Annotated in this window: 212 protein-coding genes and 7 pseudogenes (1 of these 219 cut by a window edge); 107 read left to right on the top strand and 112 right to left on the bottom strand. The window is 71.0% G+C overall.

The window, feature by feature from the left end; genetic code table 11:
* On the top strand, positions 1 to 606 hold the 3' end of the coding sequence (locus CW362_RS01085; RefSeq protein ID WP_103547321.1) for a PA14 domain-containing protein. Its footprint begins 2,001 nt before the window's first position; 606 of the gene's 2,607 nt are visible here — the last part of the coding sequence; its start codon lies off the left edge, out of view; it ends in the stop codon at positions 604 to 606.
* A gap of 190 nt (positions 607 to 796) precedes the next feature.
* Positions 797 to 1,999, top strand: a complete 1,203-nt coding sequence (locus CW362_RS01080; protein ID WP_103547320.1) for an MFS transporter — start codon at positions 797 to 799, stop codon at positions 1,997 to 1,999.
* Between the two features lie 313 nt (positions 2,000 to 2,312).
* Here the strand turns inward: CW362_RS01080 and CW362_RS43975 are convergent.
* Together CW362_RS43975 and CW362_RS01070 are read right to left on the bottom strand one after the other, a co-directional pair.
* Positions 2,313 to 2,399, bottom strand: a pseudogene (locus CW362_RS43975) (IS5/IS1182 family transposase); the annotation flags it as partial.
* Positions 2,400 to 2,479: 80 nt separating this feature from the next.
* Positions 2,480 to 3,403 carry an immunity 49 family protein gene (locus CW362_RS01070; protein WP_240657595.1) on the bottom strand — a complete coding sequence of 308 codons (924 nt, stop codon included), beginning with the start codon at positions 3,401 to 3,403 and terminating at the stop codon, positions 2,480 to 2,482.
* A 473-nt stretch (positions 3,404 to 3,876) separates the two neighbouring features.
* Here CW362_RS01070 and CW362_RS01065 point away from each other — a divergent pair, with 473 nt between their 5' ends.
* Complete coding sequence (locus CW362_RS01065) at positions 3,877 to 4,470, top strand: sugar O-acetyltransferase (protein WP_240657594.1); 594 nt, start codon at positions 3,877 to 3,879, stop codon at positions 4,468 to 4,470.
* Positions 4,471 to 4,504: 34 nt separating this feature from the next.
* On the opposite strand, the gene CW362_RS43165 is transcribed toward CW362_RS01065, so the two are convergent.
* The 3 genes from CW362_RS43165 to CW362_RS01060 form a co-directional block, all read right to left on the bottom strand.
* Positions 4,505 to 4,714: a TetR/AcrR family transcriptional regulator gene (locus CW362_RS43165; protein ID WP_240657600.1), complete on the bottom strand. Its 210-nt coding sequence runs from the start codon at positions 4,712 to 4,714 to the stop codon at positions 4,505 to 4,507.
* Between the two features lie 96 nt (positions 4,715 to 4,810).
* On the bottom strand, positions 4,811 to 4,978 hold the full coding sequence (locus CW362_RS43160; protein WP_162683928.1) for a hypothetical protein: 168 nt from the start codon (positions 4,976 to 4,978) through the stop codon (positions 4,811 to 4,813).
* A gap of 114 nt (positions 4,979 to 5,092) precedes the next feature.
* On the bottom strand, positions 5,093 to 5,326 hold the full coding sequence (locus CW362_RS01060; protein WP_103547318.1) for a hypothetical protein: 234 nt from the start codon (positions 5,324 to 5,326) through the stop codon (positions 5,093 to 5,095).
* A 65-nt stretch (positions 5,327 to 5,391) separates the two neighbouring features.
* Here CW362_RS01060 and CW362_RS44290 point away from each other — a divergent pair.
* A pseudogene (locus CW362_RS44290) lies at positions 5,392 to 5,713 on the top strand (NAD(P)-binding domain-containing protein); the annotation flags it as partial.
* A 94-nt stretch (positions 5,714 to 5,807) separates the two neighbouring features.
* On the opposite strand, the gene CW362_RS01050 reads toward CW362_RS44290, so the two are convergent.
* The 3 genes from CW362_RS01050 to CW362_RS01040 form a co-directional block, all read right to left on the bottom strand.
* The gene (locus CW362_RS01050; RefSeq protein ID WP_103547317.1) at positions 5,808 to 6,449 is read right to left on the bottom strand and encodes a nucleotidyltransferase domain-containing protein; all 642 of its coding nucleotides are present in this window, start codon (positions 6,447 to 6,449) and stop codon (positions 5,808 to 5,810) included.
* A 36-nt stretch (positions 6,450 to 6,485) separates the two neighbouring features.
* Positions 6,486 to 8,933 carry an ABC transporter substrate-binding protein gene (locus CW362_RS45430; protein ID WP_162683927.1) on the bottom strand — a complete coding sequence of 816 codons (2,448 nt, stop codon included), beginning with the start codon at positions 8,931 to 8,933 and terminating at the stop codon, positions 6,486 to 6,488.
* Between the two features lie 114 nt (positions 8,934 to 9,047).
* Positions 9,048 to 10,802 (bottom strand): hypothetical protein, encoded by a 1,755-nt coding sequence (locus CW362_RS01040; protein ID WP_103547315.1) that lies wholly within the window; start codon positions 10,800 to 10,802, stop codon positions 9,048 to 9,050.
* 248 nt (positions 10,803 to 11,050) lie between these two features.
* Between CW362_RS01040 and CW362_RS01035 the strand changes: the two genes are divergently transcribed.
* Entirely contained in the window at positions 11,051 to 11,359 is a 309-nt protein-coding gene (locus CW362_RS01035) for a hypothetical protein (RefSeq protein ID WP_240657593.1), read from the top strand.
* Between the two features lie 199 nt (positions 11,360 to 11,558).
* Here CW362_RS01035 and CW362_RS01030 read toward each other — a convergent pair whose 3' ends face one another.
* The gene (locus CW362_RS01030) at positions 11,559 to 13,226 is read right to left on the bottom strand and encodes a beta-1,3-glucanase family protein (RefSeq protein ID WP_103547313.1); all 1,668 of its coding nucleotides are present in this window, start codon (positions 13,224 to 13,226) and stop codon (positions 11,559 to 11,561) included.
* Between the two features lie 601 nt (positions 13,227 to 13,827).
* Between CW362_RS01030 and CW362_RS01025 the strand changes: the two genes are divergently transcribed.
* Both CW362_RS01025 and pntB read left to right on the top strand, forming a co-directional pair.
* Positions 13,828 to 15,387 carry a Re/Si-specific NAD(P)(+) transhydrogenase subunit alpha gene (locus CW362_RS01025; RefSeq protein ID WP_103547312.1) on the top strand — a complete coding sequence of 520 codons (1,560 nt, stop codon included), beginning with the start codon at positions 13,828 to 13,830 and terminating at the stop codon, positions 15,385 to 15,387.
* A 6-nt stretch (positions 15,388 to 15,393) separates the two neighbouring features.
* On the top strand, positions 15,394 to 16,848 hold the full coding sequence (pntB, locus tag CW362_RS01020) for a Re/Si-specific NAD(P)(+) transhydrogenase subunit beta (protein WP_103547311.1): 1,455 nt from the start codon (positions 15,394 to 15,396) through the stop codon (positions 16,846 to 16,848).
* A gap of 180 nt (positions 16,849 to 17,028) precedes the next feature.
* Here pntB and CW362_RS01015 read toward each other — a convergent pair whose 3' ends face one another.
* The 4 genes from CW362_RS01015 to CW362_RS01000 form a co-directional block, all read right to left on the bottom strand.
* The gene (locus CW362_RS01015; protein WP_103547310.1) at positions 17,029 to 18,096 is read right to left on the bottom strand and encodes a hypothetical protein; all 1,068 of its coding nucleotides are present in this window, start codon (positions 18,094 to 18,096) and stop codon (positions 17,029 to 17,031) included.
* A 116-nt stretch (positions 18,097 to 18,212) separates the two neighbouring features.
* On the bottom strand, positions 18,213 to 18,584 hold the full coding sequence (locus CW362_RS01010; protein WP_103547309.1) for a VOC family protein: 372 nt from the start codon (positions 18,582 to 18,584) through the stop codon (positions 18,213 to 18,215).
* A gap of 289 nt (positions 18,585 to 18,873) precedes the next feature.
* Entirely contained in the window at positions 18,874 to 19,386 is a 513-nt protein-coding gene (locus CW362_RS01005; RefSeq protein ID WP_103547308.1) for a hypothetical protein, read from the bottom strand.
* A gap of 109 nt (positions 19,387 to 19,495) precedes the next feature.
* On the bottom strand, positions 19,496 to 20,587 hold the full coding sequence (locus CW362_RS01000) for a PP2C family protein-serine/threonine phosphatase (RefSeq protein WP_103547307.1): 1,092 nt from the start codon (positions 20,585 to 20,587) through the stop codon (positions 19,496 to 19,498).
* A gap of 43 nt (positions 20,588 to 20,630) precedes the next feature.
* Between CW362_RS01000 and CW362_RS45220 the strand changes: the two genes are divergently transcribed.
* Positions 20,631 to 21,125 carry a winged helix-turn-helix domain-containing protein gene (locus CW362_RS45220; RefSeq protein ID WP_103547306.1) on the top strand — a complete coding sequence of 165 codons (495 nt, stop codon included), beginning with the start codon at positions 20,631 to 20,633 and terminating at the stop codon, positions 21,123 to 21,125.
* On the opposite strand, the gene CW362_RS00990 is transcribed toward CW362_RS45220, so the two are convergent.
* The 8 genes from CW362_RS00990 to CW362_RS00955 form a co-directional block, all read right to left on the bottom strand.
* Positions 21,067 to 22,530: a GMC family oxidoreductase N-terminal domain-containing protein gene (locus CW362_RS00990; protein ID WP_103547305.1), complete on the bottom strand. Its 1,464-nt coding sequence runs from the start codon at positions 22,528 to 22,530 to the stop codon at positions 21,067 to 21,069. The genes CW362_RS45220 and CW362_RS00990 overlap by 59 nt on opposite strands.
* Positions 22,527 to 22,979 carry a hypothetical protein gene (locus CW362_RS00985; protein ID WP_103547304.1) on the bottom strand — a complete coding sequence of 151 codons (453 nt, stop codon included), beginning with the start codon at positions 22,977 to 22,979 and terminating at the stop codon, positions 22,527 to 22,529. The genes CW362_RS00990 and CW362_RS00985 overlap by 4 nt, the downstream gene beginning before the upstream one ends.
* Positions 22,976 to 24,394: an aspartate aminotransferase family protein gene (locus tag CW362_RS00980; protein WP_206300817.1), complete on the bottom strand. Its 1,419-nt coding sequence runs from the start codon at positions 24,392 to 24,394 to the stop codon at positions 22,976 to 22,978. The genes CW362_RS00985 and CW362_RS00980 overlap by 4 nt, the downstream gene beginning before the upstream one ends.
* Positions 24,391 to 25,869, bottom strand: a complete 1,479-nt coding sequence (locus CW362_RS00975; RefSeq protein ID WP_206300816.1) for an NAD(P)/FAD-dependent oxidoreductase — start codon at positions 25,867 to 25,869, stop codon at positions 24,391 to 24,393. Before CW362_RS00975 ends, CW362_RS00980 begins: the two co-directional genes overlap by 4 nt.
* Positions 25,866 to 26,900: a glycosyltransferase family 2 protein gene (locus CW362_RS00970; protein WP_103547303.1), complete on the bottom strand. Its 1,035-nt coding sequence runs from the start codon at positions 26,898 to 26,900 to the stop codon at positions 25,866 to 25,868. The genes CW362_RS00975 and CW362_RS00970 overlap by 4 nt, the downstream gene beginning before the upstream one ends.
* Positions 26,901 to 27,573: 673 nt before the next feature.
* A complete protein-coding gene (locus CW362_RS00965; protein WP_206300815.1) occupies positions 27,574 to 28,392 on the bottom strand; it encodes a rod shape-determining protein in 819 nt (272 codons plus the stop codon).
* Positions 28,389 to 28,760: a TraR/DksA family transcriptional regulator gene (locus CW362_RS00960; protein WP_103547302.1), complete on the bottom strand. Its 372-nt coding sequence runs from the start codon at positions 28,758 to 28,760 to the stop codon at positions 28,389 to 28,391. The genes CW362_RS00965 and CW362_RS00960 overlap by 4 nt, the downstream gene beginning before the upstream one ends.
* 82 nt (positions 28,761 to 28,842) lie before the next feature.
* Positions 28,843 to 29,169, bottom strand: coding sequence for a TraR/DksA family transcriptional regulator (locus CW362_RS00955; RefSeq protein ID WP_103547301.1), 327 nt, complete (start codon positions 29,167 to 29,169; stop codon positions 28,843 to 28,845).
* A gap of 347 nt (positions 29,170 to 29,516) precedes the next feature.
* Here CW362_RS00955 and CW362_RS00950 point away from each other — a divergent pair, with 347 nt between their 5' ends.
* The 3 genes from CW362_RS00950 to secD all read left to right on the top strand — a co-directional run bounded on the left by CW362_RS00950 (position 29,517) and on the right by secD (position 33,941).
* Positions 29,517 to 30,470, top strand: a complete 954-nt coding sequence (locus tag CW362_RS00950; protein WP_103547300.1) for a HAMP domain-containing sensor histidine kinase — start codon at positions 29,517 to 29,519, stop codon at positions 30,468 to 30,470.
* On the top strand, positions 30,467 to 31,132 hold the full coding sequence (locus CW362_RS00945) for a response regulator (RefSeq protein WP_103547299.1): 666 nt from the start codon (positions 30,467 to 30,469) through the stop codon (positions 31,130 to 31,132). Before CW362_RS00950 ends, CW362_RS00945 begins: the two co-directional genes overlap by 4 nt.
* A 589-nt stretch (positions 31,133 to 31,721) precedes the next feature.
* Positions 31,722 to 33,941 (top strand): protein translocase subunit SecD, encoded by a 2,220-nt coding sequence (secD, locus tag CW362_RS00935; protein ID WP_240657592.1) that lies wholly within the window; start codon positions 31,722 to 31,724, stop codon positions 33,939 to 33,941.
* Positions 33,942 to 33,965: 24 nt separating this feature from the next.
* Here secD and CW362_RS43710 read toward each other — a convergent pair whose 3' ends face one another.
* On the bottom strand, positions 33,966 to 34,133 hold the full coding sequence (locus tag CW362_RS43710; RefSeq protein ID WP_167455599.1) for a hypothetical protein: 168 nt from the start codon (positions 34,131 to 34,133) through the stop codon (positions 33,966 to 33,968).
* A gap of 528 nt (positions 34,134 to 34,661) precedes the next feature.
* Positions 34,662 to 35,228, bottom strand: coding sequence for a DinB family protein (locus CW362_RS00930; RefSeq protein WP_103547296.1), 567 nt, complete (start codon positions 35,226 to 35,228; stop codon positions 34,662 to 34,664).
* Between the two features lie 406 nt (positions 35,229 to 35,634).
* Between CW362_RS00930 and CW362_RS00925 the strand changes: the two genes are divergently transcribed.
* Genes CW362_RS00925 through CW362_RS00915 form a run of 3 tightly spaced genes read left to right on the top strand, consistent with a single transcriptional unit; the run spans position 35,635 to position 37,862 of the window.
* Positions 35,635 to 36,246, top strand: a complete 612-nt coding sequence (locus CW362_RS00925; RefSeq protein WP_103547295.1) for a dihydrofolate reductase family protein — start codon at positions 35,635 to 35,637, stop codon at positions 36,244 to 36,246.
* Between the two features lie 54 nt (positions 36,247 to 36,300).
* On the top strand, positions 36,301 to 36,624 hold the full coding sequence (locus tag CW362_RS00920) for a YciI family protein (RefSeq protein WP_103547294.1): 324 nt from the start codon (positions 36,301 to 36,303) through the stop codon (positions 36,622 to 36,624).
* A 56-nt stretch (positions 36,625 to 36,680) separates the two neighbouring features.
* The gene (locus tag CW362_RS00915) at positions 36,681 to 37,862 is read left to right on the top strand and encodes an RNA polymerase sigma factor (protein WP_103547372.1); all 1,182 of its coding nucleotides are present in this window, start codon (positions 36,681 to 36,683) and stop codon (positions 37,860 to 37,862) included.
* Positions 37,863 to 38,107: 245 nt separating this feature from the next.
* Here the strand turns inward: CW362_RS00915 and CW362_RS00910 are convergent, their stop codons facing one another.
* Together CW362_RS00910 and CW362_RS00905 are read right to left on the bottom strand one after the other, a co-directional pair.
* Entirely contained in the window at positions 38,108 to 38,479 is a 372-nt protein-coding gene (locus tag CW362_RS00910) for a VOC family protein (RefSeq protein ID WP_103547293.1), read from the bottom strand.
* Positions 38,480 to 38,663: 184 nt separating this feature from the next.
* On the bottom strand, positions 38,664 to 39,599 hold the full coding sequence (locus CW362_RS00905; protein WP_103547292.1) for an SDR family oxidoreductase: 936 nt from the start codon (positions 39,597 to 39,599) through the stop codon (positions 38,664 to 38,666).
* Between the two features lie 164 nt (positions 39,600 to 39,763).
* Between CW362_RS00905 and CW362_RS00900 the strand changes: the two genes are divergently transcribed.
* Positions 39,764 to 40,330, top strand: coding sequence for a TetR family transcriptional regulator (locus CW362_RS00900; protein WP_103547291.1), 567 nt, complete (start codon positions 39,764 to 39,766; stop codon positions 40,328 to 40,330).
* 166 nt (positions 40,331 to 40,496) lie between these two features.
* On the opposite strand, the gene CW362_RS00895 is transcribed toward CW362_RS00900, so the two are convergent.
* The gene (locus CW362_RS00895; protein ID WP_103547290.1) at positions 40,497 to 41,414 is read right to left on the bottom strand and encodes an NADP-dependent oxidoreductase; all 918 of its coding nucleotides are present in this window, start codon (positions 41,412 to 41,414) and stop codon (positions 40,497 to 40,499) included.
* A gap of 268 nt (positions 41,415 to 41,682) precedes the next feature.
* On the opposite strand from CW362_RS00895, the gene CW362_RS00890 reads away from it, so the two are divergent.
* Entirely contained in the window at positions 41,683 to 42,096 is a 414-nt protein-coding gene (locus CW362_RS00890; protein ID WP_103547289.1) for a YrdB family protein, read from the top strand.
* Positions 42,097 to 42,201: 105 nt separating this feature from the next.
* On the opposite strand, the gene CW362_RS00885 is transcribed toward CW362_RS00890, so the two are convergent.
* Entirely contained in the window at positions 42,202 to 42,735 is a 534-nt protein-coding gene (locus tag CW362_RS00885; protein ID WP_103547288.1) for a GNAT family N-acetyltransferase, read from the bottom strand.
* A gap of 123 nt (positions 42,736 to 42,858) precedes the next feature.
* Here CW362_RS00885 and CW362_RS00880 point away from each other — a divergent pair, with 123 nt between their 5' ends.
* Positions 42,859 to 43,119 (top strand): hypothetical protein, encoded by a 261-nt coding sequence (locus CW362_RS00880; protein ID WP_103547287.1) that lies wholly within the window; start codon positions 42,859 to 42,861, stop codon positions 43,117 to 43,119.
* A 20-nt stretch (positions 43,120 to 43,139) separates the two neighbouring features.
* Here the strand turns inward: CW362_RS00880 and CW362_RS00875 are convergent, their stop codons facing one another.
* Together CW362_RS00875 and CW362_RS00870 are read right to left on the bottom strand one after the other, a co-directional pair.
* The gene (locus CW362_RS00875; protein ID WP_103547286.1) at positions 43,140 to 43,364 is read right to left on the bottom strand and encodes a hypothetical protein; all 225 of its coding nucleotides are present in this window, start codon (positions 43,362 to 43,364) and stop codon (positions 43,140 to 43,142) included.
* A complete protein-coding gene (locus CW362_RS00870; RefSeq protein ID WP_103547371.1) occupies positions 43,361 to 43,990 on the bottom strand; it encodes a ParA family protein in 630 nt (209 codons plus the stop codon). The genes CW362_RS00875 and CW362_RS00870 overlap by 4 nt, the downstream gene beginning before the upstream one ends.
* Positions 43,991 to 44,283: 293 nt before the next feature.
* On the opposite strand from CW362_RS00870, the gene CW362_RS00860 reads away from it, so the two are divergent.
* Positions 44,284 to 45,927, top strand: a complete 1,644-nt coding sequence (locus CW362_RS00860) for a sodium/solute symporter (RefSeq protein WP_103547284.1) — start codon at positions 44,284 to 44,286, stop codon at positions 45,925 to 45,927.
* A 105-nt stretch (positions 45,928 to 46,032) separates the two neighbouring features.
* Positions 46,033 to 46,857 (top strand): polysaccharide lyase family 7 protein, encoded by an 825-nt coding sequence (locus CW362_RS00855; RefSeq protein WP_103547370.1) that lies wholly within the window; start codon positions 46,033 to 46,035, stop codon positions 46,855 to 46,857.
* A 91-nt stretch (positions 46,858 to 46,948) separates the two neighbouring features.
* Here the strand turns inward: CW362_RS00855 and CW362_RS00850 are convergent, their stop codons facing one another.
* From CW362_RS00850 to CW362_RS00840, 3 genes are all read right to left on the bottom strand, one after another.
* Positions 46,949 to 48,388, bottom strand: a complete 1,440-nt coding sequence (locus CW362_RS00850; protein WP_103547283.1) for a gamma-aminobutyraldehyde dehydrogenase — start codon at positions 48,386 to 48,388, stop codon at positions 46,949 to 46,951.
* A 16-nt stretch (positions 48,389 to 48,404) separates the two neighbouring features.
* Positions 48,405 to 48,758, bottom strand: a complete 354-nt coding sequence (locus CW362_RS00845; RefSeq protein ID WP_103547282.1) for a nuclear transport factor 2 family protein — start codon at positions 48,756 to 48,758, stop codon at positions 48,405 to 48,407.
* Between the two features lie 68 nt (positions 48,759 to 48,826).
* On the bottom strand, positions 48,827 to 50,362 hold the full coding sequence (locus CW362_RS00840) for a purine-cytosine permease family protein (protein ID WP_103547281.1): 1,536 nt from the start codon (positions 50,360 to 50,362) through the stop codon (positions 48,827 to 48,829).
* Between the two features lie 109 nt (positions 50,363 to 50,471).
* Between CW362_RS00840 and CW362_RS00835 the strand changes: the two genes are divergently transcribed.
* Positions 50,472 to 51,920 carry a PucR family transcriptional regulator gene (locus CW362_RS00835; protein WP_103547280.1) on the top strand — a complete coding sequence of 483 codons (1,449 nt, stop codon included), beginning with the start codon at positions 50,472 to 50,474 and terminating at the stop codon, positions 51,918 to 51,920.
* A 39-nt stretch (positions 51,921 to 51,959) separates the two neighbouring features.
* Here CW362_RS00835 and CW362_RS00830 read toward each other — a convergent pair whose 3' ends face one another.
* Entirely contained in the window at positions 51,960 to 52,592 is a 633-nt protein-coding gene (locus CW362_RS00830) for a TetR/AcrR family transcriptional regulator (RefSeq protein WP_103547279.1), read from the bottom strand.
* Between the two features lie 61 nt (positions 52,593 to 52,653).
* Between CW362_RS00830 and CW362_RS00825 the strand changes: the two genes are divergently transcribed.
* From CW362_RS00825 to CW362_RS00815, 3 genes are all read left to right on the top strand, one after another.
* Entirely contained in the window at positions 52,654 to 53,544 is an 891-nt protein-coding gene (locus CW362_RS00825; protein ID WP_338069040.1) for an ABC transporter ATP-binding protein, read from the top strand.
* Positions 53,534 to 54,292: an ABC transporter permease gene (locus tag CW362_RS00820; protein WP_103547278.1), complete on the top strand. Its 759-nt coding sequence runs from the start codon at positions 53,534 to 53,536 to the stop codon at positions 54,290 to 54,292. Before CW362_RS00825 ends, CW362_RS00820 begins: the two co-directional genes overlap by 11 nt.
* A 438-nt stretch (positions 54,293 to 54,730) precedes the next feature.
* Positions 54,731 to 55,813 carry a Na/Pi symporter gene (locus tag CW362_RS00815; RefSeq protein ID WP_338069041.1) on the top strand — a complete coding sequence of 361 codons (1,083 nt, stop codon included), beginning with the start codon at positions 54,731 to 54,733 and terminating at the stop codon, positions 55,811 to 55,813.
* A 142-nt stretch (positions 55,814 to 55,955) separates the two neighbouring features.
* Here CW362_RS00815 and CW362_RS00810 read toward each other — a convergent pair whose 3' ends face one another.
* Positions 55,956 to 58,259 (bottom strand): galactose-binding domain-containing protein, encoded by a 2,304-nt coding sequence (locus tag CW362_RS00810; RefSeq protein ID WP_103547276.1) that lies wholly within the window; start codon positions 58,257 to 58,259, stop codon positions 55,956 to 55,958.
* Positions 58,260 to 58,409: 150 nt separating this feature from the next.
* The gene (locus tag CW362_RS00805) at positions 58,410 to 58,811 is read right to left on the bottom strand and encodes a S26 family signal peptidase (RefSeq protein WP_103547275.1); all 402 of its coding nucleotides are present in this window, start codon (positions 58,809 to 58,811) and stop codon (positions 58,410 to 58,412) included.
* 183 nt (positions 58,812 to 58,994) lie between these two features.
* Here CW362_RS00805 and CW362_RS00800 point away from each other — a divergent pair, with 183 nt between their 5' ends.
* From CW362_RS00800 to CW362_RS00790, 3 genes are all read left to right on the top strand, one after another.
* A complete protein-coding gene (locus CW362_RS00800) occupies positions 58,995 to 59,702 on the top strand; it encodes a VanZ family protein (RefSeq protein WP_103547274.1) in 708 nt (235 codons plus the stop codon).
* Between the two features lie 67 nt (positions 59,703 to 59,769).
* On the top strand, positions 59,770 to 60,465 hold the full coding sequence (locus CW362_RS00795) for a response regulator transcription factor (RefSeq protein ID WP_103547273.1): 696 nt from the start codon (positions 59,770 to 59,772) through the stop codon (positions 60,463 to 60,465).
* Complete coding sequence (locus tag CW362_RS00790) at positions 60,458 to 61,594, top strand: sensor histidine kinase (protein ID WP_103547272.1); 1,137 nt, start codon at positions 60,458 to 60,460, stop codon at positions 61,592 to 61,594. The genes CW362_RS00795 and CW362_RS00790 overlap by 8 nt, the downstream gene beginning before the upstream one ends.
* Positions 61,595 to 61,703: 109 nt before the next feature.
* Here CW362_RS00790 and CW362_RS00785 read toward each other — a convergent pair whose 3' ends face one another.
* Complete coding sequence (locus CW362_RS00785) at positions 61,704 to 63,119, bottom strand: DEAD/DEAH box helicase (RefSeq protein ID WP_103547271.1); 1,416 nt, start codon at positions 63,117 to 63,119, stop codon at positions 61,704 to 61,706.
* A gap of 337 nt (positions 63,120 to 63,456) precedes the next feature.
* On the opposite strand from CW362_RS00785, the gene CW362_RS00780 reads away from it, so the two are divergent.
* Positions 63,457 to 65,124 (top strand): sigma-70 family RNA polymerase sigma factor, encoded by a 1,668-nt coding sequence (locus tag CW362_RS00780; RefSeq protein WP_103547270.1) that lies wholly within the window; start codon positions 63,457 to 63,459, stop codon positions 65,122 to 65,124.
* A gap of 87 nt (positions 65,125 to 65,211) precedes the next feature.
* Here the strand turns inward: CW362_RS00780 and CW362_RS00775 are convergent, their stop codons facing one another.
* Positions 65,212 to 65,808, bottom strand: coding sequence for a TetR/AcrR family transcriptional regulator (locus tag CW362_RS00775; RefSeq protein WP_103547269.1), 597 nt, complete (start codon positions 65,806 to 65,808; stop codon positions 65,212 to 65,214).
* A 240-nt stretch (positions 65,809 to 66,048) separates the two neighbouring features.
* Between CW362_RS00775 and CW362_RS00770 the strand changes: the two genes are divergently transcribed.
* Complete coding sequence (locus CW362_RS00770; protein WP_240657590.1) at positions 66,049 to 66,657, top strand: ATP-binding protein; 609 nt, start codon at positions 66,049 to 66,051, stop codon at positions 66,655 to 66,657.
* A 65-nt stretch (positions 66,658 to 66,722) separates the two neighbouring features.
* Here the strand turns inward: CW362_RS00770 and CW362_RS43155 are convergent, their stop codons facing one another.
* The 3 genes from CW362_RS43155 to CW362_RS00760 all read right to left on the bottom strand — a co-directional run bounded on the left by CW362_RS43155 (position 66,723) and on the right by CW362_RS00760 (position 68,938).
* Positions 66,723 to 66,932, bottom strand: coding sequence for a hypothetical protein (locus CW362_RS43155; RefSeq protein WP_162683925.1), 210 nt, complete (start codon positions 66,930 to 66,932; stop codon positions 66,723 to 66,725).
* Between the two features lie 98 nt (positions 66,933 to 67,030).
* Complete coding sequence (locus tag CW362_RS00765; RefSeq protein WP_103547267.1) at positions 67,031 to 67,846, bottom strand: alpha/beta fold hydrolase; 816 nt, start codon at positions 67,844 to 67,846, stop codon at positions 67,031 to 67,033.
* A 111-nt stretch (positions 67,847 to 67,957) separates the two neighbouring features.
* Complete coding sequence (locus CW362_RS00760) at positions 67,958 to 68,938, bottom strand: MHYT domain-containing protein (protein ID WP_103547266.1); 981 nt, start codon at positions 68,936 to 68,938, stop codon at positions 67,958 to 67,960.
* A 318-nt stretch (positions 68,939 to 69,256) separates the two neighbouring features.
* Here CW362_RS00760 and msrA point away from each other — a divergent pair, with 318 nt between their 5' ends.
* From msrA to CW362_RS00730, 6 genes are all read left to right on the top strand, one after another.
* Complete coding sequence (msrA, locus tag CW362_RS00755) at positions 69,257 to 69,769, top strand: peptide-methionine (S)-S-oxide reductase MsrA (protein ID WP_103547265.1); 513 nt, start codon at positions 69,257 to 69,259, stop codon at positions 69,767 to 69,769.
* 427 nt (positions 69,770 to 70,196) lie between these two features.
* Entirely contained in the window at positions 70,197 to 71,105 is a 909-nt protein-coding gene (locus tag CW362_RS00750; protein WP_103547368.1) for an Lrp/AsnC family transcriptional regulator, read from the top strand.
* A gap of 331 nt (positions 71,106 to 71,436) precedes the next feature.
* The gene (locus CW362_RS00745; RefSeq protein WP_103547264.1) at positions 71,437 to 71,748 is read left to right on the top strand and encodes a WhiB family transcriptional regulator; all 312 of its coding nucleotides are present in this window, start codon (positions 71,437 to 71,439) and stop codon (positions 71,746 to 71,748) included.
* A 123-nt stretch (positions 71,749 to 71,871) separates the two neighbouring features.
* Positions 71,872 to 72,198, top strand: a complete 327-nt coding sequence (locus CW362_RS00740; RefSeq protein WP_240657589.1) for an HflX-like GTP-binding protein — start codon at positions 71,872 to 71,874, stop codon at positions 72,196 to 72,198.
* A 758-nt stretch (positions 72,199 to 72,956) separates the two neighbouring features.
* Entirely contained in the window at positions 72,957 to 74,603 is a 1,647-nt protein-coding gene (locus CW362_RS00735; RefSeq protein ID WP_103547263.1) for a peptidoglycan-binding protein, read from the top strand.
* Between the two features lie 215 nt (positions 74,604 to 74,818).
* Positions 74,819 to 76,735 carry a glycoside hydrolase family 5 protein gene (locus tag CW362_RS00730; protein WP_103547262.1) on the top strand — a complete coding sequence of 639 codons (1,917 nt, stop codon included), beginning with the start codon at positions 74,819 to 74,821 and terminating at the stop codon, positions 76,733 to 76,735.
* A gap of 230 nt (positions 76,736 to 76,965) precedes the next feature.
* On the opposite strand, the gene CW362_RS00725 is transcribed toward CW362_RS00730, so the two are convergent.
* A complete protein-coding gene (locus CW362_RS00725) occupies positions 76,966 to 77,601 on the bottom strand; it encodes a MerR family transcriptional regulator (RefSeq protein WP_103547261.1) in 636 nt (211 codons plus the stop codon).
* 97 nt (positions 77,602 to 77,698) lie between these two features.
* On the opposite strand from CW362_RS00725, the gene CW362_RS00720 reads away from it, so the two are divergent.
* Together CW362_RS00720 and CW362_RS44275 are read left to right on the top strand one after the other, a co-directional pair.
* Positions 77,699 to 78,193, top strand: a complete 495-nt coding sequence (locus tag CW362_RS00720; RefSeq protein WP_103547260.1) for a DUF4188 domain-containing protein — start codon at positions 77,699 to 77,701, stop codon at positions 78,191 to 78,193.
* Positions 78,194 to 78,199: 6 nt separating this feature from the next.
* Positions 78,200 to 78,337, top strand: a pseudogene (locus CW362_RS44275) (IS5/IS1182 family transposase); the annotation flags it as partial.
* A 454-nt stretch (positions 78,338 to 78,791) separates the two neighbouring features.
* Here CW362_RS44275 and CW362_RS00710 read toward each other — a convergent pair.
* From CW362_RS00710 to CW362_RS00675, 9 genes are all read right to left on the bottom strand, one after another.
* Positions 78,792 to 82,742, bottom strand: a complete 3,951-nt coding sequence (locus CW362_RS00710) for a non-ribosomal peptide synthetase (RefSeq protein WP_162683924.1) — start codon at positions 82,740 to 82,742, stop codon at positions 78,792 to 78,794.
* Positions 82,739 to 83,710, bottom strand: a complete 972-nt coding sequence (locus tag CW362_RS43150) for a hypothetical protein (RefSeq protein WP_162683923.1) — start codon at positions 83,708 to 83,710, stop codon at positions 82,739 to 82,741. The genes CW362_RS00710 and CW362_RS43150 overlap by 4 nt, the downstream gene beginning before the upstream one ends.
* Entirely contained in the window at positions 83,710 to 84,369 is a 660-nt protein-coding gene (locus CW362_RS00705; protein ID WP_162683922.1) for a 4'-phosphopantetheinyl transferase family protein, read from the bottom strand. Before CW362_RS00705 ends, CW362_RS43150 begins: the two co-directional genes overlap by 1 nt.
* Positions 84,370 to 84,410: 41 nt before the next feature.
* Positions 84,411 to 85,115, bottom strand: coding sequence for a 3-oxoacyl-ACP reductase FabG (fabG, locus tag CW362_RS00700; RefSeq protein ID WP_103547256.1), 705 nt, complete (start codon positions 85,113 to 85,115; stop codon positions 84,411 to 84,413).
* A gap of 7 nt (positions 85,116 to 85,122) precedes the next feature.
* Positions 85,123 to 85,371 carry an MbtH family protein gene (locus CW362_RS00695; RefSeq protein WP_103547255.1) on the bottom strand — a complete coding sequence of 83 codons (249 nt, stop codon included), beginning with the start codon at positions 85,369 to 85,371 and terminating at the stop codon, positions 85,123 to 85,125.
* The gene (locus tag CW362_RS00690) at positions 85,355 to 86,782 is read right to left on the bottom strand and encodes an MATE family efflux transporter (protein WP_206300813.1); all 1,428 of its coding nucleotides are present in this window, start codon (positions 86,780 to 86,782) and stop codon (positions 85,355 to 85,357) included. The genes CW362_RS00695 and CW362_RS00690 overlap by 17 nt, the downstream gene beginning before the upstream one ends.
* The gene (locus CW362_RS00685; RefSeq protein ID WP_103547254.1) at positions 86,779 to 87,024 is read right to left on the bottom strand and encodes a hypothetical protein; all 246 of its coding nucleotides are present in this window, start codon (positions 87,022 to 87,024) and stop codon (positions 86,779 to 86,781) included. Before CW362_RS00685 ends, CW362_RS00690 begins: the two co-directional genes overlap by 4 nt.
* 69 nt (positions 87,025 to 87,093) lie before the next feature.
* Positions 87,094 to 88,164, bottom strand: coding sequence for an aminoacyl--tRNA ligase-related protein (locus CW362_RS00680; protein ID WP_103547253.1), 1,071 nt, complete (start codon positions 88,162 to 88,164; stop codon positions 87,094 to 87,096).
* Positions 88,164 to 88,934: a 2OG-Fe dioxygenase family protein gene (locus tag CW362_RS00675; protein WP_240657588.1), complete on the bottom strand. Its 771-nt coding sequence runs from the start codon at positions 88,932 to 88,934 to the stop codon at positions 88,164 to 88,166. Before CW362_RS00675 ends, CW362_RS00680 begins: the two co-directional genes overlap by 1 nt.
* A 180-nt stretch (positions 88,935 to 89,114) precedes the next feature.
* On the opposite strand from CW362_RS00675, the gene CW362_RS00670 reads away from it, so the two are divergent.
* From CW362_RS00670 to CW362_RS00640, 8 genes are all read left to right on the top strand, one after another.
* Positions 89,115 to 89,801: a 4'-phosphopantetheinyl transferase family protein gene (locus tag CW362_RS00670; protein ID WP_162683921.1), complete on the top strand. Its 687-nt coding sequence runs from the start codon at positions 89,115 to 89,117 to the stop codon at positions 89,799 to 89,801.
* On the top strand, positions 89,785 to 90,030 hold the full coding sequence (locus CW362_RS00665) for an acyl carrier protein (RefSeq protein ID WP_103547250.1): 246 nt from the start codon (positions 89,785 to 89,787) through the stop codon (positions 90,028 to 90,030). Before CW362_RS00670 ends, CW362_RS00665 begins: the two co-directional genes overlap by 17 nt.
* 93 nt (positions 90,031 to 90,123) lie before the next feature.
* Positions 90,124 to 90,915 carry a hypothetical protein gene (locus CW362_RS43145; protein WP_162683920.1) on the top strand — a complete coding sequence of 264 codons (792 nt, stop codon included), beginning with the start codon at positions 90,124 to 90,126 and terminating at the stop codon, positions 90,913 to 90,915.
* A complete protein-coding gene (locus CW362_RS00660; RefSeq protein WP_162683919.1) occupies positions 90,915 to 92,111 on the top strand; it encodes a beta-ketoacyl synthase N-terminal-like domain-containing protein in 1,197 nt (398 codons plus the stop codon). The genes CW362_RS43145 and CW362_RS00660 overlap by 1 nt, the downstream gene beginning before the upstream one ends.
* The gene (locus CW362_RS00655; protein WP_240657587.1) at positions 92,108 to 92,923 is read left to right on the top strand and encodes an enoyl-CoA hydratase/isomerase family protein; all 816 of its coding nucleotides are present in this window, start codon (positions 92,108 to 92,110) and stop codon (positions 92,921 to 92,923) included. The genes CW362_RS00660 and CW362_RS00655 overlap by 4 nt, the downstream gene beginning before the upstream one ends.
* A gap of 59 nt (positions 92,924 to 92,982) precedes the next feature.
* Positions 92,983 to 93,438: a MaoC family dehydratase N-terminal domain-containing protein gene (locus CW362_RS00650; protein WP_103547248.1), complete on the top strand. Its 456-nt coding sequence runs from the start codon at positions 92,983 to 92,985 to the stop codon at positions 93,436 to 93,438.
* Between the two features lie 23 nt (positions 93,439 to 93,461).
* Positions 93,462 to 94,319 (top strand): dimethylargininase, encoded by an 858-nt coding sequence (ddaH, locus tag CW362_RS00645; RefSeq protein ID WP_338069039.1) that lies wholly within the window; start codon positions 93,462 to 93,464, stop codon positions 94,317 to 94,319.
* Positions 94,316 to 95,524 (top strand): ATP-grasp domain-containing protein, encoded by a 1,209-nt coding sequence (locus CW362_RS00640; protein WP_103547247.1) that lies wholly within the window; start codon positions 94,316 to 94,318, stop codon positions 95,522 to 95,524. Before ddaH ends, CW362_RS00640 begins: the two co-directional genes overlap by 4 nt.
* Before the next feature lie 473 nt (positions 95,525 to 95,997).
* Here CW362_RS00640 and CW362_RS00630 read toward each other — a convergent pair whose 3' ends face one another.
* The 4 genes from CW362_RS00630 to CW362_RS00615 form a co-directional block, all read right to left on the bottom strand.
* The gene (locus CW362_RS00630; RefSeq protein WP_103547245.1) at positions 95,998 to 96,717 is read right to left on the bottom strand and encodes a hypothetical protein; all 720 of its coding nucleotides are present in this window, start codon (positions 96,715 to 96,717) and stop codon (positions 95,998 to 96,000) included.
* A 298-nt stretch (positions 96,718 to 97,015) separates the two neighbouring features.
* Positions 97,016 to 97,684, bottom strand: coding sequence for an alpha/beta fold hydrolase (locus tag CW362_RS00625; protein ID WP_240657586.1), 669 nt, complete (start codon positions 97,682 to 97,684; stop codon positions 97,016 to 97,018).
* Positions 97,685 to 97,712: 28 nt separating this feature from the next.
* Positions 97,713 to 98,282 (bottom strand): hypothetical protein, encoded by a 570-nt coding sequence (locus CW362_RS00620; RefSeq protein ID WP_103547243.1) that lies wholly within the window; start codon positions 98,280 to 98,282, stop codon positions 97,713 to 97,715.
* A 72-nt stretch (positions 98,283 to 98,354) separates the two neighbouring features.
* Positions 98,355 to 99,911 carry an FUSC family protein gene (locus CW362_RS00615; protein WP_103547242.1) on the bottom strand — a complete coding sequence of 519 codons (1,557 nt, stop codon included), beginning with the start codon at positions 99,909 to 99,911 and terminating at the stop codon, positions 98,355 to 98,357.
* 177 nt (positions 99,912 to 100,088) lie between these two features.
* Between CW362_RS00615 and CW362_RS00610 the strand changes: the two genes are divergently transcribed.
* Together CW362_RS00610 and CW362_RS00605 are read left to right on the top strand one after the other, a co-directional pair.
* Positions 100,089 to 100,592 (top strand): MarR family winged helix-turn-helix transcriptional regulator, encoded by a 504-nt coding sequence (locus tag CW362_RS00610; protein WP_103547241.1) that lies wholly within the window; start codon positions 100,089 to 100,091, stop codon positions 100,590 to 100,592.
* An 11-nt stretch (positions 100,593 to 100,603) separates the two neighbouring features.
* A complete protein-coding gene (locus CW362_RS00605; RefSeq protein ID WP_103547240.1) occupies positions 100,604 to 101,920 on the top strand; it encodes an alpha-amylase family glycosyl hydrolase in 1,317 nt (438 codons plus the stop codon).
* 199 nt (positions 101,921 to 102,119) lie between these two features.
* On the opposite strand, the gene CW362_RS00600 is transcribed toward CW362_RS00605, so the two are convergent.
* Positions 102,120 to 102,731, bottom strand: coding sequence for a helix-turn-helix domain-containing protein (locus CW362_RS00600; protein ID WP_276313627.1), 612 nt, complete (start codon positions 102,729 to 102,731; stop codon positions 102,120 to 102,122).
* Between the two features lie 444 nt (positions 102,732 to 103,175).
* Between CW362_RS00600 and CW362_RS00595 the strand changes: the two genes are divergently transcribed.
* From CW362_RS00595 to CW362_RS00540, 12 genes are all read left to right on the top strand, one after another.
* Positions 103,176 to 103,445: a phosphopantetheine-binding protein gene (locus CW362_RS00595; RefSeq protein ID WP_162683917.1), complete on the top strand. Its 270-nt coding sequence runs from the start codon at positions 103,176 to 103,178 to the stop codon at positions 103,443 to 103,445.
* A complete protein-coding gene (locus tag CW362_RS00590) occupies positions 103,438 to 104,205 on the top strand; it encodes an SDR family NAD(P)-dependent oxidoreductase (RefSeq protein ID WP_103547237.1) in 768 nt (255 codons plus the stop codon). Before CW362_RS00595 ends, CW362_RS00590 begins: the two co-directional genes overlap by 8 nt.
* 25 nt (positions 104,206 to 104,230) lie before the next feature.
* Entirely contained in the window at positions 104,231 to 104,704 is a 474-nt protein-coding gene (locus tag CW362_RS00585; RefSeq protein WP_103547236.1) for a MaoC family dehydratase, read from the top strand.
* A complete protein-coding gene (locus CW362_RS00580; RefSeq protein WP_103547235.1) occupies positions 104,704 to 105,510 on the top strand; it encodes an SDR family NAD(P)-dependent oxidoreductase in 807 nt (268 codons plus the stop codon). The genes CW362_RS00585 and CW362_RS00580 overlap by 1 nt, the downstream gene beginning before the upstream one ends.
* Positions 105,500 to 106,792, top strand: a complete 1,293-nt coding sequence (locus CW362_RS00575; RefSeq protein ID WP_103547234.1) for a beta-ketoacyl synthase N-terminal-like domain-containing protein — start codon at positions 105,500 to 105,502, stop codon at positions 106,790 to 106,792. Before CW362_RS00580 ends, CW362_RS00575 begins: the two co-directional genes overlap by 11 nt.
* Complete coding sequence (locus CW362_RS00570; RefSeq protein ID WP_103547233.1) at positions 106,789 to 108,102, top strand: beta-ketoacyl-[acyl-carrier-protein] synthase family protein; 1,314 nt, start codon at positions 106,789 to 106,791, stop codon at positions 108,100 to 108,102. Before CW362_RS00575 ends, CW362_RS00570 begins: the two co-directional genes overlap by 4 nt.
* The gene (locus CW362_RS00565; protein WP_103547232.1) at positions 108,099 to 108,821 is read left to right on the top strand and encodes an alpha/beta hydrolase; all 723 of its coding nucleotides are present in this window, start codon (positions 108,099 to 108,101) and stop codon (positions 108,819 to 108,821) included. Before CW362_RS00570 ends, CW362_RS00565 begins: the two co-directional genes overlap by 4 nt.
* A 113-nt stretch (positions 108,822 to 108,934) precedes the next feature.
* Positions 108,935 to 109,936: an ACP S-malonyltransferase gene (locus CW362_RS00560; protein WP_162683916.1), complete on the top strand. Its 1,002-nt coding sequence runs from the start codon at positions 108,935 to 108,937 to the stop codon at positions 109,934 to 109,936.
* Positions 109,937 to 110,035: 99 nt separating this feature from the next.
* Positions 110,036 to 110,266 carry a DUF397 domain-containing protein gene (locus tag CW362_RS00555; RefSeq protein ID WP_103547230.1) on the top strand — a complete coding sequence of 77 codons (231 nt, stop codon included), beginning with the start codon at positions 110,036 to 110,038 and terminating at the stop codon, positions 110,264 to 110,266.
* A 479-nt stretch (positions 110,267 to 110,745) separates the two neighbouring features.
* Positions 110,746 to 112,644, top strand: coding sequence for an FHA domain-containing protein (locus CW362_RS00550; RefSeq protein ID WP_240657584.1), 1,899 nt, complete (start codon positions 110,746 to 110,748; stop codon positions 112,642 to 112,644).
* Between the two features lie 140 nt (positions 112,645 to 112,784).
* Positions 112,785 to 113,387 carry a TetR/AcrR family transcriptional regulator gene (locus CW362_RS00545; protein WP_162683915.1) on the top strand — a complete coding sequence of 201 codons (603 nt, stop codon included), beginning with the start codon at positions 112,785 to 112,787 and terminating at the stop codon, positions 113,385 to 113,387.
* Between the two features lie 358 nt (positions 113,388 to 113,745).
* Positions 113,746 to 114,750 carry a patatin-like phospholipase family protein gene (locus CW362_RS00540; RefSeq protein ID WP_103547228.1) on the top strand — a complete coding sequence of 335 codons (1,005 nt, stop codon included), beginning with the start codon at positions 113,746 to 113,748 and terminating at the stop codon, positions 114,748 to 114,750.
* An 8-nt stretch (positions 114,751 to 114,758) separates the two neighbouring features.
* On the opposite strand, the gene CW362_RS00535 is transcribed toward CW362_RS00540, so the two are convergent.
* Positions 114,759 to 115,289 carry a hypothetical protein gene (locus tag CW362_RS00535; protein ID WP_103547227.1) on the bottom strand — a complete coding sequence of 177 codons (531 nt, stop codon included), beginning with the start codon at positions 115,287 to 115,289 and terminating at the stop codon, positions 114,759 to 114,761.
* A 425-nt stretch (positions 115,290 to 115,714) separates the two neighbouring features.
* Here CW362_RS00535 and CW362_RS00530 point away from each other — a divergent pair, with 425 nt between their 5' ends.
* The 4 genes from CW362_RS00530 to CW362_RS00515 all read left to right on the top strand — a co-directional run bounded on the left by CW362_RS00530 (position 115,715) and on the right by CW362_RS00515 (position 119,996).
* Positions 115,715 to 116,458 carry a class I SAM-dependent methyltransferase gene (locus CW362_RS00530; RefSeq protein WP_103547363.1) on the top strand — a complete coding sequence of 248 codons (744 nt, stop codon included), beginning with the start codon at positions 115,715 to 115,717 and terminating at the stop codon, positions 116,456 to 116,458.
* Positions 116,459 to 116,920: 462 nt separating this feature from the next.
* Entirely contained in the window at positions 116,921 to 118,096 is a 1,176-nt protein-coding gene (locus CW362_RS00525; RefSeq protein WP_103547226.1) for a hypothetical protein, read from the top strand.
* 109 nt (positions 118,097 to 118,205) lie between these two features.
* On the top strand, positions 118,206 to 119,003 hold the full coding sequence (locus tag CW362_RS00520; RefSeq protein ID WP_103547225.1) for a hypothetical protein: 798 nt from the start codon (positions 118,206 to 118,208) through the stop codon (positions 119,001 to 119,003).
* Positions 119,004 to 119,177: 174 nt separating this feature from the next.
* Complete coding sequence (locus CW362_RS00515; protein WP_103547224.1) at positions 119,178 to 119,996, top strand: polyamine aminopropyltransferase; 819 nt, start codon at positions 119,178 to 119,180, stop codon at positions 119,994 to 119,996.
* 41 nt (positions 119,997 to 120,037) lie between these two features.
* Here CW362_RS00515 and CW362_RS00510 read toward each other — a convergent pair whose 3' ends face one another.
* The 5 genes and pseudogenes from CW362_RS00510 to CW362_RS00490 all read right to left on the bottom strand — a co-directional run bounded on the left by CW362_RS00510 (position 120,038) and on the right by CW362_RS00490 (position 125,310).
* Complete coding sequence (locus tag CW362_RS00510; protein WP_103547223.1) at positions 120,038 to 120,928, bottom strand: STM4011 family radical SAM protein; 891 nt, start codon at positions 120,926 to 120,928, stop codon at positions 120,038 to 120,040.
* Between the two features lie 7 nt (positions 120,929 to 120,935).
* Positions 120,936 to 122,291 (bottom strand): STM4012 family radical SAM protein, encoded by a 1,356-nt coding sequence (locus tag CW362_RS00505; RefSeq protein ID WP_103547222.1) that lies wholly within the window; start codon positions 122,289 to 122,291, stop codon positions 120,936 to 120,938.
* Positions 122,288 to 123,094, bottom strand: a complete 807-nt coding sequence (locus tag CW362_RS00500) for an STM4013/SEN3800 family hydrolase (RefSeq protein ID WP_103547362.1) — start codon at positions 123,092 to 123,094, stop codon at positions 122,288 to 122,290. Before CW362_RS00500 ends, CW362_RS00505 begins: the two co-directional genes overlap by 4 nt.
* 140 nt (positions 123,095 to 123,234) lie before the next feature.
* Positions 123,235 to 124,314, bottom strand: a pseudogene (locus tag CW362_RS00495) (STM4014 family protein); the annotation flags it as partial.
* 27 nt (positions 124,315 to 124,341) lie between these two features.
* Complete coding sequence (locus CW362_RS00490) at positions 124,342 to 125,310, bottom strand: STM4015 family protein (protein WP_103547221.1); 969 nt, start codon at positions 125,308 to 125,310, stop codon at positions 124,342 to 124,344.
* A gap of 320 nt (positions 125,311 to 125,630) precedes the next feature.
* Between CW362_RS00490 and CW362_RS00485 the strand changes: the two genes are divergently transcribed.
* Entirely contained in the window at positions 125,631 to 125,957 is a 327-nt protein-coding gene (locus CW362_RS00485) for a dCTP deaminase/dUTPase family protein (protein WP_103547220.1), read from the top strand.
* Positions 125,958 to 126,086: 129 nt separating this feature from the next.
* Positions 126,087 to 127,115, top strand: a complete 1,029-nt coding sequence (locus CW362_RS00480) for a DUF6745 domain-containing protein (RefSeq protein WP_103547219.1) — start codon at positions 126,087 to 126,089, stop codon at positions 127,113 to 127,115.
* 105 nt (positions 127,116 to 127,220) lie between these two features.
* On the opposite strand, the gene CW362_RS00475 is transcribed toward CW362_RS00480, so the two are convergent.
* A complete protein-coding gene (locus tag CW362_RS00475; RefSeq protein ID WP_103547218.1) occupies positions 127,221 to 128,021 on the bottom strand; it encodes a class I SAM-dependent methyltransferase in 801 nt (266 codons plus the stop codon).
* Positions 128,022 to 128,399: 378 nt separating this feature from the next.
* Here CW362_RS00475 and CW362_RS00470 point away from each other — a divergent pair, with 378 nt between their 5' ends.
* A complete protein-coding gene (locus tag CW362_RS00470; RefSeq protein WP_162683930.1) occupies positions 128,400 to 129,674 on the top strand; it encodes a phosphatase PAP2 family protein in 1,275 nt (424 codons plus the stop codon).
* 198 nt (positions 129,675 to 129,872) lie between these two features.
* Entirely contained in the window at positions 129,873 to 130,697 is an 825-nt protein-coding gene (locus CW362_RS00465) for an SDR family oxidoreductase (RefSeq protein WP_103547217.1), read from the top strand.
* A 29-nt stretch (positions 130,698 to 130,726) separates the two neighbouring features.
* Here the strand turns inward: CW362_RS00465 and CW362_RS00460 are convergent, their stop codons facing one another.
* From CW362_RS00460 to CW362_RS43140, 3 genes are all read right to left on the bottom strand, one after another.
* Entirely contained in the window at positions 130,727 to 131,077 is a 351-nt protein-coding gene (locus CW362_RS00460; RefSeq protein WP_103547216.1) for a PRC domain containing protein, read from the bottom strand.
* A 179-nt stretch (positions 131,078 to 131,256) separates the two neighbouring features.
* Entirely contained in the window at positions 131,257 to 132,012 is a 756-nt protein-coding gene (locus tag CW362_RS00455; protein ID WP_103547215.1) for a tetratricopeptide repeat protein, read from the bottom strand.
* A 281-nt stretch (positions 132,013 to 132,293) separates the two neighbouring features.
* Positions 132,294 to 132,713, bottom strand: a complete 420-nt coding sequence (locus tag CW362_RS43140) for a hypothetical protein (protein ID WP_162683914.1) — start codon at positions 132,711 to 132,713, stop codon at positions 132,294 to 132,296.
* A gap of 304 nt (positions 132,714 to 133,017) precedes the next feature.
* On the opposite strand from CW362_RS43140, the gene CW362_RS00450 reads away from it, so the two are divergent.
* A complete protein-coding gene (locus tag CW362_RS00450; protein ID WP_103547214.1) occupies positions 133,018 to 134,226 on the top strand; it encodes a globin domain-containing protein in 1,209 nt (402 codons plus the stop codon).
* Between the two features lie 139 nt (positions 134,227 to 134,365).
* Here CW362_RS00450 and CW362_RS00445 read toward each other — a convergent pair whose 3' ends face one another.
* Positions 134,366 to 135,232 (bottom strand): AraC family transcriptional regulator, encoded by an 867-nt coding sequence (locus CW362_RS00445; protein WP_103547213.1) that lies wholly within the window; start codon positions 135,230 to 135,232, stop codon positions 134,366 to 134,368.
* Between the two features lie 263 nt (positions 135,233 to 135,495).
* Here CW362_RS00445 and CW362_RS00440 point away from each other — a divergent pair, with 263 nt between their 5' ends.
* The 5 genes from CW362_RS00440 to CW362_RS00420 all read left to right on the top strand — a co-directional run bounded on the left by CW362_RS00440 (position 135,496) and on the right by CW362_RS00420 (position 140,614).
* A complete protein-coding gene (locus CW362_RS00440; protein WP_206300811.1) occupies positions 135,496 to 136,512 on the top strand; it encodes a GlxA family transcriptional regulator in 1,017 nt (338 codons plus the stop codon).
* Positions 136,509 to 138,362: a thiamine pyrophosphate-binding protein gene (locus CW362_RS00435; RefSeq protein WP_103547211.1), complete on the top strand. Its 1,854-nt coding sequence runs from the start codon at positions 136,509 to 136,511 to the stop codon at positions 138,360 to 138,362. The genes CW362_RS00440 and CW362_RS00435 overlap by 4 nt, the downstream gene beginning before the upstream one ends.
* Positions 138,334 to 138,987 carry an SRPBCC family protein gene (locus CW362_RS00430; protein ID WP_103547210.1) on the top strand — a complete coding sequence of 218 codons (654 nt, stop codon included), beginning with the start codon at positions 138,334 to 138,336 and terminating at the stop codon, positions 138,985 to 138,987. The genes CW362_RS00435 and CW362_RS00430 overlap by 29 nt, the downstream gene beginning before the upstream one ends.
* The gene (locus CW362_RS00425) at positions 138,984 to 140,000 is read left to right on the top strand and encodes a 3-oxoacyl-ACP synthase III family protein (RefSeq protein WP_103547209.1); all 1,017 of its coding nucleotides are present in this window, start codon (positions 138,984 to 138,986) and stop codon (positions 139,998 to 140,000) included. The genes CW362_RS00430 and CW362_RS00425 overlap by 4 nt, the downstream gene beginning before the upstream one ends.
* 194 nt (positions 140,001 to 140,194) lie before the next feature.
* Positions 140,195 to 140,614 carry a PPC domain-containing DNA-binding protein gene (locus tag CW362_RS00420; RefSeq protein ID WP_103547208.1) on the top strand — a complete coding sequence of 140 codons (420 nt, stop codon included), beginning with the start codon at positions 140,195 to 140,197 and terminating at the stop codon, positions 140,612 to 140,614.
* 6 nt (positions 140,615 to 140,620) lie between these two features.
* Here the strand turns inward: CW362_RS00420 and CW362_RS00415 are convergent, their stop codons facing one another.
* On the bottom strand, positions 140,621 to 141,208 hold the full coding sequence (locus CW362_RS00415) for a class I SAM-dependent methyltransferase (protein WP_162683913.1): 588 nt from the start codon (positions 141,206 to 141,208) through the stop codon (positions 140,621 to 140,623).
* 35 nt (positions 141,209 to 141,243) lie between these two features.
* Positions 141,244 to 141,711 carry a hypothetical protein gene (locus CW362_RS00410; protein WP_162683912.1) on the bottom strand — a complete coding sequence of 156 codons (468 nt, stop codon included), beginning with the start codon at positions 141,709 to 141,711 and terminating at the stop codon, positions 141,244 to 141,246.
* Positions 141,712 to 142,201: 490 nt separating this feature from the next.
* Between CW362_RS00410 and CW362_RS00405 the strand changes: the two genes are divergently transcribed.
* A complete protein-coding gene (locus CW362_RS00405; RefSeq protein ID WP_103547205.1) occupies positions 142,202 to 142,519 on the top strand; it encodes a hypothetical protein in 318 nt (105 codons plus the stop codon).
* 99 nt (positions 142,520 to 142,618) lie between these two features.
* Here CW362_RS00405 and CW362_RS00400 read toward each other — a convergent pair whose 3' ends face one another.
* Complete coding sequence (locus CW362_RS00400) at positions 142,619 to 143,506, bottom strand: GNAT family N-acetyltransferase (protein WP_103547204.1); 888 nt, start codon at positions 143,504 to 143,506, stop codon at positions 142,619 to 142,621.
* A gap of 227 nt (positions 143,507 to 143,733) precedes the next feature.
* On the opposite strand from CW362_RS00400, the gene CW362_RS00395 reads away from it, so the two are divergent.
* The 3 genes from CW362_RS00395 to CW362_RS00385 all read left to right on the top strand — a co-directional run bounded on the left by CW362_RS00395 (position 143,734) and on the right by CW362_RS00385 (position 146,313).
* Entirely contained in the window at positions 143,734 to 145,068 is a 1,335-nt protein-coding gene (locus tag CW362_RS00395; RefSeq protein ID WP_162683911.1) for a hypothetical protein, read from the top strand.
* A gap of 206 nt (positions 145,069 to 145,274) precedes the next feature.
* Positions 145,275 to 145,736, top strand: a complete 462-nt coding sequence (locus CW362_RS00390) for a zinc ribbon domain-containing protein (RefSeq protein ID WP_103547202.1) — start codon at positions 145,275 to 145,277, stop codon at positions 145,734 to 145,736.
* A 157-nt stretch (positions 145,737 to 145,893) separates the two neighbouring features.
* A complete protein-coding gene (locus tag CW362_RS00385) occupies positions 145,894 to 146,313 on the top strand; it encodes a DUF6234 family protein (RefSeq protein WP_103547201.1) in 420 nt (139 codons plus the stop codon).
* Positions 146,314 to 146,371: 58 nt separating this feature from the next.
* Here CW362_RS00385 and CW362_RS00380 read toward each other — a convergent pair whose 3' ends face one another.
* Positions 146,372 to 147,193: a Rossmann-fold NAD(P)-binding domain-containing protein gene (locus CW362_RS00380; protein ID WP_103547200.1), complete on the bottom strand. Its 822-nt coding sequence runs from the start codon at positions 147,191 to 147,193 to the stop codon at positions 146,372 to 146,374.
* Between the two features lie 87 nt (positions 147,194 to 147,280).
* Here CW362_RS00380 and CW362_RS00375 point away from each other — a divergent pair, with 87 nt between their 5' ends.
* Entirely contained in the window at positions 147,281 to 147,700 is a 420-nt protein-coding gene (locus CW362_RS00375) for a winged helix-turn-helix transcriptional regulator (protein ID WP_103547199.1), read from the top strand.
* A 680-nt stretch (positions 147,701 to 148,380) separates the two neighbouring features.
* Positions 148,381 to 150,039 (top strand): ricin-type beta-trefoil lectin domain protein, encoded by a 1,659-nt coding sequence (locus tag CW362_RS00370; RefSeq protein ID WP_240657583.1) that lies wholly within the window; start codon positions 148,381 to 148,383, stop codon positions 150,037 to 150,039.
* Positions 150,040 to 150,239: 200 nt separating this feature from the next.
* Here the strand turns inward: CW362_RS00370 and CW362_RS00365 are convergent, their stop codons facing one another.
* Positions 150,240 to 151,181 carry a hypothetical protein gene (locus CW362_RS00365; protein ID WP_103547197.1) on the bottom strand — a complete coding sequence of 314 codons (942 nt, stop codon included), beginning with the start codon at positions 151,179 to 151,181 and terminating at the stop codon, positions 150,240 to 150,242.
* A gap of 516 nt (positions 151,182 to 151,697) precedes the next feature.
* Between CW362_RS00365 and CW362_RS00360 the strand changes: the two genes are divergently transcribed.
* On the top strand, positions 151,698 to 152,240 hold the full coding sequence (locus CW362_RS00360; RefSeq protein ID WP_103547196.1) for a GNAT family N-acetyltransferase: 543 nt from the start codon (positions 151,698 to 151,700) through the stop codon (positions 152,238 to 152,240).
* A 178-nt stretch (positions 152,241 to 152,418) separates the two neighbouring features.
* On the top strand, positions 152,419 to 152,814 hold the full coding sequence (locus CW362_RS00355) for a hypothetical protein (protein WP_103547195.1): 396 nt from the start codon (positions 152,419 to 152,421) through the stop codon (positions 152,812 to 152,814).
* 260 nt (positions 152,815 to 153,074) lie between these two features.
* Here the strand turns inward: CW362_RS00355 and CW362_RS00350 are convergent, their stop codons facing one another.
* The 3 genes and pseudogenes from CW362_RS00350 to CW362_RS00340 form a co-directional block, all read right to left on the bottom strand.
* Positions 153,075 to 154,403: a phosphatase PAP2 family protein gene (locus tag CW362_RS00350; protein WP_103547360.1), complete on the bottom strand. Its 1,329-nt coding sequence runs from the start codon at positions 154,401 to 154,403 to the stop codon at positions 153,075 to 153,077.
* Between the two features lie 589 nt (positions 154,404 to 154,992).
* The gene (locus CW362_RS00345) at positions 154,993 to 155,349 is read right to left on the bottom strand and encodes a hypothetical protein (protein WP_103547359.1); all 357 of its coding nucleotides are present in this window, start codon (positions 155,347 to 155,349) and stop codon (positions 154,993 to 154,995) included.
* 68 nt (positions 155,350 to 155,417) lie between these two features.
* Positions 155,418 to 155,603 (bottom strand): annotated as a pseudogene (locus CW362_RS00340) (transposase); the annotation flags it as partial.
* Here CW362_RS00340 and CW362_RS45425 point away from each other — a divergent pair.
* Both CW362_RS45425 and CW362_RS00330 read left to right on the top strand, forming a co-directional pair.
* Positions 155,587 to 156,036, top strand: coding sequence for an FG-GAP repeat protein (locus CW362_RS45425; protein ID WP_103547358.1), 450 nt, complete (start codon positions 155,587 to 155,589; stop codon positions 156,034 to 156,036). The pseudogene CW362_RS00340 and the gene CW362_RS45425 overlap by 17 nt on opposite strands.
* A 359-nt stretch (positions 156,037 to 156,395) precedes the next feature.
* Entirely contained in the window at positions 156,396 to 156,761 is a 366-nt protein-coding gene (locus CW362_RS00330; protein ID WP_103547194.1) for a DUF2750 domain-containing protein, read from the top strand.
* On the opposite strand, the gene CW362_RS00325 is transcribed toward CW362_RS00330, so the two are convergent.
* Positions 156,724 to 156,891: a hypothetical protein gene (locus CW362_RS00325; protein ID WP_162683903.1), complete on the bottom strand. Its 168-nt coding sequence runs from the start codon at positions 156,889 to 156,891 to the stop codon at positions 156,724 to 156,726. The genes CW362_RS00330 and CW362_RS00325 overlap by 38 nt on opposite strands.
* An 85-nt stretch (positions 156,892 to 156,976) precedes the next feature.
* On the opposite strand from CW362_RS00325, the gene CW362_RS00320 reads away from it, so the two are divergent.
* Positions 156,977 to 157,372, top strand: coding sequence for an Imm7 family immunity protein (locus tag CW362_RS00320; protein ID WP_103547192.1), 396 nt, complete (start codon positions 156,977 to 156,979; stop codon positions 157,370 to 157,372).
* Positions 157,373 to 157,387: 15 nt separating this feature from the next.
* Here CW362_RS00320 and CW362_RS00315 read toward each other — a convergent pair.
* Positions 157,388 to 157,742, bottom strand: a pseudogene (locus CW362_RS00315) (transposase); the annotation flags it as partial.
* 935 nt (positions 157,743 to 158,677) lie between these two features.
* Here CW362_RS00315 and CW362_RS00310 point away from each other — a divergent pair.
* Entirely contained in the window at positions 158,678 to 160,078 is a 1,401-nt protein-coding gene (locus tag CW362_RS00310) for a PLL family lectin (protein ID WP_162683910.1), read from the top strand.
* 690 nt (positions 160,079 to 160,768) lie between these two features.
* Entirely contained in the window at positions 160,769 to 161,518 is a 750-nt protein-coding gene (locus CW362_RS00305; protein ID WP_103547357.1) for a calcium-binding protein, read from the top strand.
* A gap of 567 nt (positions 161,519 to 162,085) precedes the next feature.
* Here the strand turns inward: CW362_RS00305 and CW362_RS00300 are convergent.
* From CW362_RS00300 to CW362_RS00230, 13 genes are all read right to left on the bottom strand, one after another.
* A complete protein-coding gene (locus CW362_RS00300) occupies positions 162,086 to 163,210 on the bottom strand; it encodes a hypothetical protein (RefSeq protein ID WP_103547190.1) in 1,125 nt (374 codons plus the stop codon).
* Positions 163,211 to 163,424: 214 nt separating this feature from the next.
* Entirely contained in the window at positions 163,425 to 164,378 is a 954-nt protein-coding gene (locus tag CW362_RS00295) for a hypothetical protein (protein WP_103547189.1), read from the bottom strand.
* Positions 164,375 to 165,505: a protein phosphatase 2C domain-containing protein gene (locus tag CW362_RS00290; protein WP_240657580.1), complete on the bottom strand. Its 1,131-nt coding sequence runs from the start codon at positions 165,503 to 165,505 to the stop codon at positions 164,375 to 164,377. The genes CW362_RS00295 and CW362_RS00290 overlap by 4 nt, the downstream gene beginning before the upstream one ends.
* A gap of 8 nt (positions 165,506 to 165,513) precedes the next feature.
* Entirely contained in the window at positions 165,514 to 166,179 is a 666-nt protein-coding gene (locus tag CW362_RS00285; protein WP_103547187.1) for a vWA domain-containing protein, read from the bottom strand.
* A gap of 33 nt (positions 166,180 to 166,212) precedes the next feature.
* Positions 166,213 to 166,716: a hypothetical protein gene (locus CW362_RS00280; protein WP_103547186.1), complete on the bottom strand. Its 504-nt coding sequence runs from the start codon at positions 166,714 to 166,716 to the stop codon at positions 166,213 to 166,215.
* Positions 166,713 to 168,170, bottom strand: a complete 1,458-nt coding sequence (locus tag CW362_RS00275) for a hypothetical protein (protein ID WP_240657579.1) — start codon at positions 168,168 to 168,170, stop codon at positions 166,713 to 166,715. The genes CW362_RS00280 and CW362_RS00275 overlap by 4 nt, the downstream gene beginning before the upstream one ends.
* Before the next feature lie 767 nt (positions 168,171 to 168,937).
* Positions 168,938 to 170,428 carry a PepSY-associated TM helix domain-containing protein gene (locus CW362_RS00265; protein ID WP_103547183.1) on the bottom strand — a complete coding sequence of 497 codons (1,491 nt, stop codon included), beginning with the start codon at positions 170,426 to 170,428 and terminating at the stop codon, positions 168,938 to 168,940.
* Positions 170,429 to 170,631: 203 nt separating this feature from the next.
* Positions 170,632 to 171,174, bottom strand: coding sequence for a hypothetical protein (locus CW362_RS00260; RefSeq protein ID WP_162683909.1), 543 nt, complete (start codon positions 171,172 to 171,174; stop codon positions 170,632 to 170,634).
* A gap of 1,156 nt (positions 171,175 to 172,330) precedes the next feature.
* Entirely contained in the window at positions 172,331 to 172,951 is a 621-nt protein-coding gene (locus tag CW362_RS00250; protein WP_338069038.1) for a GNAT family N-acetyltransferase, read from the bottom strand.
* Positions 172,952 to 172,966: 15 nt separating this feature from the next.
* Positions 172,967 to 173,812, bottom strand: coding sequence for an alpha/beta fold hydrolase (locus CW362_RS00245; RefSeq protein ID WP_103547180.1), 846 nt, complete (start codon positions 173,810 to 173,812; stop codon positions 172,967 to 172,969).
* Between the two features lie 89 nt (positions 173,813 to 173,901).
* Positions 173,902 to 174,384: a hypothetical protein gene (locus tag CW362_RS00240; protein WP_162683908.1), complete on the bottom strand. Its 483-nt coding sequence runs from the start codon at positions 174,382 to 174,384 to the stop codon at positions 173,902 to 173,904.
* Between the two features lie 167 nt (positions 174,385 to 174,551).
* Complete coding sequence (locus CW362_RS00235) at positions 174,552 to 176,846, bottom strand: ATP-binding protein (protein ID WP_103547178.1); 2,295 nt, start codon at positions 176,844 to 176,846, stop codon at positions 174,552 to 174,554.
* A gap of 109 nt (positions 176,847 to 176,955) precedes the next feature.
* Positions 176,956 to 179,373: an ADP-ribosyltransferase domain-containing protein gene (locus tag CW362_RS00230; RefSeq protein WP_240657578.1), complete on the bottom strand. Its 2,418-nt coding sequence runs from the start codon at positions 179,371 to 179,373 to the stop codon at positions 176,956 to 176,958.
* Positions 179,374 to 179,761: 388 nt separating this feature from the next.
* Here CW362_RS00230 and CW362_RS00220 point away from each other — a divergent pair, with 388 nt between their 5' ends.
* The 5 genes from CW362_RS00220 (at position 179,762) to CW362_RS00200 (ending at position 186,162) form a co-directional block, all read left to right on the top strand.
* Positions 179,762 to 180,685, top strand: a complete 924-nt coding sequence (locus CW362_RS00220) for a PIG-L deacetylase family protein (protein WP_103547177.1) — start codon at positions 179,762 to 179,764, stop codon at positions 180,683 to 180,685.
* Positions 180,686 to 180,865: 180 nt separating this feature from the next.
* Positions 180,866 to 181,525 (top strand): response regulator, encoded by a 660-nt coding sequence (locus CW362_RS00215; protein ID WP_103547176.1) that lies wholly within the window; start codon positions 180,866 to 180,868, stop codon positions 181,523 to 181,525.
* A complete protein-coding gene (locus tag CW362_RS00210) occupies positions 181,522 to 182,643 on the top strand; it encodes a sensor histidine kinase (RefSeq protein WP_376450147.1) in 1,122 nt (373 codons plus the stop codon). Before CW362_RS00215 ends, CW362_RS00210 begins: the two co-directional genes overlap by 4 nt.
* A gap of 89 nt (positions 182,644 to 182,732) precedes the next feature.
* Entirely contained in the window at positions 182,733 to 183,860 is a 1,128-nt protein-coding gene (locus CW362_RS00205; protein WP_240657577.1) for a serine hydrolase domain-containing protein, read from the top strand.
* A 271-nt stretch (positions 183,861 to 184,131) separates the two neighbouring features.
* Entirely contained in the window at positions 184,132 to 186,162 is a 2,031-nt protein-coding gene (locus CW362_RS00200; protein WP_206300810.1) for an NPCBM/NEW2 domain-containing protein, read from the top strand.
* A 257-nt stretch (positions 186,163 to 186,419) separates the two neighbouring features.
* On the opposite strand, the gene CW362_RS00195 is transcribed toward CW362_RS00200, so the two are convergent.
* Positions 186,420 to 187,112 (bottom strand): VOC family protein, encoded by a 693-nt coding sequence (locus tag CW362_RS00195; RefSeq protein ID WP_103547175.1) that lies wholly within the window; start codon positions 187,110 to 187,112, stop codon positions 186,420 to 186,422.
* Positions 187,113 to 187,466: 354 nt separating this feature from the next.
* On the opposite strand from CW362_RS00195, the gene CW362_RS00190 reads away from it, so the two are divergent.
* On the top strand, positions 187,467 to 188,075 hold the full coding sequence (locus tag CW362_RS00190) for a superoxide dismutase (protein WP_103547174.1): 609 nt from the start codon (positions 187,467 to 187,469) through the stop codon (positions 188,073 to 188,075).
* 251 nt (positions 188,076 to 188,326) lie between these two features.
* Here the strand turns inward: CW362_RS00190 and CW362_RS44255 are convergent.
* Positions 188,327 to 188,473, bottom strand: a pseudogene (locus CW362_RS44255) (winged helix-turn-helix transcriptional regulator); the annotation flags it as partial.
* On the opposite strand from CW362_RS44255, the gene CW362_RS44250 reads away from it, so the two are divergent.
* Together CW362_RS44250 and CW362_RS00175 are read left to right on the top strand one after the other, a co-directional pair.
* On the top strand, positions 188,456 to 188,887 hold the full coding sequence (locus tag CW362_RS44250) for a hypothetical protein (RefSeq protein ID WP_338069042.1): 432 nt from the start codon (positions 188,456 to 188,458) through the stop codon (positions 188,885 to 188,887). The pseudogene CW362_RS44255 and the gene CW362_RS44250 sit on opposite strands and share 18 nt — an antisense overlap.
* Entirely contained in the window at positions 188,884 to 189,336 is a 453-nt protein-coding gene (locus tag CW362_RS00175) for a nucleoside deaminase (protein WP_103547173.1), read from the top strand. Before CW362_RS44250 ends, CW362_RS00175 begins: the two co-directional genes overlap by 4 nt.
* Before the next feature lie 270 nt (positions 189,337 to 189,606).
* Here the strand turns inward: CW362_RS00175 and CW362_RS00170 are convergent, their stop codons facing one another.
* The 3 genes from CW362_RS00170 to CW362_RS00160 all read right to left on the bottom strand — a co-directional run bounded on the left by CW362_RS00170 (position 189,607) and on the right by CW362_RS00160 (position 192,181).
* Positions 189,607 to 190,626: an NADPH:quinone reductase gene (locus CW362_RS00170; RefSeq protein ID WP_103547172.1), complete on the bottom strand. Its 1,020-nt coding sequence runs from the start codon at positions 190,624 to 190,626 to the stop codon at positions 189,607 to 189,609.
* Positions 190,627 to 190,706: 80 nt separating this feature from the next.
* Positions 190,707 to 191,627 carry an aldo/keto reductase gene (locus CW362_RS00165; RefSeq protein WP_103547171.1) on the bottom strand — a complete coding sequence of 307 codons (921 nt, stop codon included), beginning with the start codon at positions 191,625 to 191,627 and terminating at the stop codon, positions 190,707 to 190,709.
* Positions 191,624 to 192,181: a TetR/AcrR family transcriptional regulator gene (locus CW362_RS00160; protein ID WP_162683907.1), complete on the bottom strand. Its 558-nt coding sequence runs from the start codon at positions 192,179 to 192,181 to the stop codon at positions 191,624 to 191,626. Before CW362_RS00160 ends, CW362_RS00165 begins: the two co-directional genes overlap by 4 nt.
* 376 nt (positions 192,182 to 192,557) lie before the next feature.
* On the opposite strand from CW362_RS00160, the gene CW362_RS00155 reads away from it, so the two are divergent.
* Complete coding sequence (locus tag CW362_RS00155; RefSeq protein ID WP_103547169.1) at positions 192,558 to 194,630, top strand: glycosyl hydrolase family 28-related protein; 2,073 nt, start codon at positions 192,558 to 192,560, stop codon at positions 194,628 to 194,630.
* A gap of 21 nt (positions 194,631 to 194,651) precedes the next feature.
* Here the strand turns inward: CW362_RS00155 and CW362_RS00150 are convergent, their stop codons facing one another.
* Complete coding sequence (locus tag CW362_RS00150) at positions 194,652 to 195,863, bottom strand: ROK family transcriptional regulator (protein ID WP_103547351.1); 1,212 nt, start codon at positions 195,861 to 195,863, stop codon at positions 194,652 to 194,654.
* A gap of 178 nt (positions 195,864 to 196,041) precedes the next feature.
* On the opposite strand from CW362_RS00150, the gene CW362_RS00145 reads away from it, so the two are divergent.
* A complete protein-coding gene (locus CW362_RS00145) occupies positions 196,042 to 199,230 on the top strand; it encodes a glycoside hydrolase family 3 protein (protein WP_162683906.1) in 3,189 nt (1,062 codons plus the stop codon).
* Between the two features lie 313 nt (positions 199,231 to 199,543).
* Positions 199,544 to 200,758 (top strand): MFS transporter, encoded by a 1,215-nt coding sequence (locus CW362_RS00140; protein ID WP_103547167.1) that lies wholly within the window; start codon positions 199,544 to 199,546, stop codon positions 200,756 to 200,758.
* A gap of 71 nt (positions 200,759 to 200,829) precedes the next feature.
* Here the strand turns inward: CW362_RS00140 and CW362_RS00135 are convergent, their stop codons facing one another.
* From CW362_RS00135 to CW362_RS00125, 3 genes are all read right to left on the bottom strand, one after another.
* Complete coding sequence (locus CW362_RS00135) at positions 200,830 to 202,113, bottom strand: aromatic ring-hydroxylating oxygenase subunit alpha (protein ID WP_103547166.1); 1,284 nt, start codon at positions 202,111 to 202,113, stop codon at positions 200,830 to 200,832.
* A 268-nt stretch (positions 202,114 to 202,381) separates the two neighbouring features.
* Complete coding sequence (locus tag CW362_RS00130; RefSeq protein ID WP_103547350.1) at positions 202,382 to 202,933, bottom strand: type 1 glutamine amidotransferase domain-containing protein; 552 nt, start codon at positions 202,931 to 202,933, stop codon at positions 202,382 to 202,384.
* Between the two features lie 156 nt (positions 202,934 to 203,089).
* Positions 203,090 to 204,979 carry a GAF domain-containing SpoIIE family protein phosphatase gene (locus CW362_RS00125; RefSeq protein WP_240657576.1) on the bottom strand — a complete coding sequence of 630 codons (1,890 nt, stop codon included), beginning with the start codon at positions 204,977 to 204,979 and terminating at the stop codon, positions 203,090 to 203,092.
* A 404-nt stretch (positions 204,980 to 205,383) separates the two neighbouring features.
* Between CW362_RS00125 and CW362_RS00120 the strand changes: the two genes are divergently transcribed.
* Both CW362_RS00120 and CW362_RS00115 read left to right on the top strand, forming a co-directional pair.
* A complete protein-coding gene (locus tag CW362_RS00120; RefSeq protein ID WP_103547164.1) occupies positions 205,384 to 206,211 on the top strand; it encodes an RNA polymerase sigma factor SigF in 828 nt (275 codons plus the stop codon).
* A gap of 31 nt (positions 206,212 to 206,242) precedes the next feature.
* Positions 206,243 to 206,698: a hypothetical protein gene (locus tag CW362_RS00115; protein ID WP_103547163.1), complete on the top strand. Its 456-nt coding sequence runs from the start codon at positions 206,243 to 206,245 to the stop codon at positions 206,696 to 206,698.
* Positions 206,699 to 206,832: 134 nt separating this feature from the next.
* On the opposite strand, the gene CW362_RS00110 is transcribed toward CW362_RS00115, so the two are convergent.
* The gene (locus tag CW362_RS00110) at positions 206,833 to 207,561 is read right to left on the bottom strand and encodes an SDR family NAD(P)-dependent oxidoreductase (protein ID WP_103547162.1); all 729 of its coding nucleotides are present in this window, start codon (positions 207,559 to 207,561) and stop codon (positions 206,833 to 206,835) included.
* 207 nt (positions 207,562 to 207,768) lie between these two features.
* Between CW362_RS00110 and CW362_RS00105 the strand changes: the two genes are divergently transcribed.
* Positions 207,769 to 208,119, top strand: a complete 351-nt coding sequence (locus tag CW362_RS00105) for a hypothetical protein (protein ID WP_103547349.1) — start codon at positions 207,769 to 207,771, stop codon at positions 208,117 to 208,119.
* Positions 208,120 to 208,338: 219 nt separating this feature from the next.
* Here the strand turns inward: CW362_RS00105 and CW362_RS00100 are convergent, their stop codons facing one another.
* The 6 genes from CW362_RS00100 to CW362_RS00075 form a co-directional block, all read right to left on the bottom strand.
* Positions 208,339 to 208,923 carry a DUF2231 domain-containing protein gene (locus tag CW362_RS00100; RefSeq protein WP_162683905.1) on the bottom strand — a complete coding sequence of 195 codons (585 nt, stop codon included), beginning with the start codon at positions 208,921 to 208,923 and terminating at the stop codon, positions 208,339 to 208,341.
* 176 nt (positions 208,924 to 209,099) lie between these two features.
* The gene (locus CW362_RS00095) at positions 209,100 to 209,990 is read right to left on the bottom strand and encodes a glycoside hydrolase family 19 protein (RefSeq protein ID WP_103547160.1); all 891 of its coding nucleotides are present in this window, start codon (positions 209,988 to 209,990) and stop codon (positions 209,100 to 209,102) included.
* A gap of 411 nt (positions 209,991 to 210,401) precedes the next feature.
* Complete coding sequence (locus tag CW362_RS00090; RefSeq protein WP_206300809.1) at positions 210,402 to 211,247, bottom strand: DUF3626 domain-containing protein; 846 nt, start codon at positions 211,245 to 211,247, stop codon at positions 210,402 to 210,404.
* 249 nt (positions 211,248 to 211,496) lie between these two features.
* Positions 211,497 to 212,069 (bottom strand): EF-Tu C-terminal domain-related protein, encoded by a 573-nt coding sequence (locus CW362_RS00085; RefSeq protein WP_338069037.1) that lies wholly within the window; start codon positions 212,067 to 212,069, stop codon positions 211,497 to 211,499.
* 53 nt (positions 212,070 to 212,122) lie between these two features.
* Complete coding sequence (locus CW362_RS00080) at positions 212,123 to 212,722, bottom strand: DUF4328 domain-containing protein (RefSeq protein ID WP_103547158.1); 600 nt, start codon at positions 212,720 to 212,722, stop codon at positions 212,123 to 212,125.
* A 223-nt stretch (positions 212,723 to 212,945) separates the two neighbouring features.
* Positions 212,946 to 213,395 (bottom strand): MarR family winged helix-turn-helix transcriptional regulator, encoded by a 450-nt coding sequence (locus CW362_RS00075; protein ID WP_240657574.1) that lies wholly within the window; start codon positions 213,393 to 213,395, stop codon positions 212,946 to 212,948.
* 113 nt (positions 213,396 to 213,508) lie between these two features.
* On the opposite strand from CW362_RS00075, the gene CW362_RS00070 reads away from it, so the two are divergent.
* From CW362_RS00070 to CW362_RS43135, 4 genes are all read left to right on the top strand, one after another.
* Entirely contained in the window at positions 213,509 to 215,017 is a 1,509-nt protein-coding gene (locus CW362_RS00070) for an MFS transporter (protein ID WP_103547157.1), read from the top strand.
* 238 nt (positions 215,018 to 215,255) lie between these two features.
* The gene (locus CW362_RS00065) at positions 215,256 to 216,047 is read left to right on the top strand and encodes a maleylpyruvate isomerase family mycothiol-dependent enzyme (RefSeq protein ID WP_103547156.1); all 792 of its coding nucleotides are present in this window, start codon (positions 215,256 to 215,258) and stop codon (positions 216,045 to 216,047) included.
* Between the two features lie 158 nt (positions 216,048 to 216,205).
* Positions 216,206 to 216,772: an AMIN-like domain-containing (lipo)protein gene (locus CW362_RS00060; RefSeq protein WP_206300808.1), complete on the top strand. Its 567-nt coding sequence runs from the start codon at positions 216,206 to 216,208 to the stop codon at positions 216,770 to 216,772.
* Between the two features lie 249 nt (positions 216,773 to 217,021).
* Positions 217,022 to 217,246, top strand: coding sequence for a hypothetical protein (locus CW362_RS43135; protein WP_162683904.1), 225 nt, complete (start codon positions 217,022 to 217,024; stop codon positions 217,244 to 217,246).
* Between the two features lie 40 nt (positions 217,247 to 217,286).
* On the opposite strand, the gene CW362_RS00055 is transcribed toward CW362_RS43135, so the two are convergent.
* The 3 genes from CW362_RS00055 to CW362_RS00045 all read right to left on the bottom strand — a co-directional run bounded on the left by CW362_RS00055 (position 217,287) and on the right by CW362_RS00045 (position 219,107).
* A complete protein-coding gene (locus tag CW362_RS00055; RefSeq protein ID WP_103547154.1) occupies positions 217,287 to 218,027 on the bottom strand; it encodes a VOC family protein in 741 nt (246 codons plus the stop codon).
* Positions 218,028 to 218,153: 126 nt separating this feature from the next.
* Positions 218,154 to 218,477, bottom strand: a complete 324-nt coding sequence (locus CW362_RS00050; RefSeq protein ID WP_103547153.1) for a DUF6191 domain-containing protein — start codon at positions 218,475 to 218,477, stop codon at positions 218,154 to 218,156.
* 114 nt (positions 218,478 to 218,591) lie between these two features.
* Positions 218,592 to 219,107, bottom strand: coding sequence for a hypothetical protein (locus tag CW362_RS00045; protein WP_240657573.1), 516 nt, complete (start codon positions 219,105 to 219,107; stop codon positions 218,592 to 218,594).
* 468 nt (positions 219,108 to 219,575) lie between these two features.
* Between CW362_RS00045 and CW362_RS00040 the strand changes: the two genes are divergently transcribed.
* Positions 219,576 to 219,902 (top strand): hypothetical protein, encoded by a 327-nt coding sequence (locus tag CW362_RS00040; protein ID WP_103547152.1) that lies wholly within the window; start codon positions 219,576 to 219,578, stop codon positions 219,900 to 219,902.
* A 397-nt stretch (positions 219,903 to 220,299) separates the two neighbouring features.
* Here CW362_RS00040 and CW362_RS00035 read toward each other — a convergent pair whose 3' ends face one another.
* Both CW362_RS00035 and CW362_RS00030 read right to left on the bottom strand, forming a co-directional pair.
* A complete protein-coding gene (locus CW362_RS00035) occupies positions 220,300 to 220,863 on the bottom strand; it encodes a DUF6817 domain-containing protein (protein ID WP_103547151.1) in 564 nt (187 codons plus the stop codon).
* 223 nt (positions 220,864 to 221,086) lie between these two features.
* On the bottom strand, positions 221,087 to 221,485 hold the full coding sequence (locus CW362_RS00030; RefSeq protein ID WP_103547150.1) for a winged helix-turn-helix transcriptional regulator: 399 nt from the start codon (positions 221,483 to 221,485) through the stop codon (positions 221,087 to 221,089).
* Between the two features lie 143 nt (positions 221,486 to 221,628).
* Between CW362_RS00030 and CW362_RS00025 the strand changes: the two genes are divergently transcribed.
* Together CW362_RS00025 and CW362_RS00020 are read left to right on the top strand one after the other, a co-directional pair.
* Positions 221,629 to 222,474, top strand: coding sequence for an NAD(P)H-binding protein (locus tag CW362_RS00025; protein WP_103547149.1), 846 nt, complete (start codon positions 221,629 to 221,631; stop codon positions 222,472 to 222,474).
* Between the two features lie 78 nt (positions 222,475 to 222,552).
* A complete protein-coding gene (locus CW362_RS00020; RefSeq protein ID WP_103547148.1) occupies positions 222,553 to 223,179 on the top strand; it encodes an alpha-ketoglutarate-dependent dioxygenase AlkB in 627 nt (208 codons plus the stop codon).
* A gap of 39 nt (positions 223,180 to 223,218) precedes the next feature.
* Here CW362_RS00020 and CW362_RS00015 read toward each other — a convergent pair whose 3' ends face one another.
* Positions 223,219 to 223,827 (bottom strand): DUF6197 family protein, encoded by a 609-nt coding sequence (locus tag CW362_RS00015; RefSeq protein ID WP_240657572.1) that lies wholly within the window; start codon positions 223,825 to 223,827, stop codon positions 223,219 to 223,221.
* Positions 223,828 to 224,046: 219 nt separating this feature from the next.
* A complete protein-coding gene (locus CW362_RS00010; protein ID WP_103547147.1) occupies positions 224,047 to 224,772 on the bottom strand; it encodes a siderophore-interacting protein in 726 nt (241 codons plus the stop codon).
* A 136-nt stretch (positions 224,773 to 224,908) separates the two neighbouring features.
* On the opposite strand from CW362_RS00010, the gene CW362_RS00005 reads away from it, so the two are divergent.
* On the top strand, positions 224,909 to 225,568 hold the full coding sequence (locus tag CW362_RS00005) for a GNAT family N-acetyltransferase (protein WP_103547146.1): 660 nt from the start codon (positions 224,909 to 224,911) through the stop codon (positions 225,566 to 225,568).
* The last annotated feature ends 117 nt before the right edge of the window (positions 225,569 to 225,685 follow it).

Here is a 225,685-nt window from a genome sequence, read left to right as displayed (position 1 = left end):
GGGGTCAACCCCAGCGCCGCGTCCCGCGCCGAGTACGAGCGCGAGATGAAGCAGATGATCGACGAGCACATCAGCAGCCCGTCGGTCGTCATGTGGGTGACCTTCAACGAGGGCTGGGGCCAGTACGACGAGGCACGGATCGCCGACCAGGCCAAGTCCTGGGACCCGACGCGTCTGATCAACTCCATGTCGGGCATCAACCTCGGCGTGGACGGCGGCACCGGCGACATCATCGACGAGCACGGCTACCCGAGCCCCGCGCTGCCGCCGAACCCGGACGGGAAACGGGCCCTGGTCAGCGGCGAGTACGGCGGCCTCGGACTCGCGGTGCCCGGACACGCCTGGTCCGTCCAGCAGTCCTACGTGGACGTCGACCCCTCGGCGTACACCGACGACTACCTCGCCCGGCTCGCCGAGGTGCACAAACTCGCCTGCAAGGGCGGCAACGGCGCCGTCTACACCCAGATCTCGGACGTGGAGGGAGAACTGAACGGTCTGATCACCTACGACCGCTCGGTGGTCAAGCCCGACGTGGCCCGGCTGAAGGCCGCCCACGAGGCGCTGATCCACGACGCGTCGCAGGCGGCACCGGCCGGCTGCTCCTGACGGCGGGGCACCCGGCACACGCCTCCCCGCACCACCGGGTGCGCCTCGTCCCGGTCCCCTGACGGGCCGTCGGCGCGGTCCGCCCTCCCCGAGAAGGGAGGGCGGACCGCGCCCGCTCTCGTGGTTCACGGCTCCGTACGGCGGCACGTCGGGCCGGACCGCGGCGGCCCACGACGTTACTGTCGGCTGCATGGACGGTGATCGCCGAGGATGGAGCCGGTGTCTGCTCAGCGGGGCGGTGTTCGCCGTCTGCATGGCCGGCACCACACTGCCGACCCCGCTGTACGGTCTCTACCGGGAGAAGTTCGGATTCTCCGAGTTGACCGTCACCGTCGTGTACGCCGTGTACGCCTTCGGGGTCATGGGCGTGCTGCTGCTCGCGGGCAACGCCTCCGACTCGGTGGGCCGACGGCCGGTGCTCCTGTGGGGCCTCGGCTTCGCGGCGGCGAGCGCCGTCTGCTTCCTGTGCGCCACCGGCCTCGGCTGGCTGTACGCGGGACGGCTGATGTCGGGCCTGTCCGCGGGCCTGTTCACCGGGGCCGCCACCGCCTACGTGATGGAGCTGGCACCGCCGGGCGGCGCCGCCCGGGCCACCTTCGTCGCGACGGCCGCCAACATGGGCGGACTCGGCTGCGGTCCGCTCATCGCGGGCCTCCTCGCGCAGTACGCCCCCTGGCCGCTGTACCTGCCGTTCGCCGTCCACCTCGCCCTGGTGGCCCTCTCGGCCGTCGTGCTGCTGCGGCTCCCGGAGACCGTGCGCGAACGCCGGCCGCTGAGCACCGTACGGCCGCAACGGCCCGGCCTGCCCGCACAGGTACGGCCGGTGTTCACCTCACCCGCGATCGCGGCGTTCGTGGGGTTCGCCCTGTTCGGCGTGTTCACCTCCGTCAGCCCCGCCTTCCTCGCCGAGTCCCTGGGGGTGACCGACCACGCGGTGAGCGGCCTCGTCGTCGCCCTCGCCTTCTTCGCCTCGACCGCCGGGCAGCTCGCCGTCGGCCGCGTCGGGGCGGAACGGTCCCTGCCGCTCGGCTGCGCCGCGCTCCTCGCCGGCCTCGCCCTGCTCGCGGGCGCGCTGCGATGGGACCTCCTGGTCCTGGTGGTGCTGAGCGCGATCGTCGGCGGAGGCGGTCAGGGCCTGGCGTTCCGCGCCGCCCTGAGCACCGTGGCCGCGGCCTCGCCCGAGCACCAGCGCGCGGCGGTGATCTCCACCCTGTTCGTGGTCGCCTACGCGGGCATCTCGGTGCCGGTGATCGGGGTCGGCGTGCTGGTGGGCCCGATCGGCCTGGAGGGCGCCGGACTCGTGTTCATCGCCTGCATGGCCGTCCTGGTCTCGGTCGCGGGCGTCTACCTGCTCCGTCGGCCGGCTTCGGTCGGGTCCGGTCGCGACGCCTGACTCGCCCTCGGAGACGCGGAGGGTCGCCGGACCGGCCGGCACCTCGTCACGACGCTCGGCGGACTTCATCCAGGCCGGCGGCCGGGCGGACACGGCCGTCGTCGGGGAAGCGCGACGCCCGCGCGGCCGGGCGTCGACGAAGGCGGCGGGGGCGTCGGCGTGTTCCTCGCCATGGGCCCGCAGAATCCGCCCCGCACAGCGGGTCCGCAGCCGGAGCGAGCGTTGGAGGAAGGGGTTTTTGGTGCCGCCGGACACCGCACCGACCAGACCTCCGCCCCGCTCCTTCGCGGTCCGGTCGGCGACGGCACCACAGCGGTCGCACGCTCGACGGCGGGATCAGCGGCTTGGCGACCTCCCGCAGCCCGTCCGGAACGATCCAACTCCACGCACCCCGCCCCATGGCCGAACCGACGACCGTCTCACCCCGTAGGACACGGTCTTGGCACCGATCATCAGGGTCGTCATCGCGGCGCCGTCCGCCTACTGCTGTGGGACACCCACCAGCGCTTCGGGCAGATAGGCGGACCGGATGCCCAATTGCCATCCGTGCGCAAGGCGAGCGAGGGCGGCCAGCGTGACGGCCTCCACCGGAAGCAGGCTCCGGGCGGCCGGGTCGGCGCCGACGCTCTCGCGGTGTGCCACGAGTCGTTCCTCGAGGGCCCGTTCGAACGCGGCCTGGTCGTCGTCGAGGAGAACGCGCAGCAGCCGCTGGTCTCCCGTCAGTGTCCCGGCCGCATCGAGTCGTCCGGCCGCGTGTGCCCGCTCGGCAGCATCCGGTTTGCCCAGCGGCACCGGCCCCGGGAGCGCGCCGGGATAGCGTCCCTGGACGACGTTGAGGTAGCCGCACAGGGCGTCCATCTCGGCGAGATCGGCCGGGTCCGACACCGACTCCCGCTTCGAGTACGGAACGCCGTCACGGATGGCGGGCGCATAGTCCTCGCGCAGCAGGGGGCCGATCACCTTGTCCCGGTCCCATATCAGGCCGCTGATCACGGCCCACGCGAACGCGTCGGTCCACGTCCGTGCCGAGGTCGCCGGGTGGGCCGGCTCCCACTCCTCCTCATAGTGAAGCTCCTCGCTGCCGAGGGTCTTCGTCACGAGCGGGAGAGGAACCGAGAAGTCCCCGTCGGGGAAACACGCGAGGCTCAGCACACCCAGGGCGCACTCCGCTCCTGTGGCCAGGGCGGTGCGCGAGTCGGGCGTACGCAGGTCCGGGTCGGACACGGTGCGCGCGGCGACGTGGTCGGCCAGTTCCTCACCGAGTTCCCTGAGCCCTCGCCGCAGCGGCATGCCGCCGTAGCGCATGTCGTGCCACCGGCCCAAGGCCCGGGACCCCATGTCCTCAAGGGCCTGCTCGATCCGCTCTTCCACGACGGTGTGACGCGCTACTTCTTTGATCATCATGCCGGCCATCCTGGCAGTACCCACCGACAACGCAGTCCCCTCAAAGCGTTGGATCCTCCACCTCGCCCGGACCGTCGACGCCAATGGACTTGATGAGAGATGACGTCACCGCACGGGGCGGCCCGCTGCCAGGAGGGCGGCGGGCCGACGAGCGGAAAGCCGGGACTGTCAGAAGTTTGCCGGATGCCTACAGGGCAAGAGGTTCGTTCGAACACGCCGTCGACGTCGAGGCAGCCGGTGTATTGGCCGCGCACGCAGTCCTCGGACCGCACGGTGCGCACGGCCTTCAGGGCGCGGACCCGCTCGTCGAGGACGTCGCGCGCGGTGCCGGGCATGCCGTGGCCGGCCCGCTGCGGGCTTTCGAGGGCAACATGAGCGTCCGGCTTGCAGGCGGCCACCGCGACGACGGCCGGTGGCGCGGCCGGGCGCGCACCGGCAAGAGACCTGGGGCGCCGGTGCGTACGATCGCACCCATGGCTGCTTTTGACCCTGTTGACGGTGATGCGCGCTCGATGCGGGAGCGGATGCTCGCGGGCGACCTGTACCGGGGCGCGGATGCGGAGCTGGAGGCCGAGATGCGCGCCGCGGCGGTGCTGGCCAAGGATTTCAACGACAGCGACCCCGCCGACCCGGCCCGCCGCCGCGAGCTGCTGGAGCGGCTGCTCGGCTCGGTCGGCGCGGACGTGGAGATCCGGCCGCCGCTGTACGTCGACTACGGCAGCCACCTGCACGTCGGCGAGGGGACGTTCGTCAACTTCGGGCTCACCGCCCTGGACGTCGCGCCGATCCGCATCGGCCGCGACGTGCTGATCGGGCCGAACGTGCAGCTGCTGACCCCGACCCACCCCGTCGCCCCTGAGCCGCGCCGCGCCAAGTGGGAGGCCGCCCGGCCGATCACCATCGGCGACAACGTATGGATCGGCGGCATGGCGGTGATCTGCCCCGGCGTGAGCATCGGCGACAACTCGGTGATCGGCGCGGGCGCGGTCGTCACCAGGGACCTCCCCGCCGACGTCGTCGCGGTCGGCAACCCGGCCCGCGTGGTCCGCTCGGTCCACGACGCCTGACCGCCGACAGCGCCGACCGGACGGAGCCGGGGCGTCAGGCAGGTTCGTCCAGGCGCTCCGACTGGACCTGTACGGAAGGGGCGAGGGAGCGGGCCGGCTCCTCCAGTGGCATCGTGACGAGCGGTTCGACGGCCAGGACGCAGCGGGCGACGGCGATGCCCAGCAGCCGCCCGGCGGCCATGACGAGGGCGGGATGCGCAGGGCCACTGCCGCGGTCGGTGCCGGCGATGAACTCCAGCGGCAGACGGGTGGCGTGGCGCGACCCTACGGCCCCGCGGGCCAGCGCCCGCAGCGTCGGCCCGGTCCCCTCCGGCCTCCCACAGCCCCAGGTACGCCCGGCTCAGGCGTAGCCCGCGGGCGTCCGTCGGCCCGCCGCGGATCCGTCGTCGGCGAGTGCGGCTTCACGGGCGTTCAGCGCTCGGATCACGTCTGGGACCGGGATGCCCAGCGCCCGAAACCCGGACTCGATCGTCTGGTTGTCCGGGTGGTCGGCTCGGAATGCCGCCATGCCGAATGGTCGTCACCCGTGATGGTCCAGGCATTGCAGTACAGCCTTTCGGCAGCCAGTTCACGGAACGGTACGACGAGCGAGCCCGTGACGGCAGGGGCCAGAACGCATCCCTCACATGCCGCTACGGCCAACTGCCTTGCAGGAGTGCGGATCGTCGGCGAGCATGTCCATGGTTTGGGACGCGAATGTCATCTGCTCCGGGTCACGCACGAACGCAAGCGGATCTTCGAACCATGGGATGACCTTCGCCAGTATGGCGTCGCCCGGGTGACGCCAGAGGCCGCGATCGATGAGGGACGTCAGTTGCGCAGGCAGAGCAAGTCCTCGGACTGTCGAAGGCACCATGGCTCACAGCTTTGCACGGCAGGTCACGCCACCGTGTCCGGTAAACGCCACCAAGGGGACACGGCCTGGCCGCGGCGGCACCCGGAGCCCACGTGGTCAAGGCCTTCGACCTCTGCCACGAGGACGTGTGGCGCATGCGTCCGCCCGTCTTCGACGGGCGGCCGTTGGCCGTGCCGGTCTGCGGGGACGACGGGAAGGTTCTCGCGCGCGTGCGCGAGCTGGTGCGGGACGTGGGCTGTGAACCCGTGGCGGGCGGTGGTCTCGAGCGGGCGGGACTGCTGGAGGCGACGGCCGCGCTGTCCATCGCCCTGTGGGTCGGCGAGGGAGCGGACGCGCAGGGCGATCGCACCTCCGCTGGCGTACGCGACCGGCCCCGTCCGGCAATAGGCGGAGGCGGGACGGGGACTTTCCGGCAGGCGTTCCCGGAGGTCCGACGAAGGCTCGGTGAGCTTCCGGGCGCCGAGGCCTCACCACCAGCCCCTCACCGCCGTGCCAGTTCCGCCAGCCACGGATGTCCGGGATGCGCACGGGCCAGCCATCCGCTGAGAACGTCGCGCCGGTCCTTGTCCAGCAGTGGCAGGATCCCGTCGAAGTCGGCATGGTCCTTGGGCCGGGCGGCTTTCGCCTTGAACAGCAGCACCAGTTCCGGCATCAGGTACGGGATGCCGTCCGCGGTCCGCTCGACGATGGCGTCGTACGGCAGCCGCAGGGTCTCGTCCCGCCGGCAGATCCACGTCCCGCCCTCGTGCGGCTCGCGGAAGACGTCGAACAGGAACCGGCCGCTCACCGGATCCCGCAGCCAGGTCTGGTGCGTGGCCCCGAGCTCCTCGGCTCCGGCATCCACCCAGACCCGTCCCCGGCCCACCGCGTCGAACGCGTACTCGGGAAAGCGGTCCCGGACCTCCGCGAAACCCGCCGCGGGCACGGCGATCTCCAGGTCACCGTGCGACCGCGACTGCTCTCCGCGGAACAGGTCCAGTGCCCACCCCGCCACGACGCACCAGGGCGTACCGACCCCGTCCAACCGCTCCATGACCTGTTCCGGCCGCCAGGCGTCCGCCCACCGGGCGTCCAGTTCTTCCGGTTCGAGCACGGTGCCGCCGGGCGGTACGGAATCCGTCATCGGAACAACCTACTGTCCCGGGCCGGTCGGCGGGCGTCAGGAATGTGCGGTGCCGCTGGTCACGGTGGTCCATCGGCCCCCTTCCACCACGCACACCGTCAGACGCCGGGTGCGGGTGTCGCCGTACTCGTCGAAGGCGACGCGGCCGGTGACCCCCTCGAAGTCCAGCCGGGACATCGCCTGTGACATTTTCGCGCGGGCGTCCGGGGGGAGGGTGCCGCCGTTGGCCTTCACGAGGGACTTCACGGCCTCGATGAGGCTCCAGGTCGCGTCGTAGGCGTACGGTCCGTACCAGTAGCCCGCGTCCTTGTCCTCGTAACCGGCCTTGCGGTACCGGGCGAGGAAGTCCGCCCCGCCCGCCTGGTTCTCGGCGGGCATGCCGATGTCGACGGCGAGGTCGCCGTCGGCCTTCGGGCTGGTCTTGAGGAACTGCGCGGCGAGGAGGCTGTTGTCGCCCATCACGGGGATGGTGACCCCGGCCTGCTTGAGCTGCTTGGAGATCCGCCCGGCGACCGTGGCGTAGCCGCTGTAGTAGACGGCGTCGGCGTCCGAGGCCCGGACCTCCTCGGCGAGGTCGGAGAAATCGCTCTGCTCGAAAGTGACCCGCTTCGTGCCGACCACGGTCCCGCCGCGCTTCTCGAACTCGGCCGTGAAGCCGGAGGTGGAGACGGTGCCCAAGGCGTCCCGGTTGCGGATGACGTACACCTTTTTCTTCCCGGCCTCGGTGTAGAGGTAGCGGGCGGCGAACGGCCCCTGGTCCGGGTCCAAGGCCATGGTGCGGAAGTACGTGTCGTACGGACGGGACTTGGTGCCCATGACCCAGTCGGGGCCCAGCGTCAGCTCGGGATTGGTGTTGCCCGCCGAGACGTTGACCAGGTTCGCCCCGGCCAGAGTGGGCACCATGGTCTGGGCCGTGCTGGAGTCCAGCGGTCCGACGACGCCCAGCACCTTCGCGTCGGACACGAAACGAGCGGCGTTCTGCTTGCCCTTGGCGGGGTCGTAGGCGTCGTCCAGGGCCTTGATCTCGAACTTCACGCCGGGGACGTACTTCTTCTCGTTCGCGGTCCTGACCGCCAGGTCGGCGGAGTTCCGGATGCCCACGCCTGTCGAGGACACGACGCCGGTGAGCGGTGCGTCCACCCCGATCACCACCGTGGTGGCGGGAGTCGCGGCGCCGCCGCCGGACGCTTTGCCGCCGGTGTCTCCGTCGGGTGTCCCGTTCTCGCCCGAGAGGGTCCAGGTCAGGACGGAGCCGGCCGCGAGCGTGGCCAGTGCCGTGCCCAGGACCACGGAACGCCGGGTGAGGGCACGCTTCCGTACCGGATCCTGCTCGCCCGTCTTCGCCTTCTCCGTCGTCCCCGGAGAGACCGGGTCCTCGGCCGGGGGCACGGGTGCGGGGACCCGCGGCGGGTCGGCCGGTCGTTCCGGTACGGGCCGGGGAGTGTCGGCCGGGGGCGCCCCGGAGTCCAGGAGCGTGGGATCGTGCGGCACATGCGGCTCACGTTGCCCATGCGGCTCACGCGGCTCGGAGGGCTTGGGGGGCTTGGAAGGCTTGGGGGGTGCGGGGAGCGGGGCCCGCTCCGTCGCGGCGTCCGGTGAGGGACCGCCCTCGGGCACCGGCTCCGGCTCCTGTTCGGCGGCCGCCTCCTCCCGGGCCGGGAGGGAGCGCAGCGCCGCCGCCAGCATCGCGGCGGCCTCGGCCGTGCTCACCCGCTGCTCCGGGTCCTTCGTGAGCAGCGCTTCCAGTACGGGCGCGAGCGGTCCGGCGTGGACCGGCGGCCGGTACGGGCGGGTGAAGACGGCCACGGCCAGGGCGTGGAGCCCTTCCGCGGCGAAGGGCGGCTGCCCCTCGACGGCGTGGTACAGCGTGGCGCCGAGCGCCCACAGGTCGTTGGCGGGGGTCGGGCGCTTGCCCTCCAACTGCTCCGGGGACATGTACTGCGGCGTGCCGATGACGATCCCGCTGTGGCTCAGCTTGGTCGTGGCGTCCGCGAGGTGCGCGATGCCGAAGTCGGTGAGGACGACCCGATCCTTGGACAGGAGCACGTTGTCCGGCTTGATGTCGCGATGGACGATCCGCGCCTCGTGCGCCTCGGCGAGCGCGTCGAGCACGGCGGCGCCGATCTCCGCCACTCGCCGCGCCGGCAGGCGGCCCTCCTGGCGGACGACGGCCGCCAGGGACTGCCCGCGGACGAGTTCCATGACGATCATGGGGGCGCCGTTGTGCTCCACGATGTCATGGATGGTGATGATCCCGGGGTGGCTGAGAATGACTGCCGCCTGAGCCTCAGCGGTGAAACGCCGGAGCAGCGTGGCGCGGTCGTCCTCTTCCATCCCCGGCGGGAAGAGGATTTCCTTGACGGCGACCTCGCGTCCGAAGAGCTGCTGGTCCAGGCCGCGCCAGACCCGGCCCATACCGCCCTGGCCGATGCGTTCGACCAGTCGGTACCGGCCGGCGATGAGTTCGGAGTTCTGCTCGGTCACGCGCACACTCTAGATCCCGTTGAGCCATTCAGGTGAGGGAAGAATGGCTTGATCATGCCTCTGAGGTGAGCGTGGGATGAGCTGGGCACCAGGAGCCGAACCGGTCCGCGGAGGTCAGGACAGCGGGGGCAGCTCTCCTCCCGACGCCTGATCGCCTTCGGAGGCGAGCGTCTCCTTGATCGCTCGGAAGAAGGACCTCCGCTCGACCAGCTGCGCGCCCGGCTCCCCGGCCAGTGGCTCGGGACGGTGCCCGAAGCCGGCCGGAGGCGCGGGCAGTCCGAGCGCCGCGAACGCCTCGTCGAGGTGCTGCCGCGGATCACCGGTGCCCCGCAGGATCGCGGTGAGGGGGCGGGGGTCCGGTATCCCGTAGGCCGCGGCCAGCGCGGTCGCCCGCTCCGCCGCCTCCTCCTGGGTCGGCATCTCGGCCGGGTCGGCCCACCAGGCGTGGACGGTCACCGGGCGGCCGTCGCGGTACAGGTGGAGCGTGTAGTCCGCGCCCTCCTTGACCGCCACCAGCACCGGCCACTTCGCACCCCGGCTGAACGTGCGCGCCACCGAGGGCAGTCCGCCCTCGACGAGGAGGGTCTCGCGTACGCCCTTGCGGCGGCCCGGCGGATCCGCCGAGGGCGCGATCTCGACGAACGTGCCGCCGCGGCGCGCCGGAGCCAGGCGCATGGTCGTTCCGGTGATCAGGACCGCTTCGCGGACGTCGCGCAGCGGCGCACCGGCGAGCGCGACGGCCATGGCGGCGGGCCGGACCGTTCCTTCCGCCGGGACCGCCGGGACCGCCGAGGCCGTCGCGTCCGTCGCGCCACCGGAAGCCGGTGCCGGTACGGAGCCGTTGAAGTACGGCGTCCGGCGGGCGACATGCACACGGACTCCCCGGCGCATCAGGAGGAAGATCTCCCTGGGGTCACCCAGGTACGCCCAGGGGAAGGTGCGCGCGTCGGTGCCGATGAGGCGGAAGACCTCCAGGGCCTCCGCCTCGCGCTTGGAGCGGATCAGACCGAGCGCGAGATGGTTGCGGAGGTCGGACGCCCGCCGGTCGCCCGGCCCGTACCCGGCGGACAGGTTCAGACCCGCCTCGACATGACCCTCGATCCGGGACCAGTCCACCGGGCCCCGCTTGCTGCCCGCCTCGTGTTCCACCGCGTACTCGGTGACCGCGTGCAGGGGCAGACCGCGCAGCGGTGAACCCTCGGGGGCCGCCGTGGCGGCCGACTCGGCGAACTCGAACATCTCCGCGTGGGAGCCGTACCACTTCTGAGCCAGGTACTGCACCGCGCTCGCGTGCAGCCCCAGATGGTGCGGGTCGGCCTCGCGCCCCCGTGCCAGGTACTCCTCGAACACGGGGCGGGGGGCACCGAGCCCCATGGCGTGGGCGATGAGGATCCGCCAGGGCACGGGGTCGCCGGGGTTGAGGTCGGCGGCCGTCCGCAGGACCGGTTCGGCGTCGCGCAGGAGTGTGTGGAACGCCTGGAACTGTTCCCGCGACACATGACGGGCGCGCGCGGCGGTGCGTATCTCCCAGGCGCGGCTGATCTCCAGTTGGGCCGCGACCAGAGCGAGATCGGGGTCGCCGGGCCGCTTCCGGTGCCAGCCGTCGAGCCATCCGGTGTGGTGCAGGGCGAGTTCGGCCAGCCCGGCGCCGTACCGGTTGCGCCGGTCCCAGTCCCGGGCGGTGCGCGTCCGTGCCATCAGTTCCGCAACCGGCTCCCAGTCTCCTGACCGGGCCGCGGAGAGCGCGGTCCGCAGGGCGGAGTCCGGCGCGTCCACCTCCACCGCGCCGTCCGGCGGCATGTGCTCGCCGGTGGCCCCGAAGTGGCGCAGCATCCGGGGCAGCGCGAACACGCCGGGCAGATCGCCCACGACCCCTCCCTCCCCAACGGCCCCTCGACCGCGCGTGGTTGATCTTCGCCGAGTCGCACACCCTACCGGCCGGTCGCGGGTCCCACGACGCCGAAGGATCGTGCCCGGCCTCTTCTCCGTCATCGGCCGACATCACCGATGCCCAGGCGGGCTTCTACGGGGGAGTGGCCCGCAAGCCGTGAACGTGCCCGCGACGCGGACGGGTTGCCGATTTTACGGTGCGCACCCAACTGATTATGATCTTGGTCATGTCTGTGCAGAACTCCGACAAGGCCCTTTCGCGCAAGCAGCGACTCCAGGAGAAGCAGCGCCGTCAGCTGGCGGTGGTCGACACCGTGGACAAGGCCGAGAACAAGGTCCGCAAGGCGGAGGTCGAACTGGCCATGGCCGTCGCAGAGGCGGTGCAGGTGTTCGGCGGTCTGCAGGCGGCGTCCGAGGGGCTCGACATGCCGGCCCAGACGGTCCAGCGCTTCCTTGGCATGGCACAGGACGAAGCAGCCGCCACCGTCGCCACCGCCGACGCGGTCGAGCCCGTCGACAGGGCCTCGGCAGAGTGAGGCACGCGGGCGCCCGGCTCCCCGGGACGGACTGAAGGCCTGCGGGCCCGACAGCGGTGCGACCGCCCTGGTGGGGCGACCGCACCGCTGTCGACGAGCCGTGCGCGGGCCGGGGCGCGGTCCGGGACCGTCGCCGCGGTCGTGCACCCGTCCGCCGGGAAGCACCGTGCCGTGGCGTCCGCTGCGGCGGAGCCGGAGGTCAGCTGGTGAAGGTGAACCAGTTGACGTTGGTGAAGTCCGCGCCGCTGCCCGACGAGAAGACCAGGTAGACGTCGTGGACTCCGGTGGCGGAGGCGACGATGTTCGCGGGAACGGTCTGCCAGGTCTGCCAGCCGCCGCTGTTGGCGAAGTTGATCTCGGCGATCTTCGTGCCGGTGGTGCTGTCGAGCCGCACCTGTACGGCACCGCTGACACCGGCGGCCGCGCCCGACGCCAGCCGGGCCTTGAACTGGGTCGGGGAGGCCGAACCGAAGTCGACGGAGGAGAACTTCAGCCAGTCGCCGCTCGCGATGTAGCCCACGTCGCTGCCGCCGCCGGTGTCGGAGCAGCTCTCCGTGGTGGTCCCGCTCTGCGCCGAGTAGGACTCGGCCTGGATGGTGCTGTAGGCGCTGACCGTTCCCGAGCCGCCCCCTGATCCTCCGCCGGTGCCTCCGGCGCCCAGGGTGATGCTCCACGAGGTGGGCGCCCCGTCCTGGATGTGCCCGTCGACGGGGGCCGAGCCGGTGGGGCCGACGTCGTCGTAGGGGAAGGCGTAGCCGATGCTGGCGTACTTGTGGACCAGTCGCGCGTAGTGGTTGGTGATCGGGTCCGTGTAGTACTGCGAGGGCGTCACGCCGTCGGGGTTGTTGTTCCCGCCGGAGACCAGGAGCGAGCTGCGGTTGATCGCGGCGGCGAGCCGGGCGGCGATCGCCCCGCGGGCGTCCCCGCCGGAGTTGTAGAGGGGACCGGACGCGCAGCCGAAGATGTCGACGGCGCTCGGCTTGGTGAACGGCACGCCGTTGGTGTTGAGCCCCGAGAAGACGATGGCGTCGCCGGAGACCCTGCCGGTGTAGGAACCGATGCTGCCTTGGCCGTTGATGGTCAGCGAGGTGGAGGTGTAGTGGCTCCAGACCCGGTTCAGGTAGTCGTCCCAGTAGCCGCCGAAGCCCACCGGCGAGTGCGCGGGGGCCATGACGCGCAGCACCCCGCCGGAGGAGTCGGTGACCACCAGTCTGTCCCAGGGCGCCCCGTCGGAGGCGTGCTGGGCCTGGAGGCCGGAGGCGATGGAGGCGAGGGCGCCGGAGGGCAGCGGACTGACGGACTGGTTGCCGCCGCTGCCGGTGCTGGACATCGAGATCGGCAGCGCCACCATGTCCACGTAGGAGATGTTGGCGTACAGGTTGGCGCTGTTGAAGGTGAACTCGCAGAACGTCCAGTTGGTGGCCCAGTTGGGGTCGGAGCTCACCAGGGCGGGCTGCACCACTCCGGGCGGTGAGCCCGGGTTGACGAAGAACTGGAGTTTCTTGCCGACCGAGAACCAGACACGGCCGCCGATGATGTAGTCGGTCAGCGTGACGGTCCTGGCGGCCGAACCGGAGGCGCCCAGCGCGATGGAGTAGTCGGCGATGGGGGTCACCGGGGACGACGGGCTGGGCAGCCGGTTCAGGGCGCCGTTCGCCGAGACGAAGACCGGCCAGCCGCTGCTGTCGGTGCCGGATATGTAGGCGTAGACGGTGTCCTGGCCGGAGTTGTTCGCCAGTTTCACGGGGAGCGAGACTCCCGCTGCCGCCGCGGTGGACGTGAGCGGCGAGACCGGTGAGAACGGGCTGAGCGCGGCCGTGCCGGTGACGGCGGCGGCTCTGGCGAGGAAAGAACGTCGGGAAACCACGGGGGCCCTCCCGGAGGGGGTGACAGACCGTCAACAAGATGACGGTTGGGGGGAGTTGGTTCATGTGGGGTTCTGTGCGGGGGCGACGCTATTGGACCGGACCAATGTAGTCAAGGTTGCGGAACGATTACCTCCGTGTAACGGCGCCCGCTCCTCGCCGGGGGCTCCCGTGCCCGAGGTCCACACCGTCCGGGCGCGGCGGACCACGGTCCGCCGCGCCCGGACATGGCGACTCGGAGTGCGGGCCGCACGGACCCCTCCGTCCGGAGGCGAGGAGGGGATCCGGGGAACGGGAAGGGGATCCGAGGAGGAGGGGCGGCCGCTTCGCCTCCTCGCGGGATCGGCGCGGGCCTGATCGTGGCCCGAATTGGTACCCACTCCCGAGGCGCCGAAACGCCGGCGGATGTTTCCCGGAATGCCGGATCGCGGAACCCCTGTCGGCGTGTTGTCGGCGACAGACCTCGCGTGAAACAAGTCACGGCTGCGCGCTGTGCCGAACAGCGCGCTTCACCATGTAAGTTCCTGCGTCCAAGGGGTGCGGACCTCCCCCTGATCGAACTTCTGTGCCTCCACATCCGTGCCCCCTGAGGGAGACATCGCCATGCCCGCACAAGAATCGGCCCACCACCCGCCCCAGCGCATCGGAGTGGTGGCCGAGTCCACTCCCGGGGAGACCCGTGTCGCGGCGACGCCCGCCACGGTGCGCCAGTTGGTGGGACTGGGCTACGAGGTCGTCGTCGAGTCGGACGCCGGTACGGCGTCCGGTTTCACGGACGGCGCCTACGGCGAGGCGGGGGCCCGGATCGGCGACGCCTGGCAGACGGACGTCGTGCTGAAGGTGAACTCCCCCTCGTCGAGCGAGATCGCGCGGGTGCCCGACGGCGCCACGCTGATCGGGCTGATCAGTCCGGCCCAGCGGGCGGACCTCCTCGCGGAGCTCGCGAGCCGGCCCATCACCGTGCTGGCCCTGGACGCGGTACCGCGGATCTCGCGGGCGCAGTCCATGGACGTGCTCAGCTCCATGGCCAACATCGCCGGCTACCGGGCCGTGGTCGAGGCGGCGCACGCGTTCGGGCGCTTCTTCACCGGCCAGGTGACGGCGGCGGGCAAGGTTCCGCCGGCGAAGGTACTGGTGGCCGGTGCCGGTGTGGCCGGACTGGCCGCCATCGGCGCCGCCTCCAGTCTCGGCGCGATCGTCCGGGCGACCGATCCACGGCCGGAAGTGGCCGACCAGGTGAAGTCGCTGGGCGGCGAATACCTCGCGGTGGACGTGGCGCAGGAGGAAAGCACCGACGGTTACGCCAAGGCGACCTCCGCCGACTACGACCGCGCCGCGGCCGAGCTGTACCACGCCCAGGCGAAGGACGTGGACATCGTCATCACGACCGCGCTGATCCCGGGCCGCCCCGCCCCGCGTCTGCTCACGGCGGAGGACGTGGCGGCGATGAAGCCCGGCAGCGTCATCGTCGACATGGCCGCCGCCCAGGGCGGCAACGTCGCGGGAACCGTCGCGGGCCGCACCGTGGTCACCGACAACAACGTCACCATCATCGGTTACACCGACCTCGCGTCCCGGCTGCCCACCCAGGCCTCGCAGCTGTTCGGCACCAACCTGGTGAACCTGCTCAAGCTGCTCACCCCCGGCAAGGACGGCCGCCTGGTCGTCGACTTCGACGACGTCGTCCAGCGGGCGGTGACCGTCGTACGCGAGGGTGAGATCACCTGGCCCCCGCCGCCCGTGGCGGTCTCGGCCGCCCCCCAGCCCGCGCCCGCTGCGGCGGCCGCACAGACCGAGAAGCCCAAGGAGCCGCGGCTCACCCCGGCGGTCCGGTTCGCCCTGATCGGCGCCGGCATGCTGGCGATGTTCGCCCTGGTCGCCTTCGCCCCGGCGCAACTCGCGGCGAACTTCACGGTCTTCACACTGGCGGTGGTGATCGGCTACTACGTGATCGGCAAGGTGCACCACGCGTTGCACACGCCGCTGATGTCCGTCACCAACGCGATCTCCGGGATCGTGGTGATCGGAGCGCTGCTGCAGATCGGACACGAGAGCGCGGTCGTCACCACGCTCTCGTTCGTGGCCATCCTGCTGACGAGCGTGAACATCTTCGGCGGCTTCGCCGTCACCCGCCGCATGCTGTCCATGTTCTCGAAGGGCTGAGCCACAATGACGTCAACCACAGCCTCCCACGCTGCGGACCTGGTCGCCGCCCTGCTGTTCATCCTCAGCCTGGCGGGACTGTCCCAGCACCGCACCTCCCGCGCCGGTGTCGTGTACGGCATCGCCGGCATGACCCTCGCCCTGGTCGCCACCGTCGTGCTCGCGGCGCAGAGCATCACCGCGGGCGCGGTCACGCTGATCGTCGTCGCGATGGCCCTGGGCGCCGCGATCGGCATCTGGCGGGCGCGGCAGGTCGAGATGACCCAGATGCCCGAACTCATCGCCGTGCTGCACAGCTTCGTCGGTCTCGCCGCGGTGCTGGTCGGCTGGAACAGCTACCTGGAGGTCGAGGCGCACGGCGACGCGCAGAAGCACGTCACCTCCGACCTGCTGGGCATCCACCACGCCGAGGTGTTCATCGGCATCTTCATCGGTGCGGTCACCTTCACCGGCTCGATCGTCGCGTTCCTCAAGCTGTCGGCGCGCATCAAGTCCCGTCCGCTGGTCCTGCCGGGCAAGAACGCGCTCAACGTCGCGGCGCTGGCGGCGTTCGTGGCGCTGACGGTCTGGTTCACCATCAGCCCGAGCCTCGGCCTGATGATCGCCGTGACCGTCCTCGCCCTCGTCCTGGGCTGGCACCTCGTCGCCTCGATCGGCGGCGGCGACATGCCGGTCGTCGTCTCCATGCTCAACAGCTACTCCGGCTGGGCCGCCGCGGCGGCGGGATTCCTGCTCGACAACAACCTGCTGATCGTCACGGGCGCGCTGGTCGGGTCCTCGGGCGCCTACCTGTCGTACATCATGTGCAAGGCGATGAACCGCTCCTTCATCTCGGTCATCGCGGGCGGGTTCGGCATCGAGGCTCCCTCGGGCGGGGACGAGGAGCAGGGCGAGCACCGCGAGATCCAGGCCCGCGAGGTGGCCGAGCTCCTGACCCAGGCCCGGTCCGTCGTCATCACCCCCGGCTACGGCATGGCCGTGGCCCAGGCACAGCACCCGGTCGCCGAACTCACGCGCCGGCTGCGGGAGCGCGGTGTGGAGGTCCGCTTCGGCGTCCACCCCGTGGCGGGCCGTCTGCCCGGACACATGAACGTGCTGCTGGCCGAGGCCAAGGTGCCGTACGACATCGTCCTGGAGATGGACGAGATCAACGACGACCTCGCCGACACCTCCGTCGTCCTGGTCATCGGCGCCAACGACACCGTCAACCCGGCCGCGGAGGAGGATCCCGCCAGCCCGATCGCGGGCATGCCGGTGCTGAAGGTGTGGGAGGCGGAGCAGGTCGTCGTCTTCAAGCGCTCCATGGCCTCCGGCTACGCGGGCGTGCAGAACCCGCTGTTCTTCCGCGAGAACAGCAGCATGCTGTTCGGTGACGCCAAGCAGAGCGTCGAGGAGATCCTCCACGCCCTCACCTCCGACCCCCGCGCCCAGGCGCCGGGCGAAGCCGCTCTGGCCCGCTGAGGTCCGTACCCCGGGTGACTCGCCTGCGCCTCACGCACGGCAGCGTCCCCCTCTCGGCCCCTGTTCCGGGGCACGGCCCATCGTCCGCCTCCCGTACCCCTGTGTGCGGGAGCCGGCCGGTGGGCCGTGGGCTTCCCGGACCGCCGTGTCTCCATGGAGCGGTCCGGTACGAACCCCCCGTCAGGCTCGAGGCGTTGCTTCGGTCCAGCGACTGAGCGCCCCGCTCCCGCCGTCATAGGTGAGCCAGGTGCCGTCTCCGAGCGGGCGCGCGTAGCCGCGGACACGGCCCGTGGGATACACGACCGCGTCCCGTACCCGCAGGGTGCGGGCGTCGAGCATCCAGTGGAGGGCCCGGTCCGGGTCCTCGTCGGATTCGACCGTCGAGGCGATGACGGTGTCGGCGTCGACGAAGCCGCAGCCGTAGTCCCAGCAGGGCGGGTCCTCTTCGTCGGACGGCTCGGGAACCCCCTCGGCGAGTACGGTGCCGTCCAGGGCGTGCAGTGTCAGGTCGGCTCCGTAGTGCTCTACCGTCAGGAAGCCCGCATGGCCGGGGTGGACGTCCATCAGGATGCGGTCCGAGGCCTCGTCGAGGTCCCAACAGGTCAGCTCCTCGCCGTCCCAGCGTGCCCAGTGGAGCAGGACGCCGTCCTGCCCCATGCCGATGCAGAGCCCCATGTGGAGGCCGTCCGGGTGGGACAGGTGGTGTGAACCCGAGGCCGCGCTGTCCAGCGGCAGCCGGGCCAGCTCCCGTCCGTCCCGGGCGTCGAGAACGACCCAGCACTCCTGCCAGTCCTCCTCCGGACCGAGCACGACATGCGCCCAGACGAGCCGGCCGCCGTCGGAGACGCGGCAGGATCCGTGCTCGATCCCGGGGCACACCTCCTGCTCGTCCCCCGTGTGCGCGTGGTCGAGCTCAGGCCCCCAGCAGCCGTGCCGGTACTCCCACAGCGGCTCTCCTCCGGGGCCGACGGCCCGGACCGCGCGCTGACCCGAGAACACGGCGAACGTGGCGTCCGGACTCACCGAGTGGACGCCCCGGTCCCACCCCGGCCAGGGGAGGGGGAAAACGGCGGTCGGCGCCCGTTCCCCCGCGAAGACCTCGTCCAGGTCGTAGACCTCCAGCTCGTCCCCGTTCCGGAGGAGGGCGCGGCAGGGCGCGTTCCCGCGGCCCTCGAAGGCGAAGCCGTTGACCAGTGCGGCCCCGCCCGGGAGCTTCACCGAGCCGTGCGGTTGTGCGGTGATCGACATGGGCCGAAGGTAACGGACCCCGCCGACAGCGACTCCCGGTCCCGCTCCGCCGGTCCCGGCTTCCGGCCGGGCCGGCGGGACGCTTGTACGTGTACGGCGTTCGAGGGATCCGGGTCCTAGCCGATGAGGGTCGTCTTCGGGCGGACCACGCAGAACTCGTTCCCCTCCGGATCGGCCAGTACGGTCCAGGACTCCTCGCCGCTCTGCCCCACGTCCGCCCGGCGGGCCCCGAGTGCCAGGACGCGCTCGATCTCCGCCTCCCGGTCCTCGGCCGCGGAGGTCAGGTCGAGGTGCAGACGGTTCTTGACGACCTTGCGGCCCGTCACGGGCATGAAGCAGATGCCCACCGGGGCCGTCTCGTCCGGTCCGATCACGACCTCCCGTTCCCGCTCGGAGAGGATCCGCCAGCCCAGCACCTCGGCCCAGAACCGGGACAGTGAGGGGAGGTCGTGCGCGTCGATGACGATGTGATGCAGCGAAAGGGGCATATCGGCCAGTGTGCCCCTGGTCCTGTCCGGACGGCAGAGCCAGGAGGGTCTCAGGGCCGTATGTGTCGGACAGTCCGGTACGACTCCTGGAGACGCCCGGCGTCCCCCGTGCCGCTCCCGGTCCGAATACCCGCCCCCGCCCCGCCCCCGTCCCGGTTCCGGGAACGGTCGCGAGGGACGCTTTCCGCCCGCCGGTCCGGAAGCAGTACCCCGCGCCGACGAGTTCGGGAACGAGTAGGGAGCGGGTAATCGGACGGCCCCCGCGACCACGGCGTCTCCCGGACCTCGTCTAGCTCAGGGGCTCGAAGAACGGCCGTTCCGGAGCGGAGGCGCCCGCCATCACGTCGTCGCCCTTCAGGTAGGCCAACAGCCAGTCGCTGAACGTCATTTCGTAGAGGACGAACTCTCCGCTGTCCATCTCCTGCACCCCGACGGCCCAAGGCGCCGACGGCTCGTGCGGCATCCGCAGGAAGACCGTCTCCGCCGTCGTGCCTGTCGCGACCGGCAACAGCTCGCCGGGACGGGATCCCGCGCCGGTGGGAAGGAACTCCGCCGAATCCTCCTCCAGCCAGAACTCCATCGACTCCTTGATCTCTTCTCCGAGGTTCCGGGTCGGGTGGCCGGGGTGATAGAGGTGCAGCCCGCTGCTGATCACGACCGGGCCGTAGGCGTCGGTCACGGCCCGGAAGTCGGCGGGGAAGGCGACCCCGAGCTCCTGTTCCAGGAGTGTCCAGGGAGCGGGGTCGGACCAATGGAAACCGGGTTCTCCCAGTAGTGCCTTGATCTCCTCGAGTGTTGCCACGGCCTCTCCTTACGAACATGCGTGATCACGGGAGCATCCCATGACCGGTCCCGTCCCGGCCCCGGCCGGAGCCGTCCGTATCCGCGCCGCCGTGCCCGGTCCTCGCGTGTCACGCGGTCCCGGATCCATGGGTGACCGCCAGCAGCGCCATGTCGTCGCTCCTTTGGTCGCCGGTGTGCCGGTGCACGTCGGCCAGGAGGGCGTCGAGAAGGGCGTCCGGACGGGTGTGCCGCATCAGGCCGGGCCTGCGGACCGGCTCGTAGAAGTCGCCCTTCCCGTTCCGGGCTTCCGTGAGTCCGTCGGTGTAGAGCAGCAGAGTGGCGCCCTCCGGGAACGTCACCGTGTCGACGCGTTCCGGACCGGTGGCCAGGGTGGTCAGGCCCAGGGGCAATGTCGGCCGACTGGGTTCGACATATCGAACACCATCCGGCAGGAACAGTATGGGTGCCGGATGGCCGCGGTTGACCAGGCGGACCTCGTTGCCGTGCCGGGGGAACTCCGCGACCACGCCCGTGATGAACCCTTCGAGTTCGGCGACGCCTCCCGACTGCTCGATCTCGAGGACGACGGCCCGCTCCAGCCGTTCCAGGAGCGCGGCGAGGCCGGGTTCCTGCAGGGCCGCCTCACGGAAGGTGCCGATGCTGTTCGCGACCGCCCTGACCGCGTCCAGTCCCTTGCCGCGCACGTCGCCGATCATGCAGCGCACACCGAACGGCGTGTCGACCACCACGTAGAGATCTCCGCCGATCTGCGCGTCCGTCTGCGCCGCCTCGTAGCGGGCGGCGAACCGCAAGGGGCCGCTCGCCGTCGGCGGGTCGCGCAGGACGGCCCGCTGCACGGTCGCGGCGATGTCCCGGGCCGAACGGAGCTGGGTGTGCAGGTGGTACAGAAGGCGGTTGAGGAAGGCCGAGAAGACGGCCACCGTCGCGACCATGGACAGTTCGCTGAACTCGGTCGCGGTTCCGTGGAAGCCGAAGTACCCGAACATGGCCAGGTCGAGGAGGAACGCCGCCACCCCGGTGACGACGGTCCCGCGCAGGGACAGCAGGGGAGCGGCGGTGAGGACCGCGGCCACGTAGAGGGCCGCGGCGCTGACCGTGGTCGGCGTCGCGAAATCGATCACCACGGCCGCGCCGAGCAGAACCGTCGGCAGCAGGCTCCTCCACCTTCCCAGCCGCTGCCACACCTCCAGCCCGGCCACGCGCTGCTCCAGACGTCGACTGATCTCCCTGTCGGCTCACGCTATGGGTTGCCCGTCCGCCCCGCCTCCGCATCGCCTTCCGGCTCGCACGCGACACCACGGCTATGACCCGAACGCCGCACACCGCAGGGACGCACCGCGGGCGATCCGGCGGCGAGTGCCGCGGCCGAGCGGAGTGCGCGCGCCATGGCGCTGTGCGGTACGCACAAGGCGGCGGATCGACTGCTCGACGTCGGCGGTGTGGCGGCTGATGCGCCGGCACGGCTGGTCCCGGCGGTGTCCCGCTCGCCGGGCCGTGGGGGTGCGTGAGCACGCCGCCGCCCACGACCGGCTCACCATCGTGCAACTTCCTTCTTGCGCAACGGACCTGAATCCGGTGCAGGGCGCCTGGTCACCGTCACGGCGCGGCCCGCCGGCCGACGTCGCCCTCGCCGGCACCAGACCCGCACCCGGCGGCACCCGACACCACCCCGAAGGGATCAGTAACGGGTGGGATCCTCCAAATGCCGGGCCGTCATCAGGCGGCAGAAACCCATGATGGTCTCCTGCGGGCTGATACCGGTGGCTCCCGGCAGGACACTGGCGTCACACAGCCGCAGGTTCGTGAAGCCGTGCGGGCGGCCCTGGGCGTCGCACACCCCACCGATGGCGGGTGGGCCCATCCGGCAGGACGCCATGGCGTGGACGGAGATCAGGTCCCAGGTCTCGGGACGGCCGTGCAGCGCGAAATCGGTCGCTTGCGCGGCGGTGGTGAGGCTGGTGGGCGCGGGCGGTAGCAGTTCGACCGAGCCGGCCTCCAGGAGGAGTTCGGCGGTGTGCCGGAAGGCGGACCGCAGCAGATCCCGGTCGCCCCCGGTCAAGCGGTGACGAAGGACCGCGCCGAGGCCGGGTACCGCCGACAGCCGTGCGGTGGTTCGGACGCTCACCTGGGTGGTGTAGACCGCGATCCGGTCCAGTTGGGCCAGCATCCGGTCCACAGTCCCGGCAGGGTGGGCGGCCAGGGCCGCGGCGAGTGACCCCGGAGTGAGGTTCGCGGGCATCACCCGCACACCCCGGTCGGCGAATTCCTGTAGTTGCGCGGTGAAGATGGTGCCCTCGGTGGCGCGGACGGGTTCGCTGAACCTCGCCACGGTGCGGAAGTTGACATGGAACGCGATGGCCCGGCCCGGGCCACGACCGCCGATGGCGCTGCGCCGCAGAAGGAGCGCACTGCCGATCGGGCCGGCAGCCAGGAACACCGTCCGCGGGAGGTAGCGCAGTCGTCGGCCGCCGCGCAGGGCGTGCACGGCCGTGACCCGGGTGCCGTCGTGTTCGAGCCGGACGACCCTGGTGTCCGGCTGGACGACCGCTGCGAGCTGTTCGGCGGCGGGCAGGTAACTCACCAGCATGCTCTGCTTGGCCCCGGTGGGGCAGCCGGTGACGCACCGGTTGGCGTGTCGGCAGCCTCGTACCGCCCTGCGGGCCGGGGCCCAGTGCCACCCGAGTCGGTCGGCCGCCTGCGTGAGCAGCACCGAGTCGCCGTTTCCCCGCCCGGGCGACTGGTCGATGACGCCGAGGCGCCGCTCCACCTCGGTCAGGTGGGGGGCGAGGTGGTGGGCCCGGAAGCCGTCGACGCCGGTGGACGCCCAGTGTTCCAGCAGGCGGTCGGGGGGACGCCAGAGCAGCCCTCCGTTGACCACGGTGGTTCCCCCGACGCAACGCGCCTCCCCGAAGGGGATGGTGGGTGCGCCGTGGATGGGCACCAGACCGCCCTGGCGGTAGAGCAGACGCAGATTCTCCGGCGGAGACGCCTGGGCGATCCGCGCCTGCGAGATGAGCGGGCCCTCCTCGAGGACGAGGACCTCCCGGCCGGCGCCGGCGAGTTCCAGGGCCGCCGTGCTGCCTCCGGCTCCCGAGCCGATCACCAGTGCGTCGCAGCGGACGGTGCGTGCGGTACTGGTCATCCGAGCCCCTGCCGTCGCGTGGTGGAGCGTTGGGGGGTGGGTCCGTCCAGGGCGCCGTACAGGGCCAGCGAACTGCTCGCCTTGAGCAGTTCGGCGCAGCCGGGCACGGTGGAGAGCCGGTCGGCGGTACGTTGCAGACGGGCCTGGTCCGGGGCGCCACGGAGCGGGGCCAGTGGGTCCGTGAGGGCGACGGCGACCGGGAACAGTCGCAGCAGCAGGGCGAGCACGAAGCGGTACGGCTTCGGGAGCGCGGCGAAGGTGGCGGCTGTGTGACGGATCGCCGCGGCCCGGCGGGAGGGATCGGACAGGGCCGTACAGCGGCCCGCCCAGAGCCGCGGGAGGCCGGCGGCGCGTACGCGCCGTTCCCAGAGTCGCAGGCGACGGTGTTCGTGCGCGGGACGGGACCCGTCGGCGGCGGGGGGTGCGGGGCGGATCGCCGGGGAGGTCATGCGGTGACCTTCTCCTTGACCAGGCCGGCCAGGAGACGGGGCATTCCCTTGGCCAGTGTCGCGTTCAGGGCTTCCAGGAAGAGGTCGACGTCGGAGTCCTCGGCCACCAGCGGAGGCGCGGCGATCAGGGGAAGGTCGTGGTTGGAGCCGTAGTAGGTGAGCACACCGTGGTCGCGGTAGAGGGCGGCGACCACGGCGGCGGTGGCCAGCTTGGCCCGGGCCTGCGGGTCGTGGGCGAAGGAGGACGACAGCAGGCGCAGCGCGTGGTCGAGGGCGGCCGGGCCGTGGCGCAGGATCACGCCCTGAAGGGCACCAGCGCCGCGGACCTCCGCGACGAGGCCGGGGTGGTCGGCGGCGAGGGCGGTCAGGCCGCGGTGCAGCCGCGCGCCGAGGCGGCGGGCCCTGGCGGGGTAGTCGTCGTCGACGGTGATCGCCACCGCCTCCAGCGCGGTGACCGTCTCCTCCCCGAATCCGTAGTAGGTGGTGCTGTGCAGGGTGGCGTCGGGGAGCGAGTCGTAGGCTCTGCGGAAGACGGGCTCCCTGGCCACGTAGCCGGAGATGGACGCCTTGCCGCCGCCGAAGGACTTGGAGGTGGTCACCACGTCCGGGACGAGGCCGGGGTGGCGCATGAAGTGGAAGAGCGAACCCGTTTTGCCCCAGGAGGTGTAGACCTCGTCGAAGACCAGGACGATGTCGTGCTCGGTGCACAGTCGGCGCGCCTCGCGCAGGAACTCCTCCGAGCACTCGCGCAGGCTGGAGGCGCTGAAGGGTTCCAGCACCAGCGCGTAGACGTCGCTCGCTCCCTCGGGCGTGGTGTGCCGCTCCAGGGCCAGTTCGAGGGAGGCGAGGTCGTCGAAGGCGAAGCTGTCCGTGCCGGGGATCCGCGGGAAGGTGAAGTGCACCTCCGGCGAGGTGGTGAGACTTCCGGCGCCGAGCAGTTTGCCGTGGAAGGCGATGTCGGTGTGCAGGACGGTGCCGCGATGACCGCGGTGGTATTTGTAGGCCATCTTGAGGGCGCCCTCGACGGCCTCCGCGCCCGAGTTGGGGAAGTAGCTGACGTCGAGATCGCCGGGCAGCAGCTGGGACAGGTTGTGGCCGAGCGCGGCGACGTACGGGGAGAAGTAGTTCTTGTGCACTTCCATGCGCCGCAGTTCCTGGAAGCGCCGGCGGGCCGCCAGGATGCGGGGGTGGTTGTGGCCGTGGTTCAGGACGCCGATCCCGCCGGTGAAGTCCAGGACGCGCCGCCCGTCGCGCAGGGTGATCCAGCAGCCCGAGGCGCTGTCCACGGCATCGCGGCCGAACCCGAACGCGGAGAGCAGGCTCACCTGGTCCCGGCTGACGTGGCGACGGTAGAGCTCGTGCACCTGAGCGATGGGCATCCGCTCGCATTCCTCGGTGGTGATCAGGGAGTTCATGCCATCCCCTCCTCGGGGCCGAACTGCGGGCCCGTGCCGTACCCGGCGCCGGGAAGCAGTGGGTCGGGGGCGGTACGGCGGGCGGTGCGCATCCGGTCTGCGATCAGGCGGCCGGCGTGCCGCCCCTGCCGCACGGCGTAGTTGGTGCCCCGGTCCTGGGGGTAGACCTGGGCCATGCTGGCCAGGTAGAGCCCCGGCAGGTCGGTCTCCATCGCCGGGATGCGGTCGGAGTAGTGCGGGGTGATGACCGGCTGGGCGTGATCGGCCCGCCAGACGTGGTAGCGCCGGACCCAGTCGCGGCGGAACTGCGGGAACATCCGGCTCAGGTGCGGAAGGCTGGCGTGGAACACGGCGTCGTCGTCCATCCGGTACAGCTCCGCGCTGGTCGGCAAGTAGGCGGACAGGTAGACCAGATGACGGCCGGCGTAGGCGTCGGAAGCCTCCAGGTTGGTGTGCTCGATGACGCCTACGTAGGGGAACGACGGGTCGGTGACGTTGAGCCAGTACGTGTCCGACAGCGGCCGGTCGTTCTCCAGCACCAGGCACAGGTTGGCGAGGTAGGGGACGGCGGACAGCCGGCGACGGACGGCGGGCATGTCCGGATGGGGTGGTGGTCCCGCACCGGCGGGGGCGAGAAGGCCGGCGAGCAGGCCCGGTGCCGTGGTGGCCAGGACCCGGCGTGCGGGCAGCACGGCGCGGTCGGAACGGACCCCGCACACCCCGTGGCCGTCGGTCAGCACCTGCCGTACGGGGGTGTTCGTGCAGATCCGGACCCCCAGCTCGGACAGACGCGAGACCCAGGCGTCCAGCAGGGCGGCGCTGCCACCGTGCAGGTAGTAGAGGACTTCGTGGCCGCTGTGCGATCGGCTGCCGCCGCGCAGGTGGAGCTTGGTCCACATCCAGGTGGCGCCGACCTCGGACGCGTACTGGCCGAACTTCGCCTCCAGCAGCGGGCGCCAGACCCTGTCGTAGACCTGCGGTCCGCTCAGCGCCAGCAGCCACTCGCGGGCGGTGAGCTCCTCCAGGTCCCGCCAGTGCTTCACCTGGCGGGCCCGCACCGCGGACCAGCCCAGCCGGACCCGGTCGGGCAGCGGGAGAGGGGCGAAGCGCAGCACGTCCCACGGGCTGGACAGCCGGTACACCGAGTTCGCGTAGTACACGCCGGTCTGTGTCCGGTGCTCCTGGAGCAGGTGGGAGCAGCCGAGTTCCGCGCACAGTCGCCGGACCTCCAGATCGGAGGAGAACCAGTGGTGGTAGAAGCGTTCGAGCCTGGTTCCCTCGACCTCGAACGATCCTGCCAGGCCGCCGACGTACGGCTCGGACTCCAGCACCCGGCAGGCCACCCCGGCCAGGGCGAGCTCGTGCGCGGCGGCCAGGCCGGTGAACCCGCCGCCGATCACCAGGACTTCGTCACCGGGCTCCTGGGCCGACAGCCGGCCGTCCAGCAGTGCCGTGCCCGGCGTCCGGCCGCTCACGAGGCCTCCGCCTCACCGTCGGTACCACCGCCGGGACTTGTCGGGCCCGAGATGACGCGGGACGACGTGGATTCCGCGGACGTCGCCGTTCGCGCGGCCCGCGCCGCGGACCGGCCCGGCACACTCTGGCGGACCAGGTAGGCGGGACGGCCGCGCGTCTGGTCGTACTCCTGGAACGCGTAGTCCGCCAGCACGCCGAGGCACAGCAGTTGGACGCCCAGCGCCCAGGTGCCCCGCGGCGCCTTGTGGCCGATCAGGGATCCGGCGACCGCCGTACCCAGTGACGTGGTCGCGGCCAGCACCGGAAGCCGTGCCGGGAAGGCGGAGCAACTCATCAACGCCTGGTGCGCGAGGCCGAGTTGACGGCGGATACCGTACTTGGACGTTCCCGCCGGCCGGGGTCGACGGACGTACTCCACCGTGGTCTCAGGGAAACCGGCCCAGCTGATCTGGCCGCGCAGGAAGAGCTTGCGCTCGGGGAGGGTCGTGATCAGGTCGACCACACTGCGGTCCAGCAGCCGGAAGTCACCGGTGTCCCTGGCCACCGGCTGGTCGGCCAGCATGTCCAGGAGCCGGTAGAAGGCGTAGGCGGATCCGCGCTTGGACCAGGACTCGCCCTCCCGGCAGGTTCTGCGGGCGGACACCACGGGCCAGCCCTGCCGCCATCGCCCCACCAGTTCGGGGACGACCTCGGGCGGGTCCTGGAGATCCGCGTCGATCATCACCACCGCGTCGCCCACCGCTTCGCGGAGCCCGGCCAGCAGCCCGCACTGGTGGCCGAAGTTCCGGCTGAACCGCACGAGGTGGAGTCTGGAGTCGTGTGCGGCCAGCTCCTGCAACACTTCCCAGGTGCGATCCGTGCTGCCGTCGTCCACGAGCACCAACTCGTGGTCGCAGTCGGGCAGACGACTCATCACGGCCGTCAACCGCTCGTAGGTGTCGGGCAGAACGTCTTGTTCGTTGAAACACGGCACCACGACGCTGATCAGACTCCGTGGACTGATCCTCGAGGCCGCGCTGTTCTCGGGCATCGCTGCTTCCTTCTCCTCCGGTGCTGTTCGATCCGGAGGCGACAGGTGCGGGGCGGGTGTATGGATGCGAGCGGCACGAGCCGGGCCTCGCGGGCATCGGAGGCTTCCTCCGCCCGGCCGCAGATCTACAGCAGCCGAGGAACTCCGATTGATCACTGATGTGATACGGGTGGCGTGCCGTCTCGCCGTAGAGGACGCCGCGTGGAGAGCATCGGGGTTCCTACCGGCGATTCAGGCCCGCAGTTAAACGTAACACCGTCCTTTGCCCGCGGCATGCGGAGGCGTCTCTGACCTGCTGTGATTCGTGTGCCCTCGATCGTGCGGGCGGGCGATCGGCCGACGACTCGAGTCGGCGACAGACCGAAGGGTCCGACCAGGAAGGCGAGATCCGATGGACGCCACGCCACAGCAGCCGCTGCGGTACGCCGTCGGACTGCCCGACAGGCGTGAGTACGCGGATCCCCGCCCGCTCCGCGAACCGGGCACGCCGGGTTCCGGCTGGAAGGACATGGCCAAGTCGTCACTGGACATGGCATCTGAGAGGACGTCAGGACCTGCTGATCCCTTCGGGGGTGCTTGCGGTGGCGGATCGGCCGGGACGTTTCGCCCGGCGTGCGGCGGGACACCGTGGCGACCGGCCGCCGGCCCGAGGCCACGTCACCCGGCACGCCCCTCACCGCCCGGCAGGGTCGCCGACCACGGTGACGGAGGGATGGGAGCGGGCGGCCTGCAACAGCTTCGCGGCGCCGCGGACCGCGGCGGTGTGCGGGGCCCGGACGGGCCGGACGGGAGCGTGGAGCAGGCCGGCGAGCGGATACGTGATGTCGGGGCGCAGGGCACCCCCGCCGGCGAGGAGCGCACCCCGCTGGAGAGCGTCGAACGTCTGGGAGGTGTGGTCCTGGTCCAGCATGGCGGTCACCATGGCGACGACCGCCTCGGTGATGCGCGTGGGCGGAGCGAGGACGTCCAGGTCGTCGGTGCCCAGGGCGGTGCAGCGGACGTCGGTCACCACGCCGTCGGTGAGGAGCGTGACCTCGGTGACGTGGGCGCCGATGTCCACGACGAGCAGGGGATGGGCCAGGTCGGCGTCCGCGGCCGTGGCCACGGCGCGCGCGGTGGGGACGGTCAGCACCGAACGCGGACGCAGCACCTCGACCGCGGTGCGGGCCTCGGCCCGGTAGGCGATGCCGCCCAGCACGGGAGTGGTCACGACGAGCAGCGGACGGTCGAGACGATGCAGACGGTGGCCGAGCAGCCGGTCGAGCATCCGGGCGGTGCCGGGGGTGTCGACGATCGTGCCGCGCTGAATGGGACAGGTGGCGCCCTCGCCCGGGAAGGTGACCGTGGGCACGTCGAGGATCATGCGTCGCCCGGACACCCATGCACGGGTGCGGGAACTGCCCAGGTCGAGGGCGATCCCGGTGCGTTGCAGGTACCAGGGACACGAACGGTGCCCGGTGGCCGCGGGACGGGGACGGGGCGTGGCGGTCACCGGCCGGCCTCCCTGACCTGCTGACAGCGGGCACAGTAGCGGGCCTGCGGCACGATCATCAGCCGCTCACGGGCGATGGGCCCGCGGCACAGGTGGCACGTGCCGTAGCGGCACCGGTCCATCCGGTCGAGCGCGGCTTCGACGTCGGCCAGGACCATGCGGGCGGATGCGGCGAGCTTGACGCGCACCTCGGTCTGGGAGGCGGCCTGCCGGTCGAGGAACGCGTCGGCGCGGGTCGCGGCGGCCGACAGCTGCTGAAGCTGTTCCTGGCGGAACAGACGCTGCTCACGCAGGTTCTCGCGCAGCGCGGAGAAGTCCTCGGCCGACAGAGTCGCACGGCGATCGTCGACGGTCTGGTGGTTCACCAAGTCACCCCCTGGGCAAGGCGGGAGAGGGAGAGCGGACGGGGCCTTGTCAGGCGGTGTCGCGCTGACGGGAGAGGTGTACCGGTCAGGCGACGCCGCGCTGGCAGGGGACGCAGAACGATGTGTAGGGCAGGATCTCCAGACGCTCGACCGGAATGGGCTTGGAGCAGTTCCGGCAGGTGCCGTAGCTGCCGTCCTGGACACGGGCGACCGCGGCCTCGACCTCCGTGAGGACGCGCCGGATGGTGTCTTTCTGCGCGGACATCACCTGTTCCTCCGTGTCGGGCCCGGCCTCGTCGATGGCCCGCAGCTGGGTGAGGCGGGAGGCACGTTCGTGTTCGAGGCGCTGGAGGGCCTCGTGCGCGGTCAGCCGCTCCCGACGGGTTCCGGTCCGGGGCGTATCGAGTGACATGGTCGTTCCTTCCGCGAGGAGGAGGTGCCCTCGCCCCTGGCAGGCGGCCGCCGAGGCGAGGACATGGGGGCCGGCCACGAGGGCCGGTTCGTGCCTCCACCCTGGCCGCGGTGCCCCGCGGATCCCATCGGGCGCGATACCCATCCGCGGTTTGGCCCGGCGCCCGTCGAGGTGTGGGCAGGTCACGTATCCGGAAATGGGCATCGGAACCCATCGACGCCGTGCACCGGCGGCGGGCAGCCTGGACGGCAGGCCGGTCGAGTTCGATGGCCGCAGCTCACGTTCGGGGTGCGCGGTGACCGACAGTAGACACGAAGCCGTGTCACCTAGCGAGAGGCGTCATCCCGGTGTCCCTGTTCTGGCGGATCTACGTGCTCAACGCGCTCGTGCTGGGGGGCGCCACCGCCCTGCTGCTGTGGGCTCCGGTGACCGTGTCCGTGCCGGTGGTGCTGACCGAGGCGGTCATCCTCGTCGTCGGCCTGGTCGTCATGCTGGTCGCCAACGCGGCCCTGCTGCGGATCGCCCTCGCCCCGCTCGACCGGCTCACCCGGTTGATGACCACCGTCGATCTGCTGCGCCCCGGCCAGCGACTGCCGGAAGGGGGGCGCGGCGAGACCGCCGAACTGATCCGCACCTTCAACGACATGCTGGAGCGCCTCGAACACGAGCGGGCCACCAGCAGCGCCCGCGCCCTGCTCGCACAGGAGACGGAGCGGCGCCGCATCGCCCAGGAACTGCACGACGAGGTCGGCCAGAGCATGACCGCGATCCTGCTGGCGCTCGAGCGGGCCGCCGGCGAGGCCGACGAGCCCCTGCGCGGTGAACTCCGGCAGGTGCAGGAGATCACCCGGGGCAGCCTGGACGAGGTGAGCCGTCTGGCCCGTCGCCTACGGCCGGGCGCACTCGAGGACCTCGGTCTGGTCAGCGCCCTGACCTCGCTGACCACCGAGTTCGCCACCCATGCCGGACTGCGTGTGGTGCGCCGCTTCGACACCGGCCTGCCCGCGTTCGACCACCAGACGGAACTCGTCCTCTACCGCGTCGCCCAGGAAGCCCTGACCAACGCGGCCCGCCACGCCGAAGCGGACCAGGTCGAAGTGAGCCTGCTCCACACCGACGAGGCCGTGGTGCTGGCCGTCGGCGACAACGGCCGCGGAACCGGCGCCGCCCGCGAGGGCGCGGGCATGCGCGGCATGCGCGAGCGGGCCCTGCTGATCGGGGCCACGCTGGATGTCGCCTCCCGGCCGCAGGCCGGTACGACCGTCCGCCTGACCGTACCCCTCCTCAGGAAGCAGCCATGACCACCCCCCACACCTCCGTGATCCGCATCCTCCTCGCCGACGACCACGCCCTGGTACGTCGAGGGGTGCGGCTCATTCTCGAACGGGAGCCGGACCTCGAGGTCGTCGCCGAGGCGGGAGACGGCGCGGAGGCCATCGAACTGGCCCGCACCCATGAGGTCGACCTGGCGGTGATGGACATCGCCATGCCCCGGCTGACCGGCCTGCAGGCCACCCGGGAACTCCTCGCGCTGAAGCCCGGAGTCCGGGTGCTGATGCTGACGATGCACGACAACGAGCAGTACTTCTTCCAGGCGCTGAAGGCGGGCGCCGGCGGATACGTACTGAAGTCCGTGGCGGACCGCGACCTGGTGGCGGCGTGCCGGGCCGCCATGCGTGACGAGCCCTTCCTGTACCCGGGTGCGGTCACCGCCCTCATCCGCAACTACCTCGACCGGGTCCGCAACGGCGAGGAGCCGCCCGAGCGGGTGCTGACCCCGCGAGAGGAGGAGGTCCTCAAGCTCGTCGCCGAGGGCCACTCCTCCAAGGAGATCGCGGAGATGCTCTTCATCAGCATCAAGACGGTCCACCGGCATCGGGAGAACCTGCTGCACAAGCTCGGACTGCGCGACCGGCTGGAACTCACCCGCTACGCGATCCGCGCCGGCCTCATCGAGGCCTGAGCCCGCCGATCCACCAGCACGACCGAAAGGGGGGAGGGGGTGGCCCGCCGTGCGCCCAGCGTTCCGTGCGCCCTCGGCCCGGGCCCGGCCACGGCGGCGATGCCGACCACCCTCCCGGAGGTCCTGCTCACTGTCCTGTTCGCCGTCCTGATTCCCCTGATCGGCCTGTCCGTCCCCGGCACCGAGCAGTTCCGAGTGCCCGGGGGCGCGGTGTTCGTCATCGGGACCGCGTCGGCGTACAGCCCCGCCTGTTCCAGCGAGCCACGCGGAGACAGCACGGACCACTTGGACGAAGCGGAGAATACGGGCTCGGACGTCCCGACCGCTGCCGTTCGCAGCCATCGGGACACCACCGGCGAGCGTCACGCTCCGGGGACCCCCGCCCCGGGTGCGTCACCCGGCACCGCGATCGCCCCGCTCCGCCCCGCCCAGCCCTCTGCCCCGGCGCCGGGCCCGCCTGCGCCTGAACAACCGGCACACCCTCACGGGGACCGCGCACCCCCCACCCTCTCCGGCATCCGAACCCTTCCCTCTCCTCATTCCCGACCGCGGCCACCACCCTGGCCGCGGCGCCCGCCGGAGGCCCGCCGTGAACCGATCCCAGCACGTCAGAGGGATGATCGCCCTCGCTGCCGTCGCCCTGTCCCTGTACGTCGCACTCACCGTGCCCGTCCACCTCGGCCTCGATCTGCGGGGTGGAACCCAGATCGTGCTGGAGACCCGCCCCACCGCCGATGCCGACGCCGACGGCGAGGCGACGGACCGCACGGTGGAGGTGCTGCGCGGCCGTGTCGACGCGCTCGGTGTCGCCGAGCCGTCCATCGCCCGGTCCGGCGACGACCGGATCGTCGTCGAACTGCCCGGGCTCCAGGATCCCCGCAAGGCGTCCGACGTGCTCGGCCGCACCGCCCAGCTCACCTTCCACCAGGTGCTCGGCACGGCGACCGACGTCGATGAGCCGTTGCCCGAACGGCCCCACGAGCGGGTGATCGCCGACGAGTCCGGCCGACGACTGCGCCTCGGGGCGGCCTCACTGACCGGCGGGGACGTCGAGAGGGCGGCCGTCGGCTTCGACCAGCAGGGCGGCGCCGGATGGCACGTCACCGTCGATTTCAAGGGAGCGGGCGAGAAGGGCTGGGCCCGTCTGACCGGCGACGCGGCGTGTCACCCGGCCGGGGAGCCGGGTCGCCGGGTCGCCATCGTCCTGGACGACAAGATCGTCTCGTCGCCGCAGGTCTCCCCGTCCGTCGCCTGCCGGTCCGGCATCAGCGGCGGCTCCACCCAGATCACCGGAACCTTCGACGACAGCGAAGCCGAGGAACTGGCCCTGCTCATCAACGGAGGCGCCCTGCCGGTGCCGGTCGAGACCGTCGAGCAGCGCACCGTCGGCCCCACCCTGGGCGCGCAGGCCATCACGGCCGGCGCCTGGGCCGCCACCGTCGGCACCGCTCTGACCGCGCTGTTCATCATCGCCGTCTACCGGCTCATGGGACTGCTGGCGACGGTCGCCCTGGCCTGCTACGGCCTCATCTCCTACGCCGCCCTCGCGGCCCTCGGCGCCACCCTCACCCTGCCGGGCCTCGCCGGGTTCGTCCTGGCCATCGGCATGGCCGTCGACGCCAACGTGCTCGTCTTCGAACGCGCCCGCGAGGAGTACGCCTCTCGTACGCGCCCCACTCCACGGTCGTCGCTGGCCGCGGGATTCCGCAGTGCCTTCAGCGCGATCGCCGACTCCAACGTCACCACCCTCATCGCGGCCGGTCTCCTGTTCTTCCTGGCCTCCGGCCCGGTGCGAGGGTTCGGCGTCACACTCGGCATCGGCGTCCTCGCGTCCATGCTCAGCGCACTGGTCATCACCCGAGTCCTCGCCGACTTCGCCGTCACCCGTCCCCGCCTGCACCGCCGCCCCCACCTCACCGGCATCGCCCACACCGGTACCGTCCGCGCCCGTCTCGCCCGCACCGCGCCGAACCTGATGCGCCACCCGCGCCGGTGGCTGGCCGCCTCCGCCGCGGCCTTCGTCCTCGCGGCCTCCGGGGTCGCCGTGCGCGGCCTCGACCTCGGCGTCGAATTCACCGGCGGCCGCCTCGTCGAATACGCGACGGCCACCCCCGTCGACCCCGACCGGGCCCGAACCGCGCTCGCCGACGCCGGATTCCCCCGAGCCGTCGTCCAGACCTCCGGCGAGAGCCGACTCACCATCCGTACAGGCCACCTGACCGACACTCAGGCGGCTACCGTCACCGACACCGTCAACGGCCTGACACGGCAAGCCGACAAGGTCCGCGACGAAGCGATCGGACCCAGCCTCGGCAAGGAACTGCGCCACGGCGCCCTCATCGCCCTCCTCGTCGCCCTGGGCGCTCAACTCGTCTATCTCGCCGCACGCTTCCGCTGGCTCCTGGGAACCTCCGCCGTCGCCGCCCTCGCCCATGACGTGGTGATCCTCATCGGCGTCTTCGCCTGGCTCGGCAAGCCCGTCGACGGCGTCTTCCTGGCCGCGCTGCTGACGGTCGTCGGCTACTCGGTCAACGACTCCGTCGTCGTCTTCGACCGGATCAGAGAACTCGGCGGCCGCGACCGCGGGAAGCCGTTCGCCCTCATCGCCAACCAGGCCCTCCTGGGGACCCTGCCCCGCACCGTCAACACCGGCATGGGGGCCGCCTTCATCCTCGCCGCGCTGGCCGTCCTCGGCGGCGACACCCTGACCGACTTCGCCCTCGCCCTCCTCATCGGCCTCGTGGTCGGCACCTACTCCTCCATGTTCACCGCCACACCGCTGGCCATCGAACTGCACCGCCGCGCATGAGTCCGTACGCCGCCTCGGCGCGGGTCATCGGCCGGCGTTCTCCCGGTCCACTTCGTCGGCAAAGGGGCCGTCGAGCTCTTCCGGCTCGTCGGGCGGCGGGACGGGCGGGGGGAACAGAAGATCCTCGAACGCGTCCAGCGCGAACATCATGAGCATGAGAAAAACGGGGACGAGCAGTGCGAACACAGCCATGACGCCTCCCGGAAGGGAATGACGCGGTGGTTGTCGGTCCGTGTTCAGCGTAGGTCGAACGGGGGTACGCCGCCTGCCTCGCCCGGGAGGTTGTAGACCGTTCGGGTGCAACTTCGCGGACAGGCGTGTGAAAGCTCGGCGCCCTCGCGGGCCATGTCGTGCCGGACGCGGGGCGGACGCGGTGGCGCCGGGCGATCCCGGGAGGCCGGCGCACGGCTCGCGGCTGACCGGCCGGGCGGGGCCGCCCCGGGCCGCCGCGTCCCCTGTGCCGGTCCGCGACTTCCGGGTCGCCGCGTCCGGTCGCGGCCGGGAAGAGTCCGGGGCCGGAGACCGCCGCGCCGTCCGCCGCCCCGGGCGAGCTCGGTTCCCTCGCCGGAAACGCTCCGGAGCGGCTGGGGCCCTGCCGTATCGAGTTCGTGCGCCACGCGCTCCGCAGACACGCGATCAGGGCCGCTCCGGAGCATACGGAGCGGCCCTGATCGCTGAGCGGATCCGGTCAGGCGGGCGTGGTCACCGCCGTGGAGCCGGCTACGCCATGGTCTTGGCGCCGTCCAGGGACTCGCGGATGATGTCGGCGTGGCCGGCGTGCTGGGCGGTCTCGGCGATGACGTGCATCAGCACCCGGCGGGCCGACCAGCGCGCGCCAGGCTCGGACCACGGGGCCTTCGGCAGTGGTTGTGTGGCGTCCAAGGCGGGCAGGGTGGCGACGAGTTCGTCGGTCCGGCGAGCGACCTCGGCGTACTCGGCGAGCACGCCGGTCAGCGTCTCGCCGGGCAGCATCCGGAACTCGTCGGCCCGCCGCGCCCAGTCGGCCTCGGTCATGTTGGTGAAGTCGGGCATCGCCGACGGGCCGTCCACGATGAACCGCGCCCAGGTCCGTTCGACCGCGGTGACATGTTTGATCAGGCCGCCCAGGCACAACTGGCTGGCGGTGGTCCGGCGCCCGGCCTGCTCGTCGGTGAGGTCGCGGGTGGTGAATCGCAGGAACTGCCGATGCTTGGCGAGCGCCTCCAGCAAGTCGTCGCGCTCTCCGGTGGCCGGCTCACGGGCCGGATCGTCGGTGGCCGGTTCGATGTCGGTCACGGTCTCGCTCATGGTCGCTGCCTTCCATGGTTCCTGTTCCGCCGGGCACTGAAGACGTTAGGAGCCATAGAGGTCGGATTCTGACCTAAAGAGCCCGGAGGTGAGATCTCCATGCTCATTCCCCGCTGGCCTTCCAGGCGCCTTCCGGACCAGGGGAGCAGGCTCGGCCTGCTCACAGGAGCCCAGGCCTGAGCGTGGTGTTTCACCTGTCGGGGCGGAGGGGTTCGAACCCCGTACCTGCCCGGGTGCGAACGCCTGGGGCGTCAGGGATGCCGCGCTGCTCCTCATCGCTGACGCCAGGCGTCCCGGAAAGTTTTTCAAAGAATTCCGGGAGGCGTGTCGGAACGGGGCGGTGTCGTTCGTGGCACGGGTGAGACCGTCCACAAGGAGGCGGTGCCATGGCAAAGGAGCCGCGATCATGAAGCTGGCGACCATGACCCAGGTCACCGTCGATGGAGTGATGCAGGGGAACGGCGGCGCGCCGGAAGACCGCAGGAACGGATTCGAGCGCGGTGGATGGGCCCAGGGGAAGGGGGATGACGAGACCAGGGCGTTCATCGCACAGACCTACCAGCGCGCAGGGGCGTTCCTGTTCGGCCGGCGCACCTACGAGTTGTTCGCCGGTTCCTGGGGATCGATCGACCGGATGCGCGCACACCCCATCGGTGTGGCCTTGAACGAGGCCCCCAAGTTCGTCGTCTCGACGACGCTCACCGCACCGCGTTGGGAGGACACCACCGTCCTCCGCGGCGCCGACCTCGCGGCGGCCATGAGCGAGCTGAAGGCCAAGCCCGGGGGTGAATTGCAGGTACACGGCAGCGGCGCTCTCACCCGGTGGCTGCTGGAGAACGATCTGGTCGACGAGATGACCCTGATCGTGGTCCCGGTGATTCTCGGCCAGGGCGCGAGACTGTTCCCGGAGACCGGTCCGGATCTCGCGCTCGACCTGATCGAGTCGCGGGTCGACTCGAAGGGCGTGTCGATCCAGGTCTACCGGCCGGCCGGGCGCCCGCGGTACGCGAACGGGTGAAGTGCCCGGCCACCGAAACACACCCACCCCGACACCACAGGAGTTGAGCTTCAGATGCGATATCTGGTCTCCGTGATCGACGACAAGACAGATCCCGGCAGCACGGACAGGCAGCCTGCCATCAGCGCGTTCAACGAGCGACTGATCGCCGGGGGTTACTGGGTCTTCGCGGGTGGACTCGCGGACACCGACGCGGCCACGGTCGTCGACAACCGGGGTGAGCAGGCGATGTTCAGCGACGGTCCTTTCCTGGAGTCGAAGGAGTACCTCGCCGGCGTCTGGGTGTGGGAGGTCCCCGACCTGGATGTGGCGCTCGAACTCGCCGCCGAGGCGTCGAAGGTCTGTGATCGCAAGATCGAGGTGCGACCGTTCCAGTGAACGATGTCGACGTCCGGGACGCGATCACTCGGGCCCACCGCGAGGAGTGGGCCCGGATGGTCGCCGCCCTGACCAGGCGTTTCGGTGACCTCGACATCGCCGAGGAGGCGGCTGCCGAGGCGTTCGCGACCGCCGTTCGGCGGTGGCCGGCCGACGGCGTACCGCCCAACCCCGGCGGCTGGCTGACCACGACCGCCGTCCGCAAGGCCATCGACCGGATCCGCCGCGAGAGCAAGCGCGACGACAAGCACAAGGAGGCTCAGCTGGTGTACGACGACGACCCGCCCGAGCCCGTCGGCGCGATCGACGACGACAGACTCCGGCTGATCTTCACCTGTTGTCACCCCGCGCTGGCGATGCAGACCCGTGTAGCGCTGACGCTGCGCATGGTGGGCGGTCTGACGGTGCCCGAGATCGCCCGCGCCTACCTGGTGGCCGATACCGCGATGGAGCGGCGGATCACCCGCGCGAAGGCCAAGATCAAGGCGGCTCGCATCCCCTATCGGGTGCCGTCCGCCGAGGATCTGCCGACACGCGTGTCGGGCGTGCTCGCCGTCCTTTTCCTGATGTTCAACGAGGGCTACATGGCGACCGGCCCCGACACCGATCCCGTACGTCACGACCTGACCGCCGAGGCGATCCGGCTCACCCGCCTGATCCGCGCCCTCCTGCCGGACGACGGCGAGGTGGCCGGGCTGCTCGCGCTGATGCTCCTCACCGAGGCCCGCCGCACCGCCCGGGTCTCGGCCGGCGGCGAGCTGGTCTCCCTCGACGAGCAGGACCGCGGGGAGTGGGACGCGGCTCTGATCGCCGAGGGCCACCGACTGGTGCGCGAACGCCTCGCCGCTGCCGCCGGCGGGGTGGCTCCGGGCCGTTATCAGATCCTCGCCGCGATCAACGCCGTGCACACGTCCGCCCCGAACACGCGTGACACCGAGTGGTCCCAGGTCGTCGCCCTCTACGACCAGCTCGTACGCCTCGACCCCTCACCGGTCGTCGCTCTGAACCAGGCCATCGCGGTCGCCGAACTCCACGGTCCGGAGGAGGGGTTGGCGGCCGTCGACCGTCTTGAGGACCAGCTGGCCGGCTATCACGCCTACTACGCGGCCCGTGCCGACCTGCTGCGCAGGCTGGGCCGCGGTCAGCAGTCACGCGCGGCCTACGACAAAGCCATCGAACTGGCGGGCAACACCGCCGAGACTGCCTACCTGACCCGTCGCCGCGACCAACTGCGGTAGCGCCGCATGTTCCGATCGAAACTCCCGCAGCGACCGACGACCCCCGGGCGTCCCGTCGACGCACCCCGCGAAACGGTCGGTCCGGGGACGGATCTCGTCTCGTCCGAGCGACGCGTTGGAGTCCTCCCCGGTGGGGTATTTCCAGCAGAATCCTCCAACGACTGAGCCATGGGTGCCGGTTCGGGTCGATGGGCCGTACGGAGGGTGCCGGGCACGGCCGGCAACCGGTGCGAGGCGCGTCCGCCTCACGTGATGAGGGTCGTCTTCGGGCGGACCACGCAGAACTCGTTCCCCTCCGGATCGGCCAGTACGGTCCACGACTCCTCGCCGCTCTGCCCCACGTCTGCCCGGCGGGCCCCGAGTGCCAGGACGCGCTCGATCTCCGCCTCCCGGTCCTCGGCCGCGGAGGTCAGATCGAGGTGCAGACGGTTCTTGACGACCTTGTGGCCCGTCACGGGCATGAAGCAGATGCCCACCGGGGCCGTCTCGTCCGGTCCGATCACGACCTCCCGTTCCCGTTCGGAGAGGATCCGCCACCTGAGCACCTCGGCCCAGAACCGGGACAGTGAGGGCAGGTCGTGCGCGTCGATGACGATGTGATGCAGCGAAAGGGGCATATCGGCCAGTGTGCCCCTGGTCCTGTCCGGACGGCAGAGGCAGGAAGGCGCCAAGGCGTCAGGACCGCATGTGCCGGACGGTTCGGTACGACCCAGGGAGATGCCCGGCGTCCCCCGTACCGCCTCCGGTCCGAGCGCCCGTCCCCATCCCCGTACCGGTTCCGGAAACGGTCGTGAGCGGCGCCTACTGCCCGTCGGTCCGGAAGTAGTGCCCCTTGTCGAGGTCCTCGATCAGGCCCGGCCCGGTCGGGTTCCAGCCCAGCAGTTCGCGGGTCCGCTCGCTGGAGGCCGGGCTGTCGAGGCCGATGAACCCCGACAGCCAGGTGAAGTGCTCGGCCGCCTCCTCGGCGGGGACGGAGCGGGTGGGCACGTCGAGGTGGCGGCCGATGGCCTCGGCGACCGAACGGAGCGGCACGCCGTCCTCGGCGCTCGCGTGGAGGACCGATCCCGCCGGTGCGCACTCCAGGGCGAGGCGGAAGACGCGGGCGGCGTCGTCGCGGTGCGTGGCCGGCCAGCGCTGCGTGCCGTCGCCGACGTACCCGGCGACGCCGGCCGCGCGGGCGATGCCGATCAGGGCCGGGACGAAGCCGCCGTCGCCCTCACCGTGCACGGTCGGGGGGAGCCGCACGACGGACGAGCGGACGTTCCGGTCGGCCAGGGCGAGGGTCACGTGGGCGGTGCCCATCCGGGTCCGCGGGCCGCCCGGCAGATGCGCGGACGCCTCGTCCGGCGTCCGGCCGTCCGCCTCGGTGCTCACGCGGCCCGGAGCCACGCCGACCAGGCCCGACGCGATGACGAACGGCTTGCCGGAACCCGCGAGCGCGTCGCCGAAGACCTCGACGGCGCGGCGGTCCGCGTCGGCCGCGTCCTGGAAACCGCCGGAGAAGGCGAGCTCGTGCTTGAACGCGAGGTGGATCACGCCGTCCGACGCCTTCGCCGTCTCGCGCAGGAGGCCGAGGTCGTCGAGGGTGCCGGACACCGCCTCGGCCCCGGCCTCGGTCAGCGCCGCGGCCGAGGCCTCGGAGCGGGCGAGTCCGACGACCTGGTGTCCCGCGCCGATGAGTTCGGGGACGAGTGCGGAGCCGATCCATCCGGATGCCCCGGTGACGAAAACACGCATGAGAAAGCCTCCAGTCGGGTGGTCGCCCTCGTGCCATGAGGGCACGGACAAGGGGCGACCGAGCGATGTCAGTGACTGTCATCAAACGTAACACCTGATGTCAGTGACTGTCGTCGAATCTCGTCGACCGATGTCAGTGACTGCCGTCGAGTACGATGCCGGGCATGGGTCGATGGCAGCCGGACGCGCGTGGCCGCCTCGCACGGGCGGCACTGGAGCTCTACGTCGAGCGCGGCTTCGACCGCACCTCGGTGGCGGAGATCGCCGAACGGGCGGGGCTGACGGAGCGGACGTTCTTCCGGCACTACGCGGACAAGCGCGAGGTGCTGTTCGCGGGGTCGAGCGCGCTCCAGGAGGTGCTCGCGCACGCCGTCGCCGAGGCTCCCGGGTCCGCCACCCCGCTGGACGCCGTCGCGGTGGCCCTCGAAGGCGCCGCGGCCGTGCTGGAGGAACGCCAGGAGCACGCCCGGCAGCGGCAGTCCGTCATCGACGCCAACACCGAGCTGCAGGAACGCGAGCTGATCAAACTCGCGTCGCTGTCCGGGACACTCGCGGAGGCGCTGCGCGAGCGGGGCGTCGACGAGGCCTCCGCGGGCCTCGCCGCGGAGGTGGGGATCGCCGTCTTCAAGTTCGCGTTCCGGCGCTGGGTCGACCGGACCGAGGAGAAGGAACTGGCCCAGTTCGTCCGGGAGGCGCTGGCCGGTCTGCGGGCCGTGACCGCGGACGCGTGACAGCGCGTCCCGGACGACCGGCCCCGAAGAACCCGAAGCCACCCTCGGCAGAGGGGGGCTCACCGTCCCGTCGTGTTGAACCGCGGACGGCTTCCCGGCCCGCGCACCGGGCCCGCCGGGGGAGAGGACCGTGTCCGCGGGCCGTGGGCCGGCCCGGGGACCGGGATCAGGGCCGGAGCACGATCTTGCCGTGGGTCCGCCGCAGTTCCAGCTCGCGGAACGCGTCCCGCACCCGCTCCAGCGGGTAGACACGGGCGATCGGTACCTCCAGCTCACCGCGCGCGGCGAGCCGGGCCAGCTCGCCGACCACCACCGCGGACGCCGCCGCGCCCTCCCCGTACGTATGGGCGCCGACCCTGGCCGCCGCCCGCCAGTCGCGGATCGTGTTGATCCGGTCGGGCCGCACGCCCAGCTCGACGGCCAGATCCACGTAGCCGTCGCCGAACGTGTCGATGAACGCGTCGACGCTCCCGCCTGCGGTCTCGCGGATCCGCTCGGCCACACCCTCGCCATAACCGAGCGGGACGACACCCTGATCCTTCAGCCAGGCGTGGTTCCGCTCGCTCGCCAGCCCGATCACCGTGGCCCCGCGCCGCCGGGCGAGCTGTACGGCGAGCGACCCGACACCACCCGCCGCGCCGGACACCACGACCGTGTCGGCCGGCCCGGGGTCCACCGCGAACACGGTGGCGTACGCGGTCGTACCCGCCACGTACAACGACCCGGCCACCTCCCAGGGCAGACCCTCCGGACGGGAGACCAGCTTCACGTCCTCCACCACGACGAACTCCGCGTGGCTCGCCCTGTCGTGCGTGAAGCCCAGGACCTCGTCGCCCACCGCGAAGCCGCGCACGTCCGGGCCGGTCCCCACCACGACCCCGGCCAGGTCGCTGCCCTGTCCCGAGGGGAACGTCGCCGGCCAGCGTTTGTGCCGCGCGCCCTCGCGGATCATCGCCTCGCCGGGCTGGATCCCGGCGGCGCGCACTTCGACCAGCACCTCCCCGGGGCCGGGTACGGGCCGCTCCACCTCCTCCACCCGCAGCACATCGATCCCGCCGTACTCGTGGAACCGCACCGCCTTCATCGCGCGATCACCGTTCTTCCTCGCTCGGACAGACAACGGACAGACGTCGGGCAGACGTCGGGCAGACGTCGGGCAGCGACACCCCGCAGCGGCCGGAGGCCGACGGTGCCGTCGGCCTCAACAGCGGCAGGACGGGGCTGTGTTCCCGAGATCGAGCATCCGAGAGCGCGTTCAGCGACCTTGAGGCCGGCCTCGGCACGGGCTCGGTGAACGGACACGTCGAGGCCGGCGGTCCTGTCATGCTGGCTTTCCTGGAGGGGAGGACTTCATGTCAACGGACCCCGGCACAGCCCTGTCTGCCGAGAGACCATGGTTCGCGGCCAACGAAATCCTGGCGTTCGTCGTGGAGTTGGCCGCGCTGGCCTGTCTGGCCTGGTGGGGATTCAGTACCGGTCACGGCTGGTTGCCCCACATCCTGCTCGGTGTGGGGACCCCTCTCCTGGCCGTCGTGCTCTGGTCGCTGTTCGCGGCGCCGAAGGCCCGGCTGCGGCCCGGGCTGCCCCTCGTCCTCCTCGTGAAGGCGGTGGTGCTCGGCGGTGGCGCGGCGGCCGTGTACGGGGTGGGGCATCCCGTCGCCGCCGTGGTCATGGCCGTCGTCGTGGTGGCGAACACGGCGTCGGCCGAGACTTTTCGCCGCAGCGCACCCGCCCCGTCCACAGGTCCGCAGGATGAGATCGGCTGACCGGCTGACCGAAGTCCGGCCCACCGGCAATCCGGCCCGCCGGAGTCCGGTCCACCGAAGTCCGGCCGAGGCCCACCCAAGCGGGCTCACGCACGGCGCGGCGGATCAGGCCTGGTATTCGGTGAGGTCGATCGCGTGGACGCTCAGGGGGAAGCCGTACTCGGGGTCCTCGATCGTCCTCTCCGGCTCCATGCCCAGTTTGCGGACGACGTTCAGCGAGGCCAGGTTGCCCGTCCGGTTGATGCTGATCACGCGGTCGAGGCCACGGTCCTGGAGGGCGAACTCCAAGGTGGCGTGGGCGGCTTCGGACGCGTAACCCTGGCCCCAGAACGGTGAGCCGAACCGCCAGCCGATCGCCACGGCGGGCATGACCTCGGGCAGGCGCTCGGGAACCGACAGCCCGGCGAACCCGGCCAGTTCGCCCGAGGCCAGCAGTTCGACGGCGAAGACGCCGAAGCCCTCCTCGTCCCATTCCTCCTCCCACCGCTCGATCTCCTCGGCCGTGGCGTCGAGGTCGCGCACCGAACCGTCGTCGATCCAGCGCATGACCGCGGGGTCCGCGTTGATGTCCGCCATGGGGGCGAGGTCGTCGTCGTACCAGCGGCGGAGGAGGAGGCGAGGGGTGTGGATCTCGGTCATGGTGCCCATCCTGCCCTACGGGTGAGGCACCGGTCGGCGGACGTACCTCCGGCGTTCCGTTCGGAGCCCCCGGGCCCGAGCGGGTCCTCGTTTCGGCCCCGTCGACCGGGGCAACCGGCCGTCATGGAGACCAACGACGGTACGGACGACGTGATCGAGACCCAGGGCGACGAGCACCACGTCGTCCTCAGCGCCGACACCAACGGCGACGGGAAGACCGACGTGTGGATGACCGACACGACGGGCGACGGCAAGGCCGATCTCTACCAGTTCGACACCACCGGTGACGGGCGGATCGACCTGACGATGGTCGAACGGGGCGACGAGCCGGGCGTGGACCGGGTCGTCGTCGAGGGCGACGGGGGCCACCCGCTGGAGGCTTGAGGCCATCGGCCTCCTGATGCCTACGGGGTGTCCCTCAGGGGCCGCAGGGCTGCGGCGCCCACGCGCAGGAGCGCGGACACGGGCGGCCCCACCCAACGGGTGAGTTCGTCCGGCAGCGCCGGGTCCAGCTCGATCGTCACCCGGACGTACCGCGTGTGCAGCCGCGCGACCTTGGTCTGCCGGGGCGCGGTGGTGTCCGGCTCCCGTTGCAGGGCGGCACGGTAGGTGTCCTTGCGCTGGTTCACATCGTGTCCTGACGCTTGACGAGTTCGTCCGCGAGATCCATGTACGCCGATCCCTTGACCGTGACAGGGCTGCCGAACGACTGGGAGTACAGGTCGAGTCGGGGAATGTGGGTGGACAGCACGTCGAAGCCGCGTTCCGTGAGCGCTTCGCGGGCGTCGGCGTCCGGACCGGTACGGGTGGCGTCCGGACGGTTCGTACGGTTCAGCAGGACGGCGGAGCGGGCCGGGCGGGGCCGCAGGGACTGGACGTCGCCCATCTCGCGGCCGATGGGCGCCATGCGGTCCAGCTCGATGGGGGCCGGGGTCACCGGCACGATCCACTCGCTCGCGTACCGCATGACGCTGCGGGCGATGTGGGCGTGGTCCTCCAACTGCGGGGCGTCGAACACCACGGCCCGTCGGTCGCCGAGGAAGTCGTTCACGCGCCGGTGCACGTCGCCCACCGGCAGGGAGACCACGGGGAAGGGGAACCCTCCCGCCAGTTCGCTCCACCGCAGCGCCGAGGACGCGGGGTCGGAGTCCACCAGCAGGGGTGAGAGGCCCGATTCGTGCAGTGCGTGGGCCAGCCACACCGCGCTCGTCGTCTTGCCCACTCCGGGTTTCAGGTTCACAAAGGCATAGCTCATCGACACAGGGAGCCACGCTAGTGATCGCGGGGGACCGGTGGTCGGCCGAGCGGGGCCACCGTCGCGTCGTTCACCCGGCCGTGCCGGTGATTCATTCCGATGGACCAACGCGAGCCGTCCGCTCGACGCGTTGTGCTCCCGCACAACCCCGGCCCGCGAACGCTGTGCACCCGCCTCGGGGACGTGCCATCGCCTGTACGCGCCGCTGTGCGGCTGATGCCATGCCCGGCATGTCGTCCGCATCGCCCACGTTTCCCGTGTCTCCCGTGTCCCCCGTGTCTCCCGTGTCCCCCATGTCTCCGGTGTCCCTCGCCTCCTCGTCCGCGCTGCCGGGAGACGGGGAGTCGTTCGCCGTCATGGTCTTCCTCGGCTTCGTCGCCGTGTCCCTGCTGCTGTGCGGCCTGGCGGCCGCCGACCTGGACGACCCCGAGCACTTCTACGCGGGCGGCGGCGCGGCCTTCGGACCGGTCGGAGGCGGGCTGGCCGTCGCCGGTGACTACATCTCCGCGGCCACCCTGCTCAGCACCACCGGCGCGGTCGCCCTCGACGGGGCGGACGGCGTCCTCTTCGCCTGCGCCACCGTCGTCTCGCTCTGGCTGGTGATGCGCATCCTGGGTGAACCCCTGCGCCGCAAAGGGGTGTTCACCCTGGGGGACTTCCTGGCCGACCGGCTCGGCACCCCCTCCGTACGCCGGGCCCTCGGTGTCGCCTCCCTCGTCGTCCTCGCTCCGCTGCTCCTGGTGCAGCTCTCCACCGCCGGACGCGTCATGGCGGCCATGTTCGGGCTCCCGGACGGCGCGCTCACCGGGTGCACCGTCGCCGGAGGGACCCTGATGGTCTGCTACGCCGCGTTCGGCGGGATGCGCGGCGTCGGACACGTGCAGATCCTGAAGGTCGGTGTGGCGCTCACCGCCATGCTGCTCCTCGCCGGGGCCGTCCTCGCCCGGTACGGCTGGTCACCGGCGGCCCTCTTCGGCGCCGCCCGGGAGCACTCCGGAGCGGGTGCCGACTACGCGCGCCCCGGACTCCACTTCGGGCACTCCGTCGCCGGGCGCCTCGACCTGATCGGCTTCGCGGCCACGCTCCTGGTCGGTGCCGCCTGTCTGCCGCACATCACCATGAGGCTGCATCCGGTCCGGGAGGCCCGCACCGCGAGGCGCGCCGTCGGCTGGGCGGTGGGCCCCGTGGCGGTGGTGTGCGCCGGGGTGGTGGTGGCCGGGCTGGGTGCCTGCGCCCTGCTGGGCCGGGGGCCCGTGAGGGCCGCCGATCCCGGGGGAGCGACCGCTCTGTTGATGGTCACGGGCGCGCTCGACCCGGTCGCCGGGGGTGCCCGGCACAGCATGCTGTTCGCGGTCGTCGCCTGCGCCGTCTTCGTGACCACCCTCGCGGCCGTCGCGGGCATCACCCTGGCGGCCGCCTCCAGTCTCGCCCGCGACTTCGGCGGGCGGCCCGCCCACGGGAGCGGGGGCCGTTCGCCCGCCGGAGAGATCCGCCGGGCACGGCTGGCCATCGTCCTGGTCGGCGCGGTCGCCGTCGTCGTGTCGGCGGCCCTCGGGGACCGCGGCAGGATGACGCTGATCTCGCTGTCGTTCGCCGTCGCGGCCTCGGTGCTCGCCCCGGTCCTGCTGTACGCACTCTTCCTGCCCGGCCATTCGGCCACCGGGGTGCGCTGGACCGTCTACGGGACCCTGCCGGTCGTCGTGCTGCTGCTCGCGGGGTCGCCCGCGGTGTCGGGCACCCCGTTCGCGGTCTTCCCCGGTCACGACTTCCGCTGGTTCCCGCTCCAGACGCCGGGGCTGATCAGCATTCCGGCCGGCTTCCTGCTCGGGCTCGTCGGCCGCACGCGCACACGGGGCGGCGCTCCCCGGCCTTCCTGGCCGCGGTCCTCAACCGCCGTGGGTGCGCGGCCTCTTGACGGAGCTGGTGCAGACCTTTAGCGTCACGGAACACAAAGTTCACGGATGAACTTCCCGTTCATGTGTGTGAACCTCGCCTTCCCCCACCGTCTGTTCCACCCGACCAGACGAAAGGCCGTGACCATCATGACGAACGAACGACCACGTAAGCGAACTCCAGCCACGCGTACCGGACTTGCCGCTCCTCGGCTCCTGACGACGGCCACCGTCGCGGGCCTCGTCGCCGCGGCCACGGTCCTGGGGACCTCCAGCGCCGGCGCCGCCGACCCGAAGGTCGCGCCCGGCGGCAACTTCGACCTGTCGGTCTGGCAACTCCAGGAGCCCGTGGGCTCACCGGGCTCGCCCACCACCATCTCCTCCGCCCGGCTACAGGGGGCGAACGGCTACCAGGACGCGTACTTCTACACCGACACCCGTGACGGCGCGATGACGTTCTGGGCACCCGAGAAGGGTGTCACGACACCCAACTCCTCCTACGCCCGCTCCGAACTGCGGGAGATGAACCGCGGCGGCAGCGCGGCGGACTGGTCGCTGAGCGGCAACCACCGGCTGAGCGCGACGTTGCGGGTGGTGTCGGTCACCTCCAACGTGTGCGTCGGCCAGATCCACCTCGGCTCCGGCGGATCGTCCACCAAACCGCTCGTGGAGCTGTACTACCGCGCGAGCGGTGACATCGTCGTCGGTACCGAGAACTCTCCGTCCGGCGGGCAGACGACCCACACGGTGGGACATGTGGCCGTCGGCAAGACCTGGACCTACACGATCGCCGTCTCCGGCGGGAACACCATCGACCTGACCGTCAACGGCGGCACCACGCACTACGCGATCCCGTCGTCGTTCTTCCCCTACAAGCAGTACTTCAAGGCCGGCTCGTACAACCAGTCGTCCTCCGGGAGCACCACGAAGGGGGCACGGGTCGCCTTCTACGGCCTGAACGTCTCGCACGGCTGACGGGTGCCGGACCTGACGGAGGGGGTGAGCCCGGCACCGTGCCGGGCTCACCCCCTCCGTCATGGGAACGACCTGTCAGGGCGACGGCCGGTCAGAGCGACGTCATGACGTGCTTGATCCGGGTGTAGTCCTCGAAGCCGTACGCGGAGAGGTCCTTGCCGTAGCCGGACTGCTTGAACCCGCCGTGCGGCATCTCGGCGACGAGCGCCATGTGGGAGTTGATCCACACACAGCCGAAGTCGAGCTTCCTCGACATGCGCATCGCCCGCGCGTGGTCCTTGGTCCACACCGAGGAGGCCAGCGCGTAGTCGACGCCGTTGGCGTACGCGACGGCCTGGTCCTCGTCCGTGAACGACTGCACGGTCATGACCGGGCCGAAGACCTCGTTCTGGACGATCTCGTCGTCCTGCCTCAGCCCCGAGACCACGGTCGGGGCGTAGAAGTAGCCCTTGTCGCCGACCCGGTGGCCACCCGCCTCGACCCGCGCGTGCTCGGGCAGCCGCTCGACGAAGCCGCTGACCTGGGCGAGCTGGTTCGCGTTGTTGAGCGGCCCGAACAGCACGTCCTCGTCGTCCGGCAGGCCGGTCCTCGTCTCGGCGGCGGCCTTGGCGAGCGCGGCGACGAACTCGTCGTGGACCGACTCGTGGACCAGGACGCGGGTGGCGGCCGTGCAGTCCTGACCGGCGTTGAAGAAGCCGCCGACCACCAGGTCCTCGACCGCCTTCGCCAGGTCGGCGTCCTCGAAGACCACGGCCGGGGCCTTGCCGCCCAGCTCCAGGTGGACCCGCTTGACGTCCTTGGCCGCGCTCTGCGCGACCTGGATGCCGGCGCGCACCGAGCCGGTGATGGAAGCCATCGCCGGGGTCGGGTGCTCCACCATCAGCCGGCCCGTCTCGCGGTCGCCGCAGACGACGTTGAAGATCCCCTTGGGCAGGCCGAGCTCCTCCAGGACACCGCCGATGATCTCCGCGAGCAGCACGGTGGAGGCCGGGGTGGTGTCGGACGGCTTGAGGACCACCGCGTTGCCCGCCGCGAGCGCCGGGGCGAACTTCCACACCGCCATCAGCAGGGGGTAGTTCCACGGCGCGACCTGGGCGCACACCCCGACGGGCTCGCGGCGGACGATCGAGGTCATGCCCTCCATGTACTCGCCGGCCGAGCGGCCCTCGAGCATGCGGGCCGCGCCCGCGAAGAAGCGGACCTGGTCGATCGCGGGGCCGAGTTCCTCGCTGAGGGTGAGGTGCAGCGGCTTGCCGGTGTCGCGGCTCTCGGCGGCGACCAGTTCCTCGGCCCGTGCCTCCATCGCGTCGGCGATCCTCAGCAGCGCGCGCTGCCGCACCGACGGGGTCGCGTCGCGCCACACGGGGAACGCCGCGGCCGCGGCCGCCATCGCCGCGTCGACGTCGGCCGCTCCCGAGAGCGGGGAGGTCGCGTAGACGTCACCCGTGGTGGGGTCCACCACGTCGAGCGTCCGGCCGTCGGCGGCATCCGCGAAGGCACCGTCGACGTAGTTGCGGAACGTGCTGCTCATGGAACGTCTCTCCTGGTCAGGCGGTGGTACGGGGGGACAGGTGCTCGTGGACGGCGAGCCAGGCGCCGTCCTCGGAGCGGGCGAAGACGATGGTCTCCACGTCGTGGCTGAAGACCGCGGTGTCGCCGAAGGGCTGGACGAGCGGTGCCGACGAGACGCAGCCGAGGACGCGGAAACCGTCCTCCTCCACCCACCGCCGCCACAGGGCGCGGTACTCGGCCGTGGAGTCCAGGCGCTGCGGGGTGGTGTGGAAGACGAACGTCGCGTCCGGGGCGAAGGCGCCGAAGTAGTCGTCGAGGCGGCCCTCGGCGAAGGCGGCGACGAGCGCGTCCGCGGCGGCCCGGATCTCCTGGACGGTGGTGGTGCTCATGCACGGCTCCTGATCAGGGGCGCCCGGTGGTCAGGACCGGGCGCCCGGTTCGTTGGGGTGGCGGTGGGTCAGACGGCCGCGACGGGCTCGGCCGGCTTCTCCTCGGTGCCACCGGTGATCGGCGTGATCTCGGCGTCGGACGACGGGACGAAGCGGGGTCCGTCCGGGCCGAACACGGCGCGCGGCTCGGGGAAGAGCGTGAGCGTGGCGAGGTAGAGCACCACCGCGAGGGCGAGGCCGACCGGCAGCGAGATGTCCGCGCCGTTCGCGAGGTTGCCCAGCGGGCCGACGAACTGGCCCGGCAGGTTGGTGAACAGCAGGGCCACGACGGCGCTGACGAGCCAGGTGCCCATGCCGCGCCAGTTCCAGCCGTGCGCGAACCAGTAGCGGCCACCGCGCTGACGGCGGTTGAAGACCTGTAGCGCGTCCGCGTCGTACCAGCCGCGGCGGGTGACGAAGCCGAGCGCCATGACGACCATCCACGGAGCGGTGCAGGTGATGATCAGCGTGGCGAAGGTGGAGATGGACTGCGTGAGGTTCAGCGCGAAGCGGCCGATGAAGATGAACGCGATGGACAGGACGCCGATGAAGAAGGTGGCCTGGACGCGGTTGAAGCGCGGGAAGACGCTGGAGAAGTCCAGGCCCGTGCCGTAGAGGGACGTCGTGCCGGTGGACAGGCCGCCGATCAGGGCGATCAGGCACAGCGGCAGGAAGTACCAGCCGGGGGAGATCGCCAGCAGTCCGCCGACGTAGTTCGGGGCGGCCGGGTCGACGTACTTCTCGGCCTTCGAGGCGATGATCGACGCGGTGGCCAGGCCGAAGAGGAACGGCAGCAGGGTGGCGATCTGGGCGAGGAACGCGGCGCCCATCACCCGGCGGCGCGGGGTGTTCGCGGGGATGTAGCGGGACCAGTCGCCGAGGAACGCGCCGAAGGAGACCGGGTTGGAGAGCACGATCAGAGCGGCGCCGATGAAGGACGGCCAGAACAGCGGGTCGGCGGTCGAGGCGAAGGCGCCCGCGTAGCCGGGGTCGAAGTCACCGGCGAAGGCGAAGGCGCCGAGCACGAAGAGGGCCGAGGCCGCCATCACCGCGATCTTGTTGACCAGCAGCATGAAGCGGAAGCCGTAGACGCAGACGACGAGCACGAGACCGGCGAAGACCGCGTACGCGATGCCGTACGTGAGGTCCGACTCGGGGACGTGGACCAGCCGGTGCGCGCCGCCGACGAGCGCGTCTCCCGAGGACCACACCGAGATCGAGAAGAACGCGATGGCGGTGAGCAGGGAGAGGAAGGAGCCGACGACCCGGCCGTGCACGCCCAGGTGCGCGGAGGACGAGACGGCGTTGTTCGTGCCGTTGGCCGGGCCGAACAGCGCCATCGGGGCCAGCAGCAGCGCACCCGCGACCAGGCCGAGGACGGTCGCCGCGAGCCCCTGCCAGAAGGAGAGACCGAAGAGGATCGGGAAGGCGCCCAGCACACAGGTCGCGAAGGTGTTGGCGCCGCCGAAGGCGAGCCGGAACAAGTCGATCGGCCGGGCCGTGCGGTCCTCGTCCGGGATGCGCTCGACGCCGTATGTCTCGATTTCGGTGACCGATGTCGTCACGGCCCCTCCAATCTATGTTTATGCACCACTCAAATGTCGGCACCCACAGTGTGAGGCCCCCGGTGACCTGCGACAATGGTGGGTGTCACAGATGCGTACGATGTCATTTGTGGCCAGCGACAAACTCACGATCCAGGACCTGCTCTCCTCGCCGGCGCTCCAGCTCTCGCTGAAGGCCGGCGGCGGCCTGGACCGGTCCGTCTCCTGGGCGCACGCCAGCGAGCTCGTCGACCCGACGCCCTGGCTCCTGGGGGCCGAGCTGATCATGACCGCGGGCCTGGCGATCCCCCGGACCGCGGCGGAGCAGCGCGCCTATCTGGAGCGGCTGGACGACGCCGGGGCGTCCGGTCTCGCGCTCTCGGCGCAACTGCACATGCCGCCGCTGCACGACGCGTTCTTCCGGGCCGCCGAGGAGCGGGACTTCCCGGTCCTCGAGGTGCCGCTCGCCGTCCCCTTCATCGCCGTCGCCCAGGAGGTCGCGGCCTCGGCCCAGGAGGAGGCCCGGCACCGGCTGGGCGCCCAGCTCCAGGTCTTCGGCGCGCTGCGCCGGCTGGTCACGGAGGACCTCGACACCCCGACCCTGCTGCGCCGTCTCGAAGGGCTGTCGGGCTACGACGTCTTCCTCTGCACGCCCCAGGGGCGCCCGCTCCTGCCCGGCGTCCCCGTACCGGACCCGGCCGTCCTGCCCGCCTCCGTCGACGCCCCGCCGACGATCCCCGGCGGATTCGTCCTCCCCGTCCCCGCGCCCGGCGGTCCCGCGGGCTTCCTCGTCGCGTACGAGCGCGAGGGTGCCCGGCCGGCGGGACTCGCCGTCGTCCAGCACATCGCCACCGTCGCGGCGCTGCGGCTGGCGATGGTGCGCAACGAGCGCGAGACGCTGCGCCGCGAGGGGGCGGAGACGTTCGCCGAGCTGTTGCAGGAGGTGCTCGACCCGGAGGCCGCGCGCCGCCGGCTCGCCCGGCACGCGATCGAGGGCGACACCGTGCTGCTCGTCGTGCGCCGTACCACCGACGAGGCGCTGCTGCGCTGTCTGGAGGACCGGCCGCACCTGCTGCTCACCCGGGGCGAGGACCGCTATGTCCTCGGAGCGCCGGAACTGGCGGCCGCCGTCGGCGCGCTGCCCGCCGTGGCGGCCGGGGCGAGCCGGCCCTTTCCGCCGGGCGCCGCGCTGAAGGTCGCCCAGCGCGAGGCCCTGTGGGCGGTGTCCAAGGCCGTCGAGTCGGGCCGCGCGGTCGTCCACTACGGCGACGACGGGGCGGGCCGGTGGCTGCCGGACGACCCCGCCGTCCTGGCGGCGCTGGTCGAGCACGTGCTCGGTGACGTGCTGCGGTACGACGAGAGCCACGACTCGCGGCTGCTGGTCTCCGCCCGCACCTGGATGGAGCGCGACCGCCGCACCGAGACGGCCGCCGCCGCGCTGCACATCCATCCCAACACCCTCGCCTACCGGCTGCGCCGTTTCGGCGCGCTCGCGGACCGTGATCTGACGTCGACCGGGGCGCTGGCCGAGGTCTGGCTCGCGATCCAGGCGGCGGGAGCACTGGGGCTGACCGACTGAGCGGGCCGTCGTACGCGTCCCGCGCGTCCGGGGCGCGGATCACCCCTCGCGCCGCGCGACCGCCTCGACCAGTCGCGTGATGTCGGCGAGATCGGCCTCGAACTCGGTGGTGAGGTCGAGAGGAAGGCCCAGCCACGGCCCGAGGGCCTCGTGGCCGGGAAGTTCACCGTCGTCCAGGTGACCCCGGCGGCCGCGCGGGTCGCCCGCACCGGGAGCGAAGCGGCCCGAGGCCTCGGAGGCGGCGAAGCCGATGACGAAGGTGCTGATCAGCCGTTCCAGCCGGGGCACCTGGGGCTCGGGGACCCCGGCCTCGATGAGCGCCGTGTAGATGATGTCCACCGCACGCAGGCCGTCGGGGGTCACGGCCGGCCGTGAGAAGAGCAGGTGCGCTGCCCAGGGGTGCCGCTGGGTCACCCTCCGGGCCGCGTGCGCGAGGGCGCGGAGCCGTTCGTCCCAGGTGCGCTCCTCGGCCGGATCCGTCGGCAGCAAAGCGGTGAGCAGCCGTCCGACCATGCCGTCCAGCAGCGCCGCCTTGTCCTTGACGTGCCGGTACAGCGCCATCGGTGTCACCCCGACACGATCGGCCAGGGCGCGCATCGAGACGGCGTCGACCCCGTGCTCGTCGGCGATGGCCACGGCGGCGTCCAGGATCTCTTCCCGTCTCCCACTCATGGGTCTACAGTGTAGACGTATACGGTGTAGACGTGTACGTCGTAGATCTCACGAAGGACGGATGATGCTGATCGCAGAGGGACTGGTGAAGCGCTACGGGCCGCGCCGCGCGCTCGACGGCTTCGACCTGACGGTCCCGGCCGGGGAGATCGTGGGCCTGATCGGTCACAACGGCGCGGGCAAGACGACGTTCGTGGAGACCGTCTCCGGTCTCGTACGTCCCGACGCGGGCCGGATCACCGTCGCGGGCCTCGACGCGCTGCGCGACGGCCGGGCCGCGCGGCGCTTCCTCGGCGTGGCCCCGCAGGAACTCGCCCTGTACGGCAGCGTCACCGTCCGCGAGAACCTGCGGCTGTTCGCCGGACTGGCGGGGTTCCGCGGCCGGCGCGGGGACGCGGAGATCGCCCGGGTCCTGGACGAGCTCCGCCTGGCGGCCGTCGCGGACCGGCCCGTGGCCGCCCTGTCCGGAGGCCAGCGCCGAAGGGTCCAGGCGGCCACCGCCATGGTCGGCTCGCCACCGCTCCTCCTGCTGGACGAGCCGACCGCCGGAGCCGATCCGGAAACCCGCTCGGCCCTGCTGGGCGCGGTCAGGGCCCGGGCCGAAGCGGGCGCGGCCGTCGTCTACACGACCCACTACCTGCCGGAACTCGTCGACCTCGACGCCACGCTGGCACTCGCGCGGGCCGGACGGATCATCGCGCGCGGCACGCAGGAGGAGCTCACCCGGCACCTGCCCGGCGAACTCAGGGTCACCTTCGCCGACCCGGCCGAGCCCGAACTGCGCCGGCCGACCACGGACCCCGGCGCCGATCTGGCGGCCCTGCTCGCGTCCGGCCGTACCCCCGTGTCCGTCGACGTGCGCCGCCCCGGACTGGACGACCTCTACCGTTCCATGGAGACCGCGGATCCCGCGACCGCCGCGACGCGCACGGAGGTCCGTGATGCCGCGTGAGTCCGCCGCCCGCCTGTGGGTGCTGATACGCCACAACGTGCTGCTGATGGCGCGAGAGCCCGGCCCGCTCCTGAGCCGGATGATCCTTCCGCTGGTCTTCGTCACGCTCCTGCGGCCGCTCTACACGGCCGGGCAGGGCGAGAGCGCCGGCACGGAACAAGCGGTCGTCGGCACGCTGGTCACCTTCTCGCTGCTCGCGCTCGGCATCTGCGGCAGCGCCATCCTGACCGAACGTCTCGGCCGCACCTGGGACCGTCTGCGCGGAACCGTCCTGCGTCCCGCCGAACTGCTCGCGGGCAAGGCGGTCCCGGCCCTCGCGGTCCTGCTCGCCCAGCAGTTCACCGTCGTGGGCTTCGCCGTGTGCGCCTTCGATCTGTCCGTCCCGCACCCGTTCCTGCTGCTGGGCGTCCTGCTCAGCTGGAGCTGGGCGCTCCTCGGACTCGGCGCCCTGCTCGGCGTGCTGGTCCGCAGCCTGGGCGCGCTCTCGGCCGCCTACGACATCGGAGGCATGCTGCTGAGCAGTGTCGGAGGCGCGCTCGTCCCGCTCGCCGCCCTGCCGGCCTGGGCCGCGGACGTGGCCCCGGCCTCGCCCGGCTACTGGGCCGTCCGCGGCATGCGCGCCGCTCTCGCCGGGGACGCGTACGCCGTGGCGGAGTCCTGCGGCACGCTCCTCTGCGTGGCGCTGGTCTGCGGCGTTGCGGCATCGGTCCGACTGGTGGGCCGCGGTGGACGGCTCGTGGCGCTCTGAGGCGTTTCGCCGGACCGCCGGACCGGTGTGTCGCCGGCTCGTGCGCGGTTGCGCCGATCGAGCCGCCGCTCCCGGACCGGACACCGGTGAGAGGTGGACCGGCACGCGGCCGGGGCCCGCGGAGAGGACCCCGGCCGGCGAGCCCGGTCATGGCCGGCCGGCGTCGGGCCGGGAGGGACGCGGTCGCCGACGGCACCAGCCGTCGTCGCACCCGTACGGCGCTCAGCCGCGCGCGCCCCTCGTCAGGAACTCGTAGCCTTGGTCCATGGCGGAAGCCACATCCGACGGCGGGCCGGACAACAGCCGTGAAAAGGGTGAAGTCTCCGGGCGAACCGCTTCCGGCGGCTCGGCACCCACGGCCCCGCGGCCGGGAGTGACGCCGCAGCCGTCCAGCTCCCCGCATGGGCCAAAGCCCTCGGCTGGTGCGGTGTCGCCGGGCTGATCTACCTGCTGATCTGTGCCGTGAGCATCATCAGTCGCGGCTTCGCGGGGCTGGGCAGCGACGCGGCGCACACCATGTTCGCCTTCGCCGCGCACCCGTGGGTCGGGCTGAGCGTCGGGATCCTCGGTACGGTCCTGATCCAGTCGTCGACCACGACGACGGCCATCGCCGTCACCGCCGTGGGGTCGGGCGCGTTGCCGATCCAGGGCGCGATCCCGATCATCCTGGGCGCGAACGTCGGCACCACCGTGACGACGAGCCTGGTCGCACTGACCTTCATCGGCAACCGGACGGAGTTCCGCAGAGCGCTGGGCGCCTCGACCGTCCACGACTTCTACAACTGGCTCGCGCTGCTGGTCTTCTTCCCGATCGAGCTCATCCGGCATCCGCTGAAACGCATCAGCGGGACGCTGACCGACGCGCTGTACGGCGCGGACTGGCTGCCGAACCCGGCCCACTTCAACTTCGTCCGGGCGGCCACCAGACCGGTGGAACACGGAGTGATCCACGCGACCTCGCACGTCAGCAGCACACTGGGTCCGCTGTTCACCATCGTGATCGGCGCCGTGCTGATCCTGGTCGCCGTTCGTTACCTGGGAAAGCTGCTCAAACTGCTCATGGTCGGCAGGGCCCGCGACGTTCTGATCAAGGCCGTCGGCCGCAACCCCTACCTCGCCATGGCGTCAGGCATGGGAGCGACCGTCGTCACCCAGTCCTCGACCATCACCACGTCCGTGCTGGTCCCCTTCGCCGGAACGGGCATCCTGACACCGGCGCAGGTGTATCCCGTCGTCGTCGGCTCCAACCTCGGCACGACGTTCACGGTGGTCTTCGCGGCGTTCGCGGGCGTCGGACAGGACGCGAAGATCGGTCTGCAGGCGGCCTTCGTGCATCTGATCTACAACCTCTTCGCGATCGTCGTGATCTACGTGATCCCGTTCCTGCGCCCCGTGCCGCTGTTCTGCGCCGAGACCCTCGCCCGCGTCGCCTCCGAACGCCGGTGGGTCCTCGCCGTCTACCTCGGCACCGTCTTCATCGCGCTGCCCGCCCTGGTCATCGTGCTGGTGGGCGTGCTCTGAGCACGGCGGAGAGTCCGTGCTCGGTGAACGGGCCTGACGACCCCGCCCGGGTCAGAGTTCCGGAGCGGGGCCGCCAGGAGTCCTCGGGCCGACGCGGTGCGTCAGCCCGGTGTGCGCCTCGATCGGCCGGTGTGCGACTCGGTCAGCCGGTGTATGCCTCGATCTCCGACAACTGGCCGGCGGGCCAGCCGGTGTTGCCCGTGATGAGCACGCGCAGATAGCGGGTGGGGGTGCCGGACAGGGTGACGGTCGCCGTGTTGCCGCCTGCCGGATCGAAGGTGTGGCCGGCCGACGCCTTGAGAGTGCTGAACGCGGTGCCGTCGGTGCTGCCCTGGATGCTCAGGGTCTGGGTGCGCGTGGCCCACGCGGCGGCCGGAGGCAGTTTGAGGACGACCCGCCTGACCGCCTCGGCGGTGCCCAGATCGACGGTGACGGACTGCGGGAAGGCGTTGTTGGCGCTCTCCCAGTAGCTGTTCGCGTTGCCGTCCACGGCGTTGGCCGCGGGGTAGACGTCCGTATGGCTCGACTCGGTGACCGGCCGGTTCTTCGCGAGGTTCACGGTGGGGTCGGTGGGCGGGTCCGTGGGGGGATCGGTGGGCGGATCGGTCGGCGGGGTGCCGCCGCCGGGCACCCCGCCGTTGGTCCACTTCGGGTCCGGCCAGGTACCCGTGCAGGCCGGCGGGTCGGCGTACCAGCCGCTGTTGCCCGTCCCCCGCGTGATCCGGAAGCCGGAGCCGACGCAGTTGTGGATCGGGTTGGACTGGGCGATGTTCGTGGCCGTGACGTCGTTGAAGGAGGCCGAGCCCGGGGCCTGGATCTGGAGTGCGTAGGTGCCGGCCCCGTCGATCCGGACATGGTCGAAGCGCAGCCCGTTCGTGGCTCCCTCGATGTTCATGATCGCGGCGTAGGAGCTGTCGAGGATCTCGCTGTCGGTGACGTCGACGGTCGCGTTCAGGGGTTCGTTGAGCCCGCTGAACCAGACCGCGCCGACCCCGAACTGCCAGTTGTAGTCGTTGTTCCCGGCCCGTATCAGGGTGTTCCTGGCGGCCGTGATGGTGCCCGAAACGGCAGTGCCCTGACCGGAGTTGACTCCGGGATAGCGGTTCGCGACATGCAGGCCACCGCCGTTGGTGACGGTGTCGGCCATGACGTTGTCGGAGAGGGTGATGTCCTTTCCGCCGTACGTGACGATGTTGTTCGCGAGGATCGGCAGGACCACGGTGTCGAAGGTGAACTTGTTCTTGACGTTGGGGACGTTCTCCGCCCACATCGCGAGACCGTCGTCACCCGTGTTCCGTACGAAGGTGTTGGTGACGGTGGAGTTGGTGACACCCATGTGGAAGTTCACGCCGTCCGCGGTCTGATCGAGGATGCGGCTGTTCTTGACGGTGAAGTTGTCCATGGGCCCGTCCATCCAGGCCCCGCATTTGGTGTGCTGCATCCATACGTTGTCGACGGTGGAGTCGGACAGCGCGCCGCCGATGGCGTTGACCTGGTCGTCGTCCACGCGTTCGCGGATGTCGCCCATGATGGCGAAGTCCTTGAGGGTGACGTTCCTGCTGCCGCCCTGACCGGCGTACTTGCCGTAGACGCCGACGGCTTTGGACCGGTCCACCGGGTCGCGGCCGGTGAGGACGCTGTACCAGGGGCCTGCCCCGGCGAGCGTCACCTGGTCGACGACGATGTGATCGCGGACCTGGAAGGTGCCCCGCGGGATGTACACGGTCCTGCCCTGCGCCCTGCCCGTGTCGACGGCCGCCTGGATCTTCGCGGTGGAATCCGTCGCGCCGGTCGGATCCGCGCCGAAGTCGCCGACGACGTCGAGGGCTCCGGACGGTTTCCCGATCGGCGCGCCCACCTGCTCGAAGTCGGCGAGGTCGATGGTGAACGAGGGCGACCCGCCCGTGGAGGAGACCTGGAGCCGCACCTTGCTGCCGGCCGGCAGTGTGGAGCCGAACATGGTGCGGGTCTCGTCGTAGAAGTGATGTGGGTCGGTGTCGCCGGGGTTGTTGTTGAAGGGGTAACCCCCGTAGTACCAGCCGTACTTGGAGGTCACCGGGACACTCTTGAGCCGGTTGCCGTCGACCGTGAGGTCGAGGCTCGCGTCGCGGCCGGTGCCGGCGGCGTTGTCGGGCAGTGAGTAGCGGAACGACATCGCGTCGGCCGGGGCGGTCAGCGTGAACTCGACGTACTCGCCCGTCGCGTCCAGTGTCACGGCCTGGCGGCCGGACGCCTCGGAGGGGAGACGACCGTAGAGCCGGTCCGGGCCGATGAGGGTGCCGTTGGTGGCGGCGTACTCGGCTTCCTGTTCCTTGAAGGGAACGGCCGCGCCCCGGCCGGAGATCCCGACGGGGGAAGGGGCGGGCACCCCCGCGGCGGCCGCGTGGGGGGCCAGTGCCACCGCGACGACGGTGCCGGCCGCGGCGAGTGCCAGTGACACGGACATCGCCGTGCCGCGTTGCAGGAATCTTCCATGGGGAGAGGGGGTCACAGGCGTGCGTCCTCAGGGCTCGTGGGGTGAGCGGACGCAAGAAGGCTAGGAGCGAAGGAAAGAGAAGTCTATGAGGCTGCGCAAAATTGATGCAGACTCCCGCAATTATTCAACAGTCTTGCCTTCGGGGCGGCCGTTGCCCTCGCGCCCGGCCGTCGGCCCGGCCGCCGGAACCTTGGCCGCGGCACCCGGCCTGGGAGTCCCGTCGACCGCCACGCAGATGCCGAAGACACGGTCGTGACCGGTCCAGCCGTTGACGTGGCCCCGGTTGTTGCTGATCTGCACCCGCTTCCGGGCGGTGTCGACGGAGGACACCAGGTGCAGGTACACGGTTCCGGCGACTCGGGCGAGGACGATGTCACCGACCGCGAGCTTCGACGGGTCGACCGGAGCGAGGGCCACGAGCTGCCGGCTGCGGATCAACGGGACCATCGAAGCGCCGCTCGGCCGGAACTCCACGGTCTCCCCGCCGGCGACCCTGCCCGCCACACCGTCCAACGCTCCCATGCGACGAGCGTGACAGGACCGGCCGGGCCGGCCCACCGAATTTCCGGGACCGGCTCGCACCGGCTCGCACCGGTTCCCCGGTGCCGGGACTCCGTGGACGACGTACGCGGGGACTCCGCATATCGCGGGCGTATCGAAAACCGCATACGCCACCGCAACTGCTCCTTCCCTTCACTGGGGAGCATGAGCCACAACGCATCCTCGTCAACACCCCGTCGCGTCGTCAGGGCCGTACTCCTGAGCCTGGCGGTCCTCGGAGTGGCCGGTGTCCTGTTCAGCACCCGGCGGATGCTCATGATGTCCGCCCCCAGATGCATGGCCGGGCGGTGGCACGGCTGCTACGACACCTTCAACGGCGTGATGCTCATGACGCTCGTCGCGGTGCCGCTCGCCGTGCTGGTGGCGTGGGCCCTCGCGTCCTGGCGGCGTGCCGCCGGCGCCGACTCGGCCCGGGCGTGGCGGTGGTCGCTGGCCGAGGTGGGCATGGTCCACGGGACGGTGCCGTTCCTGTGGCTGACCATGATGCCGGGCCTCGCGCCCGGCGTCGCTCCCCGCCGGGTCAGCCTGGTACCGCTGCGTGACCTGGTCACCATGGGGACGGGCGGGATCATCGGCAACCTGCTGGTCTTCGCGGCACTGGGGTTCTTCGCCCCCATGCGGTTCGCGTCCCTGGCGTCCGTGCCACGGGTCCTGGCGCTGGGGGCGGGCTGCTCGGTCCTGGTCGAGGTCGCGCAGTACGTGCTGTGGCTGGACCGGGTGTCCTCCGTGGACGACGTCCTGGTCAACGCGACGGGTGCGTTGCTCGCGGGGCTGGCGTCGCGCCATTGGTGGAGCACCGGGGCGGAGACCCCGTCGGACCGGCCCGGTCCCGTGCCGGCACCGGTGGGCTGAGCGTGCGCCCCGGGCGCGACGCGGTCGCGATACGCCGACGATACGGTGCGCTGCTTAGGCTTTCGGCATGCGTGTACTGATCGTGGAGGACGAGCCCTATCTGGCCGAGGCCGTCCGTGACGGTCTGCGGCTGGAGGCGATCGCCGCCGACATCGCGGGCGACGGGGACTCCGCCCTGGAACTGCTCGGCGTCAACTCCTACGACCTCGCGGTCCTCGACCGGGACATCCCCGGCCCCTCCGGCGACGAGGTCGCCCGGCGCATCGTCGCCTCCGGCAGCGGCATCCCGATCCTCATGCTCACCGCCGCCGACCGGATCGAGGACAAGGCCTCCGGGTTCGAACTCGGCGCCGACGACTACCTCACCAAGCCGTTCGAGCTGCGGGAGCTCGTCATGCGGCTGAGGGCGCTCGACCGCAGGCGCGCGTACGCCCGGCCGCCGGTCCGCGAGATCGCGGGCCTGCGTCTGGACGCCTTCCGTCGGGAGGTCTTCCGCGACGGACGGCACGTCGCCCTCACCCGGAAGCAGTTCGCCGTACTCGAAGTGCTCGTCGCCGCCGACGGCGGTGTCATCAGCGCCGAGGAACTGCTCCAGCGGGCCTGGGACGAGAACGCCAACCCCTTCACCAACGCCGTCCGCATCACGGTCTCCGCCCTGCGCAAACGGCTCGGCGAGCCCTGGATCATCGCCACGGTGCCCGGCGTCGGGTACCGGATCGACGCGGGCCCGGACACCTCCCACCTCGACGGCACCCATGAATAGGCGCCCGGTGCGCAGTGCCCGGCTGAAACTCACCCTCAGCTACGCCGGCTTCCTCTTCGTCGCCGGCACCCTCCTGCTGGCCGTGATGTGGGTGTTCGTGCTGCGCTGGCTGCCGACCGAGGACCCCAGGCTCATCCAGAAGACGTACGGCGCTGTGATCATCATGGGGCCCAACCGCTCCGACCTGCTGCGCGGCTTCGCCCCCGCCGCGGCCGTCGCGCTGGCCTTCCTCCTGGTGTTCGGCCTCCTCGGGGGATGGATCCTCGCGGGCCGCATGCTCTCGCCCCTCACCCGGATCACGGACGCGGTACGGACGGCCGGGAAGGGATCGCTGTCCCACCGCATCCGGATGAGGGGCCGCCAGGACGAGTTCCGCGAACTCTCCGACGCCATCGACTCGATGCTCGAACGACTCGAGTCCCACGTCGCCGAGCAGCGGCGGTTCGCCGCGAACGCCTCGCACGAACTGCGCACCCCGCTGGCGATCTCGCGGACGCTCCTCGACGTCGCCCGCAAGGACCCCACGGGGGACCGCGACGAACTGATCGAGCGACTGCACACCGTCAACGCGCGGGCGATCGACCTGACCGAGGCCCTGCTGCTGCTCAGTCGCAGCGACCGCGGAGACTTCCCCCGCGAGAGCGTCGACCTCTCGCTCGTCGCCGAGGAAGCCGCGGAAGCGCTCCTCCCCTTCGCCGAACAGCGTCGGATCGCGCTCGACGTCACCGGCGAGGCGGCCCGGACCAGCGGCTCCGCGGAACTCCTGCTGCGGATGGTGACGAACCTCGTCCAGAACGCCGTCGTCCACAACCTCCCCGAGGGCGGCACCGTGACTGTCCACACCGGGCGGGACGGCGACACGAGCGTGCTGCGGGTCGAGAACACGGGCAGCCGGCTCTCACCGGAACTGGTGTCGACCCTCACCGAACCGTTCCAGCGGGGAACGGAACGCGTGCACACCGACGAACACGCCGGTGTCGGCCTCGGCCTGGCCATCGTGGCGGGTGTCGTACGCGCCCACGGCGGGACGCTCGACCTCGCCGCCCGTCCCGCCGGCGGTCTCCTCGTCACGGTCCGGCTGCCCGGCACGCCGTGGAACCCGGCTGACGATTCCCGTCCGCCCCGGTGACAGCGCCGGGCGCGCGGATCATGCCGAATGATCGGCGCGGTGCGTGCCGGTGGCGGCCGGGTGGCGTGTCACCGTCCGCCTCAGGACACAGCGGCCGATCCGGGCGTCGTCAGCGCCCCCTGCGTACCCGGGCCGCCGCACGGGCCTCCGCCGCCTTGCGGGCGTCCGCGGCCTTGCGCGACTCCTTCGCGGGGCGTCCGGGACGCGTGCCCATGCCGCGGAAGGGCGCGTTGCCGGTGCTCGACTTCGGCGGTGTCGGCGGACGCCTGGCCCCGGTGACGGCGGTCAGCGCCGCCTCGCCCGAGCGCACCTGCGTGACGGTCGGGCGGATGCCGGCGTCGGACATCAGGCGGTTCACGTCACGCCGCTGACCCGGGGTGACGAGGGTGACCACCTTCCCGGACTCCCCGGCGCGCGCGGTGCGCCCGCCGCGGTGCAGATAGTCCTTGGCGTCGGCGGGCGGGTCCACGTTGACGACGAGGTCGAGCGCGTCGACGTGAATGCCCCGGGCCGCGACGTTGGTGGCCACCAGCACGGTGACCTCACCGTTCTTGAACTGGGCGAGCGTGTGCGTGCGCTGCGGCTGCGACTTCCCGCTGTGCAGGGCGGAGGCGCGGATGCCGCTGGCCCGCAGATGACGGGTGAACTGGTCCACACCCGCCTTGGTGTCCAGGAACATCAGCACCCGGCCGTCCCGGGCGGCGATCTCGGTCGCCGTCGCGTACTTGTCGGCGCCGTGGATGTTCAGCACGTGGTGTTCCATCGTGGTGACCGAGCCGGCCACCCGGTCGACCGAGGCGAGCACCGGGTCGTGCAGGTGGTCCCGTACGAGCTGGTCGACGCCCCGGTCGAGCGTGGCCGAGAACAGCAGCCGCTGTCCGTCGGGGCGCACCTGGTCCATGAGGTCCGAGACCTGGGGCAGGAAACCCAGGTCGCACATCTGGTCCGCCTCGTCCAGCACCGTGATCCGCACCTGGTCCAGGAAGCAGTCCCGGCGTGACACCAGGTCGGTCAGCCGTCCCGGCGTCGCGATGAGCACCTCGACGCCGGTCCGCAGGAGGGCCTGCTGCCGGTTGATCGACAGGCCGCCCACCACCGTCCCGAGCCGTACGTTCAGGGTCTGCGCGTACGGCTCCAGCGCGTCGCCCACCTGCTGCGCGAGCTCCCGGGTCGGCACCAGGACCAGCGCGAGGGGCCGCTTCGCCTCCGCCCGGCGGCCCGAGGTCCGGGCGAGCAGGGCCAGTCCGAAGGCCAGCGTCTTCCCGGAGCCGGTCCGCGCCCGGCCGAGGACGTCGTGTCCGGCCAGCGCGTCGGGCAGGGTCGCCGCCTGGATCGGGAAGGGCTCCGTCACCCCGAGCCCGGTCATCCTGTCCAGCAGCTCCGGGGGCAGGCCGAGGGCGTCGAACGACGCGGCGGGGGGCAGGCCGGTGGTGGAGCGGGACGGCGGTGCCGTGACGTCACCCCGCGGCGCCGGCTGGTGCCCGCCGACGTCGGAGGGGCCAGGGGCCGGCGGCTTCGCGTTCATGGGGAACCTTCCTCGGTCTGACGCCCGGAAACGCCCCGGGGCCCGTACCACTCGGCACGGGCCCCGGCGACTTCGAAGCGTGCTCCCCACTTTACCAGCGGGCCCACGGGCGCCCGGCCGGGCCGGTGACCGGGCCCGGTCCTGCGGTCGCCGTCGGCCGCGCGGCGGACCCTGCCGCCCGTCGGACCGCCGCCGGTGTGACCTTCTTCCTTGCCAATCGCGCACCGGTGTGAGAAGCATCTGCGAACGAGTCTCCGAAGAACTGTTATTCGAGGTTCCGCGGGCGGTCTCCCATGCAACGGCAGCATCGTTCGGAGTCGAGGACAGGGAAGTTTTCATGAGGAGACAGCACGGGGTGGAGCCGGCGGAACTGGTGACCGCCGCCCGATCGGGGGACCCGGCGGCCCAGGACGCCCTGGTCGGCGCCTATCTCCCCTTGGTCTACAACATCGTCGGGCGCGCGCTGAACGGCTCCGTCGACGTCGACGACGTCGTGCAGAACACCATGCTCCGCGCCCTGGACGGGCTGGACGGCCTGCGTACCCCGGAGAGCTTCCGCTCCTGGCTCGTGGCGATCGCCATGAACCAGGTCCGGGCGCACTGGCGGGACCGGCAGGACGCTCCCGGCGGAGTGGAGGAGGCGGAGGACCTCGCGGACCCCGGCGCCGACTTCGTGGACCTCACCATGGTGCGGCTCCAGCTTTCCGGCCAGCGGCGGGAGACCGCGCTGGCGACCCGCTGGCTCGAACCCGACGACCGGGGCGTGCTCTCCCTGTGGTGGCTGGAGTGCGCGGGTGAAGTGACCCGGACCGAGATGGCCGAGGCGCTGGAGCTGTCGCCGCAGCACACCGCGGTCCGGGTGCAGCGGATGAAGGCACAGCTGGAGACGGCCCGGGGGGTCGTACGGGCCCTCGCCGCGCGCCCGGCCTGCGAGGAACTGCGGGGCGTCCTCGCCTCCTGGGACGGCCGGCCCTCGGCGCTGTGGCGCAAGCGGATCGCCCGGCACGCCCGCGACTGCGTCCGCTGCTCCGGCCTGTGGAGCGGACTGATGCCCGTGGAGGGACTGCTGGCCGGACTGGCGCTGGTCGCCGTGTCACCGGGGCTGACCGCAGCGCTGCGGAGCGCTTCGGACGGGATGGCCGCCACGGGTTCGGCATCGGGGACCGGGGCCGCCGCGGGGCGCGGGGAAGCGGGCCCGGCGGGGGCCGGGCACCGGGCGTCCGGCGGGAGGACGGCCGCACGCGGTGAGGCGCGCCGGCGCCGACGTGTCCGGCGCCGGGCCCTGGGCGGAGCCCTCGTGGCGATCTGCGTGGCGGGCGGCGGCTTCTGGTACTTCGACCTCGGGCCCGGATCGGGAACCGACGAGGCGTCTCCCTCGCGGACGGCGGGTGCCCCCGTCGCGGACCTCTCGGCATCCGACGCCTCCGGCACCGCTTCGGCGAAGGCCACCGCCACGGCGTCGGCCTCTCCGTCGCCCTCGCCGTCCGCGTCGAAGAAGGCGAAGGCCAAGGCCAAGGCCTCCAAGACACCTCGCCCCGCCGAGCCGAGCAGGTCGGCCGCAGCGTCCTCGGCCGCGCCGACCCGTCGGGCGTCCGGTCTGGCGCAGCCGCAGTCGGCGCCCACGACCACGGTGGCGCAGGTGGTCGCGCTGGTGAACAAGGAGCGGGCGGCCGCCGGCTGCGGCCCCGTCACGGAGGACCCGCAGTTGGAGGACGCGGCTCAGGCCCACTCCGCCGACATGGCCGCCCGGGACTTCTTCGAGCACACCAACCCCGACGGCGCCGACCCCGGCGAGCGCATCACCGCCGCGGGTTACCGCTGGTCCACGTACGGCGAGAACATAGCCATGGGCCAGCAGACCCCCGCGGCGGTGATGGACTCCTGGATGAACAGCCCGGGGCACCGCGCGAACATCCTCAACTGTTCGTTCAAGAACATCGGGGTGGGCGTGCACAAGGGGTCGGGCGGCCCGTGGTGGACGCAGGACTTCGGGGCGAAGCTGTGACGCCGGACGCGTCCTTCCGGTCCTTCCGGGCGGGAGTCCCACCGGTGGTGGCCGTACCGCCGGACGCACCTCGGGTGCGGAAACCCCTCAGGTGACGTGCCAGCCGGGTTCGAGGCGGTCGAGCAGGGCGTGGAAGGCTGCGTCGGCCTGTTCCCGGCCGCCCTCGGCCAGCGAGGCGACGAGCAGGCCGAAGGTCGCGTCGACCAGCAGGGCCGCCTCCGTCCGGGCCGGGGCCTCCCGCATGCCGAGGCCCCGGAAGGCGGAGGCGAGCAGGTCCGTCCACTCGGCCAGCACATCACGCAGGACGGGCCCGTACCGGTCGGGGTCGATCAGGCCGGCGGCCATGATCTCCATGTAGAGGGGGAGGGCCGGGCGGAGGTCGGGGGCGCCGAACCGCTGCCAGGTCTCCTCCATGAAACGGCGGATCCCCGCCGGGTCCCGCGGGGACTCGGCGGAGTCGAACACGGCCCGGGCCTGCACGAGCGGTCGCCTCTCGTCCAGGGCGAGCGCCTCGGCGACCATGCCTTCCTTGGTCCCGAAGTAGTACAGGAGCATGCGGTCGCTCGTGCCGAGGGCTCGGGCGAGCGGGCGCAGGGACAGTCCGGCGAGGCCGTTGCGCACCAGGTACGCGCGGACCCGGTCGGTCAGATCACGTCGTTTGGCCTGGTCGGACGGTCGTGCCATGGGAACTCCCGGCGACTGCGACGTGGCCGCTGCGCGGCCGTGTGACTCCAGACACATTCCATATGTGCCGGTATGTACTCTTGGAAAGGATTTTTACCGTAGCGATCGCTACATGCATATTTGTTATCGTGACGGGCGTTACGTGAACGCGTGACCTGACAATGTCCGGACCGGTCGTCGCCGACGGGTCCGTGCCGCTCAGCGGTGTGGTTGCCTTCAGCGCAGAAGGGACTGATTCCCATGGCCCCTGGGGCCATCGACCTCCTGGCGACCTCTCGCCGGGGGCGCTTCGCCCGGTTCTACCGCCGGTCCGAGGGGCAGGGGCACGAGGAAGCCATGAGACGCGGCGAGGAGAACGAGACGTCCGCGGAGGCCGCGCCCACCTCCTGGCTCGCCCGGAACCGGGCTCTCTGGTCGCGCGTGCTGGAGCCCATCCGCCCGTTCGACGCGCCCCGCGCCCGTGTCACCCCCTGGGAGGCCTCATGGCCCCTGTCGCGGGAGCTGACCTCGGCCCGCCGGGCTCGGCGTCTGGTGACGGCGCAACTGGACGAGTGGAATCTGGAAGAGCTGGCCGAGACCGCGGAGCTCCTGGTCAGCGAGCTGGTGACCAACGCCCTGCGCCATACGCGCGGCCCCCTGCGGCTCAACCTGTGTCTGCGCGGCGACCGCTTGCAGTGCGAGGTCGAGGACACGGAACCGCTCTGCCCCGTACGCCGCGAGGCCGACGCCGACGCGGAGGGCGGCCGGGGCACCGAACTGCTCGACCTGCTCGCCGAGAGCTGGGGCAGCACCTGCACGCCCACGGGCAAGACCATGTGGTTCGAGGTGCCGATGGAGACCGCGTCGTAGGACCGGCCGAGTTTCTCGGCGGTGATCGCGCCCGCCCCGCCGATCGGACGGCGGGCGGCGCCCCCCTAACGCCCTCGTCCCCGCCGGCGGGGGAACACCGCGCTGAAAGCCGCCGCCACGACCGTCCCGAACAGCAGCCCGTTCCAGGGGGCGCTCCCGAGCGAGTGATGGCGGACCTCCGCGTACGAGATGAGGCCGAGTCCGCCTCCCAGGAGGAAGAAGGCCCCACCGCGCAGCGCGAGCCGCCATCTCGGGTGCTCTGTCGTCGATGTCACGAGCGGAAGTGTCCCCCGCGGGGCGGCGAAGGCACGGCAAAGTCGGCGACCGCGTCGGCACCCTGCCCCGGCGAGCCGGGCGACGACCGGCCGGGCGCTCAGGTGCGGGCGGTCACCCGGGTGGACAGGAAATCGAGGAGCGCGGCGTTGAACCGTCCGGGCTGTTCGACACCGGGGAGGTGGCCGGCGCCCTCGATGACGGTCAGGGTCGCGTGCGGGACGAGCTCGTGGATGGCCTCGGCGTCGCCGACCGGCGTGTAGACGTCGTCGGCGCCGACGACGATCAGCACGGGGGACCGCACGGCGGCGAGCGTGTCCCGGTAGTCGGGACGTTCGGCCCGGCCGCGCAGGGCCGCCGCGGCACCGCGGGGATCGGTGGCGCGCATCATGCGCAGGACGTGCCCGGCGACGTCGGGCATCGCGGTGACGTTGTAGTCGGCGAGCATCTTGCCGATGACCTCGTCCGCGTAGCCGTCCATCCCTTCCGCCAGGAGACGGTCGGCCAGCCGGTTGCGGAAGGCCTTGCCGTCGTCCGTCTCGGCCGGCGCGGAGGTGTCCGACAGGACGAGCGCGCGGACGCGGTGGGCGTGACCGCGCTGCATCTCCATGGCGATCTGCCCGCCCATCGAGACACCGCCCACCACGGCCCGGTCGATGTCCAGGTGGTCCAGGAGCGCGACGAGGTCGTCGGCGAAGTCGGAGAGGTGCACGGTCCCGGCTTCCACCCCGCTGTCGCCGTAGCCGCGCAGGTCCGGGGCGATGACCCGGTGCCCGGCCGCGACGAGCGCCTCGGTCTGGGGGGCCCACAGGGACCGGTTGAAGGGGTGTCCGTGGATCAGCAGGACGGGCAGCCCGGCCGAGGAGCCGGTGTCGTCGTAGTGGAGCGTCGTACCCCGCAAGGCTGTGGAAGTCATGCCGGGCACCCTAGTCAAGATCGTCCCGAGGGGAGCCGGAGACGGGGACGGCCCGGCGCGAGCGCGAGGTCGAATCGCGTCGGCCGGGCCGTCGAGGGGCGTGGGCGGCGGTTACTCCGCCTCGTACCGGGTTCCGTGGGGGGCGCCGGTGCCCGGGTCGCCGTACTGGGGGGCGCGATCGTCGGCGGCGGGCCACTGGGGCGCCGCCGACCACTGGTCGGGCTGCGGGACGCTGTGCGCCATCGGCAGCGAGGTGTCCTGCACGCCGGGCATCCGCACCTGCATGGGGTTTCCACGTGCGACGACCTTGGAGCGGCGCCCCCTGGCCTTGGCCGGCTTGTCCCAGCTGCCGTCGCCGAGGATCAGGACCGGGTCGAACATGACGATGGCCGCGGCGAGGATGAGGAAGATGATCGGACCCAGGAGCATCGGCAGCAGGAGCGACGAGCCCTCCTGGCCGCTGACGGTCGGGGCCGACTCGATGCTGTTGTGGAGATGGACGCTCACGGCGGCCATGCCCGTGTAGTGCATGCCGGTGACGGCGAGGCCCATGACGAGGCTGGCGCCGAGCGTGTGGATCAAGCCCTGCACGGAGACGGCGGCCCACAGCGCGGCGGTCGCCGCCACGAGGGCGATGATCACGGACAGGGTCACGGTGAACGCGTTGTAGCCGAGCTCTCCGTTGAGCTGCATCGCGAACATGCCCAGGTAGTGCATGGTCGCGACGCCGAGGCCGGTGATGGAGCCGCCCACGGTGAGGGACGCTCGCGTGGCACCGCGGTGCCCGACGATGAAGACGCCCGCGGAGACCACCACGATGGCCACGAGGAGACTGAGCACGGTCAGCGGGATGTCGTAGGTGATGGGCGTCTCCGCCACGGAGAAACCGGTCATGGCGATGAAGTGCATCGTCCAGATGCCGCAGCCCAGGGAGGCGGCACCCAGGGCGAGCCAGCCCAGCCTCCATCCGGGCTCGTGATGCACCGTCCGCACCACACAGCGCAGCCCCAACGCCGAGCCCACACAGGCCATGACGTAGGCGGCCACCGGTGTGACCAGCCCGTAGCTGAAGCCGTCGATCGTGCCGTTCATCCGCTCCCTAACGCTTTACCGCTTGCATACGAAGGACATTGAGCCCTTTCCATGGTCGCGATAGCAAATTCTCAGGCCGTTGTTGGTTGAAACTTGCGCGATCGTTATCGATCTAGCGCGGGCGCCCGCTCCCGGGGGTCGGACGGGGCCGGATCTCCGTGGTGTCCCGGATGCGGGACCGGGAATTTCGAACGGCCCTTCCGGCCTTGTGCAATGCGGTGCCGCGTCGCTGTGAGGGCGGGGCGGACGGATCGCCGGCGGCGCGTGAAGCGGTGCCTGTGCGAGTCTGACGAGGACTAGGAAGAAGGGGTGCGTGCGATGAGCCGGAACGAGGAGAAGGCGCTGCTGGCCGGTGGCTGTTTCTGGGGCATGCAGGAACTGATCAGGACGTTCCCGGGTGTTCTGGACACGCGGGTGGGGTACAGCGGCGGCGACGTGGCCAATGCGACGTATCGCAACCACGGCACGCATGCCGAGGCGATCGAGATCACCTTCGATCCCACGAAGACCGACTACCGGACGATCCTGGAGTACTTCTTCCAGATCCACGACCCGTCGACGAAGAACCGGCAGGGCAACGACATCGGTCTCAGCTACCGGTCCGCCATCTTCTACGTCGACGACGAGCAGAAGCGGGTCGCCGAGGACACCATCGCGGATGTCGACGCCTCGGGGCTGTGGCCGGAGAAGGTCGTGACCGAGGTCGCGCCGGCCGGCCCGTTCTGGGAGGCGGAGCCGGAGCACCAGGACTACCTGCAGCGCTATCCCGACGGCTACACCTGCCACTTCGTGCGTCCGAACTGGCGGCTGCCGAGGCGCGCGGAAGCCTGAGCGGGGGCTGACGTCCGCGGCCGCGTCGGCCGCGGACGTCGGCCACGAGCCCGTGCGGGCCGCGGGGACGGGGCCGTGCCCGCTCCGGCCGGAGGCGGGGGCACGGGCGCCACGAGTTCGCGCGGGCCGCGCGGGTGTCGTGTTCCCGGGTCGGTCGCGGATGCGTCCCCGCCCCCGCTTGCCGCTCGCGTGCGGGCGTTCCGCTTCCGGCGCGGCCAGGGCACAGGCCGTGGACTCGGGCGCGGGTGTCCCGTTCCGGGTCCGGTCGCCGGTACGGGCCTCGGGGCCGCGTCGGTCGCTTGCGGAGGTCACTCGCCCGCGAGGCCGGCCGGTGTCCTTCTCCGGTGACGGCGGCTCAGTTCCCGGCCGCCCCGGCCGTGCGTGGCCGACGGCGGCCGGTCCTCGGCGGACGGTGCGGCGGGTGGTCATGACCCCGGCCGCCACCGCCGTGGCGGCCAGGACGGCCGAGGCGGTCACCGGCGCGTGTTCGGCCGCTGTGCGCGCGTCGCCGGACACCCCCGGACGGACACCGCCGACGACCGCGACACCGACCGCCCCGCCGAGCTGCTGCACGGCGTTGAGCAGACCGGCGGCCGAACCGGTCTCCTGGGTGCGGCCGACCTCCGGGGAAACGGAGATCGTCGCGATCATCCATACCGCCCCCGCCGGTCCGGACGCGCACGCGCTGCTGCTGCGTGACATCCCCCGCACCGCCGGGATCACCGCGGTGTCGGCGCACTGCCTGCTGCACACCTACCTGGGCGGCCCGATGGCCTGGCGTGGCCGGATCGACGCTCTGGACGCGGACCAGGAGGCGCGCCTGCGCGCCGGGCCCACCGTCCCGGACGCACCGGATCCCGGGGACCCCTCCGGCGCCGTCGCCTCCGCCCACCTCCTCACGGACGCGGACCGCCTGCTGGTCTCCGCATTGCGCGAGGACGCGCGCCTCAGCCACACGGAACTGGCCGCCGCCACCGGCACCACCGCGTCCACCGCGGCCCGCAGGCTGGCCGAACTGCGGGCGCGCGGCGCGGTGTTCTTCGACGTCGACATCGATCCGGTGCTGCTGGGCGTGACGGTGTCGGCGCTGCTCTGGATGCAGGTGGCCCCCGCACGGCCGGACACGGTGGCGACAGCGCTGGCCGGCCACGACGAACTCGCGGTGGTCGCGGCGACGACCGGTCCGACGAACCTCGTCGCCCACGCGCCGTGCCGTGACGCGGAGGCCCTGCACCACTGTCTGACACGCCGGGTGGCCTGGGACGTCGTCACACGGATCGAGGCGGCGCCGGTGCTGCGTACCTACAAGGCGGCCACGACGCTACGTCCGTGCTGACCTCCGACCGTGCCGATGAATCAAGGGCGAGCGTTCCGCAGGTCATCGACGAACGTTCCGCCCGAACCTGGTCACCCGTGCGCGGACCTTTTGGTCACGCATGGTGAAGGACGGCGCACCGTTTACCGGACGTACTCGTCCCGGACCGCGAACCGTCGAGGCACCTTCATAGCGTCGCCACGCGCGGGAGGCAAGCGGCGCTCACTCGATGGTGTGGTGCCGCACCACAGATTGAGTGGCGGTCCTCGAAAGGCGTAGTGTCATATGCCTGTTGCCCAGGGCAGATGGGCAACTCGCAGGCGGGGGCCAGGGGAGAGGACGGCATCACGAGATGACGAGCACCGACTGGAGCGATCGAGGATTGTGCCGTACGGCCGATCCTGACGACTTGTTCGTCGAGGGCGCGGCGCAGAACCGGGCCAAAATGCTGTGCATCGGCTGCCCCGTGCTCACCGAATGCCTCGCCTATGCGCTGGACCACCGCATCGAGCACGGCGTCTGGGGAGGCATGACCGAGCGTGAGCGTCGTGCTCTGCTGCGCCGCCGGCCGACGGTCACCTCCTGGCTGCACCTCCTGGAGACGGCCCGCATGGAGCACGAACGTTCACAGGACGCCGCGGCCGCCGTGCCCAGGGCGAGCTGACCTTCCGCGCACAGGGGCGGGACAGGCTTTGGCCTCTGGAGCGTGTACCGGTTCCGAGGACGAGACCGGCGCCCGGCCCGCCGCAGGAGAGCGGAGACCTCCGGGCGCGGGATCGTGCCCGTCGTGGTGACGGGCGCCGACGTCATGCTCGTCGGCTTCTTCTCCGCCAAGGAGAAGGACTTCGCCGCGCTCATGGACGCGGCGGCGCTGCGGCTGACGGCGTGCGGCGCCCGGGTCGTCGGGCGGATCGTGCAACGGCGTGGCGTCTCGGACGGCGGGGCCCGGAAGATGGCCCTGCCGTACTCGTCGCGCACGCTGCTGAGCTCCGGGAAGGTCCGTGAGGTGGCTCAGAGCTGCGAAAGGGGCGATGCCGACCTGGTGGTCTTCGTCGCCTCCTTGACGGGGCGGCAGCAGCACGTGCTGACAGGGACGCTAAGGGCTGTCCCGTAATCCCCGGCGGGCGCACGACGACAGCTACGGCTCCCCCAAGCTCTTCGAGCAGGGGGTACCCCCACGCCGCGTTGTCGGATCGCCCGAATACGCCCAGTATGAGGACGACCCTCCGCCTTGCGATGCACCGCATCTGACGCCGCGCGCTGATCCACCGGGGATTACGGGACAGCCCTTAGGCCGTCCCGTGATGAGTCTTTCCGACGTCCGCGCCGTCGGCTGAGCCGGCACGGCACTCGATGCCGGAGCCCGGTGCCGCCCGTGAGTTCCGCGTCCGCCCGCGCTCGACGCCCTGGTGGATCCCGCGTCGGCGAACTCCCGCTGTACCGGCTCACGGCGGAGACCCACACCGGGCCGGAAGCGGCTCAACGAGACAGAGCGCCGAAAAGGACTGAATTCCAAGAAGCCGCCACGCATGCGATTTTACAGGCCGTCGGCAGCGATTAAATCAAGCCAGTTGTGTGATCTGACATTGTGTGCGAGGGCGTGAACTGTCACCGTCATGCGCGGAAAGACAGCCCGATCATGATTTTCGAAGACCTCAACTCCCTTTCTGCGTAAGGCCGTTGGTGGGCAATCGTGCCCACCTGGCCGAAATGTCAATTTCTCCGCCATTTACCGGCCACCGGCCTGAGGTGAGCGTCTGCCGGGCGGGCGAGACCTTCCATGAACGACACGTCACGGCAGTGTGCGGTTTCGGGTCGGCCGACCGGTTCGACGGTGATCCGCGCATTCGGCGAAGGAGATGTCTCGAAGTCATGAGAACGATTTCATTTCGTGGTGACACCGACAAAGCACTCATCGGGCATCGGGGCGCCACGGGCGCGAGACCGGGGTGGAGGGTCAGGGCCGGGGTCTTCGCCGCTACGACGGCACTCCTCTCGGCGGGCACCCTGGCCGGGGCCGGTCCGGCGTCGGCGGCACCCGCGGCGATCAGGCTGACCTCCTCGTCCTGTCCCGGTGTGATCCAGCAGGGCCAGGTGAGCGGCTGCGTCACGGAGTTGCAGAACCTGCTCAACGCCCACGGCGCCGGCCTGGCGGTGGACGGCAGCTTCGGGGCGAAGACGCTCTACGCGGTGCGCGAGTACCAGTCCTCCACCGCGATCGCCGTGGACGGACTGGTGGGGCCCCGGACCAAGGCCAAGCTGTACGCGACCGGTGGTTCGGCCCCGGCGCCGGTCAATCTCAACTCCTCGTCGTGCCCGGCGAACGTCGTCCGTGGGAACAGGGGCGGCTGCGTCACCGAACTGCAGCGGCTGCTGCGCCACTTCGGCTACTCGATCGACGTGGACGGCGATTTCGGACCGGCGACCGACAGCGCGGTCCGTGACTTCCAGTCCACGCACGGCCTTTCCGCCGACGGCCAGGTCGGCGCGAACACCAAGCGGGAGCTCTACGACACCGACGAGTCGCCGTCCACCGCCCTGGACCTGCGATCGGCGTCCTGTCCGTCGAACATCGTGGAGGGACAGAGCGGCGGTTGCGTCGCGACGCTGCAGGCCCTGCTCAACGGCAAGGGGCAGCACCTCGACGTGGACGGCCAGTTCGGTCCCCTGACCCTGGCCGCCGTGAGGTCGTTCCAGTCCTCGGCGGGCCTTTCCGTCGACGGCGAGGTCGGGCAGAACACCAAGGCCGCGCTGTACTCGAACATCAGCACGGGCGGCGGCAGTGGCGCACCGGCGCCGATCAACCTGAACTCCGGCTCGTGCCCGGCCGACATCGTGAAGGGCCGGCGCGGCGGCTGCGTCACCGAGCTACAGAGCCTGCTCAACCATCACGGGGCCGACCTCGCCGTCGACGGCGACTTCGGTCCGCTGACCGACAGCGCGGTGCGGGACTTCCAGGCCGAGAAGGGCCTGTCGGTCGACGGCCGGGTGGGTCCGAACACCAAGGCCGCTCTGTACGGCGCGGTCACCCCGCCGTCCTCGCCCGCGCCCGGCGGCGGGTACGGCAAGATCCTCGACGTGGCCGCGGCCGAGGTCGGCACGGTCGAGGGGAGCGCCCGGGCGAACAGCTACGGATCGGCCGTGGGCCTGTCGCTGTCCACCAGCAACTACGCCTGGTGCGCGACGTTCGTGAGCTGGGTGGCCAGGCAGACCGGGGCCAGCTCCTACCGCAACTCGTACGTCGTGGGCTGGGTCAAGCAGGCACGGGCCGGCAACTACCATCTCTCGGTGACGACGAATCCGCAGCCGGGCGACATCGTGGCCTTCGACTGGAACGGGGGCAACGACTACACCGGCGGGCACGAGCACATAGGCATCGTCAGAACGGTGAGCGGCGGCTCCTCCTTCACCACCGTCGAGGGCAACACCGGCAACCCCGACGGCGGGTCGGACGGCGTCTACGTCAAGTCCCGCAGTACGAACAGTGGGTACGACGTGCTGTTCATCCGGGTCCGCTGACCGGCCGCGTGACCGGCCGGCCGTCTCCGGGCCCGGGGGGCCTGTGTGCCGAGCCTCACCCCCGGGCCGAACCGTCGCCCGGGGCGGGCCTTCCCGCTAGGCTCACGAGCCCGACTCGCCCCGTCGCGCCGGAACACGGCGGCCGGCACCGCTCCTCGGGCGCCGACGGGCACCGACACCCACGTCCGCGTACCGACACCCCTCACAGAGGTCCGATGCCCACCCTCAAATTTGGCAAGTACCTGACATTAGCGACAGCGGCTCTCCTGCTGCTCGCCACGGCCCCGGGAGCGGTCGCGGCCGCTCCGAAGGCCGCGGACGGCACACGGGCGGTTCCCGCCGCCGCGGCCGAGACGTGGAAAGCGCCGCTCTCCACCCGCGGACGGTACATAGTGGACGCCGACGGCAACCGTTTCCGGCTGAAGTCGGCCAACTGGGACGGCGCGCAAGGTTCCTGGACGGGCAGCGGCAGCAAGGACGACCCGGCCAACCAGCACGCGGGCCAGAACTCCTACGGCATCCCCCTCGGCCTGGACCGGGTTTCACTGCCCCGGCTGCTCGACGACTTCCACGAGCTGGGCGTCAACAGCATCCGGCTGCCCTTCTCCAACGAGATGATCCACGCGACGACCCCGGTGCCGGACGTCGCCGTCACGGCCAACCCGGAGCTGCGCGGCAAAACGCCCCTGCAGGTCTACGACGCCGTGGTCTCGGCGCTCACGCGGAGCGGGTTCGCCGTGATCCTCAACAACCACACCAACACCTCGCGTTGGTGCTGCGGCGTCGACGGCAACGAGCGCTGGAACAGCAGTCAGTCCACCCAGCAGTGGGCGGACGACTGGGTCTTCATGGCCCGCCGTTACGCCGGTGACCCACGGGTGGTGGGCGCCGACCTCTACAACGAGGTGCGCCGCGACATCCTGGACGACCCCAACTGGGGCCTGGGCGACGCCCACGACTGGTACGCGGCCGCTCAGCTCGCCGCGGACCGCATCCTCTCCGAGGCCAATTCCAACCTCCTCATCGTCATCGAGGGGATCAACTGGACCGGCCTGCCCGTCGACGGGTTCGCGCACGGCCGCCCCACCCTCACCCCGGCGCGCAACCTCTCGCACACCCTCGTCGCCGCCCACAAGCTGGTGTACTCCGCGCACTTCTACGGATACACCGGCCCCAACCACAGCGGGGCGACCGGCATCGGCGAGACCCACGACGCCCGCTACCAGGACCTCACACGCGACCAGCTCTACCAAGTCCTGAATGACCAGGCCTTCTTCGTCTCCTCCGAAGCGAACCAGCACTTCACCGCTCCCGTGTGGATCAGCGAGTTCGGCATCGGTTCCGGCGAGACCGGCGCGGCCGCCCGGACCTGGTTCGGCAACATCACCGACTACTTCGCCGACCACGACGTCGACTTCGCCTACTGGCCGCTCGTCGGCTGGGAGGGTCACGACGACTGGTCGCTGCTGCGCTACGACACCTCGGGCAACCGGTACGGGATCCTCGACGGGTCCGACTGGCGCGGCACCGCGTGGAACCGGCTCATGACCGCCCCGACCCGTACCGGGTCCGTTCCCGAGGTCCCCGGCTGGCGCATGCTCGCCACCGATCACGGTGATTACGTGCAGTCGCTCCGGGTGCGCGCGGGCGGTGACTGGAACCCGGGCGCGTCCAAGGCCGTCTGTCCCGACGGCGAGCGGCTGATCGGTCTCGGTCACAGCGGTGTCCGCGCGCTGTGCACCGACGTCTCCACCGGCGACCTCCGCTCCTCCGCCGGCACCCAGACGGTCGTCACCGACGAGCGCCATGTCCCGGCGGGCGGCGACTGGGCCTCCGGGTACACCAAGTTGCAGTGCCCCGCGGGGAACTTCCTCATCGGCTACAGCCGCCGGGGCGGACGGACGTCGGCGGCCCTGTGCGTTCCGGCGGCCGGCTCGCTGGCGGGCGCCGGGAGAACCGTGTGGTTCGACCGGTCCGACAACCGGCCCCCCGGCGCGGCCGGGGGCGACTTCGCGAACGGCGACTACAAGGGCCAGTGCGCCGATGACGAGTACGCCGCCGGAATCGCCTTCACGACCCGCTTCGGCGCCAGTCAGGGCCCGGCCGCCCTGCTGTGCCGCAAACTGAACTGATCGCGACCCGGCCGGCGCCGACGCGGTCCGCGCACCGGGGCGGACGACGCCCGGGCCGCGCCGTGCCGTGAAGGACGTATGGCCGCACCGAAACCGCCGGGACCCGGCAGACCGAGCCCACGCGTACGGGCCGACCGGGTCCCGGCGGTGTTTCCGGTGGCGTTCACGCGCATCCCCGCGCGTCGGTCCATGGGACGGACGGGCGGGGTCCGGACCCGGGCGGGGGCGTCTCAGAACCGCCGGGCCGACTCCTCCGCGTGGGCCATGCGCCGCAGGCTCAGCAGCACCGGTTCGTACAGCACCGTGAGGGCGACGGCCGCCTCGATCTGCCCGGCCGGAGTCGGCTGTTCCTCGACCATGTCCAGGTCGGTGACCGCCAGTTGTGCCGCCAGCCGCCCGTACGGCAGCAACTGCTCGGTGTCGCAGGGGTAGCCGAGCCGGACCAGCGCGGCGACCGAGTCGATGAGCCGCCGGTGGGCGGGGTTGAGCATGTTCACACCGGGGTCGCAGGACCAGCCCAGCCGCTCCAGCAGCGCCTCCACCGAGCGGCAGGCGGTCGCCACCGCCGGATCGTCCTCGTCGGGTCTCTCGGCGCAGGGCAGCGCCCTGGTCGCCGCGCCCAGCCGCAGATGGTGGTCCAGGGACTCGTCCTCCGCGGCGGCGATCACCTCACGCGCGTCGGCCACCGAGACTCCGCCGATCTGGATCAGCGCGCGCACCAGGCGCAGCCGTCGCAGATGCTCCTCCCCGTACTCGGCCTGGGTGGCGGAGATCCGACGTCCGGGCTGGAGCAGCCCTTCGCGCAGGTAGTACTTGATCGTGGCGGTGGACGCACCGCTGCGCTCGCTCAGCTCCGCCAGTCGCATGCCCTCGCACCCTCCGTCGCTCTTGCGCGCCCTATCGGACAGTGGCACTATCCAAGCATGGATCGTGTCACTATCCAACACGGGAACGGGGAATCTCATGGGTAATGCACCGACATCCGGGCGACGGGTCACGGCCGCCGCCAAGGGCGACGTCGTCGTCTTCCTCATCGGCATGCGGATCAACCGCTGGCGGGCGGTCCGCCACTGGCTGCCGGCCCTGACGGCGATGCCGCGCATGCTCAAGGAACTCTCGCGCAACAGCGACAGCGGGTTCCTGGGCCACCGGGGACTGGGCGGCGGCCCGCGCGTGTTCACCGTCGCGCAGTACTGGGAGTCGCGCGAGAAGCTGCTCGCCTACGCCTCCGACCAGTCCGGGGAGCACCGTCCCGCGTGGGCGGCGTTCAACCGCCGTCTGCGGAGCAGCAAAGGCAGCGTCGGGGTCTGGCACGAGACGTACATCGTCCCGGAGGGGTCGTACGAGTCGATCTACGTCGACATGCCACCGGCCGGTCTGGGCGCGGCATGGGGGGTCGAGCCCGTGGAACGGCGCGGGGAGCGGGCGGCACAGCGACTGGCCGGCGGGGCTTCTTAGCGGGAGTACCTGTCGCAGGGGCTGGGCTTCGGCTCGGGGACGACCTGCTGGCGTCGTCTTGCCGCGTGGAACGAGGCCGGCGTGTGGGATCAGCTGCATCTGGTGCCGCTGCGGAAGCTGCGGGCCGCCAAGAAGCTGGAATGGCGCGTTCTGCCACCCGTCGGAGAACGCCCGGGCCGGAGCCGTGTTCCACGTCTCGTTCGGCGATGACCGGGCGGACCCGGCACGGGCAGCAACGGCTCGACGAGCGATCACAGTTCATCCGACACGATCCACGGCCTCGACTGACGTTTGCCCACGACCGGACCAACGACCACCGAAGCCGAAAGGCACATGATCAGCAGCTCCTGTCAGGGCCTTTCACGGTCCCCGCTCTCACCAAGAGGATCATGAGACAGACGCACGGGCGCGCCGGATTCGACCTTCTCCGCCACCGCGTCCTCCTGCCCTGACAGATACCCGGCGTCACCACCGACTACGGGCCAGAGCCGAACGACGTTCGGCACACTTCGAAGAGCCCGCTCCGCGGCGGGCTCTTCTGCGTGTCCGCGCCCGGCTGTCCGCCTCGACCGCAGGCCGGCCGAAGAACGGCCGCGGGTCAGCCGGAGGTCCGGGCGGCCAGGTCGTTCAGGGCGGCTGCCAGAACGGGGCCGATCTCCGCCAGGGAAGCCGGTTCCATGAGGGCGTCGTGATGGGCGGCCACCACGGTGTTCCTCAGACGGCCGGTCACGTGCGGGTACCAGGCCGCATGGGTGGCTCCGTTGGCGGGGCGGCTGCGGTCCGCCGTGAAGAAGAGCATGTCTCCGTCGAAGCGGGCCGCCACCGGCTCGCGCAGGAGGTGTACGTGGCGGGTGTAGATGTCCGGCAGTGCCGTCAGGGCCTCGGGGGCGAAGCCCGACACCGTGCTGTCCGCCGCCTGGAGCCGTTCGACGAACTGGGCGCGGCCCAGCGTGCCGTCACCGAAGGCGGCCGGTGCGAGGCCCAGGCTGGTCAGCAATTCGGCCAGCAGGTCCGGCTCGTCGAGGGAGTCCGCCAGCTCCTGCCACTCGGGCGGGTAGGAGTCGAGCAGGGCGAGCAGGGCGACCTCCTCGCCCTGCTCCTGCAGTCGGGTGGCAAGGGCGTGCGCCACGTTTCCGCCGAACGACCAGCCGAGCAGGTGGTACGGCCCGGCAGGCTGGACGCGACGGATGTGCTCCAGGTATTCCTCGGCCAGGTCGGTCATCGACTCGGCCGTCGGCCGCCCGGCCAGGCCGGGAGCCTGGAGTGCGTACAGCGGCTGGTCCGGGGCGAGGTGGCGGGTCAGGCCCGCGTAGGACCAGGCGATGCCGGTGGCCGGATGCACACAGAACAGCGGGGGCCTGCTGCCCCGGGTGCGCAGCGGGAGCATGATGTCCGGCTGCTCCCCGCCCTGCACGGCGCCCAGGGAGTCGCTGAGCAGCGCCACCGTGGGTGCCTTGATCAGGTCGCCTATCGAGAGGTCGGCGCCGAGTGCGTCGCGGATCGCGACGACGAGCCGCATGCCGAGCAGGGAGTGGCCGCCCAGTTCGAAGAACCCGTCGTCGATGCCGACCGCCGGAAGCCCGAGCGAGTCGGCGAACAGCGTGCAGAGCAGCTTCTCCTGCGGTGTGCGGGGCCGACGGCCCTGTTCCGGTGCGGTGAGGCCGGCAGGAGCGGGCAGCGCCTTGGTGTCGAGCTTGCCGTTGGCCGTCAGCGGGAGCGAATCCACCAGGACGAACGCGGTGGGGAGCATGTACTCCGGAAGCGTGGTCGTCATGTGGCGGCGCAGAGCGGCGGGGGACACGGAGGGCCCGTCCCCGACCACATAGCCCACCAGGCGTCGGTCACCCGGCCGGTCCTCCCGTACGACGACGGCGGCCTGGGCCACACCGGGAGCGGAGCGGAGGATTGCCTCGACCTCCCCCAACTCGATCCGGAATCCCCGGATCTTGACCTGCTGGTCGGCCCGGGTGACGAATTCGAGCTCGTTGTCCTCGTTGTACCGCACCAGGTCTCCGGTGCGGTACATCCGTGACCCGGCGGGACCGTGCGGATCGGCCACGAAGCGCTCCGCGGTCAGCCCGGGGCGCCCCAGGTACCCCCGGGCCAACCCGGCGCCCGCTACGTACAGTTCACCGGTCACACCCGTCGGCACGGGTCGCAGCCGGTCGTCCAGGACGTAGGTACGGGTGTGGTCCAGCGGGGTGCCGATGGGAATGGCGCTCCGGTAGTCGTGTGGGGTCCGCAGGCGGTGGCCGGTGGCGAACGTGGTGGTCTCGGTCGGTCCGTACCCGTTGTTCACGACCGTGTCGGGGCAGAACTCGGCGACCTGCCGCATCGCGACGGGAGAGGCCGCCTCGCCGCCCGTCCAGATCTCGCTGAGCCGAGCGAGGGTCGAGCTGTCCTCCTCGGCGATGAGGTTGAACAGTGAGGTGGTGAGGAAGGCGGCGGTCACCCGGCCCTCGCCGATCACCTTGCCGAGTACGTCGATGTCCAGGTCGCCCGGGGGCGCCACGACCACCTCTCCGCCCGAGAGCAGCGGCACCCACAGTTCGTACGTCGATCCGTCGAAGGCGAGCGAGGAGTGCAGGAGAACCCGGCGGTGGTCCCCGGCGGCGAAGGCCGAGTCGGTGGCCAGCTCGGCGACGTTGCGGTGGGTGACGGCGACACCTTTGGGGGTGCCGGTGGAACCGGACGTGAACATGGTGTAGGCCAGCCCGTCCGGGTGGACGGGCGGCTGCGCACCGGCCGGTGCGGCCGGCTCGTTCGTCGTTCCCGCCAGCAGATCGGCCAGCTGGATCACCTTGCTGACCCGCGGGAGGTCCAGGTGATCGGTGGTGCGGTCGGTGATGACGAGCGGAGGCTCGCACGTCCTCAGGATGGTCTCGACCCGGGACTTCGGGTACCGGGTGTCAAGCGGGACGTAGGCGCCTCCCGCCATCAGCACGCCGAGGACGACGGCCACCAGGTCGACCGAGCGATCGAGGAAGAGGACCACCGGGGTCTCGGCCCGTACACCCTCGGCTGTCAGCCGTCGCGCCAACCGGGTCGCCAGGGAGTCGAGTTCCGCGTAGCCGAGGGTCTCGTCGCCCATGCTCACGGCCGTCGCGTCGGGGGTACGGGCGACCTGTGCCCGGAACAGGTCCGGGAGCGTACCCGCGGCCGACGGGCGTTCCGCGGTGCGCCATCGGCGCTCGAACTCCCCTTCTTCCTCTTCGGTGAGCAGGGGCAGTTCACCGATCGCCGCGTCCGGCGTCGCGGTCGCGCACTCGAGCAGCCGCACCAGGTGCGCCGCCATCCGCTCCACCGCGACCGCGTCGAACAGGTCACTGTCGTACTCGAAGTACGTCCGAACCGCGCCCGCCTCCTCGACGAAGCTGAGCATGACGTCGAACGCCGCCGTGGGGTTCGGCAGCGGGCGCCGGCGCATCGTGAGGCCGTCGGCGACGGTGCCGCTCTCGCCGTGCTCCCAATGGTTGATCACCATCTGGAACATCGGGTGACGGTCGGCCACGCGCGGCGGATTCACCTCCTGGACCAGCCGTCCGAACGAGGTCCCCTGGTGCCTCAGCGCCTTGACGACCTTGGAACGGACCTGCTGGACCAGCCCGTCGAAGGAAGTGTCCGGTGCGATGCCCACACGCACCGGCAGGGTGTTCACCAGCAGCCCGACCACCTCGTCGGTGCCCGGCATCATGCGGCTGGAGAGCGGCACACCAAGGGTGAGGTCGGTCTCGGCGGTGTAGCGGTGCAGCAGGGTGAACGCGGCTGCGGCCAGGGTCATGAACAGGGTCGCGGAGTTCTCCCCGGCCACCTCACGCAGTCGTACGGCGAGTTCCGCCGGAATGTCCCGGCGGTGGCTGACCGCCCGACGGGCGCGGTCCGGTGGTGGTGTACGCATGAAGGGGAGTTGCAGCGGCGGCGGAACGGTCCGGAACTCCTCCAGCCAGTACGCCAGGGACCGTTGTGCACGAGGCCCGTCACACCTCTCCCGCTCCTGGAGGACGTACTCGGTGTAGCTCAGGCCGGGCGAGGGAACCGGGGCCCCGTCAGGACCTGCTTCGTACAGGGCGGTGAGATCGCGGACCAGGATGTCGCAGGAGGCGCCGTCCGAGACGATGTGGTGCATGACGAAGAGCAGTACATGGCGCTGCTCCGCCGAGCGGTAGAGCGTCGCACGGAACAATGGTCCCTCGTCGAGCCGGAACGGCTGCTCCTGCTCCACCGCGATCAGCCGGTCGAGGGCCGCTTCCGCCGCCGTGGGCACCTCGACCTCGGCGATCTCCAACGGCACGGTGGGCGAGGTGAGTTGGACGGGTGTTCCGGACTCCTGCACCAGGCGGGCGCGCAGTGCGGCATGCCGGCCGGTCAGCTCTCGCAGCGCCCACGTCAGACGGCGGCGGTCCAGGAGGCCGTCGAGGTGGAGGGCGAAAGAGACGTTGTGGGCGGTCGGCCCGGACCCCTCGATGAGCCAGAGGCCCTCCTGCGCGGGCAGCAGCGGCAGCCGCTCCTGTGCCGAGGTGCCCGGCACGGTGTTCGCGGTGGTGTTCACGCGAGTTCTCCCCAGAGACGGGCGGTGACGTCGTCGAGCACGGCGAACCGCTGGTTCAGGCGTTCCATGACGGCGCCGGAGCCGGTCGCCTCGTACCGCAGGGCGAGAACGCCCAGGGCCCGCCAGTGCCGGATCGCCTCCTCGCAGAGCGCCTTCGCCTCGTCGGACGCCCCGGCCGCCTCCAGGGAGCGGCCCAGCAAGGTCAGACTGGGCACGGAATAGAGGACCGTACTGTGGATGAAGAGGCGCCTGGCACCGAATTCGGTGCTGCGGCCGGGGTCGTCGAAGCACTCCACACAGAGCCGCTGGTAGTCCTTGACGGCATCGCGGAACCGGTCCTCCGTCGCGAAGCGGCGAGCCTGCTCGCGAAGGCTGCTCGCGAGTACGTCCGGCCCCTTGGACTCGTCCGCCCCGGTGACGACGTAGAAGAAGCCCATGCAGTCGTGCGCGTCGCTTTGGATCCGGTCGCTGATGGCCTTCTCGAATTCGGCGAAGTCCAGCCGGGCCCGGCAGCTGAAACGCTCCGTGTCGACCACCATGCAGTCGAAGACACGCAGGTCGGAGACGTCTTCGGCAACCTCATCGATCACGATGGAGTGAAGGTAGGGGCTGGTACGCCCGTAGACCTCGGCGTAGCCCAGGTGGGAGGTGTTGACCCAGACGACCGCCCCGCCGAACCGGTCGACCAGGTCCTTCAGCTGGGCTCCCACATCTCCGTACGAAATGGGTACGGCCTCGAGTCCGAACCCCATGCGGCGCATACCCAGGACGCCGGCCTCCTCGACCGGGAAGATGTACTCGGGATAGCCCGATTCGTCGAGACCGGCCTGGAAGAGATACGCGTCGCCCTGCTCGAACAGGCTCTGTTCGGTAATGCCGCGGCCCTTCATTCCGGCCAGGGCGCTGAAACTGCCGGTGAAGCAGTTCACGGCGAATTCGGGGTACTGCTCGATGATATGGCTGTTCATCAGGGCCTTCCTGGCCTGTCGTCGGGGGTCGGCGGTCCGTACGGCCGGCCCCCCGAACGGAGAAGAGTGAGCGGCTCCTGCGAAACCGCGGCGGCGACGGCACCCGAGTCCCGGGCGGTCCACCCGCGCACCTGCCACCGGGCGTCGTCGGTGCCGGATCCCGCTGTGCCGGATTCTGCTGTCGTGGGCCCGAACAGGGACCCGTGTCCCGCCTTCACCAGCGCTTCCTTGCGAACCCAGCGGCGAAGGAGGGCGAGTGCGGGATCTGCCGCCGTGCGGACGGCGGCGGCCCCCGCGGGGCCGAGGACCCGTTCGGCGAGGCGTGGGTCGAAGACGAAGCCGGCCGTGGTCTCCACATCGACGCCCACGGCCGAACGCCCGGCGGCCGCCGCGACCGTGCCCCTGGTGTGCGAAAGGCTCACCGACAGACCGGGATGGTCCCTGACGTACGGCTTTCCGTGGTCCGTGGCGCCGCATCCGGGACACCGCTGTTCGATCACGAGAGACCCGGGCGGTACCCGGGCGAGCCGGGCCGCGCAGATCCGTACCAGAAGGTGAGCCGCCACGTAGTCGAGCCGGTCCGCGTCGGTGAGGAGAGCGGCGCGGGCTTGTTCCTGGAGAGTCAGCCGTGTGTCGTACGAGCCGATTCCGCGGAGCACGCCGCGGCTCTCCTCGACCATCATCAGCGCACCGGCCACCGTCAGTGGCCCATGCCCATTCCGCCGTCGACCGGCAGGACCGCCCCGGTGATGTAGCCGGTCCGGTCACTGGTCAGGAACTCCGTCGCGGCGGCTATCTCTTCGGGCTGTGCCATCCGGCCGAGCGGGATCCGGCCGATCAGCTTCTGCTGCTGTTCCTCGGAGAGCACCGCCACCATGTCGGTGTCCGTGAGCCCCGGTGAGACGACGTTCACCGTGATGCCATGGCCGCCGAACTCCCGGGCCAGGGAGCGGGCCATTCCGATCAGCCCCGCCTTGGAGGCCGCGTAGTTGGCCTGCCCGGCCTCCCCGGAGAGGGCCACGACGGAGGAGATGAAGACGATCCGGCCGAAACGGCTCCGGATCATGCCGCGTGCGGCGTGCTTGGCGGCGAGGAACGCCCCGGTGAGGTTGGTCCGCAGCGTCGCCTCGAACTCCTCCTCCGTCATGGCGTACAGCGGCTTGTCCCGGGTGATACCGGCGTTGACCACCAGGATCTCGACGGGGCCGTGCGCCTCCCCGGCCTCCTTGACGGCTCGCTTGACGTCCTGGGAGCTGGTCACGTCGCACCGTACGGGGAGGGCTCCGTCCGGGCAGTCACCCGTGCGGTAGGTCGCGGCGACCCGGTCGCCGCGCTCGACCAGGCGTTGCGCGATGGCACGGCCGATCCCCCGGTTGCCGCCGATCACCAGAGCGGATCGTGACACGGTTTCCTCATTTCGCAGACGGGTGGGGAGGGGACGGCGAGGTGACGGGGGACGCGGCGGGTCCGGTTACGGACCGGGGACGCATGTCGGTCCAGTGCCGGTCGATGTGGTCGACGCATTCCTGCCGGGCGGCCGCGCCGAAGGCGATCCGCCAGCCCGCCGGTACCGCGAGGTGTGCCGGCCACAGGGAGTACTGGCTCTCGTCGTTGACCAGGACCAGGGTGGGCCGGTCCGCTTCGTCAAACGGGTTGGACATCGCCTTCGGGTCTCCTCTCCGGCTCCGGTTCCGGCTTCACGAGCCGGTTCTCGCCCGATGTGGCGGCCCGGCGGATGCGCCAGAAGTAGAGCGCGCCCATCACGCCCTCGAACAGTGAGTACACGGCCCAGATCAGCACCAGCACACCGGAGCGGTCCCGGTTGGCCAGCGCGATGATCAGGATGGTCGGCACGCTCAGCCCCCAGACCACCGCGATCCGGCTGAGGAAGACGAAACGGGTCAGTCCGAAGCTCTCCAGCACGGCGCCGCCGAACATGGAGAACATGAAGGCCAGCGAGTACATCCAGAGCACCCGCGAGGTGTCGACCGCCGTACTCATCGTCGCCGGGTCGGCGCCGTCGAGGCCGAACGGGGAGAGCAGCAGAGTGGGCAGGAAGATCTGGAAGAAGGCGACGGTCAGGACGTACAGCGAGCCCACCGCGAGCGTGGCCCGCAGGATGAGCGGCACGCGCTCGTGCTTGTTCTCGCCGACGGAGTTGCCCGACAGGATGCTGCACCCGATGCCCAGGCCGATCAGCGGAATGATCGCCACGTAGTTGAGCGAGAGAGCGACGTTGTTGGCGGCCAGCGCGACCGGGCCCAGGAGGCCGGTGATCCACACGAAGGACGTGTGACCCATCTCCTCGAGACCGCTGGAGCCGCCCGACGGGGCGCCCTTGCCCAGCCGCGCTCCGATCAGTGCCGGGATTTTGCGGGCGCCGTTGCCGAGCAGCCGGGTGAACCCGGAGTAGAACGTGCCGGGCAGACACACCACGTAACCGGCGAACATGACGGATACGGCGATGAACGTGGCGATGCCCGAGCCGCGCATGCCGAGTTCGGGCAGTCCGAACTTGCCGAAGACCAGGCCGATGCACATGACGACGCCGAAGGCCTGGCCGATCAATCCCACCACCATCGGTACCCGTGTCCTACGGGTGCCGTTGAAGTACGAGGCCAGCGCCATGTTGATGGTCATCACGGCGCCGAAGCGGGCCGACCACTCCAGGAACACCGACTCCAGCGCGACGCTGTCGGCCGGCCGGTTGCTGAGCTCCGGAATCCTGGTGATCAGCGGAGTGGCGAGCAGCAGCAGTACGGCCAGCCCCACGGCGAGCAGCACCCCGGTGGCGCCTTCGTCGGCGGTCCCGTCGCTGTCGCCGCGGCCGTGTGCCTGGGCGACGTACGACCGGGTGATGCCGGCGATCCCGGTGACGAACATGATGATCGTCATGCCGGTGAAGACGGCCGGGCCCGAGGCGATGAGGGTCGCCTCCGAGTAGCGTGCCAGCGCGATGCGGTCGACCAGCATCATCACCAGATTGCCGGCCATGCCGAACATCAGGGGAAGGGAGACCTGGACCACTTCCCGCACTATGGACGGGTCGGCCCAGGCACGGAGCGCCTTCATGCCGTGGCTTCCGCGACCAGTTCGGTCACGCTCTTGACGAGGTTCTCGCGGGACGTCAGGTCGAAGGGGAAGACCTCGCCGACCTCGAGCATCGTGTCGAGGCGCTCCTCCACGGCGACCAGGAACCGCATCTGGTCGAGCGAGCTGACGATGATCTCGGTCGGCGGGGCGTTCTCCGGCACATCCCGGGCTGCCGCAAGTTGCGCGAGCAGTTCGTCCACGATGGCTTCGATGTTCTGCATTGCTGACAATTCCTATGGTTGGTGGTGGGTGGCACACCCCTGCCGGTGCGCCACCCGGAGTCGGTCGGGTCAGGGAAGCAGGCCGTACGCCTTGAGCGCGTACGCGAGCCGGTCGAGCCCGATGCCCGCGCAGCAGGTCGCCTCGACCTTGCCGCCCTGGCTCAGCCCGAAGGAGTCGACGAACGCCGCGCCGTGCGAGTTGACACTGGCCACGGAGAGTTCACCGTGCTCCATCGGGATCCGCACCTCGAACTTGCTGCCACTCATCAGCTGGGCGTTGCGCGTGAGCGTGGGGTCGTCGCCGAAGAAGGCGTCGGACGCGCTGACGATACGGTGCGGAAGGCCGAGCGCCGCGAAGAGCTCGGTGTACGCCTCCAGGAGGCCCCGGAAGTACGTGGCGACCTCCTCCTCCGTGCCCATGCCGACGAGTTCGTACATGGTGAACTCGGCGAGCCGCGTCGCGGTGTGGTTGTGCGACTCATGGCGGAACACCGGGCCCTCGATACCGAACATGCCGGCCGCGTGCCGCTCCATCAGCGTCTGCGCCTTGGCGTACACGTGATAGCAGGTGACCGGGTTGAGCACCATGTCCGACGCCACGTAGAACGACGCCAGCGCGTCGTCCTGACCGGGCCGGAGCTGGGAGACCGAGACACCGTCCCAGTAGTCGGACCTGATCCGGGACACCGCGTTCACCAGGTTCGGGAACTTGCGGTAGTACCCGGCCTTGACCAGGACGTCACGCGAGATCAGCGCGGACGCCCGCAGCTGCGGCACGTCGAACCGGTCCGCCAGGTGCCCGCGCACCAGGGCACGGGTGGCGTCCATCGCGTCGGCCCAGTCGGGTCCCTGGAGGTACGCTCCGGGCCCGACCTCCATCCGGTCGTCGTGCGGCAGAGCGCACTGGGCATCCGGACGGCCGGCGTTCTCGGCGACGACCTTGCTGGGCACCTCACGTTGACCGCGCAGGAAGTGCCGTACGACATCTCCCAGTTCCTTCTCGGAGAGGTCCGCGGGCACACTGACCGTGAATCCCGGGTCGGCCTCGGTGACGGTCGCGCCGCCGTAGAAGAAGACGAGCGCCTTCCTCAGCTCTTGCAGGGCCGCCTCGTCGGTCGCCCGCTTGTAGTGAAACTCCATCAGATGAGCTGCCGCATCGGAACGAAGTCCGTGAGGAGGATGGCGCGCTCGCCCGGGCCCTCGCCGGTGCCCTTCCTGATCGGACCGACGTAGTGGCTGACCAGCTTGTCGGTGATGCCGTACGCCTCCAGCGGGCGGGTCAGCTCGAAGGAGGCCATGACCTCGTCCTCGGGCACCTGGTGGGGCTGCATGCCGCGGTACTTGGGCGGGGCGATGACGTTGTTGCCGCCCTCCGCGTTGCGCCGGTACATCAGGTGGGCGAAGACGAACGGCTCGCCGTCCTGGTGCAGTTCGTTCGGGGACGAGACGGCTTCACCGCCGTCCTCGTCGATCGAGAGCTTGATGAAATGAACGCCGACGTGCAGCGGCCAGACCGCGTCGACGTCGTTCCAGCGGGTCTGCTGGAAGTCGAAGTCGATGATGTCCAGCAGCAGTTGGTTGTTGCGGCCCCGCTCACTGATGGCGGGAAGGTTGCGCACCACGCCCGGGTATTCGGGATTGTGGTCACCCTGGTAGTAGCCGTTCATCCCCTCACGCGACTGGTCTTCTGTCGCGGGAATCCAGCTGAACTCCTTGGACCACGGCAGGTACAGGCCGCGGGCGTATCGACGGTAACGCCCGGAGCCCGCGGCGTACGGGTCCTCCGGGAGGTCGTCGTACTCTCCGGCCAGCGCCCGATAGTTACTGTCGCTCTCCGTGACGCCGAAAACTTCGGCGAGGTTCCACTTATCGAAACCGTTTTTGGAGAGTTCCGATTCCAGTACGGACACTATTCAAATCCCCCTAGAGGCAAAGCGTTTCAACGCTCCAAGATGATCATGGTTGTGGACTTTTGTAAATGCTCTGTGATCATGGTCACTGGAGTTGGTTCGCCCTCTGTGCGACTGCTACGGTTGCGCCGATCGGACATCCATGTTGTGTCGGATTCGTGAAGGGCCGGGGGGCATAGAGTGATTCAGGGGATCCTTCCTGCGCGGGTATTCGGTGAAGAGCTCTTTGTTGACCTGCCGTCAGCGGCTCTCTATGCTGCCGAAGCCGACGCGCTGGGCGCGGTATCGGATGGACGGCGAATGGAGTTCGCCTCCGTCCGGCATTGTGCGAGACGGGCGATGGCCGGGCTCGGCCTTCCGGCGGTGCCGGTCGTTCCGTCTCAGGGGGGTGCCCCGCAGTGGCCCGCCGGCGTCGTGGGCAGCATGACCCACTGCTCGGGCTATCGGGCTGCGGCACTTGCTCACCGCTCTGACCTGCACAGCATCGGCATCGATGCCGAACCGCACGGGCCGCTGCCCGACGGAGTCCTCGGTAAAGTGGCACTGCCCTCGGAGCGTGCCCACTTGCGCGAACTCTCCGAGGGCGAGCCTCGCGTCCACTGGGACAAGGTTCTCTTCACGGCGAAGGAATCGACGTACAAGGCTTGGTTCCCATTGACCGGGCGCCCACTCGGATTCAAGGACGCGGAAATTATCCTGGATCCGGAACGGGGAGCATTTGATGTCCGCCTCCGCAAACAGGGCCCATTCGTCGGCGAGCGCGAACTGAGCGGTTTCAGTGGGCGTTGGACCGTAGAGCGCGGCCTTGTCCTGTCAGTTATCACAGTTTCAACCATTGGGGAGTTTCTTCATGTCGAACGCAATTGACTCCAGGATTTCGGATGTTCTGCGCAGCGTCGCCGAGCGTCCCGACTCATTCGAAATTTCAGGTGACCAGCGACTGAACGCCGACCTCGGAATCGACTCCCTGAAGTTCATCGACGTCATCGTTCATGTGGAGGCGGCATTCGACATCGAGCTCGGGGACGACTTCTCGCGTGACCTGGTGACGGTGGCGGACCTCGACACGTACATCGCGGGCATCGCCGCCAAGTAATCGCACCTGCTGCTCCTGCCGTCCGGCATCAGCGGCTTTGCCATGGAGAGACACGTGTTTGAGTTCAGCCTTGACCGAGTCGCGATGTGTGCGGTGGATCAGGAACAGCCACCGGGCGAGCCCCCCACAGGCGTGCCGGAGGACTTCCACCTTGTCGTCGGAACCGCCGGCGACCAGTTCCGTGACTGGTTCACCCGGCTGTGTCTGTACCTCGTACTCCAGGACGAGTACGAGCGCGAGAGCGGCGAGACGGTGATCATCGGGACCGAGTACGGGAACTTCGGCGCCATGGCGGGGCTGCAGCGCACGGCGGCGGCCAAGGGCCGACTGATGTCGGCCCAGTACTTTCCCAATGCCCTGACCAGTTCCGCGTCGGCCTTCGTCAACCTGGCGATCGGCGCCACCGGCCGGAACATGACCCTGAACGCCGCTCAGCTCACTCCGGTCGTCACCCTCTGGCAGATGCTGGTAGCACTCGGCAAGGGCAGTTCGTCGACGGGCCACCTCCTGATCGGCGATGTCTACTCCCCGGAGGCCCTGGGGGACGCGAGGCGCGAGGACGCCGGACTGCCCTGTGCATCCGGTGTCACGCACGCCCGGTTGAGCACGGGCGACGACTACTCGGCGAGCTTCGACTTCTGGCAGGAGGACACGTCTTCGACCGGGTCCTTCCCGGCGGGCGGTCGGGCATGGGTCGTAGCGCGGGGGGAGGGCGTCGTGGAGACCGCCGAGCCGAAGGAACACCTGGGCAGGAACGGGGCGTTCATCACCGCCGAGTTCCTCCGGATGCTGCAAGGGCTCGGCCCTGGCGGGAGTGCGGTCGTCGAATGCCGTGCCACGTCCGGCAAGCGCGCCAGTGTGACCGTAACGAAGAGGAGTTCGTGATGAGCCGAGGACCTGAATCCGTATTCGTCACCGGTCTCGGAGCGATCTCACCGGCCGGAGCGGGCAAGGAGCGTCTCTGGGACGACCTGTGCACCACGACGGCCCGCTTCGAAGAACTGAAGCCGATCTACCCGGGCATGAAGCCGGGCATCCTGAGCGGCCGCGTCCCCGAATCGGCCCGCGTACGCGCCCAGGAACTCACCGGCCACCGCCCGTCGTACGGGACCGCCCGCTCGGCTTCTCTGTTCGCCGAGTACGCGGCGCTGGAGGCACTCGGCGATGCCGGATTCACCCCCGGCCACCCGGCACTGCGCAACGCCGTGGTGTGCGTCGGCAGCAGCGACGGCCAGGCGGACGCCCTCGAGGACGTCGTCGCCGGCCGGTGCGACCCCGCCGACTCGGGCGGCTACTCCAGCTACTCCATCTCGGACGACGTCGCCCGCGCCGTCGGCTCGGTCGGCCCCACCTTCACCGTGCACAACACCTGTGCCTCGGCCAACGTGGCGCTGTCGTGCGCGCTGGAGATGCTCCAGGCCGGGGTGGCCGACACGGCGGTCGTCGGCGGCGTCGACCCGTATTCCGAGAAGAACCTGATCGGTTTCAACACGCTGCAGGCGATCGGTCCTCATGCCTGTCGTCCGTTCGCCAAGGACCGGCGGTACGTGACGCCTTCCGAGGGCGCCGGCTTCCTCGTCCTGCAGACCGAGCGGTCCTTGACGGGCGCCCGTTCCCCCTACGCCGAGCTGCTGGCCTCCGCGGTCAACAACGACGCCAGCCACCCCACGGCCCCGGACCCCGAAGGCGTCGCGTCCTGCCACCGGATGGCACTCGCCCAGGCAGGCCTCGAAGAGTCCGACATCGACGTGATATTCGCTCACGGGACAGGCAGTCGCGCCAACGACAGCATCGAAGGTGCGATTTTCCAGGAGCGCTATCCCCAGGCGGCGATCACCGCCATCAAGGGAACCGTCGGTCACTTGATGGGCGCCGCCGGAGCGGTGGGCGCCGTGGCTTCCTGCATGGCCCTGGAGCGTCGCCTGGTGCCGCCGACCAACATCGGCCACGAGGACGTGGAGCTGGACATCAACCTCGTCACCGGTGCCCCGCGGTCCCTGCCCGGGCTGCGCCACGTACAGAACAACGCCTTCGGCTTCGGCGGCAACAACGCGATCAGCATCTTCCGGAGCATCACGTGACGGACGAGCACCACGTGACGGACGTCCTGGGCGAGGGATCTCCACTCCGGCTGACCACGGACGGCCCGCTGGCCGTCCTGACGATGGACAGCCCTCCGAAGAACCTCTTCGACGCCCCGATGTGGGAGGCATGGAAAACCGCACTGAAGTGGCTCGGTGACCATCCGCCGCGCGGGCTGCTGATCCGGGCCGAGGGCACGGTCGTCAGTGCCGGCGTCGATGTCGAGGTCTTCCGTCAGATGTCGCCGGACGACGCCGAGTCGTTCTGGGCCGAGCAACTGGCCATCACCCAGGCCCTGCAACAGCTGCCGTTTCCCACCGTGTTCGCGGCGCACTCCATGACGCTCACGGCCGCCTTCGAGCTCGCGCTCGCCTGCGACCTCATCGTGGCAACCGGCTCGGCGCGCTTCGGCCTCGTCGAGCGGGTGGTCGGGTTCACCCCCGCCATGGGCGGCACCCAGCGGCTCGCGGAGCGTGCGGGGCCGGGCCGGGCCCGCGAGGCGGTGATGACCGGCAAGCTCTACCGGGCGACAACCCTGGAACGCTGGGGAGTCGTCAACGAGATCTTCGAACTGGCCACGTTCCAGGACGATGCCCACGCTTACGCGATGGAACTGGCCACCGGACCCACCGTCGCGCACGCGGCGACCAAGCAGGTCGTCGCGCACTTCCTGGCCGGCGGCACCGGGGCGGCGGACGCGGCCCTGCCGGGCATCGCCGCGGAGGTGTCGAGGAGCGAGGACCACCGTCGCTCGGTGGAGGCCTTCCTGACCGAAGGGCCGGCGCACCGGACCGCCTGTCACGGCCGCTGAGCACGTGACGTGATCCATGTGACGGAGACCCACATGTCGGACAGAAGCAGGGGGCCCCGATGCCGGTGACCTCGGACCTGGTCGGGCGGAGTTACCCGACCACCGAACCGTACGAGGTGTGCCGGGAGAAGATCCGGGAGTTCGCGGCCGCCGTCGGCGACCCGCACCCGGCCTACCGCGACGTGGCCGCCGCCCGCGCGCTGGGCCACCCCGACGTGATCGCGCCACCCACGTTCGTCTTCGCCGTGGTCCACCGGGCCATGGCCGAGGTCCGCGGTGACCCCGCGATCGGCCTCGACATCGACCGGGTGGTCCACAGCGATCAGCGCCTGGAGTTCCACCGCCCGGTCCGGGCCGGGGACCGGCTCACCGTCACCGTACACATCGACGCGGCCCGGAGCCTTGCGGGCAGCGGGATCCTCTCGACCCGCAGCGAAGTGGCCACGGAGAGCGGCGAGCCCGTCGTGACGGCGCACATGACGCTGATCTCCCGCGCACCACAGAACACAGACTGACCCACACCAGAGGAGCGAGTCTCGTGCCCATCGCCGATACGATCCACCCGGCACAGCACACCGTCCAGCCCGTCAACGCCCGCGTGGCAATCCCGCGTCGGCTGCTGATGTGCCGCCCCAGCCACTTCGACGTCACGTACTCGATCAACCCGTGGATGCACCCGGAGAAGCCCTGCGACGGCGGTCTCGCGGTGGCCCAGTGGGAGCAGCTGTACGAGCTCTACAAGTCGCTCGGCCACACGGTGGAGGTCATCGACCCGATCCCCGGGCTGCCCGACATGGTGTTCGCCGCCAACGGTGCGACGGTCGTCGACGGCAAGGTACTCGGTGCCCGTTTCCGGCACGCGGAGCGGACCGCGGAGGGCCCTGCCTACCTGAACTGGTTCGAGAAGCAAGGGTTCCAGGAGACCCTCTGGCCGGAGTACATCAACGAGGGCGAGGGTGATTACCTCGTCGTCGGCCGCCGCATCCTGGCCGGCACCGGCTTCCGTACGGACCCGCGGTCGCACGCCGAGGCCCAGGAGTTCTTCGGCCTGCCGGTCACCAGCCTCACCCTGGTGAACCCGAACCACTACCACCTGGACACCGCCCTGGCGGTGCTCTCCGACACGGAGATCATGTACTACCCGGAGGCCTTCTCGGAGGGCAGCCGGGCGGTGCTGCGGGCGATGTTCCCCGACGCCGTCCTGGCCCGCCACGAGGACGCCGCGGTGTTCGGCCTCAACGCTTTCAGTGACGGCTACAACGTCCTGTTGCCGCAGGCGGCCACGGGCCTCATCGCGCGGCTCAAGAACAGGGGCTTCAACGCCATCGGTGTGGAGCTGTCCGAACTGCTCAAGGCGGGCGGCAGCGTCAAGTGCTGCACTCTGGAGCTTCGATGAAGATACTCGTGCTCGGCCGGGAGGAAGACTCCCTCGACTACCTGCGCTACTGCGAGAGCCACGGGATCGAGGCCACGTTCACCGAGCCGCCCTCGCTCGCGGGCATCGACCGGGACGCCTGGCAGGAGGTCCTGCCGGCGCTGGTGGCCGAAACGACGGACCTGGACTCCTTCGACGAGATCGTCTCGTTCCGTGACGGCTATCAGGTGCACACGGACCTGCTGCGCCGCCACCGTGGCTGGCCGACCCGTGACCTCGACGCCGTGAACTGCCTCACCGACAAGACCCTGTTCAAGTCCCACCCCGCGGTACGGGATTTCGTCGCCCCGTACGTCGAGCTCGCCCTGGCCGCCGATCCCCGCGAGGCACTCGACCAGGTCGAGGCGGAGCTGGGCTTCCCCGTCGTCCTCAAGCCTTCGAACGGCTTCTACAGCGCGGGAGTCGTGCGCGTCGACCGGGCCGAGGACTTCCGTAAGGCCTTTGTCTCGGTGAAGCGCGTATGCGGTCTGCTGCGCGACAGCCGGGGCCCGTCCCAGATCATCGCGGAACGGTATCTGGACGGCGACGAGGTGATGGTCGACGGGTTCGTCGTCGACGGCAAGGTCACCTGCCTCCTGTTCCACATCAAGCTGCCCCGTCTGACCGGCCTGCCGTCCTTCCACGAGACGGGTTGCGTCACTCAGCCCTTCGACGGCGTGAAGGGCCCCGAGTTCCAGGAGATGCTGGAGCGCGTCATCGGGGGCGTCGGCCTGGACAACTCCGCGTTCAACGCAGAGTTCCGCTACGACGGCGACGGCCGCCTGTACATCCTGGAGTGCGCCCCGCGTATCTCCGGCGGCGGTGCCTCGGTCCACAACCTCCTGCGCATCTGCACAGGCCTCGACGCGTACGGAATCCAGCACCGCTGCGGCCGCGAGCCGGTCGACCTCACCCCCACGCGGCGGAGCGCCGCGCTGGAGTACGACTTCTGTGCCGCCAAGAACGGTCACCTCGTGCGCCTGGAGGACACGGTAGCCCTCCTGCGGGACCTCGATGCGGACACGATCCTGCAGTACCGCGAAAACGGTCAGTTCGTCTTCGCTCCTCCGCTCAACGTCGAAACCGTGCTCACCGCGTACTTCGCCTGCGAAACCGCGCAGAGCGCCGAGGAGCTGCTGGACGTGGTCCAGCACAAGTGCGTCATCGAAACCACCGAACAGCCCTGACCCATCGGTCTCACGAGTCTCCCGAGCCCTGGCCGACGACGGCCAGGGCTCCGGTACTCGTGGCGCTCCGGTGCTCAAGGCTGCGTGACCGCGTGAGCGGCGCCAGGCCGTCGCCCCGGAGCGGCCCGCTGCTTCGCTTGGCACGTCGCGTCAGGCCACGCCCTTGCGTAGGACGTAAACGATGCCCGCCAGCGCAACCCGGTCCGGCACCGGGAGCCGTCCGGGACGGCGGTGCCGCCGTGGGCGCACCGGCAGTAGCGGGGCTATCCGGTCCCGGAGGTCGTCGGGGACAAGTGACTTCACGCAGGTTCTTCAGCGACTCGACGCCGAGTGGCCGACACCCTCATTCTGATGGCTGGGAGTCGTCGGCGACGGCCGGGCGGTGCTCCGGCCGCGGGGCGGCAGGTGCCGACGTGACCTGGTACGTACCGAGCCGCGGGCCACCGGCCGGAGCACTGGCGGACGCGCCCGGTTCAGCCCCGCCCGGGGTGGATCCAGATCCGCAACGGGCCGATCGGCTCGAAGCCGTGACGCAGGGCGGCGGCCAGGTCGTCGCCGTGCTCGTAGCCGACCACGGGCAGGGCGGGGAACAGCGAGTGAACCACGCCGGGCAAGTCCGGCCAGACCGTGTCGGGGCCGCCGTCGCGTGCGAAGACGTTGGAGATTCCGGCCACTTGGCCGCCGTGGCTCACCACCGCCCCGGCGCCCACCCGACCGTCGCCGGAGCGCCCGGCGAGCACGGAAGTGGCCGGGTCGTCGAGCAGTTCGGGGCGGAACAGATCCGCGTCGCCGTTCCCGTCGTCCCAGGCCAGTGCCCACTCGCGCAACGTGTCCGCGTCGTCCGCCACCTCCCAGGCGAGGCCCGGGGGGTCGGCGGGCCCGTTCGCCGGACGGTGGATCCACTGAGCCTCGAACAGGACCTGGAAGCCTGCCCGTGTCAGGTCGAGGTCGCTGAAGCTGTCCTTGACGGAGGCGCCGGGTACGGAGGTGTCGATCCGGGCCAGCAGCGCGTCCGGGGCGGCGCCGGCCACCAGCGTCACCGCGTCCGGGTAGTACGGCGGAGTACGGGCCGGGGCGGCCCACGCCTGCTCCCCGAATTCGCCCGCCACACCGTGCGACCGGCTCATCACGGCGCACCACTCGGCGTTGTCGCGGGCAGCGGCCCGGACCATGGACGGGTTCGACGTCTTCATGAATGCGGATCATGGCATGCCCGCCGGGCGGCACTTGACCCCGCTCCTTCGGCGGACACCTCGTCCGGACGGCGGTGCGGGACGGGCCCTTGACCGGGCGGGGTGGTGGAGGGGGGTGAGGGCCCGAGACCGGGCAGGGATTCGGGCCCTCACGTCGCGCATCCGTCGGGGGCGTTTGCGCGCTGACCACTTCAACGAGTTTCGCGCCCGGGGGATACGTTTCGCCGATCGGCCAGGTCGCGGGGGGTGCGGGCGAGTTGCCCGAGTACCGCCAGGGCGCGGGAGGCTGACGTACGTTTCACGGCAGCCGCTCGACGAGCCGGTCCACGAGAGGGACCGGGTGCGACAGCGCGGCCAGGTGCCCGCCGGGAACGGTCTCGGCGTCGATGCCGAGGCGGTCACGGGCCACTCTGCGCTGGAAGTCCACGGGGAAGAGCCGGTCCCCGGTCGCGGCGAGCACCCGCGTGGTCGTGTCGGGCCACCGCTCGATGGCACAGGGCTGACCGAAGGCGATGTCGGCCTCCGGCCGCTCATGGCCCGCCCCGGCGGCGGCGACCTCGGCCGGGACGTCGTGGAGGAAGTAGGTGTCCAGGTCGAGGTCGGTGCCGTATCCGCCCGCCTCGGCGGCGGCGAGGCGGGCCGGCTCCGATCCGGTGTTGCCCCACCACTGGCCGGGTGTCTCGCCCGGCAGCGGAACCATCGCGTTGACGAGCACCAGCAGTGCGACCGGAACACGGGAGCAGACCATGGGCGCGGTGAATCCGCCCAGCGACTGCGCGACCAGCACCGTATCGGCGCGATCACCGATCGCCGCGACCACGGAGTCCGTGTACTCGGGCAGGCCCGAGGACGCGTCGGCACCGGGCAGATCGACCGCGACCGCCTCGTGCCCCCTCGCCCGCAGTTCGGCCACCACACGATGCCAGTACCAGGCCGCACCACCGGCCCCGGGAATCAGGACAAACACGTTCGTCCTCGCTTTCTCCGCCTCGCCTTCACAAGACAGACCGTGGAGGGCGCCGAAAGTCATCGGTGCCGGACCGGTGGTTTTCCCGGTCGATGTTCCAGCCGGGCGGCAGGGCTTCGTCGCAGAACACGCAGACGAAATGGTCCTCGCGCACGACATTGACCTGCCCGCACGACACACAGCGCCGGAACACCACCGGGTGGGTGAAGCCGCCGGGGTGTCCGATGCCGGCGTGGTCCAGGGCGCGTGCGACGGCCGGCCACGAGTCGACCTCCGGGCAGTATCCGGTCGACTGGTTGGTGACCTCGTCGACCACCCACCGCCCGCACTCCTCGCGGAAGCTCGCCTCGCCGGCGCTCAGCACCGCTTCTCCGCCCGCGCACACCACGTGCTCGCTGCGTCGCGGCGCCAGCCGCAGCACCCCCTCGGTGTCCACCACGAAGGTGAAGGGCTCGGTCCGTTCCCCGGCACCGCGGGCGGACACCCATCGGGCGAGATCCACCGCCGACCGGATGCGCGCGCCCTCTCCGGCCGCCCGGACCAGGTGCAGGAGGTCGTCGGGCCCGACATAGCGGTAACCCGGTCGCATCGTGTCCATGCGGGCCAAGGTAGTCCGCTTCCACGGCGTCGGCCGTTCCGTGCGGCGGTGAGTGCGGCCCGCCCCTTCCCGTCAGCCGGCCGCCGTCGTCGTCGCGTCGGGGGCGAGGGTCGGCGGTGGAGCGAACATGGCGCTGAGCACGTCGAGTTGGGTGTCGATCGCGTCGAGGGCGGCGAGAGCGTCCGGGACGGACCGGTCGGTGGGGGCGGCGGCCCCGAGTGCCGGGGACCGCTCCTGCGGGGCCGTCCCCGGCGGAGCGGGCGGGACCGGGCGCCGGCCGATCGCGCGCCGTACGGCCAGTGCGTGCGCCGCGACCTGGGCGCGCCGTCGCGCCACCACGGCGTCGGCGCTCAGGGCCTCCGGTGCCGAACCCGCCGCGTCGGTCAGATCGTCCACGGGGTCGGCGCAGTACCGCAGCGCCGTCACGGACCGCAGTGTGAAGGGGTCCGGACGCCACCGGACGGACAGGACCCGGGGAGCGGGCACGGCGGCCAGGATCCGCACCGGAGCCGTCACGGTCGCCAACTGCTCGACACGGTAGGAGAACCGGGCCCGCGCCGTGCGGACGGCCGGGCCGTCGCGCCAGTCGGCCTCCATCAACTCGCCCAGACCCGACAGCGCCGCCGCGGTACGGGCCCGTACCACCGCCTCGGTCCGGACGGGCAGCACGAGCCAGGAAGCCGCCACGCCGAGGACCGCGCCGACGGCGATCCCGGCCAGTCGGGTGTGCAGCAGATCCCCGGGGCTCTGCCCGAACCAGTCGTAGAGCAGCGAGAGCACGGTGGTGACGCAGCCCGCCCAGTACGCGTAGCTGAGTTCACGCAGCCACGTGGCCACGGCGAGCACGGCGAAGATGACGACGACCGCGGTGTCCGACCGCGGTCCGAACTCCCCGGAGACGGCGGTCGCCACCACCGTGCCGGCCGCGGCGCCGAGCGTGCGCCAGGTCCCTTTGACCAGGACGTCGCCGCGGCTGCGCGCACCGCTGCACACCAGGAACGCCGTGAGGACCACCCACGCCCAGTGGTCCGGCCACAGATTCCGGCCGATCACGAACGCGGAGGTGAGCGCCGCCGCCGTCTGCAGGGCCATCCGGGTGCTCGCGGCCGGCCGGCGCCGCGGGGCGCGGGGCGCCGCGGTCACCTTCGCGGAAGGCGGCCGCGGTACGAGACCGGTGCGCTGGGCCGTCCACGTCACCACGGTTCCCCAGACGACCGCCGCCAGCGCCGTCACCGCCGCCCAGGCGGTGTGTCCGTGCCCCCCGACCGGCACCACCCCGGCCGGTACCACCAGGACCGCTATCAGGGGCAGGACGACGAGCGTGCCCGCCCGCGTGGCACGGGCGCCGAACCGGCGCACCCAGATCGCCCCCGCGACCCCCACGACGAACGCCGCGTCCCCCGCGTCGGGGTGCCGCTGGACCAAGGTGCTCAGCTCGGTGCCGGCCGCCGCCGCGCACGGCAGCACGGCACAGGCCAGCAGCCGGTCGGTCCGGTCGAAGAGGCGTTGCACACGGCCGAGAGCCGAGGCGATCACCACCGCCTGCACCACGCTGTCCACCCGCAGCCCCGCCTCGTGCTCCACGAGCAGCGCCAGGCCGTACGTACCCAGCACCGTGGCCGTGGACACGGCCGTCGTACGCAGGTGCGTCCCTCGCGGATCGAAGCGCAGCGCGCGATGCGCCGATCTGAGAAAACTACGCAACACGTAGAATCACCGCCAAGGAAACCGCTGGAACAGGCCACTGGTAAGCCATATGGAGACTCACCCTCCGGCGGGTATCGTAAGTGATACCTTAGCAATGTGATGGGAGAACGAACAGAACACGAGGACGCGGAACGATCCGGGTCCGAGCGGCGGGACGGCCGGGCCTCCGCCGAGATCCGTCAGGGCGTCATCCGGCTCGCGCGCAGGCTGAGCGCGGAGCGCCCCGCGGACGGGCTCAGCCTCAACAAGAGCAGCGTCCTCGGCCACCTGCGCCGCAACGGCCCGATGTCGGCCGGCGCGCTGGCCGCCGCCGATCACCAGCAGCCGCAGTCCCTGACCCGGGTCTTCGCCGACCTCGAACAGGAAGGCCTGATCAGCCGGACGCGCGATGCCCAGGACGGACGCCAGCGCGTGGTGCAGCTGACCGAGGCGGGCCGCGCGGCCCTCGCCCGCGACATGGCGCAGCGCGACGCCTGGCTCGACGTCGCCCTCGTCGGCCTCACCGAGACGGAGCGCCAGGTCCTCCTGCTCGCCGCCCGCCTGATGAACGGCCTCGCCGACTCCCCGGTCACCGTGCCCGGTTCCACGACCCGACCCCATTGACGGAGGCTCCCGTGTCCTGGCCCGACCACGCCATCTGGTGGCACGTCCACCCCTTGAGTTTCCTCGGGGCGGAGCCGGACGCGCTGCCCGCCGGCGCGCCCGCGCGGCACAGACTGCCGGCCCTGGCCGACTGGCTGGACCACCTGGTCGGGCTCGGCTGCAACGGCCTCGCCCTGGGCCCGGTCTTCGCCGCCGAGACCCACGGCTACGACACGACCGACCACTTCCGCGTCGATCCCCGCCTGGGCACCGAGGCCGACCTGGCCGACCTGGTCGACCGTGCCGCGTCGCGCGGGGTCCGGGTGCTGCTCGACGGGGTCTTCAACCACGTGGGCAGGTCCTTCGCGCCCTTCGCCGACGTGGCGCGGCACGGCACCGCCTCCCCGTACGCGGACTGGTTCGTCCCCGAGGGCGGCGACTTCCGGACCTTCGAGGGGCACCGTCATCTCGTCGCCCTGAACCACGCGTCGCCTGCGGTCGCCGACCATGTCGTCGAGGTCCTCGGACACTGGCTCGACCGGGGTGTCGACGGCTGGCGGCTGGACGCGGCCTACGCGGTTCCCCGGCCCTTCTGGCGGACCGTCACGGACCGGGTCAGGGCACGTCACCCCGGCGTGTGGTTCAGCGGTGAGGTGATCCACGGGGACTACGCGGCGTACGTGGCCGAGGGCGGGCTGGACACCGTGACGCAGTACGAGCTGTGGAAGGCGATCTGGAGCTCGCTCAACGACCGCAATCCGCACGAGCTGGCCTGGGCGCTCGAACGGCACAACGCCATGATCGACACCTTCGCACCGCAGACGTTCGTCGGCAACCACGACGTCACCCGTCTCGCCAGCCGGCTGGAGGAGCCCCGTCACCTGGCACACGCGCTCGCCGTGCTGTTCACCGTCGGGGGGACACCGTCGATCTACGCGGGGGACGAGCGTGCCCGGGAGGGCGTCAAGGAGGACCGCGTCGGCGGGGACGACGCCGTCCGTCCCGCGTTCCCCCGCTCCCCGTCCGGTCTCGGTGCCGAAGGGCTGCCCGTGCAGCGGCTGCACCAGACCCTGGTGGGCGCGCGTCGCCGCCACCCCTGGCTGGTACGTGCCCGGACCCGGATCCACACGCTCGGCGGCACCGCCCTCAGCTACACCCTGGCCGCGCCCGGCTCCGGCTCCACCGTCGCGGTCGCGCTCAACTTCGGCCCCGCCCCGGTCACCGCGGGCATTCCGGCGGCCGCGTGGACGCCGGTCGCGGGCGACTCCTCCGTCGATTCCGCCACGGGTGTCGTCTCGCTTTCCCCGACGGGCTGGTTCATCGCCACGACACCGGAAAGTCTTCATTGATCCCAGTCCGACGTGCGCTGATTTTTGGACACCGCCCAAGGTGGGAATCCTCGGGCGGTGCACCGGCTATGACGCCGGGGTGCACGGAAATTGTTGACATGCGAAATAAATCCTGTCGGAAAACGCTTCCGCCGTGTTGGTGGACCCACCATTTCCGCATGGTCGAAATGCTCTCACGGGTCGATCCAGGACGCTTCCGTCACACGGCATAAGCGCTGAATGCGCGAGCCCATGCGTTGCGCCAGAGCGCAATCCGGCGACCGTGTTGTCCGCATGCCCGGACATAGGCGACGAGTAGTTCCTCGGACGGCATGCGAGAACCGGCCAGAATGTCGGCGACCGTACTGCGCGGCAATGGTCCGGCGCCCAGGTCGCGGGCCTTCTTCTCCATTTCGCGAAGGGACGGCTGCCCGGCGGCGAGCCGCGCCTGGTGCATCGCTTCGAGGAGGTGGGCCGGGTGGTAGACGAGCTCCAGTTTGCGTTCGGCGCGTGGCGCGGACGCGACCTCGCGACCGTCGGGGGTGTGGCCGGACTGCCGCGCCGCCTGCTCCCAGCGCAGTCGGGCCTCGCGTCGGGTGGCGCCGCAGACCTGCGCATACGCTTCCACGACATGGCGCCGGGGCAGGAAGGTGCCGCGGTCGGCCCGGGACAGGGTGACGGCGGAGCAGGCGGGATCCGCGATGCGCAGTCCCTCGGTCAGTTCCGCCATCTGCCGGTAGGTGAGCCCGGACCGCTGGCGCAGCGAGCGCAGCCATTGAGCCAATTCGTAGCACTGCGCGGATTTCGGTATCGATGTTCGGCTCCGCCCCACCACTGCCCCCTGGATGTCGAGACTTCCGGATGCGCGACGCGTCCGATGGCATGTCGATCGACGACGCCCACTGATTCGGTCGATGCCGGGGCCCGAGTATTGCGCACCGCCAGGAGGGCCCGTTTTGGTCTTTACTTGGGCTCACATAGATCGACGCTATGGATGGCTTCGACGAAGAGTCAAGACGGCTTTACCCTACTTTACCCTGCATGGGGATCCCTTTTCTTTCGATGGATGTTTGGTTCATTTTGTCCGAGAAGTGGAGTGGTGAGATCCGTGCGTCCACATGGGGTTTTGCGTGAGCTCCGCCCAAGTCGCCCAGTGGGTGTCCTGGGCCTTGTTGCATAACGGCCTTGCTGGCTCATTCGCCGCTCTGCTGACATGGATTTACCCGGCCGGAGGAGCCGACCGGGCCTGATCCTGTCGACTCTGCGGAGGAACGCAATGACCACCGTGTCCAACACCGCCCTGGCCGAAATCATCGAGCTGCTCAAGGAGGTCAAGCCGGGCGTGGCCGACCAGGCCGTCGAGCCCGGACACTCCGTGGTCGAGGACCTGGGTCTCGACTCGCTGGACCTGTTGCAGCTCGCCCGCCGCATCAACCGGCACTTCGGCGTCGAGTTCGACCTCGACCAGTGGAACGCCGAAGCCGACGAGCACCACCGCAGCGTCGCCTCGATCGTGGCCGTCGTGGCCGCCGGCAGTCGTGCCTGAGCCGGCCGCGGTCGGCCGCGTCGCTCTCGTCACGGGTGGTTCACGGGGGATCGGCGCCGCGGTCTCGTACCGTCTCGCCGCCGACGGACTCGCCGTGCACCTCGTCTGCCGCAGCGCCGTGGAGGCCGGACGCGGCGTGGTCAAGGAGATCGAGGCCGCCGGCGGACGCGCGGTCCTGCACCGGGCGGACATCGGCGACGAGACCGAGGTCGAGAGGCTGGTCGAGCGGGTGACCGCGCAAGAAGGCGCGCTGCACGTCCTGGTCAACAACGCCGCGGTGATCGACGACCAGCTCCTCGCGGTCACCCGGACCGACCGCTGGGAGAACGTCCTGCGGACCAATCTCACCGGCCCCTTCCTCACCAGCAGGGCGGTTCTGCCGACGATGCTGGACCAGGGCTGGGGCCGCGTCATCAACATCTCCTCCAACTCGGCACGGACCCCGGGGCCGGGGCAGAGCGCCTACGCGGCGTCCAAGGGCGGCCTGGAAGCCCTCACCCGCGCCCTGGCCGTGGAGGTCGGACACAAGGGCATCCGGGTCAACTGCGTGGCACCCGGCAAGATCCGCACAGAGATGACCGCGGCCGTCGCCGACCGGCTCGGCTCGGACGGCGACGGCACCCGCTGGGGTCTGCCCGAGGACATCAGCGGACTCGTCGCCTTCCTCACCCGCGACGAGGCGGACTACATCCAGGGCCAGACGTTCACGGTGGACGGCGGTCGCATGATCATGCGCAGCCCGGGCCGGCGATCCCGGTGAACCAGGGGCGAACGGAGGAACAGCCGTGGGGGCCGTGAAGTACTGGGAGGACCTGGCGCACGCACCGGTGCGCCGGTTCGGGCCCGTGGTGTTCGGCAGCGCGCTGCTCGACCAACTCCTCGATCTGATGGGGGAGAAGCACCCCGTGCACGACAGCGACGACTTCGCCCGGGGCACGGACCGCCGGCGGCGCATCGTGCCCGGAGGCTTCATCCACTCCATCACCTCGGGCTGGGTGGTCCAGCACGGCTCCCCGGCCGCCGTCGTCGGCATGCGGCGGCTGGGCTGGGACTTCGTCAGGCCGCTGTACCCCGACACCCCGTTCTGGTTCACCACCGCCACCGACCGGGCGGAGGAGATCGACGACCGGATCGGCCTGGTCGAGACCACACGCCGGGTGTTCGACGAGAACGACCGGACGTACGCCATCGGACGCATGAGCGTCGTACTGCTGCGGCACGCCGCGCAGCGGAACGCAGCGACAGGAAGGGTTCAGTGATGGACGGTCAGTACCGGCCCCTCAAGGGGCGAGTGGCTCTGGTGACCGGCGGCTCGCGCGGCATTGGCGCGGGCATCTCCCGCAAACTCGCGGCCTGGGGAGCGACCCTGGCCGTCAACTACGTCGACCGGGAGGGCCCGGCCAAGGAACTCGCCGAGGAACTCGGGGAGCAGGGCACGGAAGTGACCCTGCACCGCGCCGACCTGAGCGAGCCCGCGGAGATCGAGAACCTGATCGCCGAGATCGGCGAGATCCACCAGGACCTCCACATCCTCGTCCAGAACGCGGCCGCCACCAAGTTCGCCAGGCTCGCGGAAGCCTCCCTCGGCGACTGGCAGTTCGTGCAGGACACCAACTCCCGGGCCACCTGGCTGCTCGCCAAGCACGCGCTCCCGCTGATGCGTGAGCGCGAGGGAGCCCGCTTCATCACCATCACCAACTCCACGACCACGCGCATCATCCCGCGCGCCGGACTCTTCGCGGCCGCCAAGGCGGGACTCGAGGCGCTGACCGACTACCTCTCCTACGAGCTGGCGCCCTACGGCATCGTCGCCAACTGCGTACGTCCCGGACTCGTGCAGACCGGGGTCTTCAAGGTCCGCCCCGACTTCGCCCACGGTGTCACCAAGGAGCTGTCCGTCTCCCCGTGGCCCGGCGACCGCATGACGACGCCGGAGAACAGCGCCGACGTGGTCGCCCTGCTCTGTCTGGAGGAGGCGTCCTGGATCGCCGGACAGACCATCACCGTGGACGGCGGATACCGGCTGTGGGGCGGCATCGGCGGCGGAGGCCGGCGTGCCGAGTGAACGCGCCGGACGGCGGGACCGTCCCGGCATCGTGGTCACCGGCACCGGTGTGATCTCCCCGGCCGGTACCGGCGCGGCCCGGCTGTGGGAAGCCATGGCGGCGGGCAAGACGTTCTTCGACACCGGCGGCCACGACGGGCCCGCCCCGGCACTGCCGTGGCCTTCGGCCTCCGTCGACACCACGGAGATCACCTGGCCCGCCGGCCGTGACTGGGCCAACGCCGGCAAGTACGCCAACCAGTCGGCCCGCTGGGCCGTCGCCGTGGCGCGCCAGGCCCTCGAGCAGGCCGGGATCACCGGTGACACGGAGGACGTACGCGGCGGGACCGTGATGGCCGTGGGCAGCAGCAGCGACGAGCTGAGCGACGTCATACCGCAGCTGGCCTCCCGCTTCCGGGGCGACCGGCGGCCCCTCGCCAAGTTCCTCCACGACGAGGTTCCCGACTACTCCTACATCCGTGGAATCCCCTCCCAACTGGGCCAGTTCGCCTCCATGGCCAGCGGATTCAGGGGTTCCAACGTCGCGGCCTACGGCGAGGCGGCGGCCGGCGGCACGGGCGCGCTCGCCCTGGCCGTACGGCTGCTGGAGAGCGGAGAACTCGACCGGGTGCTCGTCGTGGGGGTCGCACCGCCGCTGACGACCACCGCGATGGCCGCCTTCGACCAGGACGAACCCCTCGGCACACGTGCCACCGCCGGCGCCGGACCCTTCGACGCCGACAGGTCGGGGACCCTGCTGGGTCAGGGGGCCGCCGCCGTCCTGCTGGAGCGTGCCGACACCGCGCGCGGCACGGCCCGGGCCCGGCTCGTCGGCTGCGAGGTGCTGGTCGCCGCCGACGTCACGGCCTCGGCCGGACTCGTCGTCGACACCGTACTCGCCGACGCCGGCACCACCCCCACCGCCTGGTGGGCGCACGGCGCGGGCTCGGCCCGCCTCGACCGCGTGGAGGCGCGGGCGGTGCTGTCCCGCGCGGGCGGCCTGCCCGTCACCGGCTCGAAGGGCACCATCGGCAACGCCTTCGAGTGCTCGGCGCTCATCGACACCGCGCTGGTCGTCGAGAGCCTCGGACGGACGGGACTTCCTCCCGTGGGCCTGCTGCGCCGCCCCGACCCCGGACTCGGCGGCCTGGATCCGGTCATGGGGGAGACCCGCCCCCTGGGGCCGACGCCGGCCGCGCTGGTCACGGCGTTCAACCAGGGACGGCACTCGACGGCGGCGGGAGCCCTCGTCATCACATCGACGCACGGCGCCCCGGCCGACGACGGGAAGGCACGGACATGAGCGACGACATCGTCATCACCGGCATGGGGGTGATCACCCCCATCGGCGGGGACGTCGAGACGTTCTGGTCGGCCAACCTCGAGGGCCGCTCCGGGATCGTCCTGGAGGAACGGATGGACACCACCGGACTGCCCTGCGGCTGGACGGCCGGGCTGATCCCGGAGGACGTCAAGGCGAAGGTCGCCGCCGAGCACGGCGCACCCGACAGGTCCTGGGGCGACTCCCTCATGCTCGCCTCGGTGGACCAGGCACTCGCCGACGCGGGCCTGGGCGAACTGCCCGCCGAGGACGGGCCGGCCGCCCTGGTCTACGCGCGTGTGTGGCCGGGCCCCACCGGCTCGTTCCCGCAGGACTACGTCACGCACATGGAAGACCTCGCCGAACGCTACGACAGGATCGGCAACGAGCCCTCGGCCGTCCTCGAACACCTGCGGGGCAGGCATCTCCCGCCCGAGACACGGGACCTGTCGGCCTATCCGACCGAGATCGCCGACCGCCTCGGGACGGCCGTCATCCCCGTACGGCTGGAGGCCACCTGCTCCGGAGGACTGCGCGCCATCGCGGAAGCCGCCCGGCTGCTGCGCTCGGGACGCGCCCGGTACGCGGTGGTGTCGGCGTCCGTCTCGCGCAACACCCCGTACGTGCTCTCCCAGTACGGCCAGCTCATGGCGCTCTCGCGCTGGAAGGGCGACCCGGCCCGGGCGTCCATGCCGTTCGACAGGCGGCGCACCGGCATGGTCATCAACGAGTCGGCGGGCGCGCTCGTCCTGGAGACGGCGGAGCACGCCGCCCGACGCGGGATGACGCAGTCGTACGCCGTCATCGGCGGCTGGGGGCTCGCGGTGGACACCCGTCACATGACCGCTCCCAGCGTGGACATGATCGAACGGGTCATGCGGACCGCCCTCGAACAGGCCGGCGCGCACCCGGACGACGTCGACACCGTCAACGCCCACGGCACTTCGACCCGCCTCAACGACGTCACCGAGGCCCGCGCACTGCACCAGGTCTTCGGCGAACGGACGGCCGACCTCGACGTCAGCGCCGTCAAGTCGCTGACCGGGCACGGCTCCGCGGCCTCCGGCGTCGTGGAGACGGCGGTGGCGGCCCTCACGCTGTGCAGGGGGGTCATCCCGCCCGTCACGACCACCACCGAGCCCGACCCGGCCTGCGCCGTGCGCACCTCCCTCACCCCGGTCCGGCGACCGGTCGGGACCGTGCTGAAGAACTCCTTCGGCTTCGGCGGCCAGTACGCCTCGATGCTCTTCCGCCGCCCGGCCGCGCCACGGCCGGCACCCCAGCCGGCATGAGCACGATGGACCGGTTGCAGTACGAGACGGCCGACCCGACCCGGCCGCACCGCGGCACCGTCGTGTGGCTGCACGGCATCGGCCAGGCGCCGGGCGACCTGATGGCCGTGACCCAGCGGTTCCGGCTCGCCGAGGCGGGAGTGCGCGGGGTGTTCCCGCGCGCCCCCGTCGCGGCTCCGAGCCTGCTGAGCGGTCTGGCGGTGCCGTGCTGGTTCCCGCAGAACCTCCTCGCGATCGACCGGATCGACGTCGAGGGCCTGCTGGCGGTGCACCGGCCGCTCTCGGCACTGCTGGACGCGGAGGCCGACCGGATCGGCGCGGGACGGATCGTGCTGGCGGGCTTCTCCCAGGGCGCCACGGTCGCCCTGACCACGGCCCTCACCTACGCCCGGCAGTTGGCGGGCGTGGCGCTCTACGCGCCCTTCATGCCCCCCGACCTGCCCGCGCTGCTCCCGGCGGGCGGGCCGTCGCCGGCCAACAGCGGTCTGCCGGTGTGGATCGGCCACGGGGCACGGGACTGGGTCGTCCCCGAACGCAGCGGCGCCGGACTGAGAGATCTGCTCACCGGCTGGGGACACCCGGTGACGTGGCAGCGCTATCCCGGCGGACACGAGCCGTTCGCCGGAGTACGGGCTTCCCTGCCCGCCTACCTGAGCGACGTCCTGGACGTCCACGTGCCGCGGGTCCCCGGAGCGGGACCGGCGGCACGGACCCGCTGACCGGGGCCCGACGCGCCCCGCACCGCCCGGGCCTCCGGAACCGGCACGCCCCTCCCGGTTCCGGAGGCCCGGGGCATCCGCACCGGGAAGGAACCGAGAAGGTGTCCACGCCGATGTCACAGGAGCCGTCGCCGGAGGCGGCCCACCGCCCCGAGGCCGTGCCGTTCGGTGTCGGCCTGCTCTTCCCCGGCCAGGGGGCCCAGCGCCCCGGCATGGGCGAGCCCTGGCGCGACACCCCGCACTGGAAGGTCGTCACACGTCTCTCCGAGATCTCCGGACGGGATCTCGGCCATCTGCTGCTGGATGCCGGAGCCGAGCGGCTGGCCCGCACCGACGCCGCTCAACTGGCCACCTTCACAATGGAGATGGTGGTGCTCGACGCGCTGCGCACGGTGATGGGCGAACTGCGGCCCACGGTGTGCGCCGGGCACAGCCTCGGCGAGTACGCCGCCCTGGCCGCCGCCGGGGTGCTCGACCCGGAGGACGGTGTCCGGCTCGTCACCGAGCGCGGGGCCGCCATGGAAGAGGCCGACCGGCTCACACCCGGCACCATGGCGGTGCTCATCGGCACCGGCATCGTGCCCAAGGCACGGGGACTCGCCGCCCGGATGCGTGCCGTGCGCCGGGCCCAGGTGTGGGTCGCCAACATCAACGGCGCCGAACAGGTCGTGATCTCCGGCACCGTCGAAGCCGTCGCGGCGCTGGCCGACGAGGCCGAGCGCGCCGGAGCACGCGCGCTGCGCATCCCGGTCGGCGGCGCGTTCCACACCCCCTTGATGGCTCCGGCCGCCCCACGCCTGGCCGAAGCCGTCGACCGCACTCCGCTCCACCCCGCGCGCTGCCCGGTGATCGCGAACGTCGACGCCCGCGCCCACCTCCACGACCAGGAGCGGTGGCGGGCGATGATGCTCCGTCAGCTCGTCATGCCCGTGCACTGGGCCGGCTCCATGCGCACCCTCACGGCCATGGCGCGCGGCCGCCTCCGCATCGTCGAGGCGGGCCCCGGCTCCACACTGGCCGATCTCGCCCGCAGGGCCCTGCCCGGAGAGATCCCGGTCCGTTCCGTCGCCACCCCGGCGCAGGTGGAGGCTCTCGCCGCCGAGTGGTGGCGGTGACCGGGACCGGTGCGCGCCGTGAGGATCACCAAGCCCGCCCGCGAGGGGGAAAGCCGTGGCAGACTGCTCCGCGGTGGACGTCCGCGAGGAGACAGAACGATGAACCATGCCGTGAACGCCGCCGAAGAGCTGGGAGCCCAGGGGTGGAGCAGGCCCTGGGGCTCCGGCGGCGACGACGGTTGCGTCGAGATCAAGGAACTCGGCGGCGGCGTCGTGGCGGTCAGACAGGCGACGGACCCGGACGGCCCCGCTCTCATCTGCGCCTCGTCCGTCGTCGCCGAGTTCATCGGCGGTGTCAAGAAGGGACGAGCGGACTTCCTCATCGCCTGATGTCCGCCTTCCGGGCCGGTACCCGCCCCGACCCGATCGCGCGGTGAACTCGCCGGGTTCCTCGGCGGACTCGAACTCCCCGTTCGCGACACCGATTTCGCCTCCGGACGGGACACCGGGGGAAGACGTCGGCGCGCCGGGGCGAGCGGATCCCTCCGTGCGTGGGCGTCGCCCGGAAGCCGTGGAGCGCGGGGCGCGAGGCGCGGAGCGGCCGCGCCGGTCCTGGCGCCGTCCGACTCACCGACGCCGGACAGCCCCTCCCGAAAGGCTGTGGAATCGGGCATGATGGACCATCCGTACCGATCAAGCGACTCTGCGCCGTTGTCAGACCGAACCGTCCACCGTTCCCGTACGTCGAGCGAGTGTCGCCCCGCCCTACTTGTCGCCCCCTGACCGGCCATGCCCGCGCAAAAGGGTGCACCAGTGGCGCCGCGACAGCAGCAATGTTGTCAACCTGGGGAGGAAATCCAGTGGCGCCGGTGCTTGTTGGACGCGAAGGACTGCTGGCCGGAGAGCGGATACCGGTGATCGGCACCCGGGTCACGTTCGGGCGCAACCCCGAGAACACCGTCGTGGTCTCCAGTCTGAGCGTCTCCCGCTTCCACGCGGAGATCGTCCTGGACGACACCCAGGGGTATGTGCTGCGCGACTGCGGCAGCAGCAACGGCACGCTGGTGAACGGCGAGGAGATCGACTCCCGGCTCCTGAAGCCCGGGGACGACATCACCATCGGTGACCAGGAGTTCCGCTTCGAGGTCGCGGACGCCATGGAGACGATCATGGCGCTCTCCCTGCCGCGGTCCCTGACCCTGGACGACGACGAGATCGAACGGGGGCCGGTGCTGCGGGTCACCGTCGCGGGCGGAGGCCCCGTCGGCCTGTCGCTCGCCCTGCTGCTGGAGCATTTCCTCGGCGCCCAGGTGAACATCACCGTCTACGACGGCCGTTGGCGGAAGCAGGGTCGCAAGATCGTCTGGAAGGACGAGAGCCAGGGCAATGTGCGGCGCCAGCAGGTGGTGACCATACAGAGCCGCCAGTACCTCAGCCTGCCCGAGGAGGTGCAGGCCCGGCTCTTCGACCCGGACAGCTACACCGAGATGTGGCCCTCGGGCCCCGACTCCATCGGCGATCACCATCCGCGCAACATGCGCATCGCCTACATCGAGGACCGGCTCCTGGAGGTGGCGAACGAGAAGCGGGGCCGGATCCGGCTCGTTCCCGCCCGGTTCGGCGTCGAGGAGCAGCAGGACGGGCTCGCCGGCCAGCACGTCCTCGCCATCTGCGACGGCGGACGGTCGCACACGCGCGAGCACTTCGCCGCCAAGTTCGGCAAGGCGGACGAGTCGATCTACTCGCTGAACGGCCGCCATCTGCAGGACGTGGTCCTCGGGCTGCGCGTGAAATCGGGTCTGGCCGACCCCATGGCCGTCCTGCTGACCGTCGGGCAGAACCGCTTCCTGCTGAACTCCCTGCGCGGCGAGGGCTTCCTCAACATGCGCCTCACGGAGGCGGAGGCCGCGGAGGTCGTCGGCATCGACCCGGTCCGTCGCGTCTTCGAGGAGTGCATCGCCTCCCGTCCCTGTCTGATGGGACGCGACGAGCACGGTGACTTCCGGTGCTCCACGCACAGCACCCTGTTCCTGCCCGCCCTCATCAGGGGCTCGGCCCTGTGGAAGCGGGTGGGCGAAGGGCTGCGCCTGTTCGGCGTCGAGCCGGGGGAACTGAGCGCGGTCACCTCGTTCCGCCTCGACATGGTGCAACGCCCGCGCTTCACCGCCGAGTTGCTGCCACCCACGGCGAACTCCACGGGCACGTACGGATTCCTGCTGGGCGACGCGGCCAACGCCATCCACTTCTGGCCGGGCCGGGGACTCAACAGCGGTCTGGCGTCGGCGATCTCGCTCGCGCGGTCCCTCAACGGGGCGTGGAACGGCAAGCCCTTCCGGGACGCCGACTTCCTGCGTCACGAGGCCGCCATGTCGATGCTCCAGTACCGCCACAAGAGCCGTGCCTGGAAGGCGATGGTGACCACCGACGACAAGGGCGACACCTGGGCCATCAAGGACATCATCGCGCACGGCATCGACGGGATCGCCGAGGAGCCGGACCGCGAGGCCGACACCGCGACGCTGTTGGAGCGGCTGCGCGGGATCCGCTCCCGGCTGGAGAAGCGCATGACCGGTCTGCCGGACGACGAGGCGATCCTCGAACGGCTCGGGACCCTGGAGAGCAGCACGCTCCGCATGCTGGTGCTCAGCGGTGCCTGGGACACCCTGACCATGGGTGGCGAGGAGGTCGACATCGACATCTTCTACGGCAGGGACTCCGCTGCCGCGGCGGCGGCCGTCGAGGCGCTCGAGCCGGTGGCCCAGGTCTGAGGCGTACCCGGGCCCGCCCGAGCGGGTACCGGGCGGTCGGCCCGCCGTTCGCCGGCCGACGGACCGCGCGGGTAAAGTGGCGTCCAGTCCCTTGTCACCAGCAGCCGATCAAGGCAAGACCCGAGCGGGAGCGAGCGAGCGTGCCCAGCGAGCGAGAGCCGGGCGTCCCGGTCGTCAGCCGATCAGCCCAGGCCGCGGCGACGAGACGGCAGATCGTCGAGACGGCCCAGCGGCTCTTCGCCGGCCGTGGCTACCAGGCGACCTCGTTGCAGGCGATCGCCGACGAGATGGGCCTCACCAAGGCCGCGGTCTACTACCACTTCCGGACCAAGGCGCAGATCCTCCAGGCGTCGCTCGATCCGACCGTCGAGGAAATGACGGTGCTGCTGGACGAGTTGGCGGGCATGCCGTCGCGCCAGGAGAGGCTGGACGCGTACGCGGTCGGCTGGGTCGATTTCCTGGTGCGGCACCGCGAACTCGGAGCCATGCTCCTGCACGATCCCGAGATCCGGGCCGCCAGCGTCTACGCCGAGAACGACCGGCGCAGGCGACGCATTCTGCGGGTGCTGTTCGGCAGCTCGCCCACACCGGCGGAACGCATGGCCTACGTGATGTGCGTGTGGATGCTGGAGGGCCTCGGCGAGCTGTCCGACCTCTCGGACGACGACCTGCGGGCCACCCTGCTGCTGACCGTCCGCGGGCTTCTGGCCGCGCCGGGGACCACGGGGTCCGTCGAGGCGTGATGCCTCGCCCGTCACGTTCGGTGATGGACGGCGACCCTGTCAAGGCTGACGGCGGTCCCGCCGAGGCCACGGGCGGGGCGCTCGCCGTGCCCGTCCGGTCTCCCGCTCCGACGGGAGGCGCACGATTCGCTAGCCATCGGCTAGTGAGCGGCTGTTGACTGGTAAAGTGATTTCTTGGGCGGGTGGTGCTGTCGCAGCCCGCGGCACGCGGTCCGGACCGTCCACACGGCCGACCGGCGGTCGGCCGCCCGGCGGAAGCCGGGCCGCGATCCCGGATCGCGGGTGGGCCCGTACCCGGCCGTCCCCGAGTTCTGCGCGCACAGAGCACCCCGAGCAGTCCCCTGGAGCCCTGACCACGATGACGACGACCGCCACGAACCCCGCCGCCGCACCCGGGCCCGAGGAGCCGCACCCGGTCTGGCGCGTGCTCACCGAGCGCGCGCGAACCGGCAGCCGCCCCGGCGCGCGAGCCGACGGACACCGCGTCGCCCTGGCCATCGAAGGCGGCGGGATGCGCGGCATCATCGCCGGCGGGATGGCCCTCGCCCTCCATGAACTCGGGCTGACCGACAGCTTCGACGCCGTCTACGGCGCCTCCGCCGGCGCGGCCTCCGGCGCGTGGCTGCTGAGCACGAGCCCGCAGTCGCTGCGCTTCTGGGCGGTTCCCAAGTACGCCAGGACGCTGATCCGGCGCTCGAACCCGCTGCGCGGCAGGCCGCTCGTGGACCTGCACGCCTTCTACGAGGTCCTCTACCGCTACGGCGACCAGGACTGCGCGCCGATGGACTTCGCCTCGATCCTCGCCTGCGACATCGAGTACCACCCCCTGGCGACCGACGCCGAGACCGGGGAGTCCACCGACCTGCGGCCCTTCGTGAGCGATGCCGCGGAGCTGCGCCTCGCGCTGCGGGCGAGCGCCTCCCTGCCGCTCCTGGCGGGGGAACCGGTGACGCTGCGCGGGCGCCGGTTCTACGACGCGGGAGTCTCCGAATCGGTGCCCTACCGAACCGCGCTGGCTCAGGGCGCGACCCACGTCATGGTGCTGCGGTCGCGGCGCGCGATCGACGTCGCGCGGCCGTCGCGCTCCGCCCCGCTCATCGCGAGGACGGTGCTGCGGCGTGAACCCGCGGCCCTGCGCCAGGTGTTCCTCGACCGCGAGACGCGCCTGGCCGAGGACGACGCCCGCCTGGCCGACCACGCGGCGATCGTCTCGATCCGCCCCGCCCCGGACTCGCCGACCGTCGGTCGTCTGGCGCGGGAGGGAGACCTCCTCGAAACCGCGCTGGAAGCCGGACGCACCGCGGTGCACGACGCTTACGGTCACCTGTACGGCGCCCGCGAACGCCCGGCGGCAACCGACTGAGGCGTCCGTCAGTCGTCGACCCATTCGGTGAAGTGACGCGCCCATGCCCTGAACCGGTCGTCGTACTCCTTGCGCGCCTCTCGGAGCGCCTCCGGATCCTCTGCCGGCCCAAGCCCGAACGTCTCGTCCAGCCAGGCAACGAACTCGGCGTGGCCTTCGCTGTGTTCCTCGACGCCGCCGGGGGCGGGGAAACCCTCCGGGACGGGCTCGCTGTCGATGGCGAGCAGCCGGAACAGCTCTTTGAGATCGCGCGCGATCACACAGAGGTCTCCTTCGTCGCCGACGAAGACGACGGGCAGGGTGGCGAGTTCGGTACGGTCGTCGCACCGCCACAGGGCGTAGTCGGAGCCGGTGCTGTTGGCCTTCGCGAAGGGGACGAACCGGCTGAGGAATGCGGGATCCTCCGACCAGGTGTGGAGGCCGGCGTCCCCGTCGTACTCGACGAGCTCGAAGCCCTCCGAGTAGAAGACGGGACCGAGCCGGTCCTGGAACTCCTTGAGCAGGTTCAGTTCGGGGACGGGTGAGTACGACTCGTTCATGGGACCTCCCGGGCCGTCCCGGTATCACGGCCCGTCTGCTCGGGACCGGAACTCCACAAGGTACCCGGCAGGGTTTTCGACGCCGCGACCGGTGTGATCGTCTGGTACTATTGATCTTGAGCTGGTCGGAGGGGAAACCCTGATCGGTGCTGCGTTGGTGGTCCAAGGAAAGACGCCCCGCTTCCTGCGGGGAAATGCAGGTGCAAGGCCTGCCCGGCGCTCCATGAAGGCCCTGTCCCGTACTGAACGGGACAGGGCCTTCTCTCATCCGGTCATCCGTGCTGAACGGCGATGCCGAAGTCGACGCGGAGGACTTCGTGCCCCGCAACCGGCCGCGCCCCGGTGAACGTTCCGCCCCGCTTCCGCCGTGGTCCGGCGCGCGGAGCGGGTCCGCGGAGAGCGGCTCCTTCGTGATACTGGGAAGCATGGCCATCTATGACACGCTCGGCGCGACGTACGGCCGGACCCGGCAGCCGGATCCGCGGATAGCCGCGCAGGTGCACGCCGCCCTCGGGGACGCCGCGACAGTGATCAACGTAGGAGCGGGCACCGGTTCCTACGAGCCCCGGCAGACGGTCCTCGCCGTCGAGCCCAGCCAGATCATGATCGACCAGCGCCCGCGCGGCTCCGCGCCCGCCGTGTGTGCGGTCGCCGAACACCTTCCGCTGCGCGACGACGCCGCCGACGCCGTCATGGCACTGCTGACCGTCCACCACTGGACCGACCTCGCTGCCGGCATCGCCGAACTCCGCAGGGTCGCGCGCCGCCGTATCGTCATCCTGACCTGGGACCAGGAGATCTTCCGCGAGAGGTTCTGGCTCGTGCGCGAATACCTCCCGCAGGCCGCGGCGTTCGACGACAGCCGGGCCGTCCCGATCGACCGGCTCGCCGCTCTGCTCGGCGGGGCGGAGCAGGAGCCCGTTCACGTCCCGCACGACTGCACGGACGGGTTCGGTGCGGCGTACTGGCGCAGACCCCACGCCTACCTCGACCCCCAGGTGCGCGCCGGTATCTCCATGTTCGCCCAGACGGGAGAAGACGCCCTCGCGCCCGGCCTCGCGGCGCTCACCGACGACCTCGCGACGGGCCACTGGCACCGCCGTCAGTCCGATCTGCTCGCGCTCGACACCATCGACGTCGGCTACCGGCTCCTGGTGGCGGACGTCTGACCCGTCTGGGCCTGCGCCCACTCGGCCCGCTTCGGCACACCCCTGGGCCGCGCTGCTCGGCGACGGCCCGTGCCTCGTCGCGGCCCCTGCCCTCGCCCGGAAGCCGTCAGGTCAGCGTGTACGCCGGCGATGCTTGTGAGCCCCCGTCGGCCGGCGTGGCCAGGCCGACGGGGCATGGGCTATGATCGATCTTGAGCTGGTCGGAGGAAAACACTCCGGGCGGTGCTGCGTTGGTGGTCCAAGGAAAGACGCCCCGCTTCCTGCGGGGAAATGCAGGTGCAAGGCCTGCCCGGCGCTCTGCGAAGACCCTGTCCCGTGTTTCTCCGGGACAGGGTCTTTTTTTGTCCGTCCGCGTCCTCGCCGCTCACCCGCCCCGCTCGGTGACGATCGCCGTTGAACAATCAACTCCCTTTACTCTATGGCTTGTTGAAGCACGCATAGGCGCAAGGCGAGGGAACACACGTGACATATCGGCGCGCGGTGATACCGGCACTGGTCGGAAGCCTGCTGGTCACGTTGTTGCTGTGGGGGGCCGCGGAAAGCGCTCAGGCACTTCAACCACGAGGCGTTCCCCATGTGTTCGGCGCCGGGACCGTGAGTCGGCTCCGGATGTGGCTGCGGCCCTGGACGTACGACCGTTCAGCGGCTCTCCTCGCCGACGCACCCGAGGACGGGGGCGCGGCCGTCGGCGGAGGTGTCTTCGCCGACCGGTACACCACCGCGATGCAGATCAGATTCGTGGCGGTCTTCGCGTTCTTCCTGGCCGGCGCCCTGCTCCTGATCCGCAGGATCCCTCCGACGCGGGGCCGCACCCCGGCCACGGTGCTCGGGCTGTGGGCCTGGACCCCGATGGCCGGAGTGCTGGCCGTCACCGTCTCGGCGCCGTGGGAGATCGCGTCCTACGGTCACCCCGGGTTCCGGGTGCTGCCGCGACTGGCCTCGGTGAGCGTGTCGAGCGGGTCGGCCACCGTGCCCGCGGGCCTGCTGGCCGCCCTGGCCACCGTGCTCGTGGCGCGGGTCACCGCCGAGGGGGCGGAGCCGTCGCCCCGCCGGACCGTGGCACCCCGCGCCGCCCGCCTGGTCGCGAGCGCGGGAACCGCGGTGATCGCGCTGTCGCTGGTGGTCCTGTCGTACCAGTCGGCGGCCGCCTGGATCCAGACCTCCTTCGACGGCGGAGGGCGGCTGTCCGAGCCCGGCGAACTGCTGCGCGCCTGGCTGCTGCTCGGCGGCTGGACGAGTCCGGAGGCCACCCCGATCGGCGACTGGCTGCTGTACCGGGCCGCCGACGCGCTCGTGCTGGTCGTGGTCTGGTGGGTGCTGCGGCTGCTGCCCGGACTGCTCACCCGGACCACGGCGCCGGCCATGGCCATGGGCGGGGTCTGCGCGACCGTCCTCGCCCTGTTGGCCGGTCGGACGGTGCACCTGGCGTTCGACGACCCGTTCCCCGTCCGGGGGCCGGTGGACCTGATCACCCATCTCGGCGCGGGTGTCCCGGCCGCCCTCACCTTCGGTGTCACCGCGGGGCTGACGGCCCTGGTGACCCTGCGGCTGGCGGGAGGCCGTGACACGGGCGAGGCGTCGGAGCCGACGGCCGGTTCCGGCGCGCCCGTGGCCGGCGACGCCCGCATCGAGGAGTAGGGGCCCGCTCCGCGTTCGCCGTGCCGCTGTGAGCGCTCACCGCCGTACACCGGCGGCCGCTTCCGCCTCGCTCCGGGCGATGTCGGACCCCCGTGGCACACTCCGGTGCATGTCTCTCGCTGATCTCACTCTCGACCACTGGCGCTCGTTCGACCTGCGGACCGCGCGTGGAGTCGCCCAGGAAGCGGCCGACCTGGTGGGTGGCCGGGTGACCGCGGTCGAGAGTGCCGATCACCTCGGGTCTTCGTTCCACCGCGTCCGTATCGAGCGGAACGCCCAGGAATTCGCTCTCGTACCGGGCGGCACGGTCGAGCTCGGATTCGACGTCGACTCGTGGCGGCCGACGGCCGAGCAGTCCGCCGACTACGCGCGGAGCCTCGAGGCCGGGTTCGGCCTCGGCGCCGATCTGCGGACCTACCTCGCACAGATCCTCAGCCCCCGGAGAAGCGTCACGCTGGCCACCGTGCTCATGGCCGTGGAGGACGAGAAGCTGATCGAGTTTCCGGCCGACACGCCGGCGGAGCTCGCGGCGCGTGGACTGCGCATGCCCACCTCCGACGAGTGGGAACACGCCTGCGGAGCGGGCGCCCGCACCCTGTTCCGGTGGGGCGACGAGTGCCCGCTGGACCGCGTTCCGTACGGGGACCGCACAGGGCCGCACAACCAGCTGAACGCCTTCGGCCTGCGTATCGCCTACGACACGTACCGCACGGAACTGACGAGCGACGTCACCGCTGTCCACGGCGGCGACGGGGGAGAGTCGGTGTGCGGCGGCTACGGCACCCTGCTGGCGTGGCTGCCCCTGGCCACCGCCAACCGGAACCCCTCCACGGCCGAGTTCGTGTACGGCCCCGAGGGCGAGGACATGTGTGAGGACTTCTCCGTCAGGCCTGTGCTGACATTCTGAGGGGCGGTTCCCGCCGCACCGGGACGCGGGCCCGCACGACGGAGCGGACGGACTCGTTCCGGTGCGGTGCGACCGTTTGACCGCCCGTAGGCCGCGCTCCGTGTGAAGATCCTCCCGAGCACCGGGCCCGAGCCGCCCGGCGCGGCGGCCCGGGACCGGGAAGAAGGGCATCGGATGAGCGCGCGTTTCGAGGAGATCGACTGGCGGCCGACGGCCATGGGCGAGATCAGCCTGCGCCGCCGACGGGACCCGCTGTCGGGCGACGACGTGTACGAGGTGAAGCTCGGCGACGAGTACCTGATGTCCTCCCTCTTCACCACGGGGGAGATCGAGCTGGCCCGGCTCGGTCTGGCCGAACTGTCCGAAGGCCCGCTCGACGTCGCGGTCGGCGGACTCGGCCTCGGATACACGGCCAGGGCGGCCCTGGACGATCCGCGCGTACGGTCGCTCGTCGTCGTCGACACCCTGGCCGAAGTGATCGACTGGCACCGGCGCGGGCTCGTGCCCCTGGGCGCGGGACTGGCGTCCGACCCCCGGTGCCGGCTGGTCCGCGGGGACTTCTTCGCGATGACCACCGGGGGCGCGGCGGCCGTCGAACCGTCCTCCGCCGACGCCGGGGGAGCGGACGCTTCGTCGGCGAAAGGGGACAAGGCCGCCGACGGCACCGGAGCCGTGCCGCGCGGCCTCGACCCCGAAACCCCCGGCCGCCGTTTCCACGCGATCCTCCTCGACGTCGACCACTCGCCGCGCCATGTGCTGCACCCCGACCACGCCGTGCTCTACACGCGGGCCGGCCTGACGGCTCTGGCCGAACTGCTGCGTCCCGGCGGAGTGTTCGCGCTGTGGTCGAACGACCCGCCGGACGACGAGTTCGGCGCGGTGCTCGCGGAGGTCTTCACGGACACCGCGGCACACGTCGTGGACTTCGACAATCCGCTCCAGGGCGGGACCGCGGCCAACACCGTCTACGTCGCCCGACGGCGCGACGGCTGACACCGCCCGGACCGGGACGGCCGCCGCCCCGAGTCCGGCTGTCAGGCGGAGCCGGTCGCGGGGACCACCGGAAGCGGCATCCGGCCCGGCAGCTCCCGCGGGACGCGTTCCAGGACGCCGCCCGCGAAGACGTCGTACAGCGGCAGCGTCTCCAGGTGCACGTAACCGATGTGGCAGTCGCACGCGGTCAGGGGGCAGGGACGCGGGGCGAGCGCGGCACGGTAGGAGCCGTCGTACAGCCGGCCGATCTCGGTCCGGACGAAATGGCAGCGCCGCACCGCTCCGTCGCCGTCCACCGAGATGACCGACTCGCCGGTGCGGCAGGGCAGTCCGGCCGACCGGTGCGGATGGCGGCTGAAGGGGAAGAGGGGGTCGAGCGCGGTCCACTCGGCGGCCTCTTCGTCCGTGTAGGTGTGCCCTTCGGCGGCGTTCACCCACAGGTACACGTGCTCCGGGAGTTCCGCGCGCAGCCTGAGCGCGGGTTCCCTGTGCTCGGGCAGGCCGACGACGCCGACACTGAAGCGGACGCCCAGCTCGCCGAGCCGCCGGGTCTTGGCGACGAACCGTTCGTGCGGTGTCTGCCCGGGGTGGTACGTGCACCACAGCGCCACCGTGTCCCGGTCCGCCTCCCGCAGCCAGTCGGTACGGCAGCTGAGGTTCGTCTGGATGGCCACCCGCCTGACGTGGGGCAGGTGCGACAGCTCCACGAGGGCGCGGCGGTACCAGGAGCGGACCAGCCCCTCGCCCCACGGGGTGAAGAGCACCGACAGCCGGTCCTCGCGCTGCTCGCCCGCCCACGCGGTGAACCGCTCCAGCGCAGCGCGGTCGGTCCGCAACTGCTCGGTGCTGTCGCGGCGCTTCGCGAACGGGCAGTACGGACAGTCGTAGTCGCAGGAGGCGAGCGGGCCGCGGTACAGGATCGTCAGGTCCACCGGGGCCTCACTTCGTCTCGTAGGCGGCCATGGCGTCCCGGACGGCCGGGGAGAAGAACTCGGGGCCTATCGCGTCCGAGTGGGCGAGGCCTTCGGCGGAGAGGCGGAGCCGTTCGTCCTCCCCGCCTGTGAGCCATCCCCGTGCGGCGAGCGTGCCGATCTCGGACGGGAAGTCGTCGCGGGGATCCGATCCGAACCGCAGCCGGTAGTCGGCGACGGGCAGCCCCTCGGCCTGGAGGAGGGACTGGAGCAGATGCCGGCGCCGTGCCTCGTCCTCGTCGACGCGGCGGCCGTGCAGGGCGTGCGAGAAGTCCTCGGTGGCGGTGTAGTCGTCGATGATGCCGCGGATCTCCCGCATCGACACCGCGTAGTCGAAGGAGTAGTGCAGCGTCGAGGTGTACGAGCGGGCACCGCAGCCGAGGCCGATCATGCCGTCGGTCTGGCAGGCGTAGTCGTCCGGTCCCTGCGGAGGTGCGTCCGCGCGCCGGAACATGCGCATCGACACCTGCTCGTAGCCGTGTGCCAGCAGGTGGTCGCGGCCCTCCCGGTAGCGCCGCAGCCGCTGTTCGTCCCACTCCAGATCGGCCGTCCGCGCGTCGGCGTTCCGGCCGAGGCCGGTGAGGGGGCGGATGTAGAGGGGGTAGAGGTAGATCTCCTCGGGCCGCCAGGCCAGGGCCGCGTCCAGCGAGTGGCGCCAACTGGCCGCGGTCTGACCGTCGATGCCGTAGATCAGGTCGATGTTGAGGACGGGGACGGCGGCCTCGCGGATCCGCGCCAGCGCCGCCTCCACCTCGGAGCGCCGCTGTGGCCGCACGGCGGCACGGGACTCCTCCTCGACGAAGGTCTGCACCCCGAGACTGAGACGGGTGGTGCCCCGCTCGACCAGCACGGCCAGCCGGTCGGCCGTGGCCGTGGACGGCGAGGCCTCGACGGACAGCGGTATCGCGCGGAGATCGGCGCCCATCTCCCGCTCGGCGATGTCGCACAGCCGCTCCAGCTCGGCGGCCTCCAGGAACGTCGGTGTGCCGCCCCCGAACGCGGCGTTGGCGAAACGCGGGGTCTCCTCGTCGCCCAGTGCCTCGCGCATGGCGGCGGCCTGGCGCCGCACCGCGTCCAGATAGCGTCCCGTCAGGTCGCCGGGAGCGCCGATCCGGGTGAACAGATTGCAGAAACCGCAGCGGATCTCGCAGAACGGGACGTGCAGGTACAGCGAGAGCGACCGCCGGGACTCGCCCGCCCACAGTTCCCTCAGCGCGGGACGCGGGTCGAGGGGCCGGTAGGCGGTCTTGTGGGGATAGGCGTAGGTGTAGCTCTGGTAGGGGCGCGGCAGGCCGGTGGGGGCGGCCGCGGGGGCGAGCGTCATACGGTCGGCTCCAGGAAGAAGTGGCTGTAGGGCACGGTCCACACGCAGTCGTGACCGAGGCGGTGGCCGGTGTAGCCGTCGTCCCCGTAGGCCGTGCCGTGGTCGGAGCAGACGATGGCGAAGCAGCGGCGGCGCGAGCTCATCGCGCGGAACAGCCGTCCGACGTGGGCGTCGACGTACTCGAGGGCTGCCGCGTGGGTGGCCCGGCTGTCGCCCGCCTCGCGGGTGGCGCCGGGCAGGTGGAACCAGTTCGGCTGGTGCAGCGCCGACACGTTCAGGAACAGGAACAACCGCTGCTCCGCGGGAAGTCCGGCGACGACCTTCTCGGCCCGCGCGACCTGGGCCTCGAACGAGGTGGGCGAGGCCACCCCGAACTCCGGCTCCCAGTGGCTCTCCTGGAAGAGGCCGGGCAGCACGCTCCCCAGCGCGCCCTGCTTGTTGAAGAAGCCGACGCCTCCGACGCACACCGTGCGGTAACCGCGCGCGGCGAGGCCGGACACCAGGTCCGGGGTGTCGAAGACGAACGTGCGGTCCGCCGTCGTCTCGCTGCCCGCGAACCGCGCCGCGAACAGCCGGGGGTGCGGACCCGGAGTGGCCGGGGTGGGCAGGAAGCCCGCGAACATGGCCTGGTGGGACGCGTAGGTGAAGTTCCCCGGGGCGTGCCGCCGCTCCCAGGTGCCGCCGGGCAGGTGCGCGGCCAGGTTCGGCAGACGGCCGGCCGCGGCGAGTTCGACGGCCACGTCGTGACGCAGGGTGTCGAGGGTGAGCAGGAGCAGGTCGTCCCGGCCCACCACCTCGTTCATGTCCGGCGTCCCGGCCGGTTCGGGGGCGGAAGGTGTCAGGGCCGGTGTGCGGCCGGGGTCAGGCTGGGGCATGTGCTGTCCTGGCGGGGTGTCGGGCGGAAGCGCGGGTCGTACGGGGAAGTGTTCGGGGGAGAGGGAACGGAGCGCCGCGACCTGCGCCGCGTACGTGTCCAGGCCCTCCGCGCCGCTGCCCGGCAGGCCGGTCAGCCGGGGGAGCAGGTCGCCGAAGGCGTTGACCTCACCGACGGCGAACCGGCGCCAGCCGATGGCGGGCAGCAGATCGACGCCCACGCACAGGGTGCCGGGGAAGCAGGCGGCGGCCCGTTCGCTGATGGAGAGGGCCTCCGTCCACCGGTCACCGGCCAGGGCGCGCACGGCCGCGAGATCGCCGCGTGCCCCGCCCAGATGCAGATTGGTCAGGGGGGAGCGGCTCGTACGGACCACCGCGTGGGTCGCGCGACCGGCCACGACCACGACGCGCAGGTCCGCCGACCTGCTGCCGAGCGAGGCCTTCGGCAGCCAGCGCTCGATGTGCAGTCCGTCCGGTGCGAGCGTGTCCACGATCGCCGCGATCTGCGCCTCGTCCGTGTAGCGGCGGATCCGCAGGGAGTTGTGGAGGTCGCCGTCCGCCGTGCGTTCGACCGAGGTCGTGGCCCGGATCCGGCCCGAGGCGGTCGTCTCGACGGCCAGCACACCCGACGCGGACGAACCGTGCGCGAGCTTCACGAAGACCCGCCGCAGCGCGGCCTCCGCCATGAGGCCCCGGACGCCGTCCCAGTCCTCCACCTCCGGAGGGCTCCGGAGGTGGGGGACTGCGGCACCGGCACACCCGCCGCGTGGAGACGGGCGTGGCACAGCCGTTTGTCGAAGAGCACGGCCAGGTCCGCCGGGTCGTCGAGCCGTCGGCCCCCGCGCAGCGAACGCACACCGTCCAGGAAACCCGCGTACCAGCGCGCGGAGCCCTCCACCCTGGTCGGCTCGTCGGTGCCGCGCAACAGCCGGTCCACCTCGGCGTTCTCGCCGGGGGAGTCCAGCCGGACGACCTCGTCGTCGGCGAAGTCGTGCCCGCCGTCCCGCAGCACGTCCCGCCACTCGACCACCCGGGGCGTGCCGCAGCCCGCCGCCTCGGCCGCCGCCGCGAACAGAGCCACCCGGCGGTTCTCCCCGTTGGCCACGACCGCCCACTTCACCGGCGCGCCCTTCGGCCGCAACCCGCCCATCCCGTCTCCTCGTCCTCCGTTCCTGCGCTACTCGCCGACCGCGACGAAACGCCAGACCGTCCCGTCCTCCTCCTCGTCGGAGTCCGCGTCGCCCTGGTCGGCGTGGACCACGACACCGGCGGGCTCCAGTGTCTCCAGCAGGCGCGTCCGCACCGCGGTGCTGAGGTAGTTGTGGTGCAGGTCGAGCACCTCGAGGTGGGTCAGTGGCTGGCCCGACAGCAGGGCCGTCGCGCCGTCGTCGGTGAGCACGCCCATGGAGACGTCGAGGTGCGTGAGGCGCGCCACGACGGGGGCCGAGGCCAGCGCCGTGCAGACGGCGTCCTGGATCTCGCTGTTGCGCAGGGCCAGACGGGTCAGGCCGGGCAGCCGGGTGCCCGCGAAGAACGGCTCCAGATCGGCGACATCGGCGTCGCCCCCGTACTCGGAGGTGCCGAGCCACAGGTCCAGTGCCGTCAGCGAGGGCAGGTCGCTGGCGGCGATGCCGCGTACCGCTTCGGCCGGCAGGCCGCCGGTCTCGACGGTCAGCGTGCGCAGCCGCTCGTGCCGGACGGCGGGGAAGACCAGGCCGTTGCCGCCGCGGACGCCGAATTCGACCAGGGAGGGGAAGGCCTCCAGGAGGGGCGACACATCACCCTGGACGATCCAGGAGATCTCGCACTCCTCCCCCACGATGTCGGCGAGGAACAGCGCGCGCAGCGCGGGCAGCCGGTCGCGCGCGGCCACCAGGGCGTCGATCACCGCATGGGGAGACGTGTCGTAGACGTCGCTCCACGCGCCGACGATCAGCGCCCTCACCTTTTCCGTGTCCACGGCCGCCAGGAAGCGCGCGAAGGCGTCCTCCCACTCCTCCTCGCTGTCGTAGGCGTCCACGGCGATGCGCCAGGCGACGGATTCGGGAGCGGGGAGCGACGCGGCCCGGGACGACTTGTCGCCGGCGTCCGGAAAGGTGAAGGCCGGCAGGCCGTGGAACTCCTCGAGGTGCCTGTTGACGGTCATGCGCGCCCGCTCCTTCGTGCTGGTTCCGGTGGATCGACGGTCGTGGTGGAGAGTCCGGAGCGCGCGGTTCGCACCCGGACAGACGAGTTCTACCAAGTCCCACCGACATCACGGCGAACCGGGTCGGCACCTGGGGACGGAAGCGGGACCGCGTCCCCCGGACGACCGGCCCGGGCGGCCCGGCCGGGCCGCGACCGCCGGTCATCGACGACATGACGCCTGGTCAGCCAGGGCGAGCGCCCGTCCGGAGGCCGATTGTCAGTGGTCGCCCCTACGGTTTTTCCCATGGCACATCCCGTGCCGCGCCGGGAGGGAGACCCATGTTCCGCCAAGGAGACGTGCTGATCGTGCCGTTGGACGAGAAGGCGGTGCCGGACCACGCCCTCGACGCCGCGTCCGAGCCCCGCGACGGCCGCGGACGGCTCGTGCTGGCCCTCGGGGAAGTCACCGGGCACGCCCACGCCGTGGTCGGCCCCGGGCGCCTGGTGCGGGACGGCGGTGTGTTCGGCCCGATGCTCCTGCACGTTCCCGACGGGGCGCGGGTCGTGCACGAGGAGCACGGGGCGATATCTCTCCCCAAGGGCTGGTACCGGGTGATCCGCCAGCGGGAGTACGTGCCGGGCTCGGTGCGGATCGTCGCCGACTGACAGGTCCGCCGGTGGCTCCGGGTACGGAGCGGTGCGCACCGACGCGCGGACGGCGCGTCCGACGGCAGGACCGGGTGGCGGCGGGGGCGTCGCGCCGCTCGGACACAGGGGATATCGGAGAGGAACGGTGTGATGGAACAGGGCAGTTGGCGTGCCACCGCGACACGGACGGGGGCGGGCGACCGGGCGGCGGCCGAGGAGGGCGTCCGGCTCGCCTACCGCAGGGCCGGGCTGGACGAGCCCGAGCGCGTCGTCTGGGCGCGCTCACCCCACGAGGCCGTGCGCATGCTCATGGGCACGGCGCCCGTCGACGGCCCGGAACTCGGGGACACCGGTCCCAGCGTCCGGAGCGCCGTCGTCACCGGACCCTGGGCGGCGGAACGCGCCCGGGCGCACGAACGGCTGGGACCGGAGGGATGGAGCGGACACTGGCGGGCCACGGGAGCGGCCCTGTGGGAGTCGGCCCGGGCACTGGCCGACCGGGTGCGCGCGGGCGTCGTCGAGGACCTCGCCACCGACCGCCACGAGGAGAGCCGGGTGCGGCTGCTGCTCCTGGACGCGACCCTGGGCCAGCAGGACGCGGCGTGGCTGTGCGCCTTCGACCCCGACGGGACGAGTGCCCTGGCCGGGATCGCGGCGGTGGCGCGCGAGGCGGGCTGGTGGTGGCCGTACGAGAAGGTGGCGGTCGTCAGCGAACGCCCGCTCGGCCTGCACCGCGACGAGGCCGGACGCCTGGACCGGGGGGACGGCCCGGCGCTGCGCTACGCGGACGGCTTCGAGCTCTACGCGTGGCGAGGGATGCCGGTGCCCCGTACCTTCCTCGACGAACTCACCGCGCTGACGCCCGAGCGGATACGCGACGAGGAGAACGCCGAACTGCGCCGGGTGATGCTGGAGCACTACGGCTACGACCGGTACCTGGACGAGTCCGGGGCCGTCCCCGTCCACCGCGACGAGACGGGGGTGCTGTGGCGGGTCGAACTGGCCGGGGACGAGGACGTGGTCATGGTCGAGGTGGTCAACTCGACGCCGGAGCCCGACGGGACGAACCGTACGTACTGGCTGCGCGTCCCGCCGACGACCCGTACGGCCCGGGAGGGAGTGGCCTGGACGTTCGGCCTCGCCGCCGAGGCGTACGAGCCGTCCCGGCAGACGTGAGGACGGTCGGCGGCCCCGCGGTCCAGTGACGGGCTCCCGCCTTCCGGAGATCTCGTCGCGGGCGGGGCCGGTGAATCCGCCGGCGGGCCTGCCCGGCCGGTGGGCTCAGGGCCGCTGACCCCAGGCCGTCATCATGCCGGGTCCGAGTTCGGCGAGCCGGGGGGAGGCCAGGTAGGCCAGTGCCTCGTCGATGACGGCGGAGTCCACTCGTCCGGTCTCCTCGAGGGCGGGCCGCATGCGGTCCAGGGTCTCGGACCAGAAACGGGCCAGCGGGCCGCCCGCGACCAGCGGTGGGCAGACCAGTTCGGCGGCGACGCCCCGGAGCCCTTCCTCCCTCAGGAAGTGCGGATACGCCGGGACGTCCGACGTGTCGGTGCCGATGGTCGACCGCAGTGCCTGCCACATGGCGTCCATGGTCCGCCGGTAGGCCGACGAGGTGTCCAGGCGGTCCGGCACCTCCACGGCGTCGCCGAGCACCAGCCAGCCGCCCGGCTTCAGCCATCGTGCGAGACGGGAGACGAGCCGGCGGCGTTCGGGCAGGTGCATGAGGACGAACCTGGCGTGGACGAGGTCGAAGAGACCGAGGTCCAGGCTCTCGTCCCGGAGGTCGGCGGTGACCACCCGCACCCGCGGGCCCGCGAGGGTGCCCAGGCCGCCGGTGTCCCGGTCCAGCGCGACCACCTCCGCGGCCCCCGCCTCCTCCAGCAGCCATCGGAGCACGGTCCCGGTCCCCGCCCCCACCTCCAGGCAGCGGCTGCCCGGTCCTGCGCCCAGTGCGCGCAGCCGGCCGGTGGTGATGGGGTCGTAGACCAGCGCCGCCGCGTCGATGCGCTCGGCCTCCTGCGGGTGTTCCGGCTCGAACAGATCTTCTCCGTAGTGGCCGCCGGAGGCCGGGGAGCCGGTCATGGCCGGCTCCCCGGCCCCGGTCCGGTGACGGGTCTCCTGCCTGTTCGCGCCATGAAAACCCCTGAGCGTCGAAGAATGATCCACAGTCAGAGTGGCAGTATTCGGGCGCTTCGGCAGATCGGCGGGCACGGAATCCGTGGGCCTTTGCACAGGCTGTGACCCTTGAAACGCACCTGTGACGCTCATAGCATGATCGAACTCACGACGATTGCCCTGATCGTCCGTCCTTCACTAGAAGAACACGCTGTCTAGCGCGAAGGGTGAGTCATTTGATCAATACCTAACAAAACGGCCAAACAGTTGATATCTATAACATCCCGAGTAATTTCACGAATAAACAAAATAATTGACTTCGACGAACAGCGTCGACCACGGGTGATCCTGTGGACCGTCACGGGTGTCGTGACCTTCGGGTTCCTCGTCGCGATGGAGATCATCGCGCGTCACTACGGAACGCCGGGGCCGATCGCCAATCAGGCCGGAGAGGTGATCCTCGCCCCCACCTCGGGACCGCTGCTGTACGCCGGTCTGGCGCTGATGATGGTCGTCCTCTCCTGGCGGCAAAGACTCATCGCGCTGGGGATCGCGGCCGGGATCGACGTCGTCTTCTTCCTGGTGCGCTGGGCGGTCGACGCCGACGAGATGATGTTCGGCAACGGCGCGCTGTGGGTGATCCTGGGCTATGCGTTCATCGCCGTCACACGCCGTACGGGCAAGGAACGCGTCCTGCTCCTGAAGGGCGTCGGGCTGGGCCTGCTCCTGGTGGCCGGTCACAAGACGGGCGACACCTGGCTGATGATCACGTCGGAGACCCGTCCGACGGTCCTCGACGCGTACGTGGCCACGGCCGATCACGCGCTGGGCAACCCGTCGTGGGTGATGGGCCGGATCGTCAATGCCACCGGCCCGATCGGCTACCACGCCATCCACCTCGTCTACGGCCAGCTCCCGCTCGCGGCGGCCGTCTTCGCGCTCTACCAGCTGCGCCACGTGGCGAAGGAGGGCCGCTTCCCGGGCCATCATCTGGTGCGCACCTTCCTGGCCATCGGTCTGGTCGGGCCCGCCATCTACATGATCTTCCCCGTGGCCGGACCTGTCTTCGCCTACGGCGCCGAGGGCGGGCAATGGGCGGCGGCCAACCTGTGGCCGCACACCCCGGTGCCGGTCGGTACCCCGCACCCGATCCCGTTCGACGAGGTCACCCCGCGCAACTGCATGCCCAGCCTGCACACGGCCTGGGCCACCACGCTCTTCATCCACACGCGCAAGGGCTCGCGAGTCCTGCGCTACGCGGGCGCGTTCTGGCTGACCGGCACGCTCACGGCGACGCTCGGATTCGGCTACCACTACGGCGCGGACCTCGTCGCGGGCGTGGTGTTCGCGCTCACGATCGAGGCGGCCATGCGCTCGTTCCACCGAGGATGGGACCGGGCGGGAATCACGCTCGTCGGTTACGGCTCGGTGATCTTCACCCTGCTCCTGCTGTCGTACCGCTACCTGCCGGTGGAGATGGCCCGGTATCCCTGGGCGTTCGGACCGGTCCTTCTCCTGGCGATGGCCTCGGTGATCTACGGATACGTGCGGACCACCCGGCTGTGGAACCCGCGGATCGCGCCCGTGCAGCAGCCGGAACCGCAGCTCGTGCAGGCGTGACCGCTCCACCCCCCGTCCGCAGCGCCCGGGAACGTCCCGGACCGGCCGCGGAGGTCCTTCGGACGGGGGGAGCCGGTGTCCGGCCGTGCCCGGCGGGCCGGATTTGCGCTGGAGCGCACTCGAAGGTGTTGGGTGGCAGGAGTGACGCCACGGTGACGTGGTGACCGAGCGGGCGACACGTTCCACGAGGAGCACTCCATGACACAGAAGACCTGGTTCATCACCGGCGCCTCCCGCGGCTTCGGGCGGGAATGGGCGATCGCCGCGCTGGAACGCGGCGACTCGGTGGCCGCGACGGCGCGCGACCTGTCCACGCTGGACGATCTTCGCGAGACCTACGGGGAGCGGCTGCTGCCCCTGCGGCTCGACGTCACGGACCGCGACGCCGACTTCGCCGCCGTGCGGCTGGCGCACGAGCGGTTCGGACGGCTCGACGTGGTGGTCAACAACGCCGGCTACGGGCACTTCGGGATGATCGAGGAGCTCACCGAGGCGGAGGCCCGCGCACAGCTGGAGACCAACCTGTTCGGGGCGCTGTGGATCACCCAGGCGGCACTGCCGTTCCTGCGCGAGCAGGGAAGCGGCCACATCCTGCAGGTTTCCTCCATCGGCGGGATCAGCGCCTTCCCGCTGGTCGGTATTTACCACGCGTCGAAATGGGCACTCGAAGGCATGAGCCAGGCGCTGGCACAGGAAGTGGCGCCGTTCGGCATCAAGGTCACCCTGATCGAGCCCGGCGGGTTCGCCACCGACTGGGCCGGCTCCTCGTCCAGCACGTCCGAGCAACTGCCGGCGTACGCGGAGTTCCACAAGGAAGTGCAGGAACAGCGGCGCAAGCGCGTCGGCACCCCGGGCGACCCGCGTGCCTCCGCCGCGGCGGTGCTGGAGATCGTGGACGCGCAGGAACCCCCGCTGCGCTGCTTCTTCGGTTCGGCGCCGCTGGGCATCGCCAGGGCGGACTACGAGCAGCGCCTGGCGTCATGGGAGAAGTGGCAGCCGGTGGCGGAACTGGCCCAGGGCTGACCGGTGCCGACGGGTCAGGAGCCGACGGGTCAGGAACGGTGGCTCTGGTAGTAGCCGCCGACCTGGTCGTGGTAGTCGGCGTCGCCGACGTGCCTGGCCCGGTCGAACTCGGGGGACTCCCTGATCTGCTCCTGGGTGAGCGCGACATAGATCTTCCGTGCGTCCCGGTCGACCCGCTTCACGGTGCCGGCGGGCAGCATGACGTGCCTGCCGAAGATCCACACGCCGATGTCGACGATGAGATGCGCGGAGTCGACGTCGTCCGAATGCTTGTCGACCTTGCCGATGGCGCCGTCGACGGCCTCGACCTTGTACCCGACCAGATCGGTGCCCTCGGTGTGCCCGGCGGCCGGGTGGTAGCCCCAGATGCTGTCAGTCATGAACGGCTCCCTCGTCGAGACTCCACGCTCGTCCGCAGCGGAACCGTGGAGTCGCGCAGGCGCTTTCCACGTTAGACGAAGACCGCGCCGGATGACGGATGCGGCCGCCCGGACCCGCTCCGCACGGGCCGGGCGGGTGACGCGAGCGGGGGCGACCTCAGGAGGAAGCGGGGACGACGTCAGTAGAAGTCGCCCCGCCGCTGCGTGGGATCGACGGTGTCACGTCGCTGCTGCCGTCGGCGCGCCGCCCTGTAGGCCGATATCTCCCGCAGGTGCGCCTGGCTCTGGAGCAGCATCATCGACCCCAGCGCGTGGCGCTCGGTCATCGGGTTGTCCACACAGGACTGGTACATCACGGCGGCGCGCTCGTTGTCCTGGTAGAGGGTCCGGTAGATCTCCGCGGCGCGGTACTGGCCGTAGGGATGGTTACGCGTCGCGGCCGCCAGGAACTGCTCCAGGGCGTGTTCCGCGGGAGCCCCGGTGACCGGAATCAGTTGCTCCAGGTACAGGTCGCCCAGGACGAGCATCGCTTCGGGCTCGCCCAGTTCGGCCGAGGCGTGGTACCAGCGGGCCGCTTCGTCCAGCGACTGGACGATGCCCGCCTGCGGGCAGCCGTGGTGGTAGAGCGAGGCGAGGTAGAAGGCCGCTCGAGGCGAACGGCTGCTGTGCCGCAGCCGTGGCACCGCGCTCGCGTACCGCCCCTGCGTGTAGTCGATGTGCCCCAGCAGCTCGATCGCGGCACTGTGACCGGTGGACGCCGCGGTCTCCAGGAAGCGGATCTCCGCACCGGGGTGCTGCCCGGTGTTCCAGCAGTGCAGGCCGATCCGGTAGTACTCCTCGGCACTGGTCGGCTCGTGTCCGTCCACGGTGAAGTTGGTCCCCTGCCACTGCACCATGTCGCTGCCTTTCGCGTCGTGGCCCGCCCCGACGGACACGTGCGGCTCATCGCTCCACAGCCTCGAGAGGAGGGCAGGGACCGACGACGGGGACGAACCGGCCGTTTCCCGTACGACGTCCCGGTGTGCCGGGGCCTCGACAGATGGTACGGCTCGTCAACCGGCACAATCGTAGGACCGGTTGTCCGACGGGCTGCCCGTTCTGCGGCGGGGACCGCCGATGTGGCCCGTTTTCGGCGGCGAGGGCAAGGGGCGGCGGCAGGGGACGGCTCGGTGCGCACGACCGCCGCCGGCGGCGAGGACCGTCGTACGGAACCGGTTCATGCCGACGACCCGGGCGACGGGTCCGGACGTTCCGGCGGTACGCGCGCGGCCGCGGCATCGAAGAAGCGCCACCCGTCGACCTGGGCGGCGTGCCCGAACCGCTGTCCGTCCGCCAGGACCTCTTCGATCAACTCCCGTACGGTCGCGGGCCGGTGGAGATTGAGGTAGCCGCCTCCCGCACGACTGACGCCCCCTTCATGAGCCCCCCAGCCGCCGCCGCCCACAACACGGCCGGGGCCCGAGGCGAAGACGATGCGGATCGCGCCCGGAGAACCCTCGCGCGTGACGGCGAGGACCTCTTGGCACGCGTGTCCGGGCGCACTGCCGGAATCCGGGGCCGGCACGTGGCGATGGCTGACCCACCACCGGAACCGTTCGTGCCCCATGACCAGTTGCCGGTACCGACGACGTCCCATGCCGTCACGTTAGCAACGCCCGTGGCGGCGCCACCCGTGGCCGGCGGGGCGCGCCCCGGATCCCACGCCACCGGTGATCCGGGCAAAGGCCCCCCAATGAGGGAGTCGGGGGTGCGAAGCGCCCGGTCCCCTTCTAGCGTGGAGCGCGGGCGCCGTGCCGGGCGTCCTGGCGATCCGGTCACCGAGGACGGCCGCGGTACCCGTGCAGGGCGAGCGGCTCCACCCCGGCTCCGGCCGCCGTACGAGCGATGCCGCAGTTGTCCGATGCCTGCCCCGTACTTCGCCCGCGCTGGAGATACGCGTCATGCTTTCCAACACGTCCCGACCCGTCATCACGGCGACGTTGCCCGTCGTCGGTGAACACATCGGTGAGATCGCCCGACGCTTCTACCGCCACATGTTCGCCAACCATCCCGAACTCCTGGACGGGGTCTTCAACCGGGGGAACCAGGCGCACGGAGAACAGCAGCAGGCGCTCGCCGGATCCGTGGCGGCGTTCGCCAGCGGCCTGGTGAGCACACCGCAGCGGACCCCGGAACACCTGCTGAAGCGCATCGCGCACAAACACGCCTCCCTCGGGATCGGTCCGGACCAGTACCGGACCGTCCACGACAACCTGATGTGGGCCATCGTCGACGTACTGGGCGACGCGGTCACCCCGGAGGTCGCCGCGGCCTGGGACGAGGTCTACTGGCTGATGGCGAACGCCCTGATCAACCAGGAGCGCGGCCTCTACAGCGCGCGCGGGGTCACACCGGAGACGGTGTGGCGCAAGTGGGTGGTCGAGAAGAAGATCACGGAGACTCGGGACGTCGTGACGTTCGTGGTCAAGCGGGTCGACGACCGTCTGGTGACGACCTCGCTCCCCGGCCAGTACGTCACCGTGCTGATCGACATGCCCGACGGGGTGCGCCAGCCGCGCCAGTACAGTCTGACCCGGGCCGACGACGGCGAACACCGTCAGTTCTCGGTCAAGCGGGTCCGCGGCAACGGTGAACCCGAGGGCGAGGTGTCCGCCCTCCTGCACGACACGGTCGACGTGGGCGACGTCCTCACGCTGTCACTGCCCTACGGCGATGTCGTCCTCGACGACTCCGGGCGACCGGTGGTGTTCGCCACGGCGGGCATCGGGATCACCCCCATGGCCGGGATGCTCTCCCACCTCGTCCAGGCCGAGTCCCGGCTGCCGATCACCGTGCTGCACGCCGATCTCGACGAGGCGTCGTTCGCGCTGCGCCGCCAGGTGGTCAGCGACGTGCTCGAACTGCGGAACGCCGAGATGTACCTCTGGTACGAGAAGGGCGCGGAGACCAACGAGCCGGTGAAGGGCGTCTTCGCGGGGATGATGGACCTCTCCCACGTCGATCTGCCGGACAACGCGGTGTACTACATGTGCGGCCCGCTGGCGTTCATGCAGCCGCTGCGGAGCGCGCTCCTCGGACGCGGCGTCGCACCGCACGACATCCAGTACGAGGTGTTCGGCCCGGACCTGTGGCAGGCGGACCTCGACTGACGACGTTCACGCCTCGATCCGGCCGGCCTCGTCGACCGACCACGAGGCCGGTCACGAGCGTCGCCGGGAGGCGCGTCGGCCGGACCGGGAAGCCGGCCGACGCGCTCGCACGTGTCCGTCCCGGGGGCCCGCCGCCTCGTCAGCCGTGCTCGGGCTCCACCGGGAGCCACAGCTCTGCGTCGGCCGTGGCCCCGTCCGGCGACAGCCGGGTGCGCAGGATCTCGGGGCCGGGCCGGCTGCGGTACGGGTTCGACGGGAACCACTCGGTGAAGACGTCCCGCCACAGTTCCTGGATGGCCCCCGGCGCGGGCCCGGAGGTGGTGAAGACCGCCCAGGTGCCGGCGGGGACGGCCAGCGCGGTGGTGCCCTCGGGCGCGGCCACGGAGGTGATCACGCCCTGGTAGTAGTCGAGTTCGGTGCCCTCGGCGCGGCTGGGGTCGAGGTCGTCGCAGACCGAGACGATGCCGTGCGGCTCCTGGTCCGACAGCTTCTCCAGCCGCTCCAGGGTTCCCGGGGCGATCCCGCGGACGAAGTCGATGATCGCCCGGTTCGGCCCCGAATGCACCAGCGGCACCCGGGCCTTGAGCCCGACGACCGAGAACTCCTCCTTGCGCACGACGCGGTATCGCATACTGCTGCTCCCTTCGACGGTGAGACGGAAGGCCATCCGGGACTGGGAGCTCAGCGCGGCGCCGGTGCGCCGGGCCTCGCCCGGGCCGATGCCGTGCATGGCGCGGAAGGCCCGCGCGAACGCCTCGCCGGAGCCGTAGCCGTAGCGCACCGCGATCTCCAGCAGCGTCTCGCGCCCGGCGAGCACCTCGGCACCCGCGAGGGTGAGCCGACGGCGCCGGACGTACTCCGACAGCGGCATGCCCGCGAGCGCGGAGAACATCCGGCGCAGGTGGTACTCCGAGGTGGCCGCGACGCGTGCCAGCTCCTCCACCTCGATGTCCTGGCCGAGATGACGTTCGATGTGCTCCAGGGCCTGGTTCAACCGCTCCAGCACGCCCGGTCTCCTTCCTCTTGACGACCACCACGCTAGGCGGCGTCCACCATGCCGGACCCGACATCCTGTGCCCGATCGGGTCGGGTGCGCGAGGCGGCCCTTCACCTTCCGGACCCTGTGAGTTACCTCACCCGCCGTGGCTGTGGCCGTGTGCGAACCGCCTGGCCAGAGGCCCGCAACTCCCCTCGGGCGGCCGCCCGTTGGCCGGATGCGTCAGTGATCTGTCATTGCAGTCAGTCCGAGATCCGATACAGGCTGTGACCGTGTCAGAGCGACGTGTTGTTGTGGTGGTGTACGCGGGTGCCATGGCGCTGGACATCACCGGACCGATTGAAGTGTTCGACCTCGCGAACCGGCTTCTCCCTCCGGGGGCCGTTCCCTATCGGATCGACCTGGTCTCCGCCGACGCGCCACTGGTGCGCACGGGTTCGGGGGTGAGCGTGGAGGCCTTGCCGCTGGAGGCGGGGCAGGGCCCCGTCGACACCCTCCTCGTCCCGGGCGGATGGAGCGTCGGTGAAGCGCTCCAGGACCAGGTGCTGGTCTCGTGGATCCGGGCGGCGGCGGCCCGGTCGCGCAGGGTGGCCTCGGTATGTGGCGGATCCTTTCTGCTGGCCGAGGCGGGCCTGTTGGACGGCAGACGCGCCACCACGCACTGGGCGTACAGCGAGACGATGGCCTGCCGCTACCCGGCGGTGACGGTGGACGCCGAGCCGATCTTCGTCTGGGACGGCCCCTTCGTCACCTCGGCGGGCGTGTCGACCGGGATCGACATGGCGCTGGCCCTGGTCGAGGCCGATCACGGAGCGGCACTCGCCCTGGAGACGGCGCGGTTCCTGGTGCTCTTCCTCAAGCGGCACGGAGGACAGTCCCAGTTCAGCGCGGTGCTGGACGCCCAGTTGGCCGACCACCCGCCGATCCGGACCGCGCAGGAGTGGATCCTGGAGAACCTCCACAACCCGTTACCCGTGGCCGAGATGGCCCAGCGGGCCAACATGAGTCCGCGCAACTTCTCCCGGGTCTTCCGGCGCGAGGTCGGCACGACTCCCGGCCAGTACGTGCAGCGCACGCGGATCGCCCGCGCCCGCGAACTGCTGGAGACCACCGACCTGCCGATCGGCCAGATAGCGGGCCGCTGTGGATTCGGTGCCCCCGAGACCTTCTTCCGCTCCTTCGGGCGGACCCTGGGACTCACCCCGAAGGAGTACCGGCACCGCTTCCAGGTGATCACGCCGTCCGGCTTCGTCGACCGGCGCCAGGAGAGGGAGGGGAGCCCCGTATGACCAGCGGCACGGAGACGCCCGAAGCCGGGACGGTACGTGTGGTCGACCATCTGGCCGGTGAGCTCGCCAGGGCCGGGGTCACCCATGTGTTCGGTGTCGGCGGCGCGAACATCGAGGACCTGTACGACGCCGTGCACCGCGGCGGAACCGTCCGTGGTGTGGTCGCCAAGCACGAGTTCTCGGCCGTCACGATGGCCGACGGATGCGCCCGGACCACCGGGAGCCTGGGCGTCGTCGCCGCCACGTCGGGCGGTGGCGCGATGAACCTGGTGCCGGGCCTCGCGGAGGCGTACGCCTCCCGGGTGCCGCTGCTCGCCCTGGTGGGGCAGCCGCCGACCGCCCAGGAGGGCCACGGCGCGTTCCAGGACACCAGCGGGAAGGGGGACTCCTTCGACGCGGGCGAGGTCTTCACCCCGATCTCCCGGTTCTGTGCCCGGGTCGAGGACGCGGACTCGCTCGTGGAGCTGTTGCCGCGGGCGATGGCGGCGGCGCGGACCGAGCCGCGGGGGCCGGCGGTGCTGTTGCTGCCCAAGGACGTGCAACAGGCACGGATCCGGTTGCCCGGCCACGATCCGGCGCCGACGGCGGCCGTGCCGGCACCGGCCGCGCCTTCACCGGACACGGCGACACCGCCGCCGACAGCTCCGACAGCTCCGACAGTTCCGACAGCTCCGGCGGAATCGTCGGCACGGCTCGACGACGCGGCTGTCACCGAGGCGTCGGACATCCTCCGCGGCGCGGACACGGTCCTCGTCATCGCCGGTGAGGGCGTCGCCGCGGCGGACGCCCGCGCGGAACTGTCCGAACTGGCCCGGAACCTCGGGGCGTGGGTGGCGGTCACCCCGGACGCCAAGGACGTCTTCGACAACCGGGATCCCCGGTTCGCGGGTGTGGCCGGAGTGATGGGCCACGCCAATGTCGAGCACTGCCTGCGACGGGCCGACGTGTGCCTGCTGGTCGGCACCCGGCTGCCGCTCCTGGCCCGCGGCGGGCTGGAGCGGGCCCTGGCCGCCACCGACGTCGTGTGCCTGGACCCCGAAAGGCCGTACGTGCCGGGCACGGCGCTGGGCGGGGACCTGCGGGACGCCCTGCGCGCGGTGACCGGCCGGCTCCCGTCGGATCCGCGCGCCTGTCCCCGGCACGCCGGCCCCCGCCCCACCCCGACGGAGGGCCCGGACCCGGCGGCCGTCCGCGGACGGACCGTCTCCTACTCCCAGGCCCTCGCCGCGGTGGAGGCGGCGCTGCCCGAGGACGCGCACGTCTTCGTGGACGCCGGCAACACGGGGGCCAGCGCGGTCCACCTCCTCCCGGCACCGCGCCACGGCCGTTTCGTGGTGGCGCTCGGCATGGGAGGCATGGGCTACACCTTCGGCGCCGGCATCGGCGCCGCGCTCGCCACGGGGCGACGCACCTATGTGCTCGCCGGCGACGGGGCCTTCTTCATGCACGGCGCGGAAGTGCACACCGCCGTGGAGCACTCGGCACCCGTCACCTTCGTCGTCTTCAACAACAACGCCCACGCCATGTGCGTGCTGCGCGAGGAGTTCCTCCAGGGCGGCGTCCGCAGCGACGACCTCTTCGGCCGGACCGACATCGCCGCCGGGGTGGCCGCCGCCTTCCCGTCCCTCGACGTCACCGGCGCCGAGGACGCGGCGCAGCTGCGCGAGGCGCTGCTGCGCGGCAACACGGGCGGCGGCCCGGCGTTCGTGGCGCTGGACTGCGACCCGAGGGAGGTCCCTCCCTTCCTGCCCTTCCAGCCCTTCGCCGAAGCCACCGGTCGTGCGGACCATGCCGACCGTGCCGACAACAAGGAGAGTTCAGATGAGCGACGAGTCGTCCACATTGGCTGACATCCCCGGTCTGATGCGGATCGAGAACCCCGGCAAGGACGAACTGACCGCCCACTGCGTCGAACTCACCCACTCCGTATACCCCCACCACCAGGTCTACGGGCAGTACTGCACCATCCACGAGTACGTCGACTGCCCGCCGGAGCCGGCGTACGACTACCTCCGCCAGGGCCACCACCTGGAGGAGTGGACCTGCAGCCTGCGGGACTTCACCCCCTCCGGCACTCCTGGACTGTGGGTCGGCCGCGACCGCCTGGAGGACGACACCCGGATCTACTGCAAGGTGGTCGCCAACCCCGAGGCCATGACCGTGGACTACCACTGTTCCTGGGACCAGGGCGACAAGCTGTGGATGATCTACCTGATGCGTGTCGTACCGGCCCGCCTGGTGCTCGACCGGCCGGGGTCGGTGATCACCTGGACCAACTGCCGCCATCCCTACTACGACGCGAACCCGGACCCCGGCCTGGCTCCCCGCGCCGACCGGCCCTGGGTGGGCGACTACTGGGACCTGTTCTACGCGGGGCACACCGTGGAGATGAACAACCTCAAGGCGATCCTGGAACACCGCCACCGCAACGGGCAGCCGGTGAACACGGCTCCCACGAGGACGGTGGCCCGGTGACCACGGTCAGTCTCACCGACGTCGCGGGCTACCTTCCGGGCGATCCGGTACCGGCGGAGTTCTACACCGACTACCCGGGAGCGGAGGACAAGCTCCGCGACAACCCCATGTTCAAGGCCCCTCCGGCACGCCACCACGTCGCCGCGGACGAGACCAACACGGACATGATCGAACGCGCCGTGCAGCCCCTGATCGAACGGCACGGCAGGGACGAGATCCGCGGCGTCGACGTCCTGCTGGTGCACAGTCAGCTGCCGGATCTGCCGTTCGTCGGCGCGGGCACCGAAGTGGCACGCCGGCTGGGCCTGAACCCGGAGTGGCTCGTCGACGTGGCCAACGCGGGCTGTGCCTCCTTCGTGTACATGTTGAAGCTGGCCCGGCAGATCCTCGGCACCACCGACGCGAGGACCGCACTGATCTGCAACGCGCAGAGCGCCGCCGGTCAGTGCTTCACCCAGTCCGAGGTGCGCCGGCTCGCGCAGGCCGCGATCCCGGGCGACGGCTGCGGCGTGGGATGGGTGACGACGTCGGCCGGGAGTCCGGTCCTGGACGTGGAGACCCGGCACATCGGAGAGTTCGCCGGCGACATGACTGTGGCGGTCGACGACGGCCGCAAGTACTGGGAGCCGGGGGAGTCCCAACTGCGGATCGGCTTCACCGACGCGAGCGTCGCCAAGGTCCTGGCGCGCGGCAACCGCCTGGTCCCGGAGGTGGTCACGGATCTGTGCCGACGGCTCGGTGTGGCGACCGGCGACATCGACGTCCTGGTCACCAACCAGCCGAACCGCACCTTCCTGCGGAACTGGCGGGAGGCGCTGCAACTGCCCGCCGAGCGGCACCTGAACACCTTCGACCGGTGCGGGAACCTCTTCGGGGCCGCGATCCCGGTCACCCTGGACCACGCGATCGACTCGGGCCGGGTCAAGGACGGTGACCTCGTGGTACTGGGGGGATTCGCCCATGCCGGCGACTTCGCCGGCGCCGCCGCGGTCCGATGGGGCGGCGGGCGATGACGACCGTGAGCTCGGCGTCCCACGCGCCTCACCTGTGACATCTCGTCAGGAATGAGCACTTCCGGGGGAAGAGGTGCAGAATGAGACGTTCACGCGTTCGGTACTTAAGGATCGTCCCGTTTGGGTATTGTCGATAAAAGAAGAGGAAACATCAAGGGGTAAATGCGATGAGGTGAGGGGAGAAGGTGCGATGCATGGACGGTAGGACGCATGCCTTCCGGCTTTCGCAGGGGGTGGACCTGCGGAAGGCCATCGAGCACTATGTCGCAGCGCATGAAATCCGTGCCGGGTGCATTGTCACTGGCCTCGGAGGGCTGTCCGCGGTTGTTCTGCGTATGCCGGGAGCTGTCGATTTCAGTCACCTCGACGGTGATTTCGAAATCGTCTCGATCTCGGGAACCCTGTCCGTCAACGGAAGCCACCTCCACCTTTCCGTGTCCGACGGTGAAGGCGTCGTGCGAGGGGGGCACCTGGATTACGGAAGCACCGTCCGCCTCAGTGCCGAGATCGTTCTCCTCGAAAACCCTGAGCTCGTCTTCTCCCGGAAATACGACCCGGACACCGGATTCCGTGAGCTCGTCGTGGAGAAGGCCCGGACCGGGCGCGGGCGTTGACGCCGTTCAGGGCCTGCGCAGAATGAGACGGTCGATCGAATGGGTGTGCCGGATTCCGCCCTCGTGTTCGTCGTCGTAGACATGACTGCGGGCGAAAACGGCATCCCAGCCCTCGAACGCGTCGCGCACTTCGGTGCTGTCCGACGGCGGATCCGGCATGAGGGCCCGCAGGTCCGCCGGGATGGGTACGAGAGTGTTGAAGGAGGCGATGGCCACCAGACCGCCGGGCCGGGTCCAGCTCTTCAGCCGCTCGTAGGCGATGTGCCGCTCCCGGCGTCGCAGAAAGTGTGTGACGCCGTAACAGATCACCAGATCGTAGGGCGGTACGGGCTCTGTGGTCAGCAGATCGCCGTCCCACACGTGCACTTCCGCGTCCGGGTCCGAAGCCTCCTCCAGGCATTCCTTGGTGGCCTGCACGCCTTCGGGGTCCGTGTCGAAGGCGTGGAGACGGTCGGCGCCCTCCGCGAACACCAGGATGTTCCGTCCCCAGCCGCATCCGGCGTCGAGAACGGAACGGAAGCGCCGGGTGCGGCCGAGGTCGGCCAGCTCGACACTGGGAGTGCCTGCCTTGGAAGGGTTCCAGATCTGTCCCACGGTGTCGGAACTCCTGACGGTTGCCGCTCTGACTGCTACTGGCGGGTGAGCTTCCAGTTGTTTGCCTGGATCGACGAACTGCTGTCGAAACCGATCCACTTGCCGATCATTTCCGTGCCGTCGGCGGTGATGCGCAGCTGTACGACACCGTAATGATTCGCATTGCGGGCCATGTTACGCCAGTCTCCCGTCAGGTAACTGCCGTCGATCTTCAGCTTGAGGAAATGCCGATGCGGCGAAGTGCCGCCGATGTTCTTGGCGTAGACGGATCGCCCCACCTGATGGAACTGCATGACCTGCTCGCCCACATGGGCCGCCCCGCGGCTCCGGTAGTTGTACGACGACGCCCAGCGCCCCCGTACGTCGTACTCGCCGCCCCGCCATACGGTGCCGATGGTCCGAGCCGCCAGGTACTCGAGCGTGCTGCCCAGGAATATCGCGATCACCGCGGAGACGGAAGCTCCAGCCAGCAGACTGCCAACCCATATAAGGGCGTTGGACACGGGCTCGCTCCCCCCTCAGTTTTGATCCCGCACTATGTCACTACGCTGCCGGTGGGGCAACGCCGGTGCGGAGAAGCCTCCGAGGGGCTGGGGGAGGGCGTATTGCCGTGCCCGCGAGTCTTCCGGGGCAGCAGTCGACGGTTCAAAGACGTCCGCTGCCCCGGGCCTCCGCCCCGAGGGGCAGGAGGTTCCTTCAGGATGCCCCCGCGAAGCCGAAAGCAACAGACCGAAGAGCCAGAGAAATAGCCCTTTTGGGGTGAGAGGACCTGATGTTCAGGAGGCGCTCGGGAGCGTGGACGGCGCACTTCATGTCGGATGCGTGCGCCGTGGCGTCGTCGGCCCGGAGCCCCTCCCGCCGTCCCGCCGGTCACACGAAGTGATCAGCCGCCGATGACGCCGTCGGCGTGACATACGGCCGCGGACGCAACCGAAGCCGCTCTCACGGAACTCTGGACGGGTAGTCCGCAGCACATACGGTGAGGAGCCGGAGATGACCTCTTGGAGCAGTGAGAACCCCAGTTCCCGTGCCTTCGTCGACCCCTATGCCGTCCATCCCCGGGACAGTGCCTGGACGGCCGCGGCCCAGCCCGGCGACGACATCGACGCCCTGCTGCCGCCGCCCGACCCCGCCCGACGCCTCAGCTTCACCCTGGACCCACGGGACCAGCGGCGCCTGGCACTGCACGCGACGCTGACCGCCGTCGGCGTCCCCCCGATGCCGGAGGACCGTGCCGCCATCGACCAGATCAGCGCTCTTCCGGCGGATGTCAACGAGGTCCTCCAACGCTGGCTGCACCACACCGCGTAGCCCCGGCACCCGGGCGAGGGCCCGTCCCGGTCGCACCACGAAGACCGTCAGCCGCCCGAAGGGCGCGACCGGGCCCGGCCCCGGTCCCGGACGCGGGTGCTACGCTGCGGGGCTCTCCGGCGTGTCGCGCCGGAAGTCGTACACGCTCCAATCGGTGAGCGTGCGATAGCCGAGGCGCTGGTAGAGGGCGTTGCTGGTCGGGTTGGACAGGTCCGCGAACAGCACCACCTCCCTCGCACCCGCGGCGAGCGCGGCGCGGCTCACCTCTGTCGTCACGGCACCCGCGTATCCGCGGCCGCGCAGGTCGGCCGGCGTGTAGACGATGTCCACCTGGATCTGACCGCCGATCAGCGGGTTCATGCCCGCGATGGAGACGGGGGTGCCGTCAGGGGTCTCCCAGAGCGTGTAGCGCTTGTCGGCGAAGCGGGTGCCGGCCCACGTGTCGGCACTGATGGACACGTCCTCCCCGACCGCTCGGGCGAACTCGCCGCACCAGAACATGATTTGTTCGAGGTCCCGCTCGCCCAGGACACGGCCGCGGCCCGCGGGCATCGGTTCCGGTGGGGTGAGCGTCTCGAGGCGGTACAGACGCAGCCGCGGGTCGCGAAGTCTCGGGGTCGCGCCGGTGTGCCGCCGCCAGGCCTCGGCGAAAGCGGCGGCCGTGCGGTGGTCCGAGCTGACGTGGGGAACGGGGTCCCCGAGAGCGGACAGGCGGGCGGCGAGGGCGTCCGCCTGCTCGGGGGTGAGCGGGGAAAGGCCGAAACCGCGGGGCGGGAGACGGTAGAAGGTGGCGTGGACCTCACCCCCTCGTTCCAGCACACCGAAGAGGGGCGCCACGGCGCCGAACGAGTCCGCCCCACGCTTTCGTACCCTCTCGGCCCAGGTGAGTTGCATGATGTGCCGGCCGGGCTGTGAGCGCAGGAAGTCTCCGGCGCGGGCGAGGAAGCTGTCGACGTCTTCGGTGAGATGCCAGTCGTCCGGTCGCATGGCTCATGATCTCAGTGCCGCGAGTGCGCCCGTTGGCTTTCCGCCAGGAGTGACGCCGGAGGCCGGGCCGCTGATGAGCCGGCGTGCGCTCCAGGAGCGTTTCGCGGTGTCACCCGCGGCCGGAGCCGCCCGACGGCCGGCGGGCCGGTCCGTCCGCCGCGGGTCTGGTGGTGCGGCCGCATCCGGGCCTACACTCTCGCGATCTTGCTCGATCCCGGAGGTACGTGATGACGCCCGACTCTCGCGGTCGCACGACGAGGCGCGCCGCGAGCGCCGTCCTGTGCCTGATGCTGCTCGCCGCGTGCGGAGGCCGGGCGGGGGAGGCGGAGGGCAGGGCGCCTTCACCGACCGGGCCGGTGCCGGCCACGTCGAAGAGCGGCAAGGCCACCCCGTCGCCGTCGCCGTCGCCGTCGCCGTCGCCCGCGGACGTGAATCCGGGCAACTGGAAGGTCTCGTACTCCGGCACATCGGACGACGCCATGCTGATCGGTCTGGCAGCGGCCTCGGAGCGGGACGCCTGGGCGGTCGGAACCACGCTGGAAGGCGACGCCGAGTCCTACTTCCTCCATTACGACGGTCGGCAGTGGCGTGACCACGACGCCGCCGCCGAACTGCCGGTACTCGCGGACCTCGCCGATCAGCGGCCCCGACTGCTGTCGTCCGGACCGGACAACACCTGGCTCTTCGCCGGTGACCCGAGGAAGGACTCCGCCCTGCTCGTCGCCCGCTGGGACGGCCACCGCTGGCGGGAGATACCGCCCCCACCGGGGCGGGTCGCCGAGTGGTACCAGGACGCGGCCGTCTTCGCCCCGGACGACGTGTGGATGCTGGCAGGACCCGGCACGACCCCTGTCCAGTGGCCCACCGGGACGCGGGCGATCTGGCACTGGAACGGAGCGCGCTGGACGGAGGCGCTCCTGCCGGCCGCGGCGACGTCGATCGCCGGGCGGGCGCCCGACGACATCTGGTCGGTCGGCTTCGTGCTCGGCAAAGAGGTGTACGGCACCCGTCGTCCCGAGCCCGCCGCCATGCACTACGACGGACGCACCTGGCAGCTCGCTTCCTTCCCGCACTTCGATCCCCCGGCCCCCGCCGAACCCGGCGACGATCACGGCGCCGAACTGCAGAAGGTGGTGGCCTCCGGTCCGGACGGGGTGTGGGCGGTCGGCACACAGTCCTATCGAGGTGACGAACCGGACGAAGGCGACGACGAGGCGCCGATCGTCGCCCACTGGGACGGCAGTCACTGGGAGAAGCGGCTCCGGGCACCCTACGACGCCACTCACCCGGTCGCCTCGGACGGAGCCCGAGGTCTGCTCGGGCCGACGGCACGGCTCCGCGTCGACGGCACGGTCGACACCGTCGGCGCACCGCCCCTGATGCCGGGGAGATCCGGCAGGATCACGGATTTCGACCGGACCCAGCGACTGGAACTCTTCAGCCTCGTCCAGGTACCGGGCACGCGTCAGGTCTGGGGCGTCGGCGACATCTCGGCCCGAGGAGTCGAGGAGTTCAACTTCATGCGTCCGGTGGTCGTCGTCTACACGCGACCGCCGGACTAGGAGTCGTGTGACGCCGTGGTCGACCGCCCCTGTCCGTCATCGGGTTGACGGGGTGTCACGATCCTCTTCCTGTCGGATCCGTCCCCCGAGCGGATCCGGATCGGTGCGATGATCACGGTGTCACACAGGCGCCGGCGCTGTGACCGGACAGGTTTGCCGGGACGGCGGGCGGAGAGCGGATCGTGGTGGGCAGGGGGAACGGGCCGATGAGTGACAACTACCTGACGGTGATCCCGACGGATCCGTACTGGCAGCCCGGCGAGGATGCGGCGGAGCGTGCCGCGGACGCGTTGTCGCGGATGCTTCCCGACGACGACGCCCGCCGTGGTCTGGAAGCCAAGTGGCACGACGGTGTCGAAGTGGTCTGGTGCGGCTCCAACCTGAAGAGGATCTCCTGCCCGCACTGCGGCGCGGAGTGCGCACCCGGCTGGTGGGCCGACGCCGTCACGGAACGCTACGACGAGGGCTTCCCCACGCTCGCGGTGGCAGTTCCCTGTTGTGGCGCCGGGACGTCGCTCGACGAGCTGGTGTACGACTGGCCGATGGGGTTCGCGCGGTTCAGGATCGAGGTCCTGTATCCGAACAGGTCATGGCTGACCGACGCGGAACTGGCCGCTCTCACGGACCTCCTCGGGCATCCTCTACGGCAGATCCTCATCCACGTCTGAACGTCTCCTGTCCGGCGGGCTCGTCGCTCCGCGCTTCCGGTGGTTCCCGTACGACCGTGTCCACCAGGGCCGCCCAGGGCCGTCAGGTGGATCACGGGATCGGCATGAGTACGCGTACTCATGCGGCCGCCTCGCCCGCACGAGCAGGATCGAGGGCATGAACCTGCCCATTGCCCCACCGGCCTTCGACGCGACCACCGGCCCGGGGCGGCGCCGCCGTGCCGACCGAGGTGCCGACATCGGAGCAGGATGCGGTCTGGTGCTCCTGGAGCTGATCGCCTTGGCGGTGATCTTCGGACTCTGGTTCCTGTCCGGGTTCGACCTGGATCCGGGCAGGACCGTCACGAGCGACTCGCTGTGGGAGTACCTGGCCGCCGCCGGCGGAGTGGGGCTCCTCGCCATCGCGGCGGCCGTGATCGCCGCGCGGGTCGGGGCTGTCGTGACGGTTGCCGCCCAGGCCGTCATGGCTGTCCTGGTCTGCGCCCTCGTCCTCGGCGGGGCCGCGGTGCAGTCCCATCAGGATCGCCTGTGTCGTGACATGCCGTCAGCGGTCAGCTGCAAGGGTGATGACCAGTAGGGCTCCGTCAGGTTCTCCTCCTGTCCCTGCCCGGGGCCACCCTGGTCACCACCGCCCACTAGAGGCTTGTTCCCGGCCGCGCGGCGGCCGTGGCCGCGGCGGCCACGGGCAGTGGATCGCGGGCCGGGCGGCCGAGAAGGTCCGTGAGATCGGGAGCGGTACCGTCCAGGAAGCCGTGCCGGATGCCCGTGGCGATCGAAGCGAGCATGGGCGGCTGGAACGGCAGGAGCCCCGGCGTTCCGTGAAGGAGCCTGCGCCGGTACTCGCCCAGCCCGATGGTGCGGTGCGGGACCCCGAGCAGGTCGGTCACCCGGCCCGCCGTGATCGGCGTACCGACGAGGTCGTAGACCCGCCCGCCGTGCCGGGCCGGACGCGCCGCGACGGCCGCCGCGGCAGCGGCGAGATCCTCCCGCGCGACCGCGGCCAGGGCACCGTCCCCGAACGCGGACTCCACACCGTCCCCGGCCCACGTCAGCAGGCCGCCGAAGAGCTCGGCGTACAGGCCGTTGCGCAGGATCGTCCAGGCCGGTCCGCTCGCCCGCACCAGACGCTCGGTGGCACGGTGAGCCAGGGCGAAACCGAGATGGTCGCCGGCCGTGGTCAGGCTCGTGTAGACGACGTGCTCGACGCCGTCGCGAACGGCGGCGTCCAGGACCGCCGTGTGCCGGGCGACGACCTGGTCGTCCTCGGCGTAGCCGGCGGAAATCAGCACCAGGGTCGACACCCCGGTGAGGTCGAGGCTCGCGTGGTCGTCGAAGTCGAGGTGCCGCATCCCCTCGCCCGGTGTCCGGCTGCCGCCCGTCGCGGCGGCGCCGTCGGCGCGCAGCGCCGCGAGGGTGGCCGAGCCGAGGCTCCCGTTCGCTCCCGTCACCAAGATCATGTCAATCGCAGTCTTCCGTCGTGGTTCTCATCGGTAACTACGCTTGATCCTCGACCGCGCGTCCACCGGCCACAAGGAGGCAGTTCGATGTCACTCACGCACACCGGGGTAACCACCCCGGCCGCCCTCGACCCCTGTGGGCGCGAAGACCATCCCGACTGCGGCATCCGTGACGTCCTGGACCGCATCGGCGACAAATGGTCGGTGCTCGTGATCGTCGAACTCGCGGGCGGGCCACGCCGGTTCCGTGAACTGCAGCGCGCCGTCGACGGCATCTCCCAGCGCATGCTCACCCTCACCGTCCGCAGGCTCGAACGCGACGGCCTCGTGCTGCGCACCGTGTACCCGACCGTCCCGGCCCAGGTCGACTACCGCCTGACCGGGACCGGGGCCGGTCTGACCCACCTGGTCAAGGCGCTCGCCGACTGGTCGCTCGCCCACCGTGCCGTCATCGCCGAAGCGCGGCACGCGTACGACCGGACACACCCCGACCACGACATCCGCTGACGGGAGGACGCCGGGATCCCACCGCCCCGGGAGCACACGGCCGATGGGTTGCCCGTCACCGCTGACACCGGTCGTCCCTGCCGGTACGCGGTGAACGACCGAGGCGGTGCCGCCGGGATCGCGTGGTCGCGACGGCCGGGCCGGTGGCGTCCACGGCCGGGTCGCGCTCGGGTCCGGTACCGGCGTGGCCGGACCGAGGCCGGTCCTTCCACGCGGTGATCACCGGTGCGGTCGACGGCCATGGCTCGTCCGACGACTTGAACCGCCCTCCGCGGTCCGAGCCATGGGCATCGGTGCCTTCCGGTACGGTCGGTCGACAACCTTGACTGCATTGGTCCGGTCCAATAGCGTCGCCCCGCACAGAACTCCACAAGGCTCAACACCACCAGTCGTCACCTGTGTTGACGGTGCGTCTGCCGACGGGGGGTCGCGAGCCCGGCCGCCCACCGCGGGTCTGCCTGTCCACGGCAGCCCGTACGCCGGCCTTCGCCCCGTTCCTCATGGTCCAGATCCGCAAGGGCGCGTGCACCGCTCGTCGTCGGTGGAGATCGTCGGAGACGGTACGGCGAACAAGCGCGATCATGCCTTTCCCCCCGGAGGCCATACCCATGCAATTACTCCCTGCACGAGCACAGCGCGGCGCGTGGAAGAGAGCGCTCTCTCTGATTCCCGTCGTCGTGATGACGATGGCGGCCACCGTCACGTCGACGCTGAACGCCCAGGCGGCAGTGCCCCCGACGCCGTCGGGCTTCACGCTCACCTGGAGCGACGACTTCAACGGCGCTTCCGGCACCGGCATCGACCAGGGCCTGTGGAAGTACGACACCGGTCCGGGCAGCAATTTCGGCACCGGTGAGATCGAGACCATGACCAGCAGCACCTCGAACGTCTATTACGACGGCCAGGGGCATCTGGTGCTCCAGGCGCTGCACTCGGGTTCCGACCCCCGGGCCGGATGGACCTCCGGGCGTGTGGAGACCCAGTCGGCGGGCTTCGGCGCCGCGGCCGGCGGCGTCGTGCGCATCGAGTCCGTCCTGCAACAGCCCAACGTCACCACCGCCAACGGCGCGGGCTACTGGCCGGCGTTCTGGATGCTCGGCGCGCCGCTGCGCGACGGGGTGACCTGGCCGAAGTCGGGCGAGATCGACATCATGGAGGACATCAACGGCCGCAGCTCCGTCTTCAGCACCCTGCACTGCGGTGTGAACCCGGGCGGGCCGTGCAACGAGTCGACCGGCATAGGCTCGGGCGAACGTGCCTGTTCGGGCTGTCAGACCGGCTTCCACGACTACGCGGCGGAGATCGACCGATCGGTGTCACCGGAGCAGATCCGGTTCTACCTCGACGGGAGCAACTTCTTCACCGTCAACGCCAACCAGGTGGACGCCACGACCTGGGCCGACGCGGTCGACCACCCCTTCTTCATCATCTACGACCTGGCGATCGGCGGCGGCTTCCCGGACGCCTTCGGCGGGGGCCCGAACGCGGCCACGGTCTCCGGCGGCAAGCTGGTCATCGACTCGGTGGCCGTCTACAACAAGGGGCCGGGCTCCGGTGGCGGTGGCGGTGGTTCGGTGACCGGCCAGACGATCACCGGACCGGGCGGCAAGTGTGTCGACGTGGCGGGTGACGACACGGGCGGCGACGGTACCGCGGTCCAGCTGTGGGACTGCCAGTCGGCGGCCAAGGACCAGCACTGGACCTGGAGCGGTCAGACCCTACAGACCCTCGGCAAGTGCCTGGACATCGCCGGCGGCAACAGCGCCGCGGGTACGAAGTTGCAGCTCGCCACGTGCAACAGCGGCGGCTACCAGTCGTGGGTGCGACAGGCCGACGGCTCGCTCCGCAACCCCACCAGCGGCCGGTGCGTCGACTCCCCGTCGGGTGCCACCGCGAACGGGACCCGCCTGCAGATCTGGGACTGCAACGGCTCCGGCGCCCAGCAGTTCGCCATCGGCACCCCGATCTACGGACCGGGCGGCAAGTGCGTGGACGTGGCGGGTGACGACACCGGTGGTGACGGTACCGCGGTCCAGCTGTGGGACTGCCAGCAGGCGAACTCGCTCGACCAGAAGTGGACCTGGAGCGGCCAGGCCCTGCGCACACTGGGCAAGTGCCTGGACATCGCGGGTGGTGCCAACGCGAACGGCACCAAGCTCCAGCTGGCCAACTGCAACGGCGGCGGCTACCAGAACTGGGTCGCCAACGCCGACGGCTCGATGTCCAACCCGACCACCGGCCGGTGCGTCGACTCCCCGTCGGGTGCCACCGCGAACGGGACCCGCCTACAGATCTGGGACTGCAACGGCTCCGGCGCCCAGAAGTTCGCACCGGCGTGAGACAGGGGCACGGTCACCTGTAGAAACCCCCCTCGTGCCGCCCCGGACAGCGGCAGCCGTACGGCTGCCGCGCGCGTCGGACGGGATCCACGAGCGATGCGTGCTTCGCCTCGCCGCAAGGACCGGGCGGGGCGAAGCGCCTTCGGGGAGTTCACGGCGTCATGCCCGCCGTGGACCGCCCGTCACCCTGTGCCGGGGTGTCAGTCCCAGTTGGGCGAACCCCAGTAGTCGGCGAGGCTGGTCGCGATCACCTGGGATCCCTCACGGGTGTCCACGATCAGTCCCACCTGGTTGAGGCCGGAGACGGCGGTGGTGCGGACGGCGAGACGGAACTTGTACGTCACGGTCTTGCCGGGAGCGAGGGCCTTGGTGGCCGGCGAGATGCCGGTGGCCACCGCCCTGCCGCCCTTGTTGACCAGAGTCAGGTTCTTCCAGCTGCCGTGCCCCTGGGAGTCGGTCTTCCACTGCTGCAACTGGAAGTCCTTGGCCGAGGCGGCCTTGGTCTTGCTGCTGCCGGCGATCTGCAGGTCCTGACCGACGGCGCCGAGGTTGCGCTTGGTCGTGTTCTTGGTGGTCAGGGTGAAGGGGTGCAGTACTCCGCGCTTGGTGCTGGAGTTCGCCACGCCGGTCAGCTTCGTGGTGACGGTGCGCACGAGGGTGGTGGCGGAGGCGTGGTTGATGGCACGGCCGCCCACGAAGTGACTGGCGCCCACGGTGCTCTTGACCGCGGCGCCGGGCGTCACGGACCAGAAGTCCCGGGGTGCGGGACGGAAGCGCAGGGAGACGCTGGCCGCCTTGGTGGAGGTGACCGTGGCGATCGAGGTGTTCCCGTACGAGTCCTCGGGGAGCGTCGACCACTTCTTGGTCTTGGAGTCGTAGCGCTGGAACACCACTTCCCGCAGTCCCTTGGAGTCGGAGAGGTCCAGGTAGGCCTTGCCGCTGGTGTGGGCGCCGATGTCCATGCGCAGGGAGGTCCACACGCCCGGCGCGGACTCCGCGCCCGCGGTCAGGCGCAGGGTCTGCTTGGGTACGGCCGCGGCGTGGGCGGCGGCCGGCACCGCGAAGGTGGCACCCGCGGTGGCGACCGCGAGCAGGGTGGCGCGAAGGCGCATGTTCTTCTCCAGGGTGAGATGTCGGTTCATCCGGCGTGGGAGTCGGCCGGAAGCGTGGCGAGAGCGACGGCAGCGGCCGGTGCGGCCAGGGCGGCCCGGAACCTCACGTACGCTCCGCGCGATCGAGTGAAGAAAATGTGAACAGGATGTGTGTATCAGCATCCTCGATGAAGATCAACAGTGGAAACTCCAGGTGGGCGGCGTGCTGGAGGCTCGTCGACGGGCTCGTCGGACCCTCGGTCGTGACCGCACGTCAGGTGCCGCGCGTTGGGCGTCAGGGTGGAAAGTGGCAGGTAAGGGTGGTCACCTGGCGTGCGGGCCCCGGATCTGAACCTGGTCGGGCCGATCGAGGGATCGTGAAGAGCGTTCACATTTCCTTCGCAATCGAGCCCCGGTGTCGCACCCACCGAGGTCCTGCCGTGTCACCTGCTCGACCGGTTCCGGCAGGTGCGCGAGCGTGAGCGCGCATGACAGTGCGGTCGGCCCGGCCGTGAGGATTTCTCCGGATACCCTGCCTTGTTCTGAACAGGCCAGGGAGGTCCCACCATGAGCAGCGCCACGTCGTCCTTTCCCGAGCGGATAGAGCTCTCGGGGGAGGGCCTCGTCCTTCGTGACTGGACGGAGGCGGACCTGACGGCGATGCCGGAGCTGTTCGACCACCCCGACATCGCGTACTGGACGCCGATCGTCTCCCCCTTCGACGAAGCCGCCGCCCGCGCACGCCTCGTCCGGGACCGGCAACTGCGCGAGGAGGGCGCGGCCGTGCTGCTCGCGATCACGGTCGACGGCGGAGCGCCGCTCGGCGAGGTGATGCTGCGCCGCGCCCCCGAGGGCATGGAGATCGGCTACGCGGTCGGCCCGGCGCACCGCGGCCAGGGGCTGGCGGTGCGGGCGGTACGGGTGATGGCCGCGTACGCCTTCGAGCGGCTGGCCGCGCGGCAGGTGATCCTGGAGCTGGAGGCAGAGAACACCGCCAGCGTCGCCGTGGCCACCAAGGCGGGCTTCGCCCTGCTCGACGTGCCGCTGATCACGGGTGAGGAGAAGGGGCGGCCCTACGCCCTACAGACGTGGGGCCTGAACCGCCCGTGAAGTGGGAACCCCTGACGGAAGGGGTTCGAGCGTCGTCGGCGTACGAGTACGGGTCCGAAGACGAGGAAGACACCTCGCGACTCCAAGTCGTCGAGCCGCAGTCATCGGGGCGCCGGGAAATGCGGCGTTCTCAGCGAACAGGCGGCGTCGGCGGAGGCGGTGGAACGGCTGTCCGGGCATGCGGTCGAAGAGGTTCCGCCGGGCGGCAGCGTGCCGGTCCCGTGTTCGTCGCGACGGCGGCGGTGCGGGCGGCCTGCAGCTGGAACAGGAGGGCGAGCAGCTGCTCGCCGAGCGCGTCCTCGACGAGGGCGGCCGTGATGTCGAGACGGCGAGGGTTCGGCCCGGTGAACGGGGCTGTCCAGGACGGGGCCGACGCCGTGATCACTTCGGTCACGGCAAAGTCATGAAGTCGGGCCGGGCCCTGTGGCACCGCCCCGTCCCGGGCCGCCCGGCCGTGTACGCGGGCCGGTCGGTCGTCGAGGGCGTCGCCTCCTCCGCACGGCTGGAGGAGGCGACACCCGCTCGGAAGTTGCTGCAATTGATGGACGGCACCCCACCGTTCCCGGAGCTGTGAGCGGTCGTTGCGGCACAGCCCTCAGGCAGCCGACGCGAACGCCGAGACCACGTCGTGAGCACCTGGAACCGGTGCTGTGGCCCTGGCGCCGGCCCCGGTCCCCGGTGCCGCGGAGATCCTCAACCGGATGCCGCGGGTTCGACTCCGACCGCCCTTGCCGTCGTGGCACAACGCCGTGAGCCCCTCCTGATGCAGGAAGGGCTCACGTCGGGTGACCTCCGGGTCTCTCCGCGGAGAGACCCGATGTGATGGAACGTGTCTCAAACCGGTTCGGGTTGTGGTTCTGATCGGGGGTTCGGCAGCCGTGCCGGTGCGGCCGTCGGATCCCACAGCCTGGTGGTCCGTACAAAAACGTGGATCACTGAGGCCAGCGCCAGCATGACAAGGGGGCCGAACACCCATGGATGTTCGGCCATCTCCATCGGCAGATAGCGATAGGACAGCAGGAGCGCGGTGAAGACCGCCGCGCCGTGGGCGACCAATTGGATTCCCGACCGGTCCCAGCCACGTTCCTGCGAGCGCAGACCTGCCTCGATGGTGAGCGTGAACACGACACCAGCAACGATATCCGCGCCGTAGTGGTAGCCGAATCCCAGCGTTGCGCCGAGCGTGGCGATCAGCCAGAAGGAGCCTGCGAATTGCAGCATGCGCGGACCCTTGCGGGAATGAATGAAGATCGCGGTGGCCCACGCGGTGTGCAGGCTGGGCATGCAGTTGCGTGGAGTGATCTCGTCGAACGAGATGGGGACCGGGGTGTGGACCGGCGGGGGAGTGTTCGGCCAGAGGTCGGCCGCCGCCCACTGCCCGCCGTCGGCACCGTAGGCGAAAATCGGTCCGACCACCGGGAAGATCATGTAGATGCCCGGCCCGAGGAGGCCGATGACGAGGAAGGTGCGCACCAGATGGTGGCGCGGGAAGCGGCGCTCGACCGCCACGTCACGCAGTTGATACAGCGTGACGATCACCGCGAACACCGCGAGCTGTATGTAGACGTAGTCGAGAACGTGGGCGCCGACCGGGCCGGTCGCTCTGACCATCCGGCCCACCAGCCAGGACGGGTTGCCCAGCGCGTGATCGGCGGTCGCCACGTACGGGTCGAGCACTTTCGGGCGGGTCTTCGACGTGATGAGCAGCCAGGTGTCGCCGGTCTTCCGGCCTGCCACCAGCAGCAGGGCGAGCCCGACCCCCTTCAGCAGCAGAATGCGCTCCTGGCCACTGCGACGCGTGACGGCGATGACCGCACAGCCCAATATGACCCACAACGCGCCGTTGCCGAAGGCCGGTTTGGAGTCGGTCGCCCACCGCACCAGCAAGAACGCGACGTCGACACCGATCGCGGTGCCGGCCGCGATGAACCGTTGCCGCCGGGGGAGCACCACCGTCATCAGCGCCATGCTGGCGTAGAGAAGCGGCCCCGATTTGGGGGTGAATATCACCTCTTTCGCCTGGTTGGTGATCGGTCCCGGCAAGCCGTAGTGCCGCGCCGCGATCTCCAGCGTGATGAGGAATCCGAGAGCCGTCGCCCCCACCGCGGTCCACAGTGCCGTCCGTGGCCGGCGCCGCGCGGTGAATGGTGTTCTGCTGTTTATTCGCGAAAGCGCCCGCGATGCTATAGGTATCAATTTTTTGGCCGATTTGTTGGTTTCTGGTTAATGGGTCACTCTTCGTGCCGGACAGCATGGATTTCCGGTGAACGACAGGAGGCCTGACGGCATCGCGGTGAGGCCGATCATGTTAGCGGAGCGCTGCAAGTGAATTTCACTGGTCACGGATGGTGGCAGTTCCGCCGATCCGGCGTTGGTCGATCGACGCCGCGGTAACGGCCGAGAACTCCCGGCGGTCGGACATCGAGGGCACCCCGAGGTGTCAGGTGACTCCGATGACTCCGGCCCCGGTGCCTGGCCGGGCGGCCGACCCCGGGCGAGCCGAACGACGACGCGGCAGCTCGGCGTGCGCGGTCGACAGGACCCGCACGCTGAAGGTATGGCCACTGATCAGCCTGTCGTCGTCTCCCCGCCTGCCGCAGACGGTGGCGGTGGGGTCCAGAGCTTGTGCGCCGAGCGCCGTCTGTAGCGGAGCGGGCCCGATGTCGGCGGACTCGGTGGGCTCTTTCGGTGTGACCACCGATCAGGCGACGGCTTTGGTGCCCATGGCATCAGGCACTCGCCGGGGAGGCGGTCAGTCGAAAGCGTCTGTCATGCAGTCCACCCGGCAGTCGGCGGCCTCGTAGCGCCGGCGGAGGGCGGCGGCTGCTTCTTCGCGCTCCACGAAGAGGTGCCCGTAGCGCTGACACGCCACCCTGGTCACGTCCTTGACCGTGACGATGGCCGGTTCGCCGTGTGCGGCTCGGCGGCGCGCTTCGGCGATCGCCATGTCCGCGGAACGCAGCAGGTTTCTGGATCGCTCCCGGGTCGCGGCCGCCTGGGCCCGTTTCACCGAGAGGGGGCGCAGGACACGTCCCCGCCAGACGAAGCCGGCGGCGACAAGTGCGAGACCGAGTGCTATGGACAGGAGTCCGCCGGGATCGTGACGCATCTGTCCAGTCTTCACCATCCGCGTGGTGATCGTCGTGCCCGCGCCGATGGTCACCGCGCTCATCGCCTGGCGGTGGGCTGGGCGAAGACCGTGCGGATCGTCGCCGCGATCATCTCGGCCGATCCCTTCAAGATCGTGGCGAAGACATCGCGGACGAAGCGGACCCGGCAGCGCTGCCGGGCCGCGCCGGGCACGGCCTTGCGGATCGCGGTGACCGGGCTGCTGCGGCTGTCGGGGATGGCCGTGTATACGCCCGCTCGTGATGCACGTGCCCGCCGGTACGAACCGTGGCGGCTTCAGCGGCTGGTGAACGATGTCGCGGAGGCCGAGCGGTTGGGGGTCGGCGCTGTGCAGATCGAGCGGTACAGGGTCTACCGGATCGATGCCCGGCCCGCTGCCGGCTCCTACGCCTTCACCCAGAACACCGCTGGAATCCCAGGAGCTGATGAAGCCGAGGACTCCTTCGGCACCACCGTGGCCGTCGGCGACATCGACAAGGACGGCAAACCGGAACTCTTCATCAGTGCCGCAGAAGAGAACAACGCCACCGGTGCCGTCTGGGTGCTCCCGAGCGGCACCGGCGGTCCCACCGCCAAGGGCAGTAGCATCATCACCGCCCCGTCCGTCGGCTTCCCGCAGAAGGACAGCACCCTCCTCGGCGGCAACGGACTGCTCGGATCCATCTGACCGAGAGGCGACCGCGCCGCAAGACCCTGGCCTGCACACCGCGTTCCAGCACGGGCCGCGGGCGGCGGCTTGGCGGGGGAGGACGGTAGCCGGTGAGGGAGACGAGGTGCTCGCGGACCCCGCCGAACTCGGGCAGCGCGCCCCCATTCCTTTTCCAGGGCGGGGAAGAACTGTTCGGCCCGGGGGACCGGCGGGTGGTCTGCCAGGTGCAGCCGGGGCTGTCGGCCAGGGCCCGGTGGTGGTCGGGGCTGATGGAGATCTTGGGACCATCCTCGCGGGCGCGGGGAGCAGCGGTCGCTGCTCCGCCGGGTGCCGTGCCCAAGGGTGTGGGCCAGTCCGGGACGATCTAGGAGATTTCGGTGAGCGCAAGCGGAGCTCAGACAGCGGCCTTCTTCCGTGATGTCGCTCGTACTCGTGCCGTCTGGTGGGTTCGAAACGACGAAGGCTGCCCGGTCCCTGTCGCTGCTTCAGGGCACGAGGCCTTCCCCTATTGGTCGACGGAGGCCCGTGCCCGACGCGCCGCGGAGCTGTGGGGTCCTGATTTTCGAGCTGTTTCAATGCCGCTGGATCAATGGCGAAACGCGGCCCTGCCGGACCTGGCCGATGAAGACCTCCGAGTAGGAATCAACTGGAGCGGACCGCGCCTGACCGGATGGGACTTCACTGTCGGTGAAGTGGTCAATCGTCTCAACCACGCTCTTGGCGAGCCACCGTACGGCCGGTAGACGCCGAGGGGCCGGTCCGGTGCGCGGGGACGTCCTTGATGAAGGGCACGTCATCGGCCCACACCACGGTGGTGTCCGGGATGTGCACGATCAGATCGCCGGCGGTGTGGGCGAGCTCGGCCTCGATCAAGAGGCCGCGGTCACCGCTAAGGCCTGTCCGGCGGATCATGCCGCGATCGGGACGGTGAAGCAGACCATCGCACTACGATCACGGGATGTTCGAGTACCACGGTTGGATCACGGTCAGGGAGACCGCAGTCGGTGACGACGATGAGGCTGGTCTGCGGCAGATCGTCGATGAGCTTCGGCTTCACATCGCCCAGATGGACAGCCCGTACTTGCTCGACCTCAGGTGGATGAACGGCGAGCCGTTCATCCACCTCGGCGGCCACTCCAATCACCGCTCGTCGCCTGACGTCGTCGAACTGTTCGAGCATGTGGCTGTGGTTGCCCCTGGTTCCTACGGGCTCCTCCACGTTCGCGATGACGAAGAACCAGACCACGAAAACGAGGTACGCGTGCTCAGGCTCGTTCGCGGCGTGGTCACACGGCACACGGAGGCGCTGCTGTCTCCGTGCATCCCGACAGTGGAAGATCCCTGCATCGACTGAAGCGTCCCCGGCGAATCACGTTTGGAGCCAGAGTCGGATTGCGGCGAGGGCGACGGTGCCGTGGAAGACGTAGGCCCGCTTGTCGTAGCGGATCGCGACGGCGTGAAAGCCCTTCAGGCGGTTGATCGCCCGCTCGACTTCGTCGCGGCGCTTGTACCGCCCCTTGTCGAACCCGGTGGGCCGGCCGCCGCGGCTGCCACGGCGCCGACGGTTGGCCCTCTGGTCCTTCGGTTCGGGAATGGTGTGCTTGACATGGAGTCTGCGCAGGTGGCGGCGATTCCTGCGGGAGGAGTACACCTTGTCCGCACTCAGGTGTCCCGGCCGTGCGCGGGCGCCCCTCGCCCTTGCGGGCCACTCGGATGCGTTCGAGTAGGGCGATCATCTGCTGAGGGTGCCGGTGACCAGGAACCGTTTCCGTCTTCGGCCCGGTCCGAGGTGGTGGGAGCAGTGGCTCCACCGAGTCCACTGCTCATCGGTCAGGTCCGACGGATACCCCCGTACCGGCCACGACGGGCTCAACGATCACTTCCACCACGGGACATGGCAGATCTCGAACGCGGTCTCGGACGGGGCTGATGGACTTCACGATGAGATTGGCGAACTCGCGGGATATCGCAACCCAAATGGCGCCCTCCGCAGCTCCGTGCGCCGACATGCGCGCCCTGTTGTCGCTGTGCTCCAAGTGATTGGCTGCTTGCAGTACGGACCGAGCGCTGGTTGGGGGCTGCTGATTGGACCGGTGCAGTCAGTGTCGCTGCGTCGACGGTCGTGACTGTTTGCTCGGTGGCGGTACCGCCTCTGTCGCGGCAAAAGCCGAGCCAGGCTCGGCCACAGCGTGTCCGATCGTATGTGCCCCAAGTCGGGTCATGGAAGTTCGGCTTGCCAGCCCTGACCGCCTTCACAGCAGCCCGGCCGTTCCCCGAGCACATCTCCGGTCACCGATATTCCGGTACGTACGTCCTACCCACCGTCGATGACTTCCTCAGGACTGTTATGCACTCATCACGTAACCGACGCTGGGCCTCAGCCGTGCTTGTCGTCATAGCCTCAGTGGCATCGCTTCTGTCGCCGTCGCCGGCCTTCGCGTGGGGTTGGGACTCCGGGGTGCCCTCCACCTCCGCGGCGGAGAACAGCACCCTTGTCTCGCTCGCCCGTCGTCCTGATCAGATGAACGTGTTCTGGATCCGTTCCGACGGTGCCGTCATCACTGCCGCATGGAGTGACGGGAGACGGATCTGGGATCCGCAGACCGTGGCCCCACCGGGGTCGGCTCAAACCGGCGCCCTGGCGGGCGGGCTTGCCGCGGTGTCCCGAAACCCGGATCACCTGGATGTCTTCTGGGTGCGGCCCGACGGAGGGATCGGCAGTTCCTGGTGGGACGCCGCCACGAGAAGGTGGGCCACGCCCTTCTCCATCGCGCCCGCGAGACATGCCCTCTACGGCACCTTGGCTGCCGTGGCCCGCAATCCGGACCAACTCGACGTGTTCTGGATCGGCCCGGACCGGGCGATCGGGACCACTGCATGGAACCCGTCCCATGGGTGGCTCCGCCCATGGCCGATCACGCAGCCCGGAGCTGCCCACTATCCGGGCGGAGCGCTCTCGGTGGTGTCGAGGACCCAGGATCAGCTTGACCTGTTCTGGGTGCGACCCGACGGAGGGGTGTCGACGGCGTGGTGGAACGCTCGTGCCAACTGGCCGTCCCGTTCCATCGCCCCGGCCGGCCATGTACTGATCGGGACGCGGGAGGCCCCCAAGCGCTCCGCTCTTACCGCCGTGGCCCGCCGTCCGGACCAACTGGACGTCTTCTGGATCGGCCCGGACGGCGGCATCGGCACCACGGCCTGGAACCCTCGTCTCGACTGGCCCCAGCCCTGGCCGATCGCATGGCCCGGTGCCGCCGCGCCCGGCGGCCTGGCCGCGACGAGTCGTTCGCCCGGACAGATCGACCTCGTCTGGATCACGAAGAACAACCGGGTGCAACACCTCGGGTTCGATGAGCGCCTCCCCGGCGGATGGGACGGACTCGCCGTCGCCCCTGCCGAGCACGCCCTCCCCGGTCCCATCGCTCTCGTCGGCCGCGGTCCCCGCCACATGGACGCTTTCTGGGTCCGCCCGGACCGTGTCATCGGCACCAACTGGTGGAACACCGAACGCGTCCGCGTCCACATCAAGCTCGTCAACCTGCCGGGTGCCGACATGGCCCCCGTCACCCGAGCCCTTGCCGACGCCCGCACGGTCTTCGGGCGCGCCGAGGTCGACATCGATCTCGTCTCCGTCGAGCGGATCGATGTTCCGGGCATGGACGTGGTCGACACCACCCCCTGCCTGGCCGCACCCAACGACCGTCTGGTGTCGGCCGAGCAGAACGTCCTGTTCGGCAACCGCAACAACGTCGCAGACGGGGAAGTCGTGCTGTACGTCGCCCCGAAGATCGAGAACAAGAACGACGCAGCCGCCGTCGGCTGCGCTTCGCACCCTGTGGGTAGGCCGGGCGCCGTGATGGCGTACGACGCCACTCGTTGGACGATGGCGCACGAGCTCGGCCACGTCCTGGACCTGGAGCACGTCAAATGCGACATCCCGCCGTGCAACCAGTTCTTCGGCCGTCTCATGTGGCCGAGCGCCGGACAGATCAACAAGGATGTACCGGATATCACGGCTGAGGAAAAGTCCATCATGTACGCCAGTTCCCTCACCCGGTAACTGCCGCCCATCGGCAGCGATCAGGAGTGATGCGGGGCACGTGGGCGGCCCGCAGGTCGGCAGGCTGCCCACGCCGAGCTCGGGAGGCCGGTCGCGGCTGCGGTGCAAGAGCGTCGCTCTCGAGACCGAGGCGGACCGTGCGCGCCCCGCCCGAGGTGACCACCTGGTGCCGTCGGGCCGTCGCCAAGCGCCTCGCCCCCATCCCCGGTCCGGTCGCCGTCGGCATCGATTGGTTCCGCCCCAGGAGAGTTCAGTACTGACGGAAAGGGACGGCAGGACCCCGGCTGTGTGATTGCCGGGGTCCTCGCCACCTGGGTGCCACAAAGTGCAGTCCACTGGGACTCCCGGCTGGCCGGTACGGTCCAGGGACGCCCCTTGAGCGCCTCGGCTCGGGGCCAAGAGCTGTCCAAGTACTTGCCTAGCTCTTGAAGTGGGGAAGCCGACGTGCCGCTCTTGCGGCGATCGGGGTCCTGCCGGACTCGATTGCGCAGCCAGCCCGTCAGGCGGTACCGGTTACGTTGGGCTTCTGTGCCGCGCCCCGCCCCCTGGCTGCGTCCGGGCAGTGGTGCCACTCATCCCCATGTGAAGATCGCTTCACAGTTTCTTCGCAGTCTGTTTAAGATCGGCCTGCTCTTTTCAAGATCCCGCCGCGGGAGACGGCGGGATCGACTCATCTGGGGACTCATGCACATGCGAACGCGTACCGTCGGCGGCGTACTCTCGGGCGCTCTGGCCGTTGCCGCTCTCACCGCCCCGGCGGCCGGAGCGGTCGACTCCACCGGCGTCAAGGACATTGTGGTCAACGGCGGCAAGCCGGTGGTGATCGGCGTCAGTGGCACGGTGTCCGTGCCGGTCACGATGAAGGTCACCGGCTCGCACCGTACCTACCGGGCCGACGCGCAGCTTTATCACGGTGGATGGACCGACTCCGATGCCTGGGTGAACTCCAACAAGGCTTGTGGTGAGCACGCCGGCGGCGGGTACACCTGCAAGCTGACGTTTGCCTTCACCGCACGCAAGACCGTCAAGAAGAACTCCCAGGCCGGGCCGTGGAGCGTTTACGCCCACGCGAGTGGTAACGCCGATGCGGAGAAGGTCCTGGACAACGCCTTCCGCGTGGTTCGTGCCGCCAAGCTCACTGCCAACGCCTCGCCGGAGCCGGTGAAGAAGGGCAAGGCCATCACCGTCACCGGGGCTCTGACCCGCGCCAACTGGGAGACCGGCAAGTACGCGGGCTTCACCAACCAGGCGGTGAAGCTACAGTTCCGCAAGAAGGGCTCCAGCACCTACACCACCGTCAAGACGGTGAAGTCCAGCAGCACCGGCGCGCTGAAGACCTCCGCGACGGCCTCCGCCGACGGCTACTGGCGCTGGTCCTTCGCCGGCACCTCCACCACCAGCACTGCCACGGCCGCCGGCGACTACGTCGACGTGCAGTAACGCCCTGCGGAGCGGGGCGAGGGACGCCGCGGCGTCAGGGCTCCCAGGACCCGGCGCCGCGACCGGTGCCCCCGAGCAACGGCCTGCGCGCTCCTCCGGTGCCGGGGATCAGCGTTCTTGGGGGCGGTGGTCTGCGAGGAGCAGGACCAGTGGTCCGGCAGACAGGAGGAGTCGTCCCCTCGCCCACGGCGTGGAGCGCGTCCTCCATCGGCCACCACATCGGTTGGAAGGCCTGCTTTGTCGCGCTCGGTTCCTGGGCTCCCAGGGTTCAGACCGCGGGCTTCGAAGAGGTGGACACGTGCAGGGGACTTCAGTGTGATCGTGCGCGAGCCCGGCGGTGTCCATGACCGACCGGGACGGCGTCCGAGCACTCCTGCCGCAGGCAACCGGCCGCTTCAGGCGGCCGGTTCAGGTCCGGGCCGACTGCGGCTGCACCGGCCACCTCACCGATTGGACCGGCCGGCACCTCTACATCGTCCGCCGGGGTGAGGACGTCCGCGGCTTCCAGCCACTGTGCCGCCGCCGGGCGCCGAGCAGCTCGTCCGCACCCCGGCCCCCGACGGAATCTCAGAATCGACGAGCCGTCCAGTCATGCAGAAAGGCGAAGTGGGGACCGCGGAAACGGCTGAGAGCCGGGACGCGGAGCGACACTTGATCAAGTTCGACGAAGGGGGACTTGACCTTCACGGGGACGACGACACGCTTCCATTCCCATCGCGGGATGCGCATGGACGAACCAAGCTGTTCCATGAGGTCCGCGAGGAGCTCTTGCTGCTGCCGCAGCAGCCACAGGTCGCCCGACTCGTAGGCCGCCGACAGCCGACCGACGTACTTCCGGTAAGGCGCGGCCCGCTCGCGCAGCTCGAGAACTCGTTCAGCGACAGCCGTCGCGTGTTCCGTGCGCGCCTTGATGACTTCCCAGAAGCTGGGCATCGACAGGGCGGGTAAGCGGACCGGTCCTTCACGGAGCCGGTCGGAGAGAGCTGTGCGCACGTGATCGTCGAAGGACCGCAGGATCCCCTTGGCGATCTCCGCGTAGTAGGCCGGGCCCGACTGTCGGGTCCGCCCGCCGACGAGGTCGATGAGGTCGCGTTCGGACAGGGCCAGCAGGATGGGGTTCCTGAGCGAGTAAGGCGCGTAAGGCAGTCCTGTCTGTGCACCAAGGGCGAGGTAGAAGAAGGTACGAAACACCATCGGGTCGATGTGGCCGCGCTCGGGGGGATAGCCGCGCAGCCTGGTACGCAGGATTTCCTCGTGCAGGAAGCCGTAGATGTGCGACAGGTGCAGCGGTTCGCCCGTACGTCGGCTGCGGGATGCGTGGAAGGCGATGCTGTACAGACCGTGGCCGATCCCCTCGCCGCCGCTCATCGCTCGGGACAGTTGCCCCAACACCTGCCCGCGGTCTGCGCCCACGCCGACTCCCCTGATGAGTCCGGGGAAGAGTTCCGAGATCTCCTGCACCACGGGGGAGTGGTAGCGCTGTTCCCCGTCGACATAGACCGCTTCATGGAGGATCAGGGATTCGACCAGGTTGGACATTCCACGATCGATGAGATCCTCGGCCCAGTCCTTGGTCGCCCAGTGACACTCTCGCCTCGCCTCTTCCGACGCCATCGGGAGGCAGGTGAAGAGTGTCGTGTTGTCCATGAGAACCGAGTTCGGGCGGATTGCCCTCACGCCGTCGATGTGCATACGTCCCCCCGCGATGAACAAGGCTGGGCCTGCACCTCAAGTCTGTACAAGAGCGGTTCACCGTATGCGTCGCCGACTTCGTTGCCGTACACGGGAAACCCGGCGGCCGGGGCCACTTCGAGGTCGGACCGGTTGTGCGGGGTTCCCACGGCAGATGGTGCGGAGGGTTGTGGCCGGGGGATCCTGAGCCCGGGAGCACCGGATCCCCCGCGGGTCACTGTCCGGGTGCGCGCAGGTCGATCGGTTTCCGGTCGCGTACGCCGTCCAGGACCGTGTGGTCCACGGAGGGACGAGGCCGGGGTGTGACTGCCGCGAGGGTGATGATGCCGCGGTCGCTCAGCGCGGTCTGCCACTCGTTCGGACGGGGCCGGGTGCCGCGTGCGCCTGCCGCCTGTGCGAAGAGCCGGGCCGCTGCTGCCGCCTGGCGCTCGTTGAGGCAGCCGGCCACGGGCCGCAGCTCCTGGCCCGGTCTGACGTAGGGGTCCTGGGCGAGGACGCGTCCCACGGTGAGAGCCGTTTTGTATGCGTCCGTGTCGATGCTCGCCTCGGTGGACGGCGCGAGCGGGTCGTTCCAGTCGGGGGTGGCGGCTTGTGCCTGGACGGCGTTGCGTCCTACCTGGCGGAAGCCGTCACAGTCCAGGAAATGGACGGTGGGCTCGGGCGTGATCGACCACAGGATGTTGGCCTGCGAGATGTCCCCGATCACCAGTCCGGCGTCGTGGAACCAGCCGATCGCGTCGACGCATGCTCGTGCCAGAGCCCTGCGCTGCTCGGGAGTCGGCTGTGCCACTTCCTGCCAGGCGACTTTCGGCGGCCTGATCAGGTACTGCAGCTCCAGGAGCTTCTCCGCGCCCGTCGCGGTGCGCCACATCATGGGGGACGGGGCACGCCTCATGAGGAAGCCGACCGTCCGGCCGCTCTCGGTCACACGGCACAGCGGCCAGGCGGCGAGGGCGTCCAGACGGCTCCGGTCTGCCGGGACGAGCCCCTGCCGGAGCGCCACCAGATCCGCGAGCGCCTGGCTGTTGACCTTGGAGGGGTCTTTGTACTCCTTGTAGAGCAAGTCACCGGCACTGACGGAATACACATAGCCCTGGCCCCCGTCGCCGATCCGGTCTCCCGGCGTGAACGACGAGCGGGCGACGTCGGCGCCGTCCTCGGCGCTCATGCCCCCTCCTCCCACACGCAGATGACGGTCCGGTCGTCGTCGTAGGACTTGGCCCGGGTCTGGGCCTGCCACAGGAAGTCCGACAGCGAGGGCACCTCGGGTCCACCCCACGCGTCGGCCAGGTGACGAGCGAACTCCGGGTCCTTCTGTGTCAGAGGATTGGTGATGCCGTCGGTCCCCAGCAGAAGGACCTCACCCGGCACAGGGCGCAACAGGGTTGCCTTGACACTGCCGTAGGCGTGCGGGAGCGCCTCGGTCCGGGTGTCGAGCAGGCCTTCGCCGTTGTTCGGGTTTCCGTTCTCCCAGTGGCCCTCGCGCAGTACGAACAGTCCGCCGTCGCCGACACTGAACAGGACGCGGTCGCGGAGGCCGGGGTCCGTGGGGATCAGAAGGACGTGCAAGGTGGTGGCGTAGTCCGCATCCGCGTACGGGCGAGACTGATGCCGCGAGGAGGCTGCCCATTGGTTGCGCAGTTCGGCGGCCGTGAGGGCGACTGCCTTGCTGGCCAGGGCACGCAGTTCGCTCACGTCCTGGGATCCCAGCGCCGCGTAGATGTTTTCCGCCTCCCGGTCCAGGTGCATGGCTGCCACCTGGGAGATGCGGTCGGAGCCTATGTGCGAGTAGCGGGCGGAACCTACGCCGTCGGCCACCGCCAGCAGAAGCATCTCTGCTTCAGGGGGACCGATGCGGGTCACCACCATGGCGTCCTGGCGGCAGCCCCCCTCCCAGTTGTGGGAGTCACCGCGCACGGAGGCGGCCCGCACGGTCAGCCGTCCGAGCCGGGACCCGTCCAGCCGGACCACGGGGGCGAGGGCGGCGAACGGGTCGCCGTCCCGCAGGGAAGGGCGTCCCAGAGGATGGGGTGGATACGTGGGCGGACGAGTGCCGACATGCGCGGGCACCCCTCGTCGCAGCTCGATCGTGGGCTCGCAGGACGGCACGACGTCCTCGGCCGGCTGCGGCGTCAGCAGGACCGCCGGTGGGGTGGCCGCGGGGAAGCGAGCGGCTTCCCCGACTGCTGTCTCCTGGTGCGGAAAGTCTTCGAAGGGTGCGGCGGAGTCGCCCGGACCGGTGGGGAGCGGGCGTCCCGGCTCGCCGTACGAGCTGTGCACGTCATCGCCGTTCACGGGGCCGCTCACATCTTGTCCAGGGAGATGCCGGTGAAGCCGGGCACGTGGTCGGGGACCTCGAGCCGGAAGCCTTCCCCGCTCTGCGCGGACATGCTGGTCGCCGAGCTCACGATGGACCGGGTGAGGCTCGAGGCGAACTCGCGGAGCGCGACGGCAGGGGTGACGGACACGTCCTGCTGGATGAACGCCTTGAAGTTGGCGACCTCCGTGATGGTCGCGGCGTCGGCGTCGGAGATCCCGAATGCAACGATCTTCGGGGCGTAGCGGAACTCGTTGAGCTCCTGAAGCGCGGTGCGCCAGTCCTGGTCCGTGGGGACGCCGTCGGACAGGAAGAAGACCACGGGCCGGTACACGTCGTGGCCTTCGGCCTTCAGCGCCGCGATGTCCTTCTCGATGGTGCTTTTCAGCAGGCGGAAGGCGGCTCCGAAGGAGGTCACTCCGCCCGCGGACAGAGAAGGCAGCTGGGTGAGTTCGCTCAGGTCGGCGAGCGGCTGCAGCACTGAAGCCTGCGTGGAGAAGCCGATCAGGGCGAAGCGGGTCTTGTCCGCCACGCTCGGATTGGTGCTGATCTCCTGGTGCAGGTCGGGCAACGCCGCGTTGATGGCGTCCACGCCGGGTCCGGACATGGAACCGGACTCGTCGCACACCATGTAGAAGGGCAGGATCTGCATGGGCTCTCCTGGTTGTCGGGGACGGCGCAGCCGTCAGCGGGTGTAGAAGTAGATCTCCAGGTCAGCGGTACCGGAGGCGCCGCCGTTCCAGAAGTCCCGGGTCGTCGCGTCGGTGAACATGTGGGTCCGGGCCTTCCGCAAAGAGGCGTTGATTTCGCCTGCGTACTCCTGGCCGGCGCCGGGCTCGGGAGCCTGGCCGAAGGTCAGGACGAAAGCGGCGGTGCGGCCCTCGTAACGGGCGGTGGCGGCGCGGAGCTGCTTCACCATCCGCGTGGTGTCACCGACCGCCGCCGTGACGCGGATCTTGACCGGTTTGCGTTCCACCGACCGGGGGCCCGACGGCGTCGGGCTCGTTCGCGGCGACGGTTCGGCGCTGGGGGACGCGCTGGAGGGCGAGGGGCGGGCGGTGGCCTGTGCGGCCAGCGGATCACCCCGGTCCCCCATGGACACGAGGGCCAGCACGAGCAGCATGTCGGCGAAGAGCCACCCGGCGAGGTGCAACGGCGTGAACCGGAACCCTCTTTTCGGGCGGCTCACCGTGCCGACCCGATTGCGGCCCGCAGCTCCTTTGCCTGCCGCAGCTCGTCCTCCGCGCGCTTTTGAGCCGCTTCGGCCCCGGCCTGCGCCGCCTGTGCCTCAGCTCGAGCCGTCACTGCCTGGGCCTGCGCCGCCTGTGCCTCAACTCGAGCCGCCACTGCCTCGGCACGCACCGTCTCGGTTTCGCGGAGCATCAGCGTCAGGGCATCGGTGACATGGGTGAAGCGGTCGGCCGCCTCGTGCAGGGCACTGCTGCGTGCCTCGATGCCGCGCAGCGCCTCGCGGGAGACCTCCGCAGCTTCACCGGTGCGCTCGGCCACTGCTCCGAGGTCGCTCAGCAGCCGGCCGTTGACGTCTGCGACCACCTCGACGCCGGTCGTGAACCCGCGCTGGGAGGCGGCCAGAACGGTCAGGGAGTCCTCGACCTGCCGTGCCGCGTCCGACACGGCCCGGTGGACGGTGTCGCCGTTGTCGCCGACCGCGGTCTCCAGCCGGTCCGCGGCACGCGAGAGGATGTCGCGCATCTCGTCCCCGGCCGTCCGCAGCTTCTCCAATGCCTCATCGAGGACGTCCGTCTGCCCGCTGACAGCATCAGCGAGCCGTCGGCCCGCCTGGTCCAGCGGGTCGTCCAGATTCCGCACCGCGCTCTGAAGGGCCGTTCCGCTCTCCCGCACCGTCTCCTCGATCCGCAGCACCACTTGTTCGATCGGCCGCACATAGGCCTCTGCCTGGGCAAGACGCTGCTCGGCCTTCTCCGCGGCCTCACCGACCAACTGGGCAGCGCGGGTGAGCTCTTCCTGCGTGGTGATGGCCTTGGAGTGCATGCGCTGCAGCCGTCCGGCCGCCGCGTTGAGTTCCGCGGCGAAGCGCTGGGGGGAGGCGAAGCGGTGCTCGTTGAGCAGGAGCTGCGCATGGGTGAGGACCGGCACCAGACGGGCGAGGGCCCCACGGGCACGCTCGCCGGCGTGCTCGGCACGGCGCTCCGCGACGGAGCGCCGGTAGCCGTGCACCGCCGTGAGTATGAACAGCATGGTCAGGGTGATGCATCCGCTTACGGCGACGTGACCGAAGCGGAAGAGTTCACCGAGGTGTCCGTCGAACCCGGACTGCCACAGCTGCAGAAAAGGCCGACCTGCGGCTTTGGGATTGTCGCCGGTGAGGACCCCGTAGGCGCTCGAGGCCTGCCACAAGCCGAACCAGGTGAAGAGCAGCGGCAGGAAGACCAGGGCTCCCAGAACCCAGTCCAGTGCGGAGTCGAGACGTGTGCCACGGCTGTCGGGCACTGTCTCGGCGACGCTCTCGGGGCGCGCGAAGTGCCCCATCAGGTCGAGGTCGGCCCAGGCATCCAGGGCTGAGATGTCACTGGAATCGAGTGCCCCGGCCAGCGCGCGCAGTTCCTCGGCGCGCGGTGCAAGCGCAGGGTCCTGCGCCGCGTCCTCGAGATGGCGTGCCACCACCCCTCGGTTGAGTTGATTTCCCGCCAGCATTCCCACCCCTGCCCGGCAACGCCGGAACGTTTCTGTATATCGAGGTACGGCAAGGGGCCGAGCTGCGACCAGCACGTATGCCCTACCGCACAAGGTGAACGACGATGGATCTTCACATCCCTTTCACCGGTTGCGCAATGATAGGTCACGATCACATCGGAGAGTGACTGGCCGAAAAGCGGCCGTACGGGACGCTGAACCGGGAGAGATTCCGTGCCACAACTCCCGGCGCTGCGGATCTCGCGCCGACCGGGTGGCAGGTCTTCGAACCCCTCCTGCGCGCGGCGCATCCGCACACGCGACTGCCCCACTCCCCGGGCTCTCACCGTGAAGGGGCATGACCACGCCGCACCACGTCCTGGACATCACCCTGACCAGAGCCCTCACACCGGCCGAACTCCACCGGCACCACGCCGCCCCAACTCCTGGCAGCCGTCGGGCGCGTACCCGCCCACACCGTCGGAGCAGCGCCGTGCTGAAGCCCACCGACGAACAGCAAGCAGCCGCTGACGCCTTCCACGTCGGCCGGCACCTGGCCCTGCGGGTCGGGGCGGGCACCGGCAGGACCACCACACTCGCCGAACTCGCCCGCGCCACCGCCCTCGACTGCGAGGCTCGGGCGTTGCCGCGGCCACCGGGGAACGCGGCGTGCCGAAGGCCCGGGCCGGGAGATGTTCTCCGCGGCCCGGGCCTTCGCTCGTTTCACGCTCCGGTCGGGTCTCGACCGGGCGGTGTCATGCCGTGGTGCGGGCCTTGCGGGCGAGTCCGGTCGCGATGTCGAGGACGAGGAACGCGAGGAGGGTGACGCCGAGGACGGGCAGCGCCCAACCGAGGGCGGCGACGGCGGGGATGCCGAGGATCAGGACGGGCAGGGGCAGGGTGCGCCAGGTGCCGCGTGCCGGGGCCTTGCCGAGACGGGCCGTGCGGTCCTCGCGGACGGGACGGCGCTGCCACCACATCCGGTAGCCCCACAGGACGATGAGGACCAGGCCCAGGGCGATGACGGCGAGGAGGATCTGGTTGGCGATGCCGAAGAGCCGCCCCATGTGCCCCTGGACGCCGAGCTTGGTGAGCTTGGCCAGGGCCGGGTAGTCGGCCCAGCGGGTCTCGGCGGTGACCTCGCCCTTTGCGGCGTCGACGGCGACCTTGTCGTAGTGGACGGGCCAGCTGGGGTCGTCCTGGGCGACGGTCCAGGCGCTCGCGGGGTCGGCGGGCGGGGTCAGTACGACCTTGCCGCCCAGACCGTTGTGGCGGGCCACGGCGAGGACGGTGTCGAAGGCGGCGGGGTCGGCCGAGGCCGCGTCCTGGCCGGTGTGGTGTCCGGCGTGTCCCGCGTGCTCGCCGCCGCTGGCGGTCTTGGCGCCGGGAAGCGCGGTGTCGAGTTCGGGGGCGTGTCCCTTGACCGTGTCCAGGAGCTGTCCGAAACGGTCGCCGGCGTAGTGGGACCAGGTCAGGCCGGTCGCGCTGAGGAACAGCAGACCGAGGGCGATCCACACACCGGTGACGGCGTGCCGGCCGCGGGTGCGGCGGACACCCCGGGCGGACCGGTCGGGCAGCAGGACACCGCGCGCGGACCTGGCGCGCTGCCCACGGGCACGTCCCAGCCACAGGACGAGTCCGCCGGCGACGAGCACCCACAGCCAGCTGGCGGCGACCTCCGAGTACAGGCGTCCGGTCTCACCGAGGTGGAGGTTGCGGTGCAGGTCGTCCAGCCACGTGGTCAGCGGGGTCGAGCCCCACCAGGTGGTCAGTTCGCCCTTGACCTCGGCGGTGTAGGGGTCGACGAACACGGTGCGCTGTTTCTCGCCCAGTTCCGGCACGGACAGCACCACCTGCGTGGTGTCCCCCGGACCGGGCGGGGTGGTCACGGAGGCCAGGGTGCCCTCCGGATGGGCGGCGCGGGCCGCGGAGATCTGTTCCGCCAGCGGGCGTGGCTGCCGGCCGGACTGCTCCACGTGCAGCACGTCGCCGTAGACCAGGTCGTCCAGTTGCGGGGTGAAGGTGTAGGCCAGCCCGGTCAGGGCGGCCACGAGCAGGAAGGGAGCGACGAACACCCCGGCGTAGAAGTGCAGCCGCACCAGCAGCGCCCGCACGCCCTGCCACGAGCGGACCGGTCGCGCGCCGGCGGCCGCGGTGTCGGTGACCACGGTGTCAGGGGTCTCGTCGAGGACCGTGTCGGTGGCCTCGGACTCGTCCTGTGGTTTTTGTTCCTGAGTTGAAGACATGGATGCATCCCCAATGGGCACCCGGCGTCAGTGACGCGGGGCGCGAGTGAAGTCGGCAGGTCGATCCGCCGGGAAGCGGCGGCACGGCGTGCGCGGCGGACGGCCTCCCGGGAACGGCTCGACGAGATACGGCCGTTGTGGGAAGTGCCGTCTAAGAGGGCACGCCGGACTGCGTCCGTCACACCATCGGGCGCGACGGACGGTCAGCAGCAGACTGCGGGCATCGGGGGACCCCGGCGTGCGATGTCGTGCCGCAGGAGCACACCACGCACCGGCTGCACCGGAACGAAGAACCACACCGGACGTGCCGGGGGCGGCACTTGGCAGACGGCGCGGATCCGTTCGGCGCGGCGCAGCGGAGCGAAGACGAACACCGCCAGCGCACGGCCGGCACGGAAGACGGCGGCCTCGCCACGCCACAGCCACAGTCCGCACAGCACCGCGGCCAGGGAGTGTGCCGCGACCATGCCCGGCGACCAGTGACTCGTCATCGGACCGTCCATGGGCATGGAGCCCATCGCTGACGACGCGTCATGAGTCATCCAGGCCCCGGAGTCAGGCATGGCGGGAGGGCCGGCGGAGGCCTGGGCGAAGTCGAACCACCCGTGCAGAGCGAACTGCGCCGCCACCGTGGAACCGGTCACCGCCAGCACGCCGCGCTCGCGGCGCCCGGCGAGCCACCACGCCCCCGCGGTCGTGGCCGCGAACCCGTATCCCACAGCCCGGGCCGGTATCCCCTGGGACATCAGGGCATGGCCGAGACTCGTCACCGTCACGCACACGGCGGCGAACACCGCTGCGCGCGTTAGACGGAAAGCGAGTCCGGATGACATGGGCAGCCATCATGCCAGCCGTCCCGCGGCATCGCCGCAGCGCATCGAAGCGCGTCCGGCGCGCGGGCGGTCGGATGACCGGAAATGCCCGATAGGCATGGCGCCGCGTGGTCCGAACAATTCACGGCAATTGCCGTGAATCCAGGTGTCGTTCACGTCACATCAGCCGAGGTCGACTGCTGCACGCCGACCAGCGGCAGCGAAGGGGCAGTTGAGGAAACGTCGCCGCGCCCGGCTGGTGAGGACCCGGTCAGCGGGCGGGCCGACGCGCGTTGACCGGCTGCGGTGGACGGCTCCTGGGCATCGCGCCATGCCGAGTGCCGAGTGTGTAGGGATCGCGGCGGCGGGGAAGGCAATGGCCGACGGAGACATTTTCAGGCTCTGGGGGATGCACATGCCGGTACGACGCCGATGGCGTCACCGGTGTGCCGAGAACTGGTGACTGGCCAACTTTCGGACCTGAGCAGCGTGGCCCCCCGACAGCACGGGCACAGCCGGCGTTCGGTCAGCAACACCACTCGGCATGACCCGGGCGAGGTGATCGCTGCCTCGCCGTCGCGCCTCCGGAAGGCCGAACTCCCGTGCTGCCCGACCTCTCAGCGGTCCCGCCCTGGGCCGCCGTGTGCCTCATCGCGCTCACCACGGTCACGACCACTCTCGTCACCCTCGTACGCGCTGTCGTCCGCACTCTTCCCCAAACGGCACCAGCCCGGCTGGAGTGGTGGCGCGAGGTGCTCCGCTACCGCCTCACAGTCCGCGAGCTCAAGGACGCCCGCCGGACGAACCGCCGAAGCGCCCGCAACGCGCCTGTATCCAGCAGCGATACGGAATCCGTCCGCACGGGGGACGGCCCGCGCGAGAGCGCCGGCCCCTGAAGTCCGCCGGCTCCCCTCGCCCCGTGTCCGCATCAACACCCGGACGTGGGCCCGTCAAGGACGTCACTGTCACGCGGAACGCCAGGTCGTCGGAGGTGCCCCGCCCGCTTCCGGTGCACGCCCCGGGCGCGCTGTCCCGGGACATGGGTGACGGAGGCTTGCGGGGTGAGGGGATTTCCGTGGTGCCGTGGGGTTCATACAGCCGGGAGGGAGGAATCGGGCCGCCACGGTTCTGGCGCGGTGATGGACCAGCGTTCATGGTCTCGCCAGGCCCCGTTGACGTACAGGTAGGCGCGCGACAGCCCTTCGTACTGGAAGCCCATGCGCTGGGCCAGGGCCAGGGAGGATCTGTTCCCCGGTTGGATGTGGGCCTCCAGCCGGTGGAGTCGTAGGCCGGTGAAGGCATGGTGCAGGGTGAGGGTGAGTCCATCGGTCATGAAGCCCTGGCCCGCGGACGGGGCGAAGGCCGCATAGCCGAGGGACGCACCCTGGTGACGGCCCCGGACGATCGAGTTCAGGTTGACCATGCCTGTGGCCGCGCCGGTTTTCCGGTCACGGACCAGGAAGCCCACATTGGTGCCGCCGTCGAAGCGGCGCATCCAGATCCGGAACTCTTCCGGCGTCGTGGGCAGTTGCATCCAGGGCAGGTGCAGCCCGGTACTGGCCCGTACGAGCGAGCAGAACTCGTCCTGGTCGGAGAGGGTGAGGCGACGCAGACGGACCCGTGAGGGCGTCTCGGACGTGGACAGGTGACCGGGCTCGTGACGGGCTGCCGGGCCGGGCGAGACGTGGTGGGGCCGGGGCGCGGACGGCACGGGCGGACCTGCCGGTCACCGCGCCGACGGAGATGCCGGAGCGTCTCCGCGGGGATGGACGCCGAGGCCGCGCACCGCGTCGGCGACGGCCTTGAAGTCCTTCTTCAGGATCGCGCCGTGGTTGCTGCCGACCTTCGCGCTGATCGTGATGTTCGGGTTGCGGTCGACCACCTTGTCGAGACCGGCGCGGATGACCTCCTGCTCGTCGCCCTTGCTGCCGAAGGACGAGCCCGAGGCGACCACGTACCGGGTCGGGACGGTGATGTGGTCCAGAACCGGGTCCAGTTCGCGGGCTCGGGCGAGCTTGCCGAGCTCGATGTTGCACTCGGCCTGCTCATCCGCGGTCAGTCGCGGGGTCAGGCCCGTGGGGCGCAGCACTGCCATGACCGGACGCAGTCGCTTGAAGAGTTTGCGGATCCGCTGCTCCATGGCCTCGTCCAGCCAGTCGTACGGCTGGGCACCGTCGACCAGGACCGCGCCCAGGGTTCGCCCGGGGTTGCGGCTGGCGAAGTGCGAGGCGACGAACGCGCCGTAGGACCAGCCCACGAGCACGGCCCGGTCCACGCCCCGCGCGTCGAGGACGGCGTGGACGTCGCGGACGGCGGCCTCGAAGGAGTAGTCGGCCGAGGGCCGGGACTTGCGGCCGCGGGCCCGCTCGTCGTAGGTGATGTGCCGCCAGTCCCCGCCCAGTTCGGTGATGACCCGGCGCCAGTAGCCCTGAGTGGCGAACTGGCCGTTGAGGTAGACCACGGGCGTGGCGGGGCCGCCGGTGTCGGTGGCGGCCAGGGTCGTGTCGTCCACCGGCACCATGCCGGTCCACTTCGAGACGGTCGCGGAAGCGGGCGTGCGGTTGTCCGTCATGGTGTTCCACCGTTCGTGTGAGGTGTGCGGAGTGCTGTTCGGGGTCTGTACGGCCGCTGGTGCGTTCCTTCGGCCGGGCGGACGGAGGGTCAGCAGCCGAGCCGGTCGGCGATCACGGCCAGTACCTGCCGAAGGTCACGCGTCATGCGTGCGCGCAGACCGATCTCGGCGATCCCGGCCGTGAATCCCGGATGCTCGGGGTGGACCCGGTGGACGCGATGAGTCACCCGGGTGCCCGCGGGGCCGGCCGTGGCGGTGTGCACGCCGGCGTACCAGCTCCGCACCGCCACCCGGGCGCCGACCCGGTCCACCTGGATCTCCACCGGCTCCACCGCCCCGGCGCATGTGGCGCGGCAGACGTCCTTGCCGGCCCCGGCCACCACTGTCATCGCCCCCCGGCGTGCCGTCGAGGCACGGGCCAGGAGCAGCAGGTTGTCGTCGCCCACCCGTCCCTCGGCGACGGCGAGCAGAAGCGCGGCAACCGCTTCGACGGGTGCGGCGACCGTCCCGTGCACCACCCAGCGAGCGGGCAGCGCGTCCAGTTCGGTGAGCAGCGTGGGCGTCGTGTGCATGGTGCAGAGGCTGACCGTGGTGGCCGGTCCCGGGCAACCGGCGATCCCCTCACGGGACACGGGGAGCCCGGCCGATGTCCGGCTGACCTGTGCTGTTCCCCGGAACGCGGCCGGTGCGCGGGTGTCCCGGGACGGGACGGGACACCCGTACCGCTCCCGGGACGGACTCAGGACGCCTGGGCCAGACCCGAACGGGCCTTCGGCGCGAGGTGGTCGAGAGCAAGTGCGGTCGCCAGCTCCAGGGCCGCACCGAAGTGCCGGGCGGCGGTGTCCTTGTCACCCGTGGCCAGACAGGCCTCCGCATATGCGAGGAGACTCCGTGCCTTCCAGTGCGGCTCACCGACCCGCTCGAGGATCCGTACCGCCTCGGCGTGCCCGGTGGCCGCCTCCTCGGCGCGGCCGAGATGGCGCAGGGCGATGGCGGCGTCCGTCAGGCTCATCGCCTCGAACACCGCATGACCGGTCGTCCGGCTGGTCCCGGCGGACCGTTCGGCGAAGTCCAGGGCCGCCTCGGCGTCGCCCTGGCCGAGCGCCGCCCAGCCGAACACGTCCAGGCACATGCGTTCGGTCTGCGGGTCCAGCCCGCGCGCGGCCCCGAACACATGTGAGACAGCCTCCCGGGCCTCGTCGAACCTCCCCAACTGCACCAGGGCCTGACCGAGACCACCGCACACCCGGGCTCGAAGAGCGGCCTCGTGGGACGGCAGCAACGCGGCTGCCCGGTGCAGGAGTTCGACCGCGCTCTCGGCGTCACCGGCGTACACCCGGCTCTCTGCCAGCTGGTGGAGGGCCAGGACCTCGCCCATGAGGTCCCCCGCTTCGGCCATCAGGACTTGAGCCGACCGGAGTGCCGTGGCGGCCTTCTCCAGTCGGCCGGAGCGCATGAGCGTGACGCCCAGCAGGTACTGGTGCGAGGCGAGCATGCGCCACTCACCGAGCCGTTCGGCGGCGGGCAAGGTGAGCTCAAGTCCGCGACGCTGCTCCGCCACACCACCGCGGCGCGCGTTGGAGATCGTGGCGAGCTGCGCGAGACCGACCGCCGGCGCGTCGAGCCGCAGCTCCACGGCACGTGAGAACGTCGCGGTGAGGTTGGCCCACTCGGTGTCCGTCCAGTCGACGGCTTGGCCGTAGCCGGAGAAACCGGGGAGCGCGGGAGGCGGCTGCGAGACGATGACCGGCAGCGGGACGAGGACCTCGGTCAGCTCCTTCACCGCCAGCATGCCGCTCAAGTAGTAGTCACCCAGCCGGGCGATCGCCGGTGTCGGGTCGTGTGCGTCCTCGCTCCCGGCGGCGTCCGTGCGGGCGGCCTGCCGCAGCAGGTCGTGCATCCGGAAGCGGCCGGCGGCCGGTTCCTGGAGCAGATGGACGTCGACCAGGTCCTCCAGCAGCGATCGGGCGTTGCCCAGCGGAATCCCGGCCAGGGCGGCCGCGCCGTAGGCGTCGATGTCGTCGCCCGGCACCAGGCCGAGCAGCCGGAACATCCGCCGCTGGGCGGCGTCCAGCTGGCGCAGCGACATCTCGAAGACGTCCGAGACGGCGGGCCCGTCCTCGCGGAGCCGTTCGACGAGGGTGCCGAGGGTCCAGGCCGGCCGGTGCCGCAGACGGGCGGCGGCGACCCGGATCGCCAGCGGGAGGTTTCCACAACGCCGCAGCACCTCGTCGACGTCGCCGGACCGGTCACCTCCGACAGATGTGACGAACAGCCGCGCTGCGTCCTCGGGCGCGAGGACATCCAGCGAGATCGGCCGGACGCCGTCCAGCTCCACCATCCTGCGGCGGCTGGTGATCACGGCGAAGCTGTCGCCCGCGCCGGGAAGCAGATCACGTACCTGACCGGCGTCGGCAGCGTTGTCCAGCACAACGATCGCGCGACGGGTGGCGAGTTCGGACCGCCACAGGGCGGCTCGCTCGGTCGCGTCCTCAGGAATCCGGCCGGGCGGCAGCCCGAGCGATGACAGCAGCACACGCAGCGCCTCTGCGGGGGCGAGCGGTTCCCGGCCCGGAGTGAAGCCGTGCAGATCCAGACAGTGCTGCCCGCCGGGGAAATCGGCGGTCAGCCGATGCGCGGCGCGAACAGCCAGCGCGGTCTTACCCACTCCGCCCATGCCGTCGATCGCCACCGGCGACGCCTCCCGCGCGGCAGCGAGGAGTTCATCCAGCTCCTGACGGCGCCCTACGAAGGCGGTGACATCGTGCGGCAGATCGTTGCGCGCCGGCGAAGTGGCAGCGGGAGCGGGCCGGAGCTCGCACCGGGCCCGCTCCCACACGTCGCGCAACGGCCTGGGGTCACGGCCGGCCGTCCTGCACAGCGCGACCACCACGGGCCACGGGGGAACGGTCTGCCCGGAGAAGTACCGCGACAGCGAAGAACTGCTGCCCCGGACCTCACGGGCCAGCTCACGCAAGCTCAGCCCGGTCAGGTCACGTAACTGTCGCAGCCGCTCCGTCAGTTCCTCGCTCATACCCGCCAGCCTCTCACCACGTTCACACGCCGAGCGCAGGTTTGCGCCCTCCGCTTCGAGGTGCCCGCTCCGGCGACCACGACCGTGGCCATCGTGGAACGGGGACGGATCAGGACACCACGGGAGCGGTGTCCGTGACCTCGCTCAGCCGGACCGTGCACAGCCCGCGGGGCTCGCTCTTGACCTCCGTCACCTTGAGCTGGGTACCCGGTGTGAGGATGTACTCCTCCTCGCCGGTGAAGGCGGAGAAGCTCTTGATCCCGACCGCCCGGGCAGGCGTCACCTCGAAGAGGGTCCGCTTGCCGCGACTGCCCAGGAACGCCCTGGCCACCTTCAGCTCGGAGGTGCACGAGGAGACGCCCCACCAGGTCACCGTCCGGCCCACCGGGTACTGCGCCCGAAGGTCCAGCGACACCCCGCGCCACAGCGGCTGCGTGTAGGCCGGCAGCTTCGAGACCGCCGAGAACAGCAGCCGCAGGTACGGCAGGTAGGGCGTGACCCTGGTGCGGTCGGGGGAGCGCAGAACGCTGTTGATCTCGCGGTAGAAGGCCGACTCACAGGTGTAGAGGTGGAGCGCGGCGATCGCGTCGGCGGGCAGGCCACCGCCGGCCACCTGGTCCGCACGCTGCTTGCCGAAGTCGTGGGAGCGCCGGATGTGCCCGGAGAGCCCGGACAGCGCGGTGGAGACCGGGGCGACGGCGTCCTGGAAGTCCATCAGCGGCGTGTCGAAGACACCGGTGATCGCGGGCAGTACCAGGCCCTCGTCCTTGACGCTGGTGAGGCGCTCCAGGTACAGCTGGTGCAGGTTCATGGTCGACTCGATGAAAGCGCCCATGCGCGCCGCGACACCCCCGTCCGCACCGCCCGCGCCGACCGCCGTCTCGTTCCACCCCTTGCTCGGCAGCCAGTCGATTCCGTCGGCACCCAGCGAGGCCAGAGCGTCGTTGACCTGGGCGAAGTGGTCGCCCTCGCAGAAGATGTCGCCCTGTGCCGCCGGGTTCGCGTGGTCGAGGTGACGGACCTCGACGTCCGGGTACTTCTGCTGGAGCCGCAGGACGACCCGCTTCAGACTGCGGGCGTGCGCCCCCCACCACGCGAACACGACCCCGCGGTCCTCCTCGGCCGCGTCCTGCTTGGCCTTGAGGATCTCCTCGACGATCCGCTCGGCGACCGGCCGCCAGAACGCCGTGTGCTGGTCGGCGCCCATCGCCCCGTCACCGCTCGCGGTCAGCGACGCGTTCAGCAGGAGCACGCCCTGCGTCAGCATCGCCTGGAACCACTCCGGCGGCTGGACCGTGTCCCGCTCCTTCAGCAGCGCCCGCACGTCGGCGATCGGGGTCTTCTTGACGATGCCGTACTTCCACATCGCCGCCGCCTTGATGAGGCACCGGATGCTGACGACCCGGCCGAACTGGCTGTCCTTCCAGTCGCTGAAGGTGTTGTCGAACATGGCTATGCCGGTGGCGCTCTCCGGCCGCGGATACGGGTTCTGGCCGAAGACCACGACCTTCCACTTGTGCGGCGGGTTCGGCTTGAGCGCCTGGAACGTCAGCTCGCGGACCGGGACCACCTCGTGGCTGCGGCCCTTGCCGATGAACCGCGCGGCGTCCGGCTGCGCCTCGATGACCGGCTTCAGCAGCGGGAGCCAGGCCTCCCCGCCGCCGTCGAAGAGCTCGGTCAGGGCCAGGGGGTCGTTCGCATCGGGCTGGGACTGCGACGGCTGGCCCGGAGCGGGGACGCCGGTCGTCGATCCGGTCATGGCGGAGGCGCTTTCGCTCGTGGTGGCAGAAGGAGGGGAAGGAACGGGAGCGGCAGTTCCAGGCGTTGGCGCCGATGCCGATGCCGATACGGGGGTGACGGGCGTGACGGTCGTCGGCGGCACGATACGCACCCGCTGGTCGGCGGGCGCGCTCTCGATCCCGTGGAGCTGGGAGACGATCGTGGAGCGCAGCTCGTCGTCGTCCTCGAACCAGTGGTCCTGGAAGAGCGTGTAGCCGGTCCACATCAGATTGGCGCACACCCGGGCCGGCACCTGGCCGGTCTGCGCCCCCAAGCCGACCAGCGCCACGGACCGGATGCTGCCCGGCTTCTTCCGGTTCTGCCGGTGGACGGCCTGGAAAGCGGCCGCGCACGCCAGCGCCACGTTCAGCGTGGCGCTCACGTTCTGCGAGGACCGCACCATCGTCGGCGTCGATATCAGGTACCGGGGGACGGTCGCGCCGGACGGGACGCAGACCGCGCTGCCCACCGGCATGGGGCCGGCGAACCGGTCACGGATCGCCCGCTGGACGCGCACCTGGATGCCGGACCCCAGGTACCGCTTGATGACGGCGTCGACCCCGCCGTCCATCCGGCCCCGGGAGTTCGTGGGGGTGACCCAGGCGTCGACGTCCTCGTCGAGGATCGAGCCCTTGCGGATCTCGATGCCGGGGGTGTCGGCGAACGCGGCGCGCCACGCCTCCACCACACGCTCGTTGACGTCCGTCAGCACCACCCTGAGCGCGGGCAGCACACTGCTCTCGGTCATCGTCCACTCCTGTCGTGCAACAGCGGTTCCAAGACCTCGAACGTATCTCCCACCACTGACAACGCGGCCCCGACAAGGGATCGGTGACCTGCCGTCACGCTCCGGTGAACCCGCGCGGCCGGTGGCCGCACACGCCCGTGTCCCACCGGCGGCGCACCCGCCGATCGGGGTACGCCGTCACCTGATCCACCGGGCCTGGCGGACACACCCGTCGGCAGCGGATCCGCCGCACGAGCGGCGCGAAACGTGCCGACGTGACGTCAGCGAGACGTGAGCAGGACGTAAGCGGCTCCTGCGACCGTGATGACACATACAGCAGTTGCGCCCGCCCTGCCTTCCGCATGTGACCGGGGCGGGTGCTCCGTACGACGAAACGAGGAGTCGCCACATGACCGTCCCCCGCCATGATGCCGTCCCCACCGGCCCCTCCCGGAGGTCGGTACTGGCCGCGGCCGGCCTGACGGCCGCGGGCGTCGCGTTCCAAGGGTCCCTGGGCGCCGCGAGCGCCGCGGCGGCGGCAGCGCCCGCGATCTTCTACTCGCCGCACCAGGACGACGAGGCGATCGGGATGGCCGGCTCCATCCTGGAGCACAAGGCCGCGGGACGACCGGTCTACCTGGTGCTCGTGTCCAAGGGCGAGAACGGCGGCATCGCGCAGCACCTCAACGAGACTCCGTGTTTCCTGGGCGACAAGTGCTCGGCCCCTGGCCACCGCCACGATCTGGGGTGGCAGGAGACGTGGCCGACGCCCGAGGTGGTCTCGGCCCGCACGTCCGAGTTCAATCTGTCCGCCAAGGCCATCGGCGTCGACAAGGTCATCAACTTCAAGCTCTCCGACAACGCCTACGGCACCGACAGCGAGTACAACACCTTCGTCCAGGCGATCATGGGCAAGGTGCGGACGCTCGCCCAGCAGTACCCCGGCGCTTCGCACAAGTTCACCGCGGGGTGGCTCGACACGACCGACCCGACGAAGCCCACGAACGCCACGCACAAGGCGTGCAGCGACGCCGCGTACTGGCTGATGAAGAACGGCGAGCTGAAGGACGTCCGCTTCAACCACATCTACACGTACGAGGCGTTCAGCCGCGACCAGCGCAACCGCGGTGCGGACTACGTGCTCAACATCCCGTCCTCGCACATGGCGAAGAAGCGGGCCGCGATCCTCGCGTACAACACCTGGGACCCGAACCGGAACCTCTACACCACCGGGTACCACAGCGTGCCCACCATGCTGGAGGAGGCGTACAACGACCCGAGGGAGTTCGTGTACGCGCTGCCGTCCAACTACAAGCCCGGCCGGGGGAACTGACTCTCCGCCCCGCCGGTTCCCGGGAACCTCGGAGGAGAGCGGGACGCGTCGCTCACCCGTCCGCCTCGGCGAGCGCAACGCGTACCCCGGTGGGCCCGACCCCCGCCGGTCGGCGGGGGTCGTCCTGCCGACCGGCCGCTGTGTCGCCGGGCTCCGGGCGCGGCGGCGTAGCCTCGGTGGATGTCCCGAGTGATTCGTGTGGTGGTCGTGGACGACGAGGCGCTCGTCCGTTCCGGTTTCGAGCTGATCCTGGGCGCCTCCGACGACGTCCGGGTCGTCGCGACCGCGGTGGGCGCGGAAGCGGTCGAGGCGGTGCGCCGTGAGCGCCCGGACGTGTTGCTGCTCGACATCCGGATGCCGGACGTCGACGGACTGACCGTGCTGCGTGCCGTACGGGCGCTGCCCGAGCCGCCCGTGGTGGCCATGCTGACCACGTTCGACACCGACGAGTACGTACTGACAGCGCTGCGCAACGGGGCGGCCGGTTTCCTGCTGAAGGACACCGAGCCGGAACAGCTGGCGCAGTTGGTGCGCACGCTCGCCGCGGGCGGCGTGGTGCTGTCGCCCAAGGCGTCGCACGCGGTGCTGCGGGGGCACCCGGAGGCGGACGAGGGCGTGGCCAGGGTCGGGCGACTCACCGAGCGGGAGCGTCAGGTTCTCGTCCTGGTCGCGGAGGGGCTGTCGAACGGGGAGGTCGGGGCCCGCGTTCACCTGAGCGCGAGCACGGTGAAGGACCACGTCAGCGCGATCCTCGGCAAACTGCGGGTGGGCAGCAGGGTGCAGGCCGCGCTGCTGGCCCAGCGGGCCGGCCTGCTCGTGGACCGGGGGACGCAGCGGTGACCACCGTGCGGTCGCGGGGTGTGGACGCGCTGGTGGTCGCGGTCGCCGCCGTGGACGCCGCGGTGGCGCTGTGGGACGAGGGCGGCGCCTCACCGGTCACGGTCGTCCTGGCCGCCCTGGCCTGTGCCGCGCTCGCCGTACGCCGCCGCTTCCCGCTCGCGGTCTTTCTGCTCGCCCTCCCCGCCACCCTCGCCTCGGACCTCGTGTTCGCCCCGTTCGCCGCGCTGTTCACGCTCGCCGAACGTGCTCGCGACCGTCGTCCGTCGGCGCTGTGCGCGCTGCTGTTCGCGCTCGCCGCCGTCCTGCCCTGGCCGCCGGGTGACGTCTCCCCGGGGGAGCGGACCTGGACCGCCGTCAACTTCTTCTACACCCTGGCCACCGCCGCCTCGCCCGTCCTGCTGGGCCAGCTCGTCCAGGCCCGCCGGGACCTGCGCCGCCGTCTCGCCGAGATCGAGGAGGCCCGCGAGCACGAGCGGCTGCTGCACGCCCAGAGGGTCCTCGCCCGCGAACGCGCCCAACTGGCCCGTGAGATGCACGACGTCGTCTCGCACCAGGTCAGCCTGATCGCCGTGCAGGCAGGCGCGCTCCAGATCGCCGCCAAGGACCCCGGCACCCGGGAGGGCGCCCGCACGATCCGGGCACTGAGCGTGGACACCCTCGACGAACTGCGCCACATGGTCGCTCTGCTGCGTGTCTCCGGCGGTCGTACGACGGAGCTCACCCCACAGCCGACCCTCACCGACCTCGACCGGCTCGTCGCGGCCGGCGGCATCGAGGCCGAGCTGACCGGAGCCCTGCCCGCGGACCTCGGCGCCCCGGCGCAGCGCGCGGTCTACCGCTGCGTCCAGGAGGCTCTCACCAACGTCCGCAAGCACGCACCCGGCGCCACCGCGGCCGTACGCCTGTGGCACGACCCCGACGCCTGCGGCGTGACCGTCACCAACGCGCCCGCCACCCGCCCCGTACTGCCGCTGCCCGGCTCGGGCCACGGCCTGGTGGGACTGCGGGAACGCGCCGAGATGCTGGGCGGCGTCCTGGAGGCCGGACCGGCCATGGACGGGGGATACCGGGTGCGGATGCGGATTCCCCACGACACCCGCCGGTCGGCGGGGAACTGACCGCGGCCCGGCGGATACCGGTCGTCCCGCGGGGACGGAGATCGTGGCGACAGACAGCCCGATCCCGACCTCCTGAGGAGAAGGACTCCATGCGACGCAGGAAGAACCTGGCCCTGGCCCTGGCGATCTCGACCTCGCTGCTGGCCGCCCCCGCGGTCTCCGCCACCGCCGCCACCGCCGCCACCCCGCGGTGCGACACCCGCCCCCTCCAGTCGGCGCTGAACTCACTGCGCGGCGCCGGGGCCTCGGGCATCAGCGTGGCGATCGAGAGTCCACGCTGCGGTGCCTGGAAGGGCGGTGTCGGCCTGGCCGACCTCCGTACCGGCCGCCCGGTCACCGGCGACGAGCACAGCCGGATCGCCAGCGACACCAAGGCATGGGTGGCCACCGTCGTCCTGCAACTCACCGCGGAGGGCCGGATCCGGCTCGACGACAGCGTCGACCACTACCTGCCCGGCCTCGTCCGCTCCAGGCACTACGACGGCCGCCGCATCACCGTACGCCGGCTCCTGCAACACACCAGTGGTTTGCCCGACTACCTGGACGCCCCCTACTGGGAGGACGAAACAGCCCATCGCTGGGAGCACTTCGAGCCCCTGTGGACGGTCCGGCAGGCCCTCGAGCTCCCCCCGCCCACGGACCGGCCCGCGTCCGGCTTCTCGTACTCCAACACCAACTACAACCTGCTGGGCCTGATCGTCACCGAAGTCACCGGTCACAGCGTCGCCACCGAGATCCAGCGGCGGATCACCGGCCCCCTCGGCCTGCGGCACACCTCCTGGCCCGGTGACCGCACCACGCTCCCGTCACCGGACCTGCGGGCCTACGTCGAACGCGGCGGCAGGCTGCGCGACTGGACCGACTGGAACGTCTCCGGCTCCGACGCCTCCGGGGCGCTGGTCTCCACCGCGGCGGACGTGACCGTCTTCTGGACCGCGCTGATGGGTGGCCGGCTGCTGCCCCCGGCCCAACTGGCCGAGATGAAGCGGACCGTGCCCGACGGCGAGGGCGGCCGATACGGCCTGGGCGTCGAGCGCTACGAGCGGAAGGGGCTCGTGACCTGGGGGCACAGCGGCTTCATGGAGACCGGGCACAAGCTTCGCAACGCCGTCACCGGGAACGGCTCGCGGTCGGTGACACTGCTGGTGGGCTCGGAGGAGTTCGACGAGGACAGGGTGGACGCGGCCCTGGGAAGGCTGATCCGGGATCTGCGGTGACCGGTGCCGAAGAACTCCGCCGACGACCTCGGAATTTCTACCGAGGGGCTCGACGCGTTCCCTGTCCGTCTCCCGGCACCACGACTCGAACACAAACGAACGCGCGGCTTCGGTCCGCATCCAACCCGCCACGAGGTCAAGGCGCGTGGCGAGATGCCGAACCCCTCTCGGCGGCCGTCTTCCATCACGGTCGAACAAGTCCTACCGTAAACGCGCATCGATGACACGTACATGTCGCCATCCCTCTTTCGCGAGTCGGAGGAACGTAACGATGCGTCACCCTCACGCCCGCACCATCCGCACCATCCGCCGAAGAGTGGCCGGAGCACTCGCCGCAGGACTTCTGTGCGCGACCGGGCTCGCCGTCCCCGCTGTCGCCGCACCGGCCGGTGCCCCGGCCGCGCCCGCCCCGGACGACGGCCTCGCCCTCACCCCGCCGATGGGCTTCAACAACTGGAACTCCACCCACTGCCGGGCCGACTTCGACGAGGCGATGGTCGAGGGGATCGCCGACCTCTTCGTCGAGAAGGGCCTGAAGGACGCCGGCTACCGGTACGTCAACCTGGACGACTGCTGGGCCCTGCCGTCGCGGGACGCGGACGGCGGGCTGGTGCCCGACCCCGCCCGTTTCCCCCACGGCATCAAGGCCGTCGCCGACTATGTGCACGCCAAGGGCCTCAAGCTCGGCATCTACACGAGCGCGGGCACCAGGACCTGCGACAGCGCGGGCTTCCCCGGCGCGCTCGGGCACGAGTACGGCGACGCCAGGCAGTTCGCCGACTGGGGTGTGGACTACCTCAAGTACGACAACTGCAACAACTCCGGCGTGGACGCCAGAACCCGCTACACGACCATGCGGGACGCGCTCAGGGCGACCGGACGGCCCATCGTCTACAGCATCTGCGAGTGGGGCGAGAACAAACCCTGGGAGTGGGCCTCGGACGTCGGCCAACTGTGGCGCACCACCGGGGACATCAGCGACAGCTGGGGTTCGATGCTGTCGATCCTGAAGCAGAACCTGCCGCTGGCTTCCCACGCCGGTCCCGGTCACTGGAACGACCCGGACATGCTGGAGGTCGGCAACGGCGGTATGACCGACACCGAGTACCGCTCCCACTTCTCCCTGTGGTCGGTCATGGCGGCCCCGCTGCTCATCGGCACCGATCTGCGCAAGGCGTCCCCGGCCACGCTGGACGTCCTGGGCAACGAGGAGGTCATCGCCGTCGACCAGGACCCGCTCGGCAAGCAGGGCACGGTGGTCTCCTCCGAGGGCGGGCGCTGGGTCGTCGCGAAGGAGATGGAGGACGGCAGCCGCGCGGTGGCCCTGTTCAACGAGTCCGGCACCGCCCAGCGCGTCACGACGACGGCCCGCTCGGTCGGACTGCCCGACGCCCCCGCCTACACCCTGCGTGACCTGTGGCTGCACCGGACCCGCAACACCGCCGGAACCATCTCCGCGACCGTCCCGGCGCACGGCACGGTCCTCGTCCGGGTCGCGGCGGACCGGCGCTGGGCCTCGTATCCGCCAGTCGTCGAACTCGGCCTGGACGACGGCCCGTTGGTGGAGGCCGGCACGCCGGCCGCGCTGACGACGACGGTCACCGACCTCGGCCGTACACCCGCTGTACGGGTGTCCGTGTCGCTCACGGCTCCCACCGGCTGGACCGTCGCACCGGCACCGCCGACACGTGCGGCCGCCCTGCGGACCGGCCGCACGCTGCGCACCGACTGGCGGGTGACCGCGCCACGGGGGACGCCCGCGGGGTCGTACGACCTGACGGTGCGGGCCGTCCACCGCTCGCCGTCCGGAGCGCGGGTCGACAGCACCCTGCCGCTGGACGTCCCGGTGGTGGTGGCCCCGCCCTCGGGGACGTCGTACCTCGGTGACCTGCCGTGGATGTCGGCCACGACCGGCTGGGGCCCGGTGGAGCGCGACACCAGCAACGGGGAGAGCGCCGCGGGTGACGGGCACCCGATCACCCTGGGCGGGGCGGTGTACGCCAAGGGGCTGGGCGTGCACGCCGAGAGCTCCGTCGCGTACTACACCGGCACGGCGTGCGAGACGGTCACCGCGGAGGTCGGTGTCGACGACGAGAAGGGGGAGCGGGGGACCGTCGCCTTCGCGATCTGGGCCGACGGCACCGAGGTCGCCTCCAGCGGCACCCTGACGAACGCCGTGCCGGCCCGGCCGCTCACCGCGGACGTCACCGGCGCCCGGGTGGTCCGCCTCGTCGTCACCGACGGCGGCGACGGCATCGACTCGGACCACGCGGACTGGGCGGACGCGAAGCTCACGTGCTGAGCCGGATGCTCGTCGCCGCCGGCCGCTCGACCCGCTGAGACCGCCGGGACCCGGGGTGTACGAGACGGCCGTTCCGCACGTTTCGAGACGTCGAGTCGAGATGTCGGGCGACGCGGCACGAGGAACGGCCGTCACCCATGGGTCCGCCCGTCGACGTGCCCGGAAGCGGGGCGCCGGACCTGTCGTCCCGTTTCCGGATCGAGTTCCACGCGGCTTCCGCGCGGCCGTCGGCGAGTGGCGGTGGCCAGGACGCCGTGTCAGCCGTCCCGGCCCTGCCAGGTGGTGACGCAGGCTTCGTTCCCCTCCGGGTCGGCAAGCACCCAGAAGGCGGGGGCGCGGGTCGCGGACACGAGCCGGCCCCCGGCCGCCAGGGCGGCTTCGATCCGCCGGGGTGCCTCGTCATGCGGAACACTGATGTCGATGTGGATGCGATTGCGCTGCGGACGCGCGCGGTCCATCTGCTGGAACCAGATGGCCGGGCCCTGCCCGACCGGGTCGACGAGAGGGTCCTCCGGTCCCTCGGCGCCCGCCTCGTCGGTGTAGCCCGACACCGCCTTCCAGAACGGTCGGATCCCGGCGATGTCCAGGGCGTCGATCGCGATCTCCAGAAGCTGGACGGACCGTGGTGCCCCCGCTCCGGGTCCGGGCTCCGGCAGAAACCCGGACTCGCCGACGGTGGCGGAGATCCGACGTGCGAGTTCGACGTCCCGGGTGGTGACCGCCGCGTGGTCCGAGGACTGGAGGGTGAAGACGGCCAGGCCGGCGCGGACGTCGACCCGGAGATGGCGGTCGGCGTCGTCGCCGCACACCGCGACGGCGTCCGCCGCCAGGCCGACCGCTCGAGCCAGCGTCCCCACCGGAACCGACGTCTGCAAGGTGCCCAGCACGTAGCGCCACCCGTGGTCCTGGACCGCCTCCGACGCTTCCCGCCGACTCAGTGTCTGCTCCATGACCACATCCTCGCAGCCCCGCCCGCCGGTACTTCCGACAGGACGAAGTCCGAGGCCGCGAGGACGCGCTGCGGTCCGGTGTCCGGCACCAGTCGGGGCATGACCAGGACTCCACGTCCTCGGCGAGCGGTGGGGGAGCGGGGCCGGCCGGGACCGGCGGGTGCCGGGCGAGAAGACGATCACTCTTCGGGAAGGACGCGCCGGACGGACGGAACGGCGCTCGGACGACGAAGACTGACGGGCCGACCCCGCCACGGATCATGTTGATGCATTCAATGCGCTGTTGCAAGTCATTCGCAATAAAGGCATAGGCTGTGCCCTGACGATCACTCACCCGGAAAGGGGACGTGCCTGATGGGCACCTACACGCTTCCCGACCTGCCCTACGACTACGCCGCGCTGGAGCCGGCCATCACCGGGCAGATCCTGGAACTGCACCACGCCAAGCACCACGCCGCCTACGTCAAGGGCGCCAACGACACCCTGGAGCAGCTCGCCGAGGCCCGCGACAAGGACCGGATCACGCCCGCCTCGCTGGTCGGGCTGGAGAAGACCTTCGCCTTCAACCTCTCCGGCCACGTCCTGCACTCGATCTTCTGGCAGAACCTCTCCCCGGACGGCGGCGACCGGCCCGACGGCGCCCTCGCCGACGCCGTCGACGAACACTTCGGCGGCTTCGAGCAGTTCAAGAAGCAGCTCACCGTCGCGACCGCGTCCGTCCAGGGCTCCGGCTGGGGCGTGCTCGCCTGGGAGCCCCTCGGCAAGCGCCTGATCGTCGAGCAGGTCTACGACCACCACGGCAACGTCGGCCAGGGCGCCACCCCGCTGCTCGTCTTCGACGCCTGGGAGCACGCCTATTACCTGCAGTACAAGAACGTCCGCCCCGACTACGTCACCAAGCTGTGGGACCTGGTCGACTGGGAGGACGTCGCCGCCCGCTACACCGCGGCAGCGGGCGCCTGACCGGCGCCACCACCGCGCCATGAGCGGGCCGGGAAGCCTCCGCGCTCCTCGGCCGCTTTCCGGACATGGTCCTGGACGTGTCTCCGGGCGAACCGCGACGGCGGCCCTCGACGCGGTCCCGTGGTCAGCTCGCCCTTCCGGTCCGCAAGGGCGCCAGGGCGCGTATCGGGTGGTGATCGACAGGAGCGGCCCGGCACCCCGCTGCCGACCGGCGGCCGTGCGGCGTCGGTCGGCTGTCGGTCAGGGCCGGGCAGGCCCACGGTGGCGTGGTAGCCGGTGATGACGCCCAGCGACTCCAGATTCCGCACCCGCTCGGTGGTGGCCGACGGGCTGAGGTTGACGCGGCGTCCCAGCTCGCTCAGGGAGATGCGGGCCTCCTGTTGGAGCTGACCGACGAGTACCTGGCAGTGGTGCGGGACACGTGGAGGGCGGAGGAGGGGGCCGCGCCCGCGGTGTGGGTCGGCGGGCACAGCGCGGCGGCGATCCGGCGGACGGTCGGGTTCGGCGGTGCCTGGCATCCGCTGCGGCTGCCGGTGACGCGGATGCGGTCGGTTCTCGCGGACAACGCGTTGCCGGGGTTCGCGCCACGGATCGCGCTGCGGCTGGGCGACGCTCCGGTCCAAGAGGCCGAACGGCCTGCCGGGGTCGGGGACCCGGAGCAGATCGTCGGTGATCTGGAGGAGCTTCGCGGGCTCGGTGCGCAGACGGTGGTGCTCGACCCCTACCATGGGGATCCGGCTCAGACCCGTCGGCCCGAGGCCGCGTGGCGGGCGCTCACCACGGTTGCCGAGCGGTGGAGGATGGTGTCGTGATCGACTCTGCTGACGAGGCGCTGCTGCGGCAGGCCATCGGTATCGCGGCGCGCGCGGTGGAACTGGGCGACGCGCCGTACGGCTCGCTGCTGGCCGGACCCGATGGGGCGGTCCTCGCGGAGGCGCACAACACGGTCCGGCGGGACGACGACATCACGGCCCATCCGGAGTTGAAGCTGGCCCGGTGGGCGGCCCGTGAGCTGGACGCGGACACGGCCGCCCGCACCACCATGTACACCAGTTGCCAGCCGTGCGGCATGTGCGCGGGTGGCATCGTCCGCTCCGGCATCGGCCGGGTCGTGTACGCGCTCTCCACCGAGCAACTCGTGCAACTCAACCCGCCCTCGGGGGACTGGCCGTCCGTGACACAGGACGGCCCGGCCCTCTTCGGTGAGGCACGCACACCCGTCGACGCCTACTACGGGCCGAACCCGTCGGACGGCACTTGACCCGCAGGCCCCCTCGGCGGCCCCTTGCCGACGGGACGGGGTCCCATGACGACGACCATGCGGCCCCGAGAGCGAGGCGCTGCGCGGCGCCGCCGGGAACGCTCGTCGTCGTGTTGGAGGGGAAGGCCCGCATCGGCACCAGCCCCCGTGCCGGCGCGCGTCCTCGACGACCGGCGGCCGGGGGCGCACCCGGCCGCCATGGCCGCCATGACCGCCCCGTGCCGGATTCCCCGGGGCGGCCGCGGCGTGCGCGCGGTGGCCGACCGGACGTCAGACCGTGACGTCCACCAAGACCTTGCCGACCACGTGGTTCTCGACCGCTCGGTGGGCGTCGGCGGTGCGGTCGAGGGGGAAGCGGATCAGCGGCAGGCCGTGCTCCTCGCCCACCGGCAGCGCGCCGTCGCGCACCGCGGCGGCGACGTCCTGGGCGGCCGCGGCGCGCGCCTCCGGACCGGCCAGGTAGAGGATCAGGAACTGGAAGCGTGCGTTGAGCACCATGTTCTGCAATACGTCCAGTTCGACCGGCGTGCCGCCGTCGTTGGCGTAGGTCGAGATCGTGCCGCGCGTGCGCAGTACGGCGAGGTCCAGGGCGAGGTTCGCGCCGAGCGCCACCTCGGCGACGATGTCGACGCCGTCCGGGGCGATCTTGCGGATGTCGGCGGCCGGGTCGCCCTCGCGGTAGTCGATCACGTGGTGGGCTCCGGCCGCGGTGGCCAGCCGGGCCTTCTCCGGGCTGCTGATCGTGCTGATCACGGTGGCGCCGGCCCATCGGGCGAGCTGGATCACCGCGTGTCCGACCGCTCCGGCCCCGCCCGCGGCGAGCACCACCTTCCCGTCGAGTGCCCCGGGCCGCAGCCGACGCGGCCCGTCCTCGGCGACGGTGAGCGCGCGGTGCGCGGTCAGCGCGGGGACACCGAGTGAGGCGCCGACGTCGAAGCCGGCCTCGTCGGGCAGCGGCACGGCCTGTCCGGCGGGCACGACGGTGAACTCGGCGGCGGTGCCGGTGGGCCGCCCGGCGGCGGCCATGAACAGCCAGACGCGCTGACCGACCCGGCTCCGGTCGACACCCTCACCGACGGCGTCGATCGTGCCGGCGCCGTCGAGGTGCGGGGTGACCTCCGAGAAGTGCTTGGGGTGGCCGGCGCCGGAGCGCGCCTGCCAGTCGGTCGGGTTGACCCCGGACACGGCGACCCGTACGCGAACCTCGCCCGGGCCGGGCTCGGGCAGGTCGCGGTCGACGAACCGGAGAACGTCGGGGGCGCCGTTGTCACGGTAGATGATGGCCTTCATGATCCGTCCTTGGTGCCTGATGGAGCGGGGTTCCCCCGCGTGGGCCGGCGTTCGTCGGATGTCTGGCGCGTGCGGCGCGGTCACGAGCCGGGCCGCGCTGTCTCCGGTCGGCCGATGGGGACTTCACCGGAGCGGGACTCGATGCCATCGAGGGTGGAGAGGGCCGAGGCGTCGAGGGTGATCCCGCCGACCGCCATGTTGGCCTCCAGGCGGGCGACATCGGCGGTGCCAGGGATGAGCAGCACGTTCGGGGCGTGGTGCAGCAGCCAGGCCAGGCCGACCTGGGAGGGCGTCACGCCCAGGGACTCGGCCACGGCGTGCACCGACGGTTCGTCGGTCGCCTTGGGCAGGCCCGGGAAGGCCCCGCCGAGCGGGAAGAACGGCACCCAGGCGATGCCCTCGGCCGCGCACAGCCGCAGCATGTCCTCGTCGTCGCGGGAGACGACACTGTACGCGTTCTGCACACAGACGATGCCGGCCGGCAGGGCGCGGCGCAGGCCGGCGAGGGTGACGCTGCTCAGGCCGATCGCGCCGATCTTGCCCTCGTCGCGCAGGGCGGTCATCACCGCGAGCTGGTCGTCGAGGTCGACGACCTGGTCCCCCTCGGGGCGCAGCCCGGGGCCGGTGTCCAGGCGGCGCAGGTTGACGACCGCGAGCCGGTCGACGCCCAGGCTGCGCAGGTTGTCCTCGACGCCGGCGCGCAACTGCTCGGGGCGTTGTGCCAGACGCAGCGGCAGGCGCCCGCCGGGGTCGGGTTCGGCCCCCACCTTCGTGACGACCAGGACGTCGTCCTCGGGGCGCAGTGCCTCGCGGATCACGTCGTTGACGAATCCGAAGCCGTAGAACTCGGCGGTGTCCACGTGGTCGACGCCCAGCTCGACCGCGCGGCGCAGCAGTGCGACGGCCTCTTCACGACGGTCGCGCAGGCGCTCGAGCTGCAAGGCGCCGTAGCCGATCCGGAAAACGGCGCGGTCGGCTAACGAAGCGGTCCGGGTGGTCATGACGCTGTCTCCTCGGTCGGTGTTCGCAAGGCGGCGTACAGCAGTTCGGCCTGGTAGAGCGCCATGACCCGGTGGGCGATCGGGGCGGCGCGCTCCCGGGCGGAGGCCGGCTCGTGGTGCTCGACCTTGACGAGCCAGGCCGTGACGCAGTCGTGCAGCATCGCGCGCATCCGGTCGGTCATGTCGACGACGATGTCGCGGACGGCGGGGTCGGTGGTCGCCTCACCCCAGGTCTGCACGCCGACCCGGGCCTCGGCGGGGTCGATCGCGGCGATCAGGCGGGAGAGCAGTTCGTCGGGGCCGGGTGGGGCGTCGGCCGCGGCGTACTCGCCGAGGACGTCGGCGCGCTTGGCGAGCACCTCGCGGGCGGCGGCCCGGACCAGGTCCGCCTTGTTTCGGTAGTGCGCGTAGATCGAGCCGGTCGAGAGGCCGGACTCGACGGTGATGTCGGCGATCGAGGTCCGCTCCAGACCGTTGCGGCTGAAGCAGCGCACGGCGGCCTCGGCGATCTGGGTGCGCCGGAGTTCCTTGCGCGCGTCGGTGAGTCGAGGCACCGCACCTCCCATAAAAAGAATCATCATTCCCTTTGCGGGAGATGCTAACAGAATCATGATTCTTCTTGCGGTGGGTGCCTCTCGTCGTGACGCCGAACGGGCGCCCGCCCACCGGGACGGTCGACGGCCGGATTCCGGAGTGTTCCGTCTGGCGTCGAGAGGGGCGGTGCGGTCCGGAGAACGAGAATCCGAACGCAAGAAGTCGACTCAAGTTTGCAGAATACGTACTTCATATTGGAAAGATGCGCCCGATCTCTTGTACGGGTGACCGTCGCGCCCTAATGTCCCGGTACGCAGCGGCACGGTCCGTTCCCTCCGCGCCGCCGCGCACCGAGCGGCCCTCGGTGTCCTCCGCTCCGAGAGAAACGAGAACCCGATGGCGCGGTACACCACTCGCGCGGCTGAGGAGCGGGTCCGCAGCCGCGTACGGAGGCCGGCCCGGGCAGCCGCGGCGGTGACCGCCGTGGCCGCCGGACTCGTGCTCGTGCTCGGCGCTCCGGCCCCGGCCGCCTCCGGGCACGGTGGCGGTGGAGACACCCCGCGGGTGACCCGGGCCGCGCTCGATCCCGCCCTCGTCGCGGGGCGCGGAGCCACGGTGGACTTCGCCGAACAGGAGGCGGAGAACGCGTCGACGGACGGCACCGTCATCGGCCCCGACCGCACCGCCTACACCCTGCCCTCCGAGGCCTCCGGCCGCGCGGCGGTACGTCTGGAGCCGGGCCGGTACGTCGAGTTCACCCTGCCGCGCGCCGCCGACGCGCTCACCGTGCGCTACAGCATCCCCGACGCTCCCGAGGGCGGCGGCATCACCGCGCCGCTCGACGTCTCCGTCGACGGCCGGCACCGCGCCACGATGACCCTGACCTCGCGCTACTCGTGGCTGTACAACCAGTACCCGTTCAGCAACGACCCCCGCGGCGACCTGCTGCACCCCGACTGGTGGATCACCGAGTGCGGCTGTGTCCCCGCCGCCACCACCCCCGCACCCGCCATCGACAAGCCGTTCAGGCCCAGCCACTTCTACGACGAGCAGCGGCTCCTGCTCGGCAGGCGGTACACGGCCGGCGACACCGTCCGCCTCACCATGCCCAGGAACAGCACCGCGGCCTGGACCGTGATCGACCTGCTCGACACACAACTCGTCGGCGCGCCGCACGTCGAGAGGCACGCCGTGAACGTGCTCGCCTTCGGGGCCGATCCCACGGGCCGGCGTGACGCGGGCGACGCCTTCGACCGGGCCGTCACCCACGCCAGGAAGCGGCACCTCGAGGTGTACCTTCCGCCGGGCACGTACCAGGTGAACCGGCACATCGTCGTGGACGACGTGACGATCGTCGGCGCCGGCAGCTGGTACACGATCGTCAAGGGCCACCAGGTCACCCTCGACACCCCCGCGTCCGACGGCTCGGTCCACACCGGTGTCGGCTTCTACGGAAAGGACGCGGCGGACGGCGGCAGCCACGACGTCCATCTGTCGGGCTTCGCCGTGGAGGGCGATGTCCGCGAACGCGTCGACACCGACCAGGTCAACGCCATCGGCGGGGCGCTCGGCGACTCGACGATCGACGGCCTGTACCTGCACCACACCAAGGTCGGCATGTGGTTCGACGGCCCGATGGCCGGGCTGCGGGTCACCCGCACCGTGATCGCCGACCAGATCGCCGACGGCGTCAACTTCCATACCGGCGTGACCGGTTCGAGCGTCTCGGACACCTTCGTACGCAACACCGGGGACGACGGTCTGGCCATGTGGTCCGAGAAGTCCGCCGACGCGCGCAACGTCTTCGCCCACAACACCGTCCAGAGCCCGGTCCTCGCCAACGGCATCGCCCTGTACGGCGGCACCGACAACACGGTCACCGGGAACCTCGTCGCCGACCCCGTCCGCGAGGGCAGCGCCATCCAGGTCGGCTCCCGGTTCGGGGCCGAGCCGTTCGGCGGACACCTGCGGATCACGGACAACACCACGGTCCGCTCCGGGCCGTTCGAGCTCAACTGGAAGATCGGCCTCGGAGCCCTCTGGTTCTACGCCCTGGAGCGGGACATCGACGCCGACATCGAGGTCACCGGCGACCACTTCCTCGACAACACCTACAACGCGGTCATGCTCGTCTCCGACTTCCCGGTGAAGGACAAGTACGCGATCCGGGGCGTCCGCTTCAAGGACATCCGCGTGGACGGCACCGGAACCTCCGTGCTCAGCGCCCGCTCCGCGGGTTCGGCGTCCTTCGAGAACGTGGACGCCCGCAACGTCGGCGCGGTCGGGATCGACAACTGCGGATCCTTCAACTTCCCCGCGTCGGGATCCGAGTTCGCGGTGAACGACCTCGGCGGCAACGACGGCGGCGGCACGACCGGTCCCTGGCTGGCGTCCTGGGAGCTGCCGAACACCATCACCTGCGACGACCGGCCGCCGGTGGTCCCGCCACCGGCTCCGGCGCCCTGGTGAGGAGCGCCCGCCCCCTCGGCGTCACACCGCCCTCCCCGGCGTCGCGCCGCCTCCTCGGCCGCGCACCGCCCCGCCGGGGCGCAGGGCCATCGTGCCGGCGAGTGCCGCCGCGCCGACGAGTTCCGCGTTCTCCCCGAGCTGGGCGGGAACGATGTCCAGGGACGCGGCGATCGCGGGCTGGGCGTCGCGCCGCACCGCCGAGGCGACACCCTCCAGGAGCGGACCGCCCGTGGCGCCGAGCTCGCCCCCGATGATGAGCGCGGCCGGATTGAGGAGGTTGCTCAGGACGGACAGGACCCCTCCGAGCATGCGGCCGGCGTCGTTCAGGATGCGCCGGGTGGTGGGGTCGTCCGGTTGTTCCAGCGGTGAGGCTCCTGGACCGAGGCCCGGATGGGTGTGGGCGACCTGGGCCATGACCGAGGAGACGGAGACGACCGCCTCCAGGCAGCCGCGTCTGCCGCACCGGCACAGCTCCGTGTACCCGGGCAGCGGCGTGTGGCCGATCTCCCCGGCGAAACCGAGGGAACCCCGGTAGGGCTCGCCGCCCAGCACCATGCCCGCGCCGATGCCGTGGGAGACCTTCACGTACAGGAAGTCCGTGTACCCCTGGCCGGCGCCCCGCCGCAGTTCCCCGTACGCGCCCAGGACGGCGTCGTTCTCGACGTGGACCCGCAGGCCCAGCCGGTGCTCCAGTTCCCGCCGTGGATCGAGGCCGACCCAGCTCGAGAGGATCGTGGGGGAGCGGACCAGACCCGAGGCGGAGTCCAACGGGCCGGGGATGCCGACGACGACGGTGGAGAGGGCGTCGACGTCGTGGTCACGGCGGAGCGCTCCGAGCATGTCCGCGGCGGCGTCCATGGCGTCGGCCGCCCCATGGTCGACGTCCAGGTCGGCGCGTCGCTGGGCGATCATGTGGCCGGAGCCGTCGACGACGGCGGCCTTGACGTGGGTGTGCCCGAAGTCGAGCGCGGCGGAGTTGGTGCGGCGGGGGACGCAGCGCAGGACGCCGGCGGGGCGCCCGCTCCCGCTGCCCGGCCCCTTGACCGCCGGATCGCCCTCCGTCACGCGCCCCTCGGCTATGAGCCGGGTGACGGCGTGGTTGACCGTGCTGCGGGACAGGCCGGTGGCCTCGACGAGGCGCGCGCGGGTGAGTGCCCCGCCTCCCTGCATGACGCGGAAGATCTCTTCCCGGGTCCTGTTGCGGGGTGAGGAACGATCGGAGGTCACATCCATGCGGCCCGAGGGTAGCGGCCGCCCGTCATTGTGCCAATCATTGGCGAATTCATCGTGCCGAGTCGTCGCGAGACCCGGGAAACGCGGGCGGTTTTCAGTTATTGACGGAGCAAAAGGTGCTTCATACGCTCCTCTTGCGTCCGGCTCTTGTCGGGCTCGGACAGAGAGGACGCCGCCGATGACCTTCCTTCCGCGACACTCCCGGACCAGACCGGTGATCGTGGCCGCCGGGGCGGTGGTCCTGGCGGCGGCCCTGATGTTCGACGGGTGGATCCCCGCACGGGCGGAGCCCACCGGCCCCCGCTCCTCCACCCTGGAGCAGACCCACGCCGCCCTGTCCCGCCAGGCGGCCGAACAGGGCATGGTCCTCATGGAGAACCACGACCGGGCACTGCCCGTCGCCCCGTCCGGCACCATCGCCCTCTACGGTGTCGGCGCCTACCGGACCGTCAAGGGAGGCACCGGATCCGGCGACGTGAACAACCGGTACACCGTCACCGTCCGCCAGGGCCTGGAGAACGCCGGTCACAAGGTCACCACCGGCGACGCCTACTGGTCGGCCATGACCCGCGCCTACGACACCGAGTACGGCGGCGTCGCCTCCTCCCTCCTCGCCCCGGCGATCGACTACGCCTCCGTGGAACAGCCGTTGACGGCGGACACCGTGAAGCCGACCGCCAGGACCGGCACCGCCGTCTACGTCATCGCCCGCAACTCCGGCGAGGGCTTCGACCGTTCCCCGGGCAAGGGCGACTACCTCCTCGGCGACACCGAGCGGGCCAACCTCGAACTGCTGGGCCGCGCCTACCGGCACGTCGTCGTGGTCATCAACTCCGGCGGCATCATCGACACCGGCTTCTACCGGCAGATCAACGCCGCCGAGAAGGACCCCGACGGCGGCCGGGCCCTGGACGCGATGCTGCTGATGAGCCAGGCCGGACAGGAGAGCGGGAACGCGCTGGCCGACATCCTGGACGGGACCACCACCCCCTCCGGGAAACTCACCGACACCTGGGCGGCCGGCTACTCGGCCTACCCCGCCTCGGCGACCTTCGCCGGCAACGACGGCAACTCCACGACGGAGACCTACGACGAGGGCGTCTACGTCGGTTACCGCTACTTCGACTCCTTCTACCGCTCGATCGACGCGGCCGACCCCGCCTCCGTCGTCGACTACCCCTTCGGCTACGGCGGTTCCTACACCGGCTTCGGCATCCGGGTCCGGAAGGTGACCGCGAACGCCGAGCGGGTCACGGTCACCGCCGAGGTCACCAACACCGGGCACCGCTACAGCGGCAGGGAGACCGTGCAGGTCTACGTCTCCGCCCCGCAGACCGGCGCCGACAAGCCCTACCAGCAGCTGGCCGGGTACGCGAAGACGGACGACCTGGCCCCCGGCGCCGCGCAGACGGTGACCATCGGCTTCGACACCTCCTCGCAGGCCTCCTACAGCGCATCGCGCGCCGCGTGGATCCTCGACGCCGGTGACTACCTGATCCGCGTCGGCAGTTCCTCCCGCGACACCCACGTCGCCGCGAAGCTGAACCTGGCCGAGGCCGTGGTGACCGAGCGGGTCCACAACGAACTGGACGACCAGAGGCCGTCGTCCGAACTCACCAGCACACCGGCGGACTTCTACACCTACCCCGGCGAGGGGAAGGAGATCGCCGCCGCCCGCGGGATCACCCTCGACCCCCGCTCCTTCCGCACCCGGGACGCGGCCTCCGCCCTCGAGCAGGACGTCACGGTCGACGCCCGCTCCCCGTACCACGCCCTCGACGGCTCGACGATCTCCTCCACCACCGTCCACCTCGACCCCGACGAGAAGGACTGGGAGGGAACCGGCGCCCCCTACGCGCCCAGGACCGGAGAGAACGTCCGCCACGTCCACACCGACCCCGGCAGCACGCTCTACGACGTCGCCAAGGGCAGGACCTCGATCGAGCGGTTCGTCGCCGGGCTCTCCGTGCGGCAACTGGCCGACGTGGTGGAGGGCTCCGGGGTTCCGGGCACCGCCGCGTCGACCGTGGGAGCGGCCGGATACACCACCGGCGCCCACGAGGACCTCGGCATCCCGAGCATGACCTTGTCCGACGGCCCCGCCGGACTGCGCCTCGGCCGACAGCCGTCCACCACCCCCGCCGCCCGTCGGTACGCCACCGCCTGGCCCATCGGCACCCTCCTCGCCCAGACCTGGGACCGCGACCTCGTCACCCGGGTCGGCACGGCCGTCGGCAAGGAGATGAACGCCTTCGGCGTCTCCCTGTGGCTGGCGCCGGGCATGAACATCCACCGCGACCCGCTCAACGGACGCAACTTCGAGTACTACTCGGAGGACCCCCTCGTCTCCGGGCTCACCGCGGCCGCCACCACCCTGGGCGTCCAGAGCAACCCCGGCGTCGGCGTGACCGTCAAGCACCTCGCCGGCAACAACCAGGAGACCTCCCGCACCTCCGGCAACGTCGTCGTGAGCGAGCGGGCGCTGCGCGAGATCGAGCTCAAGGGCTTCGAGATCGTGGTCAGGGCCGCCCAGCCGATGGCCGTCATGAGCTCGTACAACAAGGTCAACGGCACCTACGCCTCCGGCAACTACGACCTGCTCACCGACGTGCTGCGCGGCGAGTGGGGGTTCGAGGGAACCGTGATGACCGACTGGGGCGGCGCCCACGGCGCGACCGCCACCATGTACTCCGGCAACGACCTCGTCGAGCCCGGCGGCAGACCCTCCGACATCGTCGACGCGACCGTCAGGGCCGATCCCACGATCGACGTCGACGGCCTGCCCGCCCGCACGAAGACCGTCAGGAGCACCGGCTCCGTCCGCTACGCCTTCCAGCTGGGCGGACTGAACCTGGCGGCCGGCGGCTCCACCACCGTCTCCACCACCGTGGACTCCTCGACCGACCTGACGAGGACCCCGCTGTCCGGGACCGTCACCATCGACGCGTTCAACAACCAGACCTACACCGCCCGGCCCAGGTACACCTCGGTCGACGAGGCCTACCGGGCCGTCCGGGAGCTGCTCGCCTCCTCCGCGCTGACCGCCGCCCGGAAGGCGGGGATCACGGTCTCGGACGTGCGGCACGTCACCGCCGGGGACACCACGAGCCCCGTCTCCTCCTACACCGTCACCCTGACCGGCGACCATCCCGCCGCCGACGCCTACACGATGCGTCTGGGCGACCTGCAGCGCAGCGCGATCCGGATCCTCACCACGGCGTCCCGGACCACCTCGTTCCAGCGGCTCGCCCGGTCCCGGAAGGTGAGGGGTGTCGCGGTGGGCCCCTACACGGAGCAGTTCAAGGACCTCGACCCGATCGTCACCTCCGTCAAGAGCCGGGTCGACCGGCCCCGCCGGGAACGCTGACCGGACCGGGGCGCGGAGGATCCGGACCGTGGCCCCCGCCCCGGGCGGGAGCCACGTCCGGGGCGGCTATCCTTGCTCACCGGCCGGGCCGACCGCCGCAGCCAGGGGACCGGGCCCGCCCCGGTACCGCGAACGCCGGGCGATCTTGGAATGGACGCGTCCGCTCCATTGCTGCACTCCCTGGGGCCCACTCTCCTCCCGGGGCGCTCCGGGGCATGACGCCCGGTGCGACGGGACGAGGAACCACGGGCGGTTCCGCACCGCCCCGCTCCCTGGTCCCCGGCCCGTCGTCTTCGAAAGGTTCTCCTGCACCATGCCCTTGGCTCTGCTGGCCCTGGCTGTCGTCGCGTTCGGCATCGGCACGACCGAGTTCGCCACGATGGGGCTGCTGCCCCAGATCGCCGACGGGATCGGCGTGTCCGTACCCCAAGCCGGCAACGTCGTGTCGGCCTACGCGCTCGGTGTCGTCGTCGGCGCGCCGCTGCTGACGGGCATATGCGCGCGTGTCCCGCACAAGCGGCTGCTGCTGCTCCTGACCGGGCTGTTCGTGATCGGCAACACGGCGTCCGCGGTCGCTCCCGGCTTCGGCACGCTCTTCGCCGCCCGCTTCCTGGCGGGCCTGCCGCACGGCGCGCTGTTCGGCGTGGGCGCCGTCGTCGCCTCACGACTGGTGGCCCCGGACCGGGCGGCACGCGCCGTCTCGAAGATGTTCCTCGGTCTCACCATCGCCAACATCGTCGGGGTTCCGGCCGCCACGGCCCTGGGACAGCAGCTGGGCTGGCGGTCCGCCTACGGCGCGGTCGCCGTCATCGGCCTCGTCGCGCTGGCCGCGCTGGCCGCCTTCGTCCCGAACCAGCCGCGGGGGGAGCAGTCCGGTGTCCGGCACGAGCTGCGCGCCATGGGCAACAAGCAGGTCGTCATCGGCCTGGCCACGGCCGTCGTGGGCTTCGGCGGCTTCTTCGCCGTCTACAGCTACCTCGTGCCCATGCTCACGCACCTGACCGGAGTCTCCGACTCGTCGGTCACCTGGGTCCTCGCCCTCTACGGCGTCGGCATGACCCTCGGCACCCTGGTCGCCGGACCGCTCACGGACCGCGCGCTGCGCCCGACGATGTACTGGGGGCTCGTCCTGCTCGCCGCGGCGCTGGTCACGTTCTACTACGCGGTCCACAGCACCGTGCCCGCCCTGGTGATGATCACCTTCATCGGTGCGATGGGCTCCCTCATCACCACTCCGATCCAGATGCTGCTCATGGCCAAGGCGAAGGACGCCCCGACGATGGCGGCGGCCTCCAACCACTCGGCCTTCAACCTGGCCAACGCCGGTGGTGCCTGGCTGGGCGGCCTGGTCATCTCGGCGGGCTGGGGCTGGGCCTCGCCCAACCTGGTCGGCGCGGCCCTCGCCCTGGCCGGTCTGGGCCTCGCCTTCACGGGTGGTGTCATGGACCGGGGCCGGCGGCCCTCCGAGGTGATCACGCAGGCCTCGCCGGTGACCGGGCAGGAGACGCCGGTCCGTACCGCGGACTGACCGGCCCGGTCCGGTTCCGACCGGCCCGCCGGACGCGGCGCGTTCCGCCGCCGCGTCCGGCGGGCCGACGGCTACTCGGGCCTGCCGGCACCCTCCACGGCCGGGCCGGCGGACTGCGCCGGCCCGGCACGGTCCGCCGCACCGGTGTCACCCGTGACGGCGGCGGCACGGTGGGCCGGAGAGGTCATCCCGCACGGCGCGCACCCGGACGCCTGCTCCGGACGCAGCGGCACGCCGTTGTCGCGCAGTACGTCGCGGAGGTCGAGGATGAGCGGGAACACCTCGTGGTTGTGGTCCTCGCCCTGCTCGTCCCAGGCGCGCTGTTCGGCCTCGACCGCCATCCGGTCCTGGGCGAAGACCCGCTCGGTGAACCGGCGGATGAGCGGCCAGGCGAGATGGAGCGCCCCGGGGACCGACGGCTTCGCGATCGTGAGCAGGCCGTAGGCGTGGTTGATCCGCTGCTCGGCGTCCTCCGGCACGTAGGCGGCCCAGAGCGAGAACACCGGGAGCTCGCCGCCCTCGGGGACGTCCCTGAGGGTCTGGTACGGGTACTCGGTGCGGATCGTGATGACGTCGGGCCGGTCCTGGCCCCCGAACCCCTCCGCGGACAGCAGACCCGCGCCCCGGTCCTTGCGGCCCCCGGCGGGGACGAAGAGGTACCGGGCCTCGACGTGCCGCGGCCCGGTGTCGTACCCGAGCAGTTCCGGCCGGATCCGGCCGAGCACGCTCCGGTGCAGGAACTGGTGGTTCATGTCGAGCAGGTTCTCGTGCATGAACGAGTAGTGGCAGCGCACGGTGCGGGAGAACGTCATGGTGCGGTGACCGGCGGAGTGGTACTCGGGCAGGAAGGGGAACGGCGCCTCCTCGGCCAGCGCCGGGTCACCGGGGAACACGAACACCAGGCCGTATGCCTCCCGGACCGGATACGAGCGCACCCCGCGCGGCGGCCGCTCGCAGCCCTTGGGCAGGTACGGGATCTGCGAGACGCGCCCGTCGCCCCGGTAGGCCCACGCGTGGTAGCAGCAGCGCAGGACGTCACCCTCGACCACGCCCATGCTCAGCGGTACCTGACGGTGTGCGCAGCGGTCCTCCAGCGCGTGGACGACACCGCCGCGTCCCCGGTACAGCACGATCCGCTCACCGGCGAAGACGGTCGCGAACGTCCGGTTGCGCCGCACCTTCCGGGAGGTCGCCACCGGATACCAGTGGTCGGGGGAGATGCCGACCCGGCGGAGGTCGGTGACCGGGCCGGGCCGGGCCGCCGGACGGCTGTCCGAGTGGCGCGGCACCGAAGCCTCCGGGCGGGAAGCGGAATGCCGGTCCGGTCCGGGGCGGTCGTGCCGGGCCTCGCTCATGTGCGGTGCTCCCTTGCACTCGGGGCGCGAGACCGCGTCGTGCGGCAGCGGGGAGAGCGCGCGGCGGGGGCACGGTCCGCGCACCGCCGCGTCGCCACCCCGTCCAGGGAACTCACCCCGCGGCAGTAGGCGGTTCAGCCCCGCAGCGGCGGGGCTCCACCTTCCCACCGTCGCCGCGGGCGCGACGGCCGTCAACCGCGGAGGTGCGTTGGTGTTACGCGGTCGGGGCCGCCCGCCTCTCCCCGGGCCCCAGGAGTCCCCTCGGGCCCTACGAGGCCGTGACCCCGGTCTTCGCGAACTCGGTGACGAAGGCGTTGCAGAACTCGGGAAGATCGTCCGGCTTGCGGCTCGTGATCAGCACGTTGGGGCCCGCGTCGCAGATCCGCACCGGCTCGTCGACGTGGGTGCCGCCGGCGTTCCGGATGTCGGTGCGCAGACTCGGCCAGGACGTCAGGGTGCGCCCGCGCAGCACATCCGCTTCGACCAGGGTCCAGGGCGCGTGGCAGATGGCCGCGACCGGGAGTCCCTGCTCGAAGAACTCCTTCACGAACGCCACGGCGGCGTCGTTCATCCGCAGGCTGTCGGGGTTGGCGACTCCGCCGGGCAGCACCAGGGCACCGAAGTCCCGTGCCGTCACGTCACCGACGACCGCGTCGACGGGGAAGGCGTCCGCCTTGTCCAGGTGGTCGAAGGCCTGGATCCGGCCCGGCTCGGTGGAGACCAGGACAGGGATGTCCCCGGTCTCGGTCACGGCCTCCCAAGGGGCGGTCAGTTCGACTTGCTCGACGCCTTCGGGCGCCACCAGGAATGCGATGCGCATGACGGTCGCTCTCCTCTCGGTCGGGACGGAGGGCTCCGCGCGAGCCGACGTGCGTCCCACGGCCTTCGCGATGCGGGCCGCGGCCTCTCGCGTCGGCACCGTCACGTACCGACCCGCCCGGAGCGTCGTCAGCACGCGTATCCGGAACAACCGGGGTCAAACACCCCCTCCGGATGTCCGGGAGGTCCCCGGCCCGGCGGGGACGCGCAACGCGAGCAGGGCGATGTCGTCCCTGGGGTCGGGACCGGCGATCCGGTCCGTGATCTCGCCCAGCAGGGCGTCCAGGGGACGGCCGGCGTGAGTGGCCAGCATGCGGCCGGTCGCGTCGATGGCCAGGTCCACGTCCCCGCCGGGACGCTCGACCAGCCCGTCGGTGTAGAGCAGGAGCAGGCTGCCGGGCGGCAGGAGCAGCCGGTGTTCGCTCCGGGGCAGGGTGTTCAGGCCCGGGAAGAGCATGCTGTCGTGCCGGTCCAGCCGGTCGACGGCACCGTCGGGCCGTACGACGAGCGGGGGCGGGTGTCCGGCGTTGGTCCAGGTCAGTTCCCAGCTGCCCTCCTCGGCCCGGCGGCAGGGGCGCAGGTGGGCGTGGACGAGGGTGCCGCTGGCGTCGAGGCCCAGGGCGGTGTTGGCGTGTTCCAGCGCGCCGACCGCCCGTGCGGGTCCGGCGCCCGCGTGGTCGAGATCGGCCTGGCGGAGCATGCTGCGCACCTGCCCCATCAAGGTGGCCGCCCGCATGTCGTGGCCCGTGATGTCGCCGACGGACAGGGCCAGCACGGCCGGGGCGGTGGAGTCCTCCCAGCCCTGGGCCGCGGTGGGCAGGGGATAGGCGTCGTACCAGTCACCGCCGACCAGGTCCGTGCGCGCGGCCGCCCGGTACAGCACGGCCAGGTCCAGAGGCGCCACCGAGGGCACGTCGGTGAGCAGGGCCTCCTGCATCTCGCGGGCCGCGTTCACGCGGTTGTCCACGAACAGCGCCCGTTCCACCGCCCGCGCGGTGTACCCGGCCAGCGAGGCGAGCACCGCCTGCTCCACGATGTCGATCTCGTGCGGATGGTCCCAGCCCAGCACCAGCGCGCCGAGCGGGAGGACCGTTCCCGGCAGCGGCACGCACACCGCGGTCCGCAGTCCCAGGGCCGTGAACGTCTCGGCCACCTCGGGCGCGTAGTCGCGCTCGAGTCGCGCCGTGTCCGTGACGGTGATCGTCCGGTTCTCCCTGACCGCCCGCGCGGTCGGCCAGGCGGCGTCGAGCGCGTAGGTCTCGTGGGTGCGCCCCATCGGCGTGTCGCCCATCACGTCGACCATGCGCCGCAGCCGCCGCGCGGTGCCCCCCTCCACCAGCACCAGCCCCACGTACGCGGGCTTGAGGTCGCTGCCGGCCAAGTCCCGCACCTGCTCCCGGACGTCCGCCAGGCCGGTGGTGTCGGCCAGCGCGTCCGCCGCCCGCAGCAGCAGCTGGGAACGCTCCAGCGCGGCGCGGTGCCGTCCGGTCGCGTCGTCCGCCTCGGCCCGTGCCCGTGCCTCGTCGGCGCGGGCCTGCTCGCGGTGGCGCGAGACGATCCGCAGCCGCAGCTCCGCGCTGCACGCCGCCGCCAGGTCCTGGAGCACGTCCAGCTCGCGGGCGGTCCACTCCCGCGGACGGGTGTCGATCGCGCACAGCGACCCCAGCACGTGCCCGGCCCCGTCGTCCAGTGGCATCCCCGCGTAGCCGATCACGCCGAGGTCGGGGATGGCCGGGCTCGCGGAGGTCAGCGGGTTCCGGCGGGCGTCGGGCAGGACGAGCGGCCGGCCGCTGGTCACGACGTGCCGGCACAGCGAGTGCGTCAACGGTGTCCGGCGGGCGTCCGCCCATGGTTCGGCGAGTCCCACCATGCCGGGGAAGACCTGACGCGAGGACTCCACCAGGCACACCAGCGCCATGGGCACGTCGAGCACGTCGGCCACGAGCCGGGCGAACCGGTCCATCCCCGGATCCGCCGCGGCCGACAGCCCCGTCTCGCGCAAAGCCGCCAGCCGCCCCCCGGGCACGGCCTCGGACGGCTCTCCCACCCTTGCCACAGTTCGCTCCCGAAACCCTCTCGCAGACGGCAGAACGATCGCCGGACGGTGACGAGGGACCTCCTACCCCCGATGCGCCCCCTTCCCACGGCCGGAAAGGGAACAACCACCGCCGGGACCTTCCAGTATCGCCGCAGCCCCTGAGCGCGCGGCCGACTCCACGGCGACGGACAGCGGCCCCGCCCCGTCACGCCTCGTGAGCAGGTGATTCCCTCGCGTCACGTTGTATGGATATTGGTTTATCGTCCGTAAATGGGGGGATTTGAAAAGCAGTGCTTCGGATAAAAGGCACGTCCGTGGGAGCGTTCGCTCCAAGGCACGGGTGTGTCCCGAATCGTGTGCGCCCCCATGGTGTTTCTGTCCAGTCAGCAACCCCCTGAGGGAGCTGTCAGCACATGTCCTGCACCACAACCACGCAACGCCGTCGGTACGACGACGCCCCTGACACCGACGCGGCCTTCTCGCACCTCGCGGGGCTTCCCGACGGGCCCGAGAGGCAGGCCCTGCGCGACGAGATCGTGGAGGCCTGGATGCCGATGGCGGAGCGCATCGCCGGCAAGTACCGCGGCAGGGGCGAGTCCGTCGAGGACCTGGTCCAGGTCGCCGCGCTGGGCCTGGTGAAGTCCGTCGACCGGTACGACCCCGGTCGGGGCAACGCCTTCGAGAGCTACGCGGTCCCGACCATCGTCGGTGAGATCAAGCGTCACTTCCGCGACCACATGTGGGCCGTGCACGTGCCGCGCCGCGTCCAGGAAGCGCGCAACAGGGTCCGCGGCGCCGTGAAGGACCTGACACCGGTGAACTCGGACCGGCCCCCGGGCATCGCCGAGATAGCCGAGTACGCGCAGCTGAGCGAGGACGACGTACGCGTGGGGCTGGAAGCCCTGGACAGTTTCGCGACCTTGTCGCTGGACGCCCGGATCACCGAAGGAGACGACGGGTACTCCCTGGCGGACGCACTGGGGGAACCCGATGCCGGGTTCGACCTCGTCGTGGACCGTGAGGCACTCAAGCCCGCCCTGCGCAGACTGCCCGAGCGCGAGCAGACGATCCTCTACCTGCGGTTCTTCCGCGACATGACGCAGAGCGGCATCGCGGAGCGGCTGGGAGTCTCCCAGATGCACGTCTCGCGCCTGCTCAGCAGTTGCTGCGCCGCCCTGCGCGAGGAGGTGCTGGCGGAGTCCGGGAACGGAGACGCCCCTCCGCCCGCCGCGGGCAGGTGAACGTCCGGCCGATCGGGCTACCCATGAAGCCATGAGCGATCACCGCGGAAATCCGGAAGAGGCCCGGCAGCGTCCTGACAGAGTCCCGGACGCCACCGTGGAAGCCCTGGGCGCGTTGTCGAAGGCCTTGGAGACGACCGAACGGGCTCGGGGGCGTCTGTACGACTTCCACCAGCTGACGGGCGGTGCCGACTTCGAACTGGACCGTGCCGTGAGGCTGTTGCGCGAGGCCGGTCACGCCGCGTCCGCCGACCGGGTCGAGCGGGAGATCCTGGGGCGCAATGTCATTCCCGGCCATTGGACGTTCCAGATCGTCGAGGCGTACAACGCCACCTACTACGAGGCGTTCAAGAGGGTCGAGGCCGAGATCCGCGAGGAACTCGCCGACGGCGCCGACCACCTCTTCGAAGCCCGGCTCAAGGAGGAGCGCCGTACCCATGGGCACCCGGACCACCGGGCCACGCCGGACGAGGCACCCGGGACCTGAACGGGGTAGCCGCGGGAACCGGCCCTGTCCCGTGCCGCCCGTCCGGCACGGACTGCCGGCCTCGGTGTCGCCTTCTCGCGCGACGCGACGGGCGCGGCCCGTCGCGCAGCGGCCCGCGCCCGTCCCGCGGCCTCTCAGCCGACCAGTTCCTGTGCCCTGGCCTTCGCCGGTCCGGCGGTGGTCTCGTCCTCGTCGGAGAAGAGGGCGTCCAGGCACTGCTCGGCCGCCAGGGCCGGATCGTCCTCGCGCTGTCGACCGGGCCTGACGCCGTCCGGGCCGGCCCGGTGTGCGAAGGCGGTCTCGGCCGGTCCCGGCGTCAGCGCGGTGACGGAGACGCCGGTTCCCCTCAGTTCGGCCCGCAGTGCCCGGGCGAAGGACCGCAGGAACGACCTGGACGCGTCGTGCACCGCCTGGAACCGGCCGGGGGCCGCCGGTGCGGGCGGGGAGGTCATCAAGACCCTTCCCTCACCCTCGTAGACCATGTCGCACAGGAACCGGTTGGCGAGGTGCACCGTCGCGCGGACGTTCAGGTCGACGATCTCCAGCTCGTCCAGGAGGTCCGTCTCCAGGAAGGCGCCGCCGTGCCCGCTCCCGGTGTTGAGGGCCGCCACGGCGACCGGACGGCTCGTGACCCTGGTGGCGGTGTAGAAGCGCTCGGCTTCCTCGAAACGCCTGAGGTCGGCCGCGGCCGTCTCCACCTGGGCGCCTTCCGCCCGGATCCGGGCCGCCGCTCCGTGGAGCCGGTCGTGGTCCTCGGCGGTGACGATCAGGTCGAAGCCCCGTGCGGCGAGCTGCCGGGCGAGTTCGAAGCCGATGCCGCTGGAGCCGCCGGTGACGACGGCCAAAGGTCTGTTGGGGGTCATGCCGTGGTGAGTACCCCTGGGGCCCAGGCCATGCAAGAAACGGAACATCTTCTTCCGGTGCCGGCCGCCGCCCGGGGCGGTGCCCCGAGTTCCCTCCGTGGCCGCTCGACCGGCCGCGCGAATGCCGCATAGGGAGCGAACGGACGGGAACTCGCCGTGGATGCGCGGAAGCCGTCCCGCGGTGAAGGTCCCGGCAAGGAGGCCCTGATGTTGTCCCGCAGTCTCGACCACGGTGTCCTGGTCGTCACGGTCCACGAGGACCTCGGCGCGGGGCCCCGCGCCGAGGTCACCGCGCAGATCCGTGACCTCGTGCACGCGCACGAGCCGGCACCGGTCGTCGTGGTCATCGACGAGGCCGCGGCCACTCCAGGGGTGGTCGGCGCTCTCGTGGACGCCTACGGCGAGTGCGGAGACCTCGATGTCCTCACGTCGGTGGCCACCCACAGCGCGTTCGCGCGGAGGCTGTTCGAGGCCGCTGCCGCCGTCAACGGCTCCAGGCTCGTCGTCCACTCCCGCATCGACGTCGCCGTCACCACCGCGTACACCGTCACGGCGTGACGGACTCGTGGGCGCCGCTCCCGACGTCGTGCGCCATGGCGAGGGAGCGGGCGGTCCCCGGGGTGTCGGCGCCGTCGTGGTCCCGTGGCCCCGCGCCCTTCCTCGGTGCGGCGGGCTCCCGCCGCGCACGCGGGAAGCGACCGCGCGAACGGTACGTACGGACGCGTGCCCGGCCGGGCGGTGATCCCGCCCGGCCTCGGGTCTCGGGTCGCCCTCGGGTCACCAGGTCGTCGGCCAGGCTCCCACGGCCCGCCGGTAGGCCACGTGTCCGCCCAGCGCGCCGCTGACGCCGACCGCCGCCAGCCCGCCCAGCGACCACAGCCTTGCCCGTGCCGGGTGGTGGCGGAGCCGTGCCGTGAGGGACGCGGCGTGGAACGCCACCGCGGCCACGTTCGTGACGGCGTGCATCAGTCCGACGCGGGCCTGCTCGGGCGGCAGGTCCGCCCAGTCGACCCATCCGGTGACCGCCGCCGGGGCGACCCCGGCCAGCCCGACGGCTGTCAGGGTCGTCGCGGCGCGCTGCCCCGCCGGCATGACGTCCATGACGGCGGCCGACAGCCAGCAGCCGATCGGGACCTGCACCAGGACGGGGTGCACGGGATGGCCCAGCGACCTGCCGCGCAGCAGATCGCGGGCCCCGCCCAGCGGCAGCGAGCGGATTCCCCGCTGTAGCGTCCGGATCACGGGGTCCGCCGCACCCGACCGCTCGACGCGGGCCAGGCCGGCCAGCCATCGAGCCGAGACGCCACCCGATGTCCGAACCGTCCGTTCCTCTGTGGAAACGCCGGAATCGTATTCGTTCATGTCCAACGACTACCCGGCACGACGGGGCTCTCCCATCGGCCGTGGGTGTGGCACGGTCCTCGCCCGCGGCGCGGGGCTCGGTGGACGAGGAGTGGATCGTGCGCGCGCCGCGCACGCCGAGGGCGCGCCGCACCGGCGGCGCGCCCTCGGCTCGACGGGCCCGCGGCCCGGTCCGTTCAGCAGTAGAGGTTGGCTCCCGGTGTGACGCCGAGGATCGACGCGAAGCGCTGGTAGGCGTCGACGCGGCTCTGCACCTGTGCCGGGTTCCTGCCGTCGCACTCCAGCGAGCCGTTGATGCTGCGGATGGTCTGGCCGAATCCGGCGCTGTTGACCATCGCGTTGTGGGGGGTCATGGTGCCGGGGCCCGACTGGGTGTTCCAGTACCAGAGGCCGGTCTTCCAGGCGACGGCGGCGTCGGTCTGGACGAGGTTGGGGTTGCCCAGCAGGTCGATGCCGAGCGCGTCACCGGCGGCCTTGTAGTTGAAGTTCCAGCTGAGCTGGATCGGCCCGCGCCCGTAGTACGCCGACTGGCCGGCCGGGCAGCCGTAGGGCTGGCTCCAGTCGCAGTAGTGCGAGTAGTTGGCGGTGTTCTGTTCCACCACGTAGACCAGGCCGCCCGTCTCGTGGTTGACGTTGGCGAGGAACGCCGCCGCCTCCTGCTTCTTGACGGTGTCGCTGCCGGTCTTGGCGAAACCGGGGAACGAACTCAGAGCGGCCTTGAGGCCGTTGTAGGTGTAGAAGGAATTCCGGTTCGGGAACATCTGGTTGAACTGGGCCTCGCTCACGACGAAGCCGTCGGAGGGGTTGGTCGAGCCGCCGTCGCAGGCGTACGGGTCCCAGAACCAGGTGCTGATGGTGGGGTCGTACCCCGGGTTGTCGTGCTCTGCTATGTAGGCCTTGCCGTCCGTGTACCGGACGATGTTGCCGGTGACGTAGGACTTGCCGGCCACCCAGTTCGGATAGCTCGAACAGGAGGCGGCGGAGGCGTCCGTCGCCGGCAGCAGTACCGGAGCGGTGCTTCCGATCAGCAGCGCGGCCAAGACGGAAGACATGCGGCGTTGTGACACGGGATCAGTCCTTCGCGGAGCGAGGTCGCGGCGGGGGCGGGGCGAAGCCTTGAGCGCGCCGACAGAGGGCCGGCGTCGCGGTCCGGGGCGACCGTGGTGGGGGGTGTGGGGCCATACTCAACCGCTTTGGTCTGTACCAGTCAAGGTGTAGACCAATCGAGGTCGGCGCCATTGGCGGAAAAGCGCCGTGCGCCGAAGCGGGGCCAACCGCCCCGAGTGCCTGGTCGGTTGGCCCGTGAGGCGGATGTGCCCCCGGGCGGGCGGCGGTTCTCGACCGGGAGAATTGCTCGATCGGGCCTGTGGTCACCCTCGCCCCGGGGCCCGTCCGGCCGTCCGGCGCCGTGCCGGTGAAGGTGCCTTCGTTCCTGCGGCTCCGGGAGGCGTGGCCCCGTGCGCGGACGGCGCGACCGGTCAGCGGCTGCCGGGACTCCCGTACCGGGCCAGGCAGTGCCAGACCTTCTTGAGGTCCTGGAGTTCGTACCGGCCCGTGCGGGCGGCGTCCCCGACGACTCTGGGGGTGAGCCGGCCGTCGACGGCGATCTCGGCGCCCAGATCCACGTACTCCCGGCCCCGGTAGTGCGGATGGCGCCGCAGTTCGGACACGCCGAGGCGGAAGCCGGGGTGCCATTCGACGGGGCACGGCAGGTGCCGCGCCGCCTCGTGGACCTCGGTGCCGCGATAACTGGGGTCCAGCACCAGGGCTTCCACGTCACGGTCGAATCTGACGGGCCCGTGGATCTGTGCCTCGACGTGCCCGTCCAGGGCGTCCGCGTCGGCTGCCTCGGCGAGTTCGACGAGTGAGCACCGGTCGGCGACGCCGAAGGCGGACGGCCCGGCGGAACTGTCCGGGTAGCAGAACGTGGCACGCGTGAGGGCCCCGGAGGTGAGCCTGAAGTACGAGGAACCGAAACGCGGAGCACCGCCGACCGGATCGCGACGGTAGTTCAACCCGCCGTAGACGGGACGCTGTTCAGGTGTCGCGTCGTCGTAGGCGCCGGCGAAGACACGGCTCTCCCAGCGCCACCGGTCCCCGCCCCGGTGGGCGGACAGCCCGCCGTTGCTCGTGCCCGTCACGAACTGGGGGCGGTAGACGCCGTCGTCGGCCATCCGGACCAGGATGGGACGGTTCCCCGTGACCCGGTCCGGATGGAAGTGCATCGTCACCCGCATGTCGGGGGGAAGGGGATCGCCCATGGACGAAGCCGCGACATGCCGCATCGCCCTCCTCTGGAGCGGGGCGATGGCGTCGGCGTCCATGCGCGGAGTCTGCACGAGCCGCGGTCGCCCGCGCACTCCGGTTTTCGCCCGTCGGTGCCGGGGTGGTCGCGCATGGACTGCGCGTACAGGGAGTTTCTGCCGTCGGAGCAGGCACGGGCCGGGTGCGAGGGGTCGAGCGCCTCGGCCTGCACACGGCGTACGGCCGGGCGCGGCGGGGGTGGCGGGCGTCGTGGTCGACGTCCGGCCCGCGACGGTTCCCCGAAGTTCCGGCAGGTGCCCTCGTGAAGCTCAGTACGAGAGACGAGTCACCGTGCCGGAGCCGGCCGCGCGGCCGTGGTGACGGAACGCGAAGAGCCGGCCCTCCTCCAGCACGACGGCCTGTTCGAGCGTCACGGTCGCCTCGGCCCGGTGGAGCGGCCGGATCACGTCGGTCCCCTCGGGCAGGGTGACGGTGCCCGGGACGGCGGCGCTCCGTACGTGGAACTGGAGACGGTCGCCGGAGCGGATCTCGGTGCCGCCGTGCTCCTCGGACAGCACGTCGATGTCAGCGGTGAAGCAGGCGCGGGCGCTGACCGAGCCCGGCGTCGCGAGCACCTGGCCGCGCTCCAGGGCGAGGGCGACCGGGACGGTGCCCGGCAGCAGCACTCCCACGTTCATGTCCGCACCCGCCTCCGCCACAGGTACGCGGAAGTGGTCGATGTCCGCGACGGTGGTGGTCAGGTCGGCGCCCAGGCCCACGATCTCCACCGGGTCCCCCCTTCGGATCCGGCCGCGTTCGATCCGGCCCGTCGCTATGACCAGCCTGCCCCGCCGGGGGGCCGACCTGTTCCGTCGTGGGTGAAAGACGTCTTCGACCGACATCAGGAACGGAGGTTCCGCGGGGCGCGCCGGTGACGGTTCCCGGGGAGCCTGCCTCATGTCCGGGGGAGGGGTTCGACGGGAACGGTGGTGCCGAGCGCGGCGCTCTGCATCGACGTGATGCGCTCGATGACGAGTCCGAGCAGTACGGCCGCCGCGATCATGGAGGCCTCGGCCACCACGAGCAGGGCGAGCGACCCCGGGGCCACCCGGGTCGCCGTCACGAGCGCCAGCCCGTGCACGATCCAGGCGGCCCACCACAGGTTGACCAGCGTGGTGCCCCGCTTCTCCTCCCAGGACGGGGAACTCGCGCGGCCGATGTCGAGGACCGACCGGCGAGGCGCGAAGAGGTTGACCACGGGGACGAACCAGGCGCCGATCGTCCAGCCCGGCGTCGGGACCGGACTCTGGGGGGACAGCAGTTGGGCGTTGCTCCGGGATGTGGCGAGCCACATGAGGAACAGCACGATCGCGAGGGTCATCAGGTAGACGAAGACCATGGAGACCTTGCCCGACTCCAGGGACGGATCCGAGGGATGCAGCCTGTGGTTCCGTAGTGCCGCCGCCCGGAACACGTCCGCCACGGCGGTCACCGATATCGCGGCCTGCGCGCAACGGGCGAGCGTTCTGGGGGCCTTGAGGGCGGTGTTCGTCATGTTTTTCTCGGCCTGTCTCGGAGGCGTGCGCGGTCGCGGCGGTCGTCGCGGCGAAGTGATCATAAAGTCCGATCGCCGCACGCGCGTGCGATGTCCGAGCCTTCTGTCCGGGGCGCGGGTCCCCGGCGGCGTCGGCCGTTCAGGCGTTCGGTGGACGGGAGCGGCTGTCGACGTGCGGGCCCGCACGTTCCGGCCCGGGTGGGACCCTCGGGCGCCGAAGGGCTCAGGCGCTCGGCCGCAGGGTGGCGGGCCGCGAGGTGAAGGCGCGTTCCAGGAGGGCGTAGAGGGTGTCCCGCTCCTCGTCGCTGAGCCTGTCCAGGCCGGCGCGCGTGGCGTGCATCTTCCCGCGGATCACGTCGATGACGCGTTCGCCCTCGGCCGTGAGGACGACGTTCTTGACCCGGCGGTCGGTGGGGCTGGGCTCGCGCCGGACCAGGCCGCGCTTCTCCAGTCGGTCGACGATCCCCGTCATGTTGGAGGCGTCGCAGGTCAGGATGGTGGCGAGGGCGCGCATCGCGGCCGGACCGCGGCGCAGCACGTTGAGGGTCTTGCCCTGGCTGGCGGTGAGGTTCTCGCTCGCGGCGGCCACCGTGAAGTCGCCGTAATAGGCCCCGAGCGACACCGACAGGAGCTCCATGAGCTGGTCCGAGTCCACACCGCTGGTTCCTGTCATGTGGGTCACCCTACGCCAGGAAGTTTGACCATCTCAAATATCGACGGCTACGGTCAGCTATTGCTTGAAGTTCTCAAGCATCGAGGTTGTTAAGTAGTTAGGGCGGACTTTCCGTGTCTCACACACAGCAAGCGGCGTCGTCGAGGTCCTCCGGGCACACCAGGATCGTCCTGGTGCTCGGGCTCGCCGCCATGGTCGTCTCGATGATGCAGACCCTGGTCGTCCCGATCCTGGGGATGATCCAGAGCGATCTGAAGGCCAGCACGGCGAGCGTCAGCTGGGTGACCACCGCCACACTGCTGTCCGCCGCCGTGTTCACCCCGCTGCTCGGCCGCTTCGGTGATCAGCACGGCAAGAAGCCCACGCTCGTCGGCGTGCTGGTCGTGATGATCGCCGGATCGGTGCTCGCCGCCACCACCACCTCGCTGACCTGGCTCATCGTCGGACGGGTGATGCAGGGGGCGGCGACCGCGATCTTCCCGCTCGCCCTCTCCGTACTGCGCGAGGAGATCGAGCCGGAGAAGCTGCACGGAGCGATGGCCCTGGTCAGCGGAACGCTCGCGTTCGGCAGCGGGCTCGCCCTGGTCGGCGCGGGCCTCCTCACCCAGGGCTCCCACCCCGACTACCACCGGCCCTTCTGGCTGGCGGTCGTGCTCGCCGTGGTGGCCCTGGTGGGCGTGCTGATCACGGTGCCCGCCTCCCGGACCAAGACGGGTGGACGCACGGACTGGCTGGGCGCGCTGACCCTCGGGGCGCTGCTGGTGCTCCTGCTCCTGCCCATCTCGCAGGGGCACGAGTGGGGCTGGACGTCCGGCCGTACGCTCGGCACCTTCGCCGGCGCGGTCGTCATGGCGGGCGTGTGGGTGTTCACCGAGAACCGGGTCGAGGAACCGATGGTGGACATGAAGATGTTCGTCCACCGGCCCGTCCTCTTCACCAACCTGGCGGGACTGCTGCTGGGATTCGCGATGTTCACCCAGTTCATCGGCGTCTCGTACCTCGTGCAGATGCCGGAGAAGCTGGTCGGTTACGGCTTCGGCGCCTCGGTGCTCGCCGCGTCCGTCGTCTATCTGCTGCCGACCACGCTCGTCTCCCTCGTGGGTGCCCAGTTCGGTGGAGTGCTGGTGCGCAGGCTCGGAGCACGCGTCACGCTGGCCGCCGGAGCCTGCTTCGGAGTGCTCGGCTTCACCTGGCTGACCGCCGCCCACGACACCAGCGCCTCCGTCATCAGCGCGGGCATGCTCATCGGTCTGGCGATCAGCTTCGGCTACGCCTCCATGCCCGCCCTCATCGTCGCCGGCGTCCCGGCCCACCAGACCGGCATCGCCAACGGCATCAACTCCATCTCCCGCTCCGTCGGCAGCGCCGTCGCGAGCGCGGTGATCACATCGCTCCTGGCGTCGAAGTCCGTACCGCTACCGGCCGGCATGCCCGCCCTCCCCCGGGAGAGCCAGTTCACGTTGAGCTTCGCCATCGCCGGAGGAGCGTTCGTCCTGGTCGCGGTCGTCGCCCTCGTCGGGCTCAAGGCGGCGCACGCGCCGCGCACCCCCGTGGTGCGCAAGGCCGTCACGCCCGAGACCACCGAACTCGCGTCGGCAGGGTCCGAGACCACGCCCGTGTGACCGATCGGGCCGGTCCGCACCCGTTCGATCGGGCCGCCTCACCCGAACTCCCTCACGGGCGAGACGGGTTCGTGCCCGCCAGGTGCGGATTCCTCTCGGCGCCGGGTTCCCGGGTGCGGAGGGGAGCCGGTCCGTCGCCGCCCGACACCCCGAGCACGTCGGCCTGTCCAGCCGCTCCTGACCGCGGACCGGCTGTCCGGCAGAGCCGTACCAACCCTCGTAGAAAGGCACATCGACGATGATTCCCTCGGACGGCCACGCGCGTGGAGCGACCCCGGTCGACCACCGCGCGGCGATCGCGGTGGAGACCGCCCGGTTCGTCGCGGCGCTCAAGGACGCCGATCCGACGACGGCGGTGCCGAGTTGTCCCGGCTGGACGCTGGCGGACCTGGTCAGACACGCCGGTAGCGTCCAGCGCTGGTTCTCGGCCCTCCTGCACGCCCGCGTCCAGGAACCCCCGCGAACTCGTGAGGTGGACCTGCGACTTCCGGACCGGTGGGACGGCTACGCCGACTGGCTGGCCGAGAGTGCGACGGTGGCCGCGGAGGCCTTCGCGGCCACCGACCCGGACCTCCCGATGTGGGCATGGGGTGTCGACCGGCATGCCCGCTTCTGGGCGCGCCGGATGCTCTTCGAGACCCTGCTGCACCGGGTGGACGCGGACCTGGCGCTCGGCCTGCGGCCGACGGTCGACCGCCCGCTCGCGGTCGACGGGATCGACGAGTTCCTCGTCAACCTTCCCTTCGCCACCTCCTTCGCTCCCGGTGTCGCCAACCTGCGCGGCCCCGACAGGACCATCCGCTTCCGGGCGACCGACGGTGACGGCGACTGGCTGGTCCGCCTGCGCTCCGACGGCTTCGGGCTCGACACGTCCGGCGCGGCGGACGAATCCGCCGACGCGACCGTCCGGGGAACCGCGGCCGACCTGTTGCTCCTCCTCTACGGCCGCCTCCACCGGGACGCGGAGGTCTTCACGCGCGACGGGGACGAGGACCTGATGACCCTCTGGTTCGGCAACTCGGCGTTCTGAACGGCCGGTCGGTCAGGCCGGGCCGGTTCTGGGGCGGTCGGCAAGCCGGTTCCGGGGTGATCGGCGGGGCCGGTTCCGGGGCGGTCCGTGCAACCAAATCCATGACCGTCATGTCGTACATGGCAGGCAACCGAGAGCCGTGAGTTCAAGGGGGAACCATGCGTACGAGACGATCCATGGCGGTGCTGGCCGCCCTGACGATGGCCGGTGTGGGCGTGGTCGTGGCCACGCCCGCACCGGCGGGCGCGGCCACGGCGGCGGTCGCGTGTCCGACCGGCTGGGGAAGCCTTCCGAAGACGGCGGCGGACGCCGACGACGGTTCGCTGACCGACATCAGGACCGGACGGCACGACTGCTACGACCGCATGGTCCTCGACGTGCCCACCGCGGGCACCACGGGGATCGGGTACACCGTTCACTACGTCGACGCGTTCATCCAGGACCCGTCCGGGATCCGCATACCGGTCTCCGGCGGGGCGATCATCGAGATCCTGGTGTCCGCCCCCTCCTACGACCCGGAGACCAACACCGCGACCTACCCCGGCCAGGGCGGCCGGCCCCTTCCGGGCGTCGACCTGACCGGCTACCGGACCTTCCGGGACGCGAAGTTCGGAGCCAGCTTCGAGGGAGTCACCCAGGTGGGACTCGGGGTGCGGGCCCGCCTGCCGTTCCGGGTGACCCAGCTCTCCGGCCGTCTGGTGATCGACGTCGCGCACAGCTGGTGAGGAGCCGGTGGGGACGGTGTCCGGCCTGATCGCGGGCGCGGGAGCCGCGGCGACCGCCGCTCTTCCGCGTCCGGCTTCCGGCTGCCCGGACCGCCGGGGCTTCCGGCAGCCCGGACCGCCGGGATCACGGGACCGGCCGAGCGGGCCGACTGCCCGACGCCGTGATGCTCCATAAGGTGTGGAGGACCAACTCGACTTTCCTGTAACTGATCTGATGGTCAATCAGTTCGAATCGGGTCGGTTCGCGAGGTGTTGCCGACGGAGGCTTCCCCCGGAACCGGAATTCCCCTCGGGCCGGCCACCGAGGGCGAGGAGCCCGTCAGGGTCCCCTGCGCGGTGGTCGCCGTCCGGCAGGGGGCGAGGGTCGCCATGTTCTTCACCTTCTACGATCCGAGCCGTCCGTGGGGCAAGGGACCGGCCGTCGTGCCGGACGCCGTCGTCGAGGCCCAACTCGGCAAGCCGGCCAAGGCGTAGCCGGAAGCCGTACCGCCCTTCCCGCGGGCGGCGCGCCGCGTCAGTGCGGGGCCAGGACGCAGAACTCGTGGCCCTCCGGATCGGTCAGGCACGTCCACGGCACGTCACCCTGGCCGACGTCGAGGTCGGCGGCACCCAGGGCCCGCAGCCGGGCCACCTCCGCCTCCTCGTCGTCACCGGGGTGCGGCAGCAGGTCGAGATGGAGGCGGTCCGGCACGGTCTTCACGCCGGGGGTGCGGAGGAACTCGAGGTAGGGGCCGACGCCGTCGGCCGGGCGCAGCGTCGCATGATCGTCGGCCACCTCGAGCAGCGGCCGGTCCATCGCCTCGCCCCAGAACCGGGCCGTGGCCCGCGGGTCCACACAGTCGATCACCACCGCGGCGATCGGTCCGGTGTCCCGGTAGACCTCCCGGGGCTCCAGCACGCAGAACTCGTTGCCCTCGGGGTCGGCGAGGACCGTCCACGGCACCTCGCCCTGGCCCACGTCGACGGGCGTCGCGCCGAGAGCCTTCACCCGCTCGACCAGCTCCGCCTGATGGGCCGCGGAGGTGGTGGCGAGATCGAGGTGCACCCGGTTCTTCGTCGTCGTCCCGGGCTCCGGCACCGGAACGACGTCGATGCCCAAGGCGGCCGGGTGCGGCCAGACGAGACCACCGGGAGGCCCGACATAGGTGCCCACGCCGGGACTGTAGGCGGTCCAGCCCAGCGCCTTTGCCCAGAACCGGCCGACCGCCGAGCTGTCGACAGCCTTGACGATCACGTGAACAGGTCGCAGCGCCATGCAGGCGATCCTATGCACGTGCTCCGCGACGACGCGCCGCCGCCGAGCGGGGAGCGTCCCGCCCGTCGGCCGGGCACCTGCCCGCGGCGCCGTCCGGCGCATGCGCCGGGGCGGGGATCTCCGGGTCTACCGCCGGGCGGCACTCGGTATGCGGACGACCGCGGTTCCTCCGGCGAGATCCACCGTGGTCCGGTTCGGAGGTGCTCCGTCCTCCTCGTCGTCGCGCAGCAGCAGGGCGGACTGGCGCTCCTTGAGTTCCGTCTGCTTGCCCGGCGAAAGGCTCGCGTGCAGCTGCTCGAACCCGGTCGCCGAGATCTGGCCCTGACGCGCCGAGTTGCGCCAGGGCAGGACGCCGGCCTTGCTCGCTCGCAACAGAAGCTGATCGACGAACGACAGCGCCGTCAGCAGGATGACCAGTCCGGGCAAGGTCATGAAGACGAGGAATGCCATGCTCCCAGTATTCCGGCGGGACCCGGCGGCGTCACCGCCGGGCCGGGCGGGGGTTCGCCCCGGGCGTGCGGCTTTCCTCGGTGACAAGCGCGCGTTCGCGATGCGTCCGTCCGGTCAGGTGACGCGGCGCACCACGTAGGCGGTGCCCACCCTTTCCGCCTCGGGGGAGTCCGCCTGGATCGCGAGACCCGGCCCGGCCGTGGTGAAGCGGAACCTGTTCGTCATCGGCTGCGTGCAGTCGACGCGCTCGGCTTTCCTGGCGGTGCCCGAGACGGCCGTGAAGGTGACCGTGCCCTCTCCCGCGCATGCCACCTCCACCCGCAGGGCGGTGCCGGGCTCGACGGTCTCGTCCAGGTCCTGTCCGGGTATCGCGAGGGAGCCGGACAGGACGAAGTCTTCGTCCGAGGCCAAGGGGTCCGTCCCGCCGAGCAGGTCGCGGGCCTCCTCGTCCAGCCGCTCCCGGCCGGACCGGGATGCCGGCTGTGCCGTGGGCGCGACGGCGGAGCCCGTCGCCTTCCGGGGCCGCGGAGCCTTCGACGCCGCGGGCGAGCCGGAACAGGCCGTTGCCATGCCGGTGAGCAGTACGACGACAGCCAGGGCTTTGCCGGTACGGCGGATGGAGCGGTGCATGAGATCCCCCGAAGTGCGCTCAGAAGTCGGCAAGCGTACGGCGAGTCCTGTCGTACGTCGATGCCGACGGGTCGTTCTCGGACAGCACGGAGACCGAGCGGCAGTCCGGTACGAGATGAAGCACTCGTGGGAAGGGCGCGGGCGACTTGCCGCCGAGGCGCCCCCACGCGGGCCGGTCCGATTCCTCTCCACCCAAGTGGTCACGGCCGCTGTGACGGCGAAGTCCGCCTCGGGGTACGGGGTCTGGGAGAGTGTCAGGTCCATCATGCCTGCTCGGAGGCGTTCGCGGTAGGACGGAGCGCACGTCCGTTCGGTCTTGGCACGGGCACCGGCCTGCCCGCAGACTCGTCGTCATCCACTCACCGGCGTGCGTGCCGGCACCCGTATCGGGCTGTCGGCGCGTTCGTCGTGCTGCCTCGTCGTGTGACGGGGCGGGCCGGGAGTGGTGGAGCGAAGGGGGACGGACCGATGGATCAGGACATCGTCATGCGGGCGAGGGTCATGCTGCTGAGTGCCAACCGGCGGGTGGTGCGCGGTGTCGAAGGGTTGTGGATCTACCGGATCCTGACGCGGGTCGAGCCGGAGGCGTACGGGTCGAAGCTGGCGTACGTCCTGGTGGAGGCGAGCACCTCACCCCTGGTGCGGGACCTGCCCGAGCGGCGGATGGCCCTGCTGGACGAGGCGGTGGCGGTGGCGACGGCCCTGAGCCCCGCGAACCCGTTCCGGGACAAGGTGCTGGCGAGGGCGCTGGCCGCCAAGCGGCGCGAACTCGAGGGGCCGCCTTCGGCGTCGTAGAGAGGCTGTGACACCCGCCCTCGCCGCCGTTCCGACTGCGGGCCGGCAGGGCGGGACGTCGGCAGGGCGGGACGTCGGCAGGGCAGGCCGATCGACCGGACGCTGGATCTCGGCGTCCGCGGACCGCAGGGTCTCGGCGAGTTCCCCGGTGGAGCGGGGCCGGCGCGGGTACTGCTATTATCGATCTTGCAGCTGATCGGTGGAAGCCGTACCGGTGCGCACGCGTTGGTGGTCCAAGGAAAGACGCCCCGCTTCCTGCGGGGAAATGCAGGTGCAAGGCCTGCCCGGCGCTCCGCGAAGACCCCGTCCCGGGACATCGGGACGGGGTCTCTTCGTGTCGGCCCGCGACCCGCGGGTGGCGCGCCCCGGGAAGGAGCCGCTCGGCCGAGCGCACGGATCAGCGCGGACCGCCGGGCCGGGTGAGCACCCTGCGGCACGCGAGCCGGGCGTCGGAACTCAGCGAGTCCTGGAGCCTGGTGAACAGGGCGAGCAGTTCGGGTCCCCACTTGTCACGGAACGCGGAGTCGATGTCGGCGAGATCGAGTTCGTTGGCGGCCGACAGTTCGGCGAAGTCCCGGCGCGACTGCGGTTCAAAAGGGCTGGACCGGCCGGTGAACCTGTCGTGGAAGGCGGCGTCGGCCCGGCCGAGTGCCGGGTAGGTGGCCTTCCGGTCGCATGAGGCGTACAGGTGCACGACGGCCTCCGCCTCGACGCCGATCACCGCCGCGAGGTCGTCGCGGCGGTCCAGCGGGAGCAACGCGGTGGCGAAGCCGTCCGTGCCGTAGAACGCGTGGCACAGGCCGGCGAGTTGAAGGGCCGGGCGGGCGTTCCAGGACGCGAGCCGTGCTTGTACGCGCTGGAGGTGGGCCAGGAGGGTGCCGCCGGGGTGGGCGATGTCCTCGGCGCCGAGCCGACGCAGCAGGGCGACCGCCTGATCGGTCGCGGCGGGGAAGGCGGGCATGGCGTCCGTGTCCCTTCGGTGACGGTTCGGTGGGTTCCCCCACCGGGCCTTCGCCGGTGCGGAGTTGCATGAAGGCGTCGTGCGATGGCGCCGTACGGATGGCCGTCCGCGCCCGCCGACGATCCTCCGGCACCCCGGAACCCCGGTCAATCCAGGAAAGTTGCTCCATGCGTCCCAGGTGCGGCTTGGGTCTCGCCGGGGGCCGGGCTTTCTCGCCGGTCCACTACCGGGGCGTGTCGGTGTCGTAGTCGTGCCGCGCCTGTTCGACCTTGTCCAGGTTGGCGGCGGCCCATTCGGCGAGGTGCGCGAAGAGGGGGGCCAGGCTGCGGCCCAGCTCGCTGATCTCGTACTCGACCCGAGGGGGGACTTCCGGGTGGTACGTGCGGACGACCATGCCGTCGCGTTCCAGCTGCCTCAGCCGCTGGGTCAGCACCTTCGGCGTGATCGTGCCGATCAGTCGTTCCAGCTCGACGAAGCGGAGCCGGCCGTGCGTGTTGAGGGTCCACAGGATCGGGGTGGTCCACCGGCTGAACACGATGTCCACGACTCCGCTGGTCGGACAGGCGAGTTGCGGGTCGGTCGCGGCGGCGGCCGTCCAGCCGGCGTTGTCGGCCATAGGCATCCTTCGGGATAGTCGCTTTCCTCTAGGTACCTACTATATCGGCGCTGTTAGCGTCCCCGTGTCGCCCGGAGAGCGGTTCTCCGGACGGCCGTCCCGCCCGCTTCGGGCGGGTCGACCATGCTGAATCGACACGGGAGTTGTTCATGTTCGTAGTGACGGGGGCGACCGGCAACGTGGGCCGGTCGCTCGTCCGGATCCTCGCGGCGACGGGTGTGCGGGTGACCGCGACGTCCCGGAGGATCTCGGGCGCGGACGTGCCGGAGGGAGTCGCGCACGCACGGGCGGACCTGGCCGATCCCGAGAGCCTTCGGCCCGTGTTCGACGGGGCCGACGCGCTGTTCCTGCAGAACGGGGGTCCCGGCGCGCACTTGCTGAACCCGCGAGACATCCTCGACGTCGCCAAGGCCGGCGGTGTCGGACGAGTCGTCCTGTTGTCCTCCCAAGGAGTCGCGACCCGGCCCGAGTCGGTGTCGCACGGGGACACGGCGCGCTCCATCGAGGACGCCGTCCGGCAGTCGGGTCTGACCTGGACGATCCTGCGGCCCGGAGGCTTCGACTCCAACGCGTACGCCTGGGCCGAGTCGGTCCGCGCCCGAAGGACCGTCGCCGCGCCGTTCGCCGACATCGGCCTGCCGACGATCGACCCGGACGACATCGCCGAGGTCGCCGCCGTGACCCTGCGGGAGGACGGTCACGCCGGGCGGTTCTACGAGCTGACCGGGCCCGCGCCCAGTACGCCCCGGCAGCGGGCCGGAGCGATCGCCGACGCGCTCGGCGAACCCGTCCGGTTCATCGAGCAGACCCGCGACGAGGCCCGCGCGCAGATGCTGCGGTTCATGCCCGAGCCCGTGGTCGAGACCACGCTGGCCATCCTCGGCGACCCCACCCCCGCCGAGCGGCGCGTCAGCCCCGATGTCGAGCGGGTCCTCGGCCGCGCGCCCCGGACGTTCGCCGACTGGGCCCGGCGGTACGTCGGCGCGTTCCGGTGAGACCGCCGCTTCCGGCCCCGGCCCCTCCCTCGGCCGCTCGAACAGTGGCCTGTCAGTGGGGCTGGCTACTCTTCGGACATGACTGAGGGTCTTGGGCGGTTGTCCTTCGACGCGGGTGACGAGGCGGCTTCCGTCCCCGTCCCGGGGTTGCGTTACATCGCCGATTGGCTCGCCCCCGACGCGTGCCAGGAGATGCTCGCGCGGATCGAGACCGGGGCGTGGTCGACGGAACTCAGACGGCGGGTCCAGCACTACGGCCACCGGTACGACTACGGCCGGCGCTCCGTGCCGGCGGCCCCTCGGGAGGCAGCCGCCGTACCGCCCCTGCCGTCGTGGGCGCTCCAGCAGGCCGAGCGGCTGGCCCGGGAAGGGGTCATGGACCGGCGGGCGGACCAGGTCATCGTCAACGAGTACCAGCCGGGCCAGGGCATCAGCGCCCACGTCGACTGCGTGCCCTGCTTCGGGCCGGTCGTCGCCGCGATGTCCCTCGGCTCCGGCTGCGTCATGGACTTCACCCGTCCCGAGGAGGGGAGGAAGATCTCCGTGCGGCTGGCTCCCGGCAGCCTCTGCGTGATGACGGGGCCGGCCCGGTACGACTGGCGCCACGGCATCGCCGCTCGCAAGAGCGACCCGGAGGGCGGAGGCAGGGTCCCTCGCGGCCGACGCGTGTCGGTGACGTTCCGCACCGTCCTCGGTCCTGCCTGACGGCGGCTGCGAGGCCGGTCGGCCGTTCGGTCCGCGGGTTCAGACGCCGCGCGCGTCGGCCAGGACGGAGGCCTGTTCCAGCATGCGGGTCGGCTCCCGGCCGTCGGCCCAGGAGTCGTTGAAGGACGGTACGGATTCCACGTGGGGGCCGAACCGTCTGCGGATCGCTTCCAGCAGTACCGCCATGGCCTGTGCCTCGAGGTTCCGGTCGCCGCCCGACTCCTTGCGGATCGCGCCCTGCGAACACAGCGAGCCGTATTCGTCCGTCAGCGTTCCCGCGCACCAGCCGTCCGTCCGCAGCCGCAGCGATGCCCGGTGCAGGAGCGCCGCGACGGGTGTGGCGTCCGGGGCGGGGCCCGGGGGAGTGGTGGGGGGCAGCACGGCGGGAGCCGGTGGAGCGCCGATCCGGGTCCAGTCGACCGGGGGCGTCTCGATGTGCGCCGTGTTGACCTCGTAGGCGACGGCCGCCAGTGCGAGACGGGCGTCCATCTCCTCTTTGACCGCGGCCAGACGGGCCTCCAGACCGTCGCCGGGAGGTTCAGGAGGTCCGGCAGGGCGCTCGGGTTCCACGGCCGCGGGTGGGGCGACGCCTGCGGATGCGGATGCGGCTCGGCGGGCGACGGCGGCGTACGGCGTGAGGGACTGCATGGTGGATGGGTTCCTGGCGCGCCCCGTTTTCAGCGCCGCCGAACGGGCGGTACCGGGAGCGGGGCGGCAGGACCACGGTGCGGGTGGACGGACCGCTCGTGGCGCGGTCGGGTACCGGACGGGCCGTCCACGGCACGGCCGGGCGCTCCGGGACGGCGGGCCCGGCCTCGGCCGGCCGTGCCGTGGACGGCCCCCTTCTGCCCGGTCACGCGGGTGCGCTCAGTCCGCCCGCCAGTACCCGAGCGCGTTGACCCGCTGCCTGGGCACGGACAATTCCTTGCGGACGTGTGCCGACAGCGCGCGCGTGGTCGCCGTGTCGCACGCGATCCACACGTAGGGGTGCGGGCAGTCCTTCAGCAGCTCGGGCAGGCCCGCCTTCACCTCTTCGACCAGATGGCGCCCGGCGTCCCGGCGTGCCACCTGCCGTACGTCGTGGTGGGGGGCGGTCCGGCAGGGCAGGCCCTCCAGACTGCCCTCGAACCAGACCGTCGCGGGGACCGGGCCCAGCGTGGTGAGCAGGGAGTTGAGGGCGGGCAGGGAAGCGGCGTCGGCCACGGCGATGACGTGTGAGGGCGCGGGCGCGGGGTGTTCGAAGCCCGTGCCCTGGACCGTCGCCTCGATGGTGTCGCCGGGCTCCGCCGCCCTGGCCCAGTCGCTCGCGCGTCCCTCGTGCAGGGCGAACTCCAGGCTGAAGGTACCGGCCGCCGGATCGGGGTCGACCAGGGTGTACGCCCGCTGGTGCGGCTTGCCCGCGTTGTCGAACCACAGCCGCACCCACATCGTCGGGTGGACGCCGGTCACCGCCAGCATGCCGCCGTCGGTGAAGCGCACCCTTCGGTACTCCGCGGTGACGTTCTCCGCGCCCGTCACGGTGAACACGTAGTCCTTCGCGCGCAGGAGTTTGAGAACCGCGCCTTCCCAACCCCGCCCTTGCGCCTGCCCCATGACTTCCTCGCCCTTCGGTACGACTGCACCCCGGTAATTAGTTAGGCGAGCCTAACCTAATATGTCCGGGTGGCGCACAGGAGGGTCACAGGAAGCCGCCGGAGCGCGCCCGCGACCGGCCGAACGAGGGAGACCGATGTCCGACAGATACGCCGCGCGCGCGGTCCTGCACGAGCAGTTCGTCGACGGATACGGCACCGTCCGTGTCCTGCCCCTGGACGCCGGGCTCGACGCTCCGGTGGTCCACGGCTGGGTGAGCGCGGACCGGGCCGCCTTCTGGGGCATGGAGGATCTGACCGAAGACCAAGTCGCCTCGACATACGCCCACATGGAGACGCTCGACACCCACCACGCCCACCTTCTCGTGAAGGACGGTGAGCCGGTCGCGCTGCTCCAGACGTACGAGCCGGCGGCCGACCGGGTCGGCGAGTGCTACCCGGTCGAACCCGGCGACATCGGCGTCCACCTGCTGCTCGCGCCGGCCGGACCGGGCGGCGGCCGTCCCGGCTGGACCGCCGCCCTGCTGAGCGCGGCCGCGTCGTACGTCCTGCTGGGCCTGGACCGCGATCGCGTCGTGGTCGATCCCGACGTGCGCAACGAGAAGGCCATCGCCCGCTTCCACCGCCAGGGCTTCACCCCGGGCCCGGTGGTCGTGCTGCCGGAGGTCGACCTGCCCGACGTGTACCTCCCCGAGAAGCGGGCCCAACTCGCCTTCCTGGCCCGGGAGGCGGTTTTCCCGGGGAGGATCCCCGGCGCCCCTGCCCGCCGGGAGGGGCGAACGGTCGCCGGGATGTGACTAGGGTCCGTCTTCAAAGATCATCGCGTGGTGGATCATGGTGGGGTGATACGTCGACATGAACTCACCGATCTGGAGTGGGAGTTACTCGCTCCGCTCATACCGCGGGCCGCGACA

It is taken from the genome of Streptomyces populi, from assembly GCF_002911015.1.
Taxonomy (GTDB): Bacteria; Actinomycetota; Actinomycetes; order Streptomycetales; family Streptomycetaceae; genus Streptomyces; species Streptomyces populi.
Note: the sequence above shows the minus strand (reverse complement) of the source record. Positions and strands in the feature narration are given on the sequence as shown.

Coding starts and splice junctions, on each gene's coding strand:
- CW362_RS01080 (WP_103547320.1), top strand. CDS start 797: ATGGACGGTGATCGCCGAGGATGGAGCCGGTGTCTGCTCAGCGGGGCG.
- CW362_RS01070 (WP_240657595.1), bottom strand. CDS start 3,403: ATGATGATCAAAGAAGTAGCGCGTCACACCGTCGTGGAAGAGCGGATC.
- CW362_RS01065 (WP_240657594.1), top strand. CDS start 3,877: ATGGCTGCTTTTGACCCTGTTGACGGTGATGCGCGCTCGATGCGGGAG.
- CW362_RS43160 (WP_162683928.1), bottom strand. CDS start 4,978: ATGGCGGCATTCCGAGCCGACCACCCGGACAACCAGACGATCGAGTCC.
- CW362_RS01060 (WP_103547318.1), bottom strand. CDS start 5,326: ATGGTGCCTTCGACAGTCCGAGGACTTGCTCTGCCTGCGCAACTGACG.
- CW362_RS01050 (WP_103547317.1), bottom strand. CDS start 6,449: ATGACGGATTCCGTACCGCCCGGCGGCACCGTGCTCGAACCGGAAGAA.
- CW362_RS01035 (WP_240657593.1), top strand. CDS start 11,051: ATGTCTGTGCAGAACTCCGACAAGGCCCTTTCGCGCAAGCAGCGACTC.
- CW362_RS01025 (WP_103547312.1), top strand. CDS start 13,828: ATGCCCGCACAAGAATCGGCCCACCACCCGCCCCAGCGCATCGGAGTG.
- pntB (WP_103547311.1), top strand. CDS start 15,394: ATGACGTCAACCACAGCCTCCCACGCTGCGGACCTGGTCGCCGCCCTG.
- CW362_RS01015 (WP_103547310.1), bottom strand. CDS start 18,096: ATGTCGATCACCGCACAACCGCACGGCTCGGTGAAGCTCCCGGGCGGG.
- CW362_RS01010 (WP_103547309.1), bottom strand. CDS start 18,584: ATGCCCCTTTCGCTGCATCACATCGTCATCGACGCGCACGACCTCCCC.
- CW362_RS45220 (WP_103547306.1), top strand. CDS start 20,631: ATGGGTTGCCCGTCCGCCCCGCCTCCGCATCGCCTTCCGGCTCGCACG.
- CW362_RS00990 (WP_103547305.1), bottom strand. CDS start 22,530: ATGACCAGTACCGCACGCACCGTCCGCTGCGACGCACTGGTGATCGGC.
- CW362_RS00985 (WP_103547304.1), bottom strand. CDS start 22,979: ATGACCTCCCCGGCGATCCGCCCCGCACCCCCCGCCGCCGACGGGTCC.
- CW362_RS00980 (WP_206300817.1), bottom strand. CDS start 24,394: ATGAACTCCCTGATCACCACCGAGGAATGCGAGCGGATGCCCATCGCT.
- CW362_RS00970 (WP_103547303.1), bottom strand. CDS start 26,900: ATGCCCGAGAACAGCGCGGCCTCGAGGATCAGTCCACGGAGTCTGATC.
- CW362_RS00955 (WP_103547301.1), bottom strand. CDS start 29,169: ATGTCACTCGATACGCCCCGGACCGGAACCCGTCGGGAGCGGCTGACC.
- CW362_RS00945 (WP_103547299.1), top strand. CDS start 30,467: ATGACCACCCCCCACACCTCCGTGATCCGCATCCTCCTCGCCGACGAC.
- CW362_RS43710 (WP_167455599.1), bottom strand. CDS start 34,133: ATGGCTGTGTTCGCACTGCTCGTCCCCGTTTTTCTCATGCTCATGATG.
- CW362_RS00930 (WP_103547296.1), bottom strand. CDS start 35,228: ATGAGCGAGACCGTGACCGACATCGAACCGGCCACCGACGATCCGGCC.
- CW362_RS00925 (WP_103547295.1), top strand. CDS start 35,635: ATGAAGCTGGCGACCATGACCCAGGTCACCGTCGATGGAGTGATGCAG.
- CW362_RS00920 (WP_103547294.1), top strand. CDS start 36,301: ATGCGATATCTGGTCTCCGTGATCGACGACAAGACAGATCCCGGCAGC.
- CW362_RS00915 (WP_103547372.1), top strand. CDS start 36,681: ATGGTCGCCGCCCTGACCAGGCGTTTCGGTGACCTCGACATCGCCGAG.
- CW362_RS00910 (WP_103547293.1), bottom strand. CDS start 38,479: ATGCCCCTTTCGCTGCATCACATCGTCATCGACGCGCACGACCTGCCC.
- CW362_RS00905 (WP_103547292.1), bottom strand. CDS start 39,599: ATGCGTGTTTTCGTCACCGGGGCATCCGGATGGATCGGCTCCGCACTC.
- CW362_RS00900 (WP_103547291.1), top strand. CDS start 39,764: ATGGGTCGATGGCAGCCGGACGCGCGTGGCCGCCTCGCACGGGCGGCA.
- CW362_RS00895 (WP_103547290.1), bottom strand. CDS start 41,414: ATGAAGGCGGTGCGGTTCCACGAGTACGGCGGGATCGATGTGCTGCGG.
- CW362_RS00890 (WP_103547289.1), top strand. CDS start 41,683: ATGTCAACGGACCCCGGCACAGCCCTGTCTGCCGAGAGACCATGGTTC.
- CW362_RS00885 (WP_103547288.1), bottom strand. CDS start 42,735: ATGACCGAGATCCACACCCCTCGCCTCCTCCTCCGCCGCTGGTACGAC.
- CW362_RS00880 (WP_103547287.1), top strand. CDS start 42,859: ATGGAGACCAACGACGGTACGGACGACGTGATCGAGACCCAGGGCGAC.
- CW362_RS00870 (WP_103547371.1), bottom strand. CDS start 43,990: ATGAGCTATGCCTTTGTGAACCTGAAACCCGGAGTGGGCAAGACGACG.
- CW362_RS00860 (WP_103547284.1), top strand. CDS start 44,284: ATGTCTCCGGTGTCCCTCGCCTCCTCGTCCGCGCTGCCGGGAGACGGG.
- CW362_RS00855 (WP_103547370.1), top strand. CDS start 46,033: ATGACGAACGAACGACCACGTAAGCGAACTCCAGCCACGCGTACCGGA.
- CW362_RS00850 (WP_103547283.1), bottom strand. CDS start 48,388: ATGAGCAGCACGTTCCGCAACTACGTCGACGGTGCCTTCGCGGATGCC.
- CW362_RS00845 (WP_103547282.1), bottom strand. CDS start 48,758: ATGAGCACCACCACCGTCCAGGAGATCCGGGCCGCCGCGGACGCGCTC.
- CW362_RS00830 (WP_103547279.1), bottom strand. CDS start 52,592: ATGAGTGGGAGACGGGAAGAGATCCTGGACGCCGCCGTGGCCATCGCC.
- CW362_RS00825 (WP_338069040.1), top strand. CDS start 52,654: ATGATGCTGATCGCAGAGGGACTGGTGAAGCGCTACGGGCCGCGCCGC.
- CW362_RS00820 (WP_103547278.1), top strand. CDS start 53,534: ATGCCGCGTGAGTCCGCCGCCCGCCTGTGGGTGCTGATACGCCACAAC.
- CW362_RS00810 (WP_103547276.1), bottom strand. CDS start 58,259: ATGTCCGTGTCACTGGCACTCGCCGCGGCCGGCACCGTCGTCGCGGTG.
- CW362_RS00805 (WP_103547275.1), bottom strand. CDS start 58,811: ATGGGAGCGTTGGACGGTGTGGCGGGCAGGGTCGCCGGCGGGGAGACC.
- CW362_RS00800 (WP_103547274.1), top strand. CDS start 58,995: ATGAGCCACAACGCATCCTCGTCAACACCCCGTCGCGTCGTCAGGGCC.
- CW362_RS00795 (WP_103547273.1), top strand. CDS start 59,770: ATGCGTGTACTGATCGTGGAGGACGAGCCCTATCTGGCCGAGGCCGTC.
- CW362_RS00790 (WP_103547272.1), top strand. CDS start 60,458: ATGAATAGGCGCCCGGTGCGCAGTGCCCGGCTGAAACTCACCCTCAGC.
- CW362_RS00785 (WP_103547271.1), bottom strand. CDS start 63,119: ATGAACGCGAAGCCGCCGGCCCCTGGCCCCTCCGACGTCGGCGGGCAC.
- CW362_RS00780 (WP_103547270.1), top strand. CDS start 63,457: ATGAGGAGACAGCACGGGGTGGAGCCGGCGGAACTGGTGACCGCCGCC.
- CW362_RS00775 (WP_103547269.1), bottom strand. CDS start 65,808: ATGGCACGACCGTCCGACCAGGCCAAACGACGTGATCTGACCGACCGG.
- CW362_RS00770 (WP_240657590.1), top strand. CDS start 66,049: ATGGCCCCTGGGGCCATCGACCTCCTGGCGACCTCTCGCCGGGGGCGC.
- CW362_RS00765 (WP_103547267.1), bottom strand. CDS start 67,846: ATGACTTCCACAGCCTTGCGGGGTACGACGCTCCACTACGACGACACC.
- CW362_RS00760 (WP_103547266.1), bottom strand. CDS start 68,938: ATGAACGGCACGATCGACGGCTTCAGCTACGGGCTGGTCACACCGGTG.
- msrA (WP_103547265.1), top strand. CDS start 69,257: ATGAGCCGGAACGAGGAGAAGGCGCTGCTGGCCGGTGGCTGTTTCTGG.
- CW362_RS00750 (WP_103547368.1), top strand. CDS start 70,197: ATGACCCCGGCCGCCACCGCCGTGGCGGCCAGGACGGCCGAGGCGGTC.
- CW362_RS00745 (WP_103547264.1), top strand. CDS start 71,437: ATGACGAGCACCGACTGGAGCGATCGAGGATTGTGCCGTACGGCCGAT.
- CW362_RS00735 (WP_103547263.1), top strand. CDS start 72,957: ATGAGAACGATTTCATTTCGTGGTGACACCGACAAAGCACTCATCGGG.
- CW362_RS00730 (WP_103547262.1), top strand. CDS start 74,819: ATGCCCACCCTCAAATTTGGCAAGTACCTGACATTAGCGACAGCGGCT.
- CW362_RS00725 (WP_103547261.1), bottom strand. CDS start 77,601: ATGCGACTGGCGGAGCTGAGCGAGCGCAGCGGTGCGTCCACCGCCACG.
- CW362_RS00720 (WP_103547260.1), top strand. CDS start 77,699: ATGGGTAATGCACCGACATCCGGGCGACGGGTCACGGCCGCCGCCAAG.
- CW362_RS43150 (WP_162683923.1), bottom strand. CDS start 83,710: ATGAACAGCCATATCATCGAGCAGTACCCCGAATTCGCCGTGAACTGC.
- CW362_RS00695 (WP_103547255.1), bottom strand. CDS start 85,371: ATGTCCAACCCGTTTGACGAAGCGGACCGGCCCACCCTGGTCCTGGTC.
- CW362_RS00690 (WP_206300813.1), bottom strand. CDS start 86,782: ATGAAGGCGCTCCGTGCCTGGGCCGACCCGTCCATAGTGCGGGAAGTG.
- CW362_RS00685 (WP_103547254.1), bottom strand. CDS start 87,024: ATGCAGAACATCGAAGCCATCGTGGACGAACTGCTCGCGCAACTTGCG.
- CW362_RS00680 (WP_103547253.1), bottom strand. CDS start 88,164: ATGGAGTTTCACTACAAGCGGGCGACCGACGAGGCGGCCCTGCAAGAG.
- CW362_RS00665 (WP_103547250.1), top strand. CDS start 89,785: ATGTCGAACGCAATTGACTCCAGGATTTCGGATGTTCTGCGCAGCGTC.
- CW362_RS00660 (WP_162683919.1), top strand. CDS start 90,915: ATGAGCCGAGGACCTGAATCCGTATTCGTCACCGGTCTCGGAGCGATC.
- CW362_RS00650 (WP_103547248.1), top strand. CDS start 92,983: ATGCCGGTGACCTCGGACCTGGTCGGGCGGAGTTACCCGACCACCGAA.
- CW362_RS00640 (WP_103547247.1), top strand. CDS start 94,316: ATGAAGATACTCGTGCTCGGCCGGGAGGAAGACTCCCTCGACTACCTG.
- CW362_RS00630 (WP_103547245.1), bottom strand. CDS start 96,717: ATGAAGACGTCGAACCCGTCCATGGTCCGGGCCGCTGCCCGCGACAAC.
- CW362_RS00620 (WP_103547243.1), bottom strand. CDS start 98,282: ATGGACACGATGCGACCGGGTTACCGCTATGTCGGGCCCGACGACCTC.
- CW362_RS00610 (WP_103547241.1), top strand. CDS start 100,089: ATGGGAGAACGAACAGAACACGAGGACGCGGAACGATCCGGGTCCGAG.
- CW362_RS00595 (WP_162683917.1), top strand. CDS start 103,176: ATGACCACCGTGTCCAACACCGCCCTGGCCGAAATCATCGAGCTGCTC.
- CW362_RS00580 (WP_103547235.1), top strand. CDS start 104,704: ATGGACGGTCAGTACCGGCCCCTCAAGGGGCGAGTGGCTCTGGTGACC.
- CW362_RS00570 (WP_103547233.1), top strand. CDS start 106,789: ATGAGCGACGACATCGTCATCACCGGCATGGGGGTGATCACCCCCATC.
- CW362_RS00565 (WP_103547232.1), top strand. CDS start 108,099: ATGAGCACGATGGACCGGTTGCAGTACGAGACGGCCGACCCGACCCGG.
- CW362_RS00560 (WP_162683916.1), top strand. CDS start 108,935: ATGTCACAGGAGCCGTCGCCGGAGGCGGCCCACCGCCCCGAGGCCGTG.
- CW362_RS00555 (WP_103547230.1), top strand. CDS start 110,036: ATGAACCATGCCGTGAACGCCGCCGAAGAGCTGGGAGCCCAGGGGTGG.
- CW362_RS00540 (WP_103547228.1), top strand. CDS start 113,746: ATGACGACGACCGCCACGAACCCCGCCGCCGCACCCGGGCCCGAGGAG.
- CW362_RS00535 (WP_103547227.1), bottom strand. CDS start 115,289: ATGAACGAGTCGTACTCACCCGTCCCCGAACTGAACCTGCTCAAGGAG.
- CW362_RS00530 (WP_103547363.1), top strand. CDS start 115,715: ATGGCCATCTATGACACGCTCGGCGCGACGTACGGCCGGACCCGGCAG.
- CW362_RS00520 (WP_103547225.1), top strand. CDS start 118,206: ATGTCTCTCGCTGATCTCACTCTCGACCACTGGCGCTCGTTCGACCTG.
- CW362_RS00515 (WP_103547224.1), top strand. CDS start 119,178: ATGAGCGCGCGTTTCGAGGAGATCGACTGGCGGCCGACGGCCATGGGC.
- CW362_RS00505 (WP_103547222.1), bottom strand. CDS start 122,291: ATGACGCTCGCCCCCGCGGCCGCCCCCACCGGCCTGCCGCGCCCCTAC.
- CW362_RS00500 (WP_103547362.1), bottom strand. CDS start 123,094: ATGAACGAGGTGGTGGGCCGGGACGACCTGCTCCTGCTCACCCTCGAC.
- CW362_RS00490 (WP_103547221.1), bottom strand. CDS start 125,310: ATGACCGTCAACAGGCACCTCGAGGAGTTCCACGGCCTGCCGGCCTTC.
- CW362_RS00485 (WP_103547220.1), top strand. CDS start 125,631: ATGTTCCGCCAAGGAGACGTGCTGATCGTGCCGTTGGACGAGAAGGCG.
- CW362_RS00475 (WP_103547218.1), bottom strand. CDS start 128,021: ATGACCGGCTCCCCGGCCTCCGGCGGCCACTACGGAGAAGATCTGTTC.
- CW362_RS00465 (WP_103547217.1), top strand. CDS start 129,873: ATGACACAGAAGACCTGGTTCATCACCGGCGCCTCCCGCGGCTTCGGG.
- CW362_RS00460 (WP_103547216.1), bottom strand. CDS start 131,077: ATGACTGACAGCATCTGGGGCTACCACCCGGCCGCCGGGCACACCGAG.
- CW362_RS43140 (WP_162683914.1), bottom strand. CDS start 132,713: ATGGGACGTCGTCGGTACCGGCAACTGGTCATGGGGCACGAACGGTTC.
- CW362_RS00450 (WP_103547214.1), top strand. CDS start 133,018: ATGCTTTCCAACACGTCCCGACCCGTCATCACGGCGACGTTGCCCGTC.
- CW362_RS00435 (WP_103547211.1), top strand. CDS start 136,509: ATGACCAGCGGCACGGAGACGCCCGAAGCCGGGACGGTACGTGTGGTC.
- CW362_RS00430 (WP_103547210.1), top strand. CDS start 138,334: ATGAGCGACGAGTCGTCCACATTGGCTGACATCCCCGGTCTGATGCGG.
- CW362_RS00420 (WP_103547208.1), top strand. CDS start 140,195: ATGGACGGTAGGACGCATGCCTTCCGGCTTTCGCAGGGGGTGGACCTG.
- CW362_RS00405 (WP_103547205.1), top strand. CDS start 142,202: ATGACCTCTTGGAGCAGTGAGAACCCCAGTTCCCGTGCCTTCGTCGAC.
- CW362_RS00400 (WP_103547204.1), bottom strand. CDS start 143,506: ATGCGACCGGACGACTGGCATCTCACCGAAGACGTCGACAGCTTCCTC.
- CW362_RS00395 (WP_162683911.1), top strand. CDS start 143,734: ATGACGCCCGACTCTCGCGGTCGCACGACGAGGCGCGCCGCGAGCGCC.
- CW362_RS00390 (WP_103547202.1), top strand. CDS start 145,275: ATGAGTGACAACTACCTGACGGTGATCCCGACGGATCCGTACTGGCAG.
- CW362_RS00385 (WP_103547201.1), top strand. CDS start 145,894: ATGAACCTGCCCATTGCCCCACCGGCCTTCGACGCGACCACCGGCCCG.
- CW362_RS00380 (WP_103547200.1), bottom strand. CDS start 147,193: ATGATCTTGGTGACGGGAGCGAACGGGAGCCTCGGCTCGGCCACCCTC.
- CW362_RS00375 (WP_103547199.1), top strand. CDS start 147,281: ATGTCACTCACGCACACCGGGGTAACCACCCCGGCCGCCCTCGACCCC.
- CW362_RS00370 (WP_240657583.1), top strand. CDS start 148,381: ATGACGATGGCGGCCACCGTCACGTCGACGCTGAACGCCCAGGCGGCA.
- CW362_RS00365 (WP_103547197.1), bottom strand. CDS start 151,181: ATGAACCGACATCTCACCCTGGAGAAGAACATGCGCCTTCGCGCCACC.
- CW362_RS00360 (WP_103547196.1), top strand. CDS start 151,698: ATGAGCAGCGCCACGTCGTCCTTTCCCGAGCGGATAGAGCTCTCGGGG.
- CW362_RS00355 (WP_103547195.1), top strand. CDS start 152,419: ATGCGGTCGAAGAGGTTCCGCCGGGCGGCAGCGTGCCGGTCCCGTGTT.
- CW362_RS00345 (WP_103547359.1), bottom strand. CDS start 155,349: ATGCGTCACGATCCCGGCGGACTCCTGTCCATAGCACTCGGTCTCGCA.
- CW362_RS45425 (WP_103547358.1), top strand. CDS start 155,587: ATGGCCGTGTATACGCCCGCTCGTGATGCACGTGCCCGCCGGTACGAA.
- CW362_RS00320 (WP_103547192.1), top strand. CDS start 156,977: ATGTTCGAGTACCACGGTTGGATCACGGTCAGGGAGACCGCAGTCGGT.
- CW362_RS00305 (WP_103547357.1), top strand. CDS start 160,769: ATGCGAACGCGTACCGTCGGCGGCGTACTCTCGGGCGCTCTGGCCGTT.
- CW362_RS00300 (WP_103547190.1), bottom strand. CDS start 163,210: ATGCACATCGACGGCGTGAGGGCAATCCGCCCGAACTCGGTTCTCATG.
- CW362_RS00295 (WP_103547189.1), bottom strand. CDS start 164,378: ATGAGCGCCGAGGACGGCGCCGACGTCGCCCGCTCGTCGTTCACGCCG.
- CW362_RS00285 (WP_103547187.1), bottom strand. CDS start 166,179: ATGCAGATCCTGCCCTTCTACATGGTGTGCGACGAGTCCGGTTCCATG.
- CW362_RS00265 (WP_103547183.1), bottom strand. CDS start 170,428: ATGTCTTCAACTCAGGAACAAAAACCACAGGACGAGTCCGAGGCCACC.
- CW362_RS00260 (WP_162683909.1), bottom strand. CDS start 171,174: ATGTCCCAGGGGATACCGGCCCGGGCTGTGGGATACGGGTTCGCGGCC.
- CW362_RS00245 (WP_103547180.1), bottom strand. CDS start 173,812: ATGACGGACAACCGCACGCCCGCTTCCGCGACCGTCTCGAAGTGGACC.
- CW362_RS00240 (WP_162683908.1), bottom strand. CDS start 174,384: ATGCACACGACGCCCACGCTGCTCACCGAACTGGACGCGCTGCCCGCT.
- CW362_RS00235 (WP_103547178.1), bottom strand. CDS start 176,846: ATGAGCGAGGAACTGACGGAGCGGCTGCGACAGTTACGTGACCTGACC.
- CW362_RS00230 (WP_240657578.1), bottom strand. CDS start 179,373: ATGACCGAGAGCAGTGTGCTGCCCGCGCTCAGGGTGGTGCTGACGGAC.
- CW362_RS00220 (WP_103547177.1), top strand. CDS start 179,762: ATGACCGTCCCCCGCCATGATGCCGTCCCCACCGGCCCCTCCCGGAGG.
- CW362_RS00215 (WP_103547176.1), top strand. CDS start 180,866: ATGTCCCGAGTGATTCGTGTGGTGGTCGTGGACGACGAGGCGCTCGTC.
- CW362_RS00205 (WP_240657577.1), top strand. CDS start 182,733: ATGCGACGCAGGAAGAACCTGGCCCTGGCCCTGGCGATCTCGACCTCG.
- CW362_RS00200 (WP_206300810.1), top strand. CDS start 184,132: ATGCGTCACCCTCACGCCCGCACCATCCGCACCATCCGCCGAAGAGTG.
- CW362_RS00195 (WP_103547175.1), bottom strand. CDS start 187,112: ATGGAGCAGACACTGAGTCGGCGGGAAGCGTCGGAGGCGGTCCAGGAC.
- CW362_RS00190 (WP_103547174.1), top strand. CDS start 187,467: ATGGGCACCTACACGCTTCCCGACCTGCCCTACGACTACGCCGCGCTG.
- CW362_RS00170 (WP_103547172.1), bottom strand. CDS start 190,626: ATGAAGGCCATCATCTACCGTGACAACGGCGCCCCCGACGTTCTCCGG.
- CW362_RS00165 (WP_103547171.1), bottom strand. CDS start 191,627: ATGACCACCCGGACCGCTTCGTTAGCCGACCGCGCCGTTTTCCGGATC.
- CW362_RS00155 (WP_103547169.1), top strand. CDS start 192,558: ATGGCGCGGTACACCACTCGCGCGGCTGAGGAGCGGGTCCGCAGCCGC.
- CW362_RS00150 (WP_103547351.1), bottom strand. CDS start 195,863: ATGGATGTGACCTCCGATCGTTCCTCACCCCGCAACAGGACCCGGGAA.
- CW362_RS00145 (WP_162683906.1), top strand. CDS start 196,042: ATGACCTTCCTTCCGCGACACTCCCGGACCAGACCGGTGATCGTGGCC.
- CW362_RS00140 (WP_103547167.1), top strand. CDS start 199,544: ATGCCCTTGGCTCTGCTGGCCCTGGCTGTCGTCGCGTTCGGCATCGGC.
- CW362_RS00135 (WP_103547166.1), bottom strand. CDS start 202,113: ATGAGCGAGGCCCGGCACGACCGCCCCGGACCGGACCGGCATTCCGCT.
- CW362_RS00130 (WP_103547350.1), bottom strand. CDS start 202,933: ATGCGCATCGCATTCCTGGTGGCGCCCGAAGGCGTCGAGCAAGTCGAA.
- CW362_RS00120 (WP_103547164.1), top strand. CDS start 205,384: ATGTCCTGCACCACAACCACGCAACGCCGTCGGTACGACGACGCCCCT.
- CW362_RS00115 (WP_103547163.1), top strand. CDS start 206,243: ATGAGCGATCACCGCGGAAATCCGGAAGAGGCCCGGCAGCGTCCTGAC.
- CW362_RS00110 (WP_103547162.1), bottom strand. CDS start 207,561: ATGACCCCCAACAGACCTTTGGCCGTCGTCACCGGCGGCTCCAGCGGC.
- CW362_RS00105 (WP_103547349.1), top strand. CDS start 207,769: ATGTTGTCCCGCAGTCTCGACCACGGTGTCCTGGTCGTCACGGTCCAC.
- CW362_RS00100 (WP_162683905.1), bottom strand. CDS start 208,923: ATGAACGAATACGATTCCGGCGTTTCCACAGAGGAACGGACGGTTCGG.
- CW362_RS00090 (WP_206300809.1), bottom strand. CDS start 211,247: ATGGACGCCGACGCCATCGCCCCGCTCCAGAGGAGGGCGATGCGGCAT.
- CW362_RS00085 (WP_338069037.1), bottom strand. CDS start 212,069: ATGTCGGTCGAAGACGTCTTTCACCCACGACGGAACAGGTCGGCCCCC.
- CW362_RS00080 (WP_103547158.1), bottom strand. CDS start 212,722: ATGACGAACACCGCCCTCAAGGCCCCCAGAACGCTCGCCCGTTGCGCG.
- CW362_RS00075 (WP_240657574.1), bottom strand. CDS start 213,395: ATGACAGGAACCAGCGGTGTGGACTCGGACCAGCTCATGGAGCTCCTG.
- CW362_RS00065 (WP_103547156.1), top strand. CDS start 215,256: ATGATTCCCTCGGACGGCCACGCGCGTGGAGCGACCCCGGTCGACCAC.
- CW362_RS00060 (WP_206300808.1), top strand. CDS start 216,206: ATGCGTACGAGACGATCCATGGCGGTGCTGGCCGCCCTGACGATGGCC.
- CW362_RS00055 (WP_103547154.1), bottom strand. CDS start 218,027: ATGGCGCTGCGACCTGTTCACGTGATCGTCAAGGCTGTCGACAGCTCG.
- CW362_RS00050 (WP_103547153.1), bottom strand. CDS start 218,477: ATGGCATTCCTCGTCTTCATGACCTTGCCCGGACTGGTCATCCTGCTG.
- CW362_RS00045 (WP_240657573.1), bottom strand. CDS start 219,107: ATGCACCGCTCCATCCGCCGTACCGGCAAAGCCCTGGCTGTCGTCGTA.
- CW362_RS00040 (WP_103547152.1), top strand. CDS start 219,576: ATGGATCAGGACATCGTCATGCGGGCGAGGGTCATGCTGCTGAGTGCC.
- CW362_RS00035 (WP_103547151.1), bottom strand. CDS start 220,863: ATGCCCGCCTTCCCCGCCGCGACCGATCAGGCGGTCGCCCTGCTGCGT.
- CW362_RS00030 (WP_103547150.1), bottom strand. CDS start 221,485: ATGCCTATGGCCGACAACGCCGGCTGGACGGCCGCCGCCGCGACCGAC.
- CW362_RS00025 (WP_103547149.1), top strand. CDS start 221,629: ATGTTCGTAGTGACGGGGGCGACCGGCAACGTGGGCCGGTCGCTCGTC.
- CW362_RS00020 (WP_103547148.1), top strand. CDS start 222,553: ATGACTGAGGGTCTTGGGCGGTTGTCCTTCGACGCGGGTGACGAGGCG.
- CW362_RS00015 (WP_240657572.1), bottom strand. CDS start 223,827: ATGCAGTCCCTCACGCCGTACGCCGCCGTCGCCCGCCGAGCCGCATCC.
- CW362_RS00010 (WP_103547147.1), bottom strand. CDS start 224,772: ATGGGGCAGGCGCAAGGGCGGGGTTGGGAAGGCGCGGTTCTCAAACTC.
- CW362_RS00005 (WP_103547146.1), top strand. CDS start 224,909: ATGTCCGACAGATACGCCGCGCGCGCGGTCCTGCACGAGCAGTTCGTC.